The sequence below is a fragment of the Mycolicibacterium boenickei genome, from assembly GCF_010731295.1.
Taxonomy (GTDB): Bacteria; Actinomycetota; Actinomycetes; order Mycobacteriales; family Mycobacteriaceae; genus Mycobacterium; species Mycobacterium boenickei.
The window spans coordinates 2,891,937-3,119,255 of sequence record NZ_AP022579.1 but is presented as its reverse complement, the minus strand read 5'-3'; the positions used below and the strand labels follow the sequence as shown (position 1 = coordinate 3,119,255).

At 67.5% G+C, this 227,319-nt stretch carries 214 protein-coding genes and 1 pseudogene (2 of these 215 running past the window's edge); 99 read left to right on the top strand and 116 right to left on the bottom strand.

What is annotated here, in order from left to right; translation table 11 throughout:
- The 3 genes from G6N57_RS14860 to G6N57_RS14850 all read right to left on the bottom strand — a co-directional run.
- Positions 1–686, bottom strand: the 5' portion of a protein-coding gene (locus G6N57_RS14860) for an LLM class flavin-dependent oxidoreductase (RefSeq protein ID WP_077743182.1). The gene continues 670 nt to the left of window position 1, outside the view; 686 of the gene's 1,356 nt are visible here — the first part of the coding sequence; the start codon lies at positions 684–686; the stop codon falls past the left edge of the window.
- 171 nt (positions 687–857) lie between these two features.
- Entirely contained in the window at positions 858–1,229 is a 372-nt protein-coding gene (locus G6N57_RS14855; RefSeq protein WP_077743181.1) for a hypothetical protein, read from the bottom strand.
- Between the two features lie 380 nt (positions 1,230–1,609).
- A complete protein-coding gene (locus tag G6N57_RS14850; RefSeq protein WP_077743180.1) occupies positions 1,610–2,491 on the bottom strand; it encodes an LLM class flavin-dependent oxidoreductase in 882 nt (293 codons plus the stop codon).
- A gap of 50 nt (positions 2,492–2,541) precedes the next feature.
- Between G6N57_RS14850 and G6N57_RS14845 the strand changes: the two genes are divergently transcribed.
- From G6N57_RS14845 to G6N57_RS14830, 4 genes are all read left to right on the top strand, one after another.
- A complete protein-coding gene (locus G6N57_RS14845) occupies positions 2,542–2,955 on the top strand; it encodes a VOC family protein (protein WP_077743179.1) in 414 nt (137 codons plus the stop codon).
- A 77-nt stretch (positions 2,956–3,032) separates the two neighbouring features.
- Positions 3,033–4,343 carry a sensor histidine kinase gene (locus G6N57_RS14840; protein WP_077743178.1) on the top strand — a complete coding sequence of 437 codons (1,311 nt, stop codon included), beginning with the start codon at positions 3,033–3,035 and terminating at the stop codon, positions 4,341–4,343.
- Complete coding sequence (locus G6N57_RS14835; protein WP_076212727.1) at positions 4,331–4,975, top strand: response regulator transcription factor; 645 nt, start codon at positions 4,331–4,333, stop codon at positions 4,973–4,975. Before G6N57_RS14840 ends, G6N57_RS14835 begins: the two co-directional genes overlap by 13 nt.
- A gap of 32 nt (positions 4,976–5,007) precedes the next feature.
- A complete protein-coding gene (locus G6N57_RS14830) occupies positions 5,008–5,898 on the top strand; it encodes a DUF4097 family beta strand repeat-containing protein (protein ID WP_077743177.1) in 891 nt (296 codons plus the stop codon).
- Here the strand turns inward: G6N57_RS14830 and G6N57_RS14825 are convergent.
- Both G6N57_RS14825 and G6N57_RS14820 read right to left on the bottom strand, forming a co-directional pair.
- Complete coding sequence (locus G6N57_RS14825) at positions 5,895–6,917, bottom strand: nitronate monooxygenase (protein ID WP_077743176.1); 1,023 nt, start codon at positions 6,915–6,917, stop codon at positions 5,895–5,897. The genes G6N57_RS14830 and G6N57_RS14825 overlap by 4 nt on opposite strands.
- Positions 6,917–7,441, bottom strand: coding sequence for a GNAT family N-acetyltransferase (locus G6N57_RS14820; RefSeq protein WP_077743286.1), 525 nt, complete (start codon positions 7,439–7,441; stop codon positions 6,917–6,919). The genes G6N57_RS14825 and G6N57_RS14820 overlap by 1 nt, the downstream gene beginning before the upstream one ends.
- A gap of 54 nt (positions 7,442–7,495) precedes the next feature.
- On the opposite strand from G6N57_RS14820, the gene G6N57_RS14815 reads away from it, so the two are divergent.
- Entirely contained in the window at positions 7,496–7,879 is a 384-nt protein-coding gene (locus G6N57_RS14815; protein WP_077743175.1) for a VOC family protein, read from the top strand.
- Here the strand turns inward: G6N57_RS14815 and G6N57_RS14810 are convergent.
- Together G6N57_RS14810 and G6N57_RS14805 are read right to left on the bottom strand one after the other, a co-directional pair.
- Positions 7,857–8,507: a maleylpyruvate isomerase family mycothiol-dependent enzyme gene (locus G6N57_RS14810; protein WP_077743174.1), complete on the bottom strand. Its 651-nt coding sequence runs from the start codon at positions 8,505–8,507 to the stop codon at positions 7,857–7,859. The genes G6N57_RS14815 and G6N57_RS14810 overlap by 23 nt on opposite strands.
- Positions 8,494–9,396, bottom strand: coding sequence for an alpha/beta hydrolase (locus G6N57_RS14805; protein WP_077743173.1), 903 nt, complete (start codon positions 9,394–9,396; stop codon positions 8,494–8,496). Before G6N57_RS14805 ends, G6N57_RS14810 begins: the two co-directional genes overlap by 14 nt.
- A gap of 75 nt (positions 9,397–9,471) precedes the next feature.
- Here G6N57_RS14805 and G6N57_RS14800 point away from each other — a divergent pair, with 75 nt between their 5' ends.
- Positions 9,472–10,098, top strand: a complete 627-nt coding sequence (locus G6N57_RS14800) for a TetR/AcrR family transcriptional regulator (RefSeq protein ID WP_077743172.1) — start codon at positions 9,472–9,474, stop codon at positions 10,096–10,098.
- On the opposite strand, the gene G6N57_RS14795 is transcribed toward G6N57_RS14800, so the two are convergent.
- The 6 genes from G6N57_RS14795 to G6N57_RS14770 all read right to left on the bottom strand — a co-directional run bounded on the left by G6N57_RS14795 (position 10,095) and on the right by G6N57_RS14770 (position 16,174).
- A complete protein-coding gene (locus G6N57_RS14795) occupies positions 10,095–10,565 on the bottom strand; it encodes an Rrf2 family transcriptional regulator (RefSeq protein ID WP_077743171.1) in 471 nt (156 codons plus the stop codon). The two genes, G6N57_RS14800 and G6N57_RS14795, sit on opposite strands and share 4 nt — an antisense overlap.
- A gap of 27 nt (positions 10,566–10,592) precedes the next feature.
- The gene (locus G6N57_RS14790) at positions 10,593–11,189 is read right to left on the bottom strand and encodes a cysteine hydrolase family protein (protein ID WP_077743170.1); all 597 of its coding nucleotides are present in this window, start codon (positions 11,187–11,189) and stop codon (positions 10,593–10,595) included.
- A 33-nt stretch (positions 11,190–11,222) separates the two neighbouring features.
- Positions 11,223–11,966 (bottom strand): 3'(2'),5'-bisphosphate nucleotidase CysQ, encoded by a 744-nt coding sequence (locus tag G6N57_RS14785; RefSeq protein ID WP_036448387.1) that lies wholly within the window; start codon positions 11,964–11,966, stop codon positions 11,223–11,225.
- Positions 11,963–13,807 carry a sulfate adenylyltransferase subunit CysN gene (gene cysN / locus G6N57_RS14780; RefSeq protein WP_077743169.1) on the bottom strand — a complete coding sequence of 615 codons (1,845 nt, stop codon included), beginning with the start codon at positions 13,805–13,807 and terminating at the stop codon, positions 11,963–11,965. Before cysN ends, G6N57_RS14785 begins: the two co-directional genes overlap by 4 nt.
- Complete coding sequence (gene cysD / locus G6N57_RS14775) at positions 13,807–14,745, bottom strand: sulfate adenylyltransferase subunit CysD (protein ID WP_077743168.1); 939 nt, start codon at positions 14,743–14,745, stop codon at positions 13,807–13,809. The genes cysN and cysD overlap by 1 nt, the downstream gene beginning before the upstream one ends.
- Positions 14,746–14,833: 88 nt before the next feature.
- Positions 14,834–16,174 (bottom strand): MFS transporter, encoded by a 1,341-nt coding sequence (locus tag G6N57_RS14770; RefSeq protein WP_077743285.1) that lies wholly within the window; start codon positions 16,172–16,174, stop codon positions 14,834–14,836.
- A 110-nt stretch (positions 16,175–16,284) separates the two neighbouring features.
- On the opposite strand from G6N57_RS14770, the gene G6N57_RS14765 reads away from it, so the two are divergent.
- The gene (locus G6N57_RS14765; RefSeq protein WP_077743167.1) at positions 16,285–16,698 is read left to right on the top strand and encodes a PaaI family thioesterase; all 414 of its coding nucleotides are present in this window, start codon (positions 16,285–16,287) and stop codon (positions 16,696–16,698) included.
- A 3-nt stretch (positions 16,699–16,701) separates the two neighbouring features.
- Here the strand turns inward: G6N57_RS14765 and G6N57_RS14760 are convergent, their stop codons facing one another.
- From G6N57_RS14760 to G6N57_RS14735, 6 genes are all read right to left on the bottom strand, one after another.
- Positions 16,702–17,193, bottom strand: a complete 492-nt coding sequence (locus G6N57_RS14760) for a beta-class carbonic anhydrase (protein WP_077743166.1) — start codon at positions 17,191–17,193, stop codon at positions 16,702–16,704.
- A 114-nt stretch (positions 17,194–17,307) separates the two neighbouring features.
- On the bottom strand, positions 17,308–19,263 hold the full coding sequence (locus G6N57_RS14755) for an ArnT family glycosyltransferase (protein WP_077743165.1): 1,956 nt from the start codon (positions 19,261–19,263) through the stop codon (positions 17,308–17,310).
- Entirely contained in the window at positions 19,260–20,546 is a 1,287-nt protein-coding gene (locus G6N57_RS14750; protein ID WP_077743164.1) for a bifunctional glycosyltransferase family 2/GtrA family protein, read from the bottom strand. Before G6N57_RS14750 ends, G6N57_RS14755 begins: the two co-directional genes overlap by 4 nt.
- A gap of 55 nt (positions 20,547–20,601) precedes the next feature.
- The gene (locus G6N57_RS14745; protein ID WP_077743284.1) at positions 20,602–22,467 is read right to left on the bottom strand and encodes a glycosyltransferase family 39 protein; all 1,866 of its coding nucleotides are present in this window, start codon (positions 22,465–22,467) and stop codon (positions 20,602–20,604) included.
- 22 nt (positions 22,468–22,489) lie between these two features.
- Positions 22,490–24,085, bottom strand: a complete 1,596-nt coding sequence (locus tag G6N57_RS14740) for a sensor histidine kinase (protein WP_077743163.1) — start codon at positions 24,083–24,085, stop codon at positions 22,490–22,492.
- Positions 24,063–24,767 (bottom strand): response regulator transcription factor, encoded by a 705-nt coding sequence (locus G6N57_RS14735; RefSeq protein ID WP_077743283.1) that lies wholly within the window; start codon positions 24,765–24,767, stop codon positions 24,063–24,065. The genes G6N57_RS14740 and G6N57_RS14735 overlap by 23 nt, the downstream gene beginning before the upstream one ends.
- 178 nt (positions 24,768–24,945) lie before the next feature.
- Here G6N57_RS14735 and G6N57_RS14730 point away from each other — a divergent pair, with 178 nt between their 5' ends.
- On the top strand, positions 24,946–25,365 hold the full coding sequence (locus G6N57_RS14730; protein ID WP_077743282.1) for a hypothetical protein: 420 nt from the start codon (positions 24,946–24,948) through the stop codon (positions 25,363–25,365).
- Here G6N57_RS14730 and G6N57_RS14725 read toward each other — a convergent pair.
- The 3 genes from G6N57_RS14725 to G6N57_RS14715 form a co-directional block, all read right to left on the bottom strand.
- On the bottom strand, positions 25,362–25,604 hold the full coding sequence (locus G6N57_RS14725) for a hypothetical protein (RefSeq protein ID WP_234815704.1): 243 nt from the start codon (positions 25,602–25,604) through the stop codon (positions 25,362–25,364). The genes G6N57_RS14730 and G6N57_RS14725 overlap by 4 nt on opposite strands.
- 76 nt (positions 25,605–25,680) lie before the next feature.
- Entirely contained in the window at positions 25,681–25,941 is a 261-nt protein-coding gene (locus tag G6N57_RS14720; RefSeq protein ID WP_077743162.1) for a hypothetical protein, read from the bottom strand.
- Between the two features lie 62 nt (positions 25,942–26,003).
- Positions 26,004–26,267 (bottom strand): hypothetical protein, encoded by a 264-nt coding sequence (locus tag G6N57_RS14715; RefSeq protein WP_077743161.1) that lies wholly within the window; start codon positions 26,265–26,267, stop codon positions 26,004–26,006.
- Positions 26,268–26,428: 161 nt separating this feature from the next.
- On the opposite strand from G6N57_RS14715, the gene G6N57_RS14710 reads away from it, so the two are divergent.
- The 4 genes from G6N57_RS14710 (at position 26,429) to G6N57_RS14695 (ending at position 31,916) form a co-directional block, all read left to right on the top strand.
- Positions 26,429–27,406: an oligopeptide ABC transporter permease OppB gene (locus G6N57_RS14710; RefSeq protein ID WP_077743160.1), complete on the top strand. Its 978-nt coding sequence runs from the start codon at positions 26,429–26,431 to the stop codon at positions 27,404–27,406.
- Positions 27,403–28,341, top strand: a complete 939-nt coding sequence (locus G6N57_RS14705; protein ID WP_077743159.1) for an oligopeptide ABC transporter permease OppC — start codon at positions 27,403–27,405, stop codon at positions 28,339–28,341. The genes G6N57_RS14710 and G6N57_RS14705 overlap by 4 nt, the downstream gene beginning before the upstream one ends.
- A complete protein-coding gene (locus G6N57_RS14700) occupies positions 28,338–30,182 on the top strand; it encodes an oligopeptide ABC transporter ATP-binding protein OppD (RefSeq protein ID WP_077743158.1) in 1,845 nt (614 codons plus the stop codon). Before G6N57_RS14705 ends, G6N57_RS14700 begins: the two co-directional genes overlap by 4 nt.
- A 102-nt stretch (positions 30,183–30,284) precedes the next feature.
- The gene (locus G6N57_RS14695) at positions 30,285–31,916 is read left to right on the top strand and encodes an oligopeptide ABC transporter substrate-binding protein OppA (protein ID WP_097926102.1); all 1,632 of its coding nucleotides are present in this window, start codon (positions 30,285–30,287) and stop codon (positions 31,914–31,916) included.
- A 32-nt stretch (positions 31,917–31,948) separates the two neighbouring features.
- Here the strand turns inward: G6N57_RS14695 and G6N57_RS14690 are convergent, their stop codons facing one another.
- Together G6N57_RS14690 and G6N57_RS14685 are read right to left on the bottom strand one after the other, a co-directional pair.
- The gene (locus tag G6N57_RS14690; RefSeq protein ID WP_077743156.1) at positions 31,949–32,221 is read right to left on the bottom strand and encodes a hypothetical protein; all 273 of its coding nucleotides are present in this window, start codon (positions 32,219–32,221) and stop codon (positions 31,949–31,951) included.
- Positions 32,218–33,483, bottom strand: coding sequence for an alpha/beta fold hydrolase (locus tag G6N57_RS14685; protein ID WP_077743155.1), 1,266 nt, complete (start codon positions 33,481–33,483; stop codon positions 32,218–32,220). The genes G6N57_RS14690 and G6N57_RS14685 overlap by 4 nt, the downstream gene beginning before the upstream one ends.
- A gap of 140 nt (positions 33,484–33,623) precedes the next feature.
- Here G6N57_RS14685 and G6N57_RS14680 point away from each other — a divergent pair, with 140 nt between their 5' ends.
- Positions 33,624–34,841 carry an acyl-CoA dehydrogenase family protein gene (locus G6N57_RS14680; protein ID WP_077743154.1) on the top strand — a complete coding sequence of 406 codons (1,218 nt, stop codon included), beginning with the start codon at positions 33,624–33,626 and terminating at the stop codon, positions 34,839–34,841.
- Here the strand turns inward: G6N57_RS14680 and G6N57_RS14675 are convergent.
- From G6N57_RS14675 to G6N57_RS14665, 3 genes are read right to left on the bottom strand one after another with little or no spacing between them, the layout of a single operon-like run.
- The gene (locus G6N57_RS14675) at positions 34,832–36,337 is read right to left on the bottom strand and encodes a GMC family oxidoreductase (RefSeq protein ID WP_077743153.1); all 1,506 of its coding nucleotides are present in this window, start codon (positions 36,335–36,337) and stop codon (positions 34,832–34,834) included. The two genes, G6N57_RS14680 and G6N57_RS14675, sit on opposite strands and share 10 nt — an antisense overlap.
- 36 nt (positions 36,338–36,373) lie before the next feature.
- A complete protein-coding gene (locus G6N57_RS14670; protein WP_077743152.1) occupies positions 36,374–39,016 on the bottom strand; it encodes an AAA family ATPase in 2,643 nt (880 codons plus the stop codon).
- The gene (locus tag G6N57_RS14665; RefSeq protein WP_077743151.1) at positions 39,013–40,173 is read right to left on the bottom strand and encodes a metallophosphoesterase family protein; all 1,161 of its coding nucleotides are present in this window, start codon (positions 40,171–40,173) and stop codon (positions 39,013–39,015) included. Before G6N57_RS14665 ends, G6N57_RS14670 begins: the two co-directional genes overlap by 4 nt.
- A 130-nt stretch (positions 40,174–40,303) precedes the next feature.
- Between G6N57_RS14665 and G6N57_RS14660 the strand changes: the two genes are divergently transcribed.
- A complete protein-coding gene (locus tag G6N57_RS14660; protein ID WP_077743150.1) occupies positions 40,304–40,825 on the top strand; it encodes a SixA phosphatase family protein in 522 nt (173 codons plus the stop codon).
- On the opposite strand, the gene G6N57_RS14655 is transcribed toward G6N57_RS14660, so the two are convergent.
- Together G6N57_RS14655 and G6N57_RS14650 are read right to left on the bottom strand one after the other, a co-directional pair.
- A complete protein-coding gene (locus tag G6N57_RS14655) occupies positions 40,822–41,376 on the bottom strand; it encodes a DUF3558 domain-containing protein (protein ID WP_077743149.1) in 555 nt (184 codons plus the stop codon). The genes G6N57_RS14660 and G6N57_RS14655 overlap by 4 nt on opposite strands.
- Entirely contained in the window at positions 41,376–41,969 is a 594-nt protein-coding gene (locus tag G6N57_RS14650; RefSeq protein WP_077743148.1) for a DUF3558 domain-containing protein, read from the bottom strand. The genes G6N57_RS14655 and G6N57_RS14650 overlap by 1 nt, the downstream gene beginning before the upstream one ends.
- A gap of 117 nt (positions 41,970–42,086) precedes the next feature.
- On the opposite strand from G6N57_RS14650, the gene G6N57_RS14645 reads away from it, so the two are divergent.
- Together G6N57_RS14645 and G6N57_RS14640 are read left to right on the top strand one after the other, a co-directional pair.
- A complete protein-coding gene (locus tag G6N57_RS14645) occupies positions 42,087–43,832 on the top strand; it encodes an ABC transporter ATP-binding protein (RefSeq protein WP_077743147.1) in 1,746 nt (581 codons plus the stop codon).
- Positions 43,829–45,721: an ABC transporter ATP-binding protein gene (locus G6N57_RS14640; protein ID WP_077743145.1), complete on the top strand. Its 1,893-nt coding sequence runs from the start codon at positions 43,829–43,831 to the stop codon at positions 45,719–45,721. The genes G6N57_RS14645 and G6N57_RS14640 overlap by 4 nt, the downstream gene beginning before the upstream one ends.
- Here the strand turns inward: G6N57_RS14640 and G6N57_RS14635 are convergent.
- The 3 genes from G6N57_RS14635 to G6N57_RS14625 all read right to left on the bottom strand — a co-directional run bounded on the left by G6N57_RS14635 (position 45,718) and on the right by G6N57_RS14625 (position 47,556).
- Positions 45,718–46,248: an ATP-binding transcription factor AbmR gene (locus tag G6N57_RS14635; protein ID WP_077743143.1), complete on the bottom strand. Its 531-nt coding sequence runs from the start codon at positions 46,246–46,248 to the stop codon at positions 45,718–45,720. The genes G6N57_RS14640 and G6N57_RS14635 overlap by 4 nt on opposite strands.
- A gap of 78 nt (positions 46,249–46,326) precedes the next feature.
- Positions 46,327–46,530, bottom strand: coding sequence for a hypothetical protein (locus tag G6N57_RS14630; RefSeq protein ID WP_036448363.1), 204 nt, complete (start codon positions 46,528–46,530; stop codon positions 46,327–46,329).
- Positions 46,531–46,557: 27 nt separating this feature from the next.
- Positions 46,558–47,556 carry a zinc-binding dehydrogenase gene (locus G6N57_RS14625; protein WP_322790682.1) on the bottom strand — a complete coding sequence of 333 codons (999 nt, stop codon included), beginning with the start codon at positions 47,554–47,556 and terminating at the stop codon, positions 46,558–46,560.
- Between the two features lie 118 nt (positions 47,557–47,674).
- On the opposite strand from G6N57_RS14625, the gene G6N57_RS14620 reads away from it, so the two are divergent.
- Positions 47,675–48,556, top strand: coding sequence for an AIM24 family protein (locus G6N57_RS14620; RefSeq protein WP_077743140.1), 882 nt, complete (start codon positions 47,675–47,677; stop codon positions 48,554–48,556).
- Here G6N57_RS14620 and G6N57_RS14615 read toward each other — a convergent pair.
- The 6 genes from G6N57_RS14615 to G6N57_RS14590 form a co-directional block, all read right to left on the bottom strand.
- Positions 48,537–49,799 (bottom strand): MFS transporter, encoded by a 1,263-nt coding sequence (locus G6N57_RS14615; RefSeq protein ID WP_077743138.1) that lies wholly within the window; start codon positions 49,797–49,799, stop codon positions 48,537–48,539. The genes G6N57_RS14620 and G6N57_RS14615 overlap by 20 nt on opposite strands.
- Positions 49,796–50,884 (bottom strand): PLP-dependent cysteine synthase family protein, encoded by a 1,089-nt coding sequence (locus G6N57_RS14610; protein ID WP_077743137.1) that lies wholly within the window; start codon positions 50,882–50,884, stop codon positions 49,796–49,798. Before G6N57_RS14610 ends, G6N57_RS14615 begins: the two co-directional genes overlap by 4 nt.
- A 72-nt stretch (positions 50,885–50,956) precedes the next feature.
- Complete coding sequence (lpqS, locus tag G6N57_RS14605; RefSeq protein WP_097926085.1) at positions 50,957–51,349, bottom strand: putative copper homeostasis (lipo)protein LpqS; 393 nt, start codon at positions 51,347–51,349, stop codon at positions 50,957–50,959.
- Between the two features lie 100 nt (positions 51,350–51,449).
- The gene (locus tag G6N57_RS14600; protein ID WP_077743134.1) at positions 51,450–53,690 is read right to left on the bottom strand and encodes a heavy metal translocating P-type ATPase; all 2,241 of its coding nucleotides are present in this window, start codon (positions 53,688–53,690) and stop codon (positions 51,450–51,452) included.
- Positions 53,687–54,502 (bottom strand): DUF8832 domain-containing protein, encoded by an 816-nt coding sequence (locus tag G6N57_RS14595; protein ID WP_077743133.1) that lies wholly within the window; start codon positions 54,500–54,502, stop codon positions 53,687–53,689. The genes G6N57_RS14600 and G6N57_RS14595 overlap by 4 nt, the downstream gene beginning before the upstream one ends.
- A gap of 13 nt (positions 54,503–54,515) precedes the next feature.
- Entirely contained in the window at positions 54,516–54,722 is a 207-nt protein-coding gene (locus G6N57_RS14590; protein ID WP_077743132.1) for a heavy-metal-associated domain-containing protein, read from the bottom strand.
- Positions 54,723–54,822: 100 nt separating this feature from the next.
- On the opposite strand from G6N57_RS14590, the gene G6N57_RS14585 reads away from it, so the two are divergent.
- Both G6N57_RS14585 and G6N57_RS14580 read left to right on the top strand, forming a co-directional pair.
- A complete protein-coding gene (locus tag G6N57_RS14585) occupies positions 54,823–55,539 on the top strand; it encodes a response regulator (RefSeq protein ID WP_097926099.1) in 717 nt (238 codons plus the stop codon).
- On the top strand, positions 55,536–56,624 hold the full coding sequence (locus tag G6N57_RS14580) for a HAMP domain-containing sensor histidine kinase (RefSeq protein ID WP_077743128.1): 1,089 nt from the start codon (positions 55,536–55,538) through the stop codon (positions 56,622–56,624). Before G6N57_RS14585 ends, G6N57_RS14580 begins: the two co-directional genes overlap by 4 nt.
- Here G6N57_RS14580 and G6N57_RS14575 read toward each other — a convergent pair.
- The 5 genes from G6N57_RS14575 to G6N57_RS14555 form a co-directional block, all read right to left on the bottom strand.
- Positions 56,621–57,295 carry a DUF305 domain-containing protein gene (locus G6N57_RS14575; RefSeq protein ID WP_077743127.1) on the bottom strand — a complete coding sequence of 225 codons (675 nt, stop codon included), beginning with the start codon at positions 57,293–57,295 and terminating at the stop codon, positions 56,621–56,623. The two genes, G6N57_RS14580 and G6N57_RS14575, sit on opposite strands and share 4 nt — an antisense overlap.
- Before the next feature lie 84 nt (positions 57,296–57,379).
- A complete protein-coding gene (locus G6N57_RS14570; RefSeq protein WP_077743125.1) occupies positions 57,380–58,486 on the bottom strand; it encodes an adenylate/guanylate cyclase domain-containing protein in 1,107 nt (368 codons plus the stop codon).
- On the bottom strand, positions 58,486–59,772 hold the full coding sequence (locus tag G6N57_RS14565; protein WP_077743124.1) for a helix-turn-helix domain-containing protein: 1,287 nt from the start codon (positions 59,770–59,772) through the stop codon (positions 58,486–58,488). Before G6N57_RS14565 ends, G6N57_RS14570 begins: the two co-directional genes overlap by 1 nt.
- Positions 59,773–59,817: 45 nt before the next feature.
- Positions 59,818–60,597, bottom strand: a complete 780-nt coding sequence (locus G6N57_RS14560) for an acetoin reductase (RefSeq protein ID WP_077743123.1) — start codon at positions 60,595–60,597, stop codon at positions 59,818–59,820.
- On the bottom strand, positions 60,594–61,649 hold the full coding sequence (locus G6N57_RS14555; protein ID WP_077743122.1) for a 2,3-butanediol dehydrogenase: 1,056 nt from the start codon (positions 61,647–61,649) through the stop codon (positions 60,594–60,596). Before G6N57_RS14555 ends, G6N57_RS14560 begins: the two co-directional genes overlap by 4 nt.
- Positions 61,650–61,777: 128 nt before the next feature.
- Here G6N57_RS14555 and G6N57_RS14550 point away from each other — a divergent pair, with 128 nt between their 5' ends.
- From G6N57_RS14550 to G6N57_RS14540, 3 genes are all read left to right on the top strand, one after another.
- On the top strand, positions 61,778–63,607 hold the full coding sequence (locus G6N57_RS14550; RefSeq protein ID WP_077743121.1) for a flavin-containing monooxygenase: 1,830 nt from the start codon (positions 61,778–61,780) through the stop codon (positions 63,605–63,607).
- 100 nt (positions 63,608–63,707) lie between these two features.
- Entirely contained in the window at positions 63,708–64,400 is a 693-nt protein-coding gene (locus G6N57_RS14545; protein WP_077743120.1) for a polysaccharide deacetylase family protein, read from the top strand.
- A complete protein-coding gene (locus tag G6N57_RS14540; protein WP_077743119.1) occupies positions 64,397–64,885 on the top strand; it encodes a DNA-deoxyinosine glycosylase in 489 nt (162 codons plus the stop codon). The genes G6N57_RS14545 and G6N57_RS14540 overlap by 4 nt, the downstream gene beginning before the upstream one ends.
- A 6-nt stretch (positions 64,886–64,891) precedes the next feature.
- On the opposite strand, the gene G6N57_RS14535 is transcribed toward G6N57_RS14540, so the two are convergent.
- Positions 64,892–65,167, bottom strand: coding sequence for a ribosomal protein L7/L12 (locus G6N57_RS14535; protein WP_077743117.1), 276 nt, complete (start codon positions 65,165–65,167; stop codon positions 64,892–64,894).
- A gap of 84 nt (positions 65,168–65,251) precedes the next feature.
- Between G6N57_RS14535 and G6N57_RS14530 the strand changes: the two genes are divergently transcribed.
- The 3 genes from G6N57_RS14530 (at position 65,252) to G6N57_RS14520 (ending at position 70,501) form a co-directional block, all read left to right on the top strand.
- The gene (locus tag G6N57_RS14530; RefSeq protein ID WP_077743115.1) at positions 65,252–68,419 is read left to right on the top strand and encodes an ATP-binding protein; all 3,168 of its coding nucleotides are present in this window, start codon (positions 65,252–65,254) and stop codon (positions 68,417–68,419) included.
- A gap of 51 nt (positions 68,420–68,470) precedes the next feature.
- Entirely contained in the window at positions 68,471–70,069 is a 1,599-nt protein-coding gene (locus G6N57_RS14525) for an HNH endonuclease signature motif containing protein (protein ID WP_077743113.1), read from the top strand.
- 138 nt (positions 70,070–70,207) lie between these two features.
- Positions 70,208–70,501, top strand: a complete 294-nt coding sequence (locus G6N57_RS14520) for a CDGP domain-containing protein (protein ID WP_077743280.1) — start codon at positions 70,208–70,210, stop codon at positions 70,499–70,501.
- Here G6N57_RS14520 and G6N57_RS14515 read toward each other — a convergent pair.
- Positions 70,498–71,322, bottom strand: coding sequence for an AraC family transcriptional regulator (locus G6N57_RS14515; RefSeq protein WP_077743279.1), 825 nt, complete (start codon positions 71,320–71,322; stop codon positions 70,498–70,500). The two genes, G6N57_RS14520 and G6N57_RS14515, sit on opposite strands and share 4 nt — an antisense overlap.
- 27 nt (positions 71,323–71,349) lie before the next feature.
- On the opposite strand from G6N57_RS14515, the gene G6N57_RS14510 reads away from it, so the two are divergent.
- Genes G6N57_RS14510 through G6N57_RS14500 form a run of 3 tightly spaced genes read left to right on the top strand, consistent with a single transcriptional unit; the run spans position 71,350 to position 72,721 of the window.
- On the top strand, positions 71,350–71,820 hold the full coding sequence (locus G6N57_RS14510) for a VOC family protein (protein ID WP_077743112.1): 471 nt from the start codon (positions 71,350–71,352) through the stop codon (positions 71,818–71,820).
- A 9-nt stretch (positions 71,821–71,829) separates the two neighbouring features.
- The gene (locus tag G6N57_RS14505) at positions 71,830–72,267 is read left to right on the top strand and encodes an HIT family protein (protein ID WP_065509787.1); all 438 of its coding nucleotides are present in this window, start codon (positions 71,830–71,832) and stop codon (positions 72,265–72,267) included.
- Between the two features lie 10 nt (positions 72,268–72,277).
- Positions 72,278–72,721 carry a nitroreductase family deazaflavin-dependent oxidoreductase gene (locus G6N57_RS14500; RefSeq protein ID WP_077743278.1) on the top strand — a complete coding sequence of 148 codons (444 nt, stop codon included), beginning with the start codon at positions 72,278–72,280 and terminating at the stop codon, positions 72,719–72,721.
- 7 nt (positions 72,722–72,728) lie between these two features.
- Here the strand turns inward: G6N57_RS14500 and G6N57_RS14495 are convergent, their stop codons facing one another.
- Together G6N57_RS14495 and G6N57_RS14490 are read right to left on the bottom strand one after the other, a co-directional pair.
- Entirely contained in the window at positions 72,729–73,778 is a 1,050-nt protein-coding gene (locus G6N57_RS14495; RefSeq protein ID WP_077743110.1) for an LLM class flavin-dependent oxidoreductase, read from the bottom strand.
- Between the two features lie 13 nt (positions 73,779–73,791).
- Positions 73,792–74,640, bottom strand: coding sequence for a uracil-DNA glycosylase (locus G6N57_RS14490; protein ID WP_077743109.1), 849 nt, complete (start codon positions 74,638–74,640; stop codon positions 73,792–73,794).
- Positions 74,641–74,708: 68 nt separating this feature from the next.
- On the opposite strand from G6N57_RS14490, the gene G6N57_RS14485 reads away from it, so the two are divergent.
- Both G6N57_RS14485 and G6N57_RS14480 read left to right on the top strand, forming a co-directional pair.
- On the top strand, positions 74,709–75,932 hold the full coding sequence (locus G6N57_RS14485) for a multidrug efflux MFS transporter Tap (protein ID WP_077743108.1): 1,224 nt from the start codon (positions 74,709–74,711) through the stop codon (positions 75,930–75,932).
- 30 nt (positions 75,933–75,962) lie between these two features.
- Positions 75,963–77,309 (top strand): FAD-binding oxidoreductase, encoded by a 1,347-nt coding sequence (locus G6N57_RS14480; RefSeq protein WP_077743277.1) that lies wholly within the window; start codon positions 75,963–75,965, stop codon positions 77,307–77,309.
- Positions 77,310–77,316: 7 nt separating this feature from the next.
- On the opposite strand, the gene G6N57_RS14475 is transcribed toward G6N57_RS14480, so the two are convergent.
- Entirely contained in the window at positions 77,317–78,189 is an 873-nt protein-coding gene (locus tag G6N57_RS14475; protein ID WP_165777775.1) for a rhomboid family intramembrane serine protease, read from the bottom strand.
- 66 nt (positions 78,190–78,255) lie between these two features.
- Here G6N57_RS14475 and G6N57_RS14470 point away from each other — a divergent pair, with 66 nt between their 5' ends.
- Genes G6N57_RS14470 through G6N57_RS14460 form a run of 3 tightly spaced genes read left to right on the top strand, consistent with a single transcriptional unit; the run spans position 78,256 to position 80,966 of the window.
- Complete coding sequence (locus G6N57_RS14470) at positions 78,256–79,494, top strand: cytochrome P450 (protein WP_077743105.1); 1,239 nt, start codon at positions 78,256–78,258, stop codon at positions 79,492–79,494.
- Positions 79,494–80,084, top strand: coding sequence for a TetR/AcrR family transcriptional regulator (locus G6N57_RS14465; protein ID WP_077743104.1), 591 nt, complete (start codon positions 79,494–79,496; stop codon positions 80,082–80,084). The genes G6N57_RS14470 and G6N57_RS14465 overlap by 1 nt, the downstream gene beginning before the upstream one ends.
- A gap of 45 nt (positions 80,085–80,129) precedes the next feature.
- Positions 80,130–80,966: a DUF5995 family protein gene (locus G6N57_RS14460; RefSeq protein ID WP_077743103.1), complete on the top strand. Its 837-nt coding sequence runs from the start codon at positions 80,130–80,132 to the stop codon at positions 80,964–80,966.
- Positions 80,967–80,976: 10 nt separating this feature from the next.
- Here the strand turns inward: G6N57_RS14460 and G6N57_RS14455 are convergent, their stop codons facing one another.
- Genes G6N57_RS14455 through G6N57_RS14445 form a run of 3 tightly spaced genes read right to left on the bottom strand, consistent with a single transcriptional unit; the run spans position 80,977 to position 84,652 of the window.
- Positions 80,977–81,687, bottom strand: a complete 711-nt coding sequence (locus G6N57_RS14455; protein ID WP_077743101.1) for a siderophore-interacting protein — start codon at positions 81,685–81,687, stop codon at positions 80,977–80,979.
- Positions 81,688–81,737: 50 nt separating this feature from the next.
- Complete coding sequence (locus tag G6N57_RS14450) at positions 81,738–82,898, bottom strand: acyltransferase family protein (RefSeq protein WP_077743099.1); 1,161 nt, start codon at positions 82,896–82,898, stop codon at positions 81,738–81,740.
- Positions 82,895–84,652 (bottom strand): DEAD/DEAH box helicase, encoded by a 1,758-nt coding sequence (locus tag G6N57_RS14445; protein ID WP_077743098.1) that lies wholly within the window; start codon positions 84,650–84,652, stop codon positions 82,895–82,897. The genes G6N57_RS14450 and G6N57_RS14445 overlap by 4 nt, the downstream gene beginning before the upstream one ends.
- Before the next feature lie 111 nt (positions 84,653–84,763).
- Here G6N57_RS14445 and G6N57_RS14440 point away from each other — a divergent pair, with 111 nt between their 5' ends.
- From G6N57_RS14440 to G6N57_RS14430, 3 genes are all read left to right on the top strand, one after another.
- Positions 84,764–85,303 (top strand): LppP/LprE family lipoprotein, encoded by a 540-nt coding sequence (locus G6N57_RS14440; protein ID WP_077743276.1) that lies wholly within the window; start codon positions 84,764–84,766, stop codon positions 85,301–85,303.
- A gap of 116 nt (positions 85,304–85,419) precedes the next feature.
- The gene (locus tag G6N57_RS14435; RefSeq protein ID WP_077743097.1) at positions 85,420–88,845 is read left to right on the top strand and encodes a TM0106 family RecB-like putative nuclease; all 3,426 of its coding nucleotides are present in this window, start codon (positions 85,420–85,422) and stop codon (positions 88,843–88,845) included.
- Positions 88,838–90,205, top strand: a complete 1,368-nt coding sequence (locus tag G6N57_RS14430; RefSeq protein ID WP_097926082.1) for an FAD-binding oxidoreductase — start codon at positions 88,838–88,840, stop codon at positions 90,203–90,205. Before G6N57_RS14435 ends, G6N57_RS14430 begins: the two co-directional genes overlap by 8 nt.
- Here G6N57_RS14430 and G6N57_RS14425 read toward each other — a convergent pair.
- Positions 90,183–91,868 carry a DHA2 family efflux MFS transporter permease subunit gene (locus tag G6N57_RS14425; RefSeq protein WP_077743096.1) on the bottom strand — a complete coding sequence of 562 codons (1,686 nt, stop codon included), beginning with the start codon at positions 91,866–91,868 and terminating at the stop codon, positions 90,183–90,185. The two genes, G6N57_RS14430 and G6N57_RS14425, sit on opposite strands and share 23 nt — an antisense overlap.
- Before the next feature lie 78 nt (positions 91,869–91,946).
- A complete protein-coding gene (locus G6N57_RS14420) occupies positions 91,947–93,245 on the bottom strand; it encodes a multidrug effflux MFS transporter (RefSeq protein ID WP_077743275.1) in 1,299 nt (432 codons plus the stop codon).
- Positions 93,246–93,358: 113 nt separating this feature from the next.
- Here G6N57_RS14420 and G6N57_RS14415 point away from each other — a divergent pair, with 113 nt between their 5' ends.
- The 3 genes from G6N57_RS14415 (at position 93,359) to G6N57_RS14405 (ending at position 99,389) form a co-directional block, all read left to right on the top strand.
- On the top strand, positions 93,359–94,165 hold the full coding sequence (locus tag G6N57_RS14415; protein WP_077743094.1) for a hypothetical protein: 807 nt from the start codon (positions 93,359–93,361) through the stop codon (positions 94,163–94,165).
- Between the two features lie 105 nt (positions 94,166–94,270).
- On the top strand, positions 94,271–97,984 hold the full coding sequence (locus G6N57_RS14410) for a multifunctional oxoglutarate decarboxylase/oxoglutarate dehydrogenase thiamine pyrophosphate-binding subunit/dihydrolipoyllysine-residue succinyltransferase subunit (RefSeq protein WP_097926081.1): 3,714 nt from the start codon (positions 94,271–94,273) through the stop codon (positions 97,982–97,984).
- Between the two features lie 100 nt (positions 97,985–98,084).
- Positions 98,085–99,389 carry an MFS transporter gene (locus tag G6N57_RS14405; RefSeq protein ID WP_097926097.1) on the top strand — a complete coding sequence of 435 codons (1,305 nt, stop codon included), beginning with the start codon at positions 98,085–98,087 and terminating at the stop codon, positions 99,387–99,389.
- A gap of 18 nt (positions 99,390–99,407) precedes the next feature.
- Here the strand turns inward: G6N57_RS14405 and map are convergent, their stop codons facing one another.
- Positions 99,408–100,169, bottom strand: coding sequence for a type I methionyl aminopeptidase (gene map / locus G6N57_RS14400; protein WP_077743092.1), 762 nt, complete (start codon positions 100,167–100,169; stop codon positions 99,408–99,410).
- A gap of 67 nt (positions 100,170–100,236) precedes the next feature.
- Between map and G6N57_RS14395 the strand changes: the two genes are divergently transcribed.
- The 3 genes from G6N57_RS14395 to G6N57_RS14385 are packed head-to-tail and all read left to right on the top strand — an operon-like array spanning position 100,237 to position 102,174.
- Positions 100,237–100,497 carry a helix-turn-helix domain-containing protein gene (locus G6N57_RS14395; RefSeq protein WP_077743091.1) on the top strand — a complete coding sequence of 87 codons (261 nt, stop codon included), beginning with the start codon at positions 100,237–100,239 and terminating at the stop codon, positions 100,495–100,497.
- 38 nt (positions 100,498–100,535) lie between these two features.
- Positions 100,536–101,306, top strand: a complete 771-nt coding sequence (locus tag G6N57_RS14390) for a class I SAM-dependent methyltransferase (protein WP_077743089.1) — start codon at positions 100,536–100,538, stop codon at positions 101,304–101,306.
- Positions 101,307–101,349: 43 nt separating this feature from the next.
- Positions 101,350–102,174: an SDR family NAD(P)-dependent oxidoreductase gene (locus G6N57_RS14385; protein ID WP_077743088.1), complete on the top strand. Its 825-nt coding sequence runs from the start codon at positions 101,350–101,352 to the stop codon at positions 102,172–102,174.
- A gap of 18 nt (positions 102,175–102,192) precedes the next feature.
- Here the strand turns inward: G6N57_RS14385 and G6N57_RS14380 are convergent, their stop codons facing one another.
- Both G6N57_RS14380 and G6N57_RS14375 read right to left on the bottom strand, forming a co-directional pair.
- Positions 102,193–103,044 carry a glycine betaine ABC transporter substrate-binding protein gene (locus G6N57_RS14380; RefSeq protein WP_077743086.1) on the bottom strand — a complete coding sequence of 284 codons (852 nt, stop codon included), beginning with the start codon at positions 103,042–103,044 and terminating at the stop codon, positions 102,193–102,195.
- Positions 103,045–103,052: 8 nt separating this feature from the next.
- Complete coding sequence (locus G6N57_RS14375) at positions 103,053–104,264, bottom strand: NAD(P)-dependent malic enzyme (protein ID WP_077743085.1); 1,212 nt, start codon at positions 104,262–104,264, stop codon at positions 103,053–103,055.
- Between the two features lie 133 nt (positions 104,265–104,397).
- On the opposite strand from G6N57_RS14375, the gene corA reads away from it, so the two are divergent.
- The gene (gene corA / locus G6N57_RS14370) at positions 104,398–105,501 is read left to right on the top strand and encodes a magnesium/cobalt transporter CorA (RefSeq protein ID WP_077743083.1); all 1,104 of its coding nucleotides are present in this window, start codon (positions 104,398–104,400) and stop codon (positions 105,499–105,501) included.
- Here the strand turns inward: corA and G6N57_RS14365 are convergent.
- The 6 genes from G6N57_RS14365 to G6N57_RS14340 form a co-directional block, all read right to left on the bottom strand.
- The gene (locus tag G6N57_RS14365) at positions 105,498–106,100 is read right to left on the bottom strand and encodes a suppressor of fused domain protein (RefSeq protein ID WP_077743082.1); all 603 of its coding nucleotides are present in this window, start codon (positions 106,098–106,100) and stop codon (positions 105,498–105,500) included. The two genes, corA and G6N57_RS14365, sit on opposite strands and share 4 nt — an antisense overlap.
- A complete protein-coding gene (locus tag G6N57_RS14360) occupies positions 106,097–107,404 on the bottom strand; it encodes an ABC transporter ATP-binding protein (RefSeq protein WP_077743080.1) in 1,308 nt (435 codons plus the stop codon). The genes G6N57_RS14365 and G6N57_RS14360 overlap by 4 nt, the downstream gene beginning before the upstream one ends.
- A 4-nt stretch (positions 107,405–107,408) precedes the next feature.
- Entirely contained in the window at positions 107,409–108,233 is an 825-nt protein-coding gene (locus G6N57_RS14355; protein WP_174814563.1) for a carbohydrate ABC transporter permease, read from the bottom strand.
- A gap of 8 nt (positions 108,234–108,241) precedes the next feature.
- On the bottom strand, positions 108,242–109,129 hold the full coding sequence (locus G6N57_RS14350) for a carbohydrate ABC transporter permease (RefSeq protein WP_077743077.1): 888 nt from the start codon (positions 109,127–109,129) through the stop codon (positions 108,242–108,244).
- Positions 109,126–110,523: an ABC transporter substrate-binding protein gene (locus tag G6N57_RS14345; protein WP_077743076.1), complete on the bottom strand. Its 1,398-nt coding sequence runs from the start codon at positions 110,521–110,523 to the stop codon at positions 109,126–109,128. Before G6N57_RS14345 ends, G6N57_RS14350 begins: the two co-directional genes overlap by 4 nt.
- Positions 110,524–110,683: 160 nt before the next feature.
- Positions 110,684–111,190, bottom strand: a complete 507-nt coding sequence (locus tag G6N57_RS14340; RefSeq protein ID WP_036448264.1) for a YflT domain-containing protein — start codon at positions 111,188–111,190, stop codon at positions 110,684–110,686.
- 127 nt (positions 111,191–111,317) lie between these two features.
- Here G6N57_RS14340 and G6N57_RS14335 point away from each other — a divergent pair, with 127 nt between their 5' ends.
- Positions 111,318–111,911, top strand: a complete 594-nt coding sequence (locus G6N57_RS14335; protein ID WP_077743075.1) for a DUF4190 domain-containing protein — start codon at positions 111,318–111,320, stop codon at positions 111,909–111,911.
- A gap of 40 nt (positions 111,912–111,951) precedes the next feature.
- Here the strand turns inward: G6N57_RS14335 and G6N57_RS14330 are convergent, their stop codons facing one another.
- Positions 111,952–112,908 carry an HpcH/HpaI aldolase/citrate lyase family protein gene (locus tag G6N57_RS14330; protein WP_097926096.1) on the bottom strand — a complete coding sequence of 319 codons (957 nt, stop codon included), beginning with the start codon at positions 112,906–112,908 and terminating at the stop codon, positions 111,952–111,954.
- A gap of 25 nt (positions 112,909–112,933) precedes the next feature.
- On the opposite strand from G6N57_RS14330, the gene G6N57_RS14325 reads away from it, so the two are divergent.
- From G6N57_RS14325 to G6N57_RS14310, 4 genes are all read left to right on the top strand, one after another.
- Entirely contained in the window at positions 112,934–114,220 is a 1,287-nt protein-coding gene (locus G6N57_RS14325; protein WP_077743072.1) for a magnesium transporter MgtE N-terminal domain-containing protein, read from the top strand.
- Positions 114,217–114,762 (top strand): DUF1003 domain-containing protein, encoded by a 546-nt coding sequence (locus G6N57_RS14320; protein WP_077743071.1) that lies wholly within the window; start codon positions 114,217–114,219, stop codon positions 114,760–114,762. Before G6N57_RS14325 ends, G6N57_RS14320 begins: the two co-directional genes overlap by 4 nt.
- Before the next feature lie 139 nt (positions 114,763–114,901).
- Entirely contained in the window at positions 114,902–116,200 is a 1,299-nt protein-coding gene (locus tag G6N57_RS14315) for a lytic transglycosylase domain-containing protein (protein WP_163646638.1), read from the top strand.
- Positions 116,201–116,249: 49 nt separating this feature from the next.
- Positions 116,250–117,392, top strand: coding sequence for an Mrp/NBP35 family ATP-binding protein (locus G6N57_RS14310; RefSeq protein ID WP_036448255.1), 1,143 nt, complete (start codon positions 116,250–116,252; stop codon positions 117,390–117,392).
- Here the strand turns inward: G6N57_RS14310 and tatB are convergent.
- The 4 genes from tatB to sigE all read right to left on the bottom strand — a co-directional run bounded on the left by tatB (position 117,389) and on the right by sigE (position 120,628).
- Entirely contained in the window at positions 117,389–117,796 is a 408-nt protein-coding gene (tatB, locus tag G6N57_RS14305; protein ID WP_077743070.1) for a Sec-independent protein translocase protein TatB, read from the bottom strand. The two genes, G6N57_RS14310 and tatB, sit on opposite strands and share 4 nt — an antisense overlap.
- Positions 117,797–117,798: 2 nt before the next feature.
- Entirely contained in the window at positions 117,799–119,295 is a 1,497-nt protein-coding gene (gene htrA / locus G6N57_RS14300) for a serine protease HtrA (RefSeq protein WP_077743068.1), read from the bottom strand.
- Positions 119,296–119,372: 77 nt separating this feature from the next.
- On the bottom strand, positions 119,373–119,771 hold the full coding sequence (rseA, locus tag G6N57_RS14295) for an anti-sigma E factor RseA (protein WP_036448249.1): 399 nt from the start codon (positions 119,769–119,771) through the stop codon (positions 119,373–119,375).
- Positions 119,772–119,848: 77 nt separating this feature from the next.
- Positions 119,849–120,628 (bottom strand): RNA polymerase sigma factor SigE, encoded by a 780-nt coding sequence (gene sigE, locus G6N57_RS14290; RefSeq protein ID WP_077743067.1) that lies wholly within the window; start codon positions 120,626–120,628, stop codon positions 119,849–119,851.
- A 174-nt stretch (positions 120,629–120,802) separates the two neighbouring features.
- On the opposite strand from sigE, the gene G6N57_RS14285 reads away from it, so the two are divergent.
- From G6N57_RS14285 to G6N57_RS14260, 6 genes are all read left to right on the top strand, one after another.
- Complete coding sequence (locus G6N57_RS14285) at positions 120,803–121,447, top strand: O-methyltransferase (protein WP_065463380.1); 645 nt, start codon at positions 120,803–120,805, stop codon at positions 121,445–121,447.
- 119 nt (positions 121,448–121,566) lie between these two features.
- Entirely contained in the window at positions 121,567–122,238 is a 672-nt protein-coding gene (locus G6N57_RS14280; RefSeq protein ID WP_077743066.1) for a TetR/AcrR family transcriptional regulator, read from the top strand.
- Positions 122,235–123,131 (top strand): ABC transporter ATP-binding protein, encoded by an 897-nt coding sequence (locus G6N57_RS14275; protein WP_077743064.1) that lies wholly within the window; start codon positions 122,235–122,237, stop codon positions 123,129–123,131. The genes G6N57_RS14280 and G6N57_RS14275 overlap by 4 nt, the downstream gene beginning before the upstream one ends.
- Positions 123,128–124,747 (top strand): ABC transporter permease, encoded by a 1,620-nt coding sequence (locus G6N57_RS14270; RefSeq protein ID WP_077743063.1) that lies wholly within the window; start codon positions 123,128–123,130, stop codon positions 124,745–124,747. The genes G6N57_RS14275 and G6N57_RS14270 overlap by 4 nt, the downstream gene beginning before the upstream one ends.
- 20 nt (positions 124,748–124,767) lie before the next feature.
- On the top strand, positions 124,768–125,442 hold the full coding sequence (locus G6N57_RS14265) for a methyltransferase family protein (protein WP_077743274.1): 675 nt from the start codon (positions 124,768–124,770) through the stop codon (positions 125,440–125,442).
- A 10-nt stretch (positions 125,443–125,452) separates the two neighbouring features.
- Positions 125,453–126,127 (top strand): methyltransferase family protein, encoded by a 675-nt coding sequence (locus G6N57_RS14260; RefSeq protein WP_077743062.1) that lies wholly within the window; start codon positions 125,453–125,455, stop codon positions 126,125–126,127.
- 2 nt (positions 126,128–126,129) lie between these two features.
- Here the strand turns inward: G6N57_RS14260 and G6N57_RS14255 are convergent, their stop codons facing one another.
- The 4 genes from G6N57_RS14255 to G6N57_RS14240 all read right to left on the bottom strand — a co-directional run bounded on the left by G6N57_RS14255 (position 126,130) and on the right by G6N57_RS14240 (position 128,757).
- Positions 126,130–126,921, bottom strand: coding sequence for an SDR family NAD(P)-dependent oxidoreductase (locus G6N57_RS14255; RefSeq protein ID WP_077743061.1), 792 nt, complete (start codon positions 126,919–126,921; stop codon positions 126,130–126,132).
- Positions 126,918–127,283 carry a cupin domain-containing protein gene (locus tag G6N57_RS14250; protein WP_133118328.1) on the bottom strand — a complete coding sequence of 122 codons (366 nt, stop codon included), beginning with the start codon at positions 127,281–127,283 and terminating at the stop codon, positions 126,918–126,920. Before G6N57_RS14250 ends, G6N57_RS14255 begins: the two co-directional genes overlap by 4 nt.
- A 49-nt stretch (positions 127,284–127,332) precedes the next feature.
- A complete protein-coding gene (locus tag G6N57_RS32050; RefSeq protein ID WP_234815703.1) occupies positions 127,333–127,770 on the bottom strand; it encodes a helix-turn-helix domain-containing protein in 438 nt (145 codons plus the stop codon).
- A gap of 399 nt (positions 127,771–128,169) precedes the next feature.
- Complete coding sequence (locus tag G6N57_RS14240; RefSeq protein WP_077743057.1) at positions 128,170–128,757, bottom strand: TetR/AcrR family transcriptional regulator; 588 nt, start codon at positions 128,755–128,757, stop codon at positions 128,170–128,172.
- 47 nt (positions 128,758–128,804) lie between these two features.
- On the opposite strand from G6N57_RS14240, the gene G6N57_RS14235 reads away from it, so the two are divergent.
- Together G6N57_RS14235 and G6N57_RS14230 are read left to right on the top strand one after the other, a co-directional pair.
- On the top strand, positions 128,805–129,659 hold the full coding sequence (locus G6N57_RS14235; protein WP_077743273.1) for a lysophospholipid acyltransferase family protein: 855 nt from the start codon (positions 128,805–128,807) through the stop codon (positions 129,657–129,659).
- A 46-nt stretch (positions 129,660–129,705) separates the two neighbouring features.
- Positions 129,706–130,350 carry a DUF4126 domain-containing protein gene (locus G6N57_RS14230; RefSeq protein WP_036448231.1) on the top strand — a complete coding sequence of 215 codons (645 nt, stop codon included), beginning with the start codon at positions 129,706–129,708 and terminating at the stop codon, positions 130,348–130,350.
- Positions 130,351–130,373: 23 nt separating this feature from the next.
- Here the strand turns inward: G6N57_RS14230 and glgC are convergent, their stop codons facing one another.
- Positions 130,374–131,588, bottom strand: a complete 1,215-nt coding sequence (glgC, locus tag G6N57_RS14225) for a glucose-1-phosphate adenylyltransferase (RefSeq protein ID WP_036394784.1) — start codon at positions 131,586–131,588, stop codon at positions 130,374–130,376.
- A 98-nt stretch (positions 131,589–131,686) separates the two neighbouring features.
- Between glgC and glgA the strand changes: the two genes are divergently transcribed.
- A complete protein-coding gene (gene glgA, locus G6N57_RS14220) occupies positions 131,687–132,850 on the top strand; it encodes a glycogen synthase (RefSeq protein ID WP_077743056.1) in 1,164 nt (387 codons plus the stop codon).
- Between the two features lie 21 nt (positions 132,851–132,871).
- On the opposite strand, the gene G6N57_RS14215 is transcribed toward glgA, so the two are convergent.
- The 7 genes from G6N57_RS14215 to G6N57_RS14185 form a co-directional block, all read right to left on the bottom strand.
- Positions 132,872–133,039, bottom strand: coding sequence for a DUF3117 domain-containing protein (locus G6N57_RS14215; protein WP_003885506.1), 168 nt, complete (start codon positions 133,037–133,039; stop codon positions 132,872–132,874).
- A gap of 163 nt (positions 133,040–133,202) precedes the next feature.
- On the bottom strand, positions 133,203–133,769 hold the full coding sequence (locus G6N57_RS14210; protein ID WP_077743055.1) for a DNA-3-methyladenine glycosylase I: 567 nt from the start codon (positions 133,767–133,769) through the stop codon (positions 133,203–133,205).
- On the bottom strand, positions 133,766–134,149 hold the full coding sequence (locus tag G6N57_RS14205; protein WP_077743054.1) for a DivIVA domain-containing protein: 384 nt from the start codon (positions 134,147–134,149) through the stop codon (positions 133,766–133,768). The genes G6N57_RS14210 and G6N57_RS14205 overlap by 4 nt, the downstream gene beginning before the upstream one ends.
- A gap of 30 nt (positions 134,150–134,179) precedes the next feature.
- Positions 134,180–135,130: a glucosyl-3-phosphoglycerate synthase gene (locus G6N57_RS14200; RefSeq protein ID WP_077743053.1), complete on the bottom strand. Its 951-nt coding sequence runs from the start codon at positions 135,128–135,130 to the stop codon at positions 134,180–134,182.
- The gene (folP, locus tag G6N57_RS14195) at positions 135,127–136,002 is read right to left on the bottom strand and encodes a dihydropteroate synthase (RefSeq protein ID WP_097926095.1); all 876 of its coding nucleotides are present in this window, start codon (positions 136,000–136,002) and stop codon (positions 135,127–135,129) included. Before folP ends, G6N57_RS14200 begins: the two co-directional genes overlap by 4 nt.
- Before the next feature lie 99 nt (positions 136,003–136,101).
- Positions 136,102–137,880 (bottom strand): long-chain-acyl-CoA synthetase FadD6, encoded by a 1,779-nt coding sequence (gene fadD6 / locus G6N57_RS14190; protein WP_077743052.1) that lies wholly within the window; start codon positions 137,878–137,880, stop codon positions 136,102–136,104.
- A gap of 91 nt (positions 137,881–137,971) precedes the next feature.
- Entirely contained in the window at positions 137,972–138,532 is a 561-nt protein-coding gene (locus G6N57_RS14185) for a cytokinin riboside 5'-monophosphate phosphoribohydrolase (protein ID WP_077743271.1), read from the bottom strand.
- A 61-nt stretch (positions 138,533–138,593) separates the two neighbouring features.
- Between G6N57_RS14185 and G6N57_RS14180 the strand changes: the two genes are divergently transcribed.
- From G6N57_RS14180 to G6N57_RS14165, 4 genes are all read left to right on the top strand, one after another.
- The gene (locus G6N57_RS14180) at positions 138,594–139,334 is read left to right on the top strand and encodes a TetR/AcrR family transcriptional regulator (RefSeq protein WP_077743270.1); all 741 of its coding nucleotides are present in this window, start codon (positions 138,594–138,596) and stop codon (positions 139,332–139,334) included.
- 54 nt (positions 139,335–139,388) lie between these two features.
- On the top strand, positions 139,389–139,763 hold the full coding sequence (locus G6N57_RS14175; protein ID WP_162564010.1) for an STAS domain-containing protein: 375 nt from the start codon (positions 139,389–139,391) through the stop codon (positions 139,761–139,763).
- Positions 139,764–139,773: 10 nt separating this feature from the next.
- A complete protein-coding gene (locus G6N57_RS14170) occupies positions 139,774–141,855 on the top strand; it encodes an ATP-binding protein (protein ID WP_077743049.1) in 2,082 nt (693 codons plus the stop codon).
- A 72-nt stretch (positions 141,856–141,927) separates the two neighbouring features.
- Entirely contained in the window at positions 141,928–142,767 is an 840-nt protein-coding gene (locus G6N57_RS14165; protein WP_097926077.1) for a type VII secretion target, read from the top strand.
- Here G6N57_RS14165 and G6N57_RS14160 read toward each other — a convergent pair.
- The 3 genes from G6N57_RS14160 to dapE form a co-directional block, all read right to left on the bottom strand.
- Positions 142,748–144,370, bottom strand: coding sequence for an ABC-F family ATP-binding cassette domain-containing protein (locus G6N57_RS14160; protein ID WP_077743046.1), 1,623 nt, complete (start codon positions 144,368–144,370; stop codon positions 142,748–142,750). The two genes, G6N57_RS14165 and G6N57_RS14160, sit on opposite strands and share 20 nt — an antisense overlap.
- Before the next feature lie 167 nt (positions 144,371–144,537).
- A complete protein-coding gene (locus G6N57_RS14155) occupies positions 144,538–144,903 on the bottom strand; it encodes an Hsp15 family ribosome-associated heat shock protein (RefSeq protein ID WP_077743045.1) in 366 nt (121 codons plus the stop codon).
- Positions 144,900–145,964: a succinyl-diaminopimelate desuccinylase gene (gene dapE, locus G6N57_RS14150; RefSeq protein WP_077743044.1), complete on the bottom strand. Its 1,065-nt coding sequence runs from the start codon at positions 145,962–145,964 to the stop codon at positions 144,900–144,902. The genes G6N57_RS14155 and dapE overlap by 4 nt, the downstream gene beginning before the upstream one ends.
- A 34-nt stretch (positions 145,965–145,998) precedes the next feature.
- Between dapE and dapD the strand changes: the two genes are divergently transcribed.
- Entirely contained in the window at positions 145,999–146,943 is a 945-nt protein-coding gene (dapD, locus tag G6N57_RS14145) for a 2,3,4,5-tetrahydropyridine-2,6-dicarboxylate N-succinyltransferase (RefSeq protein WP_077743042.1), read from the top strand.
- 18 nt (positions 146,944–146,961) lie between these two features.
- Here dapD and G6N57_RS14140 read toward each other — a convergent pair whose 3' ends face one another.
- From G6N57_RS14140 to G6N57_RS14115, 6 genes are all read right to left on the bottom strand, one after another.
- Entirely contained in the window at positions 146,962–147,417 is a 456-nt protein-coding gene (locus G6N57_RS14140) for a carboxymuconolactone decarboxylase family protein (RefSeq protein ID WP_077743040.1), read from the bottom strand.
- A gap of 34 nt (positions 147,418–147,451) precedes the next feature.
- On the bottom strand, positions 147,452–147,901 hold the full coding sequence (locus G6N57_RS14135) for a cupin domain-containing protein (RefSeq protein ID WP_077743039.1): 450 nt from the start codon (positions 147,899–147,901) through the stop codon (positions 147,452–147,454).
- A 12-nt stretch (positions 147,902–147,913) separates the two neighbouring features.
- The gene (locus tag G6N57_RS14130; RefSeq protein ID WP_174814482.1) at positions 147,914–148,834 is read right to left on the bottom strand and encodes an NADP-dependent oxidoreductase; all 921 of its coding nucleotides are present in this window, start codon (positions 148,832–148,834) and stop codon (positions 147,914–147,916) included.
- Between the two features lie 102 nt (positions 148,835–148,936).
- Positions 148,937–149,803 (bottom strand): RNA polymerase sigma factor SigJ, encoded by an 867-nt coding sequence (gene sigJ / locus G6N57_RS14125; RefSeq protein ID WP_077743268.1) that lies wholly within the window; start codon positions 149,801–149,803, stop codon positions 148,937–148,939.
- A gap of 477 nt (positions 149,804–150,280) precedes the next feature.
- The gene (locus tag G6N57_RS14120; protein ID WP_077743037.1) at positions 150,281–150,628 is read right to left on the bottom strand and encodes a VOC family protein; all 348 of its coding nucleotides are present in this window, start codon (positions 150,626–150,628) and stop codon (positions 150,281–150,283) included.
- Positions 150,619–152,025, bottom strand: a complete 1,407-nt coding sequence (locus G6N57_RS14115) for an acyl-CoA synthetase (protein ID WP_077743036.1) — start codon at positions 152,023–152,025, stop codon at positions 150,619–150,621. Before G6N57_RS14115 ends, G6N57_RS14120 begins: the two co-directional genes overlap by 10 nt.
- 80 nt (positions 152,026–152,105) lie before the next feature.
- Between G6N57_RS14115 and G6N57_RS31805 the strand changes: the two are divergent.
- The 3 genes and pseudogenes from G6N57_RS31805 to G6N57_RS14105 all read left to right on the top strand — a co-directional run.
- Positions 152,106–152,573: pseudogene (locus tag G6N57_RS31805) on the top strand (DUF309 domain-containing protein); the annotation flags it as partial.
- A gap of 12 nt (positions 152,574–152,585) precedes the next feature.
- Positions 152,586–153,131, top strand: a complete 546-nt coding sequence (locus G6N57_RS31800) for an NUDIX domain-containing protein (protein ID WP_456152681.1) — start codon at positions 152,586–152,588, stop codon at positions 153,129–153,131.
- A gap of 34 nt (positions 153,132–153,165) precedes the next feature.
- Complete coding sequence (locus G6N57_RS14105) at positions 153,166–154,197, top strand: isopenicillin N synthase family dioxygenase (protein ID WP_077743034.1); 1,032 nt, start codon at positions 153,166–153,168, stop codon at positions 154,195–154,197.
- 7 nt (positions 154,198–154,204) lie between these two features.
- Here the strand turns inward: G6N57_RS14105 and G6N57_RS14100 are convergent, their stop codons facing one another.
- Complete coding sequence (locus tag G6N57_RS14100) at positions 154,205–155,164, bottom strand: proline dehydrogenase family protein (RefSeq protein WP_077743033.1); 960 nt, start codon at positions 155,162–155,164, stop codon at positions 154,205–154,207.
- 1 nt (position 155,165) lies between these two features.
- Positions 155,166–156,794, bottom strand: coding sequence for an L-glutamate gamma-semialdehyde dehydrogenase (pruA, locus tag G6N57_RS14095; protein ID WP_077743032.1), 1,629 nt, complete (start codon positions 156,792–156,794; stop codon positions 155,166–155,168).
- 83 nt (positions 156,795–156,877) lie between these two features.
- On the opposite strand from pruA, the gene G6N57_RS14090 reads away from it, so the two are divergent.
- The 4 genes from G6N57_RS14090 (at position 156,878) to G6N57_RS14075 (ending at position 161,862) form a co-directional block, all read left to right on the top strand.
- The gene (locus tag G6N57_RS14090; protein WP_077743031.1) at positions 156,878–158,449 is read left to right on the top strand and encodes a PucR family transcriptional regulator; all 1,572 of its coding nucleotides are present in this window, start codon (positions 156,878–156,880) and stop codon (positions 158,447–158,449) included.
- 90 nt (positions 158,450–158,539) lie between these two features.
- Positions 158,540–160,024 (top strand): carotenoid oxygenase family protein, encoded by a 1,485-nt coding sequence (locus G6N57_RS14085; protein WP_097926076.1) that lies wholly within the window; start codon positions 158,540–158,542, stop codon positions 160,022–160,024.
- Between the two features lie 9 nt (positions 160,025–160,033).
- Entirely contained in the window at positions 160,034–161,248 is a 1,215-nt protein-coding gene (locus G6N57_RS14080; protein WP_234815701.1) for a sensor histidine kinase, read from the top strand.
- Complete coding sequence (locus G6N57_RS14075) at positions 161,245–161,862, top strand: response regulator (RefSeq protein ID WP_077743030.1); 618 nt, start codon at positions 161,245–161,247, stop codon at positions 161,860–161,862. Before G6N57_RS14080 ends, G6N57_RS14075 begins: the two co-directional genes overlap by 4 nt.
- A gap of 1 nt (position 161,863) precedes the next feature.
- Here G6N57_RS14075 and dapC read toward each other — a convergent pair whose 3' ends face one another.
- Complete coding sequence (gene dapC / locus G6N57_RS14070; RefSeq protein ID WP_077743029.1) at positions 161,864–162,964, bottom strand: succinyldiaminopimelate transaminase; 1,101 nt, start codon at positions 162,962–162,964, stop codon at positions 161,864–161,866.
- A gap of 29 nt (positions 162,965–162,993) precedes the next feature.
- Entirely contained in the window at positions 162,994–163,317 is a 324-nt protein-coding gene (fdxA, locus tag G6N57_RS14065) for a ferredoxin (RefSeq protein ID WP_036448192.1), read from the bottom strand.
- Between the two features lie 263 nt (positions 163,318–163,580).
- Between fdxA and G6N57_RS14060 the strand changes: the two genes are divergently transcribed.
- Positions 163,581–165,596: an NADPH-dependent 2,4-dienoyl-CoA reductase gene (locus tag G6N57_RS14060; protein WP_097926075.1), complete on the top strand. Its 2,016-nt coding sequence runs from the start codon at positions 163,581–163,583 to the stop codon at positions 165,594–165,596.
- A 104-nt stretch (positions 165,597–165,700) separates the two neighbouring features.
- On the opposite strand, the gene G6N57_RS14055 is transcribed toward G6N57_RS14060, so the two are convergent.
- Positions 165,701–166,249, bottom strand: a complete 549-nt coding sequence (locus G6N57_RS14055; RefSeq protein WP_077743028.1) for a YceI family protein — start codon at positions 166,247–166,249, stop codon at positions 165,701–165,703.
- A gap of 195 nt (positions 166,250–166,444) precedes the next feature.
- Here G6N57_RS14055 and G6N57_RS14050 point away from each other — a divergent pair, with 195 nt between their 5' ends.
- Positions 166,445–167,002, top strand: coding sequence for an excalibur calcium-binding domain-containing protein (locus tag G6N57_RS14050; protein ID WP_077743265.1), 558 nt, complete (start codon positions 166,445–166,447; stop codon positions 167,000–167,002).
- A gap of 96 nt (positions 167,003–167,098) precedes the next feature.
- On the opposite strand, the gene G6N57_RS14045 is transcribed toward G6N57_RS14050, so the two are convergent.
- Entirely contained in the window at positions 167,099–169,675 is a 2,577-nt protein-coding gene (locus G6N57_RS14045) for a bifunctional FO biosynthesis protein CofGH (protein ID WP_077743027.1), read from the bottom strand.
- 202 nt (positions 169,676–169,877) lie between these two features.
- On the opposite strand from G6N57_RS14045, the gene G6N57_RS14040 reads away from it, so the two are divergent.
- Complete coding sequence (locus tag G6N57_RS14040; protein WP_162564009.1) at positions 169,878–171,374, top strand: hypothetical protein; 1,497 nt, start codon at positions 169,878–169,880, stop codon at positions 171,372–171,374.
- A 1-nt stretch (position 171,375) separates the two neighbouring features.
- On the opposite strand, the gene G6N57_RS14035 is transcribed toward G6N57_RS14040, so the two are convergent.
- Together G6N57_RS14035 and mshB are read right to left on the bottom strand one after the other, a co-directional pair.
- On the bottom strand, positions 171,376–171,798 hold the full coding sequence (locus G6N57_RS14035) for a hypothetical protein (protein ID WP_077743025.1): 423 nt from the start codon (positions 171,796–171,798) through the stop codon (positions 171,376–171,378).
- 112 nt (positions 171,799–171,910) lie between these two features.
- Complete coding sequence (gene mshB / locus G6N57_RS14030; RefSeq protein ID WP_077743024.1) at positions 171,911–172,768, bottom strand: N-acetyl-1-D-myo-inositol-2-amino-2-deoxy-alpha-D-glucopyranoside deacetylase; 858 nt, start codon at positions 172,766–172,768, stop codon at positions 171,911–171,913.
- Between the two features lie 107 nt (positions 172,769–172,875).
- Between mshB and G6N57_RS14025 the strand changes: the two genes are divergently transcribed.
- From G6N57_RS14025 to G6N57_RS14005, 5 genes are all read left to right on the top strand, one after another.
- Positions 172,876–174,147 carry a chloride channel protein gene (locus G6N57_RS14025; protein ID WP_097926072.1) on the top strand — a complete coding sequence of 424 codons (1,272 nt, stop codon included), beginning with the start codon at positions 172,876–172,878 and terminating at the stop codon, positions 174,145–174,147.
- A gap of 484 nt (positions 174,148–174,631) precedes the next feature.
- Positions 174,632–175,969, top strand: a complete 1,338-nt coding sequence (locus G6N57_RS14020) for a hypothetical protein (RefSeq protein WP_133118327.1) — start codon at positions 174,632–174,634, stop codon at positions 175,967–175,969.
- 74 nt (positions 175,970–176,043) lie between these two features.
- Positions 176,044–177,357, top strand: coding sequence for a hypothetical protein (locus G6N57_RS14015; protein ID WP_077743021.1), 1,314 nt, complete (start codon positions 176,044–176,046; stop codon positions 177,355–177,357).
- A 578-nt stretch (positions 177,358–177,935) separates the two neighbouring features.
- Positions 177,936–179,129: a hypothetical protein gene (locus G6N57_RS14010; RefSeq protein WP_077743020.1), complete on the top strand. Its 1,194-nt coding sequence runs from the start codon at positions 177,936–177,938 to the stop codon at positions 179,127–179,129.
- Positions 179,130–179,408: 279 nt separating this feature from the next.
- Complete coding sequence (locus G6N57_RS14005; protein ID WP_077743019.1) at positions 179,409–180,653, top strand: hypothetical protein; 1,245 nt, start codon at positions 179,409–179,411, stop codon at positions 180,651–180,653.
- A 50-nt stretch (positions 180,654–180,703) separates the two neighbouring features.
- Here G6N57_RS14005 and G6N57_RS14000 read toward each other — a convergent pair whose 3' ends face one another.
- Entirely contained in the window at positions 180,704–182,590 is a 1,887-nt protein-coding gene (locus G6N57_RS14000; protein WP_407665983.1) for an ABC transporter family substrate-binding protein, read from the bottom strand.
- 283 nt (positions 182,591–182,873) lie between these two features.
- On the opposite strand from G6N57_RS14000, the gene G6N57_RS13995 reads away from it, so the two are divergent.
- Positions 182,874–184,085 carry a hypothetical protein gene (locus G6N57_RS13995; protein ID WP_133118404.1) on the top strand — a complete coding sequence of 404 codons (1,212 nt, stop codon included), beginning with the start codon at positions 182,874–182,876 and terminating at the stop codon, positions 184,083–184,085.
- 182 nt (positions 184,086–184,267) lie between these two features.
- Positions 184,268–185,347 carry a hypothetical protein gene (locus G6N57_RS13990; RefSeq protein WP_133118403.1) on the top strand — a complete coding sequence of 360 codons (1,080 nt, stop codon included), beginning with the start codon at positions 184,268–184,270 and terminating at the stop codon, positions 185,345–185,347.
- A 209-nt stretch (positions 185,348–185,556) separates the two neighbouring features.
- Here G6N57_RS13990 and typA read toward each other — a convergent pair whose 3' ends face one another.
- Entirely contained in the window at positions 185,557–187,458 is a 1,902-nt protein-coding gene (gene typA / locus G6N57_RS13985) for a translational GTPase TypA (RefSeq protein ID WP_036448170.1), read from the bottom strand.
- 286 nt (positions 187,459–187,744) lie between these two features.
- On the opposite strand from typA, the gene G6N57_RS13980 reads away from it, so the two are divergent.
- On the top strand, positions 187,745–188,011 hold the full coding sequence (locus G6N57_RS13980) for a hypothetical protein (protein ID WP_077743015.1): 267 nt from the start codon (positions 187,745–187,747) through the stop codon (positions 188,009–188,011).
- A gap of 6 nt (positions 188,012–188,017) precedes the next feature.
- On the opposite strand, the gene G6N57_RS13975 is transcribed toward G6N57_RS13980, so the two are convergent.
- The 5 genes from G6N57_RS13975 to G6N57_RS13955 all read right to left on the bottom strand — a co-directional run bounded on the left by G6N57_RS13975 (position 188,018) and on the right by G6N57_RS13955 (position 195,520).
- The gene (locus tag G6N57_RS13975) at positions 188,018–191,032 is read right to left on the bottom strand and encodes a PQQ-dependent sugar dehydrogenase (protein WP_077743014.1); all 3,015 of its coding nucleotides are present in this window, start codon (positions 191,030–191,032) and stop codon (positions 188,018–188,020) included.
- Between the two features lie 143 nt (positions 191,033–191,175).
- Positions 191,176–191,613, bottom strand: a complete 438-nt coding sequence (locus tag G6N57_RS13970) for a pyridoxamine 5'-phosphate oxidase family protein (RefSeq protein WP_077743013.1) — start codon at positions 191,611–191,613, stop codon at positions 191,176–191,178.
- A 3-nt stretch (positions 191,614–191,616) separates the two neighbouring features.
- Positions 191,617–193,002, bottom strand: a complete 1,386-nt coding sequence (locus tag G6N57_RS13965) for a WS/DGAT/MGAT family O-acyltransferase (protein WP_077743012.1) — start codon at positions 193,000–193,002, stop codon at positions 191,617–191,619.
- Positions 193,003–193,071: 69 nt separating this feature from the next.
- Positions 193,072–194,376, bottom strand: coding sequence for a DUF1214 domain-containing protein (locus G6N57_RS13960; RefSeq protein WP_077743011.1), 1,305 nt, complete (start codon positions 194,374–194,376; stop codon positions 193,072–193,074).
- Entirely contained in the window at positions 194,366–195,520 is a 1,155-nt protein-coding gene (locus G6N57_RS13955; protein WP_077743010.1) for a sulfotransferase, read from the bottom strand. The genes G6N57_RS13960 and G6N57_RS13955 overlap by 11 nt, the downstream gene beginning before the upstream one ends.
- 111 nt (positions 195,521–195,631) lie before the next feature.
- On the opposite strand from G6N57_RS13955, the gene G6N57_RS13950 reads away from it, so the two are divergent.
- Positions 195,632–196,675: a TIGR03617 family F420-dependent LLM class oxidoreductase gene (locus G6N57_RS13950; protein ID WP_077743009.1), complete on the top strand. Its 1,044-nt coding sequence runs from the start codon at positions 195,632–195,634 to the stop codon at positions 196,673–196,675.
- Positions 196,676–196,710: 35 nt separating this feature from the next.
- On the top strand, positions 196,711–197,181 hold the full coding sequence (locus tag G6N57_RS13945) for a MarR family winged helix-turn-helix transcriptional regulator (RefSeq protein ID WP_234815894.1): 471 nt from the start codon (positions 196,711–196,713) through the stop codon (positions 197,179–197,181).
- Positions 197,182–197,189: 8 nt separating this feature from the next.
- On the opposite strand, the gene narI is transcribed toward G6N57_RS13945, so the two are convergent.
- The 6 genes from narI to G6N57_RS13915 all read right to left on the bottom strand — a co-directional run bounded on the left by narI (position 197,190) and on the right by G6N57_RS13915 (position 205,693).
- Entirely contained in the window at positions 197,190–197,918 is a 729-nt protein-coding gene (gene narI / locus G6N57_RS13940; protein WP_077743008.1) for a respiratory nitrate reductase subunit gamma, read from the bottom strand.
- Positions 197,918–198,568, bottom strand: coding sequence for a nitrate reductase molybdenum cofactor assembly chaperone (narJ, locus tag G6N57_RS13935; RefSeq protein ID WP_077743007.1), 651 nt, complete (start codon positions 198,566–198,568; stop codon positions 197,918–197,920). Before narJ ends, narI begins: the two co-directional genes overlap by 1 nt.
- Positions 198,568–200,217 carry a nitrate reductase subunit beta gene (gene narH, locus G6N57_RS13930; RefSeq protein ID WP_077743006.1) on the bottom strand — a complete coding sequence of 550 codons (1,650 nt, stop codon included), beginning with the start codon at positions 200,215–200,217 and terminating at the stop codon, positions 198,568–198,570. The genes narJ and narH overlap by 1 nt, the downstream gene beginning before the upstream one ends.
- Positions 200,214–203,900, bottom strand: a complete 3,687-nt coding sequence (locus G6N57_RS13925; RefSeq protein ID WP_077743005.1) for a nitrate reductase subunit alpha — start codon at positions 203,898–203,900, stop codon at positions 200,214–200,216. Before G6N57_RS13925 ends, narH begins: the two co-directional genes overlap by 4 nt.
- On the bottom strand, positions 203,897–205,075 hold the full coding sequence (locus G6N57_RS13920) for a nitrate/nitrite transporter (protein ID WP_165777814.1): 1,179 nt from the start codon (positions 205,073–205,075) through the stop codon (positions 203,897–203,899). The genes G6N57_RS13925 and G6N57_RS13920 overlap by 4 nt, the downstream gene beginning before the upstream one ends.
- 207 nt (positions 205,076–205,282) lie before the next feature.
- The gene (locus tag G6N57_RS13915) at positions 205,283–205,693 is read right to left on the bottom strand and encodes a (deoxy)nucleoside triphosphate pyrophosphohydrolase (protein ID WP_077743004.1); all 411 of its coding nucleotides are present in this window, start codon (positions 205,691–205,693) and stop codon (positions 205,283–205,285) included.
- A 25-nt stretch (positions 205,694–205,718) separates the two neighbouring features.
- Here G6N57_RS13915 and G6N57_RS13910 point away from each other — a divergent pair, with 25 nt between their 5' ends.
- The gene (locus tag G6N57_RS13910; RefSeq protein WP_065463336.1) at positions 205,719–206,012 is read left to right on the top strand and encodes a 4a-hydroxytetrahydrobiopterin dehydratase; all 294 of its coding nucleotides are present in this window, start codon (positions 205,719–205,721) and stop codon (positions 206,010–206,012) included.
- Here the strand turns inward: G6N57_RS13910 and G6N57_RS13905 are convergent.
- Positions 205,981–207,282, bottom strand: a complete 1,302-nt coding sequence (locus G6N57_RS13905; protein ID WP_174814561.1) for a mannosyltransferase — start codon at positions 207,280–207,282, stop codon at positions 205,981–205,983. The genes G6N57_RS13910 and G6N57_RS13905 overlap by 32 nt on opposite strands.
- A 136-nt stretch (positions 207,283–207,418) precedes the next feature.
- Here G6N57_RS13905 and G6N57_RS13900 point away from each other — a divergent pair, with 136 nt between their 5' ends.
- Both G6N57_RS13900 and G6N57_RS13895 read left to right on the top strand, forming a co-directional pair.
- On the top strand, positions 207,419–208,093 hold the full coding sequence (locus G6N57_RS13900; RefSeq protein ID WP_163646636.1) for a hypothetical protein: 675 nt from the start codon (positions 207,419–207,421) through the stop codon (positions 208,091–208,093).
- A 42-nt stretch (positions 208,094–208,135) separates the two neighbouring features.
- Positions 208,136–209,161 (top strand): Rv1157c family protein, encoded by a 1,026-nt coding sequence (locus tag G6N57_RS13895; protein WP_163646634.1) that lies wholly within the window; start codon positions 208,136–208,138, stop codon positions 209,159–209,161.
- Positions 209,162–209,252: 91 nt separating this feature from the next.
- On the opposite strand, the gene G6N57_RS13890 is transcribed toward G6N57_RS13895, so the two are convergent.
- Positions 209,253–209,402, bottom strand: a complete 150-nt coding sequence (locus G6N57_RS13890) for a DUF1059 domain-containing protein (RefSeq protein ID WP_003882209.1) — start codon at positions 209,400–209,402, stop codon at positions 209,253–209,255.
- Between the two features lie 45 nt (positions 209,403–209,447).
- Between G6N57_RS13890 and G6N57_RS13885 the strand changes: the two genes are divergently transcribed.
- A complete protein-coding gene (locus G6N57_RS13885; protein WP_077743002.1) occupies positions 209,448–210,101 on the top strand; it encodes a nitroreductase family protein in 654 nt (217 codons plus the stop codon).
- Between the two features lie 111 nt (positions 210,102–210,212).
- Here G6N57_RS13885 and G6N57_RS13880 read toward each other — a convergent pair whose 3' ends face one another.
- Complete coding sequence (locus G6N57_RS13880) at positions 210,213–210,797, bottom strand: HhH-GPD-type base excision DNA repair protein (RefSeq protein ID WP_077743001.1); 585 nt, start codon at positions 210,795–210,797, stop codon at positions 210,213–210,215.
- Between the two features lie 91 nt (positions 210,798–210,888).
- Here G6N57_RS13880 and G6N57_RS13875 point away from each other — a divergent pair, with 91 nt between their 5' ends.
- The 9 genes from G6N57_RS13875 (at position 210,889) to G6N57_RS13835 (ending at position 220,047) form a co-directional block, all read left to right on the top strand.
- Positions 210,889–211,191 (top strand): DUF732 domain-containing protein, encoded by a 303-nt coding sequence (locus tag G6N57_RS13875; protein WP_077743262.1) that lies wholly within the window; start codon positions 210,889–210,891, stop codon positions 211,189–211,191.
- Positions 211,192–211,239: 48 nt separating this feature from the next.
- Complete coding sequence (locus G6N57_RS13870; protein WP_077743000.1) at positions 211,240–212,439, top strand: sensor histidine kinase; 1,200 nt, start codon at positions 211,240–211,242, stop codon at positions 212,437–212,439.
- Entirely contained in the window at positions 212,436–213,233 is a 798-nt protein-coding gene (locus G6N57_RS13865) for a LytR/AlgR family response regulator transcription factor (RefSeq protein WP_077742999.1), read from the top strand. Before G6N57_RS13870 ends, G6N57_RS13865 begins: the two co-directional genes overlap by 4 nt.
- Positions 213,226–213,600, top strand: a complete 375-nt coding sequence (locus G6N57_RS13860) for a hypothetical protein (protein ID WP_077742998.1) — start codon at positions 213,226–213,228, stop codon at positions 213,598–213,600. The genes G6N57_RS13865 and G6N57_RS13860 overlap by 8 nt, the downstream gene beginning before the upstream one ends.
- Positions 213,597–215,327: a sodium/solute symporter gene (locus G6N57_RS13855; protein WP_077742997.1), complete on the top strand. Its 1,731-nt coding sequence runs from the start codon at positions 213,597–213,599 to the stop codon at positions 215,325–215,327. The genes G6N57_RS13860 and G6N57_RS13855 overlap by 4 nt, the downstream gene beginning before the upstream one ends.
- A 148-nt stretch (positions 215,328–215,475) precedes the next feature.
- On the top strand, positions 215,476–215,820 hold the full coding sequence (locus G6N57_RS13850) for a DUF485 domain-containing protein (protein WP_036448142.1): 345 nt from the start codon (positions 215,476–215,478) through the stop codon (positions 215,818–215,820).
- Complete coding sequence (locus G6N57_RS13845; protein WP_077742996.1) at positions 215,817–217,448, top strand: monocarboxylic acid transporter; 1,632 nt, start codon at positions 215,817–215,819, stop codon at positions 217,446–217,448. The genes G6N57_RS13850 and G6N57_RS13845 overlap by 4 nt, the downstream gene beginning before the upstream one ends.
- 41 nt (positions 217,449–217,489) lie before the next feature.
- Complete coding sequence (locus G6N57_RS13840) at positions 217,490–218,680, top strand: MFS transporter (RefSeq protein ID WP_077742995.1); 1,191 nt, start codon at positions 217,490–217,492, stop codon at positions 218,678–218,680.
- Positions 218,681–218,715: 35 nt separating this feature from the next.
- Complete coding sequence (locus tag G6N57_RS13835) at positions 218,716–220,047, top strand: acyltransferase family protein (RefSeq protein WP_077742994.1); 1,332 nt, start codon at positions 218,716–218,718, stop codon at positions 220,045–220,047.
- A gap of 99 nt (positions 220,048–220,146) precedes the next feature.
- Here G6N57_RS13835 and G6N57_RS13830 read toward each other — a convergent pair whose 3' ends face one another.
- Both G6N57_RS13830 and G6N57_RS13825 read right to left on the bottom strand, forming a co-directional pair.
- Complete coding sequence (locus G6N57_RS13830) at positions 220,147–220,317, bottom strand: DUF5302 domain-containing protein (protein WP_019345398.1); 171 nt, start codon at positions 220,315–220,317, stop codon at positions 220,147–220,149.
- A 42-nt stretch (positions 220,318–220,359) separates the two neighbouring features.
- Positions 220,360–220,803, bottom strand: a complete 444-nt coding sequence (locus G6N57_RS13825) for a PPOX class F420-dependent oxidoreductase (RefSeq protein ID WP_077742993.1) — start codon at positions 220,801–220,803, stop codon at positions 220,360–220,362.
- A 31-nt stretch (positions 220,804–220,834) separates the two neighbouring features.
- On the opposite strand from G6N57_RS13825, the gene G6N57_RS13820 reads away from it, so the two are divergent.
- The 3 genes from G6N57_RS13820 to G6N57_RS13810 are packed head-to-tail and all read left to right on the top strand — an operon-like array spanning position 220,835 to position 223,183.
- Positions 220,835–221,665, top strand: a complete 831-nt coding sequence (locus G6N57_RS13820; protein ID WP_077742992.1) for a class I SAM-dependent methyltransferase — start codon at positions 220,835–220,837, stop codon at positions 221,663–221,665.
- A 20-nt stretch (positions 221,666–221,685) separates the two neighbouring features.
- Complete coding sequence (locus G6N57_RS13815) at positions 221,686–222,651, top strand: alpha/beta hydrolase family protein (protein ID WP_077742991.1); 966 nt, start codon at positions 221,686–221,688, stop codon at positions 222,649–222,651.
- A gap of 16 nt (positions 222,652–222,667) precedes the next feature.
- Positions 222,668–223,183 carry a DUF1697 domain-containing protein gene (locus G6N57_RS13810; RefSeq protein WP_077742990.1) on the top strand — a complete coding sequence of 172 codons (516 nt, stop codon included), beginning with the start codon at positions 222,668–222,670 and terminating at the stop codon, positions 223,181–223,183.
- Positions 223,184–223,187: 4 nt separating this feature from the next.
- Here G6N57_RS13810 and otnI read toward each other — a convergent pair whose 3' ends face one another.
- Complete coding sequence (gene otnI / locus G6N57_RS13805; protein WP_077742989.1) at positions 223,188–223,973, bottom strand: 2-oxo-tetronate isomerase; 786 nt, start codon at positions 223,971–223,973, stop codon at positions 223,188–223,190.
- A gap of 80 nt (positions 223,974–224,053) precedes the next feature.
- Here otnI and G6N57_RS13800 point away from each other — a divergent pair, with 80 nt between their 5' ends.
- Positions 224,054–224,887 carry a class I SAM-dependent methyltransferase gene (locus tag G6N57_RS13800; RefSeq protein WP_077743261.1) on the top strand — a complete coding sequence of 278 codons (834 nt, stop codon included), beginning with the start codon at positions 224,054–224,056 and terminating at the stop codon, positions 224,885–224,887.
- A 3-nt stretch (positions 224,888–224,890) separates the two neighbouring features.
- Here the strand turns inward: G6N57_RS13800 and G6N57_RS13795 are convergent, their stop codons facing one another.
- Positions 224,891–227,319, bottom strand: partial view of a bifunctional cytochrome P450/NADPH--P450 reductase gene (locus tag G6N57_RS13795; RefSeq protein WP_077742988.1) — the 3' portion only. 724 nt of this gene lie beyond the right edge of the window; the window shows 2,429 of its 3,153 coding nt (coding positions 725–3,153); its start codon lies off the right edge, out of view; the stop codon is at positions 224,891–224,893.

Sequence of the window (227,319 nt, the reverse complement as noted above, 5' to 3'; positions counted from 1 at the left end):
GCGGCGAGATCCTTGCCCGGCTCGGATGATCCGGCCTGGAACAGCACCGGATGCCCCTGCGGCGAACGCGGCACCTCCAGCGGCCCGGCGACGTCGAAATGTGCTCCCGCGTGGTTGATCGCGTGGATCTTGTCCGGATCCACGAAGCGTGGCGCGACCTTGTCGCCGACGATGGCGTCGTCCTCCCAGCTGTCCCACAATTTCAGGGCGACCTGGAGGAACTCATCGGCACGCCGGTACCGCGCCTCCGGGTCCGGGTGGTTCGGCACCCCGAAGTTGGCCGCGGCCGAGGCATTGGCCGTCGTCACGACGTTCCAGCCGGCCCGTCCCCGGCTCACGTGGTCGAGAGTGGCGAACCGGCGCGCCAACCCGTACGGGTCGTTGTAGGTGGTGGACGCCGTCGCGATAAGGCCCACGTTGGTGGTCGCCCCGGCCAGCGCCGCGACCAGGGTGATCGGGTCAAGGGCATCGAACGGGCGAAACTCGGTCTGGTCCTTGAGCACCGGATGGTCGGCGAAGAAGACGGCGTCGAGCTTGCCGCGCTCGGCGATGCGAGCCAGTTCGATGTAGTGGGCGATGTCGGTGATGCCCGACAGGTCGGTTTCGGGGAGGCGCCACGCCGCTTCGTGTTGACCGATGTTGCGCAGGAATGCGTTGAGGTGCAACTGCCTTGCGGGCGCAGCCATTGAGACGAGCTCCTTTGGACGGTGAACGGGCTGCGTCCATTTCAGGGGCCGGGAGGTACTGCGAGAACAGTTAAGATCAGCGAAATTCCAGCTAACCTCCAGATACGACACGAGCGTGCGGCTCGTGTTGCCGCACGCTCGTGAGTGAGGTTGGTGTCCTCCGGGAGCAGGTCAGCCCAGGCCGGTCCACTTCTTCAGCATCTTGCCCGGGAAGCCGCCCCACTTCTCGGCGGTCTTGCCCGGGAACGTCGCCCACTTCTCGGCGGTCTTGCCCGGGAACGAGGTCCACTTCTCAGCGGTGTCGCCGGGGAAGTTGGTCCACTTCTCCACGATGGGGCTCTCGGGCAGGTCCACCCCGCCGGTGAGCGCGCTCTTGGCAGCGTCGGTGACGGCATCGGTGACCGACGAATTCACTCGGTCACACGGCGAGCACCCGACGGTGCTGTTGCCCTTGGAATCAGCCGACGCCGGCGCGGACAGCGCCACCGCGGCGCCGATCGCCCCCGCGGCGAGGGTCGTGGCGATCAAACTCTTCTGCATCATGGGTCCCCAACTGTCGTATCCGACGCCGCTGACGACGACGCCAATTTGACACGCTAGTCCCAAAACCCGGCTGACGCCGGGTCAAGTCAGGCGCCGATATGGGTTTGCTGTAGCTGGCCCAGGTCTGAACCACCCGTTGGCGCGACCTACCTACGACCGCTGCCTGGGGCAGCCTGCTCCAACACCAGGTAACCACCCGGTGAACGGTCGCCTCTCAGACCGACCCAACAGGCACTTTTCCAGTATTCGAGCGCGGTACCGATTCCGTTCCCGGCCGGGGACCACTCCGGGAAAACCGGTGCCGCTTCGAGATCCAGACTACGTCGACGGCCTGGGATGATCTTGCTCACGTTTTGCTGGGAGCGGCTGATCATGGCATCTCAAGCGAAGACCTTCGCCACCTCGGCAACGCGCCGCAACTGGTCGATGTCCGAGCTGGTCGGGATCAGGTGCACCTCGTCGGTACCGATGTCCTCGAACTTGCCGAGCACATCGATCAACTCCTCTTCGGTACCGGCCCACCCCGTCATGGGAGCCATCGCGTCCACGTACTCGGCCGGGATCCAGTTCATGTACCGGCGCAGGTGCCGGTGTACCTGGGCGCGCGCCTCTTCGGGCTTGCCGAGGGCGAACCAGAACGACGTCGCCAGATGCGGCTTGGGTTTACCCGCCTCGGCCCAGGACGTCCGGGCGATGTCGAACAGCTCGGCCTGCCGGGTCAGATCCAGGTCCAGTGTCGTGCCGGCCACGCCGTCGGCCCAGGCCGCCGCATCCCGGATGGTCTTGGGCCCGATGGAGCCGATCTGCAGGGGCGGCCCGCCGGCCTGCACCGGCGGCGGCCCGACCGGCAACACCGATTCGGTCACTTTCTCCCCGGCCCAGACCCGCTTCATCACCGCGACCCGCTCGGCCATTCCCCGCCGGGTCTGAGACGCCGGGTCGGCGCCCACCGCGTGGTAATCCTCGTGACGGCCGCCGACACCGATGCCCACGGTCAACCGCCCGCCGCTGAGCAGATCGCCGGTCGCCAGGCCTTTCGCCAGCATCACGGGGTCGTGCAGCTGCGGCACCACCACCGTGGTCACCAGTCGCACCCGGTCGGTCCACGCCGCAAGGGCGCCCAGCAGGGTCAAGCTGTCGGGGTTGTCGAAGGCGATCCGCTCGCCCCAGCACAGCGACGAGAAGGGACCTCCGTCGATGACGTGCGCCCAGGACCGCAGCGTCGTCGCATCCAACTGAGGTTCCATGACCGGCATCGTCATCCCCACGCGCACGCACGGATTCTGTCACGTCCGGGTGGCAGCATGAACCCATGGCCATCACCACGTCGTCGGTCGCCCATGTGCGGCTCACGGTCACCGATATCGAACGGTCCCGGCAGTTTTACGAGAGTGTGTTCGGGTGGCCGGTTCTCATCGAGATGCCGCGGGACGCCGGTCCGGAGGTCCGCGCCCGTCTCAGTTTCCTGTCCGGCGGCGTCATCTACGACGCCGGGGCAACATTGATCGGTCTGCGCCCGGTCGGGCACGACGCATTCGACGAGAATCGAACCGGGCTGGATCACTTGGCGTTCCGGCTCAAGAACATCGCGGAGTTGAACGACGCCGCTGGGCACCTCGACGACCTGGGCATCACGCATGAGCCCGTCAAGGACATCGGGCCGTCGTACATCCTCGAGTTCCGCGACCCCGACAACATCGCGCTGGAGCTCACCGCACCGAAGTAGACCCGGGGGATATCCCCCACCGGTACTCGGAGGAAAACGCTGTGTCGCCGGGCCGCACAAGTTCGTAGGTTGATGGCATGGTCGCAATGAGCGAAACCGCCCTGCCTGCCCCCGCCGAGCCGGCTCCCGAGCCCGTGGCGAAATCTCGCGCCATCGGACTCGTCCCGACCGCGTCGATGATCACCGGCGCCGCACTGGCGTTGGTGTGGTTCTGGATTCCGTTGTCCATCATGGTCATCGGGTTCTCCTCGATTCCGTCGGTGATCGGATTCGTGCTCGCCGCGGTGGTGTTCATCTACCTGATGCGCGGTGTCGAATGGGTCGAGCGGGCGCGCAGTGAAGCGGTGTTCGGCCTGGGCATCGGCGTTCCGCCGCGGCAACTGTCGCCGCACTCCGGGTTCCAGGGCTGGGCGCACCAGCTGTGGCTGGACATCAGCAGTAGCCGGTTCTGGAAAGGCTTCTGCCACCACTACCTGCGGATGATCTACGACATGCTGGCCACCGGGCTGGCGTTCGCACTACTCACGTTCGCGTTCCTGGGCCCGGCCGCCGCCGTCGCCATCCGCCAGAGCGACCAGGACGCAGGCCTGATCTTCCTCTCGCCGCCGATCGCGTGGCTGCTGGCGATCGTCGCGGTGATCGCGGCGGTAGCCATCCTGATCTTCGCCCCGGCCATGGACGCCGCGATCGACCGATGGCTCTTGCCGCCGTCGCCCACCGCCGCGCTGGAGTATCAGGTGAACGCGCTGGCCGATGCCCGGCAGGGTGCGGTGTCCTCGGCACAGACCGAACGTCACCGCATCGAACGCGACCTGCACGACAGCGTGCAGCCCCGGCTGGTATCCCTGGCGATGACGATCGGACTGGCCCAGACCAAGCTGGATTCGGATCCGCCCGCCGCCAAGGCGCTGATCGCCGAGGCCCACGATGACGCCAAGAGCGCATTGGTCGAACTGCGCAACGTGGTGCGCGGCATCGCCCCGACGATCCTGTCGGATCGAGGCCTGGACGCCGCGTTGTCATCGGTCGTACAACGTGCCGAGACCTCCGGAGTCCCAATCACATTGCATGTCGAGCTGCCGCGCCGGCTGCCCGAGGAAGTGGAATCCGTCGCCTACTTCGTGGTTGCCGAGGCGTTGACCAACATCGCCAAACACGCCAACGCCTCTCAGGCGGTGGTCACCGTTCGGTTGGATGACGCCGCCAACGTGCTGTACGTGTCGGTGTTCGACGACGGTCAGGGCGGCGCGGTCATCGACGCGGGCGACAACGCCACCGGCCTGCGCGGGTTGGACGAGCGAGTACGTGCCGCAGGTGGGACCTTCGGGGTGTCCAGCCCCGCCACCGGACCCACAATCGTCACGGCGGTGCTGCCATGCGCATCGTGATCGCCGAGGACTCGGCATTGCTGCGCGCGGGAATCGAACGGATCCTCGCCGACGCGGGGCACGAGGTCGTCGCCGGCGTCCCCGACGCCACCAACCTGCTACGCCTGGTGAACGAACACCATCCCGACCTGGCCATCCTCGACGTCCGGATGCCGCCGACGTTCACCGACGAGGGCATCCGGGCGGCGGCGCTGCTGCGCAGCCAGAATCCCGAGTCCCCCGTCCTTGTGCTGTCCCACTACGTCGAAGAACGGTACGCAGCCGATCTGATCGCCTCGGACACAAGAGGATTCGGCTATCTGCTGAAGGATCGGGTGGCCGATGTACCGGCCTTCCTCGATGCCGTGGCCGTAGTCGGCGGTGGAGGCACGGTGCTCGACCCCGAGGTGGTGTCACAGATCTTGGTACGTTCGGCCCGCCACAGCGCCCTCGACCAGCTGACCCCGCGCGAGCGCGATGTCCTGCAGCTGATGGCCGAGGGGAAGACCAACTCGGCGATCGCTGCCGCACTGCATATCTCGGTCGGCTCGGCCGAGAAACACATCGCGTCGATCTTCACGAAATTCGACCTCGCTCCCGACGAGAGCGAGAACCGCCGTGTCCTGGCGGTGCTGCGTTACCTCGAGACCTAAGCCGAATACCCCCACCGGGAAGGAATTTCATCGTGACCACGATCGCCCCTCCGCCGCCGGTCAATCCACCGCCTCAGTTGAACCCCGGTGGGCGCACCACATTCCGTCTCGTTCTCGTCGCGGCGGCGACCCTGCTGGTGGTCGGCACTGTCGCCTCGCTCGGGGTGGCAGCCTGGGCAGTGAGCAACGTCCGGGTCGTCACCGATCGCCAGGGACTGCCCGCGACTATGCGATCACTGGTGGTCGACACCGCACAGATCCCGGTCGCGATCCGTATCACCGCCGACCGCGAAACCCGGGAAGCCGCAGCAGATCTGCGCCTGGTGAACACCTCTCGCAGCGGCGCCCACCGACTGCAGGTCACCACCGACGACGACGAGACACGGATTGCCATCGCGGGCAATCCTTCCCGCATGCTGGAATGGGCCCGCGGTGGGGAGATCACCATCGCCGTGCCGCCCGAGCAGGCCCGGCGGCTGACCGTGCGGACCGAGCAGGAGCTCGGCACGGTGATCGCCCAGGCCGACGTGGACCAGTTGATCGCCAGGGTCACTGATGGGGCGATCATCCTGCGCGGCGGCGCCCGCCGCGTCGAGGCGCACACCGTGGACGGCGAGATCGTCTCGCGCGATCCGATCGCGGTCACCGAAGAGTTCAGCGCCACCACGTCCGACGGGGACATCACCGTCGACTTCCGCGACGCCGCGCCGCGCCGCGTCGACGCGGTGAGCCGCGACGGCGACGTGGTGATCGGGCTGCCGGAACGGGGACCGTATCTGGTGCACGCACAGTCCGGGGCCTCGACCGAGGTCCGTGTCGCCGAGACGACCGATCCCAAGACCGCGGCGGCCGAGGTCACCGTCCGCTCCGACGATGGCGATGTGGTCGTGGAGCGGGTGGGCCCCGGGCGAGGGCGGGGCTAGGCCGGGGTAACCCGGTCGAAGATCTCGGCCACCGACCCGGCCCGGGCCTGGCGCCATCCGGTTCCGGCCCACACGTTGGTGGCCTGCGGATCGCCGGCGGCCACGGAAGCCTTGCGCACCGGACTGGTCAGGTAGTGGATCTCGGGGTAGCCCAGCGGGGCCTGCCCATCGTGCTCGACGATGAAGCGGTTGCGCAGGCCGCGCGCATACCGTCCGGAAAATGCCCGGGTGACAACGGTTTCGGTGAATTCGGGGCTTTGCAGGGCAGCACGATGCACAGGGCTGCTGCCGGCTTCGTCGGCCAGCAGGAACGCGGTACCGAGTTGGGCGGCCACCGCACCGGCGGCCAGCACCCCCGCCACCTGTTCGGCGGTGACCAGCCCGCCCGCCGCGACAACCGGGACGTCCACCGCTGCCAGCACGTCGGCCAGCAGATGGTCCAGCGATTGCGACGCGGGCGAGGCCGCCGGGTCGAACGTCCCGCGGTGCCCGCCCGCTGCGGGCCCCTGCACGGCGAGGGCGTCGACCCCGCGGCCTACCGCCACCCAGGCTTCGTCCAGCGTCGTCACCGTCCCGACGGTGGTGATGCCCGCGCCGCGCAACCGGTCGATCTCCGGTGCGTCGGGCAAGCCGAAGGTGAACGAGACCACCTCGGGACGCAGGTCGAACACCACGTCCAGTTTCGCGGCCCAGGCGTCGTCGTCGTAGCGCGGCGCACCCAGCGCCACCCCATAGCGCTGCGCCTCACCGGCCAGCTCGGCGGCATAGGCCTGGATCTGTTCGGGCGTACCCGCACTGGGTTGCGGCGCAAAGAGATTGACTCCGAGCGGCTCCGTGGTAAAACTGCGTGCGGCAGTGATCTTTTCGGCCAGCACATCCGCGGTCAGGTAGCCGGCCGCCAGGAATCCGAGTCCACCGGCGTTGCTGCCCGCCGCGGCCAGCTCCGGAGTGGAGGGCCCGCCGGCCATCGGCGCCACGATCACCGGGCGTCGCAGCCCCCGAACGTCGAATGGGCTCATCACCGCACCGCCTTCCCGAACAGCAGCACATCCTGCGGTTCATCACTGATATTGGGAAACATCGCGTAGCGCGCCAGCCTTCCCTCCAGTGACAGACCACACCGTCGCAGCACCCCGGCCGAGCCGGCGTTGTCGACGTGGCAGTACGCCGTCACCCGGTACACCGTGGGATCGGGCGCCACATCGGTCAACATCAACGAAACCGCCTCCGACATCAGGCCTCTCCCCCACCACTTCCGCGCCAGGCAGTAGCCAAGCTCGACGGCGTAGGGCTGCGGGCGGCGGCGCGCGCACAGCCCGGCCACTTCACCGTCGACCTCGATGAGCCAGGTCTGCTCGTCACCGACGTTGAACAGCGACGTGATGACGCGACGGGTTTCGGCCACCCCGGAATGCGGCCGCCAGGACAGATAACGCGTCACCTCGGGGTCGGAGGCGATCCGGGTGTACAGCGCTTCGGCGTCCTCGACGACCGGTGGCCGCAGCCGCACCTGTGGCCCGGCCAGAATCTGGGTGTGGGGCATGGTCCCATCCTGCACCGTTGCCGGGGCCACCCGTCCAGCGGTTTACTGGACTGAATGGCAATCACCTTCAATCACACCATCGTGGCCGCCAAGGATCGGCAGGCCTCAGCTGAGTTCTTCACCGAGTTGTTCGGCCTGCCCGCCCCGAAGGAATTCGGGCCTTTTCTGGCCGTGACGCTGAATCACGGCGTGAGTCTCGATTACGCCCAGGTCGGTGCCGATGAGGAGGTCCGGCCGCAGCACTACGCGTTCCTGGTCTCCGAGGACGAGTTCGACTCGATCTACGGCAAGATCCGCGACCGCGGCATGCCGCACTGGGCGGATCCGCATGGTCGGCATCCGGGCGAGATCAACCACAACGACGGTGGCCGCGGGGTGTACTTCTTCGATCCGTCCGGGCACGGACTGGAGATCATCACCCGCCCATACGGCGGCTGAGTACCCGGCCCGCGAGTATCCCGGCCCCGGCGCCCCGTATCCGGGGCAACATGGCCGCCCGGTTGCCCAGTACCGAGATCAACTCGGCGGCCCGGCCCTCCACGAGCCGATCGCCGTCCCCGTGGGCCCAATCCGCGTCGGTCGCCACCAACCGCAATCCGCGGCTGTTCCGGTAGGCAGGCACGAACGGATTGGGAATGCTGACCTGTGCCTTCAGCACCGCGACGAGGGCATCGGCCGGGATTGTTGGTTCGGCACCCAGCGCATAGAGGATGTCGAGCTCATGGGTGACATGGTCACCGATCAGGAGCCGGGCCGGAAAGTACCGGCCGATACCGGTAGGACGGTCCATGAGCTCGCGGAGTTGCCCCAGCAGCCGGTCGGGAGGGCTCGCGGCAGCGCGTGCGCGAGCGAGGGCGGTATTGGCCGCGTCGAATCCGCGGCAGCGGTACATGTGCGCGACGAGGGAGCCGGTGCCACAGCTGTAGCCGACCACCAGGTGGGCGAGCACCTCGTGGTTGGTCCACTCGGAGCACAGACTCGGCGCCGCCCAGTCCTGCGCTCTCAACGTCTCGGCGACCGAGATGAATCGAGCATCGTTGGCCCGCAGCAGCTTACGCGCGGACATCGAGATGCTCCGTCAGGAAGGCGGTCTGATCGGCCAACACCCGTTCCACCAACGGCGGATGGTAGATCGCGAAGTGGTCGGAATCGTAGTGCCTGGCAACACCTTGCGGTGCCCGTGCGGCCGCCAGCGCGGCGTACCTGGGATCCATCAATGTTTCGCTGTCGCACACGCATACCAGCAACGGTGCCGAGATCCGCCGCACATGGCGTAGCCCGGATGCCAGCACCACTCCCGCCATGTCGGCCGCGGCGATGCGGTTGTCGAAACTCCCGCCCGGCGGGACCGTCGAACGCCAGCCGGACTCGGCGCCGGACACGGTAACCATGGCTTTACTGCCGGGCGGTCCGACGATCGGGACGTAATGCCGAGCGCCCCGCCGCAGCGCGCGCAGCGCGTCGGCACCGATGGCCGGGGCCATCCGCAGGACGGCTCGCAGGCCCAGAGTCCGCGCCGCCGCGCGCCCGTGCACGATCGGGCACTGGACGAGGGCCACGGTGATATCAGCTCGCTCGGCGGCGACCCGCAGCACGTTCATGCCGCCGAGACTGGTGCCCCACAGGCCGAGCCGGGTGGCGTCGATGTCGGGATGGGTGCGCAGGTGATCCAGCGCAGCGTGCAGGTCACGGCATTGTCGCCGGATCGAAAAGCGTTGCCGTGGAGTGCCTTCAGACGCGCCGGTGTGGCGGTAGTCGAACGCCAGGGTGGCGATGCCTGCCGCGGCGAAGTGCTGTTCGTACTGCGCCAGCATCATCTCGTGGGTGGCCCCGAGACCGTGCGCCAACACTACCGCCGGGTGCGGGCCCGGACCGGTGGGCAGCGTCATCCACGCGGCGCAGCGCTGCGTGCCCGAGACGAAATCCGAACGGACGGTGGGGGCGGTGCGCTCCATCGAAACCTCCTGATAAGTACGTTGTACGTATGAGCTAGACTCCAATACGTACGGTGTACTTGTCAAGGAGTATCGATGCGCGCACGCTTCACGGTCGACGAGATCGCCTCGGCGGCACTACGAATCGTCGATGATTCCGGCCCCTCGGCGCTGAGCATGCGGGCGCTGGCTGCCGCACTGGGCACCGGTCCCATGACGATGTACAACTACGTCGCCGACAAAGAGGCGCTGGAGGAGCTCGTCGTCGGCGCGGTGGTCGCCAAGATCGTCGTGCCGGACGCTACCGACGACTGGCAGCGCGATGTTGCCGCGATCGCGACGGCGATGTGGGCCGGTGTGCGAGCGCATCCGGCCGCGCTCCCCCTGGTTCTCACGCGGCGGATGGCCTCGCCGACGGGCTTCGCGATCGCCGATGCGCTGATTGCCGCGCTGGGGCGTGCCGGACTCTCCGATACCGACCGCCTGTCGGCATTCCACGCCGTGCTCGGCCTGGTGGTCGGATCCGCACAGGCAGCCCTCGCGGGCCCGCTGACCGGTGAGGCACCCGAGGCGGCAGTTCAGATCGGCTCGGTCGCCGGCACCGAATACCCGCATATCGAGGCACTGTCCCGAGTGGCGACAACGACGTCGGTCAACGATGACTTCGACGGTGGGATGCGGATGTTGATCGACGGCATCGCGATGCGAAGCCGCGAACGCTAACGGTGTCCGCGCTGGTGTTCCTGATCGCGGTAGGCGTTGGCCAGCTTGTCGACGTGCCCGGGCAGTGAGCCGGCCGCCACATCGGCCAGGCTGGTCTCCTCCAGCACCGAGCGCATGCTCGCCCGCAGTGCCCGCCAGACGTCGGTCAGCGCCGCAGTCGGGCCGGAGTACGGCAGGTCTCCCAGCCCGATGTCACGCACACTCGCCAACGGTCCGTCGATGCAGCGCAGCACGTCGGCGATGCTGATCTCGGCTGCCGGACGGGCCAGCTCGTAACCGCCGTCGCGGCCTCGATGACTGCGGACGAGTCGATCGGTACGCAGCGCGGTGAGGATGTCGACGAGGAACTGCGCCGGAATCCCCTGTGCCTTGGCCAGGTCATCGGTTTTGACCAGCTCGCCGTCTTCGACCGTTGCGAGCTGGACCATGGCTCGGACGGCATACTCCGCCTTCGCCGACATCCGCATGCTCAGGATTGTGCCAGTTCAATCGGCCTAATCAGGAATCCCCGCGGCATCCGGGACCACGACGGCGAACAGATCCGACATCGCGGCCAGGCTCGCCGACTGCATGACCGCCGCGGGTACCGGGGCGCCCTCGGGGCCGGCCAAGGTGCGGGTTGCGGTCGCGGCGGCCACCACCGTCGGGGCGTATCCGAGATTGAAGGCGCCCCGTGCGGTGGAGTTGACGCACATGTGCGTCATGAACCCGGCGAGCACCAGGTTCGACGCGCCCAGACCCTTCAGCCGGTCTTCGAGGTCGGTCTGCACGAACGAATTGGGGAACTGCTTGACCACCACCGGCTCTCCCGCGCGCGGTGCCACCGACGCGACGATCGCGCCGCTCTCGCCCTCGATGTCATACAGCGAACCCGGACCGTCGGAGTGCTGGATGTGAACGATCGGGATGCCCGCGCTGCGGGCCCGGTCGAGCAGTTGGGCCGTCTGTTCCAGGGCGGCCTGCACCCCTTCGAGCTCCATGACCCCCTGGGTGTAGGTGTTCTGGCAGTCGATCAGGACCAGGGTGGAATCGGCGAGGCGGGCCGGCGCGGCAGGCAGGCCTGCCAGTTCACGCAGCGTAGGGCGGGTCATGTCGACGAGCCTAGTGACCAGCGACGACCGCGCCTACCCCGCTGTCACCGCCAGTACCCGTTCGGCCAGTTCGGGCCGGCACACGATCAGGTCGGGCAGCGTGGGATCGGCCGAGTTGTAGACCAACCGGGAGCCGTCGATGCGCGAGGTGTGCAGGCCGGCGGCACGGGCCACCGCAACGGGCGCGGCCGAATCCCACTCGTACTGACCACCGGCGTGCACGTACACATCGGCGACCCCGCGGACCACCGCGGCGACTTTGGCTCCGGCCGAACCCATTTCGACCAGTGTTCCGTCGAGCGCCTCACGGACCGCCAGTGCCACCGCGGGCGGGCGGGTGCGTGACACCACGACCCGGGGCGGGCCGTCGAAGGGTCGGGGTGCGGCCACGTCGGGGGTGGACAGCGTGGTGTTCTGCGCGGGCAACGCGACCGCTCCCGCCACGAGTTCACCGGCACTCCACAGCGCCACGTGCACAGCCCAGTCGTCGCGGCCGAGCTCGGAGAACTCCCGGGTGCCGTCGAGCGGGTCGACGATCCAGACCCGTTCGGCGCTCAGCCGGGCCGGGTCGGCCCGCTGGTCGGCCGTCGCTTCCTCGGACAGCACCGAGTCGCCGGGAACCAGCTTGGCCAACTCGGCCATCAGGAAATCGTGGGACTGCTTGTCCCCGGCTGCCTTTCGTTCGGCGGCCGGGGCGTCGGCATAGTCGGCACGGACGTCGAGCAACAGATCCCCGGCCCTGGTGGCCAGCCGGGCTGCCAGTTCGTGATCGTTCACGATGGCAATTCCAACAGCTCGATCACCATGTCCGCCAGTTCAGCGGTGCTGTGGTCCGGAGTCAGCCGCAGATCCGGGTTCTTCGGCCGCTGGTACGGGCTGTCGATACCGGTGAAGTGGGTGATCTCCCCGGCCCGGGCCTTGGCGTACAGGCCCTTGGGGTCGCGGCGTTCGCAGTCTTGAAGCGGGGTGTCGCAGAACACCTCGTAGAAGTCGACACCACCCTCGTTGGCCACCTTCCGCGCCAGCTCGCGGTGCTCCTCCAGCGGGCTGATGGCAGGGACCAGCACGACCTGGCCGGAGTCGGCCAGCAGCGCGGCGACGTGGGCCAGACGGCGCAGGTTCTCGGCCCGGTCGGCCATCGAGAAGCCGAGGTCCGCGTTGAGTCCGTGGCGCAGGTTGTCACCGTCCAGAACGTATGCCGGCACGCCCTTTTCGAGCAGTTTTTGCTCGACCAGCATCGCCACCGAAGACTTGCCGGATCCCGACAGGCCGGTGAACCAGATGGTGCGCCCGCGGCTGAGTCGATCCCCCGGGGTGACCAGTGACTCGTGCCGCACCGCATTCGGGCTCGCCGTCTCGTTGCGGGAGTCGCGCAGCACCATGCCGGCGCCGACGGTGCCGTTGGTGTTGGGATCGATCAGGATGAACGATCCGGTGGCCGCGTTGCGGCTGTACTCGTCGAGCAGCAGCGGGGCCTGGGTGCGCAGCGAAATACGGCCCAGCTCATTGAGTTTGAGTGCGCTCGCGGACTTGTCCCGGTGCAGGGTGTTGACGTCGAGACGGTAGTCGAGACCGGTGACCTTGGCCCTGGTGGTGCGGGTCGTGTGCTTGATCAGGTACTCACGCCCGGGCTCCAGCGACGATTCGTCGGCCATCCAGCACACCGTGGCATCGAATTCCTGTGTGACGCGCGGCTGGTTGTTGGGCCGGGCGATCATGTCGCCGCGGGAGATGTCGATGTCGTCGGACAGGCTGATCGACACCGCCATCGGAGGGAACGCCTCCTCGACGAGGCCGCTCGGACCGTCGATCTGGGTGATGCGCGTGGGCTTTCCGGCCGGCAGCACGATCACATCGTCACCGGGACGCAGCACCCCGCTGGCGACGGTGCCGGCGTAGCTTCGGTGATCGGCGTGCTCGTGGGTCTGCGGCCGGATCACGTACTGCACCGGGAAACGCACGTCGACCAGGTTGCGGTCACCGGCGATGTAGACGTCTTCGAGGTGGCTCAGCAGCGAGGGACCCTCGTACCACGGCGTCACATCGGATTTGGTCACCACGTTGTCGCCGTTGAGCGCCGACATCGGGATCGTCGTCACGTCGTGCACGTCCAACCGGGCGGCGAACGCATGGAACTCGTCGCGGATCGCCTCGAAACGCTCCTGGTCCCAATCGATCAGGTCCATCTTGTTGACGGCCAGCACGATGTGCTGGATGCCCAGCAGCGAGGCCAGGAAGGCGTGCCGGCGGGACTGCTCGAGCAGTCCGTGGCGGGCGTCGACCAGCACGATGACCAGCTGCGCGGTGGACGCTCCGGTCACCATGTTGCGGGTGTACTGGATGTGCCCCGGCGTGTCGGCGATGATGAATTTGCGCTTGGCCGTGGCGAAGTAGCGGTAGGCGACATCGATCGTGATGCCCTGCTCGCGCTCGGCCCGCAGGCCGTCGGTGACCAGCGCCAGGTCGGTGTAGTCGTTGCCGCGTTCCTTGGAGGTCCGCTCAACGGCGGCCAGCTGGTCCTCCATGACGGCCTTGGAGTCGTACAACAGCCGGCCGATCAGCGTGGATTTGCCGTCATCGACGGATCCCGCGGTGGCGATTCTCAACAGCGTCGACATCAGAAATACCCCTCGCGCTTGCGGTCTTCCATACCGGCTTCCGAAATACGGTCATCGGCGCGGGTGGCACCGCGCTCGGTGAGCCGAGACACCGCGGTCTCGGCGATGACCTCGGAAACCGTTGCGGCCGTTGATTCGACGCAGCCGGTGCAGGTGACGTCGCCGACGGTGCGGAAGCGCACGGTCTTCTCGATCACCGGCTCGTCCTTGCGGGGCTGCATGTACTTGTGCACCGCGAGCAGCATGCCGTCGCGCTCGAACACCTTGCGCTGGTGCGCGTAGTAGATGGAAGGCAGCTTGATCTTCTCGGCACCGATGTAGGACCAGATGTCGAACTCGGTCCAGTTGGAGATCGGGAAGGCACGGATGTGCTCACCCTTGTGGTGGCGACCGTTGTACAGGTTCCACAGCTCGGGACGCTGGGCCTTGGGATCCCACTGGCCGAACTCGTCGCGGAAGGAGAACACCCGCTCCTTGGCGCGGGCCTTCTCCTCGTCGCGCCGGGCACCGCCGAAGGCGGCGTCGAACTTGTTCTCCCGGATGCCGCGCAGCAGCGTCACGGTCTGGATCGGATTGCGCGACGGGATGGTCTCCACCACGCGGCCTGCGTCGATGTCGTCCTGCACCTTGGCGACGACCAGACGCGCACCGTAGTGCTCCACCAGCTCGTCGCGGGCCTCGTAGACCTCGTCGAAGTTGTGGCCCGTGTCGACGTGCATGACCGGGAACGGCAGCCGGCCCGGCGCGAACGCCTTGACCGCCAGGTGCAGCATGACGATGGAGTCCTTGCCGCCGGAGAACAGCAGCACGGGCTTCTCGAACTCCGCGGCGACCTCGCGGATGATGTGGATGGCCTCGGCCTCCAGCGACCGCAGATGGCTCAGCTCATAATGGCCGGCCCGATCGACCTGCGGACCTGTTGTTTGTGCGGCGGTCATCACTTCCCCATTAAGTTGGTAGGAATGGCCAGAATTGCAAGCATGGCCAGGAATCTATCCGCCTGGTCGCCGCGGTGTCAATGGCGGCCTACCGTCCGGGGCGGTGCCCGCTGACGTGGGCACCTGCCCGCCGGGGCAATCGAACCGTCGCGACCAAGGTCAGCGCCAACAACGCGCCCAGAACCAGATACGTCACCGAATACGAGGTCACCCGGCTGAGCAGCAGCGCCGCCAGGGCCACGCCGAGCCCGGCCGCCAGCTCCTGCACCGACGCGTTGAGGGTGTTGGCATGCGTCAACTCCTCCCCTTCGACGTCGGAGAACGCCAGGCTGTTGTACGCGGTGAAGCCGATCGACCGCAGCGCGCCGCTCAGATAGAGGACGACGGCCATCACGGCCACCGGCAGGCCGGGCCGCAACAACGCCAGCAGGCCGAAACACGCGACCGAGGCCACCCCGTTGACCAGCAGCACGGTGCGGATACCGAATCGGCGCATCAGCGGGGTGGTGGCGGGCTTGATGGTCAGGTTCCCGGCGAACAACGCGGCCACCATGACACCGGCGGCCAGCGGCGTCCAGCCGAACTCCAGCTGGAACTGCAGCGGCAGCAGGAACGGCACCGCGGTGATCACCAGTCGATACAGCGATCCGGCCACCACGGTGATGCGCAGCGTGTGCACCCGCAGCACCCGCAGCTGCACCAGCGGGGCCGTCGCGGTGAGCAGCCGCCACACCGCGGCGGCGAGCAACACGACGGCGGCCGCCCCACCGGCGGTGACCAGCCCCCAGTCGGTCCCGGAGACCCGGATGTGCTCCAAGGCGATCAGCGCCGCCGCGATCCCCGAGCCGAGCGCCAGCAGACCGGGCCAGTCCAGCGATCGGGTCGTGGGCTGCGGCGCACCGCGAACCAGCTTGAGCGCGAGGACAATTCCGAGCACTCCGATCGGAATGTTCACCACGAAGATCCATCGCCAGCTGCCCAGCGTCGCGATCGCCCCACCCAGCATCGGTGCCAGCACCGGAGCGGTCAGCGCCGGCCAGGTGAGCAACGCGATGGCCCGCACCAGGTCCGCCTTGCCGCTCTGGCGCAACACCGCCAGCCGGCCGACCGGGACCATCATGGCGCCGCCGACCCCCTGCAGCACCCGCATCAGCACCAGCATCGGCAGCGACGTACTCGCCGCGCAGCCGATCGAGGCCAGCGTGAACACCGCGATCGCCCCGACGAACACCCGGCGGGTGCCGAACCGGTCGGCCAACCAGCCACTGGCCGGGATCAGTACCGCCACCGTGACCAGGTAAGCCGAGATCGCCACGTTGACGTCGATGGCGCCCACACCGAACGACTCGGCGATCAGCGGGATGGCCGGCGCAATGATCGTCGCGTCGAGGATCTCCATGAACAGGCTGCCGGCCACCAGCAACGCCATGCCGCGCGGGAAGCGCGGATGCTCGGGGCCGGACGTCACAGCCGGCGAGCCGGAGTGGTTACCCCGCAGGTAATTGAACCGCCGACCACCGGCGGCACACACTGGTGCTCATGAGTATCCAGACCGGCCCGGCCGTCATGGCGGAGTTCCTGCCCCAGTCGCCCTTCGTGGCCAAACTCGGCATCGTCGCCGAAAATCTCGACGGCCCCGAGGTCCGGCTGCGGTTGCCGTGGGATCCGTCGAACATCACGATCGCCGACATGGTGCACGGCGGGGCGATCGCGGCGTTGGCCGATGTCACGGTGATGGCTGCGGCATGGGCGCAGGCCGAAGTTCCGGATTCGCTTCGCGGAGTGACGGTCTCGATGACGATCAGTTATCTGGCGCCGGCGCGGGCCACCGACCTGATCGGACTCGGGCGCGTGCTGCGTCAGGGCAGATCCCTGGTGAGCTGTGACGTCGATATCGTCACGCCCGGCGGGGAGGCAGTGGCCAAGGCCATCGCGACGTACAAGGTGGGCTGAGCCTCACAACGTCACCTCGTTGAGCTTGCCGGTTGCGACGTCGAAGATGAAGCCGCGCAACGACTCGTGCTCGGTGACGAACGGGCTGGCCTCGATACGGCGCAACGACTGGCGCACATCTGTTTCCAGATCGACGAATGACTCGGCGGCCCAGTTCGGCTTGATGCCGATCTCGTCCTGGATCTGCTGTTTGAATCCGTCATCGGTGAAAGTCAGCATGCCGCAATCGGTGTGGTGGATCAGGATGATCTCCTTGGTCCCCAGCAGCCGCTGGCTGATGGCCAGTGAACGGATCTCGTCATCGGTGATGACGCCGCCGGCGTTGCGGATCACGTGTGCCTCACCGTCGCCCAGGCCGAGGATCCGATAGACATCCAGCCTGGCATCCATGCACGCCACCACCGCGACGTGCTTGCTCGGCGGCAGCGGCAACGGCCCGGTGAAGGTCCGGGCATAGACCTCGTTGTTGGCCACGTACTGATCGGTGACAGACATGCTTCGACGCTAAACCCGCGACGGCCGGCAGGCCAGCGGCAGAATCAGGCTGAACGGAACGAGCGATGACCGTCCTGCCGGGGGGAAGCAGGACGGTCATCGCGGTCTGGGCGTTCAGGTACGCGGCGACGACAGGTCGTACACCGGGGTATTGCCGACCACAGTCTTGGTGAAGTTCGCCGTCACCCAGTCAGTGATCTCCGCGGCGCTGCCGTGCTCTTGACGCGGCGGCCCGGAAGGCCCACCGGGACCGTCCTCCGGCCGATCGAGGAAGTACCGGACCTGACCGTCAGCGACGTACTGCTGGAACTGGGCGAGCGTCGGCGAATCGTCGCTGCCGGTGAACCCGCCGATGGCCATCAGCGACTCCCCCGTCTTGAGCTCGAGATCGCTGACCATCATCGAGCCCACACTCGCTGCGGCCCAACGGCCGTCGGCACCGGCGATGAGCTCGGCCAGCGCCGGATCATCGGCGCGCCCGAAGCCCGGGGGCGGGCCACCCGGACCTCCGGGCCCGCCCGGGCCACCGAAGCCCATGTCCCGGTTGGGGCCGGAGGTGGCCATCGGACCACCGCCGTGGACCTTCGCCACCGTCTCGATGGTGTAGGCCCCGGTGGCGGCGAGCCCGAAGATCATGGCCGCGAGCGCCACCGCGACAGGCAACTTGCCGGGACGGTGGGCGACCATGGCCAGGGCCACCGCGGTCAGCACCGAGCCGATCAGAACGATCCAGCGCAGCGCCGGTAACCAGTCGGGGGTGCGGTCGAGCAGTACGAACGCCCACACCCCGGTGCCGGCCAGCATCACCGCGAGCACCAGCCGCGAAGCGAGTCGTTCCCGGACCCGCCACAATTCGGCGACCGATATGCCCACGACCGCGGCCACGGCGGGGGCCAGCGCCACGGTGTAGTAGGGGTGGATGATCCCGTCCATGAAGCTGAACACCACGGCGGTGACCAGCATCCAGCCGCCCCACATCAGCAGGCCGGCCCGCAGCCCGGCGGTCCGCGCCGTGCGACGTGTCAGCCACAGTGCGGCGACCAGGCCGATCAGCGCGGCAGGCAACAACCACGAGGCCTCGGTGCCCATGGACATTCCGAACATCCGGCCGATGCCGGGGTCACCGCCGAACATCAGGTTGGCGCCGCCGCCCGGCCCGTGACCGGGGCCGCCCGGTCCGGGACCACCCGGGCCACCTGGGCCGGGGCCCTCCTGCCCCATGATGCGTTGCAGCCCGTTGTAGCCGAAGGCCAGTTGCAGCAGGCTGTTGTCGGTCGAGCCGGCGATGTACGGCCGGGAATCGGCCGGCCACAATGCCACCAGCGCGATGTACCAACCCGAGGAGACGATCATCGCCGCCGCACCGATCAGCAAGGTGCCCAATCGTTTCCATATACCGACGGCGGGTGCGGCGACCAGGAACATCAACGCCAGGCCTGGCACGACCAGGAACGCCTGCAGCATCTTGGTCAGGAAGGCGACGCCCAGCGCGCATCCGGCCAGTGCCACCCAGCCGGCGCTGGCCTTCGCAGACACCGGCCCGACCGCGCGCACCATGAAGTACGCCGCGAGCACCAGGAGCAGGACCAGGAGCGCATCGGGATTGTTGTAGCGGAACATCGAGGCGGCGACCGGCGTCAATGCCAGTGCCACTCCGGCGATCAGCCCGGCAGCGGGGCCGCTGGTCCGCTTCACCGTGGCGTAGAGCAGCGCCACTGCGCCGACGCCCATCAGTGCCTGCGGTAGCAGCATGGTGAACTCGTTGAAGCCGAACAGCCTGCCCGACAAACCCATTGCCCACATCGCGGCGGGCGGCTTGTCGACCGTGATGGCGTTGCCGGCGTCCAAGGATCCGAACAACCAGGCCTTCCAGGACTGGGTACCGGCCTGCGCTGCCGCGGCGTAGTAGCTGTTGGCCCACCCAGACGAACCCAGCGCCCAGAAGTACAGCACCGCGGTGCCGGCCAGCATGGCCCAGTAGGAGGGCCGGACCCAGCGCGGGGTCGCCGACTTCTCAGCTCCGGCGGTCTCGTCCGCGGAAGCGGGTGCGGTGTCAACGATGGTCGTCATAGTCCTGTCTCTCGATTCGCCCCGCCGGCACGCCGCGTCCGCGAGGGGTGGAACACCCATCCTCGCAACAGCACGAAGCGCACCACGGTGGCCAGCAGGTTGGCCGCAACCAATACGGCAAGTTCGACGCCGCGGTGCGGCACGGGTGCGACGAAGTGCAGCAGCCCCAACGATCCACTGGTGATGGTCAGCGCGATCGCGAAGACCGTAAGGCCTTCGAGATGATGGCGGGTGATGTTGCCCGCCCCGGCGATACCGAACGTGAACCGCCGGTTGGCGGCGGTGTTTCCGATAGCGGTCACCAACAGGGCCACGAGGTTGGCGGCCTGTGCGCCGACACCGGCGCGCAGTGCCGTGAACAGCAGCAGATAGGCCAGCGTGGACACCACGCCGACGGCACCGAAGCGCACTGCCTGGCGCAGCAGGGATTGCGGGGCAGCCGATTTCCGTGACGATCCGAGCTGCGCGGCGATGGTGTTCACCGGGATCGAGCCGTTGGCGAATCCGCGGAGCAGCCGGCCGATGCCCTTGAGGTCGGCGGTGGCGGTGGCGATGATGTCGACCCGGCTGTCCGGATCGTCCACCCAGTCGACCGGCACCTCGTGAATGCGGAGGCCACTGCGCTCGGCCAGCACCAGCAGCTCGGTGTCGAAGAACCATCCGGTATCGGCGACATGGGGCAGCAACCGGTGGGCGACGTCGGCGCGGATCGCCTTGAATCCGCACTGGGCATCCGAGAAGCGGGCTGACAGAGTTGATTTCAGGATCAAGTTGTAGCAACGCGAGATGAACTCACGCTTCGCACCGCGGACCACCCGCGAGCCGCGGCCCAGCCGGGTGCCGATCGCCAGATCGGAATGACCGGAGATCAGCGGTGCCACCAACGGCGCGAGCGCGGCCAGATCGGTGGACAGGTCGACGTCCATGTAGACCAGCACCTGGGCGTCCGAGGCCGACCACACCGCGCGTAGCGCGCGTCCGCGGCCCTTCTCCTCCAGCCGCACCACCCGCACATCGTCGAGCTCGTCTGCCAGTTCGGCGGCGATCCGCGGGGTGTCGTCGGTGCTGGCATTGTCGGCGATGGTGATGCGGACCGGCACCGCGAAGTTCTCGTCGAGATAGCTGTGCAGCCGGCGTACCGAATCGGCAAGCGCGGCTTGCTCGTTGTACACCGGCACCACGACGTCGAGCACTGGAACCCCGGCCTCCCGGGCGGCCAGTGCGGCGTTGGGCCGTGACGCGAATCGGAACCGCTGATCGGGGTCTTGGACCAAGGTTGTCATGACTTCATCGTTCTCCGGCGGCTTGTGATCTGGGTTGGGCGAAGCTATGCGCCTGCTATGTGTTCGTCGCACGTTGAGTCAGGTCGTAGATGGTGACGTCGTCGACGGTGATCGGGTCGTAGTGGGCCTGCACCCACTCCGCGATCTCGGTGGCGGCCTGGCTGCCGCTTGGCGTGTGTCCGCCGAAACCGCCCGCCATGATGTGGGAACGGATGAAGAAGTGGACCGCGCCATCGTCGACGAGCTGCTGAAACTCCTCAAGCGTCGGCGCCGGATCGGTGCCGTTGAAACCGCCGACAGCCATTACCGGTGCGCGGGTGGCCAATTGGTACCCCGCGGCATTTGATGAGCCCACCACGGCTGCCGCCCATTGGTAGCGGTCGGCGTCGGCGGCCAGGGTCGCGGTCAGCGCCGGTCCGGGTTCCGGCGCCGCGAACGGTCCGCCGAAACCTCCGCCGCGCGACGGCCCGACGGACGGTATCGCCCCGTTGTGCGGGCTGGCGGCGGTGGCGACGGAGTATGCGGCCGGGCCGGCCAGGCACGCCGCGACGGCCAGAGCCGCAGTCAACCGCGTCATCGGGCGGTCCAACCGTCCTGCCAACAGCAGGAGTACCGCCGCGCCCACACCGATCACCGCCACCGCGGCCCGCAGCCACGGATACGGATCGTCGTTGCGGGCCAGTAGCACCGCGGCCAGGATCGCGGTCACCAGCACGGCGCCCGACATCGCCGTGGCGGCCCGGATGTCGGTGCGGTGTTGCCACAGCAGCATCGCGCCGATCCCGATCACGGCGCCGATCGCCGGGGCGAGTGCGACGGTGTAGTAGGGATGCACGATGCCGTGCATGAAGCTGAACACCACTGCGGTGACCAACAGCCAGCCACCCCACAGGATCAGCGCGGCCCGGACCGGATCCGTGCGGACCGCGCGGCGGGTCAGGTAGACGCCGGCCGCCAGGCAGATCAGGGCCGCCGGCAGCAGCCAGGCGATGTCGGCGCCCATCTGCGACGCGAACAACCGGCCCGGTCCGACATCGAAGTTGAGGTTACCCAGGCCGCCGGTCTCGTCGCCGGTCAGGCGACCCAAACCGTTGTACCCCAAGGCCAATTCGACGATGCTGTCATTCTGCGAACCGCCGATGTAGGGCCGCGCCGACGCGGGCCACAGCTCCACCAGCACCAGGTACCAGCCACCGCTGACGACGATGGCGGCCCCGGCCGTGACGACATCGAGAACCCGCCGCCCGAGCGGGCGGTCGCCGGCGACCAGGGCCGCGGTGGCGAACGCCGGCAGGACCAGGAACGCCTGCAACATCTTGGCCAGGAAGCCGAAACCGACTGCCGTCCCCGCAGCGACGAACCACCAACGGCTGGCGTCCTTTTCGATACCGCGCTGCACGCAGTAGGCCGCTGTCACGAGCAGCAGCACCAGGAGAGCGTCGGGATTGTTGAACCGGAAGATCAACGCGGCCACCGGAGTCAGGGCCAGCACCGCACCGGCCAACAGGCCGGCCCACGGTCCGGCGGCCCGGCGTACCGCGGCGTAGAGCACCGCGACCGCACCGACACCCATCAGCGCCTGTGGGACAAGAACGCTCCACGAGTTCAGCCCGAACAGACGCACCGAGATGTCGATGATCCACAACGCCGCGGGCGTCTTGTCGACGGTGATGGCGTTGCCCGCGTCGCTCGACCCGAACAGCATGGCGGTCCAGTCCTGCGCCCCCGCCTGCGCAGCGGCCGAGTAGAACGCGTTGGCCCACCCGCTGCTGGACAGGTTCCACAGGTAGAGCACAGCGGTGCCGGCCAACAACACCGCAAGCACCAGGCGCTGGGAAACGGTGGTGGAACGATCGGGCCCCGGATGGTCAGGCGTTGCCGTCTCCACCTCGGCAGCGGGATCTGCGGCAACGAGGGTCACCACTCCATGTTTGCCGGGGCCGCTAGGTGCCCGATTGGTGCGTCCTGTGTGTGCCCTGTGAGCTCGGCCCGGGTAGCCGAACCACGAACTCGGTGGAGCCCGGCGCGCTGCTCACCTCGATCGTGCCGCCGTGGGCCTTGACCACCGCGGCCACGATCGCGAGGCCCAGCCCGGTACTGCCCTCGCGTCGCGAGCGAGACGAGTCGCCGCGGGCGAACCGTTCGAACACGTCGGGCAGTAGCCCCGGCGGTATGCCGGGGCCGTCGTCGGCGACGGCGATCAGCACCGCGTCGGGCTCGGACTTCAACGACACGGTGACCGAAGTCCCGGCAGGGGTGTGGGTGCGGGCATTGGCCAGCAGATTCGCCAACACCTGATGCAGGCGGGCCTCGTCACCCTCGACCACCACCGGGTCCTCGGGCAGGTCCAGCGCCCACTGGTGGTCGGGACCGGCGACGTGGGCGTCGCTGACCGAGTCGACCACGAGCCGCGACAGGTCCACGCTCTCGCGTTCCAGCGGCCGGCCTGCGTCGAGGCGGGCCAGCAGCAGCATGTCCTCCACCAGTTGCGTCATCCGCGTCGTCTCCGACTCCACGCGGTTCATCGCGTGGGCCACATCGGCGGGCAGGTCATCCCGTTTGCGCTGGGCGAGTTCGGTGTAGCCCCTGATGGCCGCCAGCGGCGTCCGCAACTCATGGCTGGCATCGGCGACGAACTGGCGGACCCGCGTCTCACTCGCGTGGCGCGCCGAGAGCGCACTGGCGATGCGGTCGAGCATCCGGTTCAGCGAGGTGCCCAGCTGGCCGACTTCGGTGTGGGCGCTGACCGGGTCGACGGGGACGATCGGCGTGGGCAGCTGCACCTCGCCGCGGTCGAGCTCGAGATCGGCCACCCTGCGTGCCGCGGCCGAAACCCGTGACAGCGGCGCGAGTTGGTGCCGGATGATCAGGATTCCGGCGACGGTGGCGGCGAGCAATGCGATGAGCGCCAGCACACAGAACATGCCGAGCACCCACAGCAGCGTGTCGTCGACGATGGCGGTCGGCAGGCCGGTCACGATGGTCTGTGCTCCGCCGTGACGCGGGTGCAGACCGATCAACCGATAGCGGCCCAAGCCGTCGAGGTCGACGGTCTCGGGCTGCCGGGTGGCCGGAATCTGCGAAAGTTGTTCAGCTGCAGCCGCACTCACCGCGACCCGCTCACCTTCTGCGGTGATCACCCCGGCGTCGACGGGACGGTTGGGCGACACCACCGCGCCGACCATCCGGGCGGCCTGTCCGGGGGCGTTGAGGAACCCGGGGCCCGGCCCGTCCTCAGGATCGAACGGGATGCGATGGTGACCGCGCGTGCCGGGCGGCGGTGGGAGTCCCGGTGGTGGGGGCGGCAATTCGAAGATGGCCGCTGAGCGCCTGCCGGCCTCGATGAGCTGATCGTCGAGCTGGTTCATCAGAAATCGTTGCAGCGCAAACTCGGTGGCAACGCCGATGCTGACGCACACCACCGCCAGCAGCACCACCTGGGTGACCACCAGCCGGGCGCGCAGCGACCAGGTTCGCGGTGACCACCACCGAGTGGCTCCGGGCCCGGCAGCCACCTCAGCGCGCGGGACGGAGGACATAACCCGCACCGCGCAGCGTGTGGATCATCGGTTCGCGTCCACTGTCGATCTTCTTGCGCAGATACGAGACATACAGTTCGACGATGTTGGACCGGCCGCCGAAGTCGTAGCTCCACACCCGGTCCAGGATCTGAGCCTTGCTCAACACCCGCTTGGCGTTGCGCATCATGAACCGCAGCAGTTCGAACTCGGTGGCCGTCAGCGTGATCGCCTCACCGCCGCGGGTCACCTCATGACTGTCCTCGTCGAGCACGAGATCGCCGACGACGATCTTGGCGCCGCCGTCTTCACTGGTCACCCCGGTGCGCCGGAGCAGCGCCCGCAACCGCAGCACTACTTCCTCCAGGCTGAACGGCTTGGTGACGTAGTCGTCGCCGCCCGCGGTGAGACCCGCGATGCGGTCCTCCACCGAATCCTTGGCGGTCAGCAGCAGCAAGGGCAGGCCGGGGATCTGCTCGCGCAGCTTGCGCAGGACGTCCAGGCCGCTCATGTCGGGAAGCATCACGTCGAGCACGACCACATCGGGTGGGTTCTCCCGGGCCGCGGCGATCGCGCTCGCGCCGTCCCCGGCCGTCGCGATGTCCCAGCCCTCATAGCGCAGCGCCATCGAGACCAGCTCGGCCAGTACGGGCTCGTCGTCGACTACCAGGACCTGGATCGGGTTGCCGTCGGCACGCCGCATCACGGCGCGCCCGGACTCGGAATCGGTGCCATTGGTGGTCATGCTCACCCGCCCAGTATTCGCCCGCTCGATAGGCCCGGACTTAGCGCTGTCTATGTGCCAGCTGTGAATGCCCGCCATAGACAGCGCAGAGCAGGTACACAGCCGGCTCACAGACAACACCTGCACCGTGGACCGCATGAGCATCCGACACACCGCCGCTGCGGTGGGCATCGCGGCGGCGATTGCCGGGCTCGGCGGCGCGACGATCTACGCCGCCACCGACTCCCACAGCTCGGGCTTCCCCGGGCCGCCACCGGGAATGGCCGGGCCGCGAGACCGCCCCGACCCGGCCACCGTCCACAGTGAGGCGGTGCTGGCCGACCATGACAGCGGCTACACCACGACGCTGACGCAGACCGGCACGATCACCGAACTGACCGCCACCTCGGTCACGGTGCGCAGCAACGACGGGTTCGTCCAGAGCTACGCGTTGCCGCCCTCGGCCGACACCCCGTTCGGGGTCGACGACCGGGTCGTGGTCCGAGCCACCCGCACCGGCACGGCGCCGCCCGACAAGCCGACCGTCACCAGCATCGGCGAGGCAATTTCCCGCTAACCGCCGTTGCCGTACCCGTCGGGCAGTTCCACCTTCACCGTCGGTTTCGCGAAGGAGGTCTCCAGTTCACTGGGAGCCGTTGTCTTGGTTACGGTTTCACCGACACTGACCGCAGGTACCGCGCCACTCGTCGGGGCCTGCGCCATCATGGAGCCGACGGCACCCATCGTTGCCAGTGCGATCGCTCCGACACCGGCCATCACGTAGTTGGTCCGCTTGTTGCGTTCGTCTCCTGTCACAGCGACCTGCCTACCGCGTCCCGAGGGGCGAGGTAAACCGGCCGCGTGGCAGCCCCGTGGGCCGAATCAGCCACCATCAGTGCGGTGTGGCAAACCCGGACGGCGTCGTCGCCGAAACGGTCGGCGACGCCTCGGAGGTCTCCGGAGCCGTCGGCGCGGTCGTCTCGGTCACGGTCTGTCCCGTGGTGATTGCCGGCGGTTCGACCCGTTGCTGGGCGCCGGCGTGACCACCACCCATGCCGATTCCGAGCACCGCTGTGGCTAACCCGCCAACAGCGCCGACACCGGCGGAGATCAATTTCAGATTTCGCTGATTGTTTCCCTTAGCGCTACCCATGCGCTCACCTCCCGTCGCCTCGTATATCCCCGGCGACCGGAGGTGAAACCACTACCCGGCGATCAGTGCGTGACGGCGAACCCGGACGGCGGCGTATAGCCCCGCATCGCAGGTACCGCCATCGACACCACCGGTGCAGTCGGAGGCGTCGTCTCCGTGCTGGTCTGGCCGAGGTTCATGTGGGACCCGGCCGCCAGCGCCTGAGAACCGGCCCCCGTACCCATGTGCACGTCCGATATCGCGCCGAACACACCCAGCCCCACCACTGCCGCACCACCGGCTGTCGCAGCGATCACTTTCACCTTCTTGAGCCCGCTGACCTTCATGTATTTCAGTGAACGCCTGATTTCTATACCGAGGCTGTGTCTCGACTGTCAGTTCCCCACCGAGTGCGGGCGCGCCGAAACACCACATCCCGCGCTGACCGGAATCCGGTCCCCCGCTGCTCTACCCTGTCTGGCATGCGGCCGTGGGTGGGAAGAACCGGATGACGCGCTTCCTGGCGCGCCGGCTGCTCAACTACATCGTGCTGCTGGCCCTGGCCTCGTTTCTGACGTTCACCCTGACGTCGCTGAACTTCAAGCCCCTCGACAGCCTCGAGCAGCGCAATCCGCGGCCACCACAGTCCGCGATCGACGCGAAAGCCGCTGAGCTCGGCCTCGACCAGCCCATTCCGCTGCGCTACGCCAACTGGGCCGCCGACGCGGTCCGCGGCGACTTCGGCACCACGGTCACCGGCCAGCCGGTGGCCGACGAGTTGGGGCGACGCATCGGGGTGACCCTGCGCCTGCTGGTCATCGGCGCGATCTCGGGAGCGGTGATCGGCGTGGTGGTCGGAGCCTGGGGAGCGATCCGCCAGTATCGGCTGTCGGACCGCGTCATCACCGTGTTATCGCTGCTGGTGATCAGCACACCGTCGTTCGTGATCGCCAACATGCTGATCCTGGCCGCGCTCAACGTGAACTCGATCCTGGGGGTGCAGATCTTCGAGTACACCGGGGAAACCGCGCCGGTGCCGGTCGGCGGCGCCTGGGACCAGTTCGTCGACCGGCTGCAGCACCTCGTGCTGCCGACGTTCACGCTGGCGCTGATGGCCATCGCCGGTTACAGCCGGTACCAGCGCAACGCGATGCTCGACGTGCTCGGCCAGGACTTCATCCGCACCGCCAGGGCCAAAGGACTCACCCGCCGGCACGCCCTGTTCAAGCACGGGCTCCGGACCGCCCTGATTCCGATGGCCACCCTGTTCGCCTACGGCGTGGCCGGACTGGTCACCGGCTCGGTGTTCGTCGAGAAGATCTTCGGCTGGCACGGTATGGGTGAATGGGTGGTACAGGGCATCGCCACCCAGGACACCAACATCATCGCGGCCATCACCGTGTTCACCGGCACCGTGATCCTGGTTGCCGGCCTGCTCTCCGACGTCATCTACGCGATGCTCGACCCGAGGGTGCGCGTCACATGACCCAGACTTCTGCCCCCACCGGTGGCGCCGCCGCGGCCCGCTCGGGTCTGCACACCGAGGAATTCGCCACCCGGCGCACGCTGGTGTTCCGCCGGTTCCTGCGCAATTGGCCCGCGGTGGTGTCGCTGGCGCTGCTGGTGATCATGTTCGTGGCCTGCTACACGCTGCCATCGGTGCTGCCCTACAGCTATTCGGACCTCGACTACTACGCGCTGCAGGAGCCGCCGTCGGCGGATCACTGGTTCGGCACGAACGCGCTCGGGCAGGACATCTTCGCCCAAACCCTGCGCGGCATGCAGAAATCCATGTTGATCGGCCTCTGCGTGGCGTTCATCTCGACAGTCATCGCCGCCACGGTCGGCTCGGTCGCCGGGTACTTCGGCGGCTGGCGCGATCGCACGCTCATGTGGATCGTCGACGTGCTGCTGGTGGTACCGAGCTTCATCCTGATCGCGATCGTCACGCCCCGGCTGAGCCAGTCCAATCGGGTGTTCTGGCTGATCGTGCTGCTCTCGGCGTTCAGCTGGATGATCAGTTCGCGCATCGTCCGCGGGATGACCCTGAGCCTGCGGGAGCGCGAATTCGTCTTGGCTGCGCGGTACATGGGCGTCAGCAGCTGGCGCATCATCGTGCGGCACATCCTTCCCAACGTGGCATCCATCCTGATCATCGACACCGCGCTCAACGTCGGCGTGGCGATCCTGTCCGAAACCGGTTTGAGCTACCTGGGATTCGGCATCCAAGCGCCTGACGTCTCGCTGGGCACGCTGATCGCCGACGGCACCAAATCCGCCACCACGTTCCCCTGGGTGTTCCTGTTCCCCGCCGGGGTGCTGGTGCTGATCATCCTGTGCGCCAACCTGATCGGCGACGGCCTGCGCGACGCGATCGACCCCGGTAGCGGCCGACTGCGGCGCAAGAAAGTACGCCGATGACACGACTCCTCGAAGTATCCGACCTGACGGTGGACTTCCCCACCGACGGTGCACCCGTTCAGGCCGTGCGGGGCGTGAACTTTCGCGTCGACGCCGGTGAGGTGGTCGCGCTCGTCGGCGAATCCGGCGCCGGGAAATCGGCCAGCGCCATGGCTGTCGTGGGTCTGCTGCCCGAGTTCGCCGAGGTGGCCGGGTCGGTGCGGCTGCACGGCGAGGAACTGATCGGCCGTTCCGACGCCGAGATGTCGCGGATTCGCGGCAACACCATCGGCACGGTGTTCCAGGACCCGATGTCCGCGCTCACACCGGTCTACACCGTAGGCGATCAGATCGCCGAGGCCCTGACAGTCCACAACCAGGACCTGAGCCGGCGCGCGGCCCGTACGCGTGCCGTCGAATTGCTCGAGCTGGTCGGGATCTCCCAGCCGGAACAGCGAGCCCGGTCCTTCCCGCACGAGTTGTCGGGCGGCGAACGCCAGCGAGTGGTCATCGCCATTGCCATCGCCAACGATCCCGATCTGCTGATCTGCGACGAGCCCACCACGGCCCTCGACGTCACGGTGCAGGCCCAGATCCTCGACGTGCTCAAGACCGCCCGCGACGTCACCGGTGCCGGGGTGCTGATCATCACCCACGACCTCGGTGTGGTGGCCGAATTCGCCGATCGGGCACTGGTGATGTACGCCGGACGCGCCGTCGAGGACGCACCGGTGTCCCGCCTGTACGAGCGGGCCCGCATGCCCTACACCGTGGGCCTGCTCGGCTCGGTGCCGCGCCTGGATGCTCCACAGGGGACGCGCCTGGTGCCGATCCCCGGTGCGCCGCCGTCGCTGACCACGACACCGCACGGCTGCCCGTTCGCCCCGCGCTGCCCGCTGGCCATCGACGTATGCGAGGCCGCCGAACCCGAACTCATCGAGTTGGCACCGGATCACCACGCCGCCTGCATCCGCACCGACCAGGTCGGCGGACGCAGTGCCGCCGAGATCTATCAGGTTGCCGGTACCGACGCCGGCGCCGCAGACACCGAGCCCGACGACTCCGCGGTGGTGCTGCGGGTACGCGACCTGTCCAAGACCTACAAGCTGACCAAGGGTGTGGTGCTGCGCAGGCAGGTGGGCGAAGTTCGCGCGGTCGACAACGTCAGCTTCGACCTGCGCAGCGGCCGTACCCTCGGCATCGTCGGCGAGTCGGGGTCGGGCAAGTCCACCACCCTGCACCAGATCCTGAATCTGTCTGCGCCGCAATCGGGTTCGATCGAAGTGCTCGGCTCCGACGTCGCCACCCTGGACCGCAGGACGCGCCGCGCCCTACGCACCGACCTTCAGGTGGTGTTCCAGGATCCGGTGGCCTCACTGGACCCGCGACTACCGGTGTCGGACGTACTGGCAGAGCCGTTGACCGCCAACGGTTTCGACAAGCCCAGGATCGACGGGCGGGTGGCCGAGCTGCTCGAGTTGGTCGGGTTGCGACGCGCCGACGCCAGCCGCTACCCGGCCGAGTTCTCCGGCGGGCAGAAGCAGCGGATCGGGATCGCGCGTGCCCTGGCCCTGCAACCCAAGATCATCGCGCTCGACGAACCCGTCTCCGCGCTGGACGTCTCGATCCAGGCGGGGATCATCAACCTGCTGCTGGACCTGCAAGACCGGTTCGACCTGGCCTATCTGTTCGTCTCCCACGATCTGTCGGTGGTCAAGCACCTGGCCCACGACGTCGCCGTGATGTACAAGGGCGCAGTCGTCGAGCAGGGTTCGGGCGATGCGGTGTTCACCAACCCCCAGCACGCCTACACCCGCAAATTGCTGGCCGCGGTGCCGCAACCACGACCGGTCAACGGTTAGGTATTGCCGCGTCCGCGGGATCCGGCATCTAGCATCGACGGGGTGAACGGGTTCAAGGGGTTCAAGTTCCAGCGTTTCGCCGTCGTCGCAGCCGTCAGCGTATTGGCTCTGGCCGGATGCTCGGGCGGCGAGCGGGAAGCCCCATCGGCCGGCGGCAACGCCGAAGTGGGCACCACCAACGACATCAATCCGCAGGATGTGGCGAACCTTCGGCAGGGCGGCGACCTGCGCCTGGCGCTGACCGAGTTCCCGTCGAACTTCAACCCGCTGCACCTCGACGGCAACACGGGCGACGTCGGCGCGCTCACCAGGGCCACCATGCCCCGCACCTTCGTGATCGCCGCGGACGGGTCGGCGACGGTGAACACCGACTACTTCACCAACGTCGAACTGACGGGGACCAACCCCCAGGTCGTCACCTACACGATCAATCCCAAGGCGGTGTGGAGCGACGGCACCCCGATCACCTGGGAGGACATCAAGTCCCAGACCGAGGCCAACAGCGGAAAGAACCCGGCGTTCGTCATCGCCGCACCCAACGGCTTCGAGCGGGTGGCATCGGTGACCCGCGGTGTCGACGACCGCCAGGCGGTGATGACCTTCGACAAGCCGTACGCGGACTGGAAGGGCATGTTCGCCGGTAACGGCCGGCTGCTGCCCAAGAGCATGACCGCGACCCCTGAGGTCTTCAACAAGGGACAGCTCACCGCACCCGGACCGTCGGCGGGCCCGTTCATGGTGTCCAACATCGACCGGGGCGCACAGCGGATCACGTTGAGCCGCAACCCGAAATGGTGGGGCGCGCCGCCGCTGCTGGACAGCATCACCTACCTGGTCCTCGATGACGCCGCGCGGATCCCGGCGCTGCAGAACAACACCATCGACGCCACCGGCACCGTGTCGCTGGACGAACTGACCATCGCCCGCAAGACTCCGGGCATCAGCATCCGCCGGGCACCGTCGGCGAGCTGGTACCACCTGACCTTCAACGGTGCGCCCGGTTCGATCCTGGCCGACCCGGCGCTGCGTCGTGCGGTCGCCAAGGGCATCGACCGCCAGGCGCTGGCCAACATCACCCAACGCGGGCTGACGGACAATCCGGTGCCGCTGAACAACCACATCTACGTCGCGGGTCAGCAGGGCTATCAGGACAACGCCGCGTCCGTCGCCTTCGATCCCGAGAAAGCCAAGGCCGAACTCGACGCACTGGGCTGGAAAGTGCCTGAGGGACGGCAGTTCCGAGAGAAAGACGGTAAGGAACTCGTCATCCGCAACGTGTTCTACGACGCGGGCAGCACTCGGCAGGTGGCTCAGATCGCGCAGAACATGCTCGGCCAGATCGGAGTGAACCTGAAGCTCGACACCAAGCCGGGTACCGGGTTCTTCACCAACTACATCATCAAGGGCGACTTCGACATCGCTCAGTTCGCCTTCCTCGGCGACGCTTTCCCGCTGAGCTCACTGACCCAGATCTACGCGCAGGACGGCGCCAGTAACTTCGGCAAGATCGGCAGCCCGGAGATCGACGCCAAGATCGAAGCCACGCTGAAGGAGCTGGACCCGGTCAAGGCGCGCGCCCTGGCCAACGAGCTCGACCAGATGCTGTTCGAAGAGGTGTTCAGCCTGCCGCTGTTCCAGTCACCCGGCAACGTCGCGGTGCGGAGCAGCCTGGCCAACTTCGGAGCCCCCGGCCTGGCCGACACCGATTACACCAAGGTCGGGTTCGTCAAGTAGTCGCGCCGATGCGTGTCGAGCCGGCCGAGGGTTCAGATTGCCGAACCGCGGTTGGGGGGCGGCGGCACGATCAGCCGGTCATCACACTCACGACGCCGGCAACCATCGGCCAACGGGATCGCCGAGGAAGGGTCGGCGACAAATGCCCGATACTCGGTGTCGTCGATCGCGTAATACTCCGTGTAATCGACGATCTGGAGGCTCACGGGTATCGACAAATAGTGACCGCCGGTGATCGTGTCGACCCCCAGCGAGAACCAGTGCTCCCGGTACACGTGCGTCGTCTCGAAGCGCCTGTCGCTCATCGTGTTCCCGCATTTCCGGGATGGCGTCCCGCTGACCGAGCGGCAGGTATGACCGCTTCCACGGCAGTCGCCGCCGCTATCGCCGAGACCGCGACCCGGATGACACCGCGGGCGGGCAGCTCGTCCAGCTCGTTCGCGGTGGCCGAAAGTTGCTCCGCCACACCGTCGCAGACCGCCCGGATCACCGCGAAGGCAGCACGCTCCCGGGTATCGAGCACGCTGTGCGCGACGGTCGGCATCCGAACCAGAACAGCATCGGGCACCAGTGCCGCGACCCGCTCGGCCACGGCAGGAGGCGTGGTCAGGTCCCGGCCGCCGGACACCACTACGGTGGGCCAGTGGAAGTCGGGTAACTCGGTCATCAGGTCGAAGGGCTCCGCCTCGAAGGGTTCGTACTGCTTGGCGCTGCCGATCATGTCGGCCATCTCCAGCGCCGGATCCAACGGCAGACCATCGGGCACCCCGGCGTAGTTCAACTCTCGGAAGGCGATGCGCCCGACGAGGTCTACCTCGTTGCGGTACGGCGCTTTTCGCGTCGAGAGCCGGCTCAGCCGGGCCAGGGCCGACCACACCAGGGTGTGCCCGCGCAACAGCAGGTCGAGCTGGCGGTCCAACAGGGCAGGACCGCCGAACCCATACAGCAGCCCCGCCAGTTCTCCCCCTCTGGTGGCCAGCACCCCGTCGGCCACCAGGCGCCGGACCTTCGGGGCCAGCTCCGCGGTCTCGGGGTCGGAGCCCTCCCACAGCAAACCGCGAATCGCACTGCGCATCGCTTCGATGTCGCCGGTGGACAGCAGCGGAGAGTCCAGCACCATCGCCGCGATCCGGTCGGGATGCCGTACCCCGAATCCGGCCGCGATGTAACTGCCGTACGACGTGCCGTAGAGCACCGCCTCGTGCACTCCGGCGTCATCGAGCACCGCGGCGATGTCGTCGACCACCTGTTCGACGGTGATGGCCGCCGGCGGCAGGTCCGCACCCGCATCGGTGTGCCGCGACATCCCGATGCCCCGGTGCTCGATCATGATCACGTCGAATCCGGCTGCCGCCGCACGCCGGCGCAGCGCGCGGTACGGCTGAATCGAGGCGACGCCGGGGCCGCCAGGGATGATCACCACCGGATGCGTCGATTTGCGCCCGGTCCGTACGTAGAACAGGTCGAACTCGTCGGAACCCGGACTGACCGGGCGTCGCACCGCCCGCACCCCCGGTAGCGCGGCGAGCTTGTCGTGCGCGCGCCTACGCTTGGCGTTCATCGTCATTGCGCTCCATTGTGCCGCGCAACGTCCAGATCAGATAGCTGGCCCGACTACCTGACCACGGATATCTTGTCCGAGCAGCTTAGGTTCGGGCTGATCGAAACGCGTGCCCTCCGATAGCCGGTGCGGATACAAACGGTGACATGACCACCGTTGAGAACGTGACCCGTGTTTTGCCCGGTACGCCGGAATGGGATGAGCTGCTGGCCTCGATCGCCGCGGGCGCCAAGGACCGCGACCTCAACGACGAGAACCCGTTCGATCAGGTGGCCGCGCTCAAGCGGGCCGGTTTCGGCACCCTGCGCCTGCCCGAATCCCTCGGCGGCGCCGGATTCACTGTGCCGCAGCTGTTCTCCGCCGTGATCGACGTGGCCAAGGCCGACCCGATCGTGGCCCACATCTTCCGCACCCATTTCTGGTTCACCGAAGAGCGCCTGCGCAACGCCGACGATCCGGTGTCCAAACACTGGCTGAGCAAGATCGCCGAGGGCAAGATCTTCGGTAATGCCTTCAGCGAGAAGGGTTCCCTGGCGGTGGGCAGCCTGGTGTTCAACACCCGGCTGCTGGCCGATCCAACCGGGTCAGGGTTCCGGCTGACCGGCGAGAAGTACTACAGCACCGGCACGCTGTTCTCCGACTACCTGACCGTGACCGCCACCACCGACCACGACTCGGTGGCCAACGTCCTGGTGCCCACCGACCGCGAGGGCGTGCGGCTGGTCGACGACTGGGACGGATTCGGTCAGCGCCGCACCGGAACAGGAACCACGACCCTCACGAATGTCGCGGTCGCAGCCGACGAGATTCTGTCCGACACCCCGTACGACGCCGATCCGGTGCCCACCGTGCAATACGCCGCGCTGCAGTTGTTCATCCACGCCGTGGTCGCCGGCATCCTGGCCAATGTCGTCGACGACGGCGTTGCGCTGCTGCGCTCACGCGAACGCAACTTCAGCCATGCCGTCACCGAGCGACCCACCGACGACCCGCTGCTGCAACGCCAACTCGGGGTGCTGGCCAGCACCGCCTACGTGGCCCGGGCCGCGGTACTGGATGCGGCCGCGGCGATCGGGGACGCGACCGATTCCGCAGTCGACGGAGTGCCCGATGCGCGGCTCGCCGCGGAAGCACAGCTCAAGGTCGCCAAGGTCAAGGTGCACCTCGACGACGTTGCTCCCGAGGCCGCGACCCGCCTGCTGGAACTGGGCGGCGCGAGCGCGGCCTCCCGGCAGCGCAACCTGGACCGGCACTGGCGCAACATCCGCACCATCACCCTGCACAACCCGGTGGCGTACAAGGCGCGGGTGATCGGCCAGAACCTGTTGGACGGCACACCCGTTCCGGCCAACGCCTACTTCTGACCCTGGCTGATCAAGTCCGCGGCCTTCTCACCGACCAACACGCTGGGCGCGTGGGTGTGCCCACGGATGAGTGTCGGCATCACGGATGCGTCGGCGACCCGCAACGCCTCGATTCCCCTGACCCGTAGTTGCGGGTCCACCACGCTGTCCTCGTCGGTTCCCATTCGGCAGGTGCCGACCGGGTGATACAGCGTGTGTGACACCGAATTGATTGCACGGGTGAATGTTTCGTCGTCCAGGTTGGCCGCGTCGAGCGGCCTGGCCACCTTGCCGACCACCTTCGCCAGCGCCGGCGCCCGAGCGATGTCGGCGGTTATCCGCAGGCCGGCCATCAGTGCGGTGCGGTCCGCTTCGTCGCTCAGGTAGCGCGGGTCGATGATCGGCTTGTCCATCGGATCGGCCGACCGCAGCGTGATGGTGCCGTGGCTGCGGGGCTTGAGCAGGATGGGGCCCATCACCACCGCGTGGCCATACGGGTCGCCGATACCTTCGTCGAAGAAGGGGGCCGGGGCGAAGATCAGTTCGAGGTCGGGGAGATCCAATTCGGGCCTGCTGCGCACGAACCCGTACGCCTCCCCGACGTTGGACGTCAGCATGCCGCGACGGCGAGCCAGATAATTGAGGAGTTCGAGCGGCTTCTCGGCGGCGAACAGGCTGTCGTCGGGAACGTCGAATCCCAGCGGAACCACCAGATGGTCAAGGAGATTCGTGCCCACGGTGGGCGCGTGCCGGGTCACCTCGATGCCGTGCCGTGTCAGCTGGTCCCGGTCTCCGATCCCCGACAACATCAACAGCTGCGGGGAGTTGATCGCTCCCCCGCACAGGATGACCTCGCGGCGCGCCGTCACCACATCCCGGACGCCACCCTTGTCGAACTCGACACCGATCGCCCGGTTGCCCGCGAAGACGATCCGGGTGGCGGTGGCCTCGGTGAGCAACTGGAGATTGCGACGCCGCAGCGCCGGCTTGAGGTACGCGTCGGCGGTGCTCCATCGGGCGCCGCGGCGCTGGGTCACCCGGGTCTCGCAGAACCCGTCGTATCCGCACTCCTTGGCCGCGGCCAGCCACGCCGCCGTCGAACCGCGCGGGCTGCGCTGTGCCTCGATCACCAGCGGCCCGGCTTCGATCCGCTTCAGATACTTTTCCAGCCCGGCGTAGTTCCAGTCCGCGCCGGCATGATCGCCCCACTCGTCGTAATCGGCGGGAAAGCCCGGGACCCACATCATGGCATTCATCGACGACGAGCCACCGAGCGTTTTGCCACGCGGCCAATAGATCTGGCGCCCGTCGAGTCCCGGCTGCGGCGCGGTCAGGTAGTCCCAGTCGACCTCGCTGCGGAACAACTTCGAGAATGCCGCCGGAATATGGATGAACTTGTTGCGGTCGCGCGGTCCGGCCTCCAGCGCCAGCACTGACACATCCGGTTGTGCACTCAGCCGGTTCGCCAGTACCGCGCCCGCCGAGCCGGTCCCCACCACGATGTAGTCAGCCTCCACGTGGCGGAGTGTATGGCCCGGCGCGGCCGGGCGCGGCTAATTCGATGTGGCGGTCAGTTCGATGTGGTGTGCACCGCCGACACTGGCGTAGCGCTCGGGACTACAGGTCAACACGATGACCTGTCCGTCGCCTCCGACGGCGTCGAACACCGCGCCCATCTTGATCAGCCGGTCGGGATCGGTGAAGCCCAGTGCATCGTCGATGATGACGGGCACGCTGTCCTCTTTGGCCACCATCGAGGCGCCGGCCAGCCGCGCCACGATGGCCAGCTGCTCCTTGGCGCCGCCGGACAGCGATTCGTACGGCACCGTCCGACCGGACAGCGTGCGGGTCCGGATGTTGAGGTCGCTGTCCACGTCGACCTCGAAATCCTCACCGAACACGAGCCGGCCCAGCCGTTGGACCTCGAGGCGGAACGGATCGGCGTAGCGCTGCCGGGTGGCGTCACGGTGGCGTGCCATCACCGAACGCAACGTCTCGGCCGCGCGGGCGCGGCGGTACACCCGGAGATACTCGGTGTGGGCGTGTTCGCGTTCGGTCTCGGCGGCATCGAGGTGCCCCTTGCGGCCCTGCGTGCCGTACACCTTGAGCTGGGCGGCCACCTCGCGCAGACCCTCGACCGCCGTCCCGTGCCGGGCATCCAGCAGCCCGGCGGTGCGGACCGCCTCATCCAACGCGGCGGTCACCGAATCCGGTTCGGTGGCAGACAATTCGGTCCGCAGAGTGGCGACGCGGCCTGCGGCGGCAACGGCCTCCTCGTCGGCGACCTGGGCCCTGACTGCCAACTCGTCGTCACCGGTCTGTGCGCGCTGGACTTCCAACCGACCGCCCGCCACGGTCAGCTCGGCCTGGGCCGTGGTGAGCTTGTCACGGAGCACACTCAACCGGGTCGACTTGTCCGCCAGCTTCTTGGCCGCTGCGGCGACCACCTTGCGGCTGGTCTCGCTGTCGGCCACGGCCTGCCGGTGTGCGGCAACGGCGGTGTCGAGTTCGGTTCGGGCGGTACCGATATCGGCGGGCCCGGACAACTCGAACAACCCGGTCTCATCCGGCTGGCCGGCCCGCAGCTGCGCCAGCCGTGCCCGCAGATCCGCCAGATCGTCCTCACCGGTGAGCGCATCGACAGTGGCGCGCAACCGATCCCGGCTGCCGAGCAGGTCGCGGCGACGGGTGTCGAGGGCACGCGCGGCCTCCACACCGTCGACCCCGGCAGTGGCCAGCACGGCCGTCAGCGCATCCTGCGCCTCGTCTAGTCGGGCCCGGGTCTGCGCGGCGGGCGTGCCCGGCACCACCCGAACGGTGAGCACCCCGGGCACGTCGATCTCCGTGTCGGCCGTGGTGTTGACCGACCACGGTTGATGCGCCTCCAAAGCCACCCGGGCGTCGTCCACCCGGACATCGAGGTTCTCGGCCGCGACGAGTTCGATGCGCGCCGAGGCGAGTTCGGCTTGTCCCGCAGCGCGTTCCACCGCTACGGCGGCAGCTTCGATGGCCCGCATCCCGGCATCGTCGAGGTTGATCTCGGCGAGTTCGGCCGTGGTCCGGTCGAGTTCCCGCGTACCGGCGTCAATCTTGCTCAGCCGGGTGGCCAGCCGATCGGCCTCGTCACGGTCGGTCATGCGCGTCAGAGTGGCCCGGGCCGCCTCGACCCGGAGCTCCTGTTCCCGCGCTGCGGCCTGAGCCTTTTCGGCCGCCTCCTCGGCAGCCTCGTGAACCTCACGCGCCGTTGTGGTTTCACCCTCGGCCACCCCGAGGGCGGCCTGCAGTTCGGTGATGGCCCCGGCCCGCTCGTCGAGCTCGGCGCGCAACCGGCGCCGTTCGGTGAGCGCGGCAGCCGATGCAGCCTGGGCCACCCGGGCGGCCTCGGCGACCACCTCGGCCTCCTTGAGTCGCTGCACCAGTGCCGCGACGGTTTCGGCAGCCTTGCGGGCCGCGGCCAGCCCGACCTGGGCCTGCTCCCGTTGACCGGTCAATTCGGCGACCTCGGCGGTGAGTTCGGCATGCCGGCGCACCGCGTCGTCGACCTCGGCCACCGCGGCGGCACACTGCGCCACCTGGTCCTCGGCGGCGGCGAGCCGCTTGGTCACCGCCGCCCACTCACCGGTGGGGCGGCCGGTGGCGGTGAAATAGCGCAGATACTCCGCGTCGATGCGCTCGATCAGCAGCGGCTCATCCCCGGAGAGGGCGACCGCCTCGCCTGCCGCCACATCCAGTGCCCGGGCCAGTGCATCCGAGCCAGAGAGGTCGACCGGTGCGGTCGAGCTGGACTGCAGCACCCGCTGGGCCTGCCACAGGCTGGTGTCGACGGTCTCGGACAGCATGCCGAGCACCCGCTCGTGCGCTTCGTCGCCGCTGAGCTGCTCACGCACCGGCGCCAGCACCGTCAACTGGGTTTCGGCACGCTTGTGAAACCGCTTGCGGTACATGAACCGGTAAGGGCCGGTGGAGATTTCGGCCATCACCTCGGCGCCGACGTCGGCATGGGTCGGCTTGACCTGCTTGACTTCTTTCTTGCCCGAGCGGTCCTTGGCCTCCAGCAGCAGATCCAAGGCCTCGATCATCGAGGACTTGCCGATCTCATTGGCGCCGCTGACCACCACCACACCGTGGTCGGGGAACTCGATCTCGCGGTGGGTGATGCCGCGGTAATTGGTCAGGACCAGGCGGTGCAGTTTCATGCCGCACTCTCCCGATCCACCAGGCGCAGGAGCAACCCCAGTGCCGCCCGCGCGTCGTCCGCCCCGGCACCATCGGTGCGCGCGGTGGCCACCAACTCGTCCACTGCCGCCGCCGCGAAGCCTCCGATACCGAGGTCGTCGAACTCACCGTCGGCCGGCAGGACGGCGATCTCGGTGTGCCGCTCCCACAGTGTCAGCGCCGCGAACAACCGGGCATAGCGGTCCAGGCAGGCGTCGAGCGCCGCCTTGTCCGTCACCGTCAGCGAGCCCGTCAAGGCCAGCCGGACCACGGTGCGTTCCTTGTCCGCCAACAGATCCAGATTCAGATCCAGGTCCGCCACATCACGATCGGTGTCCACCTCGCGGCGCAGCGTGATGAACCGCCACCGGCCCACCCGTTCCGAGTCCACCCGGACCCCGCGGTGCGGATCGGTCTCGTCGATCTCGACCACCAGGACGTGACCCGGATCGGATTCGATGTCGTCGTAGTTCGTCACCTCGGGTGACCCCGAGTACCAGACTCGGCCGGTCGACCCCACCTCGGTGCGAGAGTGCTTGTCCCCCAATGCCACATAGTGAATCGCGCCGCGCGCCAGCGCGTCCTCGACGGCGGCGAGCCGGATCACCGACGGCTTGTCCTTGTCCGGATCCAGGATGTCGACGCCACCGTGCCCGACCACCACTCGGGTGACCCCGTCGGCGGGCAGGTCCGCGAGGACATCACCGACCAGGTCCGAGGTGGGCGCCTTGGAACGCCACGGCGCCGCCACGATCTCCAACCCGGGCCGCACCTCGTGCACGCCGGCGCGATCGAGGACCACGACGTTGTCCGGGCATTCCGCAGTGAACAGCGCGCTGGTGTAGACCGACGCGGCATCGAGCGGGTCATGGTTGCCCGGCAGCAGGTACACCGGCACGCCGATGGCCCGCATGGCCTCCAGCGACAGGCTCACCTCACGCGGGGCCAACTGGTTGTGTTCGAACACGTCCCCGGACACCACCACGAACTCGGCACCCGTTCTGGCCGCCACAGCGCCGAGGGCTGCGACCGCCTCACGGCGCGACGCCGAGTAACGGGGTTGAGCCTCACCGTCACCGGCGCCGAGGAAGTGACGGGTCATGCCGAGTTGCCAGTCGGCGGTGTGCAGAAAACGCATCGGCCCCGTCCCTTCTGTCTACGGCCCCCGCGGGCGCATGTTCGTGGAGCAAGGCGAGTGTAAAACCGGGGCCCGACAAGTCCGGGGACCTGCGGCGGCATGGCCCCGGTTTGCCGATACCGTGTGAAGAATGGCTAATCCGACCGGTCCGATCAGAACCCTGCTGCTGATGCGCCACGCCAAATCGGACTATCCCGACGGGGTGGCCGACCACGACCGTCCGCTGGCAGCGCGCGGCATCCGGGAGGCCGGCCTGGCCGGTGAGTGGATCCGCGCCAATTTCGCCGCGGTGGACGCGGTGCTGTGCTCGACGGCGACCCGGACCCGTCAGACGTTGGAGCGCACCGGCATCGATGCACCCGTCCAGTTCGCCGAGCGCATCTACGACGCCAGGCCGGGCACCGTGATCGACGAGATCAACGGAGTGTCGTCACGTTTCGGCACCGACCCGTCGACGGTGCTGGTCATCGGACACGAACCGGCGATGTCCGCCGTCGCACTGGGCCTGGCCGACGGGTCCAACCGCACTGCGGCGGAGAGCATCTCGCTGAAGTTCCCGACCTCGGCGATCGCCATGCTGCGTACCAGCGACCCGTGGGACCAGCTCGCGCTGGGCGGCGCGACACTGGTGCGCTTCCACGTGCCCCGCTAGGAGTTGGTGGCCAGCGTCAGTTCCATGAGCTTGGTGGCCATGGGGCAGGCGTCGATGCCCGGCCCCTGCGGATTCACCCACCAACCGACCACGCCGGCCGCGTCGCTGGCCACGCCGCATGCGCCGTTGAGCCCGTTGGGCCTCATGATGATCGAGTCGACGCCGGCGATCCGACGCTGCTCGATCGCGTACTGCAGCTTCTCGGCCGTCTGACGCTCGTTGTCCAGGCTGCCCTGCTCGTACCAGAACCGGGTGATGTCGACCAGGCCGGCCGGGTTGGCCGCCTGCCAGCGGCACACCGCCCCGACGAACGTGCTCTGGATGTCCAGCGGGTCGGCACCCACCGTCTTCGCCAGGATGTCCGTGGTCAGGACGTCACATTCCTTGAGCAGGTTGGGATAGGTCTTCTCGGACTTGTTGTTGCTCGGGCCGCCACCTGAACCCTCCTTGGCCGCGGTGCCGTCCACCGTCGTGGTGCACCCGGTCAACCCGACGAACACCGTCAACCCGGCGAGCGCAGCCGTCAGTCCCCTGGTCCCGCGTCGCGTCATCATTTGGAATTCACAATCGACTGGCGGGTCAGCTCCTTGGCGACCTCGCACGGATCGGGATAGGGCTTCTGGTCGAAGCTCACTGACCACTCGATGAAATCGTCGTCGAACTGGATACCGATCTCACACAGATTCACGTCGCCGGCCTTGAGCGGGTTCTCCCCCACGGCGATGAAACCACCGTGACCCTCGATGTTGATGTCCTCCACGCTGGTCCGCGACAGCTCCTCGGTCTTGCGTTCGCGGCCGATCGGACTGCCCCGGAACCAGGTGAACGAGAAGTGCGGACCCAGGATGCTGCCGCCCTGCAGCCACTGGCAGCCCGACGAATTGGTCGCGGTGTTGACCAGCCCCTGCACCTGGGTCAACTCGGTCACCGTCTGGTCGGTCACGCCACCGCAGTGCGGAAAATGCGGGCCGTGCTTGCTCGCACCGCCGGCACTCGGCGTCTCGGTCTGCGGAACCTGCGGGGACGCCGGCTCGCCGGACGAGCAGGCGGCGAACACCGGAACCATTGCCGCAGCCAACACCGCGAAGGCTCTGGCGCTGCGAGATCGTGGCAAGGCGGCCGTGCGGACAGTCACGCCATGCACTGTAGCGGCAACACCTATGCCCTATCCCGACATGCCGACTGACCTGGACTTTCAGCAACGCGGACACACGGCGGCCGGACACTGACCCGCACCGCACGGGTGTGCAAGAGTAGCCAGATGCTCTGGGCGCTGCTGCGACAGTACGTGCGGCCGTACCGGCGGCTGCTCGCGGTCGTCGCGACACTTCAGGTGATCAGCACCCTGGCGTCGCTGTATCTACCGACGGTCAACGCGGCCATCATCGACGACGGAGTGGCCAAGGGCGACACCCGGCGGATCGTCGAACTCGGCGGCGTGATGCTGGCCGTCACCGGTCTGCAGGTGGCGTGCGCCATCGGCGCGGTGTTCTTCGGGTCGCGGGCGGCCATGGGTTTCGGTCGCGATCTGCGTTCGGCGGTCTTCCACCACGTCACCACGTTCTCGGCGGAGGAGACCGCGCGGTTCGGTGCACCGTCGCTGTTGACCCGCACCACCAACGACGTCGGTCAGATCCAGCAGCTGCTGCAGATGACCGCCACCATTCTCATCACCGCGCCGATCATGTCGATCGGCGGAATCCTGATGGCGCTGCACCAGGACGCCGGGCTGTCGTGGCTGCTGCTGGTCAGTGTGCCGGTGCTGGCCCTGACCAACTACTGGATCATCCGGCACCTGATGCCGATCTTCCGTCGCATGCAGCGATTGATCGACGGGATCAACCGGGTGATGCGCGATCAGCTGTCCGGGATCCGGGTGATCCGGGCCTTCGCCCGCGAACCCGTCGAAGCACGCCGGTTCGCCGATGCCAACGAGTCCCTGTCGGCCACCGCCGTGGAAGCCGGGCAGTGGCAGGCGCTGATGCTGCCTGCCACCACGCTGGTGATCAACGTGTCCAGCGTCGCCTTGATCTGGTTCGGCGGGCTGCGCATCGACACCGGGCACATGCAGGTCGGCTCGCTGATCGCGTTCCTGGCCTACTTCATGCAGATCCTGATGGCCGTGCTGATGGCGACCGTGCTGGCGGTGATGCTGCCACGCGCGTCGGTGTGCGCCGAACGCGTCACCGGCGTGCTGGCCACCCGGCCCCAGATCACCAGCCCCGAAGATCCCGTGCGGCCGGCGACGCTGGCCGGCGAGATCACCTTCGACGACGCCTCATTCAGCTACCCGGGTGCCGATCGCCCGGTACTGCAGCAGGTTTCGTTCACCGCAGCACGCGGCACCACCACCGCTGTGGTGGGGTCCACCGGTTCGGGCAAGTCCAGCCTGCTCGCGATGATCTGCCGGTTCTACGACGTCAGCTCCGGCGCGGTACGCATCGACGGACACGATGTCCGCGACCTCGACCTCGAACAGCTCTGGGCGTCGATCGGCCTGGTCCCCCAGCGCGGTTACCTGTTCTCCGGAACGGTCGCCGAGAACCTGCGCTACGGCGCGGCGCCGGGACAGGAGCTCACCGAGGAACAGATGTGGGAGGCGCTGCGGATCGCCGCGGCCGACGACTTCGTGGCCGCCCACCCCGAGGGGCTGGAACGCCCGGTCGCCCAGGGCGGCATCAATTTTTCGGGCGGGCAGCGGCAACGGCTCGCGATCGCCCGGGCGGTGATCCGCAGGCCCGCGATCTACCTGTTCGACGACGCGTTCTCGGCTCTCGACGTACACACCGATGCCCGGGTGCGGGCCGCCGTGCGCGAGGTGGCGGGCGACGCCACCGTGCTCATCGTGTCGCAACGGATCTCGACCGTGATCGAGGCCGACCGGGTGATCGTGGTCGAGGACGGCCGCATCGTCGGCATCGGCACCCATGAGACCCTGCTCGCCGACTGCCCCACCTACTCCGAGTTCGCCGCCTCCCAGGCGATCACCGCCGGAGACCCGCGATGACCGGGCCCGTGCTGCGCCGCTCGGGGACACCCGCCGCACCTCCCGAACGCACCCGCGACTTCCGCGGCTCAGCCCTGCGACTGCTCAGACGCCTGGTGCCGCAACGTGGTCTGGCCATCTCGGTGGTGCTGCTCGGCGTGGGCGGGATCGCGATCGGCGTCATCGGCCCACGGATTCTCGGGCACGCCACCGATCTGCTGTTCAACGGCGTGATCGGTCGCGAGTTACCCGCGGGGCTGACCAAGGAGCAGGCCGTCGCGGCCGCGCGGGCCCGCGGCGACACCACCTTCGCCGACCTGCTGTCCGGGATGAACGTCGTTCCCGGCCACGGAGTGGACTTCGCGGCGGTGGCCCGCACCCTCGCCCTGGCGCTGGGCCTGTACCTGCTTGCCGCAGTACTGGTTTGGCTGCAGGCTCGGCTGCTCAACGTCACCGTGCAGCGCACCATGGTGGCACTGCGGGCCGAGGTGGAGGACAAGCTGCACCGACTTCCGCTGTCCTACTTCGATTCCCGTCAGCGCGGTGAGGTGCTCAGCCGGGTCACCAACGACATCGACAACATTCAGACCTCGGTCTCGATGACCATCAGCCAACTGCTGACCTCGATCCTGACCGTATTCGCGGTCCTGGTGATGATGCTGACCATCTCGCCACTGCTGGCGCTGCTGACCGTCGTCACGGTGCCGCTGTCACTGTGGGTGACCCGCTGGATCACCCGCCGCTCCCAGCCGTTGTTCGTCGCACAGTGGCGCAACACCGGCCGGATGGCGGCCCACATCGAGGAGACCTACAGCGGTTTCACGATCGTCAAGACCTTCGGGCACCGGGAAGCCGCGCAGCGGCGCTTCGATGAGCTCAACGACGACGTCTACCGGTCCAGCATCGGGGCGCAGTTCTTCTCGGGCCTGGTCGGGCCGTCGACGATGTTCATCGGCAATCTGAGCTACGTGGCGGTCGCCGTGGTGGGCGGCCTGCAGGTGGCCGGAGGACAGATCACCCTGGGCAGCATCCAGGCGTTCATCCAGTACGTGCGTCAGTTCAACCAGCCGCTGGGCCAGGTCGCCGGGATGTACAACACCCTGCAATCCGGGATCGCCAGCGCCGAGCGCGTTTTCGACCTGCTCGACGCCGAGGAACAGTCACCAGACCCGGATCCCCCGCTGCAGATCCATACCGGCCGCGTCGAATTCGACCGCGTGAACTTCGGTTACCTTCCGGACACCCCGGTGATCGAAGACCTGTCGCTGGTGGCCGAGGCGGGCAGCACCGTGGCCATCGTGGGTCCCACCGGCGCCGGCAAGACCACGTGCGTGAACCTGCTGATGCGGTTCTACGACGTCGACTCGGGCCGGATCCTGATCGACGGTGTCGACATCTCGACGGTGAGCAGGCAGTCGCTGCGGTCCTCGATCGGCATGGTGCTGCAGGACACCTGGCTGTTCGGCGGCACCATCTACGACAACATCGCCTACGGCCGCCCGGATGCCTCCGAGGACGAGGTGATCGAGGCGGCCAGGGCGGCCCATGTCGACCGGTTCGTGCACACCCTGCCCGACGGGTATGCCACCCGGGTCGATGACGACGGCGGCGCCATCAGTGCGGGCGAAAAGCAGCTCATCACGATCGCGCGGGCGGTGCTGGCGCGACCGCGGGTGCTGGTTCTCGACGAGGCCACCAGCGCGGTGGACACCCGAACCGAACTGCTGATCCAGCAGGCGATGGCCGAACTGCGCCGGGACCGCACGAGTTTCATCATCGCCCACCGGCTTTCGACGATCCGCGATGCGGACCTGATCCTGGTGATGGACGCCGGCCGCATCATCGAACGCGGTACCCACGAGGAGCTGATGTCTCGGCACGGCCGGTACTGGGAAATGACCCAGGTCTAGGCGCCGGGACCTTCGGCCCGCAGGTCGTCGACCGTCTTCATGGCCTCGCGTAGCTTGCCCAGCCACTCCTCGGTGTGCTGGCCGACCAGGCGCACCGACCAGGCCAGCGCGTCGGAACGGGAGCGCGCCACACCCGCGTCGACCAGGGTGTCGAGTACCTGCCGTTCGGGCTGCTTGAGCCGGGTCATCACCGGTACGGCGATGTGGGTGAACAGAATTCGCTCGGTGCTGCCTTCGCTCACATTCACCTCGACGCCCCAGGACACCTTGCGGTCGAAGCGGCCCTGCGCCTCGTCGGCGATACGCATGCGCTCGCCCCGCGTCTCCTCCCGGAACCGGGCGGCCCGTCCGGAAGCCCGGGCCGCGGTCTCCTCTTCGGAACCGTCGGGAAGCCGGCCGATGACGGTGATCTCCTCACGGTCGACGATCACCGTCGGATCGCCGGTGAACCAGGTGTCGGGCAATCGGCCCGCGAACCATTCGGCGGCCTCGTCAGCGGACCGGCGATGGTGTTGATGTTTGTTCATGATTACATGATTACACCGTTACACCGCTGATGGGACGGCGTTCACCACCGGCGAACGTCGATTTTCACGGCCGCGCGGTCAGTTGCGCTTGAGCAGCAGTGCAGCCCCGCCGGCCAGCACCAGGGCGACCAGCAGCAGACCGGCCCAGCCCGGGCCGGCGATCCACCACACGGCGCCCAGCACGATGATCGCCGGCGACACCGCGAACAGCACCATGCCGGGGTGCTGCTTGAGTACCGCGAGCGCACCCTGGGCACGGAGCGGGTCGATTTCCTTTGCCATGGCACCAGAATGCCAGCTGACCACCAGTCAGGTGGGCAGCAGCAGAATCTTGCAGTGCTTGTCGGGCTGCCGGAGTTCGTCGAAGGCCTCGGTGGCCGCATCCAGCGGCAGCGTCGCCGTCACGAACGGCGCCACGTCCACCGTGCCGCTGACGATCCAGTCCAGGGCCTTGGCGAACTCGTCGGGACGGTAGGCGAACACGAAACGGATCGAGAGTTCCTTGGTGATGCCGACCACCGGCGTGATGGTGTCCGGCTGCATACACACCCCGACCACCACAATCCGGGTGTGCGGAGGCGCCGAGTCCATCACGGTGGCGAGAATGCCCGGCACTCCGACACATTCGAATACCACCGTATTGGCCTGCTGCGGCGAATCCATCAGCGGCGACACCGGTACCGGGACGCCGGCCAGCTCGGTCCAACTCTGGTACGGGCTGCTCGCTGCCGGATCGACGACCACGTCAGCACCGATCTGCTCAGCCAGCACACGGCGGCTCGGCGAGAAATCCGCCGCGACGACGGGCCCCACGCCCGCCGCCTTCAGGCAGGCGATGACCGACAGCCCCACCGGACCACATCCGACGACGAGGACGGTGTCACCGGGCTGCAGGTCGGCCGCGGCCACGGCATGCACTCCCACCGCCAACGGCTCGGTGAACGCCGCGTAACGCAATGGGACGTCCCCAGCTACCGGGAGCAATCGCCGCTCCTGCAGAACCAGGCGTTCGGCCAGCCCACCCGTCACCGCCGGTGACAGCCCCACCAGCTGCGGGCCGTCGCCGGCGTCCAGGTAGGGAACAGAGGTGACCGGTGTCCCGAGCGGAATCGTTCGTTCGGCACCGGGACCGTAGTCGAGCAGTTCGCCGACGAACTCGTGCCCGAGCACGATCGCAGGCAGCAGATCGGGCATCGCGGCCTGCGACTCGACGAGGTGCAGGTCCGAACCGCAGATCCCGCACGCCAGCGGGGCGACGAGCACCTGCCCGCGGCCCGGCACCGGCTCTGCAACTTCACCGATACCCACCGAACCACGCTGTGTGACAACGGCTTTCATACCCACAGAACCTCTCGCCGAGCATCCGAACCAGGCTACCGTAATCTTTACAGTACTTTCCGAAATCCGTCACTTGTAGCCTGAGCGCATGACTGTGAACGGATCTTGGCAACCCGGCTGGCTACCTGACCCCGATGGCCGCTACGACTACCGGTGGTGGGACGGGCAATCCTGGACCGACCAGGTCTCGCATCAGGGTCAGCCCGGGCGGGCTCCACTCGCGACTCCCCCGCAGCAGGCCCAACCTCAACAGCAGCAACCCCAGCGACCGGAAGCCCCCGCCCAACCCACGGGTGACGGATTCGCCGGGATCAGCGGAGAACTCGTCGACGGCCGGTTCAGCGAGAAAGAGGCGACGCCGATCGCCAACCAGAACAAGAAGATGCTGCGGGTGCGCCTCGGCGAACCGTTCATGGCCCGGCAGGGCTCGATGGTCGCCTATCAGGGCAACGTCGACTTCGCCTTCGAAGGCGGTGGCGCCTCCAAGTTCATCAAGAAGGCCCTCACCGGCGAAGGTCTGCCACTCATGCGCTGCCAGGGGCAGGGCGATGTGTTCCTGGCCGATCAGGGTTTCGACGTCCACCTGCTGCAGCTGTCCAACTCGGGCCTGTCGGTGAGCGGCAAGAACGTCCTGGCCTTTTCCTCGAGCCTGAACTGGAACATCGAACGGGTCCGCGGCGGCAGCATCGCCACCGGCGGCCTGTTCAACACCACGCTGCGCGGTACCGGATGGGTGGCGCTGACCACCGACGGCCCGCCGGTGGTGCTCGACGCCTCCGAGGCCCCGACCTTCGCCGACACCAATGCGGTGGTGGCGTGGTCGGCACACCTGCAGACTCAGCTCAAGACGAGCTTCAAGGCCGGCGCACTGATCGGCCGGGGTTCGGGCGAGGCGCTTCAGGTCGCCTTCCACGGCAACGGCTTTGTGATCGTGCAGCCCTCGGAGGGTGTCACGGTTCCGATGCAGTGAGCGACGCGGCGGGCGCCAACTTCCCGCCGTCCCGAGTCAGCAGGTAGAGCGCCGCCGCGGACACCAGCCCGATTGCCGTGAGGCCCAGCCACACCAATTCGGCCAGGCCCGCGGCGCGCGCCGCACCGATCAGCGAGCCGGTCGCCACGTTGCCCAGCAGGATCCCGACTCCGACAACGGTGTTGTAGAAGCCGTAGTGGGTGGCCACCAGCCGATCGCCCGAAAGCGCCACGACGGTGTCCATCTCGAACGGGAACACCGCGGCCGAGCCGAGCGCCAGCAGCGCCGACGAGCCCAGCAGGGCGGCAACAGCGGCCGCGGTACCGAACCGGTCGCCGTCGGGCACCACGGCCATCGGGACGAAAGCCGCCGCCAGCACCAGCAAGCCGACCACCAGGCTGCGGCGCGGACCCCAGCGATCACCGAACCATCGTGTGATGCGCAGCTGACCTCCCACCGCGATCACACCGGACACCACGAACACGGCTGCCACCAGTGCTGTTTCGTCCCCGGGGCGCAGTGCCGCAGCCTGTAGCGGCAACGCCAGATAGACCTGGAAGGACAGCACGTACGAGCCGATCATCGCCACCGCGAACAACAGGAACCCGCGGTTGGCGACGACGCTGCGCCAGTCCTCGAGCACCGAACTCCGCTGCGTCACGGCCTCCGCGGGGTGCCCCGGCAGCGCGAGCAGCTGCGCCACGGTCAGCACCGCGAAGACCCCGGCCGCCGCGGCGGCGGTCACCCGGAAATCGAACGCCAGCAACGCCATTCCCGCCAGCGGCCCCAGCAGGATCCCGGCCTGGTAGAACACATTGAACGTCGCGAACGCCTCGACCCTCCGGTCACCGGCATCGGCGGCCAGATAGGCCCGAACCGCTGGGTTGAACAGCGCTCCGGCGAAACCTGTTGCCGCCGAAGCAATCAGCATCGCAGGCAGCGAGTCCGCGACGACGAGCAGGCCGAATCCCGCAGTACGCAACAGACATCCGGCTACGATCAGCGGCTTGTAGCCCAACCGGTCGGCCAGGGTGCCGCCGACGATGAACATGCCCTGCTGCGAAAAGTTGCGCACGCCAAGCACCAGCCCGACCGCCCACGCCGCGAGACCGAGCGGCCCGGCGAGATAGCCGGCCAGGTACGGCATCAGCATGTAGAAGCCGAGATTGATGCCGAACTGGTTGATCATCAACAGCCGGCTGGGCAGATCGAAACTGCGGAACTGTTTGACGAGCCCGCTCATCCGGCCACCGCCATCGGATCGGCGACGGTCTCGCACCGCGTCCAGGATTGCACGACCCGGTCAGTGGGCTTGGCGATCGTCTCCGGATCGTCGGCGGGCTGGTGATCGAGCAGCCCGAGGTCACGGCAGTAGTCGTCGTTGTACACCGTGTCGAAATACCGCTGCGGACCGTCGGGGAACACCGCGGCAATGGTGGTGCCGTGCGGTTGGTTTCGGGCCGCCCAACCGGCGACCAGGCCCACCGCGCCGACGCTCCAGCCTCCGCTCGCGTAGTAGGTCGAGGCCAGCTTCCGGGCGGCCCACACCGCGTCGGCCGGCGCCACCCAGTGCACCTCGTCGAACGCACCGTAGTCGACATTGCGGGGGTAGATGCTCGATCCCAGACCCCTCATCACGCGGGTGGCGGCAGGTTGACCGAAGATCGTGGAACCGATCGTGTCGACCCCGATCAAGCGCATGTTCGGGTTGAACTCCCGCAGCACCCGCGCCACCCCGGCCGAATGCCCGCCCGTGCCCACCGAGCAGACCAGCACGTCGACATGGCCGATCTGGGCATTGAGCTCCAACGCCAGCGGCCGGTAGGCCTCGACGTTGTCCGGGTTGTTGTACTGGTCTGGATACCAGGCGGTTTCGTCGGCCGCGAGCAGTTCGGCCACGCGGTCACGCCGGGCCTGCTGCCAGCCGCCGGTGGGATGCGGCTCTGCCACCATCGAAACGTCGGCGCCGTAGGCGGTCAGCATGCGCTCGATGATGGGCTCCAGTCCCGGATCGGTCACCAGTGTCACCGGGTGGTGATACATCGTTCCCGCGAATGCGAGCCCCAGACCCAATGTGCCACTGGTTGATTCGATGATCCGACCACCGGGTTTCAGGTCACCTCTGGCCCGGGCCTGCTCCACCATGTGCATCGCGGGGCGATCCTTCATACCGCCAGGGTTGAAACCTTCGAGTTTCGCCCAGAATCCGCGCCCAGCGTCGGCGAACGGAGTGGACACCCACAGCGTGGGAGTGTGACCGACCATGGTGTTGGGCCCACGGTTTCGGCGCAGGACGTGAAATGAACGGGTGGACAGAGCATGATTCATGGATTTGCCGTTTCTGTATCCGCCGCGGTCAAGCGCGGCAACTGACCTGGACTGCGTTGGTACGCAGGCAGATCAGCGGCGCGTGATACAGATCCGGATCAGAAGTTCCTGTCCGGCGAGTAGGACACCATGGCGGTCAGGTGGACCTCGCTGCACGCGCACCGCAGCGCACGCGCACAACACCGCACAGCCGACCAGGAGTGCCACGACGGAAAGCGCGGCAGGGGTGACGGAAGGCCTGGGCAGCACGGCGGCGGTGAAGCCGTCCGGCATGTGTGAAGCCGCGTTGTCGCCGACATGCGGGTGGTCCAGCATCATCGAAGCGGTGTCTGCGCCGATCGCAGCCGAGACCGCATGCGGAAGATGTGTGGGGTGATCGTGGCTCGTCGCCTGCCATTGGCCGGCGAGAGCTCCCACCCACAGCACCATCACCATCATGGCCGCCAGCCGTGACAGTGAGTGCATGCGAGAGCTGCCCGACATCACGATGTTTCCCACTGTAACGGCGCGATGCCCGCGATTCTGGTTGTGCGTGAATCGAATCCAGCCTGTGACAGATCTGCGATCATCGGAATCTCCTCAGCCGCAGGCTGTTGGTGACCACGAAAACCGAGGAGAACGCCATTGCGGCACCGGCCAGCATGGGGTTGAGCAGTCCGGCCGCAGCAAGCGGCAATGCGGCGACGTTATAGGCAAAGGCCCAGAACAGGTTGCCCTTGATCGTGGCCAGCGTGCGCCGGGACAACCGGATGGCATCGGCTGCCGCCCGCAGATCGCCGCGCACCAAGGTCAGATCGCTGGCCTCGATCGCCACGTCGGTTCCGGTACCCATGGCCAGGCCCAAGTCTGCCTGGGCCAGCGCCGCGGCGTCGTTGACGCCGTCGCCGACCATGGCCACCACCCGGCCCTCATCCTGCAGGCGCTTGATCACGTCGACTTTGTCCTGCGGCAGCACCTCGGCGTAAACCTCTTGCACGCCAACCTGCTCGGCGATCGCCTGCGCGGCCGCCTCGTTGTCACCGGTCAGCATGATTGGCTCCAGACCGAGGGAACGCAGCTGGTCGATCGCCTCCTTCGAGGTGGGCTTCACCGCGTCGGCAACCACCAGGACCGCCCGCGCCTGTCCGTCCCACCCCACGGCGATCGCCGTGCGGCCCAGAGCCTGAGCCTCGCGCATCGCGGTGTCCAGATCCGTGGGCAGCGGCTCAGGCTGATGGTCGGCTCGCCGACGTGACCAGTCCGCCAGCAACCGGCGGCGGCCAACTACCAGGGCATGGCCGTCGACGACACCCTGCACCCCGAGGCCCGGCACATTGACGAATCCCTCGACCGTCGGCAACTCCCCGACCTTGTCACGGGCGCCCTTGGCGATGGCCTGGGCGATCGGGTGCTCGGAGCCGTCTTCGACCGCACCGGCCAACCGCAGCACCTCGGCGGGATCCTCACCGGCGGTGGTGATCACGTCGAGCAGCGTCATCGCCCCCGTGGTCACCGTCCCGGTCTTGTCCAGCACCACGGTGTCCACCCGGCGGGTGGATTCCAGCACCTCGGGGCCCTTGATCAGGATGCCGAGTTGGGCACCGCGGCCCGTCCCGACCAACAGCGCGGTCGGAGTGGCCAGGCCCAGCGCACACGGGCAGGCGATGATCAACACCGCCACTGCGGCGGTGAAAGCCGCGGCCACCGATCCGCCGGTGCCCATCCAGAAACCGAGCGTGCCGACCGCAAGAGCGATGACGATGGGCACGAAGACTGCCGAGACCTTGTCGGCCAGACGCTGCGCCTGTGCCTTGCCGGATTGTGCGTCCTCGACCAACCGGGCCATCTGCGCCAGCTGGGTATCGGAGCCGATTCGCTTGGCCCGCACCACGAGCCGGCCACCGACGTTGACCGTGGCGCCGACCACCTGGTCACCCGGGGCCACTTCGACCGGAACCGATTCGCCGGTGAGCATCGAGGCGTCCACCGCCGACGAGCCGTCGACCACCTCACCGTCGGTGGCGATCTTCTCCCCGGGCCGGACCACGAACTCGTCACCCACAGAGAGCGACTCGATGGGAATGCGTTGTTCCGCACCGTTTCTCAGCACCGCGACGTCCTTGGCGCCGAGCTCCAGCAATGCCCGCAGCGCCGCCCCGGCCCGCCGTTTCGACTTCGCCTCGAAATACCGCCCGGCCAGGATGAAGGTGGTGACGCCGGCCGCGACTTCGAGGTAGATGTTCCCGGTGCCGTCGGATTGAGAGATCGACAGAGAGAACGGATGAGTCATCCCCGGCATGCCGGCGGTACCCCAGAACAACGCGTACAGCGACCAGCCGAACGCGGCGATGGTGCCCATCGAGATGAGCGTGTCCATGGTGGCGGTGCCGTGCCGCAGATTCGTCCAGGCCGCACGGTGGAACGGCAGCGCGCCCCACACCACGACCGGCGCGGCCAGGGTCAGCGACAGCCATTGCCAGTTGGTGAACTGCAGCGCAGGCACCATCGCCATGGCCACCACGGGGACGGTCAGCACCGCGGACACGATCAGCCGGGTGCGCAACGCTGCGGTCGGATCGTCCTCGTCATGGCTCTCGCCCGCTTCGGTGACGGGCAATTGCGCTGTGTAGCCCGCGGTTTCGACAGCCTCGATCAGCTGATCAGGTGTCACCTCGCCCGCGACGTCGACAGTCGCCTTCTCGGTGGCGAAGTTCACCGTCGCGGTGACGCCTTCGAGTTTGTTGAGCTTCCGCTCGATTCGGCCCGCGCACGACGCACACGTCATCCCGCCGATGTCCAGTACGACATGACCGGTAGCGGTGCTCACGGTGCCCCCTCAACGGTGAATTCGGCGGTATGCACCGCGTCGCGGTGCTTGAAGTCCAGGAACAGCCGGTACGAACCGGCACTGGGAAGCGTGGTGTGGAAAGCGATCTGAGGTCCCGGCGCGGTGGCCGGGTCGGCCGCATCGCTCATCGGATGGACGTGCAGATACTCCAGATCCGATGCACGCACTGCGACCAGGTGCCCGTAGGCACCCAAATACGGCTGCAGGTCGGTGACCGGCTTGCCGTCCCGGCTGACCGACAGCGTCAGCTCCGAAGGTTGACCAGCCCTGGCCACCCCGCCGAGTGTGACGGTGTAGCCGTCGACTGCGGCCGTGGTCGTGGGGGCAGGCAGCGGCTGCGGTTGGTACTTCCCCGCGACGGTGATATCGGCGCCGAGCGTCGCCGGACGGCCATCGGCCGGTACGAAGTCGGCGAACACCCGGTAGTCGCCGGGTTTGGTCAGATCCAGCGGAACGCTCCACGTGCCCTGCCCGTCCAGCACCGGATGCACATGCTGATAGACGGCGAGATCACGGCGCACCACGATCAGGTGCAGCAGCTTCTCGTGGCTCTCTACGTAGCCGGTCACCGGGGCGCCGGAGCCGTCGATGACGCGGAACCGCAGGGGCACCGCGGGGCCGGACGGCAGCGCGGTCTCATCGAGCTTCAGCGCGTACCCCGCCCCGTGGTCTGCGGCATGACCGTCGGCGCGGATCCCGGTCGGCGTCACCGCAGCGCCGATCCCGAAGGACACGGCGAACACCACTACAAGTCCGACGACGAACCCGATGAGCTTCTGCGGCGCACTCACGATCGACCTCCGCTCAACCCGCGACGGCGTAGCCGGCCTCGGCGACCGCGGCACTGATGGCGGAAGGATCGAGCCGGCTCTCGCTGTCGATGGTCACCACTCCGGTCGCCAGATCCACCTCGACCGTGCGCACACCAGGAAGGCCACCCACCTCTTCACGCACGGACGTGGCGCAGTGCCCGCAGGTCATGCCGGTGACAGTGACGGTCTGGGTACTCATGCAGGTTCCTCCTGAAGTCAGCTTCGTTGTTGACTCATACTATACCCCCCTAGGGTATCAAATCCCTATGTCCCCCGGTCCACTCCTGCACTATGGGCTGATGGAGCAGAATCCGGGCGGCTACCGCGCCCTGGTGGTCGACGACGAAGCCCCGCTGGCCGAGGTCATTGCCAGCTATCTGACCCGCGAACACTTCGAGGTCACGCTCGCCCACGAGGGCGCCGAGGCCCTGCGGTTGGCCCGTGAGGTCGACCCCGACGTGGTGGTCCTCGACCTCGGCCTGCCCGGCATCGACGGGGTAGAGGTCTGCCGATCGCTGCGCACCTTCTCCGACGCCTACGTGGTGATGCTCACCGCCCGCGATACCGAGATGGACACCATCGTCGGCCTGTCGGTGGGCGCCGACGATTACATGACCAAACCCTTCAGCCCGCGGGAACTGGTCGCCAGGATCCGGGCGATGCTGCGCCGGCCGCGCGTCTCCTCCCCCACGGCCACAGACGGGCGGGTATTCGGTGCGCTGCGAATCGACGTCGACGGACGCCAGGTGTTCCTCCACGACGAACCGATCATGCTGACCCGCACCGAATTCGACGTGCTCGCCGCGCTGTCGGCTCGTCCCGGGGTGGCGCTCAGCCGTCGACAGATCCTCGAATCCGTCTGGGAGACCACCTATGTCGGCAACGAACACCTCGTCGACGTCCATATCGGTCACCTCCGCCGCAAGCTCGGCGACGACCCCGCCGATCCGCTGTACGTGATCACGGTGCGCGGCGTCGGATACCGCATGGGCACGGGGCAGGAAAACCCGCGATGAGCGTCGGACTGCGCACGCGACTGCTGTTCGCCCAGGCCCTGGTGCTGGTGGCCGGCGCGGGCACCACCGGTCTGGTCGCCGCCGTGGTCGGGCCGCCGCTGTTCCGCGAACATCTGCACCGCGCAGGGGTATCCGGCGACTCCGCCGAGCAGATGCACGCCGAGGAGGCCTACGTCTACGCCACGGTCATCTCGATCGGAGTGGCGTCGTGTGTGGCGATACTGGCGGCTCTGATCGTCACCTGGTACTTCGGTCGGCGGCTGCAGAAGTCGCTGACCCAGGTGTCGCAGGCCGCCACGGCCATCGCTGACGGCCACTACGACTCGAGGGTTCCGCCGGCCCATCTCGGCGATGAATTCGACTCCCTGGCGAGTTCTTTCAACCAGATGGCCGGACGCTTGGAGGCGGTGGACGCCAGCCGCCGCAGGCTGTTCAGCGATCTCGCCCATGAGATCCGCACCCCCGTTTCGGTTCTGGAGGCCTACTTCGAGGCCATCGAAGACGGTGTGAGAACACTTGACCCCGAGACTGTCTCGATGCTGCGCCAGCAGACCCATCGGCTGGTCCGGTTCGCCGGCGACGCCGGAGCCCTGGCCAAGGCCGAGGAAACCCCGGCCACGATCACGCCGGTACCGGTGGCGATGGACACCGTGGTGGCCGCCGCGATCGCCGCGGCCAAGGACCGATTCGACGACAAAGGCGTCACGCTGAGCCGGCGGGTGGACGACGACCTGCCGACCCTGTCCGCTGATCCGCACCGGTTGGCCCAGATCCTGGGCAACCTGCTCGACAACGCGTTGCGACACACCCCGTCCGGGGGCCGGGTGACGATCGATGCCAGTCGTGGCCCCGACGGGAACGCCACACTGACGGTGACCGATACCGGCGAGGGCATCCCTGCCGAGCACCTGCCCCATGTCTTCGAACGGTTCTACCGGGCCGACACCGCGCGCGACCGCGACCACGGTGGATCCGGCATCGGACTGGCGATCGTGAAGGCCCTGGTCGAAGCGCACCGCGGCCGCATCAGCGTGACCAGCTCGGGCGCCGGGACCACCTTCACGATCATCCTGCCGACCGGTTAGAGCGAGCCCAGGATCTGCCGCATCGTGTCGATCTCCGCCTGCTGCGTCTTCACGATGGTGCGGGCCATCTCGACCGCGGCGGGGTACTGACCGTCCTTGATCTCATCCTGAGCCATGGTGATCGCGCCCTCGTGGTGGGCGATCATGTGCGTCAGGTACAGCTTGGCCGCCTCGGCGCCCTGGGCGTTGCGCAGCGCGGTCATGTCGGTCTCCGACACCATGCCCTGCATGGCGGGCATGTCACCCATGCCGCCCTGTCCCATGTTGCCGTGGCCCATGTCGCCGTGGCCCTGCTGCGGCATCTGGGACATCGAAGGCATCGGCGGGTTGCCCCACTGCTTCAGCCAGCCCTGCATCTGCGCGATCTCGGGGGCCTGGGCGCCCTTGATCTGTGTGGCCAGCTCGGTGACCCGCGGATCGATGCCCTGCTTGGCCAGCAGCACGTCGCTCATCTCGACCGCCTGCTGGTGGTGCGGAATCATGTGATGGGCGAACATCACGTCGGCATCGTTGTGGGCCTCACTGGTGACCGGCGCGCTCGCCGCCGCGGAGGTGGTGGCACTGTTGGTCATTTCCATGTCGGCAGTCCTGTCGGCCTTGTCGTTGCTACAACCGGCCACCAGGGCCGCCGCGACCACCGCGCCGGCACTCAGCATCATCAGTTTCGTCATGTCTCCAGCGTCCCGGGACTCGATGTGGCTGCCCTAGTCGTTCGATGAAGATTCGATAAAGCTCGGCGCATTTCCCTGCGACCGCTATGCGGGTCTGGCTCGGAAGAGCTTCACATCATTCTTGACGCCCTTGAGGTGACGGGCCCCGGCGAACGACCAGCCGAACCGCTCGTCGCCGCCGGACTCGGCGACCGCCGTACGGGTGGACTCGGCCACCAACACCGTCCCGGGCCGCGCCGCCCCGGTGACCCGGCTCGCCAGGTTCACCGCACTACCGAACCAGTCACCGGCCCGGCTCACCGCCGGGCCGGTCGCCAGCCCGACGCGCAACCGCGGGAAATCCTCGTCGGTTTCGGTGGCGGCCACCAGCTTCAGCGCCGCCTCCAGCAGTGCCACCGGATCGGCGCTGACGAGCATCACCGCATCGCCGATGGTCTTGATCAGCCGCACCGGGCCGAAGGCCACCTCACGTGCCGCGTCGGCCAACCGATTCGCCAGCCGCTCAAGGTCTTCGGGCTGCACCACCTCGCCCAGCCGGGTGAACCCGACGATGTCGGCGAACGCGATGGTGACCAACCGGGCACCCGGCAGCGGAACGCCCTCGGCCCGCTCGGAAGCGCTCACCGCCTCGGTCTCCATGGCGTGGCGCAGTTGCACGAACAACATGTCCCGGATCATCGGCCCGATCAGCGGGGCGGCCTCGGCCACCAGCGCTTCGCTGGCCTTCGCCGTCTCCAATTCCGTTGCGCCGGGTGTCAACACCGCCGCCAGCGCCGCGTAACGCATCACCTCGGCGGCCCGGCCGAGCCCCTCGGAGAGCACCCGGGTGATCAACACGAGCTGGTCCGGGTCGATCCCCAGTTCCAGGAACCGCTCGGCGAAACCGACCGCCTCGGCGTCCGCCCGCAGCAGCACCGCGGCGTCAGGGTCGTCGACGGTGGCCAGCCCCATCGCGCGCTGCAGTCGCTGCACCAGCGCGACGTCCAGGCCCGTCTGCTCGCTGATCTCGCGAGTCGAGACGTACGTGCCGTCGTCCCCGGCCACGCGACGCGACGCCAGCAACATCGGGGTCACGGCCTGGCGGATCTGGTCGGCGGTGATCCCCCGGGACAGCAGCCATTCGACCAGCTCGGCTCGCTGAGTAGCGGCTTCGCCGTCGAGCCCGTCAAGGAGTGTGGAGTCGGCCACCATCAGGTCAAGGTATACCCACGGGCGGCATGAACGGCCGGAGCTGTCGAAGCGGCCAGCAATGACGACATGTCCTGCGGATAACGCACGTCCACGACCACCGAGTCTCCGAAGCGGTAGGGCTTACCGGCCACCAGGCCGCCGAACTGCTTACGCAGCCGCGACATCTCGGCACGCACCGTCACCACCCTGGACCGATCGCCGTAGAGATCCTCCGCCAGCTCCGGGGCCGTCCGCCCCTGCTGGCTGGTGGCCAGGACCAGCAAGATCTCGGCGTGCCGGCTGGAGATGCTGCGCCGCCAGCTGCCGAACTGGCCTGCCATCTCCAGCGACGGCTCGCCATCGCGCAGATCGAGGATGACCCGCGACGGCGCCGCACTGGGCTCCGCGTCGTCGGCGATCCGGACCAGCCACCCGCCCGGCAGCGCCTCGACATCGCACATGCCCAACGGGGGGATCCACACCCGGCCGGGTAACCCGCTCTCGGGCAACAAGATCCGGTTGTGCAACGGCAAGGAGGCCACGGCCGCGACCCAGCCCTCGGCATCGACGGCAAGCGCCGGGCTGCCCACCCTGGCCAGAATGGGTGCCGCCACCGCGCGCAGCCGGTTCAACGTCCGGTCATGCGCCTCGCGCAGTTGCGATTCCGCGAGCCGCGCCACCAGGTCGACCAGGGCGACCGTCGTCGGATGCACGGTGGAGGCCGGGCCGGACACGTCCACGATGCCGATGACCTGACCGGTGCGCGGATCCTTGATCGGTGCACCGGCACACGTCCACGGATGGTGACTGCGCAGGAAATGTTCGGCCGAGAAGATCTGCACCGCACGATGTGAGGCCAGTGCGGTGCCGATCCCGTTGGTGCCGACCGCGCTCTCACTCCACGTCGCACCCTCGATGAAACCGAGGCGGTCGGCGAGGCTGAGCACCCGCGGTGACCCCGAGCGCCACAGCACCCGGCCCCGGGCATCGGCCACCACCAGGATGTTGTCGCCCTCTTCGATCACCGAATCCAGCCCGCGCGACACGTCGTCGAGCACCGCGATGAGCCCCGACTGCTGGCGCAACAGGTCCAGCCCCGACGTCTCTACCTGTGGCGGAATGTGATGATCCGGGTTTATCCCCTTGGCCCGCAGCCTGTTCCAGGAATCTTCGATCACCGCCCGCGGACGCGCGGGTGCGCGGTCACCCGACATGGTGGCGTCGTAGACCGCGGACAAGAGCATGGCGTACTGCCGCGGATCCTCACCAGGGGATACCGCGGGCTCAGGTACCGATGAACCGGCCATCACCGCCGATTGTGCTCCACATCACATCTAGGCGCCAATCTCGGGCTAACGATAGACCAGCCCTCCATCGATCAGACCCGCCTGACCAGTCATGTAATCGGCATCCGGCCCGGACAGATAGGCGACGAATCCGGCCACGTCCTCTGGCGTTTCCGGCCGACCCAACGCGATACCGCCCGCGTACTTCTGGAACGTCTCGCCTTCGGCGGCGCCGGTCAATTCCGCGAACCGCTTGTCGATCTCGACCCACATATCGGTGCCGACGATGCCGGGACAGTACGCGTTGACGGTGATCCCCGCCGACGCGTACTCCTTGGCCGCGGCCTGGGTCAGCCCGCGCACCGCGAACTTGGTGGCGCTGTACACCCCGAGCATGGCGAAGCCGTCGTGGCCGGCGATCGAGGAGGCATTGATGATCTTCCCGGGCCTGCCCAGCTCGATGAACTTGGCCGCGGCTGCTTGGATTCCCCACAACACGCCGTCGACGTTGATCGACCACACCCGGGTCAGGTCGGCGGGCGTCACCTCGGCGATCGGCCCGACGAGCGCCACCCCGGCGTTGTTGACCATGATGTCGAACCCGCCGAGGGTCGAGGCGGCGTGCTCCACCGCCGCGTACACCGAATCACGGTCGCTCACGTCGCCGACGAAAGTTGTTGCTTTCGAGCCAGTTTCGGCGACCTCGCGGGCCACCGCATCGATACCTTCTGCTGCCACGTCGACCAGTGCGACGGCGGCACCTTCCCGCGCCAGCCGCAGTGCGATGCCCTGCCCGATCCCGCGGCCCGCGCCGGTCACGAGCGCCACCTTTCCCTGCAATGTCATGCTGATTCTCCGTTCGGATCGACGAGCACCTTCATCTTCTCCCCTGCGTGCAACGCTTCGAACCCCTCGTCGATCACGTCGTCGATCGCGATGGGGGTGACCCATCCCCTCGTGTCGTACATCCCCTGCGCCATGAGGTCGATGACCGCTTCGAAGTCCGCCGAGGTGTAACACAACGAGCCCTGGATCCTGGACTCGTTCATCACCAGATTGAGCAACGGTGTCGGCAGCGGCTTCTCGTAGATCGCGACGCTGACCGTCGGTTTGCGGGCACCCACGCAGGCAGTGGCCGCCGCGATCGCGGGAGCGACCCCGGCCGCGTCGAATGCCGCGTCGGCACCGCGGCCTTCGGTGTGATCGACGATGAACACCGGCACTTCGGTGGTGGTCGGATCCAGGGTCTTGGCACCGAGCGACTCGATCGCGGACCTGCGGGTGGGCGAGGGCTCCACGACGAAAACATCGTCGAGTCCCTTGCCGCGCAGCGCGAACCACAGACCGATACCGATCGGCCCGGCCCCGAAGATCACCGCGGTGTGCAGCGGACCGACCTCGCCGAGCGTCGCGGCGTGATAGGCCACCGACATCGGCTCGACCAGCGCGCCGAGTTCGAGTGAGACGTTGTCGGGCAGCCGGTGCAGCATGTCCTTCGGCACCACGGTGTATTCGGCCATGCCGCCGTCGGACATCAGCCCGTGGAAGCCGATCTGCTGACAGATGTTGTAGGTGCCCGCCCGGCACGGTGCGCAATTGCCGCATTGGTAAATCGGCTCGACGGCGACCCGATCGCCCGGGGCGAAATCGGTGACGCCGGCTCCCACCTCGGTGATGGTTCCGGAGAACTCGTGCCCCATCGTCAACGGCAACTGCCGGCCGGTCAAGGGGTGTGGTCCGGTCGGTACGAAGATCGGACCCGCATAGTATTCATGCAGGTCAGTGCCGCAGATTCCGTTGAAACCCACCTTGATCTTCACGGTCCCCGGGGCGGGATCGGGTTCGGGGACGTCGGCGACTTCGACCTTGTTGGGTCCGTAGTACACGGCTGCTTTCATAGGGCCGTTCTAGGTGACCCGCGGGGTGCGCCGTAAGGGTTGCAAGACGTTGCGGTCTCAAACGCCGGGCCCGTTGCAACCCCGTGCAACCCTTGTTGCGGTGTTGGGCACGGTGTGGGCTGGGCCACATGACTCAGACCACCGCCGCACCGCTGGCCACACTGTCACCACAGGAACGGGTTGACGCCTGGCTGGCCGATTTCGAATCCGCACTGGCCGACCGGGACATCCAGCGCGTCGTCGGAAAGTTCGCGACCGACAGCTTCTGGCGTGACCTGGTCGCCTTCACCTGGAACCTCAAGACCCTCGAGGGCCGTGACGGAATCGCCGACATGCTGACCGCCCGGTTGAACGACACCGACCCGTCCGGGTTCCGGACGGCCGAGACCCCGACCGAGGAGTTCGACGGAGAACACGTCGTCACCTCGGCGTTCATCGAATTCGAGACCGCCGTGGGCCGCGGCAAGGGACATCTGCGGCTACGCGACGAACTCGGCTGGACCCTGCTGACCACAATGCAGGAACTCAAGGGCCACGAAGAACGCAAGGGTGCCAACCGGCCGCTGGGCGCCACCCACGGCTCCGATCCGGACCGGCGATCCTGGGCCGAGAAACGCCTCGACGAGGACCTGACCCTGGGCTACACCGAGCAGCCCTACATCGTGGTGATCGGCGGTGGCCAGGGCGGTATCGCGCTGGGCGCCCGGCTGCGCCAGCTCGGCGTGCCCGCCATCGTCGTCGACCAACACGAGCGGCCCGGTGACCAGTGGCGCAAGCGCTACAAGTCGCTGTGCCTGCACGATCCGGTGTGGTACGACCATCTGCCCTATCTGCCGTTCCCGGCCAACTGGCCGGTGTTCGCGCCGAAGGACAAGATCGGCGACTGGCTGGAGTTCTACACCCGGGTCATGGAGGTGCCGTACTGGAGCTCGACGACCTGCCTGTCGGCGTCCTACGACGAAGACGAACAGCGGTGGACCGTCGAGGTGAACCGCAACGGCGAGCCCGTGACACTGCGACCGACACAGCTGGTGCTGGCGACGGGCATGTCGGGCAAGCCAAGCATCCCGACGCTTCCCGGCCAGGACATCTTCCGCGGCGAACAACACCATTCCAGCCACCATCCCGGCCCGGACCAGTATCTGGGGAAGCGCGTCGTGGTGATCGGCTCCAACAACTCCGCCCACGACATCTGTAAAGCGTTGTACGAGAACTACGTCGACGTCACCATGGTGCAACGCTCCTCGACGCACATCGTGAAATCGGAATCGCTGATGGAGCTGGGCCTGGGCGACCTGTACTCGGAGCGGGCCGTCGCGGCGGGAATGACCACCGAGAAGGCCGACCTGACCTTCGCGTCCCTGCCCTATCGCATCATGGCCGACTTCCAGCGGCCCATCTACGACGCGATCCGCCAGCGCGACAAGGACTTCTACGCACGACTGGAAGCCGCCGGATTCGAACTGGACTTCGGTGACGACGACTCCGGCCTGTTCATGAAGTACCTCCGTCGCGGCTCGGGCTACTACATCGACGTCGGCGCCTGCGAGCTGATCGCCGACGGCAGCATCAAACTCGCGCACGGCGAGATCGACCGGCTGACCGAGGACTCGGTGATCCTGGCCGACGGCACCGAACTGCCCGCCGATGTGGTGGTGTACGCCACCGGGTTCGGGTCCATGAACGGCTGGGCGGCCGACCTGATCAGCCAGGAAGTCGCCGACCGGATCGGAAAGGTGTGGGGCCTGGGTTCGGGCACCACCAAGGACCCCGGACCGTGGGAAGGCGAACAACGCAACATGTGGAAGCCCACCCAGCAGCCCAACCTGTGGCTGCATGGCGGCAATCTGCACCAATCCCGGCACTATTCGCTGTATCTGGCGTTGCAGCTCAAGGCCCGCTACGAAGGCCTGGCAACGCCGGTGTACGGACTGCAGGAGGTCCATCACCTGAGCTGACAGACCCACGACATGGCGCCCCGAACGTGACATACCCCCACACCGTTCGGGGCGCCCGCGTGTGCGCGGGTCTTGATATACAGCATTGGTGCGCCGATGGATGTGGAGCCTGGCTGTCCTGCTCGTGGTGGCGGTGACCGTGCTCGCCGTTGGGTATCGGGTGATGAACTCACGCAGCTTCGCCCTTGCCGGACACCTGGTGCACCGGGTCGACACCTCGGCCAAAGTCGTCGCCCTGACCTTCGACGACGGCCCGACCGGGTACACCCCGGAAGTGCTGCGGATGCTCGACGACGCGGGTGTTCGCGCCACGTTCTATCTCACCGGCGCCGAATTGACCGCCGCGCCTCAGTACGGTGCCGCGATCGCCGCCGCCGGCCACGAGATCGGCAATCACAGCTACTCGCACCGGCGAATGGTGCTGATGTCACCGGGCACGGTCGCCGACGAGATCGAGCGGACCGATGCCGCGATCCGGACAACCGGTTACCAGGGCCAGATCACGTTCCGCCCGCCCTATGGGAAGAAGCTCTGGACGCTGCCGCGATACCTGGCCGCCCACGATCGGACCATGGTCACCTGGGACGTCGAACCAGATTCCGCCACCGGGGTGAACGTCGACGCCATCGTGGCCGAGACGGTGTCGCGGGTACGGCCGGGTTCGATCATCCTGCTGCACGCGATGTACGACAGCCGTGACGCCTCCCGGGCCGCCGTCCCCCGCGTCGTCAACGAATTACGCTCAGCCGGTTATCGATTCGTCACGGTGTCCGAACTGCTGGCCACCCCATGACCGAGCTGCTGCACGGGCTGGACCCGATCGTCGGCGCGGCGCCGCGCGTACTGGTCTTGGGCAACATGCCCAGTGCGATGTCCCTGTCCTCGGGGCAGTACTACGGCAATCCGCGCAACGCGTTCTGGCGGATCACCGGCACTCTCTTCGGATTCAGCGTCGATGCGCCCTATCCGGAGCGAGTGGCCGCGCTGTGCGCATACCATGTCGCGGTGTGGGACGTGCTGCGATCATGCCGACGGGTGGGCAGCCTCGACTCGGCCGTGGAGCGTGACAGCATGGTGGCCAACGACTTTGATGCCTTCTTCAGCGAACATCCCTCTCTCGACCGCGTGGTGTTCAACGGGGCTGCCGCCGAGTCGAACTACCGGCGGCTGGTCGACACTCCCCCGCCGCCCAGCGTGCGGGTGCCGTCGAGCAGCCCGGCACAGACGATGGCGTTCGCAGCGAAACTGGACGCGTGGAGAGCTGCTCTGGGCGGCTAGTTTCGGTCAAGCCAGCCGGTCGACGATGTCCTTGGCTTCCTTGAGCCGCAGCCCGGTCTCGTCGCGCAACAGCTTGATGGCCGCGATCTTCTGCCCCTGCAGAGCCAGCTGGCGGACCATCTGGCTGGCCACCATCTCGCTGGGGTGAGCCGTCGGTGGCACCGACACCGGGTGCCCCGCGGCCGAGGCCGCCCGTTCCAGGGCCGCGACCCGTCGTTCAAGTTCCTCTACACGTCGGCGCAGGTCGTTGCTCGATTCATCGTTGCCGCGGAAAAGGCCCATAGTGTCAGTGTGGCATCCCCGCCCCCGCGGCGTTGCTGCGTTCTATTCTCATTGCAGCAGGTTCTCCGATGGCGGGGGCTTCGAATGACGGAAACTGCGACGTGCCGCGCGTGTGGCACCGAGCCTCGGGCAGGCGCCCGATACTGCGACGCGTGCGGCGCCCCCGTCATCTCGACACCTGGCGCCGAGTACAAGCAGGTCACCGTCTTGTTCGCCGACGTCGTGCGGTCGATGGACATCGCAGCAACGTTGGGCGCCGAACGTCTCCGCGAGATCATGAGCGACCTGTTCAACCGATCAGCCGCAGTGGTCCGCCGCTACGGCGGCACCGTCGACAAATTCACCGGCGACGGCATCATGGCCATCTTCGGTGCACCGGTTGCGTTAGAAGACCATGCTTTTCGCGCCTGTATGGCCGCCCTCGAGATCCAGCGGCAGACCGCCCTGCTGGCGGTGCAGGTAAGTGCCCGCGATGGCCTCGCCCTACAGCTGCGAGTCGGACTGAGCTCCGGTCAGGTCATCACCGGCGAGGTCGGCACCGACACGATGAGCTACACCGCCATCGGCGAACACGTAGGGATGGCCCAGCGGATGGAATCGGTCGCCCCGTCCGGCGGGGTGATGCTCACCGAATCGACCGCGCACCTGGTCGAAGACACCATGATGCTGGGTGAGCCGGAGATGGTGCAGGTCAAGGGTGCCGATCACCCGATCCGGGCGCGCCGCCTGCTCGAGCTCAATTCCACCCACAACCTGCTCAACGTCGGCGAATCAACGCTGGTCGGCCGAGGCTGGGAACTGTCCGCTGTCGAGGGCATCCTGGAGCGCTCGATCCAGGGGCACGGCAGCATCGTCCTGCTGGTGGGCGGACCCGGTATCGGCAAGAGCCGGCTGGTCAGCGAACTCGCGGCGAAGGCCGCTACCCGCGGCGTCCCCGTGCACTCCACCTTCTGCGAGTCCCACACCACCGAAATCCCGTTTCACGCCATCGCGGGCCTCCTGCGGGCCGGGTTCGGTGTGGCGGAGCTGGACCGTGAGCCGGCCCGGGCCAAGCTTCGGGCCCAGGTTCCCGACGACAGCACGGAGAGCCTTGAGCTACTCGACGACCTACTCGGCATCGGCGATCCCGACGTCGACCTGCCGGTGATCGACCCCGATGCCCGGCGGCGCCGGCTCACCACCCTGGTCAACGCGGCGTCGCTGGCGCGGAACACCCCGGCGGTCTATGTCATCGAGGATGCCCACTGGATCGACAGCGTGAGCGAATCGATGCTGGCGGATTTCTTGTCAGTGACTCCGCAGACCCCATCCCTCGTCCTGATCACCTACCGCCCCGAGTATCACGGCGCATTGAGCCACGTCCATGGCGCGCAAACGATAGTCCTTGCACCACTGGATGATTCGGAAACATCAGCGTTGATCAATGAGCTGCTGGGTACCGGTGACGGCGTCGCGGACCTGACCGAAACCATCACCGGGCGGGCCGCCGGCAACCCGTTCTTCGCCCTCGAGATCGTGCGGGACCTGGCCGAACGGGGTCTGCTCCGCGGCGAACGCGGCGCCTACGTACTGTGCGACGGGCACGGCCGGGTGAGCGTGCCCGCCACCCTCCAGGCCACCATCGCCGCGCGGATCGACCGGCTGGATCCCGCGGCCAAGCGAACGCTGAGCGCCGCCGCGGTCATCGGATCCAGGTTCAGCGAGGGCTTGCTGGCCTGCCTGGACACCGAGCCGGTGTTCGAGGATCTGATCGAAGCCGAACTGATCGATCAGGTGCAGTACACGCCGCACGCGGAGTTCGCCTTCCACCACCCGATGGTGCGGACCGTCGCCTACGAATCACAGCTGAAATCCGATCGGGCTGAACTGCATCGACGCCTGGCCAACACCATTGCCGATCGCGAACCCGAGCTGGCCGACGAGAACGCGGCATTGATCGCCGAACACCTCGAAGCCGCAGGCGATCTGCACACGGCGTACGCCTGGCACATGCGTGCCGGAGCGTGGGCGAACAATCGCGATTCCGCCGCGGCCCAGATATGTTGGGAGCGCGCTCGGCAGATCGCCGACTTGTTGCCAGCCGACGATCCCGACCGGCCCGCGATGCGGATAGCGCCGCGCACTCTGGTGTGCGGCAATGGCTTCCGGATCAAGGTGAATGTCTCCGGTGCCCGGTTCGAGGAACTGAGGGAGCTGTGCGAGGCCGCCGGGGACAAGGCCTCACTGGCGATCGGCATGGCCGGGTTGACCGGCGAACTGATGTTGCAGGGCCGGGTGCGCGACGCGTCGAGGCAGGTGTCCGAGCACATGACCTTGATCGAGTCCATCGGCGACCCGGCGCTGACGGTCGGCTTGTCGGCGACTCCGATCTCACTCAAGATCGAAAGCGGCGAAATGGGTGAGGTGCTGCGCTGGTCGCAGATGGCGATCGACCTGGCTGACGGAGACCCCACCAAGGGCAACTTCATCGTCGGCTCACCGCTGGCGGTCGCCTTCGCGGCCCGCAGCATCGCCAAATGGGCCCTTGGCCTTGATGGTTGGCGCGCAGACCTCGATCATGCGCTCGCCATGGCCCGCAACACCGACAGGTTCACCCACGCGCTCGTCATCACCTGGACGTACTTCACCACGGTGTCGTGCGGCGTACTGCTCGCCAGCGACGAAGCACTGCGCGACATCGACGAGGCGCTGCAGATCACCGAGGGGGCCGGCGACGACATCGCTCTCGGCCTGGCCCGGGTGACCATGGGATACGCATTGCTGAACCGAGATTCGCCTGCCGACCGCGAGCGCGGGCTGGCTATTCTCGGCCAGGTCCGGCAGATGTGTGTCAGTGGACGGTTCTATATGTCCGAGTTGATCGGTATCGACATGTACACCGCGCGCGAGCGGGCCAAGCGCGGCGACCGGGCCGGAGCCATCCGGGTGCTGCGCGAGGCGATCGACGACCTCTTTCACAGCGGGCAGCTTCCGTACAACATCCTCGCGACCGGAATCCTCGCCGAAGCCCTGCTGGACCGCGGGGCCGAGGGCGACGTGGCCGAGGCCGAGGCGGCGATCGCCAGGCTGGCGGCGACTCCAGCCGAAGACGGCCTCGTCATTCGCGACATCATGCTTCTGCGGGTCCGCGCACTCATCGCCCGCGCGAAGGGCGACGACGCGAGCTACCGCGATTTCCGTGACCAGTACCGGGACATGGCAACCCGGCTCGGGTTCGAAGGGCACACGGCGCTGGCGTTGGCGCTGCCTTGATCTCGCCCAATCCTCCCGCACGTGTCGGTGGGTGGTGGCATACTCGAATGTATGTTCGACACCGAGGTCGTGTCCGATGTGGAGCTGATCGAGCGGATCAGTGCTGCCACGCGGGCCGAGTCGGTGGCGATCGCGGCCCGGTTGGCCGAGGTCGGGGCGTTGGACAGCCTGCGTGAACAGGAACTGGCCGACAGTATTTACTGGCGCACCGACCCGTTCGACGAGGTTTCGGCGGAGGTGTCGGCGGCGATGCGGATCAGCCGGGGCCGCGGCGGCACCCAGGTGCATCACGCCCGAGTGCTGCGCGACAAACTGCCCCAGGTGGCGGCCCGGTTTGCCGTCGGCGACATCGATTATCGGGTGGTGCGGATGATCATCGCCCGCACCGAGACCACCGACCCGTCGGTGTGGGCCGAACTGGATGCGGAGTTGGCCGGCCGGGCGTCTCAGTGGATGCGGTTGTCGGAAAAACAACTGCGGGAACGGATCGATCACCGGATCGCCACAGTGGATCCCAATGGGGTGCGGATACCGCCGGATGTGGCGCAGGATCGGTTTGTGCAGGTGGATCCGGGCAGCCCGGGTCAGGCCATCATCGTGGCGAATGTTGATGCTGAGGACGGGGCGGCGTTGGATCAACGCCTGGATGCGTTGGCGGACACGGTGTGTGAGCATGATCCGCGCAGCCGGGAGCGGCGGCGTGCCGATGCGATCGGGCCACTGGCCCGGTTGGAGGGCCAACTGGCCTGCCGGTGCGGTCGCGACGACTGCCCGGCGGCGCAAAAGAGGGCGGCCGCTGATGCGGCGGTGGTACATGTGCTGGCCGAACAAGCCACCCTCGATGGCACCTCGAACCATCCGGGATACCTGCCCGGGTACGGCATCCTGCCCGCCGATCGTGTGCGCGACCTGGCGGCCTCGGCGAAGATCAAGCCGGTACGGATCCCCGCCCGCGGTGCTGAGCCCGCCGAACCCAGCGCGGCTCAACCCCGCCAGTCGACTGATACGACTGCGCCAACCGAATCGAGCGCTTCGCCAGAGGCTGTGGCACCCACCAAACCCGCCGAGTCGACCGACCTATCCGAGCCGGCGGAACCGGCCGAGTCGGTCGCTACGCCCCAGGAAGCTGAGCCGGGGTATCGGCCCTCGGTGGCGCTCTCGGAGTTCATCCGCTGGCGCGATCTGACCTGTCGATTCCCCGGCTGTGACGCCCCCGTGCAACGCTGCGATATCGACCACACCGTGCCCTACCCGCTGGGCCCGACCCACCCGTCCAACACCAAGCTGTACTGCCGGGCCCATCACCTGCTGAAAACGTTCTGCCCCGGCTGGTCGGATCGTCAATTACCCGACGGCACAGTCGAAATCACCACACCCACCAGCCACACCCATGTCACCGAACCCCACGGCGCCGCCATGTTCCCCACCCTCGGAACCCCGACCGGCGACCTGAACCTTCCCGAACCCGAAGCTCCCAGCCCGAACCGCGGCGTGAAGATGCCCAAACGCTCACGCACCCGCGAACAAGACCGCCAAGACCGCATCACCGAAGAACGATTCCTGCGCGCCGAACTCAACCACGACATCGAAGTCGAACGCCAATACCAAGCCTGGCTCGCCGAAGAACACGGACCACCCCCACCCTTCTGAAGCCGCGCGAGCGGCGGTGCCCCTCTGATGGCGTTGGGGGGTGATCGACAGTGCCTACCCGCGGCGAAAGGCACAAAGGTGCCACCACCGAGTCGGCTGCGCGGTAGCGTCGTTGAGTAGCGGCAGATGGGAGAACCCGTGAAGCTCTTCATCATCGGAGGCCTGGCCACCGTGCTGACGGTGGCCGGGATGATCACCTCGGCCCCGCCGGCCAGCGCCGGCTGCGTGTACGGCGGCAACGTCATCAGCAAGTGCGACGGACCCATCCAGCCCGACGGCAGCTGGCAACGTTGCATCGGCACCTGGGGCTATGTGCCCAGCGGCTTCAGTTCCCACCTGGTGCCCGTCAAGCGCTGCGACCCGATGGGCCCCGGCCACGACTATCCGTTCGATTTCACGTTCGCCGATCCACCGACCCATATCGACGGTTAGCCGCCACCATGCGCGGCCGCGTACTCCCCCGGCGTGCTGCCCAGCATGGACCGGAAGTCGTTGATGAAATGGGCTTGGTCGTACCAACCGAGTCGCACTGCAAGATCGGCGAAATCGACCTCGGGCGCGCTCTCGATCTCCAGGGCCGCCTGCTGTAGCCGGTACCGGCACAGCACCCACTTGACCGTCACGCCGACATAGCTGCGGAACACCCGCTGCGTGGTTCGGGTACTCCACGGCGAGAGCGCCATGACCTGCTCGACCCGGTGCAATGACCCGTCGTCCCGCATTCGATCGACCAGCGACGTCAGCTCCTGGTACGTCGGATCCACCTCGCCGGTCATCGCCCCGATCATCGAGTCGAACCCGAGCCGGACCGCTGTCGCGTCCTCACCGAAATCTACTGGTGTGCCCAGCAACTCGTCGTCTACCGGCACCACCCGCCCAGTCATCGCGGCGGCATCGCCGCCGAACCGGGCGGTGAAGCCACCGGGCCTGAACCGTGCCCCCACCACTGCCCCACGGCCGCTGATGGTGATGCGGAAAACCTTGGGCACCACCCCGTGCAGCAACGTGCTGGGTAGCCGATGACCATGGCGCACACCGTCATCGCCCCACTCACGGGTCAGGTGCATGGCCGGGAAGGTGATCACCGTGCTCTCGAACGGACCGGCCTCGTGCCGATCCCAGCTCACCGACCAGAAGTGCTCGACGAACCTCGCCGCATCCTCCGACGGTGCCCAGCGGTGCAGGTCGAAAGCCGAGACATTGCCGGCACGGCCGACCACGCCCCGCTCTGGCGCGTTTTTCCAAGCGGCCATGACCACCAGCCTACGAAACTGGTCGGTATGAGTGTCACACCGATTCCGCAGGGCTACACCAGCCTGACCCCGTTCATCTGCGTCGACGGCGCCGCCAAGGCAATCACGTTCTACCAGAACGTGTTCGGCGCCGAAGTCGTCGAACGGATGGACGGACCCGACGGCACTGTCGCACATGCCGAACTGGACTTCGGCACCGGCCGGCTGCAACTCGGCGACCCGCAGGAGGCCTACCAGATCGCCGCCCCGGCACCGGGTGCAGCGGCAACCCATTCCATCGGGTTGTACTGCCCGGACGTCGACGACGTGGTGGCCCGAGCCGAGAAAGCGGGTGCGACGATCCGCGAGCCCGCACAGACGTTCGTTACCGGCGACCGCTTCGCCTCCATCCTCGACCCGTTCGGCCAGCGCTGGACCGTGATGACGCGCGTCGAAGACCTCACGCCGCAAGAGCGCGAACGCCGCGTCGCCGAATGGGCGGCCACCGCAGGCGGCTAACGTGGCGGCATGTCTTGCGTGTTCTGCGCCATCGTCGCCGGGGAGGCCCCCGCCATCCGCATCTACGAGGACGACGATTACCTGGGCATTCTCGACATCAGGCCGTTCACCCGCGGCCACACCCTGGTGATCCCGAAGCGGCACACGGTTGACCTGACCGACACCCCGGCCGAAACCGTGGCCGCTATGGCCCGCATCGGCCAGCGCATCGCGCGTGCAGCCCGGCTGTCCGGGCTGCACGCCGACGGCAACAACATCGTGATCAACGACGGCAAGGCCGCGTTCCAGAGCGTTTTCCACATCCACCTGCACGTGGTGCCGCGCCAGAGCGGCGACAAACTGTCCTTCGTCAAGGGCATGATGGTGCGCCGCGACCCGGACCGCGAGGAGTCCGGCCGCCTGCTACGTGCAGCATTGGCGCAGCTGGACGAATCCGCGCAGGATTGACCGCATGAGCATGCCCTGGTGGGAGCGTTACATCGGCCTCCCGATGTTGTTGTTGCACGACAAGATCTACAAAGCCACCGACGGCCGGATCGGGCACACGATCCCGGGTGGTCCGTCGACACTCATCCTGCATACCGTCGGCGCCAAAACCGGCCAGCAGCGCGCGAATTCGCTGGCCTACGCGAAAGACGGCGCCGACTACCTCGTGGTGGCGTCGAAAGGCGGCGAGCCCACATCTCCGGGCTGGTACCACAATCTCAAGGCCAAACCGCAGGTAGAGATCAACGTGGGGCCCAAGCGATTCGGCGTGACGGCCAAACCGGTATTACCCGAAGACCCCGACTACCCGCGGTTGTGGGACATCGTGAACAACATGAAGGGCAACAAGAACCGCTACATCGGCTACCAGAAGCGGACCACGCGCCCGATTCCGGTGGTCGTCCTGACGCCCTAGCGGCGCCTCAGAACAGCTCCTTGGCGAGCAGTTCCAGGGTGGTATCGCGCGCCGTCGCGGTGGCCGGATCGGCGCCGCGGCGGGCCGAACCCACCGGATTGACCATCACCTCGTCGACGTCGAACTCCGCGGCCAGCGCCCGGACCTGCTCGGCCGCCTCGGTGGGCGAACCGACCACGGCACGCCGAAGCCCGGAGGCCACAACCGCCTGCGCCTGCGGGGTGAGGGTCGTCGCCTCGGCATCCTCGACCAGATCGAGGGCGCCGAGCGGCTGACCGGTCCGCAGTCGGCCCATCATCTGCAGCTGCGGCAGGAGCAGAGCCATGGCCTCCTCGGTGGTCTCGGCCACCGAGGCGTTGACCGTCAGGAAGGTCACCGGCTCGGAGGCCAGGTCGCTGGGCTGGAACTCGTCGCGATAGACAGCCAGCGCCTCGGCGGTGCCCTGCCCAGAGAAATGGTGGGCGAACACGTACGGCAACCCCTTGGCCGCCGCCAGATGCGCCGAGTACATCGACGAGCCCAGCAGCCACATCCGTGGTTCGGTGACCGCAGCCGGCGTCGCCTTGAGGACATAGTTTTCCCGCATCAGATCCCGCGGCAGCGGCACCCGCACACCACGCGCGCTCATCAGCGCCACGACGTCGTCGAGGTACTGCGGAAATGCCTCGATATCGCGATCATCGCGGCCGGCGGCGCCGCGCAGCGCCAGCGAGGTGACCGGGTCCGAACCCGGGGCCCGGCCGATGCCGAGGTCGATACGGCCGGGATGGGCAGCCTCCAGCAGCGCGAACTGCTCGGCCACCGCCAACGGGGCGTGATTGGGCAGCATCACCCCGCCCGAGCCCAGCCGCAACTGGGTGGTGTGCGCGGCCAGATGCGCGATCAGCACCGGCGGGCTGGTCGCGGCCACCGCGGGCATGTTGTGGTGCTCGGCGAGCCAGTAGCGGGTGTATCCGAGCCGGTCAGCGGTCTGCGCCAGGTGAGTCGTTGCCGTCAGAGCATCGGCAGTGGACTGGTCGGTACGCACCGGGACGAGGTCGAGGACAGAAAGCCGCATGACAGCGTCAACGTCACGAGCCGCCCGGTTCGTTCCCGCCCGCCTCGGCCACCAGGTCCTTGGCGGTGACGAAGATGTCGTCGAGCATGGCCTCGGTGAGGCGGCCCGTGAACGTGTTCTGCTGGCTGGGGTGAAAGCAACCGAGCAGGGTGACCGGACCGAACGCCGTGGTCAGGGCAGCCGTCGCACCGTGGCCGAACTTGGGCGCGGGTTTGATCTCCGAGCCGATCAGCTCCAGCGCCGCCCGCCACGCGAACCCACCCAACGCGATGACCACCCGCACCGACGGCCCGACCAACCGCCATTCAGCCTGCAGCCACGGCGCACAGGTGGCCCGCTCGGCCGGGGTGGGCGCGTTGGCCGGCGGCGCGCAGCGCACCGCGGCCGCCATGCGGGTGCCGATCAACTGCAGGCCGTCGGCCGCGTCGACGCTCTCGGCCTGATTCGCCAGGCCTGTCCGGTGCAGGGAGGCGAACAGGAAGTCCCCGGACCGGTCGCCGGTGAACACGCGGCCGGTGCGGTTGGCGCCCTGCGCCGCCGGCGCGAGGCCGACGATGAAGATGCCAGGGTTGTCCACCCCGAGTCCCACGGCCGGTCGACCCCAATATGGTTGATCGGCAAAGGATTTCCGTTTGACCACGGCCACCTCTTCACGCCACTTCACCAGCCGGGGGCAGGCCCGGCACACCGAGATCTGCGCGTCCAACTCGTCCACGGTGGCGGCTCGGGCAGCCAGCCGACGCACCTGCGCGGGCGTCTTGGCCATCGGCGTCGTCGCATCAGCCGGATCACCCGGCCAACCCGAACCGGGTGGCACCGGCGACGGGAACAGGACCCCAGTCCTGGGGTGAGGCAACAGCATCACCTCACTGTGCCGGAAATTCCATCGCGACGGGCGAGGGCGCGCTGTTAGATTCGGCCGCGATACCCATGACCGATAAACGGCGCGGCCCACTGCTGCTGATCCTGTTCGCCGCCCTGATGGCCGGCACAGGCAACGGAATCACGATCGTCGCGTTCCCGTGGCTGGTGTTGCAGCGCAACGGATCCGCGCTCGACGCATCGATCGTCGCGATGGCCGGGACGCTCCCGCTGCTGGTCGCCACCCTGATCGCCGGAGCGGCCGTCGACTATCTGGGCCGCAGGCGGGTCTCGATGATCTCCGACCTGCTCTCGGCGTTGTCGGTCGCGGCGGTCCCCGTGCTGGCCCTGATCTTTGGAGTGGAGGCGGTCAATGTCGCGGCGCTGGCGATCCTGGCCGGATTGGGCGCCTTCTTCGATCCGGCCGGGATGACCGCGCGCGAAACCATGTTGCCCGAGGCCGCGGGCCGGGCCGGTTGGACGCTGGACCACGCGAACAGCGTGTACGAGGCGGTGTTCAACCTCGCCTACATCGTCGGCCCGGGTATCGGCGGCCTGTTGATCGCCACCCTCGGCGGGATCAACACCATGTGGGTGACGGCCGGGACGTTCTGCTGCTCGATCCTGGCCATCTCGGTGTTGCGCCTGGAAGGTGCGGGCGTCCCGGACCGCTCCGTGCTGACTGAGGGCGTGCTCGCGGGTATCGCCGAGGGGCTGCGATTCGTCTGGCACACACCGGTATTGCGCACCCTGGCGATCGTCGACCTGGTGGCCACCGGGCTCTACATGCCCATGGAGTCGGTGCTCTTTCCGAAATATTTCACCGACCGCAACGAGCCCACCGAACTGGGCTGGGTGTTGATGGCGTTGAGCATCGGCGGGCTGCTGGGTGCGCTCGGCTACGCGGTGATGTCGAAGTACATGAGCCGACGGGCCACCATGCTGACCGCGGTGATCACGCTTGGCATCGCGATGACGGTGATCGCGTTCCTGCCGCCGCTTCCGCTGATCCTGGTGCTGTGCGCGATCGTCGGGTTCGTCTACGGCCCGATCGCTCCCATCTACAACTACGTCATGCAGACCACCGCACCGCAGCATCTGCGCGGCCGGGTGGTCGGGGTGATGGGTTCACTGGCCTACGCAGCGGGTCCGCTCGGGCTGATCCTGGCCGGGCCACTGGCCGACGCCGCCGGCCTGCATGCGACGTTCCTCGCCCTGTCCCTGCCGATGCTGTTGCTCGGCGTCAGTGCGGTGTTCCTGACCGCGCTTCGTGAGCTGGACCGGCCCACCTAGCATCGAAGCGTGAATGCCGCCGCGCTGCCGATGCTGATCAGCGAACTGCCCGAGGGTGTCGTCGTCACCGACCCCGACATCCTGGCCTCCTACCGCCAAGACCGGGCCGCCGATCCGGCGGCGGGCACACCGCTCGCCGTGGTCCGGCCGACCCGCACCGAGGAGGTGCAGACGGTACTTCGTTGGGCCAGCGCACACCAGGTGGCCGTCGTGCCGCGCGGCGCGGGCACCGGGTTGTCCGGCGGTGCGACCGCACTCGACGGCGGCATCGTGTTGTCCACCGAGAAGATGCGGGACATCACCGTCGACCCGGTTACCCGCACCGCGGTGGTCCAGCCCGGACTGCTCAACGCCGAGGTGAAAAAAGCCGTTGCCGCCCACGGGCTGTGGTACCCGCCGGACCCGTCGTCGTTCGAGATCTGCAGCATCGGAGGCAATGTCGCCACCAACGCGGGCGGGCTGTGCTGCGTCAAGTACGGCGTGACCACCGACTACATCCTGGGCCTGCAGGTGGTGCTGGCCGACGGCACCGCGGTGCGCCTGGGCGGTCCGCGGTTGAAAGACGTTGCGGGCCTTAGCCTGACCAAGCTGTTCGTCGGCAGCGAGGGCACTCTGGGCGTGGTCACCGAGGCGACGCTGCGGCTGTTGCCCCCGCAGCACTCCCCCTGCACGGTGGTGGCCACGTTCGACTCCGTGGAAGCCGCGTCGAACTCGGTCGTGAAGATCACCGGCAAGATCCGGCCGTCGATGCTGGAGTTCATGGACGCCGTCGCGATCAACGCCGTCGAGGACAAGCTCAAGATGGGGCTGGACCGCAACGCCGCGGCGATGATGGTGGCGGCCTCCGACGATCGCGGTGCCGCGGGCGCCGACGACGCCGAATTCATGGCTCAGGTGTTCACCGAATGCGGTGCCACCGAGGTGTTTTCCACCTCCGACCCGGACGAGGGCGAGGCCTTCGTGGCCGCCCGGCGATTCGCCATCCCGGCCGTGGAGGCCAAGGGATCCCTGCTGCTGGAGGACGTCGGCGTGCCACTGCCCGCACTGGCCGAACTGGTCAGCGGGGTGGCGGCGATCGCCGCGGATCGGGATCTGCTGATCTCGGTGATCGCGCACGCCGGGGACGGCAATACTCATCCGCTGATCGTGTTCGATCCGGCCGATGCCGATATGGCCGCGCGGGCCCAGCTGGCGTTCGGCGAGATCATGGATCTCGCCGTGGGACTGGGCGGCACCATCACGGGCGAGCACGGCGTGGGCCGGCTCAAGCAGCCGTGGCTGGCCGGCCAGATCGGCCCGGACGCGGTGGAACTGAATCACCGGATCAAGCGGGCACTGGACCCGCAGAACATCCTCAATCCGGGCGCGGCGATCTAGACCTCGCTCAGCCCATACCGAACGTCGTGAGCAGATTGCTTGTGCGCCAGGCGATCAATGCGGCGAAGAGCACCAGCACGCCGACCGAGACGCCGGCCTGAATCGCAGTGCGGCGCTCACGCGGGGCGTACACGAAGGCCGCGGCGATCGCCGCGCCGGTAACCAGGCCGCCGATGTGGCCCTGCCAGCTGATCGCCCCGGTCCCGAGCGCGGGCCCGGCGAAGGTGAACACCAGGTTGATGATCACGACGGCGGCGATCGAGCGCACGTCGAGGTTCAGCTTGCGGGCCACCACGAAGATCGCGCCGAAGAGGCCGAAGATCGCCCCGGAGGCCCCGGCGGTCGCGCTGTTGAGCGGGGACAGCAGGTACACCAGCACCGAGCCGCCGAGCCCGCTCAGTGCGTACAACGTCCCGAATCGCAGCCGGCCCAACCATTGTTCGAGCGGCGGCCCCACCACGTAGAGCGCCCACATGTTGAACAGCAGGTGCATCACGCCGTAGTGCAGGAACATCGACGTCACCAGGCGGTAGTACTCGTCGTGCGCCGCGACGCCCGGCGGCCACAGCGTGAGTTCCTGCTCCAGGTTCTTCGAGGCCATCTGCAGCACGAACATCAGCACGTTCACCGCGATGAGCGCGTAGGTCAGGATCGGGGCGCCGGTGCGCGCCACCCCGCCGAACTGGGTCCGCGCCGCGGGCACCGTCCTGGCGCCCTGGTTGACGCAATCCACACACTGATGGCCCACAGCGGCCGAGCGCATGCACTCCGGGCAGACCGGGCGCTGGCACCGCGTGCAGCGCACATAGGTGGGGCGGTCCGGATGCCGGTAACACGTCGGCGTCTGGGCAGGTAGCTGCGGCGCGTCAGGGGTGCTCATCACGCCCGAGCCTAATCCGGGTCGCGCCTATTGACACGGTTGCCGTCATTGTCGTACGAATAAGACATGGCAGCGACTTTGTCTCACAGCCCCGCCCGGTTCGAACCCGCCGACGCCGACTCCTGGCCCAACCCGTGGCCGATGTACTCCGCGCTGCGCGATCACGACCCGGTGCACCACGTGGTTCCCGACGAGCACCCAGAGCAGGACTACTACGTCCTCTCCCGCCACGCCGACATCTGGGCGGCAGCCCGCGACCACGGGACCTTCTCGTCGGCGCAGGGCCTGACCGTCACCTACGGCGAACTGGACATGATCGGCCTGGCCGACAACCCGCCGTTCGTCATGCAGGACCCGCCGGTGCACACCGAGTTCCGCAAGCTGGTCTCGCGCGGGTTCACCCCGCGGCAGGTCGAGGCCGTCGAACCGAAGGTCCGCGAGTTCGTCGTCGAGCGCCTCGAGGGGTTGCGCTCGAACGGCGGCGGGGACATCGTCACCGAACTGTTCAAGCCGCTGCCGTCGATGGTCGTCGCGCACTACCTCGGCGTGCCCGAGACCGACCGGGACCAGTTCGACGGCTGGACCGAGGCGATCGTCGCCGCGAACAGTTCGGCCGGCGGAATCACCGCGGCGATGGGCACCGCGGGCGCGGCCGTGGCCTCGATGATGGCCTACTTCTCCGAGCTCATCGAGCGGCGTCGTAACGAGCCCGGCGATGACACCATCTCGCATCTGGTCGCGGCCGGTGTCGGAGCTGACGGCGACATCGCGGGCGTGCTGTCGATCCTGGCCTTCACGTTCACCATGGTCACCGGCGGCAACGACACCACCACCGGAATGCTCGGCGGCGCAGTACAACTGCTGCAGCAGCGGCCCGATCAGCGCAAGCTTCTCATCGACGATCCCGAGCTGATCCCGGAATCGATCGACGAGTTCCTGCGCCTGACCTCGCCGGTGCAGGGGCTGGCCCGCACCACCACCCGCGACGTGACCATCGGCGACACCACCATCCCGACCGGACGCAAGACGTTGCTGCTGTACGGCTCGGGCAACCGCGATGAGCGTGAGTTCGGCGACAACGCAGCCGAACTCGACGTACGGCGCTCCCCGCGCAACATCCTCACCTTCAGTCACGGCGCGCATTTCTGCCTCGGCGCGGCAGCCGCCCGGATGCAGTCCCGGGTAGCTCTGACCGAATTGCTCTCGCGTTACCCGGATTTCGAAGTCGACCTGGACGCGGTGACCTGGGCCGGGGGCAGCTACGTGCGACGGCCGCTGTCGGTGCCGTTCCGGGCAGGGACCTGATGCCCCGCGACTGGTTGTCAGCCCGGCGGTCCGAAGTGGCCGCCGACCACATCCTCGACGCCGCCGACGCCCTGTTCACCCAGCAGGACGCGGCGACCGTCGGGATGCACGAGATCGCCGCGGCCGCAGGCTGTTCCCGTGCCACGCTGTACCGGTATTTCGAGAATCGCGACGCGCTCTACACCGCCTACGTGCACCGCGAGGCGCGCAGGCTGTACGAAGAGGTCAGCGAGCAGGTGGCCGCGGTCACCGATCCGGCGCAACGGCTGATCGAAGGAGTGATCACCGCGCTGAATGCGGTGCGCGACAGTCCGGCACTGGCCTCGTGGTTCGCCACGGCGCAGCGGCCGATCGGCGGCGAGATGGCCGAACACTCGGAGGTGATCCGGGCGCTGGTCGAGGGGTTCGTCCGGTCGCTCGCCGGGGATGCGGATCAAGCCGACGACGAGGTGGGCCGCCGGGCCCGGTGGCTGGTGCGGGTCATGGTGTCGATGCTGGTCTTCCCCGGCACCGACGAGGCCGACGAACGGGCCATGTTGGCCGAGTTCGTCGCCCCGCTCGTCATCCCGGCACAACTACCTGTCGAGTAGCCGTTTGCCGGGCGGGACGGGCCGAGCTGGCCCATACTTTCGAGCATGGCCAGCCATCCGACGCCACTGCCGCCGCTGCCTGCGGTGAAAAGCATCGCCGAGGTTGTCTCGGCGATCGACACGATCACCGACTGGGCCGTGGAAACCTCAAGCCGGCTGGGCTATTTCGCGGCCCTGTACAAGCGGATCACCATCGCGGTCGGCACCGCGGTCGAGGACGGGGCATTCGAGGACGGACCGCGGATGGACCGCCTCGACGCCGCGTTCGCGCAGCGCTACTTCGACGCCCTCAACGGGTACTTCCACCCCGACCGGTACCCGAAACCCACCCGGTCGTGGCGGGCCACCTTCGAGTGGGCCGACAAGCCCGAGCCGATCCTGGTGCAGCACATGCTCGCCGGGGTCACCGCCCACATCGTGCTGGATCTCGGCATCGCGGTGCAGGGCCTCGTCGGGCCGGGCCGACTGCCCTCGCTGCACAAGGATTTCGACACCATCAACGCGGTGCTGGCCAGCCAGATCGGCGGAGTGGTCAACGACATCAACGAACTCTCACCGGCACTGGCCGACATCTACGCCGTCCTCCAACAGCATCAGATCTTCGTCCTCAACGAGGCGATCCGCTCCCTGCGCGACAGTGCCTGGCGATTCGCCACAGTGCTGGCTCTCGAACCCGGATTCGCCCGGCCCGCGACGATCTGGGCGCGGGACCTTCAGGTCAGCCAACAGGCACAGGCGGTGTTCGACCCGCCCAGCCTGGTCGGCGCATTCGATCTGGCGATCAAAGAGATCGCCGCGCGGGAGAGCCGCGACGTGGCCCGCAATGTCCAGGTGCTCGACGAGATCGCCGCGACCCCCGCACCGATCCAGACGGCGCTCTGACCCCGCCGGCTCATGCCACCCAGTACGCCTGCGCCTTGATGGATTTGCGCGGGATGCCGTACTCCTCACGGAACACCCGCGCCACGGCCCGGGTCGTGCGGTTGTTGCAGGCGACCCAGCCGAAGTGATCGGAGGCGTCGAAAGCCGAGGCGCTGAGCGTCTCCAGCAGATCCTCGTCGAAGCGGTCCACCCAGACGATCTCCGCGCCGCCGTTGACCGGTAGCTCACGGTCGTCTTCGTGGCCGGCCTCCAGAAAGACCCAGGCCGGGGCGTCGCCGATGGCATCCAGCAGCGAGTTGATTGCGGGAAGCGACGCGGTGTCGCCGACGATCAGGTACCCCGCCGGCGCCGGCTCGGGCAAGGCGAAGCTGCTGCCCAGGACCGTCACGTCCAGAACGTCGCCGGGCTGCGCCGCACGTGCCCAGCGGGTGGCGATGCCGTCGTGCATCGCGAAATCGATGTCGACGGTGCCGGCCTGCGGATCGGGGTGGACCAGGGTATAGCCCCGTTGGTGGGCCTTGCCGCCGTCGGGAAACCAGCCCCGCACCCACATCGTGGGGTGCACCGACTGTTCGGCGAGCAGCTTTTCCGCGCGGAAATGCAACCGGAGGTAGTTCGGTGTGAGCTCGGTACGGCTCGACACCGTCAGCTCGTAGTCACCGCCCCGGCAGAGTTTTACCAGGGCTCCTTCCAAACCGCGCGACGCCTTCTGTTCGCCCATGCACGCACCTCCCGAGAACAACTTCGTTAGGTAAGCATACCCTAACTAAATTAGGAGCGGACGCGCGTGAACCGGTGCAGCAGCCAGGCCGCCGGAATGGTGAACACCATGGTGAGCACGAACAGGTTGAACATCGACCCCGTGTAGACCGGATCACGCATCACCTCGACCATCACCAGCTCCATGATCATCAGGTGGATCAGGAAGATCTCGTAGGAGATCTCGCCGAGGAAGACCATCGGCCGCGAAGCCAGAAACCGGTTGTACCAACCGTGGTCGCCGAGCGCGGGCGGGGCCACCAGCAACGCCGCGATCACCGCGTAGAAAAACGTCTTGAACAACGCCTCGCTCAACTTGGCCGGCGACGTCGTCGGCTCCCCCGCGATCGGCGTCGACGCGATGAAATAACACACCACGGCCAACGGCACACACACCACGGCATACCCACGCACCTTCAGCTGCCCCAGCACCGTCAGGGCCATGCCCGCCACGAACCACGCCATGTAGGTGGGTAGCCAAAGCCGGGCCCCGTCAGGCAGATTCGTCGAATCGTGCACGATCGTCAGCCACAACGGCGACACCGCGGCCAGCAGGGCCAAACCGAAGAACAACAGACCCGGACGCCACCGCCGCCGGCACAAGACCACCAGCAGCAGATACGCCAGCAGCGGCAGCACGACGTAGAACGCCGCCTCCACCGCCAGGCTCCACATCTGGGTCAACCCCTGATGCAGATACGAGAACAGATAGTTGTCGGTGTAGATCTGGGTCAGAGTCAGGTTGCGGAACAACCCGATCCAGGTGTGGCCGGGGTTCGGGCCCCCGGTCCGAAAGTGATAGAGCAGGTAGGCGATCAGCACCGTCACCACATAGGCCGGCATGATCCGTCGCACCCGGTGCCAGGCGTAGCGGCGCACCGAAGGCGCCCTGCCCTCCGTCGCGGCAGCCCTAACCCACGGCCGGAACAACAGAAAACCGCTCAGCACAAAGAAGATCGGCACACCGATCTCGGCACGCGAATACACCAGCCCGAGGTAGCCCTGCGGATACTTCCCGGTCGTGTAGGCCGCGTGGGTGAGCACCACCAGAATGGCGGCCACCGCGCGGATCCCGGTCAGTGCGGCGACGCGCGTCGAACCGGCGGCCACCGCGTCTACCGACTCAAGGCCTCCCTGATCCGACGGCCCCGTCACACTTCTGGAGACCGTCACTTGGTCTTCCGGTGCGGCTTCCCCGAGCGGTTGTCGGATCGGCCCTTGTAATCGGAGCGGCCCTTGTATTCGCGGCGCGGCCCACGGTCACCCCGGTCGGCGCGCTCACCACGCTCCCGCTCCAGGTTGATCAACATGCCCGAGATCCGAGTGTTCTCCAGCGCTTTGAGCGTCTTGCTCGGCAGCTTCTCCGGCAGCTCCACCAGCGAGTAGTCCCCGCGAATGGTGATGTGGCCGAACTCGTTGCGGTGCAGGCCGCCCTCGTTGGCGATGGCGCCGACGATGTGGCCGGGCCCCACCTTGTGCCGCTTGCCGACCGAGATCCGGTAGGTCGCCAAACCCTCGCGCGGCGGGCGCTCCTTGCGCGCGGGCCGTTCGCCCCGGTCGTCACGCTCCCGCCGCTTCTCCGGCGGCGGCTCTGTCATCAGGAACTCTTCGCCGTTGCGCGACTGCAGTGCGAGCGCCGCGGCGATGTCGGCCATCGGCACGTCGTTCTCGCGCTCATAGTCCTCGATCAGCCTGCGGAACAACTCCAGGCCGTCGGCATTGAGCGAGTCGGTGATCGAGTCGCGGAACTTGGCGACGCGCTGCGCGTTGACATCATCGACGCTCGGAAGCTCGGCCTCGATGACCTTCGACCGGGTGTGCTTCTCGATCGACTTGAGCAGGTGGCGTTCGCGCGGGGTGACGAACAACAACGCATGCCCGGAACGACCGGCCCGGCCGGTGCGGCCGATGCGGTGCACGTACGACTCGGTGTCGTGCGGGATGTCGTAGTTGACGACGTGGGAGATGCGCTCGACGTCCAGACCACGCGCGGCCACATCGGTGGCGATCAGGATGTCGATGGTGCCGTCCTTGAGCGCGCTGATCGTGCGTTCGCGCTGGGCCTGATTGATGTCGCCGTTGATGGCGGCGGCCGCGAAACCGCGGGACTTGAGCCGCTCGGCGACCTCCTCGGTGGCCTGCTTGGTGCGGACGAACACGATCATCGCGTCGCCCTCCTCGACCTCGAGCACCCGCGTCAGCGCATCCAACTTGCGCGCACCGGCCACCTGGATGAACCGCTGGGTGATGTTCTCGGCGGTGGCGGTCTTGGCCTTGACCGTGACCTCAACCGGGTCGTGCAGATATTTCGAGGTGATCTTGCGGATGGCCGGCGGCATGGTCGCCGAGAACAACGCCACCTGCTTGTACTCCGGGGTGTCGGCGAGGATCCGCTCGACCTCTTCGGCGAAGCCCATGGTGAGCATCTCGTCGGCCTCGTCGAGCACCAGGTAGTCCAGGTTCGACAGATCCAGCGTGCCGCGCTCGAGGTGATCGATCACGCGACCCGGAGTGCCCACCACCACCTGCGCGCCGCGCCGCAATCCGGACAGCTGCACGGTGTAGGACGCACCGCCGTAAATCGGCAGCACGTTGATCGCGGGCAGGTGCGCGCCGTAGCGGCCGAATGCCTCGGCGACCTGCAGCGCCAGCTCCCGAGTCGGTGCCAGCACCAGTGCCTGGGTGTTGCGGCTGGAGGTGTCGATCTTCGACAGGATCGGGATGGCGAAGGCCGCGGTCTTGCCGGTACCGGTCTGCGCGAGCCCGACCACATCGGAGCCCGCGAGCATGGCCGGAATGGTCGCGGCCTGGATCGCCGAAGGCGATTCGTAGCCGACTTCAGTGACTGCCTTCAGCACTGCAGGGTGAATCTGCAGGTCGGCAAACGTTGGGGCGGTCTCCCCCGAATCCGGGTCTGGCGAGGTCATCGGTTCAGAAGTCTAGTGCCAATCGAGGGGAATCCCGGCCGCGCGCCTGCACAAACCCGCCACGGGAGCGCGGTAGGTTGCCCAACTGTGAAACGGGTCGCAATGTTCGCCATGGCCCCCGGGGTCGTATTGGCGACCGTGCTCACGCTCACCGGATGCGGATCGGGTGACTCCACGGTCTCCAAAACCCCCGACGCGGGACCCGGACCGGCGCCGACATCGGCGCCCAAACCCGCCGCCAAGGCGGCGCCGACGTCGGCACCACCGCAGGCCGACCCCTGCGCGGTCAACCTCGCCGCCCCCGAGATCAGCAAGGCCGTCTCCGAGTTGCCCCGCGACCCACGCAGCAACCAGGCCTGGAGCCCCGAGCCGTTGGCAGGCAACTACAACGAGTGCGCTCAACTGTCAGCGGTGATCGTCAAGGCCAACACCAACTCCGACCACCCCAACACCCGGGCCGTGCTGTTTCATCTCGGCAAGTTCATCCCCACCGGCGTGCCCGACACCTACGGCTTCAACGGCATCGACAAGACCGCCAGCACCGGAGACACCGTGGCGCTGCAATACTCCGGCGGATTCCACGGGCTGGCCAGCACGGTGAAGTTCCGCTGGAACGGCGGCGGCGTGGAGTTGATGGGCAACACGGGCTGAGGTTTCCTCCTGCCGCGAAACAGCAGTCAGGGTCGCCAAGCGCGCGGCATAGCAACCGCACACTCTGTTTCGCGCGGGAGAACCAGAGTGTCGGCGCGCTCGCCTACAGTGGCAGCGTGTTCGTCACCGACGAAAGCGCGTCGGGTCCGACGGTCATCTACAGCGCCTCGGATCTGGCCGCGGCCGCCCGCTGTGAGTACGCCCTGCTGCGCTCGTTCGACGCGCAGCTCGGTCGTGGCCCGGCGGTGTCGTCGGACGACGAATTGCTGGCTCGCACCGCACAACTCGGCGGCGATCACGAACAGCGCCACCTCGAAGATCTTCGCGCAGACTCTGAGGTGACGGTGATCGGCCGGCCCAGCTACACCGCGGCCGGGCTGTCGGCGGCGGCCACCGCCACCCTCGAAGCCGTGCAACGCCGCGACCCGGTGATCTATCAGGCCGCGATGTTCGACGGACGGTTCGCCGGGTTCGCCGACTTCCTGATCTGGGACGGCGAGCGCTACCGCCTGCGCGACACCAAGCTGTCCCGCTCGGTGAAGGTCGAGGCACTGCTTCAGCTGGCGGCCTACGCCGATGTCCTGTCGGGTGCCGGTGTGCCGGTTGCCGACGAGGTGGACCTGGTGCTCGGCGACGGCGCGATGTCCAGCTACCGCGTCGACGAACTGCTGGCGGTGTACCGGCCGCGGCGCGCCGCGCTCCAGGCACTGCTCGACGATCATCTGACCGGCGGCACCGCCGTGCACTGGTCCGACGACACGGTGCGGGCGTGTTTCGGCTGCGGTGAATGCGAGCAGCAGATCCGCGCCACCGACGACCTGTTCCTGGTGGCCGGCATGCGGTCCAGTCAGCGCGCCCGGCTCATCGAGGCCGGTGTCACCACCACCCGCCAATTGGCCGACCGCGCCGAAGCGGTGCCCGGATTGGCCCAGCGCGCCCTGACCGCGCTGCGGGGGCAGGCCCGCCTGCAGGTGGCGCCGCGGCCAGATGGCAAGCCGCTCTATGAAGTCGTCGATCCACAGCCGTTGATGCTGTTACCGGATCCGGACAAGGGCGATCTGTTCTTCGACTACGAAGGCGACCCACTGTGGACGGCCAACGGCCAGGATTGGGGGCTGGAATACCTGTGGGGCGTCCTTGGCGCGGAGGGCAATTTCCAGGCATTGTGGGCGCACGACCGGGCCAGCGAACGCCAGGTCCTCATCGATTTCCTGGATCTGGTCCGCAAGCGGCGCAAGCGTTTTCCCAAGATGCACATCTACCACTACGCGCCGTACGAGCGCAGCACCCTGTTGCGCCTGGCCGGCCGCTACGGAGTGGGCGAGAACGACGTCGACGACCTGCTGCGCAACGGCATCCTTGTCGACCTGCTTCCGTTGGTGCGCAAGAGCATTCGCGTCGGCACCGAGAACTACAGCATCAAATCGCTTGAACCGCTGTACATGGGCAACGAGCTGCGCGACGGCGAGGTCACCAAGGCCACCGACTCGATCACCGAATACGCCCGCTACTGCGCACTGCGCGAGGCCGGTCACCACGACGAGGCCGCCACCGTGCTCAAGGAGATCGAGGACTACAACCGCTACGACTGCCGGTCCACCCACCGGCTGCGGGACTGGCTGATCAACCGGGCGTTCGAAGCCGAGGTGCCACCGCGCGGCCCACAACCGGTGCGCGACGGAGCGCCGATCGAGAAGGCCGACGCCGTCGACCGCAAGCTGCTGCGCTTCGCCGGGGACGGAGTGGAACCGCGAACCCCCGAGCAGCAGGCGGTGGCGCTCATCGCCGCGGCTCGCGGCTTCCACAAGCGCGAGGACAAACCGTTCTGGTGGGGCCACTTCGACCGGCTCAACAACCCGGTCGACGAATGGGCCGACAGCACAGGCGTTTTCGTCGCCGAGAAGGCCGAGGTCATCACCGACTGGCACACTCCGCCGCGGGCCCGCAAACCGCAGCGGCAGGTCCTGTTGACCGGCGCCATCGACGCCGGCGAGCTGGGTACCGACGTCTACGCGCTGTACACCCCGCCGGCGCCCGCGGGCCTGTCCGACGACCCGGACCGGCGCGGCTTCGGCAGCGCCACGGTCATCGGCTGCGACAATCCGGACGCCCCCACCGAAGTGCTGATCACCGAACGCCAGCCCAAGGACGGTGAGATCTTCACCCAGGTGCCGTTCGCCCTGACGCCTGGCCCGCCGATCAACACCCGGCCCCTGCAGGTGTCCATCGACAGCACGGCGGCCACGGTGTCCGCCGGTCTGCCGGCGCTGCCCGCCGACGCGGTGACCGATGTACTGCTGCGGCGTCCGCCACGCACCCTCACCGGCGGGCCCCTGCCTCGCAACGGCGACACCGCCGCCGACATCACTGCGGCGCTGCTGGATCTGGATTGCTCATACATCGCGGTGCACGGCCCGCCCGGCACCGGCAAAACCCACACCTCGGCGCAGATCATCGCCCGCCTGGTCAACGAACACCGTTGGCGCATCGGCATCGTCGCCCAGTCACACGCGGTGATCGAACATCTGCTGGATCAAGTGCTCGACGCAGGCGTGGCCCCGGAACGCGTCGCCAAGAAGCGCAAGGGCGACGACCCGCGGTGGACGGCCATCAGCGAGAACGCCTACGCCTCGTTCATCTCGGATCACCCCGGCTGCGTGATCGGCGGCACCGCATGGGATTTCGCGAACGAGGCGCGGGTACCGCGACAATGCCTCGACCTGCTGGTGATCGAAGAGGCCGGCCAGTTCAACCTGGCCAACACCATCGCGGTGGCCCCGGCCGCCCGCAACCTGCTGCTCCTGGGGGATCCGCAGCAATTGCCCCAGGTCTGCCAGGGCACCCACCCGGCGCCGGTCGACGATTCCGCACTGGGCTGGCTGGTCGAGGGTGCGCACACGCTGCCGGTCGACCGCGGCTACTTCCTGGACTGCTCGTTCCGGATGCATCCGGCGGTGTGCGGCCCGGTGTCGCGACTGTCCTATGACGGCCGGCTGCAGTCACACGAAAAGGTCAGTGCCGCACGCAAACTCGACAGTATCGAGCCCGGGGTCCGGGTACTCGAGGTGCCACACCTCGGCAATTCGACCGACAGTCCCGAAGAGGCCGACGCCATCGTCGCGGCCATCACCGGTCTGCTCGGCACCACCTGGACCGACGAGCACGGCAGCACACCGCTGAGCCAGGAGCACTTCCTGGTGGTGACGCCCTACAACGCCCAGGTGACCACGGTGCGCCGAGCTCTCGACGCGGCAGGCCTCACCGACGTGCAGGCCGGCACGGTGGACAAGTTCCAGGGCCGGCAGGCGCCGGTGGTGTTCGTGTCGATGACGGCGTCCTCGGCCGCCGACGTGCCCCGCGGGATCGGGTTCCTGCTGAACCGCAACCGGCTCAACGTGGCGATCAGCCGGGCCAAGTACGTCGCGTACATCGTGCGCTCACCCCAGCTCACCGATTATCTGCCGGCGCAGCCGAACAGCCTGATCGCGCTCGGTGCGTTCCTCGCCCTGACGGACCCTGTGGTACACCGATCCGGTGACTGAAACGCTTACCGAAACGCTTGCCGGGATCGTCGGTGCCGGTTACGTCACCACCGATCCCGACGTGTTGGACGGCCGCTGCGTCGACCACACCGGGCGGTACCGCGGGCAGGCGACGGCCCTGGTCCGCCCCGGCACCGCCGAGGAGGTGGCCGCGGTGCTGCGGGCCTGCCGCGACGCCGGAGCGTGTGTCACAGTGCAGGGCGGCCGCACCTCACTCGTGGCCGGGACGGTCCCCGAGAACGACGACATCCTGTTGTCCACCGAGCGGCTGAACGAGATCGGCGCAGTCGACATCGTCGAGCGCCGGGTCAGCGTCGGCGCCGGGACTCCGCTGGCCGCCGTGCAGCGGGCCGCGACGGCGGCCGGCCTGGTGTTCGGGGTGGACCTGGCCGCGCGGGAATCGGCCACGGTCGGCGGCATGGCCTCCACCAACGCCGGGGGCCTGCGCACGGTGCGCTACGGCAACATGGGCGAGCAGGTGCTCGGCCTGGACATCGCACTGCCCGACGGGTCGGTGGTGCACCGGCACAGCCGGGTACGCCGCGACAACACCGGCTACGACCTGGCCGCGCTGTTTGTCGGCGCGGAGGGCACGCTCGGCGTGATCACCGGGCTGGATCTGCGGCTGCACCCCGCCCCCACCCACCGGGTCACGGCCATCTGCGGGTTCGCCGATCTCGACGCACTGGTCGGCGCAGGCCGGGTGTTCCGGGACCTCGAAGGCATCGCCGCCCTGGAGTTGATCGATGCCCGGGCCAGTGCGCTGACCGCCGAGCACCTCGGCGTGGGCGCCCCGGTCGACGGAGCCTGGCAACTGCTGATCGAACTGGCAGGCGACAACGACCAGACCGAACGCCTGGCCGATGCGCTCGACGGCGCCGACCTGTGCGGTGAGCCCGCCGTCGGCATCGATACGAATGCCCAACAGCGGTTGTGGCAGGTGCGCGAGTCGGTGGCCGAGGTGCTCGGATTGTTCGGCCCGCCACTGAAATTCGATGTCTCGCTGCCGCTGTCGGCGATCCGGGGTTTCGCCGACTCATCCGCTCAACTGATCGCCGGCCATGCGCCAGAAGCGATCCCGGTGCTGTTCGGCCACATAGGCGAGGGCAATCTGCACCTGAACGTGCTGCGCTGCTCCACCGACGCCGAAGCAGGGCTGTATGCCGCGATGATGACGCTGATCGCCGACTGCGGCGGCAACGTCAGCTCCGAGCACGGGGTCGGCTCCCGCAAGCGCGACTACGTGGCGATGTCACGCACCGAGGCCGATATCGCGGCCATGCGGATGGTCAAGGCCGCGTTCGATCCCGGCGACTACCTCAACCGCGCCGTGCTGTTCAATCGTCGCGATCGGCCATGAACTCGGCGTAGAGGTTCTCCCATTTCTCCGGATCGTCGGCAAGCGGCAGCGCCCGCAATGACTCCGTCACCGCCTCGGCGTCCACGGCGTCACCGTCGTCGTGACGGGCGTGGCTCACGATGAACTCGACGTAGTCGTCGTCATCGTCATCACGGGGATCCAGATACGGCTCCGGATTCGGCGCAAAAGTGGGCTCGGCATCGAACCCGAGCAGGAACAACGCCGCCACCACACCGAACAGCGCGACGAACGCGGGCAGCAGCATCGCCTGCGACATCGCCGCCGCGAACGGGGCGTGCAGGAACTCTGGCAGCTCGGCCACCGCACCCTCACCGCGCGGTGCCGCACCTGCCGCCCCCGGCATCTCGGCACCGATTCGCGATGTCATGTACGCCGCGATCCCGGCACTGCCCAGCACCGACCCGACCTGGCGGGTGGCGTTGTACACGCCCGACCCGGCCCCGGCCAGATCCGGCGGCAGGTTTCGCGTCGCAGTGGCCGCCAGCGGAGACCAGATGAAAGCCATCCCGATGCCCATCACCAACTGCGGCAGCAGCAGCCGCCAGATCGGCGTCGTCGGGGTCATCTCGAAGGCCAGCCAGGTCAAGCCGATCGCCATGGCCGAGAAGCCGAAGCCGATCACCGGCGTCGGATGGGCCCGGTCGACGATGCGGCCCACCACCGGAGCCAGCACGCCGCTGGCGATCGCGGTCGGTGCCGTCAACAGCGCCGAGCGGATCGGCGACAGCCCGCACACGGTCTGGGCGTAGAACATCAACGGCAGGATCATCGCGGTGACCGCGAAGCCGATCGTCGCGACGCCCAGGTTGGCCAGACTGAAGTCGCGGTCCTGGAAGATCCGCAGCGGGATCAACGGCTCGGCGGTATTGACCGCCTGCCAGCACACGAACGCCACCATCACCGCGACACCGACCGCTCCGGTGGCCCACACCCACGGCGCCCAGTCCCGAGACTGCCCCTCCTGCAGCGCGAACACGATCAGGAACATGCCGATGCCGGACAGCACCACACCCAGCACGTCGAACCGGTGCGGCTGGGTCGGCAACACCGGGACCAACCACACCGCCAGCGCCAGACCCAGGATGCCGATCGGCACGTTGACGAAGAAGATCCACTGCCAGCCCAGTCCCCCGACGAGCACACCGCCGGCCAGCGGCCCGACCAACGTGGCCACCCCGGCGGTCGCGCCCCACACGCTCATCGCCACGCCGCGCCGCTCGGGCGGGAAGATGCGGGTGATCGTCGACAACGTCTGGGGTGTCAACAACGCGGCACCGATACCCTGCACCACCCGCGCGGCGATCAGCATCTCGATGCTGCCTGCCAGACCGCACCACAGCGAGGCTGCGGTGAAGACGGCCAGCCCGGCCAGGTAGAGGTTCTTGGGCCCGTACACATCGCCCAGCCGGCCCGCCACGAGCAGCGGCACCGCATAGGCGAGCAGGTAAGCGCTGGTCACCCAGATCACGCCGTCGTAGTCGGCGCCGAGTTGCTCCATGATGGTCGGGTTGGCGACCGCGACGATCGTCGCGTCGACCAGGATCATGAAGAAGCCGACCATCATGGCCCACAGCGCGTTCCACGGATTCTCCGGACGCGCGGGCACACGGCTGGGGGTGCGGGCGTTCAGCGCTGGGGACATGTCGATGTGGTGTGTTGGGCCTCGGGTCCGACCTCGTTGGGATGTTGGCGAGCCCGATCGACGCTACCCGGGACCCGGTCAGGCCGGCTCGACAACCGCCTCGGAAACGATGTCGAGCGTGTCGCCCGAATATTCGCTCGCGTCGTCATCGCCGTTACGCCGACCGACCAGCAGCAGCGCCACCAAGGCGATCGCCATGCCCGCCGTCATCACCCACGACAACGCGAGTGCACCGTTGCCCAGCGCCCCGATCGCGGGCGCGACCGCGGCCCCGAGCCCGAACTGGGCGGCGCCCAGCAGCGCGGCCGCGGTGCCTGCCGCGTCGGGATGACGTGACAGTGCGACCGCCGGGGCGTTGGGAAGGACCAGGCCCATGCCGGCCAGGATCGCCAGCACCGGCACCACGAACGCGGACAGGCCGCCCACGTGGGCGACGGTCAACGCCACGAACACCACCCCGGCCAGCGCCGACCAGCTCAACGCCGCCACGGTGATGGCCTGCGGCGAGAACCTGCGCAGCAGCACCACGTTGAACTGGGTGGAACCGATCAGCGCGATCGCGCCCGCGGCGAACACCAGCGCGAACGCCTGCTGGTCCAGGCCGTAGTGGCCCTGCAGGACGAAGGGCGCGGCCGAGATGTAGGCGAACAGGCCGGACATCCCCAGCGCGGCCACCAGCACCAGGATCACGAAACGCGAGTCACGCAACAGCTCGAGGTAGGTACCGGCGATGCCGCGCACCGCCAGTGGGCGCCGGTGCGAAACCGGCAGCGTCTCGGGCAGGGCGAGCGCGGCCATCGCCAGCAGGCCACCGGCCACCACCACGAGCGCGACGAACACCCAGTGCCAGGAGCCGTGCAACAGCACGGCCGCGCCCAGCGACGGGGCCAGCACCGGGGCCACCCCGAGCACCAGCATCAACCGCGACATCACCGTGGCCGCCATCGTTCCGGTGAACAGGTCACCGACCACGGCGATGGCCACCACCGAGGCAGCCGCCGCGCCCATGCCCTGCAGCCCGCGGGCCAGCCCGAGGATCGCGATGTTGGGCGCCAGCACACACAGCACCGAGGCCACCATGTGCAGGACGATGCCCGCCATCAAGGGACGCCTACGGCCCAGCGAGTCCGACAGCGGGCCGACGATCAGCTGCCCCAGAGCCAGCCCGGCCAGGGTTCCGGTGAGCGTCAACTGCGACACAGAAGAGGAGACCGAGAGCTCATCGGCGATCCGGGGCAGCGCAGGCAGATACATGTCGATGGTCAACGGGCCCAGCGCCACCAGCGCGCCCAGGACCAGGATCATCCGGATCCGACCCGGCATCCGACCCTGCCCGGTTTCCGATGCCGTCTGCTCCACGTCGGGCGATGATGCCATGAAGTTGAACAGCCCCGCATTCAGGTTTTTTCTTCCCATTTGCTGCGCGCAGTGACCGCGGTCACCCTCGGGCACCCGCGGCGGGTCGTCGTTCGTTAGCCTGGCAGTCAACGATGGGTTCACACCTGGGAGGCCCCGAAGTGTTTGCGCGGTCCAAGCAACTGCCGGCGAAGGTCGAGGAGACCGAAGATCCCAGCGCCGCGGCCAAGGTGCTCTCGGCCATCATCGAGCGCAGCTCACGCGTCCAGGCTCCCGCGGTCAAGGCGTACGTGGACCGGTTGCGCAGCCATCAGCCCGATGCCACCCCGGCCGAGATCGTGACGCGGCTCGAGAAGCACTACCTGGCCGCGGTGATGGCCAGCGGTGCGGCCGTCGGCTCCGCGGCGGCGTTCCCGGGCATCGGAACCCTGGCCGCGCTGTCGGCCGTGGCCGGTGAGACGGTCGTCTTCCTGGAGGCCACCTCGGTATTCGTGCTGGCGGTCGCCGAGGTCTACGGCATCCCGGCCGACCACCGGGAACGGCGCCGTGCGCTGGTGCTTTCCGTCCTCGTCGGCGACGACAGCAAGCACGCCATCGCCGACCTGCTCGGCACCGGGCGCACCAGCGGCGCATGGCTGTCCGACGGTGCCGCGACACTGCCCTTGCCCGCGGTCTCGCAGCTCAACTCCCGGCTGGTCAAGTACTTCGTCAAGCGGTATACGCTCAAGCGCGGCGCGATGGCTTTCGGCAAGCTGCTGCCGGTCGGCATCGGTGCTGTCATCGGCGGTGTCGGCAACCGGCTGATGGGTAAGAAGATCGTCGCCAACGCCCGCCAGGCGTTCGGTGCGCCCCCGCCGCGGTGGCCTGCAACGCTGCATGTGCTGCCGTCCGCCAATTCCGCAACCCCCATGCCGACCTCGGGTGGCATCGAAAGGCGATAGCCTTTATGCGGCGGTCGCGCGGGGTCAACCGCCCACAGAAGAACACAAGCGGCGAGCCTGCATGTGACGGCTGGCCGGACACAAGAATCGAGGCGAGTGTCTGCCGTGAGCAGTTCACCTTCACCATTCGGGCAGAACGAGTGGTTGGTCGAGGAGATGTATCGCAAGTTCCGCGAGGATCCCTCTTCGGTGGATCCGAGTTGGCACGAATTTCTGGTCGACTACTCCCCTGAGCCCACCACCGACAACACCGTCGCCAACGGCCAGTCGACGCCGCCTGCCGCGCCGGCAGCAACCCCGGCCCCGCCTGCTGCGGCTGCTCCGGCAACCGCCGCCCCGGCACCCGCCGCTCCTCCGGCGCCCGCGAAGCCGGCGGCCAAGGCGGCTCCGGCCAAGCCGGCGAAGTCCGGCCCGACCGCGGCCGAGGGCGACGAGACACAGGTGCTGCGCGGCGCCGCGGCCGCCGTCGTCAAGAACATGAACGCCTCGCTGGAGGTGCCCACCGCGACGAGCGTGCGGGCCATCCCGGCCAAGCTGATGATCGACAACCGCGTCGTCATCAACAACCACCTCAAGCGCACCCGCGGCGGCAAGGTGAGCTTCACCCACCTGCTCGGCTACGCCATCGTGCAGGCGGTCAAGAAGTTCCCGAACATGAACCGGTACTTCGCCGAGGCCAACGGCAAGCCCGCCGCGATCACCCCGGCCCACACCAACCTGGGCCTGGCCATCGACCTGCCCGGCAAGGACGGCAACCGCTCACTGGTCGTGGCCGCGATCAAGCGTTGCGAGACCATGCATTTCGGCCAGTTCATCGCGGCCTACGAGGACATCGTGCGGCGGGCCCGCGACGGCAAGCTGACCGCCGAGGACTTCTCCGGCGTGACCATCTCGCTGACCAACCCGGGCACCATCGGCACCGTGCACTCGGTGCCGCGGCTCATGCAGGGCCAAGGCGCCATCATCGGTGCCGGCGCCATGGAGTACCCGGCCGAGTTCCAGGGCGCCAGCGAGGAGCGCATCGCCGACCTGGGCATCGGCAAGCTGATCACCCTGACCTCGACCTACGACCACCGCATCATCCAGGGTGCGGAGTCCGGCGACTTCCTGCGCACCATCCACCAGCTGCTGCTCGACGACGAGTTCTTCGACGAGATCTTCCGCGAACTCGGCATCCCCTACGAGCCGGTTCGCTGGCGCACGGACAACCCGGATTCCATCGCCGACAAGAACGCCCGCGTCATCGAGCTGATCGCGGCCTACCGCAACCGCGGCCATCTGATGGCCGACATCGACCCGCTGCGGCTGGACAACACCCGCTTCCGCAGCCACCCCGACCTCGACGTGAACAGCCACGGCCTGACGCTGTGGGACCTGGACCGCGAGTTCAAGGTGGACGGGTTCGCCGGCAAGCAGTACATGAAGCTGCGCGACGTGCTCTCGGTGCTGCGCGACGCGTACTGCCGGCACATCGGTGTCGAGTACACCCACATCCTCGAGCCCGAGCAGCAGCGCTGGATCCAGGACCGCGTCGAGATCAAGCACGACAAGCCGACCGTCGCCGAACAGAAGTACATCCTGAGCAAGCTCAACGCGGCCGAGGCGTTCGAGACCTTCCTGCAGACCAAATACGTTGGGCAGAAGCGCTTCTCACTGGAAGGTGCGGAGACCGTCATCCCGATGATGGATGCCGCGATCGACCAGTGCGCCGAGCACGCGCTCGCCGAGGTCGTCATCGGCATGCCCCACCGCGGCCGGCTCAACGTGCTCGCCAACATCGTCGGCAAGCCCTACAGCCAGATCTTCACCGAGTTCGAGGGCAACCTGAACCCGTCGCAGGCGCACGGCTCCGGTGACGTGAAGTACCACCTCGGTGCGTCGGGCAACTACATCCAGATGTTCGGCGAGAACGACATCCAGGTGTCGCTGACCGCCAACCCGTCGCACCTCGAAGCCGTCGACCCGGTGCTCGAGGGCCTGGTCCGCGCCAAGCAGGATCTGCTCGACGGCAGCCGAGATGCCGACGTCTCCGGTGAGTACCCCGTCGTCCCGCTGATGCTGCACGGCGACGCGGCGTTCGCCGGCCAGGGCGTGGTCGCCGAGACGCTGAACCTCGCCCTGCTGGACGGCTACACCACCGGCGGCACCATCCACATCGTGGTCAACAACCAGATCGGGTTCACCACGGCGCCAACGGATTCGCGCTCCAGCGAGTACTGCACCGACGTCGCCAAGATGATCGGCGCGCCGATCTTCCACGTCAACGGCGACGACCCGGAGGCGTGCGCCTGGGTGGCGCGGCTGGCCGTGGACTTCCGCCAGGCGTTCAAGAAGGACGTCGTCATCGACATGCTGTGCTACCGCCGCCGCGGACACAACGAGGGTGACGACCCGTCGATGACCCAGCCGTACATGTACGACGTCATCGACACCAAGCGCGGCTCCCGCAAGGCCTACACCGAGGCCCTGATCGGCCGCGGTGACATCTCGATGAAAGAGGCCGAGGACGCCCTGCGCGACTACCAGGGCCAGCTCGAGCGCGTGTTCAACGAGGTGCGCGAACTGGAGAAGCACGCGGCCGAGCCCAGCGAGTCGGTCGAGGCCGACCAGCAGATCCCGCAGCGCCTGGCCACCGCGGTGGACAAGTCCCTGCTGGCCCGGATCGGCGATGCCCACCTGGCCCTGCCGGAGGGGTTCACCGTGCACCCGCGCGTCAAACCGGTGCTGGAGAAGCGCCGGGAGATGGCCTACGAGGGCAAGGTCGACTGGGCGTTCGCCGAGCTGCTGGCGCTCGGGTCACTCATCTCCGAGGGCAAGCTGGTCCGATTGAGCGGCCAGGACACCCAGCGCGGCACCTTCACCCAGCGCCACGCTGTGATCGTCGACCGCAAGACCGGCGAGGAGTTCACCCCGCTGCAGCTGCTGGCCACGAGCACCGACGGCACGCCCACCGGCGGCAAGCTGCTGGTGTACAACTCGGCGCTGTCGGAGTACGCCGCGGTGGGCTTCGAATACGGCTACTCGGTGGGCAACCCGGACGCAATGGTGTTGTGGGAGGCCCAGTTCGGTGACTTCGTCAACGGCGCCCAGTCGATAATCGACGAGTTCATCAGCTCCGGTGAGGCCAAGTGGGGCCAGCTCTCCGACGTCGTGCTGCTGCTGCCGCACGGCCATGAGGGCCAGGGTCCTGACCACACCTCGGGCCGCATCGAGCGCTTCCTGCAACTGTGGGCCGAGGGTTCGATGACCATCGCGGTGCCGTCGACCCCGGCGAACTACTTCCACCTGTTGCGCCGCCATGGCCTCGACGGCATCCAGCGTCCGCTGATCGTCTTCACCCCGAAGTCGATGCTGCGCAACAAGGCCGCCGTCAGCGACATCCGCGACTTCACCGAGAACAAGTTCCGCTCGGTGCTGGAGGAACCCGTCTACACCGACGGTGAAGGCGACCGCGGCAAGGTCACCCGCGTGCTGCTGTGCAGCGGCAAGATCTACTACGACCTGGCGGCGCGCAAGGCCAAGGACAACCGTGAGGACGTCGCGATCGTGCGTCTCGAACAGCTCGCCCCGCTGCCGCGGCGCCGGCTGGCCGAGACCCTGGACCGCTACCCGAACGTCACGGAGAAGTTCTGGGTGCAGGAGGAGCCGGCCAACCAGGGGGCGTGGCCGTCGCTCGGTCTGACCCTGCCGGAGGTCCTGCCGGACTACTTCACCCCGATCAAGCGGATCTCGCGGCGGGCGATGTCGGCCCCGTCCTCAGGGTCGTCGAAGGTGCACGCCGTCGAGCAGCAGGAGATCATCGATCTGGCATTCGGGTAACCGCGCGTCCACCTGATCCGGGGCTTGTGCGCGCGTTCGAATCACCGCGCGCACAACCCTGGGCCGCACCGGTTCCGGCGGCTACTCATCTAGGGTGACTATCGCAGCTGACCCGGCCCTAGATGAAGCGCAGGCGCCGACCACTCCCGGCACGGTGCGCACCGCGGTGCTGGCCAGCGTGCTCGGGACGACGATCGAGTGGTACGACTTCTTCCTCTACGCCACGGCCGCGAGCCTGGTGTTCAACCACACCTTCTTCCCGGACCAGAGTTCGTTCGTCGGCACGATGCTGGCGTTCGCCACCTTCGCGGTCGGATTCGTGGTCCGGCCCATCGGCGGATTCGTCTTCGGGCACATCGGTGACCGGATCGGCCGGAAGAAGACGCTCGCCCTGACCATGTTGTTGATGGGCGCGGCCACCGCGCTGATGGGTGTGCTGCCCACCGCCGCGCAGATCGGTGTGCTGGCGCCGATCCTGCTTCTGGTGCTGCGCGTGGTTCAGGGATTCGCGCTCGGCGGTGAGTGGGCCGGCGCGGTGTTGCTGGCCGTCGAGCACAGCCCCCGTCGTCGCCGCGGGCTGTTCGGCAGCATCCCTCAGGTCGGCCTCGCCCTGGGCCTGGCGCTGGGCACCGGGGTGTTCGTGCTGCTGCAGCTGTGGCTTTCGGCCGAAGCGTTCCAGAGCTACGGATGGCGGATCGCGTTCCTGTTCAGCGTGGTGCTGGTGATCTTCGGAGTCGTGGTGCGGTTCCGGGTGGCCGAGACCCCGGCGTTCGAGAAGCTGCGCGACGACGACGAACGCTCGGCTGTCCCCGTGAAGGAGATCTTCCGTCCCCCGGCCTTGCGCTCCACGGTGCTCGGCCTGCTGTCACGCTGGGGCGAGGGCGCCGCGTTCAACACCTGGGGCGTGTTCACGATCTCGTACGCCACCGCGACGCTGCATCTGGGCAAGGTGCCGGTGCTGGTCGTGGTGACCGCCGCGGCGCTGCTCATGGCGGTGCTGCTGCCGGTGTCGGGTCTGCTGGCCGACCGGTTCAGCCCGAAGGCCGTCTATGCGTCGGGCATCGCCGCCTACGCCGTCGTGGTCTTCCCCGCGTTCGCGTTGTTCAACACCGGCAGCATCGCGGCCTACGCGGTGGGAATGTTGTTGGCGTTCGGCGTCATTCACGCCTGGTTCTACGGCGCGCAGGGCACCCTGTACGCGTCACTGTTCCCGACCCGCACCCGTTACACCGGGCTCTCGACGGTGTATCAGCTCTCCGGCGTCTATGCCTCGGGCCTGACCCCGCTGATCCTCACGGCGTTGATCGCCGCGGGTGGCGGCGCGCCCTGGTTGGCATGCGGATATCTGGTGGCCACCGCGGTGGTCAGTGTGATCGCCACGCTGCTGCTGCGACCGGAGCACTGAGCAAGAGGCCAGCACGACTCAACACGTGAGTACCAGCGGGCCCGCCTCCGTGATCGCGACGGTGTTCTCGGTGTGGGCGGTGCGCGAGCCGTCGGCGGATCGGATGGTCCAGCCGTCGCGGTCGAACACGATGCGGTCGGTGCCCGCGGCGAGCCACGGCTCCAGTGCCAGCGTCATGCCCGCCCGCAGCTTCATGCCGCGCCCCGGCTTGCCCCGGTTGGAGACGTGCGGGTCCTCGTGCATCGTGCGCCCCAGCCCGTGCCCGCCGAACTCGAGGTTGACGGGGTAGCCGTAATCGGCGATCACGGCCCCGATGGCGGCCGAGATGTCACCGAGCCGGTTCCCCGGCCGCGCGGCGGCGGTTCCGGCGTCCAGCGCCTCCTCGGTGGCCCGAACCAGGCGTACGTCGGCAGCCGCGGGAGTCCCGACGATCACGGTGCGCGCCGCGTCGGCGACCCAGCCGTCGATGGACACCGCGAAGTCCATGCTGAGCACGTCGCCGTCGCGCAGCCGGTAGTCGTGCGGAAGGCCGTGCAGCACAGCGTCGTTGACCGACAGGCAGATGACGTTGCGGAACGGCCCCTTGCCGAACGACGGCGCGTAGTCCCAGTAGCAGGACTGCGCCCCACGACGCTTGACCATGTCGCGGGCGTGGTGTTCGAGGTCGAGCAGGTTGACGCCGACCTCGGCGAGTCCGCTCAACGCGCTGAGCACCTCGGCCACGAAGCGTCCGGTGATGCGCATCTTCTCGATCTCGTCGGCGGTCTTCAGCTCGATCATGTCCACTCTCCTCGGTATTTAAATACCAACACTAGCGGTATATAAATACCGGCGCTACCGTGGTGTCGTGGTCCGTACCCCGCTCACCCCCGCACAGATCGCGGCAGGCCGCCGGCTCGGCGAAACTCTGCGTACCGCTCGGGGCGACCGCTCGCTCGACGAGGTGGCCGCGCACGCAGGCATCTCCCCGGAGACCCTGCGCAAGATCGAGACGGGCCGGCTGCCCTCCCCCGCCTTCGGCACGGTCGTCGGACTGAGCGACGCCCTCGGTGTACCACTGGAGACTCTCGCCGAGGTCTGGCGGCCGGTGCGCGCCGCGGCGTCGTAGCCCGCCTACCTCCAGCCGAACTGGCTACCGTGGGAGAGATGGACTCCCCGGACTACGGATTCGACGGCGATTACAGCAAGGTGTCCGCTCGCACCCAGGCCGCGATCGCCGGCGGCACGGTCACCGCCCTGCTGATCGCCACGGTCGTCAACATCGCGCGCGGCCGACGTGGAACTGCCTGGCTCACAGCCGGATTCGCCGCCCTGCTGGCGGGCATGGTGGGCTCGTTCATCCACACCACCCGGCGCGGCAAGTTCGCGGTATGGCGTGACATCCTCGACGGCCTGGCGCTCCGCGGCGACGAGACACTCCTCGATCTTGGCTGCGGCCGCGGCGCGGTGCTGCACGCCGCGGCCAAACGACTGCCGCGCGGGCGCGCGCTCGGCGTCGATCTGTGGCGCGCCGATCAGACCGGCAACTCGCCGGAGCAGACGCTGGCCAACGCCGTGGCCGAGGGCGTCGCCGACCGGATCGAGGTCCACACCGGCGACATGACCGCCCTGCCCTTCGGCGATGCCAGCGTCGACGTCATCGTCAGCAGCCTGGCCATCCACAACATCCCCGATCCCGCAGGCCGATCCCGCGCCGTCGATGAGGCCGCCAGAGTGCTGCGCCCGGGCGGCCGGCTGGCCATCGCCGACATCTGGGACACCCGGCGTCATGCCGAGCGATTGCGCACCAGCGGATGGCAGCACGTGCAGCGCCGCAATCTCGGCTGGCGGATGTGGTGGGGCGGCCCGTACGTCGGAACCCACCTGGTGACTGCCACCAAACCAGCCGACTCAGACGGGACCGCGGGTACCGCGTAATCTCGTAACTCAACACGTGTCGTACTACGCGAGGGAGTGTTCTATGGAGGGCTTCGCCGGAAAGGTCGCCGTCGTGACCGGCGCCGGATCAGGCATCGGACAGGCGCTGGCCATCGAACTCGGACGTTCCGGGGCCAAATTGGCGATCAGCGACGTCGACACCGAAGGCCTGGCGGTCACCGAGGAACGACTCAAGGCGATCGGGGCCGAGGTCAAGACCGACCGGCTCGACGTCACCGAGCGTGAGGCCTTCCTGCTCTACGCCGACGCGGTCAAGGAGCACTTCGGCAAGGTCAACCAGATCTACAACAACGCCGGTATCGCATTCAGCGGCGATGTCGAGGTCAGCCAGTTCAAGGACATCGAGCGGGTGATGGACGTCGACTTCTGGGGCGTCGTCAACGGCACCAAGGCATTCCTGCCGCACCTGATCGAATCCGGCGACGGGCACGTCATCAACGTCTCCAGCCTGTTCGGCATCTTCTCGGTGCCCGGCCAGGCCGCCTACAACTCCGCCAAGTTCGCGGTGCGCGGCTTCACCGAGGCCCTGCGTCAGGAGATGGCCCTGGCCAAGCATCCGGTCAAGGTGACATGTGTGCACCCCGGCGGGATCAAGACCGCCATCGCGCGCAACGCCACCGTCGCCGAAGGACTGGACCAGAAGGCACTCGCCGAGACCTTCGACCGCAAGCTGGCCAACACCACTCCGCAGCGCGCCGCCAAGATCATCCTGGAGGCCGTGCGCAAGGACCGCGCACGCGTGCTGGTCGGACCCGACGCCAAGATCCTCGACGTCATCGTGCGGATCACCGGCTCCGGTTACCAGAAGCTGTTCGCCTCGGCGATGGGACGCATGATCCCGCGCTGACGCCGGCGCGCCGAGGGTCTAGTGCCCCAGGGGGTTGGCCTGCAGGAACGCGTCGGCCACCCCACGGGGATCCTTGCCCTCGGCGACCTGCCTGCGCATATCGGCCAGCGACCCGGTGTCCAGGACGCCGGCGATCTCGTTGAGCGCCAGGATCTGGCGTTCGTCGAGCGTGTTGCGGCGGTACAGCGGCACCACGTTCTCGCCCCGGATCAACGAGGTCTTGTCGGCCAACACGGTCAGGTCCGACGGGATGGCCGGATCGGCCGTCGTCGACCAGGCAGCGTTGATCTTGCCGGCCTGCAGTGCCGCGAACAGGCTCTTGTCATCCGGGAACACCATCGCCGCGGGCAGGGTGCAGGAACCCACCACCTTGGGCACCTTCGCGCCGGCCACCGCACCCGGCCGGGCCTTCGCACAGTTGCGGCGCAGCGCACTCAGATCGGTCCCGGCCCAAGCCGTGGCCGTGGCCTCGGTGACCACCAGAGCGGGCTTGTCCTGCGCCGACATCGTGTAGTCGCCGGCAGCGACGCCTTCGGGCAGCGCCGAAACCAGATCCCGGTAGACCTGCTCATCGGCGCGGGCCGTGGCGCCCGGATTGAGCTCGGTCAAGAACCGGCCGGTGAATCCGGGTTGGACCGTCACCGATCCGGAATCCAGCACGCCGAGGACACCGTCGGTCTCGGTAACCACGGCCGGGGTGCCGTAGTAGCGCAACGCCGCCGCATAGAGATGACCGAGCAGCACCGACTCGGGCGCCGGCCCCGCCCCGACCGCGAGAGCGGGCGGGGCTGAGTTGGCCGCGCATCCCCCCAAGACCGCTGCCACCAGCGTCGATACTGTCAGCAGCGCCAACGCCAGGGTGCGGCGCATCTGCGAACTCAGGATTCTGCGGGGTCAACCGCCGCTGCGACCGCGGCCGCGACCGCGGGACCGACCCGCGGATCCAGCGCGCTGGGCACGATGTGGTCGACCGCCAGATCATCGCCGACGACCGAGAAGATCGCCTCGGCCGCGGCCACCTTCATCTTCTCGGTGATACGGCGAGCACCGGCATCCAGCGCCCCGCGGAACACCCCGGGGAAGGCCAGCACATTGTTGATCTGGTTCGGGAAATCGCTGCGCCCGGTCGCCACCACCGCCGCGTACTTGCGGGCCGCGTCCGGGTGGATCTCCGGGTCCGGGTTGGACAGCGCGAACACGATGCAGTCCGGCGCCATCGTCGCGATGAGCTCCTCGGGCACCACCCCCGCCGACACCCCGAGAAACACATCGGCACCCTCAAGGGCCTCGGCCACCCCACCGGTGAGCTTGCGCGGGTTGGTCCGCCCGGCCAGCTCCGCCTTGAACGTGTTGAGGTTGTCACGGCCCGAATGCACGATGCCCTGGGAATCGAGCACCACGACATCATCGATGCCCTTGCTCAGCAGGATGTTGGCACACGCCACACCCGCCGCACCGGCACCCGAGATGACCACCCGCAGCGAATGGATGTCACGCTCAAGCACCTTGGTGGCGCCCAGCAGCGCGGCCAGCACCACGATCGCCGTGCCGTGCTGGTCGTCGTGCATCACCGGGCAGTCCAGCGCCTCGATGACCCGACGCTCGATCTCAAAACACCGCGGCGCCGAGATGTCCTCCAGGTTCACCGCACCGAACGTCGGACGCAGCCGGATCAAGGTTTCCACGATCTCGTCGGGATCCTTGGTGTCCAGCACGATCGGGATCGAGTTCAGCCCGCCGAAAGACTTGAACAGCGCGCTCTTGCCCTCCATCACCGGCAACGACGCCGCCGGACCGATATCGCCAAGACCCAGCACCGCGGTGCCATCGGAGACCACCGCGACCAGGCGGTTGGCCCAGGTGTACTTGGCGGCCAGGGTGTGGTCAGTGGCGATCGCCCGACTCACCTGAGCCACCCCGGGCGTGTAGGCGATCGACAGCGCACGCTGGGTGTCCAGCGGCTCCTTCAACTCGACCGAGAGCTTTCCGCCTTCATGGGCATCGAAGATCTCGGCGTCTTCGATGACGACCTGCGGGGTGCGCTCCGCTGGCGGGCGCTCGGACGAGGAGGCGACTGTACTTTCTGACACGGCGCAAGGGTACTTCAATGCCAATTCTCACCGGGTCGGGTTCCCCGCTGGTGAGCGTTACTTAACAGTAGGTACGCGTAGCATTCGTTGTGCTGATCAGGTTGCTGCACACCGCGCGAGGAAGGTCGGAACCATGCCCTCATTCCGCGCCTTGCCACCGGCCCTGCGGGCGACCGCGAAGCCCCGGGCCGTGGAGCCCGACGCCAAGGCGATCCATGTCCCGGTGGCCCGGGCGATGGTCGATTGCGGGGTCTACAGCGGTGGCGACCGGCTGCCCGGGAAATACACCCATGCCGCGGCGCTGAACAAGGTCCGCGAACTACAGGCAGCAGGCGAGAAGGCGTTCGTCTGGATCGGCCTGCACGAACCCGACGAATTCCAGATGCAGTCGGTGGCAGACGTTTTCGGCCTGCACGAGCTGGCTGTCGAGGACGCGGTGCACGCCCACCAGCGCCCCAAGCTCGAGCGCTACGACAAAACCCTGTTCCTGGTGCTCAAGACCATCAACTACGTCGAGCACGAATCGGTGGCACTGGCCCGCGAGATCGTCGAGACCGGCGAGATCATGATCTTCGTCGGGCCGGACTTCGTGGTCACCGTCCGGCACGGTGAGCACGGCGGGCTCGCCGGCGTGCGGAAACGGCTCGAATCCTCCCCGGCCATCCTCAAACTCGGACCGTTCGCGGTCATGCACGCGATCGCCGACCATGTGGTGGACAGCTACCTGGACGTGACCGACCTGATGGAAACCGACATCGATGCGATGGAGGAGGACATCTTCTCCCCCGGTACGCACACCAACATCGAGTGCATCTACCTGCTCAAGCGGGAGGTCGTCGAAATGCGCCGTGCCGTGGCCCCGTTGACGCTGGCGCTGGCCCGGTTGCTGACCGACCACAACGACCTGATCTCGGTCGAGGTGCGCAGGTACATGCGCGACGTGCACGACCACAACGTGCAGGCCTCCGACCGGGTCACGAGCTACGACGAGATGCTCAGCTCACTGGTGCAGGCCGCACTCGGCAAGGTCGCCATGCAGCAGAACGTCGACATGCGCAAGATCTCGGCGTGGGTGGCCATCGCCGCGGTGCCCACCGCGATGGCAGGCATCTACGGGATGAACTTCGAGCACATGCCCGAATTGCAGTGGACCTGGGGCTATCCCGCCGTCCTGCTGGCGATGGCCACCATCTGCTTCGTGCTGTACCGCACGTTCCGCCACAACGACTGGCTCTAGCTGGGACTGGCCGCCCTGCGGGTGGCGTCCAGCACGTCGACCCCGTCGGCCTGCCAGGCCTCCCGCATCGCGTCGGCGCCCTTCAGCCGCACCCAGGCGGCCTCTGTGGCGGTGATCGGCGTGGCCGACAGCACTGTCACCGGGGACAGCGGATCGGGCAGGGGCACCTCGCCAATGTCACTGGGGCCCAACAAGAATGCGCTGAACGGTGCGGAGTCGAACAGTTGCGTCTCCAGATCGATGAGCGCGTCGGCCTCCAGCACGAGCCCCTCCACCGCGGGCGCGGCAGCCAGGACAGCCAGCGACCGGGCCAGCCCGCTCGGGGTCGGACCCCGCAGCGACAGCACCACCTCGGCCCGGGGACCGTGGATCGGATCGGAGACCAGCTCGGTCGGATCGAACATCGGGTGACGTGAACAGCCCAGCGTCACATAGTGATACAGATCCTGGCCGGCACTCAGGTCCGGGCCGAACCGCAGGACGTCGATGCGCTCGGTTCCCAGGAAGGTGACGCTGGCGCTGACCGGCTCTCCGGTGATGCCTGCAGCGCCGAAATGCTCGCCCACGTGGGCGCGAACGGCAGCCAGGACGTCGATCACTCTGCTGTCGGTTCTCCGGCCGACTCGGCCGATTCTGCGGGCGCGGCTGCCTCGGATTCGTCGGCCTCTTCGGCTGCTACGGCTTCTTCACCGGCTTCGGCAGGCCGGGGTTCCTCGACTACGGCAGGCTCCGTGCGGGTCAGGTTCGCGCCGGTTTCGGCGTCGAAGATCACCAACTTGGAGGTGTCGAAGGCCAGCTGGATCTGCTGACCCGCGGCCGCCTTGGATTCCGCGGACACCCGCGCCACGAACTCGTTGGCGCCCGAACCCGAATCGGCGGCAAGCTCGGCGAGCTGCGCGGCCTCGGCGCCGGCACCGTCGAGGGTGAAGTGCACGTACTTGTCCGCACCGAGCGACTCGACGATGTCGGCACGCACCTCGAAACTCAACGCCCGGATCCGCGCGTAGCCGTCGAGCAGCGACGCATCCTCCAGATGCTCGGGCCGGATGCCGACGATGATGTTGTCGGGCTTGGGCTGACGGTCCAGCAGGTCGTGCACCTGCTGGGTCAGGGTGACGTCACCGAACGGCAGCCGCACCCCCACGTCGGTGAAGGTGGCCGGGAAGAAGTTCATCGCCGGTGACCCGATGAAGCCCGCCACGAACAGGTTCGCCGGGTTGTTGTACAGCTCGTCCGGGGTACCGATCTGCTGGATCTCGCCTGCCAGCAACACCACGACGCGATCACCCAGTGTCATCGCCTCGGTCTGATCGTGGGTCACGTAGACCGTGGTGGTGCCCAGCCGGCTCTGCAGCCGCGCGATCTCGGCACGCATCTGTACGCGCAGCTTGGCGTCCAGATTCGACAACGGCTCGTCCATCAGGAATGCCTTGGGGCGGCGCACGATTGCCCGGCCCATCGCCACCCGCTGACGCTGTCCGCCGGACAGCTGGGCCGGCTTCCGGTCGAGCAGTTCGGTCAGGTCGAGAATCTTGGCGGTTTCCTCGACCTTGGCGGCGATCTCGTCCTTCTTGAGCTTGGCCAGGGTGAGCGGGAACGCGATGTTCTGGCGCACCGTCATGTGCGGGTAGAGCGCATAGGACTGGAACACCATCGCGATATCGCGATCCTTGGGTGCCTTCTCGTTGACCCGCTCGCCACCGATGCGCAACTCACCCGACGAGATGTCCTCAAGCCCGGCAATCATGTTCAGCGTGGTCGACTTACCGCAGCCCGACGGCCCCACCAGGATGATGAACTCGCCGTCGGCGATGGTCATCGAGAACTCTTTGACGGCTGCCCTGGCGCCGCCCGAGCCGTCGGGGTAACTCTTGGTGACCCGGTCCAAAACGATTTCGGCCATCCAATTACCCCTTTACCGCACCGGATGTCAGGCCAGCGACGATGCGCCGCTGGAAGATGAGAACAAAGATAATGATCGGGATCGTGATGACCATCGCGCCCGCCGCGATCGACCCGGTCGGCTCCTCGAATTGCGAACTGCCGGTGAAGTTCGCGATCGCCACGGGTGCGGTGATCGCCCGCTGGGTGGCGGTCAGTGACAGCGCCAGCAGCAGATCGTTCCACGCGAAGATGAAGACCAGGATGGCTGCGGTGACGATGCCGGGGGCCGCCAGAGGTGCGATCACCTTGCGGAAGGCCTGGGCCGGAGTCGCCCCGTCCATCTTGGCGGCCTTCTCCAGATCCCATGGGATCTCGCGGAAGAACGCCGAGAGCGTGTAGATCGCCAACGGCAGCGCGAACGTGATGTAGGGGATGATCAGCCCGGGCCAGGTGTCGAACAGCCCGATCGTGCGCCACAGGTTGAAGATCGGGGTCACCAGCGAGATCTGCGGGAACATCGCGATCAACAGCGCCACACCCACCAACAGCTTCTTACCGGGGAAATCCAGGCGGGCCACCGCGTAGGCGGCCATGCCGCCGATCGCCACGGCGATCACCGTGGTGATCAGGCCGATACCGATCGAGTTGACCAGGGCCGAGGTGAAGACGTTCCCGCTGAAGATGCCCTTGTAGTTGTCGAAGGTGATCTCGGCCGGAATCAGCTTGCCGTCCTTGACGCTTGACGTCGGCTTCAGCGACAGCGACAGGATCCACAGCACCGGAACCAGCGCGTAGAGCACCACCAGGATGTTCACGACCGTCCACCCGGTCGCGCGTCGCGCGCTCACCCGCTCGCTCATCGTCCCTCCGCCTCTGCACCGGGCGCCGACGCACCGAACAACTTGATGAAGACGAACGCGATCACGGCCACCGACAGGAAGATCAATACGCTGATGGCCGAACCCAATCCGAGGTTGAAGGCCTTGAACAGGTTGTCGTAGCCCAGGATCGACACCGACCCGGTGTTGTTGGCCCCTCCGGTCAACACGTAGATGTTGTCGAAGATCCGGAACGCATCGAGGGTCCGGAACAGCAGCGCGACCAGGATGGCCGGTTTGATCAGCGGCAGAATCACTTTCACCAGCCGTGTCCAGGCTCCGGCGCCGTCGACCTGGGCCGCGTTCAGCAGATCCTGCGGCACCAGCGCCAGTCCGGCCAGCAGCAACAGCGCCATGAACGGGGTGGTCTTCCACACCTCGGCGAGCACGATGATGGCCAGCGACGGCAACTGTTCGGTCAGCGGGGCGCTGCCGTCGGGCAGCAGGTTGGCCAGGTAGCCGGTGCCCGGCGTCCAGGCGTAGTACCAGCTGTAGGAGGCCGCGACCGTCACGATCCCGTAGGGGATCAGTACCGCGGTGCGGACCACGCCCTTGCCGAAGATGGTGCGGTGCATGACCATCGCCAGCGCCATGCCGAGCACGAATTCGATCGCCACCGAGACGACGGTGATGGCCAGCGTCACCACGAACGCCGTCCACCAGTAGCGGTCGGTGAGGATGGTCTGGTAGTTGGCGAACCCGACGAAGGCGGTGTCGTCGGGGGCGGCCAGGTTGTAGCGCTGGAGGCTCAGCCACACCGCGTAGCCGATCGGGTACGCGGTCACCGCGACCATCAGGATCACCGCGGGAGCGATCAGCGCGAACGCCAGCTTGCGTTCGGACGCGCTGTTGTCGGTGCGAGTCATGGGATCAGCCCTTTACCGTCGATGGCCTTCTGCACCTGTTCGGTCAGCTCATCGGCGGTGTGCTCCGGGTCGATGTCGGTGATCGGGGCCAGGGTGGCCGAAATGCGCGTGGATACCGCCTGATACACCGGTGTCGCGGGACGCACCGCGGCATTCGTCAGCTGCTCGCGGATGATCGCGTACTGCGGATACTTCGTCTGGAACGCCGGATCGTCGTACAAGGACTCGCGTACCGCGGGCAACCCGCCCTCGACCGACGTGTAGCGCTGGTTCTCGACGTTGCGCAGGCAACGGATGGCTTCGAAGGCCTCGGCCTTGTGCTGGCTGGTCTTGGCCACCGCGAGGTTCAGCCCGCCGAGGGTCACCTTGGCCGGCTCCCCCTCGTTCACGCCCGGATAGTTGGCGAATCCGAACACGGCCTTGCTCGCCTCATACGCCGCCTCGAACTGCTCGTCGGTCGGCGAGAAGGTGCCCAGATCGTTGATGGCCCCGGCCAGATCGGCACGTTCATCGAGCGGCAGGAACTTCACCCCACCCTTGACGGCGTTCTCCAGCAACGAGGGCAGCACGAACGGCCAGTTGACCTCGAGTGCGGCCTTCCCCTGCTCGAGCGCGAGCCGGGCCGTCGCTTCGTCGGTCTGGGTCACCGATGGATCGGCACCGGGCGCGGTGGCAACCGATTTGATGATCTGCAGGGCCTTCACCGTCGCCGCGCGATGCTCGGGTGTATCGGTCAGCGTGACCGTCTTCCCGTCATCGGAGAGCACCTGACCGCCCGCACTGGCCAGCAGGCTGTTGAACCACACCACCAGGCCCTCGTACTGCTTGGCCTGCACCGCAATCCAACTGGGCTTGCCCGCCGCGTGCAGCCGGTTCGCCTCCGACACCATGCCGTCCCAGGTGGACGGCGGCTGATCCATCAAATCAGCTCGATACCACAGCAATTGGGTGTTGGTGGTGATCGGCGATGCATACAGCTTGCCTTGCCAGCGGGCAGTCTCCAGCGGCCCCGGCAGGGTGTTCTCCAGCGCGTCGGACTCCGCGGCGCCCGCCGGATCCTCCGACAGCGGCACGGCCCAGCCGGCCTCGGCGAACTCGGCGGTCCACACCACGTCGAGCGCCATGATGTCGAGAGTCTTGTCGTTGCCGGTCAGTCGCCGGGCCAGCTGCAACCGTTGGTCGTCAGCACCTTTCGGCAAACTCACCTGCTTGATGGTGAAACGGTCGCCGAGTTCGGCGTTGCAGCGTTTGGCCACGGCGGTGAAAGTCGCCATCTCGTTGGCCGGCGTGTAGTAGTTGATGACGATCCCGCTGTCGGCCTCACCACACGCCGACAGCACCGAGGCTGTCGTCAACGCGGCCACTGCCGCAGCACATAGCCGCCGAGCGCGCACCGCCCCGCCTCCCGTTCACATTCGTTGTCGCCGCCACAGCGGCTCCCGCGCGCAAACCGTAGAGCTATGCCCGCTCATGTGCAACCGTTTGGGCGTGCCGCGTCACAATCGTGACCTGCGGACATTTGCCACCGCAGCCGCCGTGCGGCCGCACCACGGGTCAGATCGTCAAGCGCGCCAGCAGATCCCGACCCTGTTCGGCCCCCTGCGGATCGCACAGGACGTCGTAGCGGCCCGCGACCAGCTGCATCGTCGAACTGAAATCTCTTGTGCCGCGAGCCATCGCATACGGAATGGCCGAGGTGATCAGACCGAAGAAGACACCGGCAACCAGGCCGGTGAGCAGCGCGCTCCACGGGTTGGGGCTGAAGAAGCCCAGGATCAGGCCGATGAACAGGCCCAGCCAGGCACCCGACAGCACACCGCCGCCGAGCACCTTGGGCCAGCTCAGCCGACCGGTGACCCGCTCCACCTGCATGAGATCCACCCCGACGATGGTCACCTGCTGCACCGGGAACTGTTGGTCGGACAGGTAGTCGACGGCCCGCTGGGCCTCCGCGTACGTCGGGTAGGAACCGATCGGCCAGCCCTTGGGCGGCGTAGGCAATGCGCCGCGCGCGGCAGGCGCGCCGCCCGGAGTCTGACCGGACTGAAATGGGCTCGTCATCGAACTTCACTCTCCTCCGCACCGCCCGCTTGGCGGCTGCTCTCGTTACAGCAACGCCCTCACACCGGATTTGGTGCCGACGTCACGCGCCCCGGGGCGTCACCGTCTTTGCGCTAGGTTGATCAGCATGACAAACCCGGACGGCAACGCGGGCGAAACGCCGCCATCCGACCCCGGCTCCCAGCCGTCGGAACCGTTGTCCGGCGGATACGAAGCACCTTCCATCGAGCATTCCCAGGATCGGCCGCACAGCGGCGGCGCGCAACCGTCATACGAGTTCGGACCGCAGGGCTACGAGGTCGGCACGCCGTATCCACCTGCGATCGATTACCCCGTGGACATCCCGCACGACTACGCGCCGACGCCGCCGTACCCCGGCGTGTCCAGCTATCCCCCGCCCTATCCGCCACCCTTTCCCCCGCCGGTTTACCCCGGTTACCCGGGCGGCTACGGGATGCCACAGCCGGCGCCGACCAACACCGTGGCCATCGGCAGCCTCGTCGCCTCGATCCTGTCGGTGTTCCTGTTCGCCATGTGTGGGATCGGACTGCTCGCCGGTCTCGTCGGAATCGGCCTCGGGGTCACGGCGCTGAACCAGATCCAGCGGAGCGGACAACCAGGGCGTGGCCTGGCGATCGCCGGCATCGCGGTGGGCGCAGTCGGCACCCTCATCGGTCTGGGCTGGTTACTGTTTTTTGTGGCCGCCATGCTCTCCACGTAGCCGCCGCGCCGAATTACCCTGCGGCAGTACCCGACCCGGGTCAGCTGGGCGGTGTGAACGGCTCGGCCAGCCGGCTCATCCCCGCTGCCCGCCCCTTGCCCGCGATCACCAACGCCATCTTGCGGCTGGCCTCGTCGATCATCTCGTCGCCCAGCATCACCGCTCCCCTGGCCCCGCCGGCGTGCGAGGTGTGCCATTCGTAGGCGTCCAGGATCAGCTCGGCATGGTCGTAGTCGGACTGGCGCGGACTGAAGATCTCGTTGCCCGCCTCGATCTGGTCCGGGTGCAACACCCACTTGCCGTCGTAACCCAGCGCGGCTGAACGACCCGCCACCCGGCGGAACCCGTCCACGTCGCGCACCTTCACGTACGGGCCGTCGATCGCGTTGATGCCCCGGCTGCGCGCGGCGATCAGGATGCGCATCAGCACGTGGTGATGCGCATCGCCGATGTCATAGCCGTCGGGCTGTCCACCGACCTCCAGGGTGCGCATGTTGAGGCTGGCGGCCATGTCCCCGGGCCCGAGCACCAGCGCCTGAACCCGCGGGGCCGCCGCGATCGCATCGATATTGGTCAGCCCCTGCGCGTTCTCGATCTGCGCCTCGATCCCGATGCGGCCCGGCTCCAGACCGTGCGTGGCCTCCAGTTGGGTGAGCAGCAGATCGAGCGCCTGGACGTGGGACGCCTCGGTCACCTTGGGCAAGACGATCAGGTCGAGCTGTCCGCCTGCGCCGGCCACGACCTCGATCACGTCGGCGTAGGTCCACGGTGTGGTCCAGTCGTTGACCCGTACCCCGCGCAGCTGTCCGGCCCAACCATCGTCGGCGAGCGCCGCGGCCACCTGTGCCCGCGCCGACTCCTTGGCGCCGGGAGCGACCGCGTCCTCCAGATCCAGGAACACCTCGTCAGCGGGCAGACTCTTGGCCTTCTCGATCATCTTCAGGCTGCTTCCCGGAACCGAGAGGCACGTTCTACGGGGTCGATACGTGTTCTCCACGACCACAGTCTCTACCCTTTGTTTCATGGCGGCGGTGAACAGGGTCTACGCGGCCCGGCTGGCGGGGATGGTGGTGCTGGGCCCCGACGGGGAGTCCATCGGCCGTGTCCGCGACGTGGTGATAAGCATCAGTATCGTCCGCCAGCAACCGCGCGTTCTCGGCCTGGTGGTCGAATTGCTCACCCGGCGAAGGATTTTCGTTCCCATCCTGAGGGTCACCGCGATCGAGCCGGGTTCGGTGACACTGGCCACCGGCAGTGTGTCGCTGCGCCGCTTCGCGCAACGGCCCGGTGAGGTACTGGTGCTGGGCCAGGTGCTGGAGACCCGGGTGCGGGTCGACGATCCCGACCTGGAGCAGCTGGCCGGAATCGACGTCGTGGTAGTCGATCTGGGCATCGAGCAGACCCGGACCCGCGACTGGGTGGTGACGCGGGTGGCCGTGCGTCCGCAGCGACGCCTGGGGCGGCGCAGCAACATCCACGTCGTGGAGTGGCAGAACGTGCACGGGCTCACCCCGTCCGGGCTGGCGATGCCCGACCAGGGCGTGGCCTCGCTGCTCGAGCAGTTCGAGGGACAACGCCCGGTCGAGGTGGCCGAGGCGCTGCGGGAACTGCCGGTCAAGCGGCGCTACGAGCTGTACCGGGCCTTCGACGACGAGCGCCTGGCCGACGTGCTGCAGGAGCTTCCCGAAGACGAGCAGGCCGCGGTGCTGCGCCAGCTGAACACCGAACGCGCGGCCGACGTCCTGGAGGCGATGGATCCCGACGATGCGGCCGACGTTCTCGGCTCAATGACCCCGGCCGACGCCGAGACCCTGCTGCGGAAGATGGACCCCGAGGACTCCGAGGACGTGCGACGGCTGCTGGCCCACTCGCCCGACACCGCGGGCGGTCTGATGACCAGTGAGCCGGTGGTCCTGGCCCCGGACACCACGGTCGCCGAGGCGCTGGCGCAGGTGCGCGATCCGGACCTCACCCCGGCGCTGGCCTCGATGGCCTTCGTCACCCGGCCACCCAGTGCCACCCCGACCGGCCAGTATCTGGGCTGCGTCCACCTGCAGCGGCTGCTGCGCGAACCCCCCGCGGCCCTGGTGAGCGGCATCATCGACACCGATCTGCCCAGCCTGAGTCCGGCCGATTCGCTGGCCGCGGTGACCCGCTACTTCGCCGCCTACAACCTGGTGTGCGGGCCGGTGGTCGACGAGGAGAACCACCTGCTCGGGGCGGTCTCGGTGGACGACGTGCTCGACCACATGCTGCCCGACGACTGGCGCGAACGTGACGAGCCCGAGCTCCCGGTGGCGGGCTCATGAGCGAATCGACAGCGCGTCAACGGCTGGACACCCCCCGTGGCACGCGCGGCTTCGGGCTGCACGTCGATGTCGAGGCGGTCGGCCAGTTCGGCGAATCGATCGCCCGGTTCCTCGGCACGGGTCGCTACCTGGCGATCCAGACGATCATCGTGGTGGTCTGGATCGCGCTGAACATCGGCGTCTTCACCTTCGAGTGGGATCCGTACCCGTTCATCCTGCTCAACCTGGCATTTTCGACCCAGGCCGCCTATGCCGCCCCGCTGATCCTGCTGGCGCAGAACCGCCAGGAGAACCGCGACCGGGTCGCGCTCGAAGAGGATCGGCGCCGGGCCGAGCAGACCAAGGCCGACACCGAGTACCTGGCCCGCGAGCTGGCATCGCTGCGGCTGGCGGTGGGCGAGGTCGTCACGCGCGATTACCTGCGCCGCGAGCTGGAGGAACTGCGCGAGCTGCTCATCGAGCTCGGCCCGCAGACCGATATCGACCGCAGCACCGCGAGCAAACCCGACACCGGCGATCGCAGGGCCAAACGCAGTGGTTGATCACGCTGTCGACCATTGTCGTAACAACGGAAACCTCGACTATGTATGGTGACTTGGTTCACAACATGGCCAAAGCTGACTTAAGGACGGGTAAGTGCGCGTAGGGGGAGGAGCGGCTATCGCAACCGCTCGGCGCCGTATGAGCCAGCTCGTGCGCTCGCCCGCGCTCGGCGTGGCCGTCCTGGCCCCCATCGTGCTGGTCGCCGGCGCCGGATCCGCCGCCCCGGACGCCGAGGTGTCCAACGCCGCGGTCACGCCGCTGGCCGCCGTCGCGCCCCGGGTCGACCGCTCGGGTCCCGCGGTGGTCGCCGCGGCCAGGCCGCCGACCAACTTCCGGATCCAGCCGATGACCACGATCTCGGCTCCCCCACCCGCCTTCGTCGTCAATACCCCTGGCGCCCTTGGCATTCCAGGCACATCACTGAAGGCGTACCGCAACGCCGAACGGATGATGGCCGCCGCCTACCCCGGCTGCGGTATCAGCTGGAACCTGCTCGCCGGCATCGGACGGATCGAATCCGGGCACGCCAACGGCGGCGCCACCGATGCCCGCGGCACCGCCGTCCGCCCCATCTACGGTCCCGCGCTCGACGGCACCTTGCCGGGCAACGAGATCATCGTGCAGAGCGCACAAGCCGGCCGGATCTCGTATGTCCGGGCCATGGGCCCGATGCAGTTCCTGCCCGGCACGTGGGCGCGCTACGCCTCCGACGGCGACGGCGACGGCAAGGCAGACGTGCAGAACGTGTTCGACTCGGCCCTGGCCGCCGCGCGCTACCTGTGCAGCGGCGGGCTCAACCTGCGCGATCAGTCCCAGGTGATGTCGGCCATCCTGCGCTACAACAACTCGGTGGCCTACGCCCGCAACGTGCTGGGCTGGGCCGCGGCGTATGCCACCGGTGTGGTGCCGGTCGACCTGCCCGAGATCACCGGGTCCATTCCCCCGATCGGCGATTCCCACCTGGACAACCCGGAGGGTCTCGGCCCGGGCCTGCCCGCCGATGCCACCGGACTGCCGGCCGGTGACCCGCTGGCCCTGATTCCGCTGCTCAACCGCAACGAGACCGGCACTCAGAACGTTCCGGGCTTCGCGCCAGGGCAGGTGCTCGGGCCGTTGCCCGGTCCGGCGCAAGCCATCCCGTCGGAGACCCCGGCCGCGCCGCCGCCATGGGTACCGCCATGGGAGCAGCCGCGTCAGCCCACGTGCGTGGTGTTCTGCCTGGGTGAGCAGGCGCCTCCGGCGGCGCCGCCGCCCGGGCCGTTCGCCCCGCCACCGGCACCGGCGCCTGGTCCGATCGCCCCGTTGGCCCCGCCGCCTGCTCCCGCGCCCGCGCCGGGCCCCGCACCGGTCGGTCCGCCGATCGAGGCCGCACCCGCGGTTCCGGGACTGGGACCGGCGCCCGGCCCCGCCCCCGGGCCCGCACCGGGACCGGCCTGACGCTGGCCTGGATCCGGCGGCGTCAGCCACCGCCGTAGACTCAGCGGTGATGTCCGAATCTGCCACTGAGCTGCAATCCGCGGTTCGCGCCGCGCTGGCCAAGGTGATCGATCCCGAATTGCGGAAGCCGATCACCGAACTCGGCATGGTCAAGAACATCTCGATCGAGGCCGACCACGGCGTGCACGTCGAGATCTACCTGACCACTGCGGCCTGCCCGAAGAAGAACGAGATCGCCGACCTGGTGAAGGCCGCCGTCACCGACGTTCCCGGTACCGGCGCCGTCAAGGTGAGCCTCGACGTGATGAACGACGAGCAGCGCGCCGAGCTGCGCAAGATGCTGCGCGGCGACTCCCGCGAGCCGGTGATCCCGTTCGCCCAGCCCAATTCGCTGACCCGGGTCTACGCGGTGGCCTCGGGCAAGGGTGGGGTCGGCAAGTCGAGTGTGACGGTCAACCTGGCTGCCGCGATGGCTGCCCGCGGGCTGTCCGTCGGCCTGCTGGATGCCGACATCTACGGCCATTCGGTGCCGCGCATGATGGGCACCGGCGATCGGCCCACACAGGTCGACTCGATGATCCTGCCGCCGGTCGCCCATGACGTGAAGGTCATCTCCATCGCGATGTTCACCCAGGGCAACACGCCCGTGGTGTGGCGCGGCCCGATGTTGCACCGGGCCCTGCAGCAGTTCCTGGCCGACGTGTACTGGGGCGATCTGGACGTGCTGCTGCTCGACCTGCCGCCCGGCACCGGCGACATCGCCATCTCGGTCGCCCAGCTGATCCCGGGCGCCGAGATCCTCGTGGTGACGACTCCGCAGATGGCCGCGGCCGAGGTGGCCGAGCGGGCCGGGGCGATCGCCCTGCAGACGCGTCAGCGCATCGCGGGCGTGGTGGAGAACATGTCGGGCCTGCAGATGCCCGACGGCACCGTCATGCAGCTGTTCGGTGAGGGCGGTGGGCGTCAGGTGGCCGACTCGCTGACCCGCTCGGTGGGTGCCGAGGTGCCGCTGCTGGGCCAGGTTCCGCTGGACCCGGCGCTCGTGGCCGCCGGTGACTCCGGGGTTCCGCTCGTGCTGTCAGCACCCGAATCAGCGGCAGGCGCCGAGCTGCGCAAGATCGCCGAGGGATTGTCGGCGCGCAAGCGCGGCCTGGCCGGGATGTCCCTGGGTCTGGATACCGCGCGCCGCTAGGTCGCGTCGGGATCGAACGTCGTGCCGGCCGGCTTGTCAGCCGGCTTGGCGGCGGTGTCGCCTGCGGGCTGGTCAGGAGTCGTCCCGGCCGCCGGCTGCGGCTTGCCGTCGTCGAACGCACCCGTCAGGAACGAATCGTCACCGTCGAGCAGATGCTTGGTGATCGCAGCGCGTGGAGTCATGCCGCGCAGCTTCTGCAACTCGGCGAGGGGCTGCCGAAGATCGTCGAACTCCGGACCGAGGTCCTGACGCAGCTGGCTGGTGGCGCCGCTGACGTAGTCACGTGCCTGACGCAGCGCACCGGACGTCCAGCGGATGGCACCGGGCAGCCGCTCGGGCCCCAGGATCACCAGACCGGCGATCACCAGGACCAGCATCTCTCCCCACCCGATGTTCGCGAACATCGCTACTGCGCTTTTTGATCGTCGCCGATCGGCGTGACCATGAACGTCATGGGCCGACCGTCGCGCAGCACCTCGATCGGAGCTTCCTGCCCGATCTTGAGCTGACGCACCGCGACCACCATCTCATCGGCGTCGGCGACCTTGCGGTCCCCGACCTTGACCACCACGTCGTTCTCCAGGATGCCGGCCTTCTCCGCCGGACCGCCTGCGTTGACGTTGCGAACCTGGGCACCCGAGGCCACGCTGTTGCTCACCGTGACGGCGCTGAGCAGCAACGTCGGATGGGCCACCTTGCCGTCCTTGATCAGGTTCTCGACGACCTGCTTGACCTCGTTGACGGGAATCGCGAAGCCGAGGCCACTGGCGCTGTCCGACAAGGACTTTCCGGCCGTGTTGATCCCGATCACCTCGGAGGACATGTTGATCAGCGGGCCGCCGGAGTTGCCGTGGTTGATCGAGGCGTCGGTCTGGAGGCCGTCGATCACGGTGTCGGTGTCAGAGCCCTCACCCGAGAGCGGCACCGGCCGGTGCAGCGCGCTGATGATGCCGTGGGTGACCGTGCTGCGCAGCCCAAGCGGGGCGCCGGCCGCGATGACTTCCTCGCCGACACGTACCTTCTCGGAGTCACCCATCCGCGCCACGACGAGGTTGTCGACGTTGTCGACCTTGAGCACCGCCAGATCGGTCTTGGGGTCGCGGCCGACGAGGTTGGCCGGCACTTCCTTGCCGTCGTTGAACACGACGGTGATCTGGTAGTCCGCGGGCTTGCTCGCGGCGTCGGAGATCACGTGGTTGTTGGTGACGATGTAGCCCTTGCCGTCGACGACGACGCCCGAACCCTGCGAGCCCTCGGTCTTGCTCTTGGCCTCGATGGTGACCACCGAGTCCTCGACGGCCGAGGCGACCGTGGCGAACCGGCCGGCGTCCGGGGACGGGAGGTCGCCGGTCTCCAGCGTCACCTTGGAGGTGGTGAAGGCCTGGACGGTGCCTGCGGTCTTCTGTCCGACCCAGCCGCCGATGAAGGCGATCAATCCGGCGACGATCAACAGGATGAAGATCGACGGCCACGACACCCGGCCGCCGAACAGCACCTCCCGGGCGCCGAGCTTGCCGATCGGGGCCGCCACGACGGCCGGCGCGGCCGGAGCCTGCGCGGGCGTGCCCAGCGCGGGGATTGCACCCGGATCGCGCCAGGGATCGTCGAAATCGTCCTCACCGGCGTTCTTCTCGGCCTCGAGCGCGCCGGCGTCGGTGGGATGGCGCTGCAGCGAGTCGCCTGCGCCTCCGGGGCGGCCGAAGGCCTCGGCCAGCACGGGATCCGGCGGCTGGTCCTTGGGCGCGTACTCGCCCTGGTCCTGGTACTTCTCCGCACCCTGGAACGAGCCGTCAACGCCGGTGGGGCGGCCGAAGGTGCGCTGCGACAACTGGTCGACGGGTGGCCGCTCGACAGGGCGCGGTTCCAGACGGCCGCTCTCGTCGGACTGGTCCTGGTTGGTCACCGGTGTATCACTCTCTATCGGAGCGCCCGCCCCAGCCAGATAGGCCGACGCCGGTCACTGATCGCCTTGGGTCCAGCCTACCGGCGCTTACGCCGGCTCCGCGTCGGGTCATCAGCAAACGGGGGCTGTTCATCGACCTCGGCCGAAGGCTGCGGGCTGTGGTGCGGTATCTGCGACAACAGGCCCAGCAGGGAATTCGGAATGGCTATCGGACAGGAGTCCCGCAATGCGGCCCGGGCCTGGCCCTGGGCATCGACCTCGGCCGCGCAATCCGGGCAGAGGGACAAATGGTGTGCGGCCCGCAGATGGGCGCTCATCCGCAACTCACCATCGACGAATGCCGCGATGGCCTCGATCGAGAGGTGCTCGGTGGAACCGAACTGGCGAGGTGCACCGACGGGCGCATCACTCTGCGAGGCGAACTGCGCAGGCAACCAGGAGAATGCCCGACGGAACACGTGTCCCGGGTCGACCATCACCCAGCTCCTCTCACCACGCCCAAATGTCCTGACCCGAATGTAGCGCGACCGGGCGCGCTGAACACCAACCACCGCTAGGCGGATTTCGCGGTTTCCGGCGAGTTCTTCGCCAGATACTCACGCAACGCCTGTCGACCGCGGTGAATGCGGCTGCGCACGGTGCCGAGCTTCACGCCCAGCGTGGCGCCGATTTCCTCGTAGGACAGACCCTCGATGTCGCACAGGACCACCGCGGCGCGGAACTCCGGGGCCAGGGAGTCCAGGGCTGCCTGAAGATCGGCTCCCAACCGCGAGTCGTGATAGATCTGCTCGGGGTTCGGATCGTCGGCGGGCACCCGGTCGTAGTCCTCGGGCAGCGCTTCCATCCGGATGCGGCCACGACGACGGACCATGTCGAGGAACAGGTTGGTGGTGATGCGGTGCAGCCACCCCTCGAAGGTTCCCGGCTGGTAGTTCTGCACCGAGCGGAACACCCGGATGAAGGTCTCCTGGGTCAGGTCCTCGGCGTCGTGCTGGTTACCCGAGAGGCGATAGGCCAGGCGGTACACCCGGTCCGCGTGTTGGCGCACCAACTCGTCCCAGGACGGCATCGCCGCCTGATCGCCGGTGGCGTCGAAAACCGCCGTACCGGTCAGTTCATCGGACGGTTCGACCCATTCGCCTGCGGTGAACTGCTCCAGATGTGCCATGGTCACCGGGGCGGCCTGGGTCGCGGGGTTCGCGGTAACTGCGTTCGCGCTCGTCGGATCCTCCTGATCACAGATTTCACTCAGCTCAACACGACTGATGACTTCGTTATTCCGATTGCTGTCCTGGTTGTGCTGGGCAGTGCGCCAGCGGGCGCCGTGTTCCATGCGGATACCGTTCCTGATCCCGGTGTGGCGGGCATATGAGCAATCTGAACTTTCCCTGAGAAAGCCGACGATACGTCGGGTTACCTGCGTAGACCAGCGAATTTTCAGGGGTGATACCTACCACCCACGGGCGTGTCGCGACGGTGCCCCGGGGGTCTGGCCTACGCTGCGGGCATGGTCAGCTCCAACCCCGGTCGCGCCGAGGCGATCGTCACGCATGCCGAACGGTCGATCTCCGAGGACGAGATCGTCGCGGCCGCGCGCGAGCGGGCCGAAGAACTCGGCGCGGGCGCGGTCACGCCGGCGGTGGGAGCGTTGCTCAGCGTGCTCGCGCGACTCACCGGGGGCAGGGCGGTCGTCGAGGTCGGTACCGGCGCCGGGGTCAGCGGGTTGTGGTTGCTGTCCGGTATGAGCGACGACGGCGTGCTGACCACGATCGACGTCGAACCCGAGCATCAGCGCATCGCCAAGCAGGGGTTCAACGAGGCCGGCGTCGGTCCGGGACGGACCCGGCTGATCAGCGGACGCGCCCAGGAAGTGCTGACCCGGCTGGCCGATGAGTCCTACGACCTGGTGTTCATCGATGCCGAGCCGATCGACCAGCCGCAGTTCGTGACCGAGGGCGTGCGCCTGCTCCGCCCCGGCGGCGCGATCGTGCTGCACCGCGCCGCGCTCGGCGGCCGGGCCGGCGACGCGTCGGCCAACGACGCCGAGGTCAGCGCCGTGCGGGAAGCGGCCCGGCTGATCGCCGAGGACGAGCGGCTCACCCCCGTGCTGATCCCGTTGGGCGACGGCCTGCTGGCCGCCGCTCGCGACTGATCTTCCGCCTTTCGCCCGGCCTCACCCCTCACCTCGGGGTGGGGCCGGATTTTTCTTTACGGATTCCTGACGGGCCCACCCCTTGACCGACGGCTGAACACATGTTTAGCGTATTAAACATGCGTTCAGCCGATGATCGAACAGCGATGGCCCGGATCCGCGACTCTGCGATCGAGCAGTACGGGCAGCACGGATTCAACGTCGGCCTGCGCACCATCGCCGAGGCCGCGGGAGTCAGCGCCGCCCTGGTGATCCACCACTTCGGGTCCAAGGAGGGGCTGCGCAAGGCGTGCGACGCCTACGTGGCCGAGGTGGTGCGCGAGGCCAAGACCGAGTCGTTGCAGAGCGCCGACCCCGCGACCTGGATGGCCCAGATGGCCGAGATCGAGTCGTACGCGCCGCTGATGGCCTACCTGGTCCGCAGCATGCAGTCCGGCAGCGAGTTGGCGAAGACGTTCTGGCGCACCATGGTCGCCAACGCCGAGGAGTACCTGCAAGAGGGGGTCCGCACCGGGCTGCTCAAACCCAGCCGCGACCCGCGGGCCCGGGCCAGGTTCATGGCGATATGCAGCGGCGGCGGGTTTCTGCTGTATCTGCAGATGCACGACGACCCAACGGATCTGCGCCGGGTGCTGCGCGACTACGGCGAGGACATGATGCTGCCTGCCCTCGAGCTCTACACCGAGGGCCTGATGACCGATTCGACCATGTACGACACGTTCCTGCACCAACGCGAGCAAGGCATCCCGTTCAGTTCAGCATCCACGACCGACACCAAGGAGCCAGCGTGAACCACAAGTCCGTCGAAATCCGCGGATTGTCAAAGTCTTTCGGGCACACCAAAGCGCTCGATGGACTGAACCTCACCGTCTCCCCCGGCGACGTCACCGGATTCCTCGGGCCCAACGGCGCGGGCAAGTCCACCACGATCCGGGTCCTGCTGGGGCTGCTCCGCGCCGACGGAGGCACCGTACGCCTCCTCGGCGGCGATCCGTGGCGCGACGCGGTCGCCCTGCACCGCCGGATCGCCTACGTCCCCGGCGATGTCACGTTGTGGCCCAACCTGACCGGCATGCAGGCCATCGACTTCCTGTGCCGGCTGCGCGGCAACGGTGTCGACACCCGGCGCCGCGACGACCTGATCGACCTGTTCGAGCTGGACCCGCACAAGAAGGCCCGCACCTACTCCAAGGGCAACCGCCAGAAGGTCGCCATCATCGCGGCGTTCAGCTGCCATTCCGAGCTCTACATTCTCGATGAACCGACCTCGGGGCTGGACCCGTTGATGGAAAAGGCATTTCAGCGATGCGTGGCCGAGGTCGCCCGCCAGGGCGCCGCGGTCCTGCTGTCCAGCCACATCCTGGCCGAGGTGGAGAAGCTCTGCGACAACGTGACGATCATCCGGTCCGGTCGCACGGTCCGGTCCGGGACGCTGGCCGAGCTGCGACATCTGATGCGCACCAAGGTCGTCGCGCGCACCCGGTCTGACGGCCGGGCCCTGCAGAACACCCCCTACGTCCATGACTTCACCAGCCGCGACGGCGCCGTGAGCTTCTCGGTGGACCGCAACGACATCGAGTTCGCCCTCGAACACCTCACCGATCTCGGTATCGAAGATCTCACCGTCGCACCGGCCTCCCTCGAGGACATGTTCCTGCGCGAGTACCAGGGGACGATGCGATGACGACCGCGACGGCGCCTGCCCGCCCTGCTGGTCCGGCACGCACGACGACGTCACCGTTCACCGGTACCGCGACGCTGTTGCGGCTGGCGCTGCGCCGCGACCGGGTCCGGCTCAGCGTGTGGCTCGCCGTGCTGACGTTGATGATGGTGTACGCCCCCAACGCGATTCGGCTGGCCTACCCGGGCGAGGAGCAACGGCTGGCCCGGGTCAACCTGCTCAAGACCCCGGCCGGGATGATGCTCGGCGGCCCGATGTTCGGTGTCAACGAGACCGACCTCGGCGTGATGATGGCCAACGAGCTGACGCTCACCCTGACGATCGCCACCTCGATCCTGGCGATTCTCACCGTGATTCGTCATACCCGTGCCGAAGAGGAAAACGGCAGCGCCGAACTCGTGCTCTCGTCGGTGGTCGGCCGGTACGCCCGCACCGCCGCGGCCCTGACCCTGGTCGGCGCGCTCAACGCCGTACTGGCGCTCACCATGACCCTGGCGATGGCCTCCACCGGGTTCGCGGTCGTCGACACCGCTGCCATGTGTCTGGGCATCACGGGAGTGGCCATGGTGCTCGGTGCGGTCGCGGCCGTGACCGCACAGCTCTGGCGACAGGCCCGCACCGCGTCGGGCGCCGCGATGGCCACACTGGCGGTGGCCGCGCTGGTGCGCGGGGCCGGCGATGTCATCGACAACTCGGGCAGCGTGCTGAGCTGGTTCTCACCGATCGCCTGGGCGCAGCAGATGCGGCCGTTCACCGACCTGCGCTGGTGGCCGTTCGGCTTGCTGGTGGTGCTGGCCGTCGCGTTGATGGCCGTGGCCGCGGTGCTGGAGAGCCGTCGGCAATACGACGCGGGCACCATCGCCTCCGCGGGCGAGAAGCCCGACGCCCCCGCCATCACCGGCCCGCTGCGGCTGCACCTGGCGCTGCAACGGGGTCAGACGATCGGTTGGGCCGTAGGGCTGTTCGTGGCCGGGCTGGTGTTCGGATCGATGACGAAGGCGCTGCTGGATGCGGCCGAGACCAACGAGTTGATCGCCCGGCTGCTGTCCACGACGGGCAACGACGGCATCTACACCACCATGACCCAGTTCCTGGCCGCGGCCGCCAGCGCGTACGTCACCTCGGTGGTACTGCGGGTGCACGCTGACGAGCAGAACGGGCTGGGCGAGCCGGTGCTGGCCGGTTCGGTGTCGCGCTGGCGGTGGTTGCTGGGCGCGGTCGCATGCGCCCTGGCGGGGGCGGCGGTGCTGATGATCTGCGCCGGGCTCGGCAACGGCCTGGGCGCCGGGTTGACGCTGGGCGAGCCGGGCACGATCATCCGCCTCACCCTGTCCGCGCTGGCCTACTTGCCCGCGCTCGCCGTGGTCGCCTCGATCGCGGCGCTGGCCGTGGCGCTGCGCACGCCGTGGATCGCCTGGCTGGCAGTGACATTCGTGATCACCGCGCTGTACCTAGGGGCGCTGCTCCGCCTGCCGCGCTGGCTGATCGAGCTTTCACCGGTGGGCCAGACCACCGTCCCGAGCAGCTTCCCGGCCATGGCGCTGATCGTGATGCTGTTCGCCGCAACAGTTTTGGCGGCCATCGCCGGCTGGATCTATCGCAACCGCGACGCGGTGTGAACCCAAACAGGAGGCAGTTGATGAAACTCGCACTACAGACCATCGCTTCGGGTGTGTTCGGCCTGGCGCTCTTCGCCGTGGCGCTGTTCTGGCCGGCAGGCACGTTCCACTATTGGCAGGCCTGGGTTTTCGTCGCGGTGTTCATGGCCACCACCATGGTCCCGAGCATCTATCTGGCAGTCAGAGACCCCGCCGCCCTGCAACGTCGCCTGCACGGCGGCCCGACCGCGGAAACCCGGCTCGTGCAGAAGATCGTCATCTGGGCGGTCACGGGCTCGGCGTTCGCGGCGTTCGTGCTGAGTGCCCTCGACCACCGGTTCGGTTGGTCGAGCGTGCCGGTGGCAGTCGTCGTCCTCGGCAACATCCTGGTTGCTGTCGGGCTCATCCTGGCGCAAGCGGTGGTCTTCCAGAACAGCTTCGCCGGCGCGAGCATCCAGGTGGAGGACGAACAACCGCTCGTCTCAACGGGTTTGTACGGCCTGGTGCGCCACCCGATGTACTTCGGCGCAGTGTTGATGATGTTCGGCACCCCGCTGGCGCTGGGCTCCTACTGGGCGTTGCTCGTATCCATCCTGGCGGTACCGATTTTCGGGGTGCGGATCGCCGACGAGGAGAAGATGCTGCGCGCCGAACTCGCCGGCTACGACGAGTACACCCAGAAGGTCCGCTACCGGCTGCTGCCCTACGTCTGGTGACCGGCGCGATATGAAGCTCGGCCTCCAGGCAGCGACGTCCGCCGTCGTCGGCTTCGCGGTCTTCGCGATCCTCGTGTTCGGGCCTGCCGGCACGTTCGACTACTGGCAGGGCTGGGTATTCATCGCGGTGTTCGCGGTCGCGTCGACACTGCCCAGCATCTACCTCGCCTCCCACGATCCGGCGGCGCTGCGGCGCCGGATGCAGGCCGGCCCCACGGCCGAGACCCGGCCCGTGCAGAAATTCGCGAGCACCATGGCATTCCTGTTGCTCGCGGTGATGATCGTGGCCGGCGCGCTCGACCATCGGCTCGGGTGGTCGGCCGTGCCCGCGGTCGTCTCGGTGCTCGGAAATGTGTTGGTGGCGACCGGACTCGGCATCGCGATGCTGGTGGTCATCCAAAACAGCTACGCGGCTGCCAACGTGAAGGTGGAGGCCGGGCAGACGGTCGTGTCCACCGGTCTGTACGGGCTCGTCCGTCACCCGATGTACTTCGGCAACGTGATCATGATGATCGGGCTGCCGCTGGCTCTCGGCTCGTACTGGGCCCTGCTGCTGCTCATCCCCGGGTTCGCCCTGCTCGCACTTCGCATCAGTGACGAGGAGAAGATGCTGCGCGCCGAGCTCGCCGGCTACGACGAGTACACCCGGAAGGTCCGCTACCGGCTGCTGCCCTACGTCTGGTGAGATCAGCGTTTGTAGCGTTGCCCCTCGGCCAGTTGTGCGGTGATGGCATCCGCCCCGGCTCGGCGCTGAATCGCCGCCGCCAGCCATGGGGCGGCCCCTCCCGCCCAGCCGATCATCCGCATAGGCCACGGCGCGACATCGACCTCGGCGAGGTCCCGTTCGATCGCTCGTACCGTGGCACCGGCCACGTCCTCCGGGGAACGAGTGCCGATCCCCACCGGTAATTTCGCACCGGAATCAGCGAACATTCCTGCATTGCGGACGTATCCCGGAAAGATCGTCGACACGCCGACGTTGTGAGTACGCAGATCCTCACGAAGCGCGAGCGCAAAGCCGCGCATGCCGAACTTGGTTGCGTTGTACAGGGATGCATATCCGGATGCGGTCTTGCCCGATAGTGAATTGATGAACACCAGGTGGCCTCGCCGCCGAGCGACCATGCCCTCCCCGGCCAGCTTTGCCATCAGGATGGGCGCACGGAGGTTGACGGCGAGCGCCCGGTCGATCTGATGGCCGGAATAGTCGGCCAGAAGGCCGGTGGCCGGCAGCGCCGCGTTGGCCACCACCACGTCGATCGGACCGGCCGCCACAAGCAACGCCTCGATCGCGCGCTCGTCAGCCAGATCAGCGGGAAAGGCCCGCCCATTCAGCTTCTCGGCCATCGGCTCAAGGATGTCGGCTCGGCGCCCGGTCAGTACCAGCTCGCTGCCATGGGCGGCCAGCTTGGCCGCGATCGCCTGCCCGATGCCGCCGGTGGCGCCGGTTACCAGCGTCGTCGCGCCACGCAGGTTCATCGTGCCTGCGCTTGCTGCCGCGGGTCATCGGCGGTGGATTCCTCAGTGACGCCGGGTGTGAAGAAGAGCTCGACGACATCCTGCACCTCGACGTGACGATGCCAGTGCCCCTTGGGCACGACCACAAATTGTCCGGCGGTGAGCTCAGTTCGATGAGACTCCGTGTCGGTGAGGACCTCAACGGTCACCCGGCCCTTCAACACCATCAACAGCTCGTCGGTGTCGGGGTGGAGTTCCCATTCGGATTTGTCCAGCTGGTCACCGTAATACATGCAGAACGCAGCGCCGTTGAACGGCGCGACCTCCCTGAAGTCGAACGGTGCCAGGTCAGCGGCAATGGCGATGGGATCGTGACGTTGCATGGTCACACCCTCACACGCAGCATTTACGGAAATCTTGTACGAATGTTCCCTACTGCGGATACGCGATGCGATCGATCGCCGATCCAGGGCTCCGAGCCAGGCTCGTCGGAGTCATTCCGGTGAACGACAAGGCATCTCGATGGAAGTGGGATTGATCGACGTAGCCACACTCGACGGCGACCCGCGCCGGTGTCTCCCCGTTCATGAGCCGGCGAGCAGCGTGATCGAACCGGATCAGGGCAGCAGCCCGTTTCGGCGACAGTCCGATCTGGTGCCGGAATCTTGACCACAGCCGCTTACGGCTCCATTCAAGCTCCGCTGCCAGGCGCTCGACTCTGATTTGGCCTCGGCAGGCCAGCATGCGGTTCCACGCCCAGACCACCTGCGGATCGGCTGCCGGACCCAGCCCTAGTCGTTTGGAGATCAGGGCCTCGGTCAACTCGAAGCGGTCTCCCCACGACCGAGCATCGGTCAACTGCTGCCGCATTCGTGATGCCTCACGACCCCAAAGGTCGTCTAGAACAACGACATTGTTGTCGAGTTCAGCTGGGGACACACCGAGCACTGCGGTTGCCAGAACCGGGGACACGAGGACTTCGACGCATGCGGCGGATCGAGTTTGGACACGGACGGCGCAAGGACCGGGTCCGGCGACCAGGCTCCCCCACTGCTGTCGGCCCGCGTTATCGTCGACCGCCAGCACGCAATCACCGAACTCGAACACAACGGTAACGGCCGGACGCGGAACGATGGGCAGCTCGACCAGATCGGTGGCGCGATCACGAAAGCCCGCCATCCGCCGACCCGGGGTCCGATTCGACGGTCTGGCGATGTCCCACCCTGCCGCCACAGCGCTCTCGTGACCACGCGCTCGCATAACCCGATGTTAGGTCGCGGCACCCATGTTTCCCCGCGCGGCGCTGATCCGGGCGGCGGCTTCGACGGCGGCGGCCCGGCGCGAGGCCAGGACGGCCGGATCATCGGTGGCCACCTCGGGGTGCGGTAGGTGTGCCCACGCCATACCGATGCCGAACAACATCGCGATCAGATCGGTCGGATTCCAGATGGGGTCGACGTGACCGTCGGCCTGTGCCGCTTCGATCGCGGCCACCGCTTGAGCGTGCGCGGGCGCACCACCGGTCTCGGGTTCGTCGAGGCTGAATCCCTCGAGTTGAGCCCAGGTGATCATGCGCAGATGTTCGGGCCGGCGGCAGACCAGGTCGTAGATGTCGCCGACGAAGTCGGGGACCGCGTCCGGCCGCAGGGTGACCGACTGGAAGAACTCGGCCGCGTCCGCCGCGAACACCTCACGGAACAGGGTCTCCTTGTCCCCGAAGTGGGCGTAGAGCCGCTCCTTGCTGGCGTGTGCCGCGCGAGCGATCCGGTCGATCCGGGCGCCGGCAAGGCCGTACCTGGCGAATTCGGCGCGCGCCGCGCCCAGGATCTCGCCACGCAGCTCTGTCGTGCTTCTCACAGCGACACCATAGCAGACGAACTAGTTCGTTCGGTATGATCGACAGCATGTCCGTCACCAAGATCGACGAGATCATGAACCAGCCCAGCCACGTCCAGACCTTGCGCCGCGCGGTGGAAGCCGTCGCCGACGGCGTCGACCCGCTGGTCAACCTCTACCGGCCCTATGTGGACGGCCTGGAGAATCTGCCCCGCGACGGCCGATTTCTGTTGGTGGGCAACCACACCCAGTTCGGCACCGAGACGCTGCTGATCCCGTACGTGGTGCGCCGCGAGATCGGGATGCGGGTGCGGGCGCTGACCGACCGTCGATTCGGTGACATGCCCCGACCCCTCTCCGACGTCATGGCGGCCTGCGGGGCCGTCGTCGGATCCCCCGAGGGCGCCCGCGAACTGATGGCGCACGACGAGCCCGTCATGGTGTTTCCCGGCGGCGGCCGAGAGATCGGCAAGTTCAAGGGCGAGCAATACAAGCTGCGCTGGGAAGGCCGCGCCGGATTCGCGCGCGTCGCCATCGAACACGGCTACCCCATCGTCCCCGTCGCACTCGTCGGCGGCGACGACGTGTACGTGGGAGTGACGACCCGCGACCACTGGTTGGGCCGGCTCAGCCAGGCCGTCAGCGAGAAACTGACCGGGCAGCGCGACAGGGCCATGCCCCTGGTCCGCGGTATCGGCCCCACCCTGATCCCACGGCCACAACGCATGTATCTGAGTTTCGCGGAGCCGATCGGCACCACGAAACCGGCACGGACCTCGGACGCGAAATGGGTCGACACCGTCAAACAGGGCACCCAGGAAATGCTGGAGCGAAGCCTGGATGATCTGCTGACCCTGCGCGCCGAGGACCCCTACCGCGAGCTGAACCCACTGGCCTGGAACCGGGCGACCCAAAGCCGATAACGGCGAACTACCTGGCACCGGGCCGAGTTCGCCGCATACTGCAGTAATGGAACTGTTGACCGGCTTCGGCCTGGCCACCGCGGCGGGGCTCAACGCCTACATCCCGTTGCTGGCGCTGGGCCTGCTGTCACGCTTCACCCATCTGGTGTCGTTGCCTGCGGGATGGTCCTGGCTGGAGAACGGCTGGGTGATGGCGATCGTCGCGGTGCTGCTGATCGTCGAAGTGGTGGCCGACAAGATCCCCGCACTCGACTCCGTCAACGACACGATCCAGACCTTCGTCCGCCCGACGGCGGGCGGCATAGTGTTCGGCTCGGGTACCGCGTCGCAGACTGCCGCCGTCGCCGACCCGGGTGCCTTCGCCCAGTCCGGCCAATGGATTCCGGTGGCGATCGGTGCGGTCACCGCGCTCGTGGTGTCGTTGACCAAGTCGACGGTGAGACCGGCGGCCAACGTCGCAACGGCCGGGGTCGCCGCACCCGTGCTGTCCACCGTCGAGGACGTCACCAGCGTCGGTCTGGTTTTCGTGGCGATCCTGCTGCCGGTCCTGGTGCTCGTCGCACTGCTGGCGTTGCTCTGGGGCGCCTTCCGGCTCTGGCGGTGGCGCAATCGGCGGAACGAGGCCAAGGTGGGCGCCAACGCGCGCACCAGTGCGGCGCCGCGGCCGGCCGCGGTGGACCCATGGGAGTGAGCCCGCGCTGACGACGGGTCAGGTCAGATCCACACACCCTTGCCGACGGCCACCACGCCGCCCGCGCTGATCGCGAACCGCTCCCGGTCCTTGTCGAGGTCCACGCCGACCATCTCACCCGGGCCGACCACCACGTTCTTGTCGAGGATCGCGTGGCGCACCACCGCGCCCCGGCCGATCCGCACCCCCGGCATCAGCACGCTGCCCTCCACGATGGCGCCGTCGTCGATCACCACGTTGGACGACAGCACCGAATTACGCACCGAGGCAGCCGAAATGATGCTGCCGGCGCCGACCACCGACTCCTGCGCCGATCCCCCGTTGACGAACTTGGCCGGCGCCAGATTCTCCGACTCGCCGCGGATCGGCCAGCGCTTGTTGTAGAGGTTGAACACCGGGTGCACGGACACCAGATCCATGTGTGCGTCGTAGAACGCGTCCAGGGTTCCGACGTCGCGCCAGTAGCCGTGATCGCGTTCGGTGGCCCCCGGCACCTCGTTGTTGTTGAAGTCGTAGACCGCGGCCATGCCGTCGGACACCAGCCGGGGAATGATGTCGCCGCCCATGTCGTGGTCGGAGTGGTCGTCGTCGGCGTCGGCGCGGATCGCGTCGATGAGCACCTTCGTGGTGAAGATGTAATTGCCCATCGACACGAAGGTCTGCTCCGGATCGTCGGGGGTACCCGGCGGATCCGCGGGCTTTTCCACGAATTCCCTGATGCGCCCGGAATCGTCGGCGTCGATGCAGCCGAACGCACTGGCCTCGGCGCGCGGCACCCGGATCCCGGCCACGGTCGCGCCGGCCCCGCTGTCGATGTGGAACCGCAGCATCTGCTCGGGATCCATGCGGTACACGTGGTCGGCGCCGAAGATGATGATGTAGTCCGGGTCTTCGTCGTAGATCAGGTTGAGCGACTGGTAGATCGCATCCGCCGATCCGGTGTACCAGCGCGGCCCGAGCCGCTGCTGGGCCGGCACCGGGGTGATGTACTCGCCGGCCAGGCCCGAGAGCCGCCAGTTCTGGCTGATGTGACGGTCCAGTGAATGCGACTTGTATTGCGTCAGAACGCAGATCCGGAGGTACCGGGCGTTCACCAGATTGGACAGCACGAAGTCGATCAGCCGGTAGGCGCCGCCGAAGGGAACTGCCGGCTTGGCACGATCGGCTGTCAACGGATACAGCCGCTTGCCCTCTCCCCCGGCCAGAACTATGCCCAGCACATGTGGCAACTCCCTCATGCGTCCAAACCTATCCGCCAACCAGCAACGCGGCCAGCCAATGGCAACAGAAGTGTGCGGTGTAGCTGGACCCACTGCGACCTACTACCGTCTCGGATATGCGGGTGGCCATGATGACTCGGGAATATCCACCCGAGGTGTACGGCGGTGCCGGAGTGCACGTGACCGAACTCGTCGCACAGCTGCGTCAGCTGTGCGCTGTCGACGTGCACTGCATGGGCGCCCCGCGGGACGGTGCCTTCGTCGCGCAGCCCGACCCGGCGCTGCGCGGCGCCAACGCGGCGCTGTCGACACTGTCCGCGGACCTCAACATGGTCAACTCCGCGGCGGCGGCCACGGTTGTGCACTCGCACACCTGGTACGCCGGGATGGCCGGGCATCTGACCGGGCTGCTCTACGGCATCCCTCACGTGCTGACCGCGCATTCACTGGAGCCGCTGCGGCCATGGAAGGCCGAACAGCTCGGCGGGGGCTACCGGGTGTCCTCGTGGGTGGAGCGCACCGCGATCGAGGCCGCCGACGCGGTGATCGCGGTGAGCTCCGGTATGCGCGACGACGTGCTGCGCACGTACCCGGCGCTCGATCCCGGCCGGGTCCACGTGGTGCGCAACGGGATCGACACGGACGTCTGGTACCCGGCCCCACCGGCCGACCACGACTCGGTGCTCGCCGAACTCGGCGTCGACCTGAGTCGCCCGATCGTGGCCTTCGTCGGGCGCATCACCCGCCAGAAGGGCGTCGCCCATCTGGTGGCCGCGGCCCACCGGTTCAGTCCGGACGTTCAGCTGGTGTTGTGCGCAGGCGCCCCGGATACCCCGGAGATCGCCGCCGAGGTGTCCTCGGCGGTGGCCGAGCTGGCCAGGGCCCGCACCGGCGTGTTCTGGGTGCGCGAAATGCTGCCGATCAACAAGATCCGCGAAATACTTTCCGCTGCCACGGTTTTCGTGTGCCCCTCGGTGTACGAGCCGTTGGGCATCGTGAACCTGGAAGCGATGGCCTGTTCGACGCCGGTGGTGGCCTCCGACGTCGGCGGTATCCCGGAGGTCGTCGCCGACCATCAGACCGGTCTTCTGGTGCACTACGACGCCACGGACCCGCGCTTCTTCGAGATGCGGCTGGCCGACGCGGTCAACTCACTGGTGGCCGAGCCGGAAACCGCCAGGAAGTACGGCGAGGCCGGACGCCAGCGGTGCATCGCAGAATTCTCCTGGGCGCACATCGCTGAGCAGACCCTGGAGATATACCGCAAGGTGTCCGCCTGAGCGGACACCTTGCGAAGTCGATCAGCTGGTGACGGCCTTGAGTTCGTCGCCCAGCGCCGCAGCCTCGTCGGGAGTCAGTTCGACAACGAGGCGCCCACCGCCTTCCAGCGGTACTCGCATCACGATCCCTCGCCCCTCTTTGGTTGCTTCCAGTGGACCGTCACCAGTCCGGGGCTTCATCGCCGCCATCGAGTGCTCCCTCCAACTTCGCCGACCCGCGTCAGCGGGCCAGGTTGGGGCCGAAGCCGCCCACTCGTTGGCGGCACCCGGCGTTGAACTGCTACTGAACTCCCCCTATTGTTCCTTATCCACGCCGATGCTTGTGCAAAGACCCATCGGATACCGACTGATGTCACTTTTGGGCGGTCGGCGGAACCCAGCAGGACGCGATGTGATCGTCGACCATCCCGGTGGCCTGCATCAACGCATATGCCGTGGTGGGGCCGACGAATTTGAAGCCCCGACGTTTGAGCTCCTTGGCCATCGCGGTCGATTCCGGCGTCACGGCAGGCACTTGTGCCAGGTCAGCGGGCCGCGGCCGGGCCGGCGGGGCGAACGACCACAGCAGCTCGCCCAGGTCGACGTCGAGGTCGGTGACCGCCCTGGCGTTGGCTATGGTCGCGACGATCTTGGCCCGGTTGCGCACGATGCCCGCGTCGGCCATCAGCCGCTCGACGTCGTCGTCGGTGTACTTGGCGACGGTGGCCGCATCGAACCCGTCGAATGCGGCCCGGAAATTCTCCCGCTTGCGCAGGATGGTCAGCCAGCTCAGCCCGCTCTGGAACGCCTCCAGGCTGATTCGCTCGAACAGCGCGGCGGAATCCCGCAGCGGCCTGCCCCACTCGGTGTCGTGATAGTCGCGGTAGAGGGCGTCGCCCGATTGCACGGCCCAGCCGCACCGGATCTTGTCGTCGGTCACGACTCCTCCGAGGTGCGGACCTCGCCTGCGGTGGCCGACACCTCTTCGTCCTCGTCGGCGTCGTCCTCCTCGCCGAAGTCGGCGGGCACCCCGTAGGCCGCGCGGACCGCGGCCAGCTCCCCGCGCACCGCGTCCAGTTCGCGCCCCAGCCGATCCAGGACCCAGTCGACCTCGCTGGTCTTGTAGCCGCGAACGACCTGGGCGAACTTGACCGCATCCACATCGGCACCGGTGACGCCCGAGGCGGGCAGGACCGTCGCCGTCGTCCCTCGCGGTAACGGCGGCAGCGACTCACCCCGGCCGAAGATGACGCTGCCCAGACCGAACAGCACCGTGGCCACCAGAACCAGCACCACCAGGTACAGCAGTATCAGTGTCACGCCCTCGATACTGCCTCACGCATGCGACATCTAGCGCGGGCGCAGGGTGACCATCGGCGGGCGGTCGGCCAGCGACACCGACGACACCCGCGGGGTGAAGTCGTCACCGTCGGCGTAGAACTGCGTCAGCCCCACCCCCGAATCGGCGATGCCGCACCGCGACAACAGGGTCGCGATGACCTGCCGGCTCATCGAGGCCAGCTCGGTCAACGGCCGGTTGCGGTGCGCCCGCACCCCCAGGTTCACCTGGGCGATGGCGTCCAGGCCCAGCCGGTCGTAGGTGTCGACCAGCAGGCCGATCTCCACGCCGTAACCGGGCGCGAACGGCACCGAGGTCAACAACTCGCGCGTGCCCGCGTACTCGCCGCCCAGCGGCTGCAGCACGCAGTTCAGTTCGGGGCGCAGCGAGGCCAGCAGCGGGCGTGCCACCAGCTCGGTGACCCGGCCGCCGCCGTTGGCGTCCTCGGCGCCGCTGACCTTGAGCGGGCGCCGGTAGAAGCCCTTGACCAGGTGCACACCGTCGGCGGTGAGCAGCGGGCCCAGCAGCTTGGGGACGAACATCGGGTCGGGGTCGATCAGGTCGGAGTCGACGAAGGCGATGATGTCGCCCGTGGTGGCGGCCAGTGAGCGCCACAGCACCTCACCCTTGCCCGGCTGCGGTGCGATCTCGGGCAGCGCCACCTCGCGGCTGATCACGCGGGCCCCGGCGGCCACCGCGCGAATCTCGGTGTCGTCGGTGGAACCCGAGTCGAGCACGATCAGCTCATCGACCAGCCCGCCGAGCAGCGGGGTGATGGTCTCGACGACGGAGGCGACGGTTTCTTCCTCGTTGAGGGCGGGCAGCACGACCGAGACCGTGCGGCCGGCCTTGGCGGCCTCCAGTTCGGCGATGGTCCAATTCGGCCGGTTCCAGCTGTGGTCGGTCAGCCAGCGGTGGCCGACGACGCCGTCGGCGACGGACAGATCAGGCAGAGCGGTCACGCGAGCCCCCTCACTGTTCGTGCGGGTGCCCGCACTCCCTGGATCGACGCGACCATTTCCAGCACGCGCCGAGTGGGTCCGACCTCGTGTACCCGGAACATGGCGGCTCCATCCGCGGCGGCCAGTGCCGTCGCGGCCAGGGTGCCCTCCAGGCGTTCGGTCAGATCCACACCCAGAGTCTCCCCGACGAAATCCTTGTTGCTCAGCGCCATCAGGACTGGCCATCCGGTCTTAACAAGATCTTTTACGTGGCGCAACAAACTAAGACCGTGATGAGTGTTTTTACCGAAATCATGGGTCGGGTCGATCAGGATCCGGTCGGCAGGCACACCCGTTGCTACCGCCCGCTCGGCAGCGGCGGTCACCTCGGCGATGACGTCGTCGACGACGCCGCGTTCGGTGATCCCGTAGTTCACCCGGAACGGCCGGGTGCGCGGCACGGCGCCGCCGGTGTGTGAGCACACCAGGCCCGCTCCGAACTCGGCGGCCACCTCCGGCAGCGCCGGATCCGCGCCCGCCCAGGTGTCGTTGATCAGATCGGCCCCGGCCGCACAGGCCTGCTTGGCGACCGCCGCACGCCAGGTGTCGACGCTGATCAGCTGGTCGGGGTAGGTGGTGCGCAGCCATTCGATGAACGGCACGACGCGGGCGATCTCCTCGTCGGCGTCGACCATGCTGCCGGGGCCGGCTTTGACCCCGCCGACGTCGATCACGTCGGCGCCCTCGTCGATGACGCGCTGCGCCGCCGCCTTGGCCGCGTCGTCGGTGAAGGTGGCCCCGCGGTCGTAGAACGAGTCCGGGGTCCGGTTGACGATCGCCATGATCAGCGCACGGTCAGCCGCGACCGGGCGACCACAGAACGTCGACAACACGCCTCCATAGTGCCTGGTGCGGCATCCGCCCTGGTTTTCCACCTCGGGGTCGTGACTCGACACCGCCGACGACCCGCGGGTAGAAACCGGCGCGGCCTACTACTTGGGCCGCTTTCCGGCCGTCACTTCCTCGGGGTACTCGGGGTAGAACGGCACGTAGCCTTCGTCGCGGCCGGCCAGCACGTACAGCGGGTCCTTGATGTCCGATCCGTAGCCCTGCTTGCGCAGCTCCACCTTCTGGCTCTTGAACGTGGAGGTGTGGGCGAGTTCGGTGACGACGCGGACGAACAGCGGCACGGCGTACGAGGGCAGGTGGCTGTAGAACGCGTCGGCGATCGCCTTCCCGTCGAACTCGTGGTCGGCCTTGAGCTGGACGGCGGCCATGCCGGCGCGGCCGCCCGCACCGGGCACCTCGACACCGAACACCGTGCACTCGTCGACGGCCGGGTTCCCGGCGAGCGCGGCTTCCACCTCGGTGGTCGCCACGTTCTCGCCCTTCCACCGGAAGGTGTCACCAAGGCGGTCGGCGAACGCGGCGTGGCCCAGCCCCTGCGAACGCATCAGGTCGCCGGTGTTGAACCAGACGTCGCCTTCCTTGAACGCGTTGCGCACCAGCTTCTTCTCGCTGGCCGAGGGATCGGTGTACCCGTCGAACGGCTGCAGCGCGCTGATCTTCGACAGCATCAGCCCCGGCTCGCCGCGCTTGACCTTGCGCAGCCGGCCGTCGGCACCACGGGCGGGTTCGCCGCTGTCGGCGTCGTATTCGACGAAGGCCACCGGGCTCGGGCAGATGCCGGTGGACTTCGACACGTTGAAGACGTTGACGAAGGCGGTGTTGCCCTCGCTGGCGGCGTAGAACTCGCAGACGCGCGGGATGCCGAACCGCTGGGTGAACTCGTCCCAGATGGCCGGACGGAGTCCGTTGCCGACGATGACGCGCACCTTGTGCGCGCGGTCGGTCGGCTTGGGCGGCTGGTTGAGCAGGTAGCCGCAGATCTCTCCGATGTAGACGAACGCGGTGGCGTCGTAGGCGATGACGTCGTCCCAGAACCGCGAGGCAGAGAACGACTTGCCGAGGGCCAGCGCGGCACCCGAGTTGAGTGCCGATCCGACCGAGACGGTCAGCGCGTTGTTGTGATAGAGCGGCAGGCAGCAGTACAGGGTGTCATCGCTGTGCAGCCGCAGTCCCAGGCCGCCGAATCCGGCCAGGGCGCGCAGCCAGCGGTAGTGCGTCATGACGCTGGCCTTGGGCATGCCGGTGGTGCCCGAGGTGAAGATGTAGAAGGCCTTGTCCTTGGCCAGGACAGCCGACGTGCTGGCCGGGTTCGTGGTGGGCGCGGTGGACGCCAGCCTGCGCAGTTCCTCGACCGTGATCAGGCCGTTGACCTCGGCCCCGCATTCGGTGACGTGCTCGATCAGGTCGGACTCGGCCACCACGGCCGCGGCGTCGAGCAGCCCGAAGCTGTGCGCCAGGACCTTGCCGCGCTGGTGGTAGTTGAGCATGCCCGCGACGGCGCCGCACTTGACGATCGCGAGCATCAGCAGCACCGCGTCGGGCGAGTTGCGCAGCATCACCCCGACCACGTCGCCGTGGCCGACGCCTTTGGCGGCGAGCACGGCCGCATAGCGGTTGACCGTCTCGTTGGCCTCGCGGTAGGTGATCCGCTCATCGCCGAACTTCAGGAAAACCCGGTCGCTGTACTGGGCGGCCCGCTCCTGGAACACCTTGCCGATCGAGGTCTTGGCCGTGGGCCGGGCCATCATCCCGGTGAGCACGCCCCGCGCGATGACCGGCGCATCCATCAGCAGACCGGGTACCTGGCTGGCGAGGTCGAGTAGGCCGACGCTGCTCCTGGTGCCCGATTTCTGGTCGGTCATGCGGTCTCCCCCTGCGCGTTGGTTGGGTCTCGAGATGGCTCTCGTGTGGCCAACACCATAGCCGCGCTGGTAACCGCCGTTACCGCCGGTTCTAGGTAAGCGGCGCGCAGACGTCGAGCGCCGCGGCGACCTCGTCGACGACGACCAGCCGGTCCAGGGCCTGGCTGGTCACGTAGCCGGAGTCCACGAGGCCGCGCAACCAGGTCAACAATCCGTCGTAATGACCGAACGGATCGAGCAGCACCACGGGTTTCTCGTGCATCCCCAGGTAGCCCGCCGTCCACGCCTCGAAGAACTCCTCCAGCGTGCCGATGCCACCGGGCAGCGCGATGAACGCGTCGGAGCGGTCCTCCATCTCCTTCTTGCGTTCCCGCATGGTGTCGGTGACCACGAGTTCTTCGGCGTCCACGTCAGCGAGTTCGCGGTGCACCAGAGCCTTGGGGATCACGCCGACGGTGCGGCCGTTGGACGAGCGTGCGGCGCGGGCGACCGCACCCATGGCCGAGACGTTGCCGCCGCCGGAGACCAGCGTCCAGCCGCGCTTGGCGATGGCCACCCCGACCTCACTGGCCAATGCCAGCAGCTCGGGATGGGTCGGCCCCGAAGCGCAATAGACACACACCGCAAACTCGCGGTCAGTTTCACCGGACACGTACACAAACTAGAGGGTGCCGGTGAACCGCCGATGACGGGTGGACGATGTCGGGTGGGCGATGGACTCAGCCCCGGCTCGCGGGGACACTGGGCTGAACGCGGAGGGGACGATCCTGGTGACTGACGATGTCGATCAACCGACACGGTTGAGCCGCGAGTTCATCTTGGATACCGCGATCGGGTTGATCGATCGCGAGGGTCTGACGAAGTTGACCATGCGACGGCTGGGCGCGGCCTGCGGTGTCGAGGCGATGGCGCTCTATCGCTATGTGCACAGCCGGGGCGATCTGCTGACCGGCGTCGTCAACCACATCGTCGACCGCCTCTACACCGATCAGCTGGCCGCGCGCCGGCAGGAGGACGGCTGGCAGGACTTCCTGATCCGGCTCGGTCACGGCGTGCGCCGCATCGCCATCGAACATCCCGAGGTGTTCCCGCTCGTGGCGACCGAGGCGCCGGAAGCCCCGTGGGTGCGACCGCCGCTGCGCAGTCTGCGCTGGATGGAGACGTTCCTGGAGACGCTGATCTCCTACGGGTTCAGCGATGACGCGGCCGTGGCCGCCTACCGGACGTATACGACGTTCCTGGTGGGCCAGTTGCTGCTCGAGGTGTCGGCGCGCGGTGTGGCGCTCAGTCCCGACGAGGCGGTTCTCGACGAGGCGCCGCGGCCCGACACGTCGCTGGCCGACTACCCGAACCTGCGGCGGCTGCAACCGATGCTGGCCGAGGATCACAGCTCCGACGAGTTCGAGGATGCGATGGAGGCCCAGCTCGACCGCATCGAAACCTGGCTGAACTAGCACTGAGCAGCTCCGTTTACAACGTAAACCAAGATCGGTATGCTCGGTTTCATCGTGGAATCGAACCAGCAGGATCACGAGCTGCACTGGATGGCTCACCCCGCACCCGGAGGCCTCATCGTTCAGGTCTTCGGACAGGTCGATGCCCACAACGAGTCCCACTGGCAGCGCATGCTCGACGAATCCGCCGCCGCTGTACCCGAGGGCTCGTTGCTCGTCGTCGACTGCGGATCGCTGGATTTCATGAGCTGCGGGGCGCTGGTCGCCCTGGCCAAACAGGCTGTTGACAGCCGCCAGCGTGGCGTCACGGTGCGGCTTGTCATCACGCAGCCGAGCATCCGGCGAATCATCACCGGATGCGGTCTCGACGATGCGGTGTCGGCGCACCCGGACCTCAATTCCGCGTTGAACGGCCACCGCCCCCCATAGGATTCGATGGATGGCTGTCGACTGGGTGATCGCACCGCGTGACCGCGTACTCGATGGCCTCGAGGCCGGCCTGCAGGAGCGCTGCGGCGCGGCGCTCCTCGGACCTTCGGGGGTCGGCAAGACCTCGGTGGTCCGCACCGCGGCCGAACATCTCGCGAGCGATTTCCGGCGCGTCGTGTGGATCACCGGCACCGAATCGGCTGCCGCCGTTCCGTTTGCCGCCGTGGCGCACCTGATCGACATTCCCTCGACGGGCAAGACCGCCGATGTACTTCGAGCCGCGCGTGAGGCACTCGGGTCCGAGCTGTTGCTGATCGTCGATGACGCGCATCTGCTGGACCGCTTGTCGGCGGCCCTGGTGTACCAACTCGCGGTCAGCGGGGCGGCCAAACTCATCGTCACCGCATCCCCGGCCGACGCCCCCGACGACGTCGCCGCGTTGTGGGATGACGGTCTGGTGAGTCGCGTCGTGATGTCGCCGCCGGGTCATGACGACGCCAGGCTGGCCGATCAGGTGGCCACATTTCTGTCCGATCTGCCCGGCGGCGCGGTCGCGGTGCTGCGGCAGCTGTCGGTGCACGATCCACTGCCGATCGCCGACCTGATCGCGCTGACCAGCACCGAGGCCGTCCAGGAAGCGCAGCAGAGCGGTGTGGTGCGGGTCGACGAGGCAGTGGCACGCTGTGTGCATCCGCTGTTCCTCAGCGCGATGCGCGCCACGATCGGCGGCCCCGGCCTGCGGCGGCTGCGCAGCGCGCTGGTCGAGCGGCTGGCCGCCGCACCCCGCGCGGGGGTGGTGGACCGGCTGCGGGTGGCGGTGCTGGCACTCGACAGCGACGTGCCCCTGCCCGCGGACGAACTCGGCGCCGCCGCAGGCGAGGCGCTTCGACTCGGCGACCTCGAGCTGAGTGAGCGCCTGGCGCGGGCCGCCCTGGCTTCTGCCGGTTTCGGTTCCGAATTCACCGGGCTGCTCACCCTGGCGTACGCGCTGGCCTGGCAGGGCCGCGGCCGTGAGGCCGACGCCGTCCTGGGACAGATCGACCCGGCCGGCCTGTCCGAGGACCAACTGATGGCATGGGCACTGCCGCAGGCGGCGAATCAGTTCTGGATGCTCTCGGAACCCGAACGCGCCACCGCGTTCCTGCGCGCCACCCGTCGCCGCGTTTCGACGCCGACGGCACAGACCACGCTCGACGCTCTCGCGGCCACCTTCGCGATGAATGCCGGTGCGCCACAACGGGCTTTGGGCCTGGCGTTGGAGGTGCTGGCCTCCCCCGCCGCCGATGACACCGCGGTCGGCTGGGCCGGATCGACGGCCGCGCTCAGTTGCGCACGCACCGGCCGGTTCGATGACGTGGACGCGATGGCGCGGCGCGCACTCGCGGCCGGGCATCCGGGACTGTTGCGGTTCACCAGCGGGTTCGGCCAGACCACGGCGCTGCTGATGACCGGCAGGCTGGATCAGGCCCAGGAAATGGCCAAGAACATCACCGATTTCACCCAGCTGCTGCAGCCGGGCCGCTCCATCGGCGAGGTACTGATGGCCGACGTGCTACTGATCCGCGGCCGATATCACGAGGCGATCACGTTGTTGCGCAAGGCAACCGCCGCGCTGGCACCGACCGGGTATTCCTGGGGCCCCCTGGCCTGGATGCTGTTGGCGCAGGCCGTCGGTCAACGCGGTATGCCGGTCGAGGCCGGGAAGGCACTGTCCCGTGCGGAATCCCGGCACGGACTCAAGTCGATGCTGTTCGCGCCGGAGTTGGCGCTGGCCCGAGCCTGGACCTGCTCTGCCCGCAACGACTCGGTGGGCGCGGTGACGGCGGCCCGTGAGGCGGCCAAGGCCGCCGAGCGCGGCGGCCAATCCGCGGTGATGCTGCGGGCTTTGCACGACGCCGTGCGACTGGGCGATACCCGGGCCGTCGATGCGTTGGCCCGCGTGGACCTGGATTGCGTGTTCGGGCAGCTGACGCTGGAGCACGCCCGTGCGCTGGCGGCCGCGGACGGCTCGGCGTTGCGGGACGTCTCGGCTCGATATCGCGACGTCGGGATGCTCGCCGCAGCGGAGGATGCCGCACGTCAGGCCGGCTGAACTTGCCGCTCAGCACCCGCCCGCGCCGACAGTAGAATGCGCAGTTAGACCGCACGATCTTCAGGGGGCCCGATGAACCAGCTCGTCGCCAGCACCGGCGCGATCACCGGACTGCAGGGCATCGTCGACGGAGTCAGCGGTGACATCAACAGCTTCAAGAGCGCGTTCGCGGGTCCGTCCGACCTGGCGTCCAGCCACGGCGCCATCGGATTTCCCATGCAGAACGCATTCGACGGCGCGTCGTCCGCCCGCGAGGGCGCCTTGGGCGCGACCCAGGTGGCCGCGGGCCGGATGGCCGAACTGCTCGGCAAGGCCTCGCAGGCCTACGCCCGCGGCGACATGGATGCCGCCGAGCGGCTCAAGGCGCAGGCCGATGCGCTCGGAGGGAAGTCCTCGGCATCCGGGGCCGGCGGCGGCTCAGGCGCCTCCGAGGCCGCGAGCTCGGGAGCGGGCGGCGCGGGCCAGATGATGGGCCAGTTCAGCCAGATGGCCGGGCAGATGGCGCAGTCGATCACCCAGCCGCTGCAAGGCCTGAGCCAGGCGATGACTCAGGTGCCACAGCAGGTCATGCAGGGTGTGCAGGGCATTGTCGAAGCCGCCACCCAGGCGGCCGGAGGCGGCGGCGACGCTGCGGCCGCGATGGCCTCCGGCGGCGCGGGTGCCGAGGAGGCCGTCAAGGCCGCCGACCATCAAGGACCCGGTGGTGACGGCGCCGGCGGCCCAGCGGATCAGCCCGACGGCAGAGACGACGGCAAGGACGACGCCCAGCGGGGCGAGGCCGGGGCCGCCGCCGCGGATCGCAGCTACGAGCAGCTCGGCAACCGCGCCTCGGCCGGTGCGACGGCCGAGGACGGCTTCGGCGTCGGCCCAGTGCCGACCCAGATCCACAACATCAACCCGCGGCGCCAGTAGCGCTCAACTCTCCGCCGTCCAGCCGCAGCCACCGGTCGATACCGATAGCCGCCAGGAACCGTTCGTCGTGGCTGACCACCACGAACGCCCCCTGGTAGGCGTTCAGCGCGGACTCCAGTTGCCCGACACTGACCAGATCGAGGTTGTTGGTCGGCTCGTCGAGCAACAACAGTTGAGGCGCGGGTTCGGCATAGAGCACGCACGCCAGCGTCGCCCGCAACCGCTCCCCGCCCGACAGCGCCGCCACCGGCAGGTGGATGCGGTCGCCGCGGAACAGGAACTGCGCCAACAGGTGCATGCGCCGGGTGTGTGACAGGCTGGGTGCGGCGGCGGCCAGGCTCTCGGCCACTGTGCGGTCCTCGGCCAGCAGGTCCAGGCGCTGCGACAGCGAGGCGATCCGGCCGTCGGCCCGCTGCACCGTCCCGGCGTCGGGTTCCAGTGTGCCGTCGATGATCCGCAGCAGCGTCGACTTGCCTGCGCCGTTGGGGCCGGTCAGGGCGATGCGCTCCGGACCTCGGATGGACAGCCCGATCCCGTTGTCGGCGAACAGTTTCCGGCCGCCACGGCTGATCTGCAGTCCGTCCCCGGTGAACACCGTGCGGCCGGCAGGCACCACGGTGTCGGGCAGGTCCAGCGCGATCACTTTGTCGTCACGCAAGGCCCGTTCGGCTTCGTCGAGTCGGGTTCGCGCATCGTCGACCCGCTTGGCGTGCACATCGTCGGCGCGGGCCGCCGATTCCTGGGCATCCCGCTTGAGCTTGCCCGCGACGATCTTGGGCAGCCCCGCGTCCTTGACGTTGCGTGCCGCGTTCGACGAGCGTCGGGCGGCCCGCTCACGCGCCTCCTGCATCTGACGCTTCTCGCGTTTCAGCTGTTGTTCGGCGTTGCGGATATTTCCCTCGGCCGCTGCCTGCGCAGCCTCGACAGCCTCCTGGTAGGCGGTGAAATTGCCTCCGTAGAAGACGATTTCACCGCGGTACAGCTCGGCGATCTGATCCATCCGGTCCAACAGCACCCGGTCGTGGCTGACCACCAGCAGGCAACCGGTGTAGCTGTCGAGGGCCTCGTACAGCCGGTGCCGGGCGTCGCTGTCGAGGTTGTTGGTCGGCTCGTCGAGCAGCAACACGCTCGGCCGCTTGAGCAGTTGGGCAGCCAGCCCCAAGGACACCACTTCCCCGCCGGACAGGGTGCCCAGCCGACGGTCCAACGCCAGGCCGTCAAGGCCGAGCCGATCCAGCTGGGCCCGAGAGCGTTCCTCGATGTCCCAGTCATCGCCGATGGTGGTGAACACTTCGTCGCTGGCGTCACCGTCGGCCAGCGCCGCCAGTGCATCGAGGACCGGAGCGATCACCAGCACCGCGGCCACGGTGAGATCGGCGGTGAACGGCAGGCTCTGGGGCAGGTAACCGACCGCACCGTCAGCGATCACTGAGCCTGCCGAGGGGCGGTATTCACCGGCAATCAGCTTGAGCAGCGTGCTCTTTCCGGCGCCGTTGGGCGCGACCAGGCCGGTACGTCCGGGGCCGACGGAAAACGACAGGTCCGAGAACAGCTCGACGTCATCGGGCCAGGAAAACGACAAATGGGAACAGACAATAGACATGCTGATACTCCAAAGTGATGCGGGCAGCAGGGCACCGCGTGGAGGGACAGGAACGAATCGACTCTCGGGATCACCCGGAGATGTCGTCTCCCAGCATGTTTTCGGCCCACCTCGGTTGACAGCAGATGCGAGATCCATAGTACGCACCGGTGCAACCGATTTACCGTTCAGAACGTCCCGCGCAACCGATCCAGTTGTCGCCGTTCACGTTTCGTCGGACGGCCGGCTCCTCGATCGCGGACCGGGACCGACGCCACGATCTCCTTGGGCGGCGGTGGTGGGCTGCGGTCGATCATGCACTCCGATGCGATGGCGGCACCGACTCTCTTGGCGATGGGCCGGATGACCTCCACGATCCGTTCCCGCCCCTCCAGCCGGACCCGCACCTCGTCACCGGGGCTCACGTGCTGCGCCGGTTTGGCGGGCACGTTGTTGACCCGGACGTGTCCGCCCCGGCAGGCGGCCGCGGCCGCGGACCGGGTCTTGGTGATGCGCACGGCCCAGATCCAGCTGTCGACGCGGACCGTGCTCATGTCAGATAGCGCCTCAGCATGTCGGTGACCGCGGTGATCTGGGCGACCTCGACCCGCTCGTCGACCTTGTGGGCGAGGTTGGGATCCCCCGGCCCGTAGTTCACGGCGGGGATGCCGAGTGCGGCGAAGCGGGACACATCCGTCCAGCCGTACTTGGCGCGGACCTGTCCTCCGGCTGCGGCCACCAGCGCGGCGGCCGCCGGTTTGGCCAGCCCCGGAAGGGCGCCCGCGGCGGCGTCGGTCAGCTCGATGCCGACGTCGAGCCCGTCGAACACCTCGTGCACGTGGGCGACTGCCTGCTCGACGCTGCGGTCCGGGGCGAACCGGAAGTTGACCGTCACCGTGGCCGCGTCGGGGATGACGTTGCCGGCGATGCCGCCGTCGATGCGTACCGCCGACAACCCTTCCCGGTAGACGCAGCCGTCGATGTCGACGCTGCGGGGCTGGTACGCCGCCAGCCGGTCCAGCACGGCGCCCAGTTTGTGGATGGCGTTGTCGCCCAGCCAGGACCGCGCCGAGTGCGCGCGGGTGCCGGCGGCTCCGATGACGACGCGGATCGTGCCCTGGCAGCCCGCTTCGATGAAGCCGCCGGACGGTTCGCCGAGGATCGCGACGTCGGCCTGTAACCACTCCGGAAGCTCGCGTTCGATGCGGCCCAGCCCGTTGGCGCTGGACTCGATCTCCTCGCAGTCGTACATCACCAGGGTGATGTCGTGGCTCGGCTCGGCAATGGTGGCCGCCAGGTGCAGGAACACTGCGTCGCCGGACTTCATGTCCGAGGTGCCGCAGCCCCACATCTCGCCGTTCTTGATGTGACTGGGCAGGTTGTCGGCAGCGGGCACGGTGTCGATGTGTCCGGCCAGCATCACGCGCGACGGTCGGCCCAGGTGGGTGCGGGCCAGCACCGCGTCTCCGTTGCGGATCACCTCGAACCACGGTGCCTGCGCGCGCAGCGCTGCTTCGATCTCGTCGGCGATGCGCTGCTCGTGACGCGACTCACTGGGGATGTCCACCAATGCGGCGGTCAGCGCGATCGGATCGGCTCGAAGGTCTAGCCCCATGGTCTCCGAGGCTAGTCCAGTAACCTAGGCCAACGTGACTGCAGCATCTGGCGTCGGCCTGGCCACCATCACCGCCGACGGGACCGTCCTGGACACCTGGTTTCCCGCCCCCGAGCTGAGCGCGTCCGGCGAGGCCGGCACGGTGAAGCTCACCGGTGACGATGTGCCCGCCGAGTTCGCGGGCCTGACCGGCCCCGATGCCGACCGCGGTGTCGAGGTGGTGGCGGTGCGCACCACGATCGCCGACCTTTCGGACAAGCCGGCCGACACACACGACGTCTGGCTGCGGCTGCACCTGCTCTCGCACCGGTTGACCCAGCCGCACGAGGCCAATCTCGACGGCATCTTCGGCCTTCTGACCAACGTGGTGTGGACGAACTTCGGGCCGTGCGCGGTCGAGGGCTTCGAGACGGTGCGCGCCAAGCTGCGCCGCCGCGGGGCCGTCGCGGTCTACGGCGTCGACAAGTTCCCGCGGATGGTCGACTACGTGTTGCCGTCGGGCGTGCGGATCGCCGATGCCGACCGCGTCCGCCTCGGTGCACACCTGGCCGCGGGCACCACGGTCATGCACGAGGGCTTCGTGAACTTCAACGCAGGCACGCTCGGCACCTCGATGGTGGAGGGCCGGATCTCGGCCGGTGTCGTGGTGGACGACGGCTCCGACATCGGTGGCGGCGCGTCGATCATGGGCACGCTGTCCGGTGGCGGCAAAGAGGTGATCTCGGTGGGCAAGCGCTGCCTGCTGGGCGCCAACGCCGGCCTGGGCATCTCCTTGGGCGATGACTGCGTGATCGAGGCAGGCCTCTACGTCACCGGCGGCACCAAGGTGACGACCGCTGACGGGCAGACCACCAAGGCCGTCGAACTGTCCGGCGCAAACAACCTGTTGTTCCGCCGCAACTCACTTTCGGGTGCGGTCGAGGTGGTCAAGCGTGACGGCACCGGCATCACGCTCAACGAGGCGCTGCACGCGAACTAGCTTCGGGCTCTGCCGGATTCAGCCGGCGACACGGTATCGGCTGGAGATGGCGATGCGGTTGAAGGCGTTCATCACCGTGGTCAGCCAGATGACCGCCGAGATCTGGTCATTGGTGAGGGCGGCAGCCGCGGCGGCGTACTCCTCGTCGCTGACGTGCGTATCCGAAATCCGAGTCACTGCCTCGGCCAGAGCGAGTGCGGCGCGGTCGGTCTCGGAGAAGTAGCCCGTTTCTTGCCATGCCGGCAGCACCGCGATCCGGTCCGGGTTCTCGCCCTTCGCGAGGGCCTCTCGGGTATGCATGCGCAGGCAGAACGCGCATCCGTTGATCTGCGATGTGCGGATCTTGACCAACTCGATCAGCAGCGGGTCGAGGCCGGCAGCTGCTGCGCTGGTTTCCACCTCACCGGCCAGGGCGATCAGTGTCTTGTAGGCCGCCGGATGCTGTGTGTTGACGTTGACGCGCGCTGTTGTCATCACTGATTCCTTCGAAAACGTTTGTACGGCACTGCTACTGGTGATCATCGACCTTGAGGCTGTCTCCGGTGTCGGAGACGAAGACGACCAGCAGCTTGGCCGGATCTGTCTTGCTGGCGTTCTCGGTCACAGGGTGGTGCGCACCGGGCTGCTCGACCCAGTTCTCGCCGGCGCGGTAGGTGGCCACGGGGTCGTCGTCGACCGAACTGCGCACGGCGCCCTCGAGAACGTAGGCGTAGACAAAAGCCTCGCCGTGTCGGTGCGGCACCGCGCGAGCTCCTGGCGGGAAGTCGACGACCGCCGAGGTGAAGGTCTTGCCCGGCGCATTCGGAAGCGCCTGCTCGATCAACGGGGTCAGGGTTTCCGACGTGGCGGCCGGTGTCGGTGCCGCGGCGGGATCTGCCTGACTGGCAGAGGTGCACGCGGTGGCCGCCGTCAGGGTGGCCACCGCCAGAATTCCTCCCGCGATACGCATTCCGATCATGTTCTGCTCCTGTCAGTCTTCGGCTACCTGGATGATCGTCTTGCCGGCAATGCGCTTGCCGGGCGCGAATGCGGCCGCCGCCTCGGTCAAGGGCCGCACGGCACCGACGACCGGGGTGAGCCGTCCACCGTTGACGCGCGCGATGAGGTCCGCGAGCCGGGCCCGGTCGGGTTCGACGACGAAGAAGACCGTCCGCCCGTCCCTGGGACGGACTTCTGGCGGCTCGGCGATGGTGACGAGTGTGCCTCCGGCCCGCACCAGGGCTGCCGAGCGGGCGAGAATATCGCCGCCGATCACGTCGAACACCACGTCGACTTCACCTGCATCCTCTAGCTTTTCAGTACCCAGGTCGACGAAGGTGTGGACACCGAGCGCAGTCGCCCGGTCCCGGTCGGCTGTGCGGCCGGTACCGATGACGTATGCACCGACCTCCCGAGCCAGTTGCACCGCGATCGACCCGACTCCACCCGCGGCGCCGTGGATCAGGACCGTCTGCCCCGTGGTGAGCCGGCCGTGGTCGAACAGACCTTGCCAGGCCGTCAATCCGGATATCGGCAGCGCGGCAGCCACCACGTAGTCGACGTCTGCCGGTAGTGGCGCCAGGTTACGGGCCTCTACGGCAACGTATTCCGCGAGCGCACCGTTGCGGGTCCAGTCGGCGAGCCCGAACACCCGCTGGCCGACACTTAAACCTGTTGTGCCGAAGCCCAACTCAGTGACGACGCCGGCGAACTCATGTCCGGGCACGCTCGGAGTCCGGTCGCGGCCCGCCCGATCGGTCCAGGTGGCAGGCCAGTCGAGCTCGCCTGGTGTGAAGCCCGCGGCGTGCACCCGCACGATGACGTCGTTCTCGGCCGTGTGCGGGTACGGCAACTCCGTCAGCGACATCCCGGCGACACCGGCGTCACGGTCTGAAACAGTGATGGCTTGCATCACACGTCCTTTCGGGTGAGGGCGATCGTGCCCGCGCGCGCCGACAACGGCCGTCGTCTGGCTCTGCAAGGGAGACGAGATAGCCCGCCCCGATGTGACAAATCAGAGGTGAGTGAGTTTGTCCGGGTTGATCACCCTGCGGTACGCCGTGATCAAACCGTCCGTGATCTGCACGGTATCCACGGAGTAGACGCCGTCCTGCTGTCGGAACACCAGGGCCGGCTCGCCGCCGACCTCGATGAGATCGATGCGGTCCGGACGCCACTGCCGCCCCACCCGCTCCATCACCATGGCAATCCGCTCACCGCCGCTGATGGGCTTGCGGGCGGCCATGACCTTGCCACCACCGTCGGTGACATAGACCGCGCCCGGATGCAGAAGCTTCACCAGGCCCGCCATGTCACCGGCCTCGTAGGCGGCGCGAAAGGTCGTCAGGACCCGCCTCCGCTCAGCGTTTGATGCTTGCGGTGCGGACTGTTTCGCCTGGTCAACACGCCGCCGCGCCCGTGAGGCCGACTGCCGGGCAGCAGCCACCGTGGTCTCGAGCATCTCCGCGATGCGGACGAACTCGATCCCGAACACATCGTGCAAGACGAATGCCACCCGCTCGGGCGGGCTCAGCTCGTCCATGATCAGCAGCATCGCCGAGCTCACCGACTCGTCGACGAGGACGGGCTCGGACGCGTCCGGCCCGGTCAGCAGGGGCTCCGGCAGCCATGGCCCGACATAGGCCTCGCGGCGTGCGCGAGCACTCTTGAGAATGTCGTAGGACAGCCGCGCCGACACCGTGACCAGCCACGCCTTCAGATCATCAACCTCGGCCAGGTCGGCGCGCGCCGCGCGCAGCCACACCTCCTGGGCCACGTCGTCGGCGTCGGCCACACTCCCCAGCAACCGGTATGCCACACCGAACACGGCGGGTCGATGCGTCTCCCACTCAGCAGCGAGTCTGTCCTGCCGGCCAGTCATACCCGCTACCTCTGCGCCCGTTGCGGACGCGACATCCATCGCCACACCAAGCCAGCGTAGATTCAACCGTCGAACGTTGGCTCATGTGTCACATTTCGCGAAAATCTGATACACAAGCCAACATTCGACCGTCGGGTCCGCTTAGGTGCAGGGGATCCCGTGCGGGCCACCGATCCAGTGACCAGGCGGGGATTGCCAGGGGCACCACTTCTTGATCTGCCCCGGAGGAAGGTTCGGGCCCGGATTCCAGTCAACCCAGCCCGGACCCGGAACCCACGGAATGCGGGGGCCTGGGTCGGCCTGCGATGAGGCCACGCCCAACCCGAGGGATCCGGCGCCCAGCGCACCGGCAATCATTGCTGTTCCCACGATCCTTTTGAGATTCACGTGTGGCCTCCAAACTTCGGCAGGTTGACGTGCGCTTTCTAACCCCTCTATCGCCCACAGTACGCCTTTTGTTAGCGCGGGCCGGCAGGGCTATCGGGCAGAGAGGACACAGAACTCGTTGCCCTCGGGGTCGGCCAGCACCACCCACGTCTGCTCGCCCTGCCCGATGTCCACGTGGCGGGCTCCCAGCCCGATCAGCCGGTCCACCTCGGCCTGCTGATCGTCCGGGGTGAAGTCCGGATGCAGGCGGTTCTTGACCACCTTGTCCTCCGGCACGGGGGTGAACAGCCAGGTCGGGCCGGCGCCGGGCGGCGGGGTGAGGATCACGTCGCCGTCGGCATCGGTGTGCGCGGGCCAGCCGAGCACTTCCGACCACCAAGCACCCAGCGCTTCGGGGTCGCGTGCGTCGATGCAGATCTCGGAGAACCTCAACCCCATTGCGCCAGTTCCTTTTTCATCACCTTGCCCATGGCGTTGCGCGGCAGTCTGTCCACCAGTCGCACTTCGCGGGGCCGTTTGTGCGCTGAAAGCTGTTGGGCGACAAACTCGATCAACGCCTCGGGTGCGGCATTGCCGACGACGAACGCAACGATGCGCTGGCCCAGATCGTCGTCGGGCATCCCGACCACTGCCACCTCGTCGACGCCGTCGTGGCCCAGTAGCACGGTCTCGATCTCGCCCGCACCGATGCGGTAGCCGCCCGACTTGATCAGGTCCACCGACTCGCGCCCGACGATGCGGTGCATACCGTCGGCATCGATGATGGCGACGTCGCCGGTGCGGTACCAGCCGTCGGAATCGAAGGCGTCCGCCGTAGCTTCGGGCCGGTTGAGGTAGCCGCCGAACACCATGGGGCCCTTGATCTGCAGCCGTCCGATGGTTTCGCCGTCGTGCGGCACCGGTGCGCCGTCGTCGTCGACAAGCCGGGTCTGGACGCCGGCCAGTGGCAGCCCGACCCAGCCGGGCCTGCGCTCACCGTCGACGCGGGTGCTCAGCGTGATCAGCGATTCGGTGCTGCCGTAACGCTCCACCGGGGCGTGCCCCGTCAGCCGCACCAGCTCGTCGAACACCGGAACCGGCAGCGGCGCACTGCCGGAGACCAGCAGCCGTGCCGTGGACAGCGCCAGGGCCGAGTCGAGATCCTTGACCACCCGCGACCACACCGTCGGCACCCCGAAGTACAGCGTGCCCTGGGCCTGCGCGTACGCGGCCGGAGTCGGTTTCCCGGTGTGTACGAAGCGGTTTCCGATCCGCAGCGAGCCGAGCAGCCCCAGCACCAGACCGTGCACGTGGAACAGCGGCAGCCCGTGCACCAGGGTGTCGGCGGCGGTCCACTGCCACGCCGCGGCCAGCGCATCGATGTCGTCGGCGATGGCCTGGCGGGTGATCGGCACCCCCTTGGGCGCCCCGGTGGTCCCGGAGGTGTACATGATGATCGCGGTCGAATTCGGTGGCGGTTCTGGATAGCGGTGCCAGGACCGGGCGTGCAGCCGCACCGGGATGTGCGGCAGTCCCTCGGGCTCCGCCGGCTTCTCCCCCAGCCAGGCCTGGGCTCCGGAGTCGGTGAGGATGTGTTTGCGCTCGGCCGCGCCGACGTCGGCCGGAACCGGGACCACGGGCACGCCGGCGATCAGGCATCCGATGATGGCCAGCACAGTCGTCGGGGTCGGTGTCGCCAGGACGGCGACCCGTTGTGCGACCGCCACCCGCTCGGCCACCGACGTGGCGGCACCGACGAGATCACTGCGGCTCAGCACGGCACCGTCGATGGTCACGGCGTCGGCAAGTTCAGCACCGGCGGCGACGGCTGCGGGGTTCAAGGAGGCCAGCAACACGCTTGTGAGGCTACCGCCGCGGCGCCGGCCGTCCGCAGGCGTACTCGACAGGATGAGAAGTTGCGGCGAGGCTTGTGCTCATGGGCACAGCTGAGCGCGATCGCGACGACGCGGGCCGGCCCCGCAGTACGCGTCCGCGTGACGCACTCGGCAGGCCGCTGCCCTACGGCAGCGAGGGCGTCGCACGGATTCCCGATGACCTGGAGCTCTCGCCGGCCGAGACGCTCGCCTATGCCCAGGATCTGCTCGACCGCGGTCAGGCATTCAGCGCACATGAAGTGCTCGAGGCGGCGTGGAAGAACGGCCCGGAGCACGAGCGCGCGCTGTGGCAGGGGCTGGCGCAGCTGGCTGTGGGCATCACCCACGTGCAGCGGGGCAACCGGACCGGTGCGGCTGCCCTGTTGAGACGGGCCTCGGCGCGGCTGTCGCTCGTCGAGCGACCGGCGCCGTATGACGTCGACGTGGCCGGTCTGGTCGCGTACGCCGACGGTCTGGCCGACGCCATCGACGGAGGCGACCTCACCGACGACCGACTACAGGTCCGCCTGCGCTCAGCCGCGATCCGCCGGACGGCGACGCGCGAGGTGTATCGGAACAACTGGTTGACGCTGCGCGAGGACGACATCGTCCGGCCCGACGGCAGCACCGGCGTCTATGCCGTGGTCGACAAACCCACCTATGCCCTGGTGATCCCGTACGACCCCGATCACGATCGGTTCCACCTCGTCGAGCAGTTCCGCTACCCGCTGGGGCTGCGGCGCTGGGAGTTCCCGCAAGGCACCGCACCCGAGCAGCAGCATCTGGATCCGGAAACCCTGGCCCACCGCGAACTTCGCGAAGAGACCGGGCTGCGCGCACAAACCGTGGAACGGCTCGGCCAGCTCGACGTGGCGGCTGGGATGAGCAGCCAGCGCGGATGGGTGTTCCTGGCGACGGGTCTCACCGAAGGCGAGCACGAACGCGAGCACGAGGAACAGGACATGCACAGCGCATGGTTCTCACGCGCTGAAGTCGACCGGATGGTCCGGGACGGTGAGATCACCGATGCCCAGTCGATTGCCGCCCTGGCATTTCTGCTGTTGCGCGAGAGCCGGATTCGGCGTTGACATCAACTGCGGTTGAGGTTCTACCGTCGAGCGCGTGAGCCAATCAGAGGTAATAGTCGACCAAGTCGTCCTGCGCGACGGCTTCGTCCCATTGATCGACATCAGCAGCGCGCGCAACGGCGACCAGCGCCGGCGTCAGGCGGTGGCCGATGCCATCGGTCGCTGCTGCGAAACCAGCGGGTTTCTCCTACTCGTCGGCCATGGCGTCCCCGATGCGGTGATCGACGATGTCAATCGCGCTCTGCGCGAGTTCTTCTCGCTCCCTCAGGCCGCGAAAGAACAGCTCAGGGCGGATCCCGCAGACCCGCTGGCCCGCGGGTTCAGCAGTGCGGGCAATCTCGCGGCCACCAACGACGGAGCCGACCGTGCTGCCGAGCACGAATCACCGGACCAGGTGGAGAAATTCGTCCACTTCCCGCTGGGCAATCCGGAAGGTCTCGACGGGCCAGGATGGACCGACGAACGCGTGTTCGTCGCCGAACGCTGGCCCGAGGTACCGGGATTCCGCACGGCCTACCAACGCTATTACGACGAGATGTCCGTGCTCGCGACCGAGTTGTCACGGCTGTTCGCCCTGGCCCTTGGCCTGCGCGAAGACTGGTTCGACGGCTTGATCGACCGGCACAACTCCAACCTGATGGCCAACCACTACCCTGCCGACGATCAGCCGGCCGGCCACATCCGGCTGAGCCAGCACAGCGATTGGGGCAACCTGACCATCCTGCTGCAGGACGAATCCCAGAGCGGGCTACAGGTTCAGGGCGATCGCGGCGAGTGGCTCGACGTGCCAGTGGTGCCGGGCGCGTTCGTCATCAACATCGGTGACCTGCTGGCCCGATGGACCAACGACCGGTGGGTGAGCACGGTGCACCGCGTGGTGAGCACCGGAGCGCCCACCGCCGAACGGTTCACGCTTCCCTTCTTTCACCAACCCAACTTCGACGCCGTGATCGAGTGCATTCCGACCTGCGCCGGCGCGGACAACCCCCCGCGGTATGAGCCGGTGGTGTCCGGGCCGTACCTGCTCAACAAGTTCAAGGTCGCCTACGACCTGAGTCCGGGGTGAGGCCGGCTCAGTGGCGCTCGGCCAGGGCCCGCAGGAAGAACATCAGGTTGGCCGGGCGCTCGGCCAACCGCCGCACGAAGTAGCCGTACCACTCGTTGCCGAACGGAACGTAGACCCGGACATGGTTGCCCGCCTCGGCCAGCCTGCGTTGTTCGGCATCGCGGATGTTGTAGAGCATCTGGTACTCGAAACCGTCTACACCGCGGCCGAATTCGCCGGCCAGGGCCGGCACCGCGTCGATGATCACCGGATCGTGTGAAGCCACCATCGGGTAGCCCGATCCGGCCATCAGCACCCGCAGGCACCGCAGGTAGGAGTCGGTGACCTCGTCGGCATCTCGGTAGGCCACCGAGGCCGGTTCGTCGTAGGCGCCCTTGCACAGCCTGATCCGGGCTCCCGCTGCGGCGAACTCGCGGCAATCGGCCTCGGTGCGGTGCAGGTAGGCCTGCAGAACCGTGCCCAGCCAATCGAATTCGGTTCGCAGGTCGCGCACGATCGACAAGGTCGAGTCGGTGGTGGTGTGGTCCTCGGCGTCCACCGTCACCCAGGCCCCTACGTCGCGGGCCTTGGCGCAGATGGTGTGCGCGTTCTCGTAGGCGATCTTCTCGCCGTCGCGGGGCAGCGCCTGGCCGAGGGCAGAAAGCTTGAGCGACACTTCCAGCGGCCGCACCGCCGCATCGACGTCGCCGCGGCGTGCCAGCCCGTCGAGGAGGGTGAGGTAGGCCTGCACTGTGCGTTCGGCGTCCTCGTTGCTCGTGGTGTCCTCGCCGAGGTAATCCACGCTGACGAAGCGACCCGAATCCCTCAGCGCACCAACGGTGTCGAGCGCGTCGGGCACCGTCTCCCCCGCGACGAAGCGGTCGACGACCCGGCGGGTGATCGGGAGGCGTTCAGCGGTGTGACGTAGCCGCGAGGAGTGCGATGCGGCCAGGATCGTGGGGCGGGCCACCCGCTGAAACACGCCCATCTCAGGCCTCCATGTGAGGGTAGGTGTGGTTGGTCGGCGGCACGAACGTCTCCTTGATGGAGCGGGCCGAGGTCCAGCGCAACAGGTTCTGCGCCGAGCCGGCCTTGTCGTTGGTGCCCGAGGCGCGTGATCCGCCGAACGGCTGCTGCCCGACGACCGCGCCGGTCGGCTTGTCGTTGATGTAGAAGTTGCCTGCGGCGTTCCGCAGCCGGTCGGCGGCAGTGAGCACGGCGGTGCGATCATCGGCGATCACCGCGCCGGTCAGTGCGTAGCGGGCACCGGTGTCGACGACGTCGAGGATCCGCTCGTACTCCGCGTCCGGATAGACGTGCACGGCCAGGATCGGGCCGAAGTACTCGGTGGAGAACGCCTCATCGGTCGGGTCGTCGGAGAGCAGGACCGTGGGCCGCACGAAATAGCCTTCGCTGTCGTCGTATTCGCCGCCGGCCGCGATGGTGACGCCCGCGGCGCCCTTGGCCCGTTCGATCGCCGCGACGTTCTTGGCGAAGGCGCGGTCGTCGATCACGGCCCCGCCGTAGTTGGTGAGGTCGGTGACGTCGCCGTACTTGAGGTCCGAGGTGGCCGAGAGGAAGTCGTCGCCCATCTCGTGCCACACCGAACGCGGGATGAAGGCGCGGGAGGCGGCCGAGCATTTCTGGCCCTGGTAGTCGAAGGCACCGCGAATCAGGGCGGTGCGCAACACATCCGGGCGGGCCGAGGCGTGCGCGACGACGAAGTCCTTGCCACCGGTCTCGCCGACCAGCCGCGGGTAGGTGCGGTAGCGGTCGATGTTCGCGCCGACTTCGCGCCACAGGTGCTGGAACGTGGCGGTCGATCCGGTGAAATGGATGCCGGCCAGGCGCGGATCGGCCAGTGCCACATCGGAAACCGCGATCCCGTCGCCGGTCACCAGGTTGATCACGCCGGGCGGCAGTCCGGCGGCCTCCAGCAGCTGCATGGTCAGATAGGCCGCGAAAGTCTGCGTGGGCGAGGGTTTCCACACCACGGTGTTGCCCATCAACGCCGGGGCGGTGGGCAGGTTGCCGGCAATCGCGGTGAAGTTGAACGGGGTGATCGCGTAGACGAAGCCTTCCAGCGGCCGGTGGTCGGTGCGGTTCCACACCCCGGGGCTGCTGATGGGCTGCTGGGCCAGGATCTGGCGGGCGAACTCGACGTTGAATCGCCAGAAGTCGATCAGCTCGCAGGGCGCGTCGATCTCGGCCTGGTAGGCGGTCTTGGACTGGCCGAGCATCGTGGCGGCGGCGATCTTCTCCCGCCACGGTCCGGACAGCAGGTCGGCGGCCCGCAGGAACACGGCGGCCCGTTCGTCGAACGGCAGCGCGGCCCACTCGTGTTTGGCGGCCAGTGCGGCGTCGATGGCCGCGTTGGCGTCAGCGTGTTCGGCGTTGGTCAGGGTTCCCAGCCGGGCGCTGTGGCAGTGCGGCTGCACCACGTCGATGCGGGCGCCGCTGCCCATCGTGTGTTTGCCGCCGATGACGTGCGGCAGGTCGATCGGGGCGCCGGCCAGGTCGCCGAGCGCGGTGATGAGCCGGGCGCGCTCGCCCGACCCCGGTGCGTAGTCGTGGACCGGCTCGTTGGTAGGCGCGGGCACGTCGGTGATGGCATCCATGAGTCAAGAATCCCCGACGTGACCCACGCAACATTTGTCTGATCGGACAAGGCTTGCCGCTCTGATCGGTAGAATCCGACAACATGCGGACGACCGGTGTCAGCCTCGGCCAACTGCTGTTGGCGCTGGATGCCACGCTGGTCCGGCTGGTGCAGGCACCACGCGGCCTGGACCTGCCGGTGGCCTCGGCCGCGCTGATCGACTCCGATGACGTACGCCTGGGCCTGGCGCCGTCCGCGGGGGCCGCCGACCTGTTCTTCCTGCTCGGGGTCTCCGAGAACGATGCGCTGCGTTGGGTCGAGCAGCAGAGTGCGCGCCGCGCGCCCACGGCGGTCTTCATCAAGGAGCCGTCAGGTGCGGTCGTCGAACGCGCGGTGGCCGCAGGCACCGCGGTCGTCGCCGTCGATCCGCGGGCCCGCTGGGAGCGGCTCTACCGGTTGGTCAACCACGTCTTCGAGCACCACGGTGACGGCGCGCTGCACGATTCGGGCACCGACCTGTTCAGCCTGGCCCAGTCCGTCGCCGAGCGCACGCACGGCATGGTCAGCATCGAGGACGCCCAGTCTCACGTGCTGGCCTACTCAGCATCCAGCGACGAGGCCGACGAATTGCGACGGCTGTCGATTCTCGGCCGCGCCGGGCCTCCGGAGCACCTGGCCTGGATCGCACAGTGGGGCATCTTCGACGCGCTGCGTTCCCGGCCGGAGGCGGTGCGGGTGGCCGAGCGCCCCGAGCTCGGATTACGCCCCCGGCTGGCGATCGGCATCTTCGCGCCGGCCGTCGACGAGCGCCGGGCCCCGGCGTTCATCGGCACCATCTGGGTGCAACAGGGCAGCCGCCCGCTCGCCGACGATTCCGAGGACGTGCTGCGCGGTGCCGCGGTGCTCGCCGCACGGATCATGGCGCGGTTGGCCGCCGCACCGTCGACGCACGCGGTGCGGGTGCAGGAACTGCTCGGGTTGGGCGAGTCGGATGCTCCCGTCGAGGTCGAGTTGATCGCCAGGGAACTCGGGGTGGCCGTGGACGGCAGGGCCGCGGTCATCGGGTTCGACGGCGGTACCACGGACACCCGCCTCGCCGATGTTCTGGCGTTGAGCGCCAGCGCGTTTCGTCACGACGCACAGATGGCCTCGGTGGGTTCGCGCGTCTATGTGCTGTTTCCCAGCACCGGCAAGGCGGTCGCGTCGTGGGTGCGGGGCACCGTGGCGGCGCTACGCACCGAGTTGGGTCTGCAGTTGCGTGCCGTGGTCGCGAGCCCGGTGGCCGGGTTGACCGGCGCTGCAGGCGCCCGCGCCGATGTGGACCGGGTGCTCGACACCGCCGAGCGTCATCCCGGAACGCTGGCCGCCGTCACCTCACTGGCCGAGGCCCGCACCACCGTGCTGCTCGACGAGATCGTCACCGCGATCGCCGCCGACGAGCGGCTGATCGATCCGCGGGTGCAGACATTGCGGGCCGACGAGCCGGTGCTCGCCGACACCTTGGGCGTGTATCTGGACTGCTTCGGTGATGTGGCCGCGGCGGCTCAGCATCTACATGTGCACCCCAACACCGTCCGGTACCGGATCCGCCGGGTCGAGCAGCTGCTGGCGACCTCGCTCAACGATGCCGATGTGCGGCTGTTGCTCGCGTTGAGCCTGCGCGCCACGATTTGAAACCCGCTCCCTCTCGTCCATCGTTCGGTTGACAGACGAATCAGCCGCGAAGTCGTCGCGCAACGGCGCCCGGAGGGGCACGGTAGGGGTATGACTACCGAAGCGGTTCAGCAGGAATCCGAACATCCGTTTCTGAGCGGGAACTTCGCACCGGTGCATGACGAGGTCACGGTCACCGACCTGGCGGTCACTGGGACGATCCCGGACTATCTCGACGGTCGCTATCTGCGCACCGGCCCCAACCCGCTGCGGGCTCCCGATCCGCGGCGTCACCACTGGTTCCTGGGCGACGGCATGGCGCACGGGATCCGGCTGCGCGACGGCGCGGCGACCTGGTACCGCAACCGCTGGATCCGGTCGAGCTCGGTGGCCCGCCAGCTCGGCGAGAAGTGGGCCGGCGGCGCGCATACGGGCGGCTTCGATTTCCCGGCCAACACCAACATTATCGGCCATGCAGGCAAGACGCTGGTGATCACCGAGGCGGGTGCGCGCCCGTATGAACTCACCGACGAACTCGACACGGTGGGCCCGTCTGATTTCTGCGGCACCCTGTTCGGCGGATTCACCGCCCACCCCAAGCACGACCCGAAAACCAGTGAACTGCATGCAGTTTCATACAATCCGCTGCGCGGCAACCTGGTGACCTACTCGGTCACCGGGGTCGACGGCCGGGTCCGGCGCACGGTCGACATCGCCTTGCCCGCGCACACGATGATGCACGACTTCACCCTCACCGAAAAGTATGTGGTGATCTACGACCTGCCGGTGCAGCTGGACCTGTCGAGCATGGTGAAGAGCGCTCCGGCGCGGGCCGCCGCGCGACTGCTGACCGGCTTCGCCGCCCGCCACGCGGCACCGGACTTCGTGTTGCGCGCGGCGATGCGCGGTTCCGAGCGCGCCGCGCTCCCGACGACGGCGATGCCCTACCGGTGGGCTCCGGAGCACGGTGCCCGGGTCGGGGTGCTGCCGCGCGAGGGTTCGGCCGCCGACATCCGCTGGTTCGACGTATCACCGTGCTACGTGTTCCACGCCCTCAACGGTTTTGACCAGACCGGGCCGGACGGCGACCAAGTCGTGCTCGACGTGGTCCGGCATCCGGAGGTGTTCACCACCGGGGACCGGCTGTTCACCGACTCGATCACGTTGGACCGCTGGACCATTGACCTTCGTACCGGTCGGGTGCAGGAGCAGCGGCTCGACGATTCCACCCAGGAGTTCCCGCGCATCGACGACCGGCTCACCGGGCGGCAGCACCGGTACGGTTACACCGTCAGCCTGCCGTCGGAACCGGACGCGGCACCGGCGGCCATCCTTCGCCACGATCTACGCGAGGGCGCCACGGAGCGGATCGACTTCGGTCCCGGGCGCGAACCCGGTGAATTCGTGTTCGTCCCGTCCGGGCCGGACGCCGACGAGAACGACGGTGTGGTGATGGGATTCGTCTACAACCGTGCCGAGAACCGCAGCGATCTCGTGCTGCTCGACGGTCAGAGCCTGGCACCCGTTGCCACCGTGCATATTCCGGTCCGGGTTCCGCACGGCTTCCACGGCAACTGGGTGGAGTCAGCCCGCTAGCATCGGCAGATGACCGAAACCGGTCCGCCCACACCATCGCGCCCCGCCGTCGGCGAGCCGTCGGACTGGCACTGGATGTGGGAGACCTACGTCTGCGGGCTCTGCCTCACGGCGATCGTCGCGGTCGTGCTGCTGCGACACACGCTCGGTGGCAACGTCCCGGTGGCCTGCGCTGCGCTGACCGCGATGGTCGTGATCGTTCTGATGTTCGGACGCAACGTGATTCACGATGCGGATCCGCTCGCCGGCCCGGTCCGGGCGCGCGCGGCGGCGTTCGTGGCGGTGATGATCGGCCTGTGGCTGATCGCGCTGCTGGCAGCGGCGCCGGCCGTCGCGGCGATCCCGGCGCTCTATCCGCTGATCTTCGCCACGCTGCCGCTGGCGGTGGCCCTGACGCTGACCTTCGTGGTCACCTTGGCACCGTTGGGTCTTGCCGTGGCGATCCACGGGCCGGGGTGGCCGAGTCTGCCACCGGTGGCGGCGGTGACGCTGGTGGGCGCGGTGGCGGCCCCGATCATCGGCACCACGATCATGACCACCATGCGGCAGCGGCAGCAGCTGGCCGCGACGGTCGCAGAACTGGCAGCGAGCCGGGCGCAGACCGCTGAGCTGTCCCGCGAGGCCGGGGTGGCCGCAGAGCGGGAACGGCTGGCCCGGGAGATTCACGACACCCTGGCGCAGGGGTTCACCAGCATCGTGGCACTGGCCCAGGCCGTGCAGGCCGAGAGCGCAGGCGATCCCGCGGCCGCCGCCCGCCACGTCGAGCTGATCCGTGCCACCGCGCGGAACAACCTGGCCGAGGCGCGCACCATGGTGACCGGGCTGACCCCCGCGGCGTTGGAGGAGGGCACCCTGTCGGCCGCGCTGCGCCGTCAGGCCGAGGGCCTGGCCGCCGAGACCGGCATCGCCGTCGACGTACGTATCGACGACGACCTGCCGCCGCTGGGTATGGCCACCGACGTGGTGCTGTTGCGCAGCGCGCAGGAGGCGATGGCGAACGTGCGTCGGCATGCCCAGGCCAGTGAGCTCGAGGTACGGCTGCAGGTGGCGGCGGACGGGGTACGACTTTCCCTGTCCGACAACGGCATCGGCCTGCCGAGCGATCACGTCGACGGGTTCGGCCTGCGCGGCATGCGGGCCCGGCTGGACCAGGTCGGCGGTTCGTTGACGCTGTCGACGTCCGACGGTGGCGGGGTGCGGGTCGTCGTGGCGGTGCCGGCATGACGACAGTGCTGTTGGTCGATGACCACCCCGTCGTCCGGGAGGGGCTGCGCGGCATGATCGACGCCGAGGACGATCTCTCCGTGGTCGGTGAGGCCGGGTCCGGAGCGGAGGCGATCGAGCTGGCGCACACGCTGCGGCCCGACGTCATCCTGATGGATCTGCGGATGCCCGGCGTCGACGGCGTCACCGCCACCGCGCGGATCCTGGCCGACAATCCGTCGACACACATCGTCGTCGTCACGACCTACGAAAGCGATTCCGACATCCTGCGCGCCGTCGAGGCCGGGGCGACGGGATATCTACTGAAAGACGCGTCGCGCGCCGAGCTGGCCCGCGCGGTGCGCGACGCCGCGCGCGGCAAGACGGTGCTCGCCCCGGGGGTCGCCGACCGGTTGGTGAACGCGGTCCGCGCACCGTCGGTCACCTTGTCGATGCGTGAGGCGGAGGTGCTGGCTCTGGTGGGCACGGGCGCCACCAACGCCGATATCGGCCAAGCCCTGCACATCAGTGAAGCCACGGTGAAGACACATCTGCTGCGGGCGTTTCAGAAACTCGGGGTGTCCGATCGCACCGCGGCGGTCACCAAAGCGATGTCGCTGGGATTGCTCGACTAGCTCAGGCCAACCGCGCGACGGCGGCCGCGATCCGCTCGTCCGTCGCGGTCAGCGCGACGCGCACGTATTGCGCACCGGCCGGACCGTAGAACTCGCCCGGCGCCGCGAGGATCCCGCGCTCGGCCAACCACTTGACGGTGTCGCGGCACGGCTCGCCGCGGGTGGCCCACAGGTACAGCCCCGCCTCGGAGTGCTCGACGGTGAACCCGGCCGCCTGCAGGGCGGGCAGCAGGATCGCGCGACGCTTGGCGTACCACTCGCGCTGCACGACCTCGTGTTCGTCGTCGTCGAGGGCGGCCACCATGGCGGCCTGCACCGGTCCCGGCACCATCATCCCGGCGTGCTTGCGCACCGCCAGCAGTTCGGCCACCAGGGCGGGGTCACCGGCGACGAACCCGGCGCGGTAGCCGGCCAGCGAGGAGGTCTTGGACAGCGAGTGCACCGCCAGCAGCCCGGTGTGGTCGCCGTCGCTGACCGACGGGTGCAGCACGCTGAGCGGCTCGGCCTCCCAGCTCAGGCCCAGGTAGCACTCGTCGGAGGCGATCACCACGCCGCGCTCGCGCGCCCAGGCCACCACCTTGCGCAAGTGGTCCAGCGGGAGCACCTTGCCGGTCGGGTTGCTGGGCGAGTTCAGGTAGATCAGGGCGGGACGTTGCGGCCCGAGCTGGGTCAGCGAGTCGGCCCGCAGCACCTGCGCCCCGGCGAGCAGGGCGCCCACCTCGTAGGTGGGGTAGGCCAGTTCGGGGACGACGACGGTATCGCCGGCGCCGATCGCCAACAGCGTCGGCAACCAGGCGATCAGCTCCTTGGTGCCGATCACCGGCAGCACTGCGTCCGGCGCCAGATCGGTGATGCCGTACCGGCGTCGTAGCGCGGCTTCGGCGGAGGCCCGGAGGGCCGGGGTGCCTGCGGTCGTCGGGTAGCCGGGAGCCGAACTGGCGGCCGCCAGCGCGTCCCGGATCACCGGCGCCACCGGGTCAACCGGAGTACCTACCGAAAGGTCGACGATTCCGTCGGGGTGCGAGCGGGCCAGAGCCGTGACGTCGGCCAGGGTGTCCCATGGGAACTCTGGCAGTACCGCCGAACGACGCTGTCGCACCACGTCAGTCTCGAAGCCGGATTCGACCGTGCTCAGTCCTCGGCCTTGGCCGGCAGGTCCTTGATCGCCTGCGGGTCATTGTCGGTCTGGCCGACCTTGGAAGCACCGCCGGGCGAGCCGAGCTCGGAGAAGAAGTCGGCGTTGGCCTGCGCGTAGCTGCTCCACTGGTCCGGGACGTCATCTTCGTAGTAGATGGCCTCGACCGGGCAGACCGGCTCGCATGCGCCGCAGTCCACACACTCGTCGGGGTGGATGTACAGCATGCGTGCACCCTCGTAGATGCAATCGACCGGGCACTCCTCGATACATGCCTTGTCTTTGACGTCGACGCAGGGTTCGGCAATGACGTACGTCACTGATGTCTCTCCTGTCCAGTGGGCTGCTGGGCTCGGTGTTCGGGACTCTGATGAGTCGACGTCACAGTATGCGTTGCCCATACTTGGACGCTCGTCTCAGTGTGCCCTAACTTGACGCACCACCCATTTAAGGGTGGCGCGTAGTAACTGATACTAAACGTCGCAGATACACCTCGACTAGTCGCCACGGCCTATTACTCACACCCCCGGCAATGTCATGCAACTAGTTGCATAGGACCGCCGGTCCCACCTACCCTGCCGACATGGGGCTGGCCTATCCGAACCTTTTGTCACCGTTGGACCTCGGGTTCACCACCCTGCGCAACCGCGTGGTGATGGGCTCGATGCACACCGGGTTGGAGGACCGCGCCGGCGACACCGCGAAGCTGGCCGAGTACTTCGCCGAGCGGGCCCGCGGCGGCGTCGGGCTGATCATCACCGGTGGCTACGCACCGAACAAGACCGGTTGGCTGCTGCCGTTCGCCTCACAACTCGTGTCGTCCTCGGAAGCCCGGCGCCATCGGCGCATTACCGGCGCCGTACACGAGGCCGACGGCAAGATCCTGCTGCAGATCCTGCACGCGGGACGCTATGCCTACCATCCACTTTCGGTGAGCGCCTCGGCGATCAAGGCCCCCATCAACCCGTTCCGGCCGCGTGCGCTGCGCGATGTTCAAGGCACCATCGACGATTTCGTCCGCTGCGCACTGCTGGCCCGCGAGGCCGGCTATGACGGTGTCGAGATCATGGGCAGCGAGGGCTATCTGCTCAACCAATTCCTGGCGCCGCGCACCAACAAGCGCAAGGACGCCTGGGGCGGCACCCCGGAGAAGCGCCGCCGCTTCCCGGTCGAGATCGTGCGCCGGGTGCGTGAGGCGGTGGGCTCCGATTTCATCATCTGCTACCGCATGTCGATGGCCGATTACGTCGAAGACGGCCAGAGCTGGGACGAAATCATCGCGCTGGCAACCGAAGTCGAGGCCGCCGGGGCGACGATCGTCAACTCGGGGTTCGGCTGGCATGAGGCCCGGGTGCCCACGATCGTCACCTCGGTGCCCAACAGCGCGTTCGTCGACATCAGCAGTGCGGTGGCCGAACACCTCTCGATCCCGGTGGTGGCGTCCAACCGGATCAACATGCCGCAGACCGCCGAGCAGACCTTGGCCGACACTCACGTGCAGTTGATCTCGATGGCCCGGCCCTTCCTCAGCGATCCGGACTGGGTGCTCAAGGCGGCCGAGGAGCGGGTCGACGAGATCAACACCTGCATCGCCTGCAATCAGGCCTGCCTCGACCACGCGTTCGTGCACAAGAAGGTGTCATGCCTGCTCAACCCGCGGGCCGGGCGGGAAACAACGCTGGTACTGAGTCCGACGCGCCGGGCCCGGTCCGTAGCGGTCGTCGGCGCCGGGCCTGCCGGGCTGTCGGCGGCGGTCAGCGCCGCCCAGCGGGGCCATCGGGTCACCCTGTTCGAGGCGGGGTCGGCAATCGGCGGCCAATTCGACTTGGCCAGAAGGATTCCCGGCAAGGAAGAGTTCAACCAGACCATCCGGTACTACACCACCATGCTCGACAAGCTCGAGGTCGACGTGCGGCTGGGGGTCCGGGCGGGGGTCGACGACCTGTCCGGCTTCGACGACGTGGTGCTGGCCAGCGGGGTCACCCCACGGCTTCCCGCCATTCCCGGCATCGACCACCCGAAGGTGCTCACCTACGCCCAGGCCATTACCGGTGCGCCGGTGGGCAGGTCGGTCGCGGTGATCGGCGCCGGCGGGATCGGTTTCGACGTGAGCGAATTCCTGACGACCGACGAATCCCCGACGCTCAATCTCAAGGAATGGAAGGCCGAGTGGGGCGCGGCCGATCCCCAGGAAGCCCGGGGCGCACTCACCACTCCCCTTCCCGCCCCCGCCGTCCGCGAGGTGTACCTGCTACAGCGCACCAAGGGGCCGCAGGGCCGCAATCTCGGGAAGACCAGCGGCTGGGTGCATCGGGCCTCCCTGAAAGCCAAAGGGGTACATCAGCTTTCCGGGGTGAACTATGAGCTCATCGATGATGAGGGCCTACACATCAGCTTCGGTTCCGAGCGACGCGATCGGAGGGTGCTCCCCGTCGACAACGTGGTGATCTGCGCCGGGCAGGAATCGGTCCGCGATCTCGAGGATGCCCTGCGCGGCGCCGGGATCGAGCCGCACATCATCGGAGGTGCTGCCGTAGCGGCCGAACTCGATGCCAAGCGGGCGATCAAGCAGGGCACTGAGTTGGCCGCTCGGCTGTAGCCCGCGCCCCGCCCGCCCTGCACCGCACCGCACCGCGAGCGTGCGCGTCTGCCGCCCGACACACCGCAATTCGTCAGCAGTTTGCGCACGCTCGCGAGCACGGATCAGGCCTGCTTGAGGGCCTCGATCTCCAGCGTGATGGTGACCTTGTCGCCGACGACGGTGCCACCGGTCTCCAGCGGCATGTCGATGTCGATGCCGAAGTCCTTGCGGTTCAGCACAACCGAGGCCTCGAAGCCGGCGACCGCGCCCTGCCCCATGCCCGGGTTGACGCCGTTGAACTCGAGCTTCAGCGACACCGGCTTGGTCACGCCCTTGAGGGTGAAGTCGCCGTCGACGATGTAGTCGTCACCGTCGGGACGCACTCCGGTCGAGACGAAGGTGGCAGTCGGGTAGTTCTCGGCGTCGAAGAAGTCTGCGGAGCGCACGTGGGCGTCGCGCTGCTCGTTGCGGGTGTCGATCGAGGTGACGTCGATGGAGGCGCTCACGGACGGGGTGCCGTCCTCGGCGACGGTGATGGCACCGCTGAACGTCTCGAAGCTGCCGCGGACCTTGCTCACCATGAGGTGGCGGACCGAAAAGTTGATCGAGGAGTGGACGGGGTCGATGGCCCAGGTGCCTGCTGTCAGGTCGGTGGCTACTGCGACGGTCATGGTGTCTCCTTGGTTCTTGGTTCGAAGGTTCTTGGTTCGAAGCCGGTCGATCCGGCACCTTCACCCAGAAATAACCGGACCACAGTCCGATTCGATTCCCGAATTTCAGAATTTTTCTGTCGATCTTGAATCGAAAGATGCATGCTCTGGTCAGAAATTTGCACTTCTGTCAATATCAAGATCGGAGCCGCCGGCATGCGCCTGCTCACTCTCACCCTGGCCTGCGCTGCAGCAACGAGCAGCCTCCTCGTGGCGCCCGCCGCCAACGCCTACCCGAATTGTGCTGCCGCCCGCGCCGCCGGCGCCGCTCCCCTCTACGCGGGGCAACCCGGATACAGCGCGAAGCTTGACCGCGACGGTGATGGCATTGCGTGCGAGACCGGAGGCGGATCTGTGTCGGGCAGCGTGTCGGGCGGCGGTGGGCTTCCGCTATATGGCAGCGCTCCGGCCCAGGCCGGTCCGGCCACAAGTGGGACCGGCTACACCACGGTCGTCCGATGGACCGGCGCGAACTGCATCGACATCACCGCCCCATCCGGATCGGCGGGCACTCTGCAAACCGGCTCGCACTGCGGCGGCCAGGCGACATTGTTCAGTTCCGGTGTCGGCGACCAGATGATCGGAGCCGATCCGGCCATCGGCGACGCTTCGAGCCTGTCGTGCGAGATCCTCACCGGTCGGCTGATGGATTCAGGAACCGCCGGCGACGGGCGCGACGTGAACTGCCTGACGCGCCCGAGCGCACTCTCGTAGCCCGCGAGCGTGCGAAAAGTGCTGACGTTTGACGGCGTGCCCACCGACAGACACGCACGCTCGCGGTGCTGAGGGGACCCCTCGCGGTGCAGAAAGTTACGCGGCGAGCGGCGAGTAATCGGTCGTGCGCTGACGGGCGGGGCGGCCGATGCCCTCGGCGATCGCGACCAGCTCGGCCACAGTCTTGGCCGACCCGTTCTCGGAGCCGGCCATCCGGGAGATGGTCTCCTCCATCAACGTGCCGCCCAGGTCGTTGGCACCGCCGCGCAGCATCACCTGCGTGCGTTCGACACCGAGCTTGACCCAACTGGTCTGAATCGACGAGATCCTGCCGTGCAACATGATCCGGGCCAATGCATGGACGGCACGGTTGTCGCGGTGGGTCGGGCCGGGACGCGCCCCGCCTGCCAGATACAGCGGCGAGGACTGATGCACGAACGGCAGCGGCACGAACTCGGTGAAGCCGCCGGTCTTGTCCTGAATAGAGCGCAGCACGTTGAGGTGGCCCACCCAATGCTTGGGTGTGTCCACGTGGCCGTACATCATCGTCGACGACGAGCGCAGGCCCACCTCGTGCGCGGTGGTGACGACGTTGATCCATTCCGACGTCGGCAGCTTGCCCTTGGTCAGGACCCAGCGCACCTCGTCGTCGAGGATCTCGGCGGCCGTACCCGGGATGGTGTCCAGCCCGGCCTCGCGAAGCGAGGTCAGCCACTCCCGCACCGACAGCCCGCTGCGGGTCACGCCGTTGGCGATCTCCATGGGTGAGAAGGCGTGCACGTGCATCGAGGGCACCCGCGCCTTGACCGCCCGCACCAGATCCGCATAGCCCGTGACGGGCAGCTCCGGGTCGATGCCTCCTTGCATGCAGACCTCGGTGGCCCCGGCGACATGGGCCTCCCACGCGCGATCGGCCACCTCGTCGGTGGACAGCGAGTAGGCGTCGGCGTCACCCTTGCGCTGCGCGAACGCGCAGAACCGGCAGCCGGTGTAGCAGATGTTGGTGAAGTTGATGTTGCGGTTGACGACGAACGTGACGTCGTCGCCGACGGCATCGCGGCGCAACGAATCTGCCAGTGCGGTAACAGCTTCCAGCGCCGGGCCGTCCGCGGTGGCCAGCGCGAGGTACTCGTCGTCGCTGCAGCCGCCGGGATCGCGCTCGGCCGAGCGCAGCGCGGCCAGCACATCGGTGTCGATGCGTTCAGGCGCCCGGGCGGCGAGCTCGTGCACCTTGGCGCGGATCGACTCCCAGTCACCGAACGCACTGTCCAGGTCGCTGCGAGTCTCCGTCAGCCGGCCCTCGGAGTCGATCGCCGAATGCAGATCGATCCGGCCCAACGATTCAGACGCCTCGTCGGGCTCCTGCCACGGCCGCCCGACCGGGTTGACCTCCAGCGCGAACCCGGTATCGGGATCGGCCAGGGCATCGACGTGCCCGCGCACCCGCGGGTCGATCCATGCCGCGCCGGCTTGTACGTACTGCGGTTGAGCGGTGAGGCGCTGCACCAGGTCGTAGCCGGCCTGCGCGGTGACATCAGCCAGATCGTCCAGCGCCGGCCAGGGCCGTTCGGGGTTGACGTGATCGGGGGTCAGCGGTGACACGCCGCCCCAGTCGTCGACGCCGGCGCCGATCAGCGCCAGGCATTCGTCGCGCGACACCAGATTCGGCGGGGCCTGGATCCGCATCTTGGGCCCGAGCACCAGGCGCGTCACCGCGATGGTCGCGATGAAGTCGTCGATCCCGGCATCGGGCGTCGACGCCATAGCGGTGTGATCCTTGGCCCGGAAGTTCTGCACGATCACTTCCTGAACGTGGCCGAACTCCTTGTGGGACTTACGAATCGCGTGCATGGTCTCGGCCCGCTCGGTGAGCGTCTCGCCGATACCCACCAGCAAGCCGGTGGTGAACGGGATCGAGAGCCGGCCTGCGTCGTCGAGCGTGCGCAGCCGCACCGCCGGGTCTTTGTCCGGGCTGCCGTAGTGAGCCTCGCCCTTGACCTCGAACAAGCGCCGCGACGTGGTCTCCAGCATCATGCCCATCGACGGCGCGACGGGCTTCAGGCGCGACAGCTCCGACCAGCTCATCACGCCGGGATTCAGGTGCGGCAGCAGCCCGGTTTCCTCGAGCACCCGAATGGCCATGGCGCGCACGTAATCCAGCGTGGAGTCGTAGCCGCGCTCATCGAGCCACTGCCGGGCCTCATCCCAGCGATCCTCCGGGCGGTCACCAAGGGTGAACAGCGCTTCCTTGCAGCCCAATTCGGCACCCTGGCGGGCCACCTCGAGAATCTCGTCGGGCTCCATGTACATACCCATGCCCTGCGCACGCAGCTTGCCAGGCACCGTGACAAAGGTGCAGTAGTGGCAGGTATCGCGGCACAGGTGCGTCACCGGGATGAACACCTTGCGCGAGTAACTGACCGGCAGACGGCCGTTGGCTCCCCGCCGGCCGGCCGATTCCAGGCCCGCATCACGCACCCGAGCGGCGCTCGCACACAGATCGGCCAGATCCTCGCCGCGGGCCGTCATGGCGATGGCAGCCTCGTCGACGTTGAGAGTCACGCCGTCACGGGCCCGGCGCAGTACCCGCCGTAGGGCCGCAGAGGTTGGCGCAGGCTTCGGTGGGACGACCGGGATGGGCAGATCGGCGCCGTGCTGGGGGTTCAGAGCCACTCCCGTGTAACCCCGTCGTTCTGCACAATCATCCACGCGTCTCACATTCTGAAACCAATGCGCCCGACATACCGGCCACGATAGACCTCGCATGTCCCTGCAGCGCGAGGCCCTTAGTGGACACACAACTTAAAGGTGCGACGAACGCGTTGGCGACCGCGTAAGTTATTTCCGTCGGGAAGGGGATACCGGAGGAGTCGTGATGTCCACAAGTGTTCGTTCGTATCTGGTGGCGGGTGCCGCCGCAGCCACCGCCACCGCCATCGCCCTCACCCCCGTTCAAGCAGCTCCGGCCGATATCGCCGTCCCCGCGCACCCGACCTCCGCCGAGCCGCAGCTGACGCAGGCCATGATCGATCTGCTCGCCGCCGCCAGCCGGATGACCGCTGCGGTGGCGCCCAAGCTGCCCTCGGAATCCGGGACGGCACCTGCGCTCGGGGTGGCTCCCGCGGCAGCAGCCACCGGTGAGGTCGGTGTCCAGAACGCGGCGAGTGATTGGCTGACGTGGGCCTACACGGGCATTCAAGGCTGGGTCGACTGGGGCGTCGACTACGCGTCGGACATCGCCTACTGGCTGGGCGGCTGGGGCGTCCCGTTCGCCGGCTTGATCGGCGCCCAGATCGACATGTTCTATTTCGATCTGATCCGTCCAATCGCAGACGCGGTGTTCTACCAAGCGATCGTTCCCATCGTGAACGATCCGCTGAACCTCGCCGTGTGGTGGAACGGCATCGGCGGCGCGATCGGATCCTCGATCGGCACCGCCATCAACTTCGGCGTCCAAGAATTCAATTACTTCTTCGGCTGGATTTTCCCGCCCCTGCCGCCACCATTCCCTGGGCTGGCCACCACGCAGACGCTCGCGGCCGCGCCGAGCGCCCTGTTCCCCGGCCTGCGCGGACTCGTCGGCGATGTCGTCCTGCCGCCCGCGGACTTCGTCACCGATGCCGCGGTCAACACCATCGACGGCGCGTACGGCCTCGTGCACAACGCGACCAACTTCGTCGTCGACGGGGCCGACAATGTGCTCGATTCGCTGCGCTTGAACTTCATCAGCCGGCAGATCGACATCAACTACAAGTTGGTCAGCGCGCTGTCCGCGCAGGGAGTCGATCTGACCACCGACCTGATCCAGGTTCCGGACCGTTACCTCAACGACGTCCTGAAGGACGGTCAGGGCCTGTTGGAGGCTGTCGGCACCGAGGCGCGGTTCGTCGGCGACAGCATCACCAGCCACGGCAGCAATGCGCTCAACGCGGTCGGCAACTACGTCGACGATCAGATCAACTACTTCACCCCCGGGCGTGCCGCGGTCGACACCAAGGAAGTGACCAGCGTTCCGCCGTCGGCACGGGCGTCGCTGTTGACCACGCCTGCGCCGACGGAGAAGACGCCGGTCAAGGATGCTGTCACCACCGACACCGACACCGACACCGACACCGCTGCGGGCGCGGTGCAGGATCGCGCGAAAGACCGTGCGACCCAGGTCCGGACGCGGGTACAGACGGGCGTCAAGGATGCGGTCGATACGGCGAAGAAGGCTGGCGACGACACCCGTGACGCGGTGAGGAACGCCGTCAAGAGCGTGACCCCGAAGACCAAGGCCACGCCGAAGGCCAAGGAGAAGGCGTCGACGACATCCGGGAGCCAGTCCACGGACAGCGGTAAGCCGGGCAGCACCAAGAACGACAAGAAGTAGGTCAGCGGCGGTAATGCCGTCGCAGCATCGCCGCCGGTGGTAACGCACCGGCGGCGATGAATATCAATGAGCCGTAGGCCATCAGCCCGCTACCGGCGAAGATGATGTCGCCGCCCGGTCCGCCGAAGGTCATCGCCACGACGGTGGCCAGCCAGGTCCACAACGGCAGCGCCGCCACACGCATGGAGTCGGTCCAGTACGTGGCAGCCCACACGAGCGCGGTGTTGAGTGCTCCGGCGGACAGTGCGCTCACCGGGAATGGGATCGATCCGATATACGACGGCAGTAGCAATGCACCTACGACGGCGGAGATGATGCCGTCAACCGCGAGCAGCGCCAGGACGATGCGACCCGGCACGAGGTCCGTGGGCGGGGTCAGGTCGGGATGCTGTCGAGCAGACCGACAAGCGAACCCACCACCCACTGGAAGTTGTCCGCACGGTCCTGCCAGTGCTGCAGGTTCGGATCCAGATCGGGGTCCATGAATGTCCCTTCGACGCCTCTGATTCACCGGAGCTTACCGCGTCCAGTTTTGGCTATTGCAGATTCACTCCGTGCAGCAGGTCGGTTTCCCACCCACGCTCGTCGCGCTCCCCCGCGTCGCCCGACACGAGCACGTAGTGCTCCTCACCGATGAGCGGCAGCGCGAGGTTGTTGGACAGCGCGAATGCGCGGCCGTCGGGGGCGACGGTGACCTGGGTGGCGTGCGCGCGCATCGCGGCGACCTTGGCCGGCAGTTGCGCGGTGGCGTCGACGACCGCGTCGATCTGGTCGTCGGCGTACCCGAACGGGACATCGCCGACCTCGATCCGGATCCAGTCCTCGGGAACGTCCTGCAGGTTCTGGAGACCGGCCCGCATCGCGGTGCTCGCCATGACCGTCCAATAGAACTTGGGAACGGTCCAGCCGGCGGCGTCGACGGCCGCCGTGGTGACGCGGTGGGCCTGCTTGTGGTCGGGGTGTCCGTATCCGCCCTCGGGGTCGTAGGTGACGACGACGTGGGGGCGCAGGTCCTCGATGATCTGCACCAGTTCACCGACCGCCTCGTCGAAATCGGCATCGATGAACCGTTGTTGCTTGCGCGCCGGTGAGCCTTCCATGCCGGAGTCGCGCCACCGGCCCGGGCCGCCGAGGAACCGGGGTGCGCCGATGCCGAGCGCGCTCAGCGCCTTGGTCAGCTCGCTGATCCGGTATCCACCGAGCTGATCGGCATGGTCCACCGCCAACCGCGCGTAGCGGTCACCGATGACCTCTCCCTCCTCGCCGAGCGTGCACGTCACCACCTGCACCTCGGCGCCGAGTGCGGCGTAGTGCGCGATCGTGGCACCGGTCGTGAGGGTTTCATCGTCCGGATGGGCGTGAACGAACAGCAGGCGGGGCGTTTCGCTGGGCATCGGGACCGACGATAGCCGGGTGCCTGCGACGGCGCGAGAAGACTCACGTCACCGGTTCTCGGCGTACCACGCTGACGAATCCGGGCATCGCGCATACATTCACTCACGTGACCCGCCGTGAGCTTGAGTTCGGCTGCAGCATCATCGTCGTCGGGTTGTTGGCGGGCGTGGCGGGGATGGCCACGACGGTTCTCCTGCATTTCGTCGAACACCTCACCTACGCCTACGCGTTCGGCTCGCTGCTGGACGGCGTGACCGGCAGCAGCCCGGTACGTCGCGCTGTCGGCCCGATGATCGGCGGGGCGCTGGCCGGGCTCGGCTGGTGGATCCTGCGTCGGCACTACGAGGTCCCCGGGCTGGCGTCGACCATTGCCAATCACCGTGCCATCCCCCGGGTTTCGCTGACGCTCGACGCCGCGCTGCAGGTATTGGTGGTGGGTTCCGGCGCATCCCTGGGCCGTGAGGGCGCGCCCCGGCAGGTTGCCGCGGTGCTCGGCGACGCCGGCACCTCGCGGTGGGCCCTGACACCCGAGGACCGCCAGATCCTGCTCGCTTGCGCCGCGGGGGCCGGACTGGGAGCGGTATACAGCGTGCCGGTCGGCGGCGCCTTGTTCGCGATCCGGATCATGATGCACACCTGGCATCCACGGGCTGTCGGTGCCGCTCTGATCACCTCGGCACTGGCAGTCGCTGTCGCGGCTCCGGTGACACATGTTCGGGCTCCGCTCGATTGGCCGGATCCGAGCCTGTCGTATTTTCTGACCGGGTTCGCGTTGGTCCTGGCGCCCCTGGCGTTCGCGGTGGGCACAGCCTTCAACCGAATCATGGCGAAGGCACGGCCCGCGGCGACGCTCACGTCGTGGCTGATCATCCCGGGCATTGCCGCGGCGGGCCTGCTCGTCGGCCTTGGTTCGATCTGGTGGCCGGAACTCCCCGGCAACGGCAAGAGCATCTTGACGGTGAGCCTCGACAGCGGCATGACGCTCGGTTCTGCCGCGGTGATCCTGCTCCTCAAGCCGGCCCTCACGGCGATCTTCCTGCGCGCAGGCGCGGTGGGCGGCATGCTCACGCCCGCCCTCGCCACCGGCGCCGCGCTCGGTTCGCTCATCGCGCTGGCGATCAACACTCTGGACCTTCGCCCCGTCAGCGTCGCGGCGGTGTCGCTGACGTGCGCGGCCGGTGTGCTCGCGGTGACGCAGCGCGCACCCATCTGGGCCGCGTTGTTCGTGTGGGAACTTGCCCGGCCGCCGCTGTGGGTGCTGTTGCCGTTCCTGGCCGCCGCACTGGCCGCACATGGGCTCCAATCACTCGCCGAGCGGCGCGACGAATTAGCCGTCGACAGGCCGGCCGCGGGCAAACCCCGGCAACGAAATCCGTAGTTTTTGAAACTGACCGAGACTGCCACTTCGTTGCCAATGCAAGCATCGCGCGAATACCGAGACCGGCGGTCCCATTAGTGTCGGGCGCCGCATCCGGGACGCCCGTGTTTTACAGATCACACCTTTGTGTCCACTGTGCGCGCGCTAACTCCCCGGCCGGCGCCGCCCCCGCATTACCGCTGGGTAACCTGGCCGGCGCAGCGGCCCGGCGCTTCGCTGGCAACCTATTGACGGTCTATGTCATTTATTTGCTACAGCAGTGCTAGCGCTAGCCCAAATATCGCTACTTCGGGTATCGCAACGGCGGGGTCCCACCTCGCAAAATGCGCATTACCAGCAATATCGCAGATACCCCGGGTTGATTTGCGGGGCCTGGCAGCGGTTCCACCGAGCTGAAAAATAGTTAAGAAAATTTGCAGACAACCAAACTTACTTTGGGGTAACTTCTGCGCCGACCTTAGTTACGCACCCGTAAGGAGATTCAATGCAACTCGCTGCTCGGTCGTACCTGGCCGCGGGGGTGGCACTTGTAGGTGCCAGCGCCATCGCAGTCAGCCCCATGGCTCCGCCCGTTCCAGAAGCGCACATGCCCGTAGCGCTGACGGCCGCCATCGAGAACCCACTGACCGTCTTCGAGCCGGCGATCGCCGCCACTCAAACGTTGTTCAGCAACTTCATCGAACGCCAGACCACCAATCCGCTCCCGGTCCTGCGCCAGCTCGCCACCAATGTGGCCACCGGCGTGCAGGTGTTCGCGAACACAGACCCAGTCCTGGTTGTTGCACTGGCACTGACTCACGGAGTCATCACCGCCCAGGAGATTGGGCCCAACCTCGCCGCTCTCGGGGAGAGCACGTCGTCCGCGATGAACGCACTCGTCGAGAACCTCGGCGTGCTCGCCGCCGGACTGCCCGATGCCCTGCAGGCCGCGGGCGCCCTGATTGCCGCCGGCGATCCCAACGGCGCCATCAACGCCATCATGGGCCCGGGTGTGCAGCCGATCATCAACATCATGCTCGAAACCGTGAACCCCCAGATCAATGCTGTCGGCCACGTTCTCGGCGTTCCGCAGCCGGTCATCGACGCCGCCACGGAGTCGACCCTCGGCCTCTTGGTCGCGGTGGCCTCGGCAACCGTCGGTATCGGATTCGACCTCCCCGGCTACCCCCTGCCCCTGGTGAAGCAGGTCATCGCCGGCACCCAGAGCGTGCTGGCCGCTGCAGCTTCGGGCGATCCGGGCACCTTCGTGAATGCGGTGCAGCACAGCGTTGCCGACCTCGCGGCGGATGTCGCCTACCAGGTGGATCAGACCATCAGCATGGGCAACTACATCGCGGATTCGTTCGCCAACGCCCTCAAGCAGATCACCCCCAAGCCTGTGCCCTTCCCGGATATCGAACTCCCCAAGGCTCTGGTCGCACCGGCTCCCGCCATCGCGGCCACCACGGCGGTCACCACCGCGCTCGAGCCGGTGACCACGCCGGCCGAGAAGGTCGAGTCTGCGCCAGTGACCGAGGCGGACAACCCTTCTGGCACTGGGACAGACACCTCGACCGCACCGGCAACCGACGGCACGGACGCTGACGCCAAGGCCGACACCGGTACATCCGCAGCCGACAATGACGGGGTCACCAAGCTGTCGACGAAGGCATCGCCGAAGGCCGCCAAGGGCCAGGCAAAGGCCAACTCCACCAAGGCAGTTCGCGACCAGGTGAAGTCCACGGTCAAGAAGCTGACCGACGGGCTGAAGAAGGACAAGCCCAGCACTCCGAAGAAGGCCGAATCGTCCAACGACTCCGCCAAGGGCGCTGACAGCAAGTAACCAACAGCACCACCGGCAGGCCCCCTCCATCAGCTCGGTGGGGGCCTGCCGCTCTACTCCCGTAAGGAGATCCAATGCAGCTCGCTTCTCGGTCATACCTGGCCGCAGGTGTCGCACTCGTCGGTGCAGGCGCCATCGCCGTCAGCCCGCTGGCCCCGCCCGCCCCGGATGTTCACCTCCCAGCGATCGACGCCTCATCGGCCGCGGTGAACCTCACCGCCGCCGCCAATCCCCTGCAGCTGTGGGCCGACGTCATCGGAGCCGCCTTCGAGAACGTGGGCGGTCTGGGCGAACAGTTGGCGGCGGATCCCGCCCCGATCCTGCGGCAGATCATCGCCAACCAGTTGCACAGTGCGAACGTCTTGGGCACTGCGACACAGGGACTCGTCGAGGGCTTGTCCGCAGCCCTCGACCCCGAGAACTTCATGAGCTTCCAGGCCGCAGTCAAGGGCGCCTTCGACCTGATCGCTGCCGGGGATCTCCAGAATGGCTTCGCTGCCCTGGTCACAAGCCCTCTGATGCTTGGACTACCGCTGCTCAGCTTCGTGGGCAACCAATGGGTGCCCGGCGCCTGGTCCGTGATCGCTCAGCCGTTCACGAACCTGGCGAACCTGGTCACCAACCTTCCCGAGGGCGCACCGGCGCTGTTGTTGAACGGAGTCCTGTCACCGCTGACGGCGACCGCCTCAGCCAACGGATATGTGCTCGAGAACCTGGCTGCCGCCGCGACCACCGGAGACGCGGCCGGGTTCGTCGAAGCCCTGGTGAATGCTCCCGCCACCATCACGGGTGCCCTGCTCAACGGATTCGAGATCGACAACGGCGACGGCATGCCACCCACGTTCATGGCCGGCATTCTGAGCCCAGAACATGGCTTCATCAGTGGCGGAACCATCTCGGCGGTGCTCAACGCGTTCTCCCAGATCGCCGACTCGATGGCCACCCCGGGCGCCGACCGTGACAACCTGTTCGGCGCTGCGCCGGCCGTCGCGCTGAGTTCGACGTTGGCCCCCGCCGCAAAGACGGTGACACTCGACGTCGCACAGCCCAAAGAGATCAGCGCGGCACCTGCTGCGCCACAATCTGTTTCGACGACGCAGGAGCCAGCGGCCGAGGAAGCAACGGCGTCGCCGGACACCACGCCTGTGACTGATACCGATGCCTCTGCGACCGACAGCGACGCCGCCCCGGTCGCCACCAAGCTGTCGACGAAGGCATCGCCGAAGGCCGCCAAGGGCCAGGCCAAGGCGAGCTCCGCCAAGGCAGTCCGCGACCAGGTGAAGTCCACGGTCAAGAAGCTGACCGACGGCCTCAAGAAGGACAAGGTCGGAGCTGAGAAGAGCGCCGCCAAGAAGGCGGATTCCGCCAAGGGCGCCGACAACAACTAACCCACGGCACTACCGGTAGGCCCCCTTCATCCACCCGATGAAGGGGGCCTACGCCTCTGAGGAAGTTCTCAGCTGGCGCTCAGATATGTGTGCCGAGGCGCCACGCTTCGCTTCCGCGTCACAAAGTGGCGGGCTACGACATTTGGTTGCTTACGCAATATCCGAGCGAACACCGTCGGGGATGCATCGTCGGCCTGCCGAACCCACAGTTCCGGCGCCGGGACAGCCCACGCCGCAGCGTCACCACACCGCATCGTGGACTTTGACTGCGCAAAAAGGATGGCCCACGAGTTCACGGGCTGCAACCCTTTGTTTCTGCGCCACTGCGGGAAAACAGCGAATTGATTGCATTCAATGACACCAGTTTGCGAGACCCGCAGTACGGCTTGACGTCAGCACCCAGCGGTCTATCAAGATCACCTAATCACCCGGCTCTAGCAGCTAGTTTGCCTTGTTCATGACCTTGGTAGCGGAGAAATTGACATTGAATGCAACTTTTCAAAGCCGCAAATTTGTAACGTTACTCTCAGGTAGCTTCAGCCTCGTCGGGAGATTGGATCCATCTACAGGAGAAGCCCATGCAGCTCGCAGCCCGTCCCTATCTCGCAGCCGGTGTCTCACTTCTCGGCGCCGGCGCCATCGCCATCAGTCCGGTCGCGCCGCCGATGCCGGACATCACCGTGCCCGCGATTTCAGCGGCTCAGGTGAATCTCTCGGCAGCAACCGATCCGATCCAGGCCTACATCGACCTGTTCACCAACACCTTCACCAATGTGCAAGCCCGCATCGGCGACGAACTGGCCGACCCAGCACCGATCCTGCAACAGGTTGTCGCGAACCAGATCGACAGCGCCACCGGTATCGCCACCGCGCTGCAGGCGGCTGGCGAATCGTTGGCCAAATCTCTGGACCCGTCGAACCCGTTCAGCTTCCCCGCGAAATTCCAGGAGGCATTCGAGGAGCTGTCGGCGGGCAATATCGAAGGCGCGGTGAGTGCGGTATGGCAAGCGGTACTCCTCAACGCCCTGGGTCTCGCAGGGCTGTTGCCGGCCATGCAGCACGCCATCGCACAACCTGTGGTCAACCTCGGCAAGGTGCTCTCGGACCCACAAGTCCTCTTGGGGCCGGTCATCGGACTACTCGTCCCGGTCTATGCGACCCTCAGTACCAGCGCGAGCGCCGCTCAGGACATCGTCGATGCCGCAAGGGCCGGCGATCCGCTGGGCGTCCTGAGCGCGATGGCGGCGGCGCCTGCCGTCATCGGCGACGCCATGATCAACGAAGGGCTGCTTGGGACTTCGGGACTGGTCGCGATATTGCGTAACACCCGCGAGTACGTCGCGACTCTCATCGCCCCGCCAGACACCGAGACTGCCGCTGTGACAGCAGCACCCCTAGCCAAGGCCACCACGGTGACCTTGGACGTCGCTCCGCAGGCACCGGCCGCTGCTCCCGTCGCAGCCCCGGCAGAAGCGGCACCGGCCGAAACCGCGCCGGCCGCAGAGGATTCCGCTGCCGCGGGCACGTCGTCCGATGTCACCACTCCGGTGGTCAAGGACAGCCTCAAGGCCGAGCCCGGCAAGACCCTGTCGACCAAGCGCTCCACCTCGGCCAAACAGGTCCGCGACGGCGTTCAGGGAGCCGTCAAGAACGTCACCGACGGACTCAAGAAGGCCGCCGAAGGACTGAGCGGCAAGAGCAGCACCGCCAAGAAGGCCAGCGGCGGGTCGTCATCGTCAGGCGCGGGCGCCGGCTCGCACGACGGAGCCTGAACGACCACCGCTCAAATGGCATCCGACTCCCCGTCGCAACGCGGCGGGGAGTCGGCTTGCATTCACAGCTGTCTGGTTTTGATCGCAAAAGTCGCTTGTCGCCCGCAAAAATGCTTAACCTTGCTCACTACCGTCTCGAACAGCTAGTTCACTTTGCTTACGACCTCATTAGCCAGCCGACAACGGCAAAAATCGACTTTTCAAATTCTCATTTTTGTAAAGCTACTCTCAGGTAGCTTCTGCCTCGTCGGGGGATTGGATTGATTCAGAGGAGAAGCAATGCAAGACGTAGCCCATCCCTATCTCGCCGCTGGCGTCGCGCTACTCGGAGCGGGTGCCATCGCCATGAGTCCGGTTGCACCGCCGATGCCGGACATCGCCGTACCGGCGATCTCATCGGCTGAGGTGAACCTCTCGGCGGCGGTCGATCCAATCGCGGCCTACACCGCGCTGTTCACCAACACCTTCACCAATCTGCAGACTCTGGTCAGCACCGAACTCGCCGACCCAGCCCCCGTCCTGAGACAAGTGATCGCCAACCAGATCAGCACTGTCCAAAGTCTGGCGGCGGGTCTGCAGGGCGCAGGCGCGGGTCTTGCCGAGATCCTTGACCCCGGTAATCCATACGGCATTCCGGCGACGTTGCAGCTGGCGTTCGAGAACTTGTTGGCGGGCGACATCAACGGAGCGGTGTCGAACACCTGGGGTGCGCTGCTCAGTCCGGTGCTGTACGCGGGTCTGCCACTGCTGGAGCCGATCACCGCCGCCATCAGGCAGCCGATCCAGAACCTGCTCAATGTCGTGGACACGCAGACTGCCGTGATCTTCCCGGTGCTCGGGCTGCTCAACGTGGGCTACGGCACGGTCACCGCGGCAGGCAATGTCGGTCAGGACATCGTCGATTCGATCAGGGCGGGCGACCCGATCGGTGTCGTCAACGCGATGCTCAGCGGCCCCGCGGTCATCACGAACGCTCTCCTCAACGGCGACGCAACCGGCGGCGGCGTGATCGGGCCCGGCCTCGGACTCCTGTCCACGCTGCGCCAAGCCCGCGAAATGATCGCTGCCGCAATCACTCCGCCGGCCGCCGAGGAGGCGCGTGCAGCGGCCGATGCCACCGTGGCCTCGGCATCGAAGGTCGTGACGCTGGATGTGAGCCCGAAGGCAGCGGTCACCGCGCCGGTAGCGGCTGCACCGGCCGCCGCGCCCGTTGAGGCCGCTCCGGCCGAAACTGGTCCTGCTGCGGAGGATTCCGCTGCCGCAGACCCGTCGGCCGGCGTCAGCACCCCGGTGGTCAAGGACAGCCTCAAGGCCGAGCCCGGCAAGACCCTGTCGACCAAGCGCTCCACCTCAGCCAAACAGGTCCGCGACGGCGTTCAGGGAGCCGTCAAGAACGTCACCGACGGACTCAAGAAGGCCGCCGAAGGACTGAGCGGCAAGAGCACCAAGGCCGACAAGCCCGCCAAGGCCGGCGGGTCGTCATCGGCCGGCTCAAGCGGCTCCAGCTCAAGCGGCGCAGCCTGATCCAGCATCACTCAGTGGGCCTCCTCTCATGAGGAGGTCCACTGTTGTTTCTAGCGTCCCTTGGTCCAGCTGCCCGCGTCGCCGACGATGCCGACGGGCACCGCGCCGGTAAGGCTGACGTTCTGCACGCTCGGTCCCGCGGCGACGATCGTGGTGTCCTGCAGAATCGGAAGGACGGTCGACATATTCCACAGCTTGGGCTCGACAGCCTGGATCACCTCGGCGATGTTCTGCGAACCATCCAGAGCCGCATCGATTTTCGGCTGGATGCTGTGGTCGCAGATGCCGGTGATGTTACTCGGCGCCTGGACCAGCTCACCCGAGTCCGGCGCCGGGATGGGCTGAGTCGACGTCGGTGTCGGTGTGGTGGCCGGCGCGGGCGCGGCACTCGTGGTCGGCTTGGGTGACGACGGCGAGGGTGCGACGCCGGGAACCGCCGTCGAGACGGCGGTCGCTTCCAGTGCGCGGCAGCCGTAACGCGAGGCGAGGCTGGTTGCCAGGTCTCCCCCGGCCTGATGCCAGCCGACGACGGCGTCGACGCGATTGTTGGTCAGCGCATCGCCGTAGAGCGCAACGGGATCCAGCGCCAGCACCGACGCGTCGATTCCCACGTTCCGCAGTTGGTCCGCCGCGGTGTTGGCGACGGCGACCGAGGTCGGATCGTTGGATGCCACGCCGAGCACCAACGCCAGCGGGGCGCCGTCCTTGGTGATGCGCTGTCTGCCGTTGTCGGGCGCCGGCGGCGCCCCCGGTGCGGGCGGCTCGGTCGCCGGTTCGATCTGGTAGCCGGCACCCCGCAGCAGATCCAGCGCGGCTTCCCGCGACATCGCCGGGGGTGCTGTCGGTACGTAGCCGGGGTCCGACGGAGAACGCACCTGCGCCTGCGCCAAGGTCACCGTGTTGTCGTCACCCGCACCCACTGATGCCAGCAGGTCGACATCGATCAGCCCCAAGATGGCCTTGCGCACCTGGGCCTGCTCCAATGTGGGCTGCTGCCCGCGCAGGGTCAACTGCATCACCCGCGGCGTCACGATCCGTGCGGTGCGGACATCGGGAATGGCACTCAGCTGCGCGAAAGTGGCTGCGCCACCGTGCACCTGGGCGACCTGGGTATCGCCGTTGCGGATGGAGTCGGCGAGTGCCGCCGGCGCGCCACCTCGCCGGAACAGCACCAGATCGGGCTTGGCCGGCACGCTCCAGTACCGGTCATTGCGGGCCAGCAGGATCTCATCCCGTTGCGGGTCAATGCTTTCCACCCGGAACTGCCCGCCGGTGACGGGCATCGCCCGGGCCAGACCGGCACCGAATCCACCCGGGATGTCCTTGACGATGTGGGCGGGGAGGATGTCGTTGAACAGCTCCCGCCATGCCGGATAGGGCTGCGAGAACGTCACTACTGCCTGCTTGCCGCCCTCCACCGACTGCACCCCGGTGATCAGGTCGTAGCCGGCCGGGTCGACTACGCCTGGCTGGCTGACCATTTGGCGCCACAGGTACCAGTAGTCGTCGGCGGCGATGGGCGCGTTGTCTGTCCATTGCGCTTCCGGACGGATCTTGTAGGTAACCGTGAACGGGTTCTCGCTGGTCACCTCGGCCGATTCGAGCAAGGTCGGATCGAGCTCCCAGTTCGAACCCGTCGGCGACTTCGGATCGGGAACCGGGCGGAACGAGCTCGGCAGCACCATCGAGGCCACCGCCGCGTTCACCGGGGACTGATCTGACAGCAGATGCGGGTTGAACCCGGGCCCGATCGAATCGATGGCCATGATGATCTGCGTGGCCTTCACCGGAGGCGGCGGCGTGGTCTCGGTGGTCTCGGTGCTCTGAGGGGCCGGCGGCGGGCTGACCGTGCAGCCGCTGAACAGAAGCGCCGGCACCGAAACGAGCGCGCCGACCGTCAGGCGGGCGCGGCGAAGGGGTGTCGGCACGCTACTCAGGGTATCGACAGGCTCAAGCCGTCCCTGCCGCGCACCGGCACTGCGCGCCGAGCCGCTCGGCAGCTACTCAAATGGGCACTATCGATCCAACTCTTTCAAGGCGCAACAAACCAGCTCCAGCCAGTGGCATCGCGCTTGAACTGCAGATATTCTTCCGCCTCCCCGAGTTGGCGACAGCGAACCTACCCAGGTTCGCCACATTTGCATCTATCTCAGACGATTCTCAGATACCGTTCGCCGTCAGCCGGAGTGACCGGCATCACGCATCAGGAAGGAGACACCGTTGCCACACGCACTGCGGCCTTACGTAACGGCCGGAATGGCGATCGCAGGCGCCAGCGTCATCGCCGTCACCCCGATATCGGCTGCCCCACCCCAGGCGCCACAGCGCGCCGTCGAATACTCGTCAGTCCAACTCTCCGGGGCGGTACAAACCCTCGACGGTCAACCCACCGCAGGGGTCGCGGTGAGCGCCATACCGCCGGAGCTGACGCCCGCCGAGGCCTATCAGTACTTCGCGATGCTGACCGCGGCGTACGTGATGGACGCCGTTGCCCCGATCGTCAGCAACCCGACGCCCATCCTCAGCCAGGTCCTGGCCAATCAATTCTGGTACGCGAACATCCTGGCCATGGGCACCGTGACCGGAGCGACGAATCTGCTGTGGAACCTGGAGAAGGTGCCCGAGTACCTGAGTACGGCAGCCACGCAACTGATGGCGGGTGATCCCGCCGCGGCGATCTCGACGCTGTGGAACAACGTGGTCGTGGGTTCCGTGATCTCTGTGGGCATGCCGCTCATCCCGGCCCTTGAGATCCCCGTCGCGATCAGTCAGAACATCGCCAACGTCATCGCCACCACGCCAATGATGGTCATGGGACTGGGTTTTGACGTGCTCGCGACGGCGAACAGCACAGTCGGGGCGGCGACGGCGTCCATCCGCAGCATCGTCGACGCCGCCGGCTCCGGCGACCCGACAGCGGTGGTCAACGCAATCCTGACGGCACCCGCCAACATCGCGAGCGGGTTCCTCATCGGTGGCTATCCGGAGGGCAATACCGGGCTGATCAACGGCGTGGTCAAGCACCTGGTGCTCGCGCGCGAGACCATCGCCGAGGCCCTCGGCGCGCCGCCACGGGAGATTCCCGAGGGCGCGCCGGCGGCCAGAGTGCCTGCACTCTCATCCAGCGCAGTCGTCAGCCTCAGGGACGAAACATCCACGGAGACAGCAACACCCGCCACGGCAGACGAGCCCGCAGCACCAGGATCGGAAGCGAAATCGACCCTCGTCCGCACCAGCGCCAAGGCGGTGCCGGGCAAGACAGGGCTCACCGGGAAACGCGGTGACCAGACCCCCAACCTCGCGAAGACAATCAGTGATCGGGTCTCGGCGACCGTCGACAAGATCGGTGCCGACGTCAAGAAGGCCGCCCAAGGCCTGGGCGGCAAGAAGGCAGACAAGCCGAGCTCCGAATCGGACAGCGCCGCCGAGTAACCCGCGGACCCGGTAAGCCTCCTCACGCCAAGAGGGGGCTTACTGCTTTCTCCGGGCAGCACAGGCCTCAGGTCAATAATTCGAACGTCGCACAGAATGCGAATGTCATTTTCCGGTCTTCCTTGTACGTTCACGCCGGTCCCGCCGTCCCGTGCAGACCGCAACAACACAAGGAGAACGCAGTGCAACTCGCCTTGAGGCCCTATGCCGCTGCCGGCGTAGCGCTGGCCGCCGCCAGCGTCATCGCCGTCACCCCGGCAATAACTCCCCCAACCCAAGTCCAAACGCGCGCGGTGCAGATGACCGCGCTGGACAACCCGATCGAGGTGTTCACCCCGGTCTTCGATCAGGCCAGTGCCTTGGTCCAACTCATGATCGCCAACGAGACAGCCACTCCCGCACCGCTTCTGAACGCGATCATCGCCCGGGCTGGTGCCGACGGCAAAACACTCGGCGAGATCGCCACCGGCTTGGGTAACGCGGCCTCACAGGTGGCCACCAACCTACCGCCTGCCCTGCAGGCGGCTGCCGAACGTTATGCGGCCGGCGACCTCGTCGGCGGGTACGACGCCGTCGTCCCCGCATTCATCGGCCCCTTCCTTGGGCTGTTCAGCCAGGTGGTGAAGCTGCAGAACATGTTGTCGGCCGACGCGGGAGTCATGCAGGCTCTGGTCCGCCCGCTGGTCTATCAGGTGGCGTGGAGCTTTGTCACGGTCCCGGCACTCGCGTTCGCCAACATCGCCCGGACCAGTCTCGTGGCGATCCAGGGGGTCGGGACGGCGATCGCGTCCGGTAGCCCCGAGGCTGCCGCCAATGCCGTGCAGCATGGCCTGGCGAACCTCAGCTCCGCGGTGGTGGCGAGCGCCAGCAGTGCCTACACGTCGATCCAGAGCGCTCGCACCCTGCTTGCCAAGCCGTTCAGGGCCGGCCTCCCCACGGCTGCAGCGGCGGTGGAACCCGACACAACATTGGCGCTGGCCGCCGCACCCGAGACGTCAAAGCTCGAAGTGGACGAAACTGCTTCTGCACCAAAGGAAGAGCCGACCGCTCCAGCCGTCGAAACCCGGGCGAAGCCGAAGCTGGTAAAGGCCGACACCCGCACCGATGCACGCAAGGCCGTCACCAACAACGTGCGCGATTCGGCCAAGAACCTCAACGCCGGAATCAAGAAGGCCACCGACGGGCTCAAGAAAGCCGCCCAAGGTCTGACCGGCAAGAAAGCCAAGACCGCAAGCTCTGATTCGGACAGCGCCGCCAAGTAACCCGCAGACCCAGTAAGCCTCCTCTAACCAAGAGGGGGCTTACTGCTGTTGCCGTCATCCACTCTGCGACAAGGGCATCGAGACTGCGATCAGATCGCGATCTCGACGGATTTCACGATCTGAGCGCAAGGTCGGCGCCCTGGACGCAGTGTCGGCGCCCAAGCCCAAGCCCAAGCCCAAGCCCAAGCCCAAGCCCAAGCCCAAGAAAGCTATCCGCGCGCCTTAGCCCGCGCCTTCGCCCGAGCCCGCAGCGAGGCAGTCAGCTCGACCTTGCGCACGCGGACCACCTCGGGGGTCACCTCGACGCACTCATCTTCGGCGCAGAACTCCATTGCCTGCTCGAGACCCAATTCCAAAGGCCGCGCAAGGGTTTCCATGACGTCGGCGGTCGAGGACCGCATGTTCGTCAGCTTCTTCTCGCGGGTGATGTTGATGTCGAGATCCTCGGCGCGCGGGTTGATCCCGACGACCTGGCCCTCGTAGGTGTCCTGGCCCGGCTCGACGAAGAACTGGCCGCGGTCGGACAGCTGGATCATCGCGAACGGGGTGATCGAACCGGACCGGTCCGAAACCAGGGAGCCGGTGTGGCGGGCCCGGATCTCCCCCGCCCACGGCCGGTAGCCCTCGAACACCGCGTTGGCGATGCCCGTGCCACGGGTTTCGGTGAGGAAGTCGGTCCGGAAGCCGATCAGTCCGCGGCTTGGCACCACGAAGTCCATGCGCACCCACCCGGCGGCATGGTTGGTCATCTGCTCCATGCGGCCCTTGCGGTTGGCCATCAGCTGGGTGATGGAGCCGACGAACTCCTCGGGGCAGTCGATGGTCAGCTCTTCGAACGGCTCGTGCAGCTTGCCGTCGATGTTCTTGGTGACCACCTGCGGCTTGCCGACGGTCAGCTCGAAGCCCTCGCGGCGCATCTGCTCGACCAGGATGGCCAGCGCCAGCTCACCGCGGCCCTGGACCTCCCAGGCGTCGGGGCGGCCGATGTCGACGACCCGGATCGACACATTGCCGATCAGCTCGGAATCGAGCCGGTTCTTGACCATGCGGGCGGTCAGCTTGTGCCCGGACACCCGGCCGGCCAGCGGCGAGGTGTTGGTGCCGATGGTGACCGAGATGGCGGGCTCGTCCACCGTGATGCGCGGCAGGGCGTGCGCGTGCTCGGGGTCGGCCAGGGTGTCGCCGATCATGATCTCGGGGATGCCCGCGACGGCGACGATATCGCCGGCAACGGCCTCCTCGGTCGGATTGCGGTCGACGCCCTCGGTGGCCAGCAGCTCGGTGATCTTGGCGTTGGTGATCACCGGCGCGCCGTCGACCTCACGCATCCAGGCGACCTGCTGGCCCTTCTTGAGCCGGCCGTTGTAGATGCGGATCAGCGCGAGGCGGCCGAGGAAGGCCGACGCGTCGAGGTTGGTGACGAGCGCCTGCAGCGGCGCCTCCGGGTCACCCGAGGGTGCCGGGATGTGCTCCATCAGCACGTCGAACAGCGGGTCCAGGTTCTCCCCGTCGGGGTTCTGGCCGTTCTCGGGCTGGGTGGTCGAGGCGATACCGGCCCGGCCCGACGCGTACAGCGTCGGCAGGTCCAGCGCCTTCTCGGCGGCCGCCTGAGCTTCCTCGTCAAGGTCGGACGCGACGTCGAGCAGCAGGTCGTGGCTTTCCTCGACCACCTCGGCGATACGCGCGTCGGGCCGGTCGGTCTTGTTGACCACCAGGATCACCGGAAGGTGCGCGGCCAGGGCCTTGCGCAACACGAACCGGGTCTGCGGCAGCGGCCCCTCCGAGGCGTCGACCAGCAGCACCACGCCGTCGACCATGGACAGGCCGCGCTCCACCTCGCCACCGAAATCAGCGTGACCAGGGGTGTCGATGACGTTGATCACCGTCATGGTGCCGTCGGCATGGTGCCGGTGCACCGCGGTGTTCTTGGCCAGGATGGTGATGCCCTTTTCCTTCTCAAGGTCACCGGAGTCCATCAGGCGCTCGACCGCGTCGTCGCCGCGGTGCGTCAAGGCACCGGACTGTCGCAGCATCGCGTCGACTAGGGTCGTCTTGCCGTGGTCGACGTGGGCGACGATGGCGACATTGCGAAAGCTCGGGCGTGAATCCACACCGACATTCTCGCAGGCTGGCCGGTCGATCACGAAAACGAGAGAGCCCCGTCACGTTGAAGTCCGCAAAAATCGCGGGGCTGAAGCCCAAGAAAAAGTGCTGCAAGAGCAAACCGCGCTGCAAACGCTGCCCCCTGGTTCTGCACAAGGTCCGCAAGGCCGAACACCATGGTTTGAGCGGTAAAGAACTGGACAAGGTCTTCAAACGGGCCAGGAAATCCTGACGTTCGGGCGTACCGTTTTAGGTATCCGTCACGTTGCTATGGGCGTGCTTGGAGGTGCCAGGATGACGGTTTACGAAGCGCTCACGGTCGCTTTGATCATGGTGCTCGCCGCGGGAACCACGGTGGCGATCTATGTGGGCATGGCCAACTGGATCGGCGCCTGCTACATGGTCCGGTGCAGCGAATGCCACCACCTCACCTTCGCGTCGGCGAACCAGCCGCAGGCGTCCTGCGCGCACTGCCGCCACCCGATGCTGCTGCACCCGCTGTACGCGACGCAGCACCCGGGCCACCCGGCGCGGGTCGTCAACGACCGGCTGCGGTACTGAGGACGCTCACAGCGCCGACGGAACCTTGTTGAACGTCACGACATAGTTGGTGTCGGTGCCGGGTGTGACGATCGTGTGGGTCTGCGCGCCGCCATCGGACCAGCTGACGAACACCAGTTGACCGTCGTCGACGAATTGCGGCGACGAGACTCCGAGCACCCGCTGCACCCCCACCACGGACGTCTCGGTGTAGGAGCCCGTGTACGGCTTGCCGTCGATCGTGAACGTCGCTTCGGGGTCACTCGCGGTGAAAGTCTGCGTGACGGTGTTGGGGTAGACGTTGGCCGAGGAGGTCGTCGACAGGCCGGTGCTGTCGGTGACGGTCAGCCTGACCTCGTACCAGGTGTCCGCGGAGTTGTGCGGGTCGGTCGGAACGGTGATGCTGCCCGTCTTGCCGACGACGTTGCTGGTGACCGGATGGATGTGGTCGGCGTGATGGAACACCACGGTCCAGTTGTAGGCGCTGTCGGGAAGCGTTTCGTCCTGGTCGAGAGCCGAGCCGGTGAACGAAATAGTGTCGCCGGCATTGTATTTCGTGTTGTCCAGCGCTACGCCCTGCGGCGTGGTGATCGTCAGGTCGTGCGGTGCCGTACTGCCGACGGTGACCGACTGGGTGTCCTGGCCCGTCTTCTCTCCATCGCTGACGGTCAACGTCACGTTGTAGGTGCCGTTGGTGTCGTAGGTCTTGGTCGGGTTGGCCTGCGTCGAGGTCGTGCCGTCACCGAAATCCCAGTGATAGGTGAGTGTGGTGTTCGGATCGGGGTCGCCGGAACCCTGCGATGAGAAGTTCACCACCAGAGGCGAATACCCGCTGCTCGGCGTCGCCGTCACGACGGCGGTCGGCGCCCGGTTGCCGCCCGACGGCGCGATCATCGACAGTTCGCCGGGGTAGATGTTCAGCTGGTAGATGTTGCCGTCGGGCCCTTGCACCAGCCGTACCGGGGTACCCGCCTGGCCATCGAAAGGCTGCTCGCTGACGTAGCTGTCGTAGTCCTCATCGAGGGTCAGCACCTTGATCCAGCCAAGCGTGTAATCGGCGATGAACACCTTGCCTCGATACTCCTCGGGCAAGGTGTCGCCGGTGTACACCAGAACAGAGGTGATCGAGGCGGTTCCGGCCGGCGTGTTGTGGTCGTAGGCGTAGATGGGGTTCACGTAACCACAGCCGACGCACACGCCTTCGGCTCCGGGCCAGCCGTAATTGGCGCCCTTCGTCACGACATTGAGCTCTTCCCAGGCGGTGTCGCCGACGTCAGCCACCAGCAGCTGGCCGTTGGGCGCGACGTCGAACCGGAACGGGTTGCGCAGACCGTAGGCCCAGATCTCCTGGCGGGCGCCAGGGGTGTTGTAGAAGGGGTTGTCGGTCGGGATCGTTCCATCGGGATGGATCCGCAGGATCTTGCCGTGAATGTTGGTCAGGTCCTGAGCGTTGGTGCTGACCGAGTTGTCGCCCTTGGCCCAGTAGATGTAGTCGGGGCTGTCACCGGGGTTGTCCTCGTAGTAGATCTCCCCGCCGTGGTGGATGGGTCCGGCCGTCTGGTCCGACGCCATCAGCACCTTCTCGGAAGCCAGGATGGTGGCCTCGTCACCGGAGAGCGTGAAGCGCGACAGCACATCGACGTCGTTCCCGTTGGTGTACGACACGTAGATGTAGTGGTTTTCGGCGAAGTTCGGATCGACCTCGATGCCGCCGATCCCGCTCTCGAAGTCGGTCTGGGTCGGCAGTTCCACCAGTGTGGTGGTCCCTTGGCCCTCCTTGTAAAGCTTGATCGCTCCACCCTTTTCGGCGATCAGGATGCCGCCGTCGTCCGCGTTGTCCGGATCGTCAGGCAGGAACCGGAAATCCACGGGTTCCGTCAGGCCCGACACGATGACGGTGCGTTCGAGCTCCTCGGGCAGTCCTTCGGTGGGCTCCCCGCAGGATTGACTCACCTGCTGGAGCGTGAGGGCTCCCCACGCCGTGACCGCCTCGGTGAAGTCGGAAATCGGTGGGGCGGAGAGTATTTGATCGGCCTGTCGACGCACCCAACCGAGCACGGCCCACAACACCGGCGAGTCCGGAGTCTCTCCGGGCGCGGGTTCAGCCAGGATCGGGAGGAGGTATTCGTTGATCAGGCCGCCGACCTGCTGGGCAATGGGCGCCACCGTGGTGAAGATGTTGCAGAAGCAACCCCACACCTTCTTGACCGGCTCGGGTGAATCCGGTCCCGGCAGGGGCAGCGGCGGAATCGTGATCGGCGTTTTTTCCTGGATCTGTGCCTGCACCTGTTCGCGCAGCGTTCCGAACACCTGATCATCGGTTTCCACTGCGGCGAGTGGTGTCGGGGTGTCGGTGACACCGGCGGGCTTCTGTCGAGCGTCGAGTTTGATCGTGTGCAGCAAGTCCAGGTGCCGGGCGGACCGAGACGACGAATTCGGCGCCTCTGGCTCGGTCGCCGCTGGCTCGATCGCGACGGTCTCGTCGACCGGTGCCACCTCTTGCGGCGCCACCTCGACGACGTCTGGCGACTGACCGAGTTCCTCGGGCAGTTCGGCAGTTTCGACATCCCCGACCACCTCGACAGCGCTCTCAGCAGGGGCGCCGTCCTCGACACCGGCCGTGCGCGCACCACCCGAACTGCGGACGACCACGCCGTCGCCGAGGGTGACAACAGACTTCTTGGACCGCGAGGCGAGCCGGCGCTTGGCGGGCAGTTCACGCTTGTCGGGGGTGGCGGCGCCGGAATTCGGCTCCGCGGATTTCGCCGGCGACGAGTGCCCGGGCACAGCGGGTTCCGGATCCGTCGCGCCGGATCGGGGATGCGCTTCCGACGACGTCGGACCAGATTCCGATGAGGACGCAGAGCCGGTCTCCTCGGCCGACGCCACGGCGGGCGTGGCCACGGCGGTCCCAAGCCCGACGGCAACAGCCAACGCCGCAAGGCGGGCAACATGTTTGGCCGAGGGACTGAGTGCCGTGGATCTGCACTCGGTTCCACGATCGAGCGTCAGCCCCGCCTGTGCCCGCTTCGCTGACGCCATGGCCCACCCCTGTACGCATGTCGTGACCGCACCGGAGCCCGGCGCCCCATCATTATTGCGTTTGCGTCAATTACATGCGGGCGAAACGCCGTTTATTGCGACGGGCATCTGAGCAGGCGAGGCAACCGGGTGTGCGCCCGGCCCTAACCGACGTGGTGGCCGTCGTAGTGCGGCATGGCATGGTCCCGGAGCTCACGCCCGGTGACCTTCTCAGCGCGGATCCGGACGAAGTGATCGCGACGCCCCTCCGCCCACGGCTGCACGAAGGTCCCGGCGACCTCCACCTGTTCGTCCACGTCGGTGATCGGCTCGGCATGCCCGACGATCGTCACGCTCCAGCCGGTCCGTAGGTCGGGGTCGAGTTCGTCGGCCTGGAACGCCACCACCTGATGCTCGATGGCGGCGGTCAGTTTGGGCCCGCCGGCCACCCGGATCACCACGTCGTCGTGCCACACCCGGAAGTTGACCGGCTGCACCGCCGGCAGGGCGTCCTCGGTGAACACCAGTCGTCCGACGCGCACCCGTTCCAGCAGATCCAGGCACTGCCTGCGGGTGAGAACGCCGAGCTCTTGTCCCTTCATCGATCAACCTCCCTGTACGAGTTGCAGTGTTCCCACCGGGGTGGAGCGCCAGTGGCCGACGCTGATGTCCACCAGACGGGCGACGGCACGCTCGATGCCTTTCGCCAGTTCGTCGACGTCGGGCGTCGAGTCGTAGTCGCCGATGACGCCGAAGACCAGGCGGTCGGTATAACTCATGATGGCGATGCCGGTCCGCAGCTGCATCGCAATCGGCGGAATCGGCAGTAGCCGGTCCACTGCGCAGCCCATGAGGCGCAACCGCCTCCGCGGCCCCGGCACATTCGTGGCGACGGTGACGACACCGCGTTGCGGCAACCGGGTCAGTGCCCGCACCGTCCACGCGGTGAGCGGGAACGGAATCGCGTTGGCGGCCGACACCAGGATGTTGCCCGCCTCGCGCTGACCGCTGGCCTTGGCTCTGGAGAGCCTGGAATGCACGGTGCGTAGCTGATGCACGGGATCGGCCTTGTCGACGGGAAGGTACGGCAGCATCACGGATACCCGGTTGTCCGTGCGGTCATGCGCATCGTCGGGGCGCACCGACACCGGCACCAACGTGCGCAGCGCGTCCCGCCTCGGCTTCTCGCCCCGGCGGATCAGGGTGTTGCGGAAGCTGTCGGTGATCGCTGCCAGGGCAACATCATTGACCGTCACGCCGAACTCCTGGCACACCGTGTCGACGTCGTCCAGTGACACTTCGCCTGCTGCGTAACGGCGCATACTCGTCACCGGTCCGGTCAACGAGCTGGCGCCCGCCGGACGCAGCAGACCTGTGACGATGCCGAGGGCTCCGCGCACGGCCTGCATGGCGGCGACAGGCAGCCCGGTGGAGATGCGCCATGCTTCACCGAGCCAGTCGGCCGGGCTGAAAGCGGCTGTCCCCCGGGCAGCTTGACGTACAACAGCGTTGCCGACCACGTCGCCGCCGTCGCAGAGCCGGCTCAGCAGCCGGGTCGCGGCGATCCCGTCGACGATGCAGTGGTGGACCTTCAGCAGGATGGCCCACCGGTTGCCTTCGAGTCCGTCGACGATCCAGCACTCCCACAACGGACGGTCCCGGTCCAGGCGACGTTCCATGATGTCGGCGGCCCACCGGTACAACGCCGCATCGTCGCCTGGTACCGGCAGCGCGGCATGGTGAATGTGGTGGGCGGCGTCGAAGTTGGTGTCTTCCACCCATTGCGGCGCGCCGAGATCGAGCGGCTGGGTGTGGAGCAGCTGATGCAGTCGCGGCACTGTCAGCGCGCGTTCGGCCAGGCCGGCCACGACGGTCTCGGGGTTGGGCATCGGCCCGTCGAGCACGGCGATCGCCCCGATCGCCAGGCTCGCGTGGCGGTCGGAGTCCTCGGCTTCCAGGAAGCCCGCGTCCAGGGCGGTCAGCTGCTCCATAGAACAATCGTCCGACTCCCGCGACTCGGAGGGCAGGGCCAAAGGTCCCCAAAAACTGCCCGGGCCGGATCAGTACTGGCGGTAGCGCCGTTGCACATGCTCCTGCCGAATGCGCACCTGATCTCGGCGTTCAGCTTCTGTGACCCGCCGGGTGGTGTCGGGCAGGCGCGCCGCGACCTGGTCCTGTGGCATCACGGTGACCGTGGTCGCCGGCAGCTCCGACGTCGGCTCCGAGTAGGTCCAGCGCAACGTCAGGAAGCCGGTCCGGTGTCCACAGGTGTCGAGCCAGTTCGGCACGCCGGGGTCGGAGTCGGCGATCACATACCGCAGCGTCCCGTCCGGATCGGGCTCGGCCTGAAATCCGTTGAGGCTGCTGATGCGGTTGGCGTAATCGAGGGATTCACCCCAGAGGTTCGACAGGTGGAAGCCCATGTACTCGGGTGGAGCTGGGACGGTGACCTCGACCAGTAGCACCTCACCCTCCGCCAGGTCGTAGACGCCGCCGGAGTACACGTTGGTGCTCTGCCCTCCGCCGGTCGCGAGGTTGGCGCCCATCGGCGTATTGAGTGCGTTGCGGGGCATGAAGGTGACGCCGTCACCGTTCTTGTCTCCGTTGGACTCGAGAACGATGTCGTAGAACTCGTTCCAGAACCTCATCTGATTCTCGACGAGCTCACCCACCCGGCGCAGATTCACGGCGGCAGTTTCGGGCTCGATCGGCCCGGGATGCGATCCTTCCTTCCCGATCTGGGCGATGTGCAGATCCGGCGAGGCCTCGTTCTCCCAGTCGTGAAAGAGCATGCGGGCGATGACATACCGCGCGGTGATCCCGTCCGCGGCAGAGCGCAGGAAATTGCCGGTGTGACCGTCGGGCCGCTGTGGGGCCAGGAGGATCTCGAACTTGCCGTCGTCGTCGATGAGCAAACCAGAGGTATCGAGGATGCCGGTCACGACCCGGCCACCCGGGCCCAGTTCAGCGAGACTGCCGGAGTCCCCGGCATATACCGTGTGCGCCTCAAAGATCATGTACTGCGGCGGCTTCGCACCGTCGGCCAGCCGACCTCGTATCCGGTAACTGTGCGCGCCGTCGATGGCCGCCGACAGGTACAGGGCATCGGCGTTGTCGATGGTGGCCTTGTCGATCGGTTGGATTGCACGCCGGAAGTAGGGGAAGTCGGGGTCCTCGCAGAACGCCCGCTCGATCGCACTGAACGCGAAACCCATCAGGTACCGATGGCCCTCGGCGATGCCCAGTGCGGTCACTTCCGGCGCGTGCAGGTCCGGGGAAATGATCGCTTCACGTGCCCGGTTGAGCGCTGCGATCATGCCCGTCCACGCCTCATCCAACGTGTGTTGCCCTGTTTCAGTCGACATGCGCTTCCCTTTCCTCCGTATCCCATTGGTATTGATCGAACAAATCGGCCAGCCGGTTCTGGATCTCGCATGGATCGAGACCGAACTCGGCCAGGCTGTAGCGATGGGCAGACTCATGGCCCCGGCGGGCCTCCGCCGCGATGAACGCACGCTCGGCCGCCGGCCCCACTGCGAGCCCGAGGTTGTCGTAGATTCGCCTCATCGTGATCGCCGGGGAACTGACCAACTCTCGGTAATCGACCACGCTGGAACGAATCTCAGGATGCCTGCCGAGCACCTCGAGCGGGTGCGTGTAGGTGTCGACCGACTGGTCAGCCAGGACCCGAAGCGAGTTGAGGACCAGTTCCTCGTTGCGGCCCCGGAGCGACCACTCCGTCTTCATCAGCTTGAGCAGGCTGGGAATCGTCTCATACGGGTTACGCATCGGCACAACAATTCTCGCGTCGGGAAACGTCTCGATCAGCGTTTCCACGCGGCCGCAGAACGTGGGATTCTTGCTCAGGTGGGTGCCACCGCCATTGAGCGCGAGCTGACGCCGCACGCATTCCTTGTAGAACGACATCATCCGCTGCCGCTTCCGCGCCGGCCACCGGTCGACGTGATAGAAGTCGAGTTCACCCATGTACGGGAAGGCCACGATCCAGAAGCCGGAGCTCAGCGACCACGTGAGCAGCGCATCGTCCTCCTCCGGAACGAAGAAACCCGTCTTGTGGATGTCGTCGGTGGGAGCGAAGGCGCGCTCCTCCAGCTGATCGAGCCGTCGGCGCACGCGCCCACCGGTCGCCGAATCGATGCGGAACATCAGGCGTAGCAACTTCTTCTGCAGCAGCGAGGGGAAGAACAGCTCGTACATGAGCGCATAACTGAACTGCGGATCTTCAGCCATCAAGCGGTGCAGGTAGGTGGTTCCGCTTCGGGCGTGCCCGATACAGAACGTGGGTTCGAGTACTTCGGTTCGGCGCAGCACCGGGAACAGCAGGGGATCGAGCGCGAAACACAGCGCGTGAAAGCCCGCCACCAGTGGGATACCGAGCACGAACCGCAGATACCGGGCCCGGTGGTTGCGTTGCGTCGGGTCGCCGCGTAACAACCGCGTCATCGTGAAGTAGTTGGACCAGTCGAAGTAGAAACGCACCCCGGCCATCGGCTCTCCTTGGGCAAGTGATTGGGAACGGGTCGACTGCAACGTAAGCCAGATTAATTGACTATGTCAATTGATTGACTTAGTCAGTCAATGGCACTACCGTGCCTGGCCATGAAGGTCTTCGCCGCAATGGCGCCGGACATGCCGCTGGTGCAGGTGCCCTCCTATGCCAAGCGAATAGAACGCTTGGGCTTCGACGGGCTGCACATCGCCGAGACAATCCACGATTCGCTCGCCGTGGCGCTACTGGCCGTCGAACACACCGACCGCCTGATCATCCGAACCGCGGTGACCTTGGCGTTCGTACGCAGCCCCATGCTCATGGCCTACGCGGCGTGGGATCTGGCCATGTTGTCCGGAGGCCGCTTCGAGCTGGGACTGGGCACACAGATCAGGCAGAACATCGAAGGCCGCTTCGGGATGCCGTGGAGCGAGCCTCGCGCCCGGATGGCCGACTACATCACCGCACTGAACGCCATCTTCACTGCCTTCCGGACCGGGGAACCCGTCAACCACGAGGGGCCTACCTATCGCATCAACCGGCTCCAGCCCTACTTCAATCCGGGGCCGAAAAACGTTGACCCACCGAAGATCTGGCTGGGCGCGGTCAACGCCGGCATGTGCGAGCTGGCCGGCGGCATGGGACACGGCGTCGTCACCCACTCCACGAACTCAGACCCGCAGTTTCTTCGCGACGTGGTACGGCCCGCGCTGGCGCGGGGCGCGAACACGTCGGGTCGCCGCGACGAACCATGCGTCATCGCCTCGACCGCGATCGCCACGGGCCCGACAGATCAGGCCGTGGACCGGGAACGCGAGCGCCAGCGGCGCCTGCTCGCGTTCCTGCTCTCGACTCCCTCGTACGCGACCGCACTGAAGCGACGGGGCTGGAACGATCTTGCCGGCGATCTCCGGACTCTCACGAAACAGCAACGCTGGGAGGACCTTTCGTCAGTGCTGAACGACGATGTGCTCGACGAGCTCGTGACCATCGGACGGTATGACCAACTCCCTACCCTGCTGCGGACGCAGTACGCAGGCCTCGCCGACGGCGTCGTCCTCCCACCCGTGGATGCCGACGATGACGACGGACTCTCGGCCTGCGTGCGGGACATCCGGACCGGCCACCACCGCAGTAGCCTTGGTACCAATTGACCAGGCAAGGCTAGTAGTACCCGATCGGAGCTGAAGTGGCGGCGAACCGCAAGATGGACTCGGTGGACTCCATCAGTGCCACCCTGGCGCGGATCGTGCGGCTGAATCTCAGCCGGTCAGCGTTCAAACGGCAAGCGACCACAGCCGATACCGAACTGTCCCAGCCTTCCTACGCCCTGTTGCGCGTCCTGATCGACGAAGGTCCACAACCCACGGGTCAACTCGCGAAAAAGGCCCACATGGATGTCGGCATGACCACCCGTCGCGTACAGGCGCTGGTCAAGGCTGGACTCGTCACCCGGCACGCTGATCTCGACGACGGGCGTATCTCCATCGTCACGGTCACGCCGGCCGGAGAAACGACCGCCGCCGCGCTGCAGGACCTGCGACGGGAGCACCTGGCGCGCGCGCTGTCAGGCTGGAGTGCGACCGACCTTCAGCAACTCGACCGCCTGTTGTCGAGATTTCTCGACGACACGAAGCAGACGCCGATCGTTGAATTCTGACGGCCCACTCACCAGCCCCGACGCTGCGGGCGGGATCCGACCAGCTCGCTGCGCTCGGCGACATCGCGGCTGCGATACACGACGTAGGGGCGGAACAGGTACCCGATCGGCGCGCTGAACACGTGCACCAGCCGGGTGAACGGCCACAGGCAGAACAGCACCAGCGCGATCATCACGTGGATGTGGAAGTACACCGGCGCCTGGACCATCAGATCCCCGCGGGGCTGCAGGATCCAGATCGAGCGGAACCACGGCGACACGGTTTCGCGGTAGTCGTGCTCGGCGCCCTCCGGCGTCGCGCCGATCGCCGTACAGGCGAAGCCGGCCACCATCGCGGCCACCAGAACCACATACATCGTCTTGTCGTTGACGGTTGTGGCCATGAAGACCGGGCCGGTCACGCGGCGGCGGTAGATCAGCAGTGCGATACCGACCAGGGCCGCGATGCCGGCGATACCACCGAGGATCACCGCCTGCAGGTGGTACACGTGGTCGCTCATCACCAGATCCATCCACGATTCCGGGATGAACAGGCCGATGACATGCCCGATGAACACCACCAGCATGCCGAAGTGGAACATCGGGCTGGCGATGCGCAGCAGCCGCGACTCGTAGAGCTGCGACGAGCGTGTGGTCCAGCCGAACTTGTCGTAGCGGTACCGCCACCAGGTGCCGACGGCGACCGTCGCCAGCGTCACATAGGGCACCACATCCCAGAAGATCTCCCAGCCCGACATCAAACTCCCTCCTGCACCCGGCGGGGCGGCACGGTCAGCTGAAACGGCTGCAGTCCCACCGATTCCGCGGGCGGTCCGGACATCATCAGTCGCGACACGTCGTCCACCGAAGCCAGTGACGGCAGGGTCGCGTTCACCGCCGCGACAACGGGCGCGTGGGGAGACTTCCGCTCGGCCAACGCCTGCGCCACCACCCCGATGGGTACCCGGTACTTGGCGAGCAGCCGACGCCCCGCCTCCGGATCAACCGTGGCCGCGAATTCCAGGACCACCGGAAGATGGTCGGGCGCCTCACCTTTCGGGATCTCGACGCCCGCGGCACGGTAGGTCTGGGTGAATTCGACCATGTCCGCGCCGCGGTTGCGGGTGTCGCCCGACGTCCAGTAGGTCAAGAGCATGGTGCACCGCTTGTGCAGGTCGAAGGTGTCGACGTACTCCTGCTGCAGCTCCATGGCGGGGCGCAGACTCAGCCCGATGACGGTTTCGCCGAGCAACGCCCTGGCTTCGCCGGTGACGTGGTCCAGCAGGCGTGCCGCGGTCTGCAGCCGGTCGGGATGACCGTCGTCCGGGTAGGCCAGCATCAGCGACGCCGCCTGCCACACCAGCCGGTCCTGCATCGCGTTGTCGCGGGTTCGGTTGCGACGCTTCATCACTGATCACCACCCGGGAACATGCCCGACGGCACTCCCCTGCCGTCCCAGTTGAGCAGATTGACGCGCGACGGCCGGCCGGCGTTGGCGGCCATGCCGCCGCTGGTCTGCCGGTGTTGCAGCGCATGGAACGTCTCGACCGCCACCGGTATCGGCCCGCCGCTGGCCTCGCCGAAGGGACCCGACTCGTACATCCCCGGGCCGCCTTCGAAGGACAGCGAGCAACCGGGCTCCTCCGTCCCGGGTATGCCCTCGGTGCTGTACGCCGTCGGAATGACGTAGCGCTCCTCGTATTTCGCGAGTGCCAGCAGCCGGTACATCTCGTACATCTGTTCCTCGGTCATCCCGACCGCGGCCGGGATGTGCGGCTGGGTCTCCCGGCCGAGGTTGATGTCGCGCATGTAGGACCGCATCGCCGCCAGCCTGCGCAGCACTCCTTCGACGACAGCGGTGTCTCCGGCGGTGAACAACCCGGCGAGGTATTCGATCGGGATGCGCAGCGCTTCCAGCGCGCCGAACAGATTGCCGACGTCCTCGCCGTCGTGTCCGTCGCGGCTGACCGCGTCGACCACCGGCGACAGCGGCGGGATGTACCACACCATCGGCACTGTCCGGAACTCCGGATGCAGCGGCAGCGCAACGCCATAGGTGTGGATCAGCTTGTACACCGGTGAACGTTGGGCGGCCTCGATCCATTCGTCGGAGATGCCCTCGGCCCGGGCGCCGGCGATCACCTCGGGGTCGGTCGGGTCGAGCAGGATCTGCCGCTGCGCCTCGTAGAGGTCTTTGTCGTCGGGTACCGACGCGGCCTCCAGCACCCGGTCGACGTCGTAGAGCACCAGGCCGAGGTAACGCAACCGGCCGACGCAGGTCTCCGAGCACACCGTGGGCAGGCCGACCTCGATGCGCGGATAGCACAGCGTGCACTTCTCGGCCTTGCCGGTCTTGTGGTTGAAATACACCTTCTTGTAGGGACATCCGGACACACACATGCGCCAGCCGCGGCAGCGGTCCTGATCGACGAGCACGATGCCGTCCTCGGATCGCTTGTACATCGCGCCCGACGGGCAGGACGCCACGCATGCCGGGTTGAGGCAGTGCTCGCAGATCCGGGGCAGATAGAACATGAAGGTCTCTTCGAGCTCGAGCTTGATCTGCTCGCTGACCTGTTTGAGGACCGGATCCCCCGGCACGATCTCCGGCGACCCGGCCAGGTCGTCGTCCCAGTTCGCCGACCACGAAACCTTCATGGGCTTACCGGTGATCAGGCTGCGTGGCGGCGCGGTGGGAATATGTTCCCCCAGCGGCGCCGAGGTGAGGTTCTCGTAGTCATAGGTCCACGGCTCGTAGTAGTCGTCTATGGACGGCAGCTTCGGGTTCGCGAAGATCCGGGCCAGCTTGGCCAACCGGCCGCCGTCGCGCAACCGCAGCCGCCCGCGCCGGTCCAGCTTCCATCCGCCACGCCACTTCTCCTGATCCTGGTAGGTGCGGGGATAGCCTTGCCCCGGCCGGGTTTCGACGTTGTTGAACCAGACGTACTCGGTGCCGGCCCGGTTGGTCCAGGCCTGTTTGCAGGTCACCGAACAGGTTTGACACCCGATGCACTTGTCGAGGTTCATCACCATCGCCATCTGGGCCATGACCTTCACTGGTACTTCACCTCCTGCGAGCGGCGGCGGACCACCGTCACTTCGTCGCGCTGGTTTCCGGTGGGGCCCAGATAGTTCCAGGCAAACGAGTGCTGGGCATACCCGCCGGCGAGATGGCTGGGCTTGACCAACAGTCGGGTCAGTGAATTGTGGATACCGCCACGGGTGCCGGTGGTTTCGCTCAGCGGTACGTCGATGGTCCGTTCCTGTGCGTGGTAGACGTACACCACGCCTTCTGGCATGCGGTGGCTGACCACCGCACGGCACACCAGTACGCCGTTGCGGTTCACCGCCTCGATCCAATCGTTGTCCTTCACATCGATCTTCGCGGCGTCCAACGGGCTCATCCACATCGTGGGGCCGCCCCGCGACAGTGAGAGCATGAACAGGTTGTCCTGGTACTCCGAGTGGATCGACCACTTGGAGTGCGGGGTCAGATACCGCACGGTCAGGCCGATACCGTCGCGGCCCAGCTTGGATTCGCCGAACAGCCGCGCCATGTCCAGCGGTGGCCGGTAGGTCGGCAACTGTTCACCGAGTTCCTCCAACCAGTCGTGGTCGACGTAGAAGTGCATTCGGCCGGTGAGAGTGTGGAAGGGCTTGAGCTCCTCGATGTTCACCGTGAACGGCGCGTAGCGGCGGCCGCCGGTCTCACTGCCCGACCACTCGGGGCTGGTGATCACGGGGACCGGCCGGGCCTGGGTGTCGGCGTAGGTGATCCGGCGTTCCTCGTTGCCGATGGCCAGGTGAATGAGCTTGCGACCGGTGCGGCGTTCCAGTTCGCGGAAGCCTTCCACCGCGAGCCGGCCGTTGGAGGTGCCGGACAGCGCCAGGATCACATCGGACATCCGCTCAGCCGTGGTGATCGCCGGGCGGCCCTGGCCGGCACCCGAATCCATCACCCCGAACTTGGCGGCGAGTTCGGCGACCTCCTGGTCGGGGTGGGTGGTGATGCCCTTGGTGGTCAGGCCCAGGCTCTCGACCAACGGGCCCAGTGTCGCCCACTTCTCGGCGATCGCCGTGTAGTCGCGCTCGACAACAACCAGCGGACCCATCGTCTTGCCCGGCACCGGTGTCTCGCCGGTGACCCGCCAATCATGTTCGGTACCACCGGGATACGCCATCGCACCGGGGGTGTCGTGCTGCAACGTGCCCATCACCACGTCGGTGCGGGTGCCCAGGTGCCGGGCGGCGAGCGTGCTGAAGGCCCGGGCGATCGCTCCGAAAGCCTCGAAGTCCGACCGGGTTTCCCAGGGCGGGTCGACCGCCGGACTGAAGGCATGGATGTAGGGGTGCATGTCTGTGCTGGACAGGTCGGCCTTCTCGTACCAGGTCGCCGCGGGCAGCACCACATCGGAGAGCAGCGTCGTCGATGTCATCCGGAAGTCGATCGACATCAGCAGGTCGAGCTTGCCCTCAGGGATGTCGTCGGTCCAGACCACGTCATTGGGCCGCAAGTCCGCCCCGGTGGGTTCGGCCTGCAGGTTCGAGGTCGTGCCCAGCAGGTGACGCAGGAAGTACTCGTTGCCCTTGCTGGACGAGCCGAGCAGGTTGGCCCGCCAGACATTGAGCACGCGTGGCCAGTTGGCCGGATTGTCCGGATCGCTGACCGCGAGTTTCAGGCCGCCACTTGCCAATTGACCGGCCACATAGTCCGGCACCTCCTGGCCGGCCGCCTTGGCCTCATCGACCACATCCAGGCTGGATCGGTCGAACTGCGGGTAGAACGGGGTCCACCCCATCGCCACCGCGGAGCTCATCACGTCCATCGTGTGCTTGTCGCGGAACCGGCCCCGCCCCACCGGACTGGACAGCGCGTCGGCACGGTACCCGTCGTAGCGCCACTGATCGGTATGTGCGTACCAGTACGACGTGCCTGCCATCTGTCTCGGCGGACGCGACCAGTCGGTGCCCATCGCCATGGCGGCCCACCCGGTGACGGGCCGGCACTTCTCCTGACCGACGTAGTGCGCCCAGCCGCCACCGTTGCGCCCCATCGAGCCGGTGAGCAGCAGCAAGGCCAGCACAGCCCGGTAGGTGGCATCGCCGTGGAACCACTGGCAGATACCGGCGCCCATGATGATCATCGACCGGCCGCCGGATTCCTCGGCATTGCGGGCGAATTCGCGCGCGACGCGGATCGCCTGGGCGGCCGACACCCCGGTGATCGGCTCCTGCCAGGCCGGGGTGTACGGCTGGGTGGCGTCGTCGTATCCGGTGGGCCAGTCGCCGGGCAGCCCGGGCCGGTGCACTCCGTACTGGGCCAGCATCAGGTCGAACACCGTGCACACCAGGTGCTCGCCGACCCGCCGCACCGGCACACCGCGCTGCATGGTCGCGCCGCTGCCGTCGACGGTATCGAAACGGGGCAGCGTGATCTCGGCGGTCTCGAAGATGTCCCCCAGCACCGTCAGTGCGGGAACCAGGTCCTCCAGATGGAGGTTCCACTTGCCGACACCGTCGGCACCGTAGCGGAATCCCAACGAACCCTGTGGGACGGCGACACTGTTGCTGGCCCCGTCGAGCAGCACCGGCTTGAACGCCGCGTTCTCCTGCTCCGCTGTGGGCCCGCCCAGATCGGCGGCGGTCAGGTTCTTTCCGGGCACCAGCACACCGTCACGTTCCTCGAGCTTGACCAGGAACGGCAGATCGGTGAACTGGCGGACATAGTCGACGAAGTACGGAACCCGGTTCTGCACAAAGCACTCGTCGAGGATGACGTGGCCCATGGCCATCGCCAGTGCGCCGTCGGTGCCTGCCGCACACGGCATCCACTCGTCGGCGAACTTGGTGTTGTCGGCGTAATCCGGGCTGACCGTCACCACCTTGGTGCCGCGGTAGCGGACCTCGGCCATCCAGTGCGCATCGGGCGTGCGGGTGACCGGGACATTGGAGCCCCACATCATCAGGTACGACGCGTCCCACCAATCCCCCGACTCCGGCACATCGGTCTGATCGCCGAACACCTGAGGAGAGGCCACCGGCAGATCGGCGTACCAGTCGTAGAACGACGTCATCACGCCGCCGATGAGTTCGATGAACCGCGAGCCGGCGGCGAACGACACCATCGACATCGCCGGGATCGGCGAGAAACCGGCTACCCGGTCCGGACCGTAGGTCTTGATCGTGTGCACATGCGCGGCGGCGATCATCTCGGTCGCCTCGGTCCAGCTGACCCGGACCAGGCCGCCCTTGCCGCGGGCCTGGTGATAGCGCTTGCGGCGTTCCGGATCCCCCTGGATGTCGGCCCAGGCCAACACCGGATCCTTCAGGCGCGCCTTGGCTTCCCGGTACATCTCGACCAGCACGCCACGTGCGTACGGATACCGCACCCGCGTCGGCGAGTAGGTGTACCAGGAGAACGCCGCACCGCGCGGGCACCCGCGCGGCTCGTATTCGGGGCGGTCGGGTCCGACGGACGGGTAGTCGGTCTCCTGGGTCTCCCAGGTGATGATCCCGTCCTTGACGTAGATCTTCCACGAGCACGATCCCGTGCAGTTGACCCCGTGGGTGGAGCGCACCACCTTGTCGTGGCTCCACCGGTCCCGGTAGAACACGTCGCCCTGACGGCCCCCCTGGCGTGTGACCGTACGCAGGTCGCCGGAGAACTCACCGGCGGTGAAGAACCTCCCACTGCGCTCGAGCAGTTCCTCGATCGACCCGCCGATGTGGGGCTTGGTCATTGACGCGCCTCCTTGGGCTCGGGCTCATGGGCGTGCAGTCGCAGGGCCGTATAGCCGAAGGCCACCAGTGCCGTCGCCACCAGCAGCAGGAGCCCGACCGAGTAGTCATGATCGACAGCGTCGTACGTCGCACCCATCACCAAGGGTGGGAAGTAGCCACCCAAACCGCCTGCGGCGGCCACGATCCCGGTCACCGAGCCCACTTCCTTGGCGGGTGATCGCCGGGCCACCCAGGCGAACACGCCGCCGGTGCCGATGCCCAGGAAGATCGCCAGACCGATGAACGTCGCCGCGGACCAGACATCGGGCGGTGGCTGGAACATCGCGATGAAGGCCAGCACCGCGGTGCCGGCGAAGGACGTGAGGACCACGTACTTGGGTGGGATGCGGTCCGACAAGGCACCGCCGATCGGCCGGGCCAGCACCGCGGCCAACGCGAATCCCGCTGTACGGCTTCCGGCTTGGACGGAGGAGAACTCGTAGACGTTCTTGATGTAGGTCGGCAGGTAGTTGCTGAATGCCACGAATCCGCCGAACACGACTGCGTAGAGGAACGACATCTCCCATGTCACCGGTAGCTTCAACGCAGACTTGAGCTTGGGTAACACCGGGTCGGTGTTCGGTTGGAATGCCGGTGAATTGCGCATCGCCACCAGACACAGCGCCGCCGTCAGCGCCAGGGCGACCGCGATGATGAGATGGGTCTGGAACAACCCGAACCACCGCACGAATCTCGGCGTGAAGAATGCAGACAACGCCGTGCCGACCATGCCCATCCCGAAAACACCGGTGGCGTAGCCGCGACGGGAGGGCTCATACCAGTTGTTGGCGAACGGGATTCCGACCGCGAAGATGGTGCCGGCAACGCCCAGGAAGAACCCGCACACCAACAGCATCGGGTATGACCTGGCCTCGCCGGCGGCCCCGACGGCCAGCACCGGCACGATCGAAGCCAGCGTCACCGCGAGGAACATCGTGCGACCGCCGTACCTGTCGGTCAGTGCGCCGACTGCTATCCGGCCCAGCGAGCCGACCAAGATCGGAGTGGCGACAAGCATCGAAGCCTGCGTGCTGCTCAGCTTCATGTCGCCGGCGTAAGTGGTGGACAGCGGGCCGATCATGTTCCAGGCCCAGAAATTGATGGCCGAGACCCAGGTGGCCAGCAGAAGATTCATGCTCTGCCCTTGGCCCAGGTACGGCTCATTTGCCGTGGTCACCACACCAGCAAAACATCATGTTCCAGCGGTCGCGTCATTTTCCCGGAAACGTTGCAGGCTGTTTCATGGAAATGTAATCCGCAACATCAATATGTCGAAATTAATCCCGTTGTGCGGTCGCCCTTTTGCGCGAGCAGTCGCGCAAATACTCGAAATCGCGCCTTTTCAGGTACTTTCGCGATTGCTCGGCGGAGAAAGTGCTTCGGCCAGGTCCGGGAGCCAGGCCCGATCGGCCGGCACCCACGGCAGCGCATCGAGCTCGTCGACCGTGACCCAGCGCAGCGCCCGGTGATCGTGTGGCTGCGGACTGCCCGATGTGAGGGTGGCCCGGTAGGCGCGCAGTGTCATGCCGGCCCTCAGCGCGACATCCACTCCGAGACGGTCACCGACGGTCACCTCGACGCCCAGTTCCTCCCGTAGCTCGCGGGCCAGCGCGTCGGCGTCACTCTCGCCGTCGGCCACCTTTCCGCCGGGCAGCTCCCACAGACCGGCCAGCTCGGGAGGCCGCTGCCGTTGTGCCACCAACAGCCCGGCCGCCGAGAACAGGGCACCGGCCACCACGATCTGCGCATCCATCGCGCCCGACGGTATACCGTCGGGTATGGCCGTGTTATCGAACGATCAGGTCGACGCCGCACTGCCCGATCTGCCGGGCTGGGAACGCGCGGCGGGCGCCCTGCGCAGATCCACCAAATTCCCGACGTTCCTCGACGGTATCGACGCGGTACGCCGCGTGGCCGAGTTCGCCGAGGAAAAAGACCATCACCCCGATATCGACATCCGATGGCGCACAGTCACTTTCGCTCTGGTGACGCATTCCGCCGGCGGGATCACCGAAAAGGACATTCAGATGGCCAAGGAGATCAACCGGATTCTGTCCGACCAGTCCGGGTAGTCGCGATCCAGGCGAGCGTCGCCAGCGTCGCGACGATGTAGACCAGCCCGGCCCAGGCCAGATACCAGGGCCTGCCGATCACCCAGATCGTCGGCTGGGCGAAGCTGAGTAGCCACGGCACCCCGACCAGCGTCAGCGCCAGCCAACCCCACCCCAGGATCCGCGCACCCAACCTGTCGGCCAGTGGCCCGTGCAGCAACCAGATCATCAGCGGGATCAGCCAGACCCAGTGGTGCGTCCACGAAATCGGTGACAACAGCAAGCCGAACAGGCTCACGATCAGGATGGCGCCGAGCCGGTCGGCACTGCCGCCGATGGCCCGCCACGCCAGCACGGCGAGGACCGCGGTGACGGCGATACCGAGCAGCACGGCCGGGCCGTAGCCGGCGTCATGGCCGAGGATGCGCGAGATCCCGCCGCGCCACGATTGGTTGAACGACGTGCCGATCGGCCCGATCCGGTCCGCATCGCCCAGCAATTCGGTGAAGTACCGGCGCGCCTCGTCCCCGATCACCAACACCGAGAACGCGACCGTCCCGAAGAACACCACAGCCGAGAACACCGCGGTGCCCCAGCGGCGCGCGCCGACGAAGTACAGCCCCGACACCGCGGGCGTGAGTTTCACCCCGGCGGCCAGGCCCACCAACAACCCCGACAGCCACCAGCGATTGCTGTAGACGGCATAGAGCACGGCCAACACCAGGACGACATTGACCTGGCCGTAGTCGAACGTGCTGCGCAGCGGTTCGGTCCAGATGCCGACGGCGGTCCACAACATCGCGACGCGCCGGGGAGCACGCCCGCCGAGCAACAGTTGGCTGATCCGCACCACGCCGTACAACGCCGCGATGATGCCGATCTGCCAGCAGAACGCCACCAATCCGAACGGCAGCAGGTGCAGTGGGTAGAACACCACCGCGGCGAACGGCGGATAGGTGAAAGGCAGTGGGAAATCCGGCGTCTGGTCCGCGTAGACGTAGTCGTACAGCGCACCGGCGTGACCGTCGAGCGTTGCGGCACCGCCGACATAGACGTGCAGGTCGACGAAGTTGGCGCCGTTGGGGACGAGATATGTCCAGGCCAGGCGCGCCGCAATGCTGAGGACCAGCAACACAGGCGCCAGACGGTAGAGCCGCGCGGTTGCTGAGAGCTGGGTGGCCGGTTCGGTGTTAACGGACACGACTTTAGCGACCCGCCCGTCGGCGTCGTCCGCCTGCCGCGTCCGCCGGTGGCTTGTCCCGCGCCAGGGTCTCGACAGCGGCCGGCGCATCACGCCCCGAACACTGCTCGATAACGAAATCGACCGCTGCAGTCACGGTTGAATAACCGCCACACGTGTCCCTTGAGTAACACCAGTAACTGGATAGTTTCGTGCTCAGTCGTTCAAGCAACCGATTGGGAGAACCATGATCTTCACCTGGAAAGCCATTTCCACCAGCATGATCGCGGCTGCAGGCGCAGTCCCGGTCGCGTTGGTCCTCAGCGCCGCAGCGAACGCCGAGCCGGTGCCCCCGGCCCCGGCCATCCCCGGCGCGCCGAACCTGCCGATCGTCAACCAGCTCGCCGGCGTGCCTGCCGCCGCGCCGCAACTGCTGCAGGGTGTGAGCTCGGCGTTGAGCGGCACCCCCGCCGCCGCACCGGCGCCTGCCCCCGGGGCCACCGCATCGGTGACACTGCCGCAGGTGCCTACCGCCGCCTCACCGGCTGCCGCCAACGCACCGCTGGGATCACTGGTGCCGGGATTGCCCGCCGCCCCTGCTGCCGCCCCGGCCGCCGTGGCTCCGACCGCCCCGGCCACCGGCCCCGCATCGCTGATCCCCTCGGCCGAGGTGACGATCCCGCAGGTGCCCGGGATGCCGATCCCGTTGCCCCAGAAGGTGAACATCCCCGGCGACCTGGCCTCGCTGGCTCCGGTCGCGGCTCAAACGGCACTGCCCGCCACCGCTGCGGCTGCTCCGTTGGCCCCGGCCGCCGCAGCGGCTCCGGCAGTGGCGGCTCCCGCAGCCGCGGCCGCGACTCCCGGCATCACGAACCCGGGGGTCGCAGCACTGGCGCCGCTGCTCACCGCCGGCCTGCCCTGATCCACGAACTGGTCTGACCGCCCGAAACGATTGGGAAAAGCCATGTCACCGCGTAAGTCCCTGAAAATGATGTTCGGCACCGCCGCCGCGATCGGGTCCACCACCCTGTTGCTGTTCGGCAGCGCCGTCGCCAATGCCGACCCGGCACCGCTGCCGATCGACAACCTGCAGGCGCCCGGCCTGCCGGCGATGGAGAACCTGAGCCCGATCATCCAGCAGGCCGCGGCCGACCCGGGTGGCGCAGTGCAGCTGTTGATGGCAGCTGCACAGGCCTTCGCCGCCAACAAGTCGGAAACGGCGGAATCCCGCAACGTCGCGACGGCGGTCAACCAATTCGCGGCCCAGCCCGTCGCCGCACCCGAGCATGTCCCCGCTCTGGGTGCCGGCGGCGACGCTCACCTCCCGATGGGTGTCGACCCGGCCCATGCGGCCGGGCCGGCCCCGGAGGCACTGCCCGCTCCGGCTCCCGCACCGGCTGCTGCTGCCCCGGCACCGGCTCCGGCTCCGGCTCCGGAGGCTGCGCCCGCACCGACCCCCGGAGCTGTTCCGGCCGCGGCCACGATCCCGGCCCCGGCACCTGCGCCTGAAGCCGCCCCGGCACCCGCCCCGGCGCCCGGGCCGGAAGCCGCTCCGGCGGGAGCGCCCGGCTTCGGACCCAACACGCCGACGAAGCAGGACTTCATGTATCCGTCGATCGGCAACGGCTGCCTCAAGGACGGCGGAAATGTTCTGGCGACCGCGATTTCCGTGGCGGGCCCGGCCACGATCCCGCTGCCCGGCCCGAAGCCAGGCCAGACCGCTTACGTGTTCACCGCGATCGGCACCCCCGGCCCGGCCGCCGAGCAGAAGCTTCCGCTCAACGCCACCTGGGTGAACCTGACGACGGGCAAGTCCGGCAGCGTGACGCTGCAGCCGCGCCCGGACCTCAACCCCGAAGGCCCGACCACGCTGACCGCTATCGCCGACACCGGCTCCGGCAGCATCATGACGACGATCTTCGGACAGGTCACGACAACCGAGATGCAGTGCCAGTTCATGCCCACCATCGGATCCACGGTGGTGCCCTGACCACACATATGAATGGGGATACGAAATTCCCGGTCGCTTGCCTCATGGCCGGCGACCGGGAATTTTGTCAGGGGCTGTTCAGGTGTGGGCCTCAGTAGGCCATGAAAAGGATCATTTCGCGGTCGTACTCACGCCCGGGGTGCTGCTGGGCCAGATGTGCCTGAGCCTTCTCGACAAGGTCGTCCTCATCGGTCCCGCTGATCGCTTCTCCACACGGGCAGTTCAGATGTGTCTTCGCCATATGTTCACCATTGCATAGGTCGTCTTCCTACAAAAGGATCTAGGCATGGACTTGTACGACGTCATGCGCACAACCGGGGCGACCCGCGAATTCACCGACGAATCCCTACCCGACGAAGTGCTGGAACGGATCCTCGACAACGCCCGGTTCGCGCCCAGCGGCGGTAACCGCCAGGGCACGCGCGTCGTGGTGATCCGTGATCGTGACACCCGTGAGTCCCTTGCCGACCTCAGTGTCACCGGCGCACGCCGCTACATCGCCCAACAGAAAAACGGTGAGAGCCCGTGGAACCCGGTGCATCCCATGCGGGTATCGGCCGACGACGTGGCCGCCGTACAGGTTCCGCGGGCCGCTCTGCTCCTCGACGCCGCCGTGGTTCTCGTGGTCTGCGTCGACCTTGGCGTCGTCGCGGCCATCGACCAGGATCTCGACCGCATCGGCGTGGTTTCCGGAGCCTCGGTGTATCCGTTCGTGTGGAACATCCTGCTGGCAGCGCGCAACGAAGGGTACGGCGGCGTGCTGACCACGATGGCCGTTGCGGAAGAGCCCAAGGTCAAGGCATTGCTCGGCATACCTGACCCGTTCGCGGTCGCAGCGGTCGTGCCGCTCGGTAAGCCCGTACGCCAGTTCACGAAACTCAAGCGCATGCCGGTTGGAGAGATCGCCAGTCGCGAGCGCTTCGACGGGCCGCCGTTCTAGCTCGTCACCCGACACTGCGTCACCCCGTCGACACTGCGCACAGATCGCGATTTCGCGCCGAAATTCGATCTCACCGCAGAGTCGGTGATCCGTGAGCAGGCTCGAGGTCAGTCAGGCCTTGGCCTTGGCTTCTTTGGCCGCGGCCTTCATCTGCTTCTTGTAGGTCCGCACCTTCTGCAACGAGCCGGGATCCACCACGTCGGCCACCGACATGAAGCTCCCCGCTGCGCCGTAATCTCCCGCCGCCTCACGCCAGCCCGAAGGTGTCACGCCGTACTGCTTGCCCAACAGCGCCAAGAAGATCCGGGCTTTCTGGTCGCCGAAACCGGGCAGCCGCTTCAGCCGGCGCAACACCTCTTTGCCGTCGGGATCGCCGCCGGTCCACAGTGCCGTCACGTCGCCGTCGTACTCGTCGACGATGGCCCGCGCCAGGTCCTGTACCCGCTTGCCCATCGAGCCCGGAAACCGGTGAATCGCAGGGGTTTGCGACACCACCGCGATGAACTCGTCCGGGTTGTAGTCGGCGATCTCCCTGGCATCGACGTCACCGAGGCGGTCGGCGATCTTCTTGGGGCCGGCGAACGCCGTCTCCATCGGGATCTGCTGGTCCAACAACATGCCCACCAAAAGCGCGAACGGGTTGGACTCCAGCAGGGCGTCGGCCTCCGGGTCTTGGACTAGCTGCAGTTTTCCCACGTCGCCAGTCTAGAACCAGACACGTTTTTGACGTCTGTGTCGGTGGAGTGTGCGAATGTGTACGCGATAACCGGTGATGTGCCAACAGGAGATGGACATGAGACGCGTCGTTGCACCACTTTTTGCAGCGGTGGTTACCGCGATCGCCTTGGCCGCCACGGCCAACGCCATCCCCGACCAGGGCACGCCGGACTTCGACAACTACATGCAGGGCCTGGACCGCAACGGATTCCATCTCAACCCGGATACCGCGTGGCGCGTTGCTCACCAGGCGTGCATCGGCGGCATCCCGGGATACATCGGACTGGAACTGGCCGCCCAGGGCGTGATCGGCCCCGGATCCCAGGATCGGGTCTACGACGTGGCCCGCAAGTACGCCTGCCCCGTGCAATAGCTGAGCTAGCTGCGGTTTCACCGCGCAGCCATTTAAGGTTGGCCCACGATGTCCGGCGAGGTTGCAGTCGCGCTGGCCCTGGCGCTGATCCTGGCGGCGATCGCCGCCGTCGTCGTCGTGCGCACCCGAAAAGTGGTGGCCACCCCCACCGAGCGTGCCGTGCACGCCGCACTGCACACGGCGGCTCAGGCGGCCCGCGCACTGCGCCAGGGCCTGGATACCGAATCTGCCCAGACCGCCGCGCCGTACCTGCGGGAGTTGACGGGCACCGCGGGGCTGGCCCTGTACGACGAGGATGCCGCCCTGCTGGCGCACGACGACGATGACGACGCGATCTGGCAGCCCGACACCGTCGACGTCTGCGTCGACACCGCGCGGGAATCGATCACCGCCGGGCGCCGCGTCTTACGCACCGCACGCTCGACGGCGGTGCTGGCCCAGCCTCTGCTGACCGAAGGCGGTGAGGTGCTCGGCGCCCTCGTCGTACTGGCCCCGGCCAGCCCCGGCCCCGGCATGCTCGGCGCGGTCGGCGAAGTGGCCCGTTACGCGGCCAGCCAGCTCGAGCTGGCCGAGCTCGACGCGTCGCGCGCCCGGCTGGACCGGGCCGAGGTGCTGGCCTTGCGCGCCCAGATCAGCCCGCACTTCATCTACAACGCGCTCAACACGATTGCGTCGTTCGTGCGCACCGACCCCGACCGGGCCCGTGACCTGATCCTCGAATTCGCCGACTTCACCCGGTACTCGTTCCGCGCGGCCGGGCAGTACACGACACTGGCCGACGAGCTGCGCAACATCGACCGCTATCTCACCTTGGAGCGGGCCCGCTTCGGCACCAACCTGAAGGTGCGGCTGCAGGTGGCCCCCGAGGTGCTCAACGTCGTGGTGCCGTTTCTCGCGCTGCAACCGCTGGTCGAGAACGCGGTGCGGCACGGGCTGGCCGGTAACGGCGGCGGATCGGTGGAGATCGTCGCGCGCGACGCAGGCACCGAATGCGTGATCACCGTCGAGGACGACGGCACCGGCATGGATCCGGACACCCTGCGCGCGGGGCCCGGTGACGCGCTGGCCGACCGCACCGGCGAATCCGCCCATGTCGGGCTGACCAATGTCGATCATCGGCTGCGCGCGGCATTCGGCAACGACTACGGTCTTGTGGTCGAGACAGCGGTCGGCGCGGGCACGAAAGTGGTGATGCGCGTGCCGAAGTTCCGCTCAGGGGTCCGAGCCGACGGAGGTGCGTTCACATGAGCACCAACCTGACCGTGCTCGCCGTGGACGACGAGGCACCCGCCCTCGACGAGCTGGCCTACCTGCTGGGTCGACACCCCGACATCGGCGAGGTGCACACCGCCTCCGACGCCACCACGGCGCTCCGCGAACTCAACCAGCACACCATCGACGCGGTGTTCCTCGACATCAACATGCCCGGGCTCTCCGGCATCGAATTGGCCGGGGTACTGGCCAATTACGCGAACCCGCCGGCGGTCGTGTTCGTGACCGCCCACGAGGACAAGGCGGTGGCCGCCTTCGATGTCGGCGCCGTCGACTATCTGCTCAAACCGATCCGGCAGAACCGCCTGGACGAGGCCGTGCGCCGGGTCGCCTCGGCGGCACCCCGGTCCGCACCCGAACCGTCCGGTCCGGCCCAGCCCGAGGACCAGGACTGGAACGTGGTCCCCGCCGAACTGGGCGGGATCACCCACCTGGTGCCGCGTGACAGCATCGGCTGGGTGGAAGCCGAGGGTGACTATGCCCGGCTGCACTCGTCCACTGGGGCGCACCTGGTACGAATCCCGTTGAGCACCTTGGAAACCCGCTGGCGCGACCACGGATTTCAACGGATCCACCGGTCCTACCTGGTGTCGCTGCGACAGGTGACCGGCCTACGCACGTCCGACGGTGCGGTGCTGGTGCGGCTGCGGGCCAACGGAACCTCGCCCGCCGTGGAACTCCCGGTGAGCCGACGCCAGGCCCGGGAACTGCGCGACCGGCTGGTCCGCGATCCGATGCGCTCTCTCAAACCGGCGGGCAGCGATGAGTGACCGGCCCGCTCCACAGCGTGAACGCGTCGTCCTCGCCCACCGCCGCGGCACCCGCATGGTGCGCACCCGCATCGAGGTCCAGGAGCAGACGCAGGTGGGCGACGCGCTCGTGCGCGGTCTGGTGCGGACCCAGCTCGGTCTCGCGTTGCGGCTGGCGCTGGTCGTCGTCTCGGTGGTGGTGGCGCTGGTGGTGCTCAACTCCGCCGTGCCAGATCTGGCCGCGCTCACGGTGTTCGGGATCCGGCTCAACTGGCTGATCCTGGCCGGGCTGCTCTACCCGCTGCTGTACGGCGTGGGGCGGCTGTATGTGCGGCTGGCCGAACAAGGCGAACGGGACTTCGTCCGGGTCGTCGACAGCGAACCATGACCGGCGCCCCGCTGACCGCTGCCGCCCTGCTGGCCGCCGTGGTGGCCACCATCGCCATCGGCGCTTACGGCGTCCGGTTGTCGCGCACCACCTCCGACTTCCTGGTGGCCTCCCGCAGCGTCGGACCACAGTGGAATGCCGCCGCGATCTCCGGTGAATACCTCTCGGCTGCATCATTTCTCGGGGTGGCCGGACTGATCGCGAAATACGGCGCCGACGCGCTGTGGTACCCCGTCGGCTTCACCGCGGGCTACCTGGGCGTGTTGCTGTTCGTGGCCGCACCCCTGCGCCGCTCCGGGGCCTACACCGTCCCCGACTTCGCCGAGTTCCGGCTCGGCTCGGCCCGGCTGCGCAAGGTCGCCATGCTCGTCGTCGTGGTGATCTGCCTGTTCTATCTGGCCCCGCAGTACCAGGGTGCCGGTCTGGCCCTGAAAACGCTTCTGGGCGTTCCTGTCTGGGTGGGTCCGGTGCTGGTCGCCGCGATCGTCATCACCAACGTGGTCGCCGGTGGCATGCGGTCGATCACGTTCGTCCAGGCGTTCCAGTACTGGCTCAAGCTCACCGCCATCGCGGTTCCGGCGTTGGCGCTGCTGGGGTTGTTCATCAGCGACCGCGGCGAATTGGGCGGTCCGCTACCACCGACGGTGCAGCAGCAGACCACCGTGCAGATCGACACCCCCGTCGTGGTCCAGGTGATCGAACCCGCAGGCATCACCGTGTCCGGCGATCTCGACGGACACCACGTGGAATCCGCGCGGATCGCCGCACCCGGGCAGCACACCCTCGGCACGGGCACCACGCTGACGCTGGCAGCGGGTGCGGCCACACCGGTGGTGGCGGGCACCCCGGGCACCGGCAGCGAGTGGATCGCCTCGGGCGGCGGACTGGGCGGCGGACATCCGCTCTATCAGGTGCTGTCCATCATCGTCGCGACATTCCTGGGCACCATGGGTCTGCCGCACGTGCTGGTCCGGTTCTACACCAATCCGGACGGGCGGGCCGCCCGGCGCACCGCGCTCGCAGTGGTGGCGCTGCTGTCGGTGTTCTACTTCTTCCCGATCCTGCTCGGGGTGTTCTCCCGGTTGTATGTCCCACAACTGCTGATCACCGGAACCGCCGACGCCGCAGTGCTTTTGGCACCGGGCGCGGCGGTCGGCGGAATCGGCGGCCAGCTGCTGGCCGCCCTGGTGGCCGCCGGGGCCATCGCGGCGTTCCTGGCCACCTCGTCGGGGTTGCTGATCAGCATCGCCGGCGCGCTGGCCACCGATGTGCTGCGCGGCCGGGTGCGCGATTTCCGGATCGCCGCGGTGGCCGGCGGGCTGATCCCGATTCCGTTGTCGCTGTTGGTGTCCGGGCTGGAGCTGTCCCGCAGCGTCGGATTGGCCTTCGCGGTCGCCGCGTCCACGCTGTGTCCGTTGCTGGTGCTCGGGATCTGGTGGCGCGGTCTGACGGTGGTCGGCGCGGCGTGTGGGCTCGTGGTCGGCGGCTGCGTGTGCGGCGGCGCGGTGCTGGTGGCGATCACCGGCGGCGTCGACGACGCGGTGCTCGGTGGTTGGCCCGCGGTGATGGTGGGCTACCCGGCGGCGGTCAGCGTGCCGATCGCCTTCCTCACGATGATCGTCATCAGCCTGTTCACCAAGCCAACCCCCGGCGTCGCGCAGATCTTCGCGCGCATGCATGTGCCCGAGCGCCTGGGCCTGGGCGTCGAGCGGGTGCCCGCGGGCTGAGCCTCCTGCCGCTCAGCCCCGCCGACCGACCGCTCGGCGCAGCGATGGCCGGATTCGGCGTATCAACAGCGATACCACTCCTGTGTGACCCACCTCTCAATTAGGTTCAGTTCCCAACCGACACCCAGCCAACTGTCAGGAGCCCTCGGTGCCCGAAATAGACCTTCCCGAGAGGGTTGCCCCCACCGGGGAGCAGTTCCTCGCCATGCAGGCCAGCCCCGAATTCCAGGAGCTGCGTACCAGGTTGCGCCGCTTCGTCTTTCCCATGACCGCGTTCTTCCTGCTCTGGTATGCGCTCTACGTCGCCCTCGGCGCGTTCGCCCATGACTTCATGGCCATCCGGGTGTTCGGCAACATCAACGTCGGTCTACTGATCGGGCTGGGCCAGTTCCTGACCACGTTCCTGATCACCGGGTTGTACGTGCGCTTCGCCAACAAGGAGCTCGACCCGCGCGCCACCGCCATCCGCGAAGAGCTGGAAGGCACCCGATGACCATCACGACACTTGCCGCCGAAACCGTCGGCAACCCCGCGGCCAACATCGGCATCTTCAGCTTGTTCGTCGTCGTCACGATGGTCGTGGTGATCAAGGCGAGCAAGCGCAACGCCACCGCCGACGAGTTCTTCACCGGTGGCCGCGGCTTCTCCGGCCCGCAGAACGGCATCGCCATCGCCGGTGACTACCTGTCGGCGGCCAGCTTCCTCGGCATCGCCGGTGCCATCGCCGTCTACGGCTACGACGGGTTCCTCTACTCCATCGGCTTCCTGGTCGCCTGGCTGGTGGCCCTGCTGCTGGTGGCCGAATTACTCCGCAACACCGGCAAATTCACCATGGCCGACGTGCTGAGCTTCCGGCTCAAGCAGCGTCCGGTCCGGTTGGCCGCGGCCATCTCGACACTGACCGTGTCGCTGTTCTACCTACTGGCCCAGATGGCCGGGGCCGGCGGCCTGGTCGCGCTCCTGCTCGACGTCAACAGCCGGGCCGGACAGTCGATCGTGATCGCCGTCGTCGGCATCCTGATGATCGTCTACGTACTGGTCGGCGGCATGAAGGGCACCACGTGGGTGCAGATCATCAAGGCCGTGCTGCTGATCGCCGGCGCCGCCCTGATGACCGTGATGGTGCTGAGCAAGTTCGGGCTGAACTTCTCCGAGATCCTGGGCTCCGCACAATCGGCGATCTCCGAGGCCACCACCAAGGGTGTGTCCAGCCGCGACGTGCTGGCCCCGGGCGCACAGTACGGCGGATCACTCACCTCACAGATCAACTTCATCTCGCTGGCGCTGGCGCTGGTGCTCGGCACCGCGGGCCTGCCGCACGTGCTGATGCGCTTCTACACCGTGCCCACCGCGAAAGAGGCTCGGCGCTCGGTGGTCTGGGCGATCGCGCTGATCGGCGCCTTCTACCTGTTCACCCTGGTGCTCGGTTACGGCGCGGCCGCACTGGTGGGGCCCGACCGGATCCTCGGCGCGGCCGGAGGGGTGAACTCCGCGGCCCCGCTGCTGGCGTTCGAACTCGGCGGGGTGATCCTGCTCGGGGTCATCTCGGCGGTGGCGTTCGCGACGATCCTCGCGGTCGTGGCCGGCCTGACCATCACGGCGTCGGCCTCGTTTGCCCACGACATCTATGCCTCAGTGCTCAAGTCGCACAAGGTGACCGAGGACGAGCAGGTGCGGGTATCGCGGATCACCGCAGTTGTGCTCGGGGTGTTCGCGATCGGGTTGGGCATCCTGGCCAACGGTCAGAACGTGGCGTTCCTGGTGGCCCTGGCGTTCGCCGTGGCAGCCGCGGCCAACCTGCCGACGATCCTGTACTCGCTGTACTGGAAGCGGTTCAACACCCGCGGCGCACTGTGGAGCATGTACGGCGGTCTGATCTCGACCATCGTGCTGATCGTGTTCTCCCCTGCCGTGTCGGGCAGCAAGACCGCAATGATCCCCGGGGCGGACTTCGATTTCTTCCCGCTGGCCAACCCGGGCATCGTGTCCATCCCGCTGGCATTCGCGCTCGGCATCATCGGCACGCTCACCTCACCCGACACCGGGGACGCCGAGCTCAACGCCGAGATGGAAGTCCGGTCGCTGACCGGGGTGGGCGCCGAGAAGGCGGTCGCGCACTAGGGCAGGGAAGCTCGAGCGCCCCCGGGACGTTTCAATGGCACATGCCCAACTCCCGGGGGCGTTTCGCCTTTCCGCTCCTCGCGTACGCGTTCGCCGCGATCATGGTGGGCACCACGCTGCCCACCCCGATGTACGCGCTCTACGCCGACCGCATGCATTTCGCTGTGCTCACCACGACGGTCATCTACGCCACATACGCCGGCGGCGTGCTGTTCGCGCTGCTCGTGTTCGGCCGCTGGTCGGACGCCGTCGGCCGGCGGCCCATGCTGTTCGCCGGCGTGGCAGCGGCCCTGGCCAGCGCGGCAGTGTTCCTGGTCGCCGACTCCGTGCCGGTGCTGCTGATCGGGCGGCTGCTGTCCGGCCTGTCGGCGGGGCTGTTCACCGGAACCGCCACCGCGGCGGTCATCGAGGCCGCCCCGCCTGCGTGGCGTACCCGTGCCGCGGCGGTCGCCACCGTCGCCAACATCGGCGGCCTCGGCGCCGGGCCGCTGCTGGCGGGTCTGCTGGTGCAATGGGCGCCCGAGCCGCTATACCTGCCGTTCCTCGTACATATCGGGCTGGCGGTGTTGGCCGGGATCGCGGTGCTGATCGTTCCGGAGACCTCGGCGCATACCGGCCGGATCGGACTGCAGCGCCTGTCGGTACCCGCCGAGGTGCGGACGGTTTTCGTCATCGCTGCCCTGGCGGCCTTCGCCGGGTTCGCGGTGACGGGGCTGTTCACCGCTGTCGCGCCGTCGTTCCTGTCGACGGTGATCGGCATCGGCAACCATGCGGTGGCCGGCGCGATCGCGTGCTCGATCTTCGCAGCCTCGGCATTGACCCAGGTCGTCGCGAACCGGATGGTCGCCGAGCGGGCAGTCGCGGTCGGGTGCGGGCTGCTGATCGCGGGCATGATGATTCTGACTGCGGCCCTGTATTTTTCCTCGCTGCCCGGCCTGATCGCGGCGGCGGTGGTATCCGGCATCGGCCAGGGCATGAGTTTCAGCCGAGGCCTGGCCGCAGTCGTCGATCGTGCTCCGGCTCAGCGTCGGGCCGAGGTCAGCTCCACGTATTTCGTCGTCGCCTATGTCGCAATCTCGCTGCCGGTGATCGGCGAGGGCCTGGCCGCTCAAGCGCTGGGCCTACGGACCGCAGGAGTGACGTTCGCGATCGGAGTCGCGGTACTCGCCGCGGGCTGCCTCGCCGCCATCCTGGTCGCCGAGGCCCGGGAGAAGTTGAGTGCTTCTACCTAGGGACTACGCAGCCGCGGGGCCATAGCGTTCTAGCCATGACCGTTGCTGCTGACACAGCTTCCCCGACAGTCCCCGCGAAAGCCGGGCTGTTCCCGTCTCCCGCCGAGGTGGAAGCCCAGACCCCGGCCGACCGGGACCGGGCCATCGACGTCATCCGGATCGTCTCGCTGATCGGTGTGGTGTTCGGCCACACCGTCATGGCCACCAGCACCATCCGCGACGACGTGTTCATCTGGAGCAACCTGCTCACGGAATCCACCGTCTTCCAGGCGCTGACCTGGGTGTTCCAGATCATGCCGCTGTTCTTCTTCGCCGGGGTCGCGGCGTCCGTGCAGTCCTGGCGGCCCGGCTCATCCTGGGGCGGCTGGCTGCTCAAGCGCTGCACCCGGCTGTACCGGCCGGTGTTCTACTACCTGACCTTCTGGACCGCGGCGCTGGCGGTGTTGCGGTTCGTTCTGCCCGAACATGTCTATGAGCCCGTCGCCGGGATCTCCATCCAGCTGCTGTGGTTCCTCGGCGCCTACGTCCTGGTGCTGGCGGCGGTGCCGCTGCTGGCCCGCATCACCACGACCGCGCAGATGGCCGGCGCGATCATCGGCACGTACGCGTTCATCGCCGTGATCGACTTTGTCCGGATTACCGTAGACCAAGCCGGCTACGCCTCGCTGGGCTACCTCAACACCGTGGTGTGGTTGATCCCCGGTGTGTTCGGTGTGGCCTACCGCCGCAGCCTGCTGTCCAGCAGCGCCGCGCTCAAGGTCGGGCTGGGGATGCTCGGCGTGAACCTGGCCCTGCTCTACTTCGGCCCGTACGAGCTGAGCCTGGTCGGCATCGAGACCCAGCACCTGAAGAACATGACACCGCCGTCACTGCTGCTGGCCGGCCACGCAATCATGATGTGCGCGTTCGCGATTGCCGCCGCCCCCGCCGTCAACCGGTGGGCGCAGCGGCCGCGGGTGTGGTGGCTGACCGCGATCGGCAACTCCGGGGCGATGACGCTGTACCTGTGGCACATGCCGCTGCTGCTGGGCCTGCACCTGGTGTTCGACTACCTGGGCGCCGACCGCTACGACCCGTCGTCACCCGGGTTCGTCGCCCTGTCGGTGCTGCAATTGGCCTTGATGGCCGGGCTGGTCGCGATCGCGTTCACAGTGCTGCGCCCGCTGGAGAACAATCCGCTGCCGCTGTGGGATGGCGGTGCCGTGACCAGCACCGGAATCCGCAGTGCGGCGGTGGGTCTGCTGCTCTGCGTGGCGGGTGCGGCCACCCTGACCTCGGTGGCCTGGGGTCTGAAGGATCAGGGTGTGTACTGCGTGGCGGTCATGCTGGCCGCACTCGTCGCAGCCCGGGCGCTGGCCCGCGACTGAGCCCTCGACACGGCACAGAAAGCATCGAGTGTGCGTACAGATCGCGAATTCTCACGAAAATGCGATCTGTACGCACACTCGGCGTTGATCGATCTGGGTCTAACCGCTCTTGCGCCGGAATTCGCGCCGGTTCTCGACCGGACCGTGGGCCCGGGGTTGATTGCGGCCACCGTCCTTGTGCGCCGCGCCTCCCGACGACTGCGCCTTCTTGCGCTCCAGGGCCTCCCGGAATTTGCGCTTGTTGTCGTCTTCCGGTTTGTCGTCAGCCATACGCCGCAGCGTAGCGCGCCGGCACGGCGAACGTCATGCGGTTTACCGCCGGCCCGGCGGCATTCCGTACACGTGCGTGATCGGCAACGTCAGCAACACGCGGCGGTCATCGACCATGGCGCGCCGGTAATCGTCCCAATCCGGGTGTTCACCGGCGATGTTGCGGTACAACGCAATAAGCCCCTCGACCGTTTCGTCGTCGGGGGCCGCGGCCGGCGGGGTGAGGATCGCATCGCCCTCGGCAACCGCATAGGACCAGCCGTCGTCGGAGCTGACATGAATGGACGCGCGAGGATCCCGCCGCAGATTGCGGGTCTTGGCCCGAGGTTCGGTGATCGACACCTGGATCTGCACCACACGCGGATCGAAGTAGTAGGACACGTTGGACAGCTGCGGACGACCGTCCTGCTTGATCGTCGCAAGTACCCCCATCGAGTTGCCGCCGATCAAGGCCAAAAGCTTGTCGTCGAAAACCTGGCGCCCCATGTGACGAGCGTACGTCTTTACCATCGGTTCGATGAGCGTGATTGACGGCAACACCCTCGACGGCGTCTCGGAGACCTCCCTGTGGATCCTGAGCAATCGAGGCAGAGAGGCCAAACGTTCCGACGGCGTGATCCGCGACCCGTGGGCCGTGGCACTACTCGACTCGATCGACTTCGACTACCACAAGTTCGGCAGGCCGGTGCAGGCCCACGCGCTGCGGGCCCGCGCCTTCGACCTCGAGACCCGCGACTACCTCTCCACACATCCGAAGGCCTCGGTGGTGGCGCTCGCCGAAGGTTTGCAGACCAGTTTCTGGCGGCTCGATCAGGCCGGTGTGGCCGACGAATTGACCTGGTATTCGGTCGATCTACCGCCCGTGATGGCGATCCGGGAACGCCTTCTGCCCTCCGATGACCGCATCGTCGCGCTGGCCCAGTCCGCGCTCGACCGCAGTTGGATGGACCGGGTCGATTCGAGCGACGGCGTGTTCATCACCGCCGAGGGCCTGCTGATGTACCTTGAGCCCGACGATGTGCGCAGCCTGATCGCCGACTGTGCGGCACGGTTCCCCGGAGGCCGGATGATGTTCGACTCGATTCCGCATTGGGCAAGCCGGCGCACCATCAAGGGCTGGCACCTGTCCAACCGCTACATCGCGCCGCCGATGCCGTTCGCGCTGACCGCCGACGAAGGTCTGGCCATGGCGGGGACCGGACCGGGCGCCATACCCGGGGTGCGGTCGGCCCGCGACGTGGCGATGCAGCCGGGACGCGGCCTGTTCAAGTTGGCCGCCGAACCGTGGCTGGACCGGATCGGCCTGATCCACCGCATCCGCCCGTCCATGACGGTGCTGGACTTCTGACCGGCCGGTACGACAACGACATGGCACTGCTCAACCGACGCCTGCTGACGGTGTGCGCCGCGATGCTCGTCGCGGGGCTCACTGCCTGCGCGCCGGCAACCCCCACGGAGATGAGGACCGCTCGGATCGAGGTGGTGCCCGAGGTACTGACGCAGCCCAAGTTCACCGTCACGCGGTTCCACTATCTGTCCGACGCGCGCACCAGCGGCAAGTACCCCGACCAGAACTGGGCCGACCTGTACCTCCCCGGCGGCACGCACGCATTCAATTCGATCCCGCTCGTCGTGCTCATCCACGGCGGCGGTTGGCGGAGCACGATGGGCGCCGGAGTGTTCGACGGATTGGCCCGCGAACTCACCAGCCGCGGCATGGCCGTCTACAACATCGAGTACCGGCGGGTCGGATCCGGCGGAGGGTGGCCGACCACCTTCACCGACGTGGCTCGTGCCATGGACTACGTCGCCCAGGTGAACCTGCAGTACCCGCAGCTCGCCATCGACGATGCGCTCGTGGTCGGCCACAGTGCGGGAGCGCAACTGGCCGTGTGGGCCAGCACCCGGCACGACCTGAACGGTGACGAGGTCGGATCCCGGCCGATCTTCCGGCCGACCAGGGTCATCTCGCTGGCCGGTCCGCTCGACATGGTCTACGCCGCCAACCGGGGCGACAAGCACATCGCGGAGGTGCTCGGCGGCAGCCCCTCAGAGGTGCCGAAGCGCTACACCTCGGTGGACCCGATCCAGAACCTCGACCCACGAGTGCCGGTGATCGCCGTCCACGGAACTCTCGACACCGTTGTGGCACCGGCCAATTCCCAGCGGTACGTCGCAGCGCTCAAGAAGCTCGGCGGCCGGGCCGGCCTCGAGCTGCTGCCCGGCGAGAACCACACATCGATCGTGTCGACACGCTCCCCCGGCTTCCGGAAGGTGCTGCGCCTCATCACCACCACGTCGAAGGCGCAACTGGACCAGTTGCCGGTGAAATGAGCTCTAGGCTGGAGCCGTGACCCGGTACATCGCGTTCCTGCGTGGCGTCAACGTCGGAGGCGTCAACCTCAAGATGGCCGAGGTGGCGAAGGCCATGGAAGCGGCTGGATTCACCGAGGTCCGGACCATCCTGGCCAGCGGAAATGTCTTGCTGGACAGCACTTCCGGTGCCGCGAAGGTCCGCACGACGGCCGAGCGCGCTCTGCGCGACGCCTTCGGCTACGAGGCGTGGGTACTGGTGTACGACCTGCCCACACTGCAGAAGATCTCACAGGGGTACCCGTTCGAGCGGGAGGTCCCCGACCACCACTCCTATGTCACGTTCGTCAGCGACGCCGAATTGCTCGACGAGCTGGCGGCGCTGTCGCCGGGTCACGGCGAGAAAGTGCAGCGCGGCGACGGGGTGCTCTACTGGCAGGTGGCCCGGGCCTCCACGCTGGACAGCACCATCGGCAAGACCATGGGCAAGAAGCGCTACAAGTCCTCGACCACGACACGGAACCTTCGCACCCTGGACAAAGTGCTGCGCTGAGGCGTCATCCGCCCGCTGCCCGCAGCCAGCCCAATCCTGCGCTGGTGCCCGCGGCCGGGTGGTACTCGCAACCCACCCAGCCGTCGAAACCGGTGTCATCGATGATGCCGAACAGGTAGCCGATCGCCAGTTCCCCGCTGTCGGGTTCGTGCCGGTCGGGCACCCCCGCGATCTGCAGATGCCCGACGCGGCCGGTCGGAATGTCCGACCGCAGCCGGACGGTCACGTCACCCTCGGTGATCTGACAGTGGTAAAGGTCCAGTTGCACCTTCAGATTCGGTGCCCCGATCTCGTCCACGATCCGGTGTGCATCAGCCTGCAGGCTCAGCAGATAGCCGGGCATGTCGCGCTGGTTGATCGGTTCGATCAACACGTCGACGCCGCTGCCCGCCGCCTGCTCGGCCGCCCAGGTGAGGTTGCGCCGGTACACCGTCAACCGGCCCACTCGATCGGCGCCGGCCGGGACGAGGCCGGCCATCACATGCACCCGGGGGCAATCCAGGGTCCCGGCATAGTCCAGCGCCCGCCGGAATCCGTCTCGGAACTCGGCCTCGCGGCCGGGTAGCGAGGCGATGCCCCGTTCTCCGGACTCGAAATCACCGGGCGGCGCATTGAACAGCACCTGACGCAGGCCGTTGGCGTCGAGCAGCCCGCGAAGTCGCTCGGCCGGGTAGGCGTACGGGAACAGGTACTCAACCGCCGTGAACCCGTCGACCGCCGCGGCGGCGAACCGGTCGGGAAAGGCGTGTTCGACGTACATCATGGAGAGGTTGGCGGCGAAGCGTGGCACGGCAGCTCCTTCCCGATCGAATGATCATCGGTATTCGACGCCATGCCATCATGCGCCCCGGCTTCGGTACATTCGTGCCAATGACGGGTAGCTCAGACAAGGTGAGCGGCAGCGCACTCACCGGTGTTTCGGAGACCGCACTGCTGACCCTGCAGGTGCGCGCACACGAAGCCCGCCGTCCGGACGGCCTCATCGATGACCCGGTGGCGGTGCAACTGGTCGACTCGATCGATTTCGACTTCGCCAAGTTCGGCTATACCCGCCGCCAGGACATGGCCCTGCGGTCACTGCTGTTCGACCGGATGACGGGCGAGTACCTGCGCGATCACCCGAAGGCCACCGTGGTGGCGCTGGCCGAGGGACTTCAGACCAGCTTCTACCGGCTCGATGCCGCCGGGCTGGGGCACGAGTTCCGCTGGCTGTCAGTCGATCTGGAGCCGATGATCGAGCTCCGCAACAAGCTCCTGCCGAAGCCGGACCGGGTCACCCAGTGCGCCCAGTCCGCATTGGACTTCAACTGGATGGACCATGTCGACGCCGGTGACGGCGTGTTCATCACGGCCGAGGGCCTGCTGATGTATCTGCAGCCCGAGGAGGCCATGTCGCTGATCCGCGCCTGCGCGCAACACTTTCCGGGTGGGCAGATGTTGTTCGACCTGCCCCCGGCGTTCTTCGCCTTCCTGACCAGGAAGGGGATGCCGACGTCGATGCGCTATCGGGTGCCACCCATGCCGTTCAGCCTGTCCCCAGCTGAGCTGGCCGACCTGGCCAACACCGTCCCCGGGGTGCGGACGGTGCGCGACCTGCCGATGCCGTCGGGCCGCGGCAGGATCTTCAACGCCCTCCTGCAGGCGCAGCACCTTCCCCTCTTCGCCCCGGTCCGCCCGGTGGTCGGGCTGCTGGAGTTCGGCTGACGGCTATTGGGCCCACACATCCTCGACATAGCGATCTGAACTGACCAGGTCGTCCAGCCAGCGCGCCGCTGCCTCATCGTCGGTCCCGGTGTACCTGCGGTGGATGTCGCGGAACGCTCCGCGCACGGCGGGCGCCATCCGGGCCCCGTCGCCACATACGTACACATGGGCGTCCAAAGCCGGGTCGCCCAACATCGCCCAAACCTCATCGGCGTCGGCGGCGATGCGGTCCTGCACATACCGGACCTCGTCTTGGGGGCGCCGTGAGAACGCCGGGCGCATCCGCACCACGCCCGCGCGTTCGGCCGTCTCGAACTCGTCGCGGAAAAGGTAGTCGACGTCTGGGTGGCGTACCCCGAAGAAACACAACGCCGACGTGAACGGTTCGCCCGCGGCCTGCGCTGCCAGCCGGTCCCCGATGAATCCCCGGAATGGGGCAACCCCGGTTCCGGCGCCGACCAGGATGACATTCTTCGCCGGTGCGGCACCTGACCGGAATGCTCGGCGCGCACTGTCGACTCGTATCCGGATCTGCTGTCCCGGTACGGAATCGGCGAGATAACTCGACGACACGCCACGGAACACCCCGTAGCCGGACCGAGCCGGGCCCTCGAGCACGCTGACCACCAGCTCGACCTCACGCGGCACCCGGCGGGCCGAGGAGGCGATCGAATAGTGCCGAGGCGCCATGGGTTCGAACAGCTCGAGCAGCTCGGCTCGGGACAGCTCGGTGGCCGGGAACTCAGCCAGACATTCGGTGACACACATGGCGCGGGTCTCGGGATGCTCGGCGAGTTCGGTCAGGGCCGCGCGCTCGGGCGGACACGGATTGGCCGCCGCCAACCGCAGGAGCTGACTGCGGCTGGCCGGCTTGCGAAGTTCGATGAAATGAGTGAGCAGTTCACGCACGCTGACCTCACGGTCGATCGCGATGGCGCGGCGGGTGCTGCGGCGCGGATTGACCGAGATCCTGCGGTCGAGCCGAAGTTCCAACAATTCGGCGACCTCGTCGACGAGTTCGGGGCTGTTGTCCGGCAGGACCGTGAGGTGGTCACCGGTGAGGTACTCGAGGTCATCGGGCAGCGCTATCCGGACCAGGCGCTTGGCATTTCCCATCTGGTCGGCGGAGTCGACCAGGGCCACGTTGTCCAGCACCGTGGCCGGCCGCACCTCGAAGCGTGCGTCGATCGCCGACGTCACCGGTCCGTCGACGGCGCGCAATGCGTACAGCGGTTCGACCTCCGAGGCCTCGGCGGGCATCGGGACGCCGTCGGTGGGGGCGAGAGTATCCCAGAGCGCTGCCGAGAAGTCTTCGACGGTTCCGGCGAAATCGCCCGACGTGTCTGCCTCGCCGCGCGGAATGAGCGGTGGGCCAACCAGTTCCGAAAGACGCCGATCGATCTGCTTCGGAATGGTCTGGTACGTCTCGGCCCAGTTCCGGTCTCCGACCCCAAGGATGGCGTACGGAATCGCCGGTTGCGCTTGAGTTCCGGGGTCGTCCAGCCATTCGACGAAGCGCCGCGCGTCGTCGGTGGGTTGCCCGTTGTACGACGCAGCAACCACCACCAGCGCCCCTTCCGACGGCAGCGCTCCGGCTGCGGTGTCGAGCGGAGCCACCGTGGCCTCATAGCCGAGGTCGGTGGCCTCATCAGCAAGTTGCTGCGCCAGCGACCGGCAGTTGCCGAGGTTGGAGCCGTGCAGCACAGTCACTTTCGAGCCCGGTGCGGCCGTGGCGCGTGGACGTGCCTCCGGCGCCGCCTCCGGTGCTGGGGCGGCGACGTGCTGACGTTCCGGCGGTGTCCTCCGCACCAGGTCGAGGTGGAATCCGATCGGTTTGCGCAACAGGTCGCTGTGAGTGCGCAGCTCGTAGTGCTCGACGTCCAGGAAGCGGTACCGGTGCACAAGCGTGGCCAGCGCCATCGTGGCCTCGTGCAACGCGAACTGACGGCCGATGCAGGAGCGGGCTCCGGTGCCGAACGGCTTGAACAGGTTGACCGGCCGGTCAGCGGTGCGCCCGGCGGCGAACCGGTCCGGATCGAAGATGTCGACGTTGTCGCCCCACTCGGGCTGCCGGTGCAGCGCTGCGGTCGCCACGGTGACCACCTCGCCTTGGCGCACCATGTACTGCCCACCGATCACGGTGTCCGCCAATGCCATCCGGTCGAACTCCCGTACCGGCGGGGACAGGCGCAGCGTCTCGTCGACGATCTGGCGGATATAGCTGAGCTTGCCGATCTCGTCGAATGCGGGCACATGGTCGTCGTCCGGTCCGAACACCGTGTCGACCTCGAACCGCGCCCGGTGCAGCACCGCCGGGTTCTTCACGATGCTGTAAAGCGCGGTAGGCATGAGAGTCGACGTGGTGTCCTGCCCGGCAATCATGAACGTCATGATCTGATTGCGAACGAGACCGTAGTCGAGCGGCGGGGTTC

What these genes read in the sequence shown, in the direction of transcription:
- G6N57_RS14560 (WP_077743123.1), bottom strand. Translation starts at nt 60,597, where the DNA reads ATGACATTGCAGGGAAAGGTGGCGCTCGTGACCGGCGCGGGCCGCGGG.
- G6N57_RS13800 (WP_077743261.1), top strand. Translation starts at nt 224,054, where the DNA reads ATGACGGGTAGCTCAGACAAGGTGAGCGGCAGCGCACTCACCGGTGTT.
- G6N57_RS14140 (WP_077743040.1), bottom strand. Translation starts at nt 147,417, where the DNA reads ATGACAACAGCGCGCGTCAACGTCAACACACAGCATCCGGCGGCCTAC.
- G6N57_RS14735 (WP_077743283.1), bottom strand. Translation starts at nt 24,767, where the DNA reads ATGCGGCGTGCCGACGGCAACCCGATCCAGGTCCTGGTAGTCGACGAC.
- sigE (WP_077743067.1), bottom strand. Translation starts at nt 120,628, where the DNA reads ATGGAACACGGCGCCCGCTGGCGCACTGCCCAGCACAACCAGGACAGC.
- G6N57_RS14660 (WP_077743150.1), top strand. Translation starts at nt 40,304, where the DNA reads ATGGCTAATCCGACCGGTCCGATCAGAACCCTGCTGCTGATGCGCCAC.
- G6N57_RS14510 (WP_077743112.1), top strand. Translation starts at nt 71,350, where the DNA reads ATGAGTGTCACACCGATTCCGCAGGGCTACACCAGCCTGACCCCGTTC.
- G6N57_RS14515 (WP_077743279.1), bottom strand. Translation starts at nt 71,322, where the DNA reads ATGGCCGCTTGGAAAAACGCGCCAGAGCGGGGCGTGGTCGGCCGTGCC.
- G6N57_RS14525 (WP_077743113.1), top strand. Translation starts at nt 68,471, where the DNA reads ATGTTCGACACCGAGGTCGTGTCCGATGTGGAGCTGATCGAGCGGATC.
- G6N57_RS14050 (WP_077743265.1), top strand. Translation starts at nt 166,445, where the DNA reads ATGCGCCTGCTCACTCTCACCCTGGCCTGCGCTGCAGCAACGAGCAGC.
- G6N57_RS14165 (WP_097926077.1), top strand. Translation starts at nt 141,928, where the DNA reads ATGAACCAGCTCGTCGCCAGCACCGGCGCGATCACCGGACTGCAGGGC.
- G6N57_RS13960 (WP_077743011.1), bottom strand. Translation starts at nt 194,376, where the DNA reads ATGTCGACTGAAACAGGGCAACACACGTTGGATGAGGCGTGGACGGGC.
- G6N57_RS13955 (WP_077743010.1), bottom strand. Translation starts at nt 195,520, where the DNA reads ATGGCCGGGGTGCGTTTCTACTTCGACTGGTCCAACTACTTCACGATG.
- G6N57_RS14250 (WP_133118328.1), bottom strand. Translation starts at nt 127,283, where the DNA reads ATGCAACGTCACGATCCCATCGCCATTGCCGCTGACCTGGCACCGTTC.
- G6N57_RS14800 (WP_077743172.1), top strand. Translation starts at nt 9,472, where the DNA reads ATGCGCGCACGCTTCACGGTCGACGAGATCGCCTCGGCGGCACTACGA.
- G6N57_RS14005 (WP_077743019.1), top strand. Translation starts at nt 179,409, where the DNA reads ATGCAAGACGTAGCCCATCCCTATCTCGCCGCTGGCGTCGCGCTACTC.
- G6N57_RS14015 (WP_077743021.1), top strand. Translation starts at nt 176,044, where the DNA reads ATGCAGCTCGCTTCTCGGTCATACCTGGCCGCAGGTGTCGCACTCGTC.
- G6N57_RS14415 (WP_077743094.1), top strand. Translation starts at nt 93,359, where the DNA reads ATGGGTTCACACCTGGGAGGCCCCGAAGTGTTTGCGCGGTCCAAGCAA.
- G6N57_RS14705 (WP_077743159.1), top strand. Translation starts at nt 27,403, where the DNA reads ATGACCCAGACTTCTGCCCCCACCGGTGGCGCCGCCGCGGCCCGCTCG.
- G6N57_RS14855 (WP_077743181.1), bottom strand. Translation starts at nt 1,229, where the DNA reads ATGATGCAGAAGAGTTTGATCGCCACGACCCTCGCCGCGGGGGCGATC.
- G6N57_RS14285 (WP_065463380.1), top strand. Translation starts at nt 120,803, where the DNA reads ATGGTCAGCTCCAACCCCGGTCGCGCCGAGGCGATCGTCACGCATGCC.
- G6N57_RS13855 (WP_077742997.1), top strand. Translation starts at nt 213,597, where the DNA reads ATGACCGGCGCCCCGCTGACCGCTGCCGCCCTGCTGGCCGCCGTGGTG.
- G6N57_RS14505 (WP_065509787.1), top strand. Translation starts at nt 71,830, where the DNA reads ATGTCTTGCGTGTTCTGCGCCATCGTCGCCGGGGAGGCCCCCGCCATC.
- G6N57_RS14460 (WP_077743103.1), top strand. Translation starts at nt 80,130, where the DNA reads ATGGCCAGCCATCCGACGCCACTGCCGCCGCTGCCTGCGGTGAAAAGC.
- G6N57_RS14645 (WP_077743147.1), top strand. Translation starts at nt 42,087, where the DNA reads ATGCTCTGGGCGCTGCTGCGACAGTACGTGCGGCCGTACCGGCGGCTG.
- G6N57_RS14810 (WP_077743174.1), bottom strand. Translation starts at nt 8,507, where the DNA reads ATGTCCGCGCGTAAGCTGCTGCGGGCCAACGATGCTCGATTCATCTCG.
- G6N57_RS14385 (WP_077743088.1), top strand. Translation starts at nt 101,350, where the DNA reads ATGGAGGGCTTCGCCGGAAAGGTCGCCGTCGTGACCGGCGCCGGATCA.
- G6N57_RS13825 (WP_077742993.1), bottom strand. Translation starts at nt 220,803, where the DNA reads ATGGGGCGCCAGGTTTTCGACGACAAGCTTTTGGCCTTGATCGGCGGC.
- G6N57_RS14475 (WP_165777775.1), bottom strand. Translation starts at nt 78,189, where the DNA reads ATGAGCACCCCTGACGCGCCGCAGCTACCTGCCCAGACGCCGACGTGT.
- G6N57_RS14740 (WP_077743163.1), bottom strand. Translation starts at nt 24,085, where the DNA reads ATGTCCTCCGTCCCGCGCGCTGAGGTGGCTGCCGGGCCCGGAGCCACT.
- G6N57_RS14350 (WP_077743077.1), bottom strand. Translation starts at nt 109,129, where the DNA reads ATGACTCGCACCGACAACAGCGCGTCCGAACGCAAGCTGGCGTTCGCG.
- G6N57_RS14180 (WP_077743270.1), top strand. Translation starts at nt 138,594, where the DNA reads ATGGACTCAGCCCCGGCTCGCGGGGACACTGGGCTGAACGCGGAGGGG.
- G6N57_RS14710 (WP_077743160.1), top strand. Translation starts at nt 26,429, where the DNA reads ATGACGCGCTTCCTGGCGCGCCGGCTGCTCAACTACATCGTGCTGCTG.
- G6N57_RS14455 (WP_077743101.1), bottom strand. Translation starts at nt 81,687, where the DNA reads ATGGGCGAACAGAAGGCGTCGCGCGGTTTGGAAGGAGCCCTGGTAAAA.
- glgC (WP_036394784.1), bottom strand. Translation starts at nt 131,588, where the DNA reads ATGAGGGAGTTGCCACATGTGCTGGGCATAGTTCTGGCCGGGGGAGAG.
- G6N57_RS14470 (WP_077743105.1), top strand. Translation starts at nt 78,256, where the DNA reads ATGGCAGCGACTTTGTCTCACAGCCCCGCCCGGTTCGAACCCGCCGAC.
- G6N57_RS14010 (WP_077743020.1), top strand. Translation starts at nt 177,936, where the DNA reads ATGCAGCTCGCAGCCCGTCCCTATCTCGCAGCCGGTGTCTCACTTCTC.
- G6N57_RS14340 (WP_036448264.1), bottom strand. Translation starts at nt 111,190, where the DNA reads ATGACGAGCCCATTTCAGTCCGGTCAGACTCCGGGCGGCGCGCCTGCC.
- G6N57_RS13870 (WP_077743000.1), top strand. Translation starts at nt 211,240, where the DNA reads ATGTCCGGCGAGGTTGCAGTCGCGCTGGCCCTGGCGCTGATCCTGGCG.
- G6N57_RS14485 (WP_077743108.1), top strand. Translation starts at nt 74,709, where the DNA reads ATGACCGATAAACGGCGCGGCCCACTGCTGCTGATCCTGTTCGCCGCC.
- G6N57_RS13885 (WP_077743002.1), top strand. Translation starts at nt 209,448, where the DNA reads ATGGACTTGTACGACGTCATGCGCACAACCGGGGCGACCCGCGAATTC.
- G6N57_RS14575 (WP_077743127.1), bottom strand. Translation starts at nt 57,295, where the DNA reads ATGACGAAACTGATGATGCTGAGTGCCGGCGCGGTGGTCGCGGCGGCC.
- G6N57_RS14235 (WP_077743273.1), top strand. Translation starts at nt 128,805, where the DNA reads ATGTCCGTCACCAAGATCGACGAGATCATGAACCAGCCCAGCCACGTC.
- G6N57_RS14750 (WP_077743164.1), bottom strand. Translation starts at nt 20,546, where the DNA reads ATGACAACCTTGGTCCAAGACCCCGATCAGCGGTTCCGATTCGCGTCA.
- fadD6 (WP_077743052.1), bottom strand. Translation starts at nt 137,880, where the DNA reads ATGACCGACCAGAAATCGGGCACCAGGAGCAGCGTCGGCCTACTCGAC.
- pruA (WP_077743032.1), bottom strand. Translation starts at nt 156,794, where the DNA reads ATGGATGCCATCACCGACGTGCCCGCGCCTACCAACGAGCCGGTCCAC.
- G6N57_RS14795 (WP_077743171.1), bottom strand. Translation starts at nt 10,565, where the DNA reads ATGCGGATGTCGGCGAAGGCGGAGTATGCCGTCCGAGCCATGGTCCAG.
- G6N57_RS14610 (WP_077743137.1), bottom strand. Translation starts at nt 50,884, where the DNA reads ATGAATCATGCTCTGTCCACCCGTTCATTTCACGTCCTGCGCCGAAAC.
- G6N57_RS14640 (WP_077743145.1), top strand. Translation starts at nt 43,829, where the DNA reads ATGACCGGGCCCGTGCTGCGCCGCTCGGGGACACCCGCCGCACCTCCC.
- G6N57_RS14055 (WP_077743028.1), bottom strand. Translation starts at nt 166,249, where the DNA reads ATGACCGTCGCAGTAGCCACCGACCTGACAGCAGGCACCTGGGCCATC.
- lpqS (WP_097926085.1), bottom strand. Translation starts at nt 51,349, where the DNA reads ATGCACTCACTGTCACGGCTGGCGGCCATGATGGTGATGGTGCTGTGG.
- G6N57_RS14120 (WP_077743037.1), bottom strand. Translation starts at nt 150,628, where the DNA reads ATGGGGTTGAGGTTCTCCGAGATCTGCATCGACGCACGCGACCCCGAA.
- G6N57_RS14820 (WP_077743286.1), bottom strand. Translation starts at nt 7,441, where the DNA reads ATGCCCCACACCCAGATTCTGGCCGGGCCACAGGTGCGGCTGCGGCCA.
- G6N57_RS14630 (WP_036448363.1), bottom strand. Translation starts at nt 46,530, where the DNA reads ATGGCAAAGGAAATCGACCCGCTCCGTGCCCAGGGTGCGCTCGCGGTA.
- G6N57_RS13905 (WP_174814561.1), bottom strand. Translation starts at nt 207,282, where the DNA reads ATGCGCCGGCCGCTGTCGAGACCCTGGCGCGGGACAAGCCACCGGCGG.
- G6N57_RS14765 (WP_077743167.1), top strand. Translation starts at nt 16,285, where the DNA reads ATGAGTATCCAGACCGGCCCGGCCGTCATGGCGGAGTTCCTGCCCCAG.
- G6N57_RS14730 (WP_077743282.1), top strand. Translation starts at nt 24,946, where the DNA reads ATGAGCATCCGACACACCGCCGCTGCGGTGGGCATCGCGGCGGCGATT.
- G6N57_RS14715 (WP_077743161.1), bottom strand. Translation starts at nt 26,267, where the DNA reads ATGAAGGTCAGCGGGCTCAAGAAGGTGAAAGTGATCGCTGCGACAGCC.
- G6N57_RS14495 (WP_077743110.1), bottom strand. Translation starts at nt 73,778, where the DNA reads ATGCGGCTTTCTGTCCTCGACCTCGTCCCGGTGCGTACCGACCAGTCC.
- G6N57_RS14260 (WP_077743062.1), top strand. Translation starts at nt 125,453, where the DNA reads ATGAAGCTCGGCCTCCAGGCAGCGACGTCCGCCGTCGTCGGCTTCGCG.
- G6N57_RS14550 (WP_077743121.1), top strand. Translation starts at nt 61,778, where the DNA reads ATGACTCAGACCACCGCCGCACCGCTGGCCACACTGTCACCACAGGAA.
- G6N57_RS14850 (WP_077743180.1), bottom strand. Translation starts at nt 2,491, where the DNA reads ATGACGATGCCGGTCATGGAACCTCAGTTGGATGCGACGACGCTGCGG.
- G6N57_RS14500 (WP_077743278.1), top strand. Translation starts at nt 72,278, where the DNA reads ATGCCCTGGTGGGAGCGTTACATCGGCCTCCCGATGTTGTTGTTGCAC.
- G6N57_RS14720 (WP_077743162.1), bottom strand. Translation starts at nt 25,941, where the DNA reads ATGGGTAGCGCTAAGGGAAACAATCAGCGAAATCTGAAATTGATCTCC.
- G6N57_RS32050 (WP_234815703.1), bottom strand. Translation starts at nt 127,770, where the DNA reads ATGCGGCAGCAGTTGACCGATGCTCGGTCGTGGGGAGACCGCTTCGAG.
- G6N57_RS14040 (WP_162564009.1), top strand. Translation starts at nt 169,878, where the DNA reads ATGTCCACAAGTGTTCGTTCGTATCTGGTGGCGGGTGCCGCCGCAGCC.
- G6N57_RS14075 (WP_077743030.1), top strand. Translation starts at nt 161,245, where the DNA reads ATGACGACAGTGCTGTTGGTCGATGACCACCCCGTCGTCCGGGAGGGG.
- G6N57_RS14170 (WP_077743049.1), top strand. Translation starts at nt 139,774, where the DNA reads ATGGCTGTCGACTGGGTGATCGCACCGCGTGACCGCGTACTCGATGGC.
- G6N57_RS13895 (WP_163646634.1), top strand. Translation starts at nt 208,136, where the DNA reads ATGTCACCGCGTAAGTCCCTGAAAATGATGTTCGGCACCGCCGCCGCG.
- G6N57_RS14390 (WP_077743089.1), top strand. Translation starts at nt 100,536, where the DNA reads ATGGACTCCCCGGACTACGGATTCGACGGCGATTACAGCAAGGTGTCC.
- G6N57_RS14270 (WP_077743063.1), top strand. Translation starts at nt 123,128, where the DNA reads ATGACGACCGCGACGGCGCCTGCCCGCCCTGCTGGTCCGGCACGCACG.
- narJ (WP_077743007.1), bottom strand. Translation starts at nt 198,568, where the DNA reads ATGAAGCGTCGCAACCGAACCCGCGACAACGCGATGCAGGACCGGCTG.
- G6N57_RS14320 (WP_077743071.1), top strand. Translation starts at nt 114,217, where the DNA reads ATGAGCGAATCGACAGCGCGTCAACGGCTGGACACCCCCCGTGGCACG.
- G6N57_RS13865 (WP_077742999.1), top strand. Translation starts at nt 212,436, where the DNA reads ATGAGCACCAACCTGACCGTGCTCGCCGTGGACGACGAGGCACCCGCC.
- G6N57_RS14555 (WP_077743122.1), bottom strand. Translation starts at nt 61,649, where the DNA reads ATGAAAGCAGCCGTGTACTACGGACCCAACAAGGTCGAAGTCGCCGAC.
- G6N57_RS14420 (WP_077743275.1), bottom strand. Translation starts at nt 93,245, where the DNA reads ATGGCATCATCGCCCGACGTGGAGCAGACGGCATCGGAAACCGGGCAG.
- G6N57_RS14615 (WP_077743138.1), bottom strand. Translation starts at nt 49,799, where the DNA reads ATGAGCGGGCTCGTCAAACAGTTCCGCAGTTTCGATCTGCCCAGCCGG.
- G6N57_RS14845 (WP_077743179.1), top strand. Translation starts at nt 2,542, where the DNA reads ATGGCCATCACCACGTCGTCGGTCGCCCATGTGCGGCTCACGGTCACC.
- G6N57_RS14825 (WP_077743176.1), bottom strand. Translation starts at nt 6,917, where the DNA reads ATGAGCCCATTCGACGTTCGGGGGCTGCGACGCCCGGTGATCGTGGCG.
- G6N57_RS14690 (WP_077743156.1), bottom strand. Translation starts at nt 32,221, where the DNA reads ATGAGCGACAGGCGCTTCGAGACGACGCACGTGTACCGGGAGCACTGG.
- G6N57_RS13815 (WP_077742991.1), top strand. Translation starts at nt 221,686, where the DNA reads ATGGCACTGCTCAACCGACGCCTGCTGACGGTGTGCGCCGCGATGCTC.
- G6N57_RS14425 (WP_077743096.1), bottom strand. Translation starts at nt 91,868, where the DNA reads ATGTCCCCAGCGCTGAACGCCCGCACCCCCAGCCGTGTGCCCGCGCGT.
- G6N57_RS14535 (WP_077743117.1), bottom strand. Translation starts at nt 65,167, where the DNA reads ATGGGCCTTTTCCGCGGCAACGATGAATCGAGCAACGACCTGCGCCGA.
- G6N57_RS14255 (WP_077743061.1), bottom strand. Translation starts at nt 126,921, where the DNA reads ATGAACCTGCGTGGCGCGACGACGCTGGTAACCGGCGCCACCGGCGGC.
- map (WP_077743092.1), bottom strand. Translation starts at nt 100,169, where the DNA reads ATGATCGAGCTGAAGACCGCCGACGAGATCGAGAAGATGCGCATCACC.
- G6N57_RS13925 (WP_077743005.1), bottom strand. Translation starts at nt 203,900, where the DNA reads ATGACCAAGCCCCACATCGGCGGGTCGATCGAGGAACTGCTCGAGCGC.
- G6N57_RS14540 (WP_077743119.1), top strand. Translation starts at nt 64,397, where the DNA reads ATGACCGAGCTGCTGCACGGGCTGGACCCGATCGTCGGCGCGGCGCCG.
- G6N57_RS13830 (WP_019345398.1), bottom strand. Translation starts at nt 220,317, where the DNA reads ATGGCTGACGACAAACCGGAAGACGACAACAAGCGCAAATTCCGGGAG.
- G6N57_RS14315 (WP_163646638.1), top strand. Translation starts at nt 114,902, where the DNA reads ATGAGCCAGCTCGTGCGCTCGCCCGCGCTCGGCGTGGCCGTCCTGGCC.
- G6N57_RS14090 (WP_077743031.1), top strand. Translation starts at nt 156,878, where the DNA reads ATGCGGACGACCGGTGTCAGCCTCGGCCAACTGCTGTTGGCGCTGGAT.
- G6N57_RS14670 (WP_077743152.1), bottom strand. Translation starts at nt 39,016, where the DNA reads ATGAAACTGCACCGCCTGGTCCTGACCAATTACCGCGGCATCACCCAC.
- G6N57_RS14230 (WP_036448231.1), top strand. Translation starts at nt 129,706, where the DNA reads ATGGAACTGTTGACCGGCTTCGGCCTGGCCACCGCGGCGGGGCTCAAC.
- G6N57_RS13920 (WP_165777814.1), bottom strand. Translation starts at nt 205,075, where the DNA reads ATGAATCTTCTGCTGGCCACCTGGGTCTCGGCCATCAATTTCTGGGCC.
- G6N57_RS13965 (WP_077743012.1), bottom strand. Translation starts at nt 193,002, where the DNA reads ATGGAGCAGCTGACCGCCCTGGACGCGGGCTTCCTGGAAGCCGAGGAC.
- G6N57_RS14620 (WP_077743140.1), top strand. Translation starts at nt 47,675, where the DNA reads ATGACTGTGAACGGATCTTGGCAACCCGGCTGGCTACCTGACCCCGAT.
- G6N57_RS14790 (WP_077743170.1), bottom strand. Translation starts at nt 11,189, where the DNA reads ATGACCCGCCCTACGCTGCGTGAACTGGCAGGCCTGCCTGCCGCGCCG.
- G6N57_RS14840 (WP_077743178.1), top strand. Translation starts at nt 3,033, where the DNA reads ATGGTCGCAATGAGCGAAACCGCCCTGCCTGCCCCCGCCGAGCCGGCT.
- G6N57_RS14445 (WP_077743098.1), bottom strand. Translation starts at nt 84,652, where the DNA reads ATGACCTCGCCAGACCCGGATTCGGGGGAGACCGCCCCAACGTTTGCC.
- G6N57_RS14440 (WP_077743276.1), top strand. Translation starts at nt 84,764, where the DNA reads ATGGCCCCCGGGGTCGTATTGGCGACCGTGCTCACGCTCACCGGATGC.
- G6N57_RS14020 (WP_133118327.1), top strand. Translation starts at nt 174,632, where the DNA reads ATGCAACTCGCTGCTCGGTCGTACCTGGCCGCGGGGGTGGCACTTGTA.
- G6N57_RS14545 (WP_077743120.1), top strand. Translation starts at nt 63,708, where the DNA reads ATGTGGAGCCTGGCTGTCCTGCTCGTGGTGGCGGTGACCGTGCTCGCC.
- G6N57_RS14100 (WP_077743033.1), bottom strand. Translation starts at nt 155,164, where the DNA reads ATGGGCGTGTTTCAGCGGGTGGCCCGCCCCACGATCCTGGCCGCATCG.
- G6N57_RS14130 (WP_174814482.1), bottom strand. Translation starts at nt 148,834, where the DNA reads ATGCAAGCCATCACTGTTTCAGACCGTGACGCCGGTGTCGCCGGGATG.
- G6N57_RS13820 (WP_077742992.1), top strand. Translation starts at nt 220,835, where the DNA reads ATGAGCGTGATTGACGGCAACACCCTCGACGGCGTCTCGGAGACCTCC.
- G6N57_RS14080 (WP_234815701.1), top strand. Translation starts at nt 160,034, where the DNA reads ATGACCGAAACCGGTCCGCCCACACCATCGCGCCCCGCCGTCGGCGAG.
- G6N57_RS14835 (WP_076212727.1), top strand. Translation starts at nt 4,331, where the DNA reads ATGCGCATCGTGATCGCCGAGGACTCGGCATTGCTGCGCGCGGGAATC.
- corA (WP_077743083.1), top strand. Translation starts at nt 104,398, where the DNA reads ATGCCCTCATTCCGCGCCTTGCCACCGGCCCTGCGGGCGACCGCGAAG.
- G6N57_RS14565 (WP_077743124.1), bottom strand. Translation starts at nt 59,772, where the DNA reads ATGGCCGGTTCATCGGTACCTGAGCCCGCGGTATCCCCTGGTGAGGAT.
- G6N57_RS14685 (WP_077743155.1), bottom strand. Translation starts at nt 33,483, where the DNA reads ATGACGATGAACGCCAAGCGTAGGCGCGCGCACGACAAGCTCGCCGCG.
- G6N57_RS14085 (WP_097926076.1), top strand. Translation starts at nt 158,540, where the DNA reads ATGACTACCGAAGCGGTTCAGCAGGAATCCGAACATCCGTTTCTGAGC.
- G6N57_RS14135 (WP_077743039.1), bottom strand. Translation starts at nt 147,901, where the DNA reads ATGATCGGAATGCGTATCGCGGGAGGAATTCTGGCGGTGGCCACCCTG.
- G6N57_RS14655 (WP_077743149.1), bottom strand. Translation starts at nt 41,376, where the DNA reads ATGACGCGACGCGGGACCAGGGGACTGACGGCTGCGCTCGCCGGGTTG.
- cysN (WP_077743169.1), bottom strand. Translation starts at nt 13,807, where the DNA reads ATGTCGACGCTGTTGAGAATCGCCACCGCGGGATCCGTCGATGACGGC.
- G6N57_RS14580 (WP_077743128.1), top strand. Translation starts at nt 55,536, where the DNA reads ATGAGCGTCGGACTGCGCACGCGACTGCTGTTCGCCCAGGCCCTGGTG.
- G6N57_RS13970 (WP_077743013.1), bottom strand. Translation starts at nt 191,613, where the DNA reads ATGAAGGGACAAGAGCTCGGCGTTCTCACCCGCAGGCAGTGCCTGGAT.
- G6N57_RS14215 (WP_003885506.1), bottom strand. Translation starts at nt 133,039, where the DNA reads ATGGCGGCGATGAAGCCCCGGACTGGTGACGGTCCACTGGAAGCAACC.
- G6N57_RS14335 (WP_077743075.1), top strand. Translation starts at nt 111,318, where the DNA reads ATGACAAACCCGGACGGCAACGCGGGCGAAACGCCGCCATCCGACCCC.
- G6N57_RS13890 (WP_003882209.1), bottom strand. Translation starts at nt 209,402, where the DNA reads ATGGCGAAGACACATCTGAACTGCCCGTGTGGAGAAGCGATCAGCGGG.
- G6N57_RS14310 (WP_036448255.1), top strand. Translation starts at nt 116,250, where the DNA reads ATGTCCGAATCTGCCACTGAGCTGCAATCCGCGGTTCGCGCCGCGCTG.
- G6N57_RS14530 (WP_077743115.1), top strand. Translation starts at nt 65,252, where the DNA reads ATGACGGAAACTGCGACGTGCCGCGCGTGTGGCACCGAGCCTCGGGCA.
- sigJ (WP_077743268.1), bottom strand. Translation starts at nt 149,803, where the DNA reads ATGACTGGCCGGCAGGACAGACTCGCTGCTGAGTGGGAGACGCATCGA.
- cysD (WP_077743168.1), bottom strand. Translation starts at nt 14,745, where the DNA reads ATGACCGCCGCACAAACAACAGGTCCGCAGGTCGATCGGGCCGGCCAT.
- G6N57_RS13915 (WP_077743004.1), bottom strand. Translation starts at nt 205,693, where the DNA reads ATGGATGCGCAGATCGTGGTGGCCGGTGCCCTGTTCTCGGCGGCCGGG.
- G6N57_RS14490 (WP_077743109.1), bottom strand. Translation starts at nt 74,640, where the DNA reads ATGCTGTTGCCTCACCCCAGGACTGGGGTCCTGTTCCCGTCGCCGGTG.
- G6N57_RS14480 (WP_077743277.1), top strand. Translation starts at nt 75,963, where the DNA reads ATGCTGATCAGCGAACTGCCCGAGGGTGTCGTCGTCACCGACCCCGAC.
- G6N57_RS14570 (WP_077743125.1), bottom strand. Translation starts at nt 58,486, where the DNA reads ATGGTGGCCGACTCCACACTCCTTGACGGGCTCGACGGCGAAGCCGCT.
- G6N57_RS13900 (WP_163646636.1), top strand. Translation starts at nt 207,419, where the DNA reads ATGATCTTCACCTGGAAAGCCATTTCCACCAGCATGATCGCGGCTGCA.
- G6N57_RS14700 (WP_077743158.1), top strand. Translation starts at nt 28,338, where the DNA reads ATGACACGACTCCTCGAAGTATCCGACCTGACGGTGGACTTCCCCACC.
- glgA (WP_077743056.1), top strand. Translation starts at nt 131,687, where the DNA reads ATGCGGGTGGCCATGATGACTCGGGAATATCCACCCGAGGTGTACGGC.
- tatB (WP_077743070.1), bottom strand. Translation starts at nt 117,796, where the DNA reads ATGTTCGCGAACATCGGGTGGGGAGAGATGCTGGTCCTGGTGATCGCC.
- G6N57_RS13860 (WP_077742998.1), top strand. Translation starts at nt 213,226, where the DNA reads ATGAGTGACCGGCCCGCTCCACAGCGTGAACGCGTCGTCCTCGCCCAC.
- G6N57_RS13910 (WP_065463336.1), top strand. Translation starts at nt 205,719, where the DNA reads ATGGCCGTGTTATCGAACGATCAGGTCGACGCCGCACTGCCCGATCTG.
- G6N57_RS14590 (WP_077743132.1), bottom strand. Translation starts at nt 54,722, where the DNA reads ATGAGTACCCAGACCGTCACTGTCACCGGCATGACCTGCGGGCACTGC.
- G6N57_RS14665 (WP_077743151.1), bottom strand. Translation starts at nt 40,173, where the DNA reads ATGCGTTTTCTGCACACCGCCGACTGGCAACTCGGCATGACCCGTCAC.
- G6N57_RS14760 (WP_077743166.1), bottom strand. Translation starts at nt 17,193, where the DNA reads ATGTCTGTCACCGATCAGTACGTGGCCAACAACGAGGTCTATGCCCGG.
- G6N57_RS13840 (WP_077742995.1), top strand. Translation starts at nt 217,490, where the DNA reads ATGCCCAACTCCCGGGGGCGTTTCGCCTTTCCGCTCCTCGCGTACGCG.
- G6N57_RS14160 (WP_077743046.1), bottom strand. Translation starts at nt 144,370, where the DNA reads ATGTCTATTGTCTGTTCCCATTTGTCGTTTTCCTGGCCCGATGACGTC.
- G6N57_RS13950 (WP_077743009.1), top strand. Translation starts at nt 195,632, where the DNA reads ATGAAGGTCTTCGCCGCAATGGCGCCGGACATGCCGCTGGTGCAGGTG.
- G6N57_RS14280 (WP_077743066.1), top strand. Translation starts at nt 121,567, where the DNA reads ATGCGTTCAGCCGATGATCGAACAGCGATGGCCCGGATCCGCGACTCT.
- G6N57_RS13980 (WP_077743015.1), top strand. Translation starts at nt 187,745, where the DNA reads ATGACGGTTTACGAAGCGCTCACGGTCGCTTTGATCATGGTGCTCGCC.
- G6N57_RS14155 (WP_077743045.1), bottom strand. Translation starts at nt 144,903, where the DNA reads ATGAGCACGGTCCGCGTCGACAGCTGGATCTGGGCCGTGCGCATCACC.
- G6N57_RS14060 (WP_097926075.1), top strand. Translation starts at nt 163,581, where the DNA reads ATGGGGCTGGCCTATCCGAACCTTTTGTCACCGTTGGACCTCGGGTTC.
- G6N57_RS14360 (WP_077743080.1), bottom strand. Translation starts at nt 107,404, where the DNA reads ATGGCCGAAATCGTTTTGGACCGGGTCACCAAGAGTTACCCCGACGGC.
- G6N57_RS14265 (WP_077743274.1), top strand. Translation starts at nt 124,768, where the DNA reads ATGAAACTCGCACTACAGACCATCGCTTCGGGTGTGTTCGGCCTGGCG.
- G6N57_RS13875 (WP_077743262.1), top strand. Translation starts at nt 210,889, where the DNA reads ATGGACATGAGACGCGTCGTTGCACCACTTTTTGCAGCGGTGGTTACC.
- G6N57_RS14635 (WP_077743143.1), bottom strand. Translation starts at nt 46,248, where the DNA reads ATGAACAAACATCAACACCATCGCCGGTCCGCTGACGAGGCCGCCGAA.
- G6N57_RS14585 (WP_097926099.1), top strand. Translation starts at nt 54,823, where the DNA reads ATGGAGCAGAATCCGGGCGGCTACCGCGCCCTGGTGGTCGACGACGAA.
- G6N57_RS14465 (WP_077743104.1), top strand. Translation starts at nt 79,494, where the DNA reads ATGCCCCGCGACTGGTTGTCAGCCCGGCGGTCCGAAGTGGCCGCCGAC.
- G6N57_RS13845 (WP_077742996.1), top strand. Translation starts at nt 215,817, where the DNA reads ATGACCATCACGACACTTGCCGCCGAAACCGTCGGCAACCCCGCGGCC.
- mshB (WP_077743024.1), bottom strand. Translation starts at nt 172,768, where the DNA reads ATGCCCAGCGAAACGCCCCGCCTGCTGTTCGTTCACGCCCATCCGGAC.
- G6N57_RS14380 (WP_077743086.1), bottom strand. Translation starts at nt 103,044, where the DNA reads ATGCGCCGCACCCTGGCGTTGGCGCTGCTGACAGTATCGACGCTGGTG.
- G6N57_RS14805 (WP_077743173.1), bottom strand. Translation starts at nt 9,396, where the DNA reads ATGGAGCGCACCGCCCCCACCGTCCGTTCGGATTTCGTCTCGGGCACG.
- G6N57_RS14325 (WP_077743072.1), top strand. Translation starts at nt 112,934, where the DNA reads ATGGCGGCGGTGAACAGGGTCTACGCGGCCCGGCTGGCGGGGATGGTG.
- narI (WP_077743008.1), bottom strand. Translation starts at nt 197,918, where the DNA reads ATGTCGGGCTGGGAGATCTTCTGGGATGTGGTGCCCTATGTGACGCTG.
- G6N57_RS14755 (WP_077743165.1), bottom strand. Translation starts at nt 19,263, where the DNA reads ATGACGACCATCGTTGACACCGCACCCGCTTCCGCGGACGAGACCGCC.
- G6N57_RS14815 (WP_077743175.1), top strand. Translation starts at nt 7,496, where the DNA reads ATGGCAATCACCTTCAATCACACCATCGTGGCCGCCAAGGATCGGCAG.
- G6N57_RS14770 (WP_077743285.1), bottom strand. Translation starts at nt 16,174, where the DNA reads ATGGCGTTGCTGGTGGCCGGCAGCCTGTTCATGGAGATCCTCGACGCG.
- G6N57_RS13975 (WP_077743014.1), bottom strand. Translation starts at nt 191,032, where the DNA reads ATGGCGTCAGCGAAGCGGGCACAGGCGGGGCTGACGCTCGATCGTGGA.
- G6N57_RS13835 (WP_077742994.1), top strand. Translation starts at nt 218,716, where the DNA reads ATGACCGTTGCTGCTGACACAGCTTCCCCGACAGTCCCCGCGAAAGCC.
- rseA (WP_036448249.1), bottom strand. Translation starts at nt 119,771, where the DNA reads ATGGTCGACCCGGGACACGTGTTCCGTCGGGCATTCTCCTGGTTGCCT.
- G6N57_RS14680 (WP_077743154.1), top strand. Translation starts at nt 33,624, where the DNA reads ATGACCACCGTTGAGAACGTGACCCGTGTTTTGCCCGGTACGCCGGAA.
- dapE (WP_077743044.1), bottom strand. Translation starts at nt 145,964, where the DNA reads ATGGGGCTAGACCTTCGAGCCGATCCGATCGCGCTGACCGCCGCATTG.